203 protein-coding genes, 4 tRNA genes, 4 pseudogenes and 1 riboswitch (1 of these 212 only partly in view) are annotated in these 220273 nt (G+C 57.0%); of the genes and pseudogenes, 101 read left to right on the forward strand and 110 right to left on the reverse strand.

What is annotated here, in order from left to right; translation table 11 throughout:
- The 4 genes from AS136_RS11800 to ytfE form a co-directional block, all read left to right on the forward strand.
- Positions 1-168: the end of an SDR family oxidoreductase gene (locus AS136_RS11800; RefSeq protein ID WP_008807166.1), read on the forward strand. The gene continues 681 nt to the left of window position 1, outside the view; the window shows 168 of its 849 coding nt (coding positions 682-849); the start codon falls outside the window, past its left edge; the stop codon is at positions 166-168.
- 77 nt (positions 169-245) lie between these two features.
- A complete protein-coding gene (locus AS136_RS11805) occupies positions 246-1070 on the forward strand; it encodes an AraC family transcriptional regulator (protein ID WP_012969104.1) in 825 nt (274 codons plus the stop codon).
- 75 nt (positions 1071-1145) lie between these two features.
- A complete protein-coding gene (locus tag AS136_RS11810; protein ID WP_023323512.1) occupies positions 1146-2117 on the forward strand; it encodes a DMT family transporter in 972 nt (323 codons plus the stop codon).
- An 82-nt stretch (positions 2118-2199) separates the two neighbouring features.
- Positions 2200-2862, forward strand: a complete 663-nt coding sequence (gene ytfE / locus AS136_RS11815; RefSeq protein WP_012543104.1) for an iron-sulfur cluster repair protein YtfE — start codon at positions 2200-2202, stop codon at positions 2860-2862.
- Between the two features lie 63 nt (positions 2863-2925).
- Here the strand turns inward: ytfE and cycA are convergent, their stop codons facing one another.
- Together cycA and fklB are read right to left on the reverse strand one after the other, a co-directional pair.
- The gene (cycA, locus tag AS136_RS11820; protein ID WP_023323511.1) at positions 2926-4329 is read right to left on the reverse strand and encodes a D-serine/D-alanine/glycine transporter; all 1404 of its coding nucleotides are present in this window, start codon (positions 4327-4329) and stop codon (positions 2926-2928) included.
- A gap of 305 nt (positions 4330-4634) precedes the next feature.
- Entirely contained in the window at positions 4635-5255 is a 621-nt protein-coding gene (gene fklB, locus AS136_RS11825) for an FKBP-type peptidyl-prolyl cis-trans isomerase (protein ID WP_063266792.1), read from the reverse strand.
- A 218-nt stretch (positions 5256-5473) separates the two neighbouring features.
- Here fklB and AS136_RS11830 point away from each other — a divergent pair, with 218 nt between their 5' ends.
- Positions 5474-6151 (forward strand): LysM-like peptidoglycan-binding domain-containing protein, encoded by a 678-nt coding sequence (locus AS136_RS11830; RefSeq protein ID WP_016160154.1) that lies wholly within the window; start codon positions 5474-5476, stop codon positions 6149-6151.
- Positions 6152-6259: 108 nt separating this feature from the next.
- Here the strand turns inward: AS136_RS11830 and rplI are convergent, their stop codons facing one another.
- Genes rplI through rpsF form a run of 4 tightly spaced genes read right to left on the reverse strand, consistent with a single transcriptional unit; the run spans position 6260 to position 7698 of the window.
- Positions 6260-6709 carry a 50S ribosomal protein L9 gene (gene rplI, locus AS136_RS11835; protein WP_008807173.1) on the reverse strand — a complete coding sequence of 150 codons (450 nt, stop codon included), beginning with the start codon at positions 6707-6709 and terminating at the stop codon, positions 6260-6262.
- A gap of 41 nt (positions 6710-6750) precedes the next feature.
- Positions 6751-6978 (reverse strand): 30S ribosomal protein S18, encoded by a 228-nt coding sequence (gene rpsR / locus AS136_RS11840; RefSeq protein ID WP_000135199.1) that lies wholly within the window; start codon positions 6976-6978, stop codon positions 6751-6753.
- A gap of 4 nt (positions 6979-6982) precedes the next feature.
- Positions 6983-7297 carry a primosomal replication protein N gene (gene priB, locus AS136_RS11845; RefSeq protein ID WP_002885722.1) on the reverse strand — a complete coding sequence of 105 codons (315 nt, stop codon included), beginning with the start codon at positions 7295-7297 and terminating at the stop codon, positions 6983-6985.
- A gap of 5 nt (positions 7298-7302) precedes the next feature.
- Positions 7303-7698 (reverse strand): 30S ribosomal protein S6, encoded by a 396-nt coding sequence (rpsF, locus tag AS136_RS11850; RefSeq protein WP_008807174.1) that lies wholly within the window; start codon positions 7696-7698, stop codon positions 7303-7305.
- Between the two features lie 341 nt (positions 7699-8039).
- Between rpsF and AS136_RS11855 the strand changes: the two genes are divergently transcribed.
- Positions 8040-8315 carry a YdgH/BhsA/McbA family protein gene (locus AS136_RS11855; RefSeq protein WP_002885689.1) on the forward strand — a complete coding sequence of 92 codons (276 nt, stop codon included), beginning with the start codon at positions 8040-8042 and terminating at the stop codon, positions 8313-8315.
- 149 nt (positions 8316-8464) lie between these two features.
- Complete coding sequence (locus AS136_RS11860) at positions 8465-9658, forward strand: MFS transporter (RefSeq protein ID WP_008807176.1); 1194 nt, start codon at positions 8465-8467, stop codon at positions 9656-9658.
- A gap of 64 nt (positions 9659-9722) precedes the next feature.
- Here AS136_RS11860 and AS136_RS11865 read toward each other — a convergent pair whose 3' ends face one another.
- From AS136_RS11865 to ulaA, 6 genes are read right to left on the reverse strand one after another with little or no spacing between them, the layout of a single operon-like run.
- Entirely contained in the window at positions 9723-10409 is a 687-nt protein-coding gene (locus AS136_RS11865) for an L-ribulose-5-phosphate 4-epimerase (RefSeq protein WP_063266793.1), read from the reverse strand.
- Entirely contained in the window at positions 10409-11263 is an 855-nt protein-coding gene (locus AS136_RS11870) for an L-ribulose-5-phosphate 3-epimerase (RefSeq protein WP_008807178.1), read from the reverse strand. Before AS136_RS11870 ends, AS136_RS11865 begins: the two co-directional genes overlap by 1 nt.
- A gap of 9 nt (positions 11264-11272) precedes the next feature.
- The gene (ulaD, locus tag AS136_RS11875; protein ID WP_008807179.1) at positions 11273-11923 is read right to left on the reverse strand and encodes a 3-keto-L-gulonate-6-phosphate decarboxylase UlaD; all 651 of its coding nucleotides are present in this window, start codon (positions 11921-11923) and stop codon (positions 11273-11275) included.
- A 13-nt stretch (positions 11924-11936) separates the two neighbouring features.
- Positions 11937-12404 (reverse strand): PTS ascorbate transporter subunit IIA, encoded by a 468-nt coding sequence (ulaC, locus tag AS136_RS11880; protein WP_023323509.1) that lies wholly within the window; start codon positions 12402-12404, stop codon positions 11937-11939.
- A gap of 9 nt (positions 12405-12413) precedes the next feature.
- Positions 12414-12719, reverse strand: a complete 306-nt coding sequence (gene ulaB, locus AS136_RS11885; RefSeq protein WP_023291723.1) for a PTS ascorbate transporter subunit IIB — start codon at positions 12717-12719, stop codon at positions 12414-12416.
- Positions 12720-12731: 12 nt separating this feature from the next.
- Positions 12732-14132 carry a PTS ascorbate transporter subunit IIC gene (gene ulaA / locus AS136_RS11890; RefSeq protein WP_012543107.1) on the reverse strand — a complete coding sequence of 467 codons (1401 nt, stop codon included), beginning with the start codon at positions 14130-14132 and terminating at the stop codon, positions 12732-12734.
- A gap of 366 nt (positions 14133-14498) precedes the next feature.
- Between ulaA and ulaG the strand changes: the two genes are divergently transcribed.
- The gene (ulaG, locus tag AS136_RS11895; RefSeq protein WP_008807182.1) at positions 14499-15563 is read left to right on the forward strand and encodes an L-ascorbate 6-phosphate lactonase; all 1065 of its coding nucleotides are present in this window, start codon (positions 14499-14501) and stop codon (positions 15561-15563) included.
- Between the two features lie 107 nt (positions 15564-15670).
- Positions 15671-16426 (forward strand): HTH-type transcriptional regulator UlaR, encoded by a 756-nt coding sequence (gene ulaR / locus AS136_RS11900; protein WP_008807183.1) that lies wholly within the window; start codon positions 15671-15673, stop codon positions 16424-16426.
- On the opposite strand, the gene yjfP is transcribed toward ulaR, so the two are convergent.
- Positions 16423-17139 (reverse strand): esterase, encoded by a 717-nt coding sequence (gene yjfP, locus AS136_RS11905; protein WP_023323508.1) that lies wholly within the window; start codon positions 17137-17139, stop codon positions 16423-16425. The two genes, ulaR and yjfP, sit on opposite strands and share 4 nt — an antisense overlap.
- Positions 17140-17348: 209 nt before the next feature.
- On the opposite strand from yjfP, the gene bsmA reads away from it, so the two are divergent.
- Positions 17349-17657 (forward strand): biofilm peroxide resistance protein BsmA, encoded by a 309-nt coding sequence (gene bsmA, locus AS136_RS11910; protein WP_023323507.1) that lies wholly within the window; start codon positions 17349-17351, stop codon positions 17655-17657.
- Positions 17658-17794: 137 nt separating this feature from the next.
- Positions 17795-18070 (forward strand): DUF1471 family protease activator YjfN, encoded by a 276-nt coding sequence (gene yjfN / locus AS136_RS11915; protein WP_008807186.1) that lies wholly within the window; start codon positions 17795-17797, stop codon positions 18068-18070.
- Here the strand turns inward: yjfN and AS136_RS11920 are convergent.
- The 6 genes from AS136_RS11920 to AS136_RS11945 form a co-directional block, all read right to left on the reverse strand.
- Complete coding sequence (locus tag AS136_RS11920) at positions 18061-19698, reverse strand: isovaleryl-CoA dehydrogenase (protein ID WP_023323506.1); 1638 nt, start codon at positions 19696-19698, stop codon at positions 18061-18063. The genes yjfN and AS136_RS11920 overlap by 10 nt on opposite strands.
- Before the next feature lie 125 nt (positions 19699-19823).
- Positions 19824-20555: a 23S rRNA (guanosine(2251)-2'-O)-methyltransferase RlmB gene (rlmB, locus tag AS136_RS11925; protein WP_023323505.1), complete on the reverse strand. Its 732-nt coding sequence runs from the start codon at positions 20553-20555 to the stop codon at positions 19824-19826.
- Between the two features lie 82 nt (positions 20556-20637).
- On the reverse strand, positions 20638-23076 hold the full coding sequence (gene rnr / locus AS136_RS11930; RefSeq protein ID WP_023323504.1) for a ribonuclease R: 2439 nt from the start codon (positions 23074-23076) through the stop codon (positions 20638-20640).
- Between the two features lie 36 nt (positions 23077-23112).
- Positions 23113-23538, reverse strand: coding sequence for a nitric oxide-sensing transcriptional repressor NsrR (nsrR, locus tag AS136_RS11935; protein ID WP_002885667.1), 426 nt, complete (start codon positions 23536-23538; stop codon positions 23113-23115).
- 150 nt (positions 23539-23688) lie between these two features.
- Complete coding sequence (locus tag AS136_RS11940; protein WP_008807190.1) at positions 23689-24987, reverse strand: adenylosuccinate synthase; 1299 nt, start codon at positions 24985-24987, stop codon at positions 23689-23691.
- Between the two features lie 102 nt (positions 24988-25089).
- Complete coding sequence (locus AS136_RS11945; RefSeq protein WP_002885664.1) at positions 25090-25287, reverse strand: DUF2065 domain-containing protein; 198 nt, start codon at positions 25285-25287, stop codon at positions 25090-25092.
- Positions 25288-25510: 223 nt separating this feature from the next.
- Here AS136_RS11945 and AS136_RS11950 point away from each other — a divergent pair, with 223 nt between their 5' ends.
- Positions 25511-25801 (forward strand): hypothetical protein, encoded by a 291-nt coding sequence (locus AS136_RS11950; RefSeq protein WP_008807192.1) that lies wholly within the window; start codon positions 25511-25513, stop codon positions 25799-25801.
- A gap of 82 nt (positions 25802-25883) precedes the next feature.
- On the opposite strand, the gene hflC is transcribed toward AS136_RS11950, so the two are convergent.
- The 9 genes from hflC to nnr form a co-directional block, all read right to left on the reverse strand.
- Positions 25884-26888, reverse strand: a complete 1005-nt coding sequence (hflC, locus tag AS136_RS11955) for a protease modulator HflC (protein ID WP_002885662.1) — start codon at positions 26886-26888, stop codon at positions 25884-25886.
- A gap of 2 nt (positions 26889-26890) precedes the next feature.
- Complete coding sequence (gene hflK, locus AS136_RS11960) at positions 26891-28153, reverse strand: FtsH protease activity modulator HflK (RefSeq protein ID WP_023323503.1); 1263 nt, start codon at positions 28151-28153, stop codon at positions 26891-26893.
- A 65-nt stretch (positions 28154-28218) separates the two neighbouring features.
- Positions 28219-29499, reverse strand: a complete 1281-nt coding sequence (gene hflX, locus AS136_RS11965) for a ribosome rescue GTPase HflX (protein ID WP_004146725.1) — start codon at positions 29497-29499, stop codon at positions 28219-28221.
- Between the two features lie 75 nt (positions 29500-29574).
- On the reverse strand, positions 29575-29883 hold the full coding sequence (gene hfq / locus AS136_RS11970) for an RNA chaperone Hfq (protein WP_002885659.1): 309 nt from the start codon (positions 29881-29883) through the stop codon (positions 29575-29577).
- Positions 29884-29975: 92 nt separating this feature from the next.
- Positions 29976-30926, reverse strand: a complete 951-nt coding sequence (miaA, locus tag AS136_RS11975) for a tRNA (adenosine(37)-N6)-dimethylallyltransferase MiaA (RefSeq protein WP_002885652.1) — start codon at positions 30924-30926, stop codon at positions 29976-29978.
- Positions 30919-32778, reverse strand: a complete 1860-nt coding sequence (mutL, locus tag AS136_RS11980) for a DNA mismatch repair endonuclease MutL (RefSeq protein WP_023323502.1) — start codon at positions 32776-32778, stop codon at positions 30919-30921. Before mutL ends, miaA begins: the two co-directional genes overlap by 8 nt.
- Positions 32779-32788: 10 nt before the next feature.
- Positions 32789-34144, reverse strand: coding sequence for an N-acetylmuramoyl-L-alanine amidase AmiB (gene amiB, locus AS136_RS11985; RefSeq protein WP_008807196.1), 1356 nt, complete (start codon positions 34142-34144; stop codon positions 32789-32791).
- A 16-nt stretch (positions 34145-34160) separates the two neighbouring features.
- Entirely contained in the window at positions 34161-34622 is a 462-nt protein-coding gene (gene tsaE / locus AS136_RS11990; RefSeq protein WP_012543113.1) for a tRNA (adenosine(37)-N6)-threonylcarbamoyltransferase complex ATPase subunit type 1 TsaE, read from the reverse strand.
- Positions 34615-36126 carry a bifunctional ADP-dependent NAD(P)H-hydrate dehydratase/NAD(P)H-hydrate epimerase gene (nnr, locus tag AS136_RS11995; protein WP_023323501.1) on the reverse strand — a complete coding sequence of 504 codons (1512 nt, stop codon included), beginning with the start codon at positions 36124-36126 and terminating at the stop codon, positions 34615-34617. Before nnr ends, tsaE begins: the two co-directional genes overlap by 8 nt.
- 13 nt (positions 36127-36139) lie before the next feature.
- Here nnr and queG point away from each other — a divergent pair, with 13 nt between their 5' ends.
- A complete protein-coding gene (queG, locus tag AS136_RS12000) occupies positions 36140-37279 on the forward strand; it encodes a tRNA epoxyqueuosine(34) reductase QueG (RefSeq protein ID WP_008807198.1) in 1140 nt (379 codons plus the stop codon).
- A 270-nt stretch (positions 37280-37549) separates the two neighbouring features.
- Here the strand turns inward: queG and AS136_RS12005 are convergent.
- The 3 genes from AS136_RS12005 to AS136_RS12015 form a co-directional block, all read right to left on the reverse strand.
- Positions 37550-37625: transfer RNA gene (locus AS136_RS12005), tRNA-Gly, on the reverse strand.
- Positions 37626-37697: 72 nt separating this feature from the next.
- Positions 37698-37773 (reverse strand) — tRNA-Gly (locus AS136_RS12010).
- Between the two features lie 68 nt (positions 37774-37841).
- Positions 37842-37917, reverse strand: a tRNA-Gly gene (locus AS136_RS12015).
- 294 nt (positions 37918-38211) lie between these two features.
- Here AS136_RS12015 and AS136_RS12020 point away from each other — a divergent pair.
- Positions 38212-38943 (forward strand): transporter substrate-binding domain-containing protein, encoded by a 732-nt coding sequence (locus AS136_RS12020; protein ID WP_012543116.1) that lies wholly within the window; start codon positions 38212-38214, stop codon positions 38941-38943.
- A gap of 40 nt (positions 38944-38983) precedes the next feature.
- Here the strand turns inward: AS136_RS12020 and orn are convergent, their stop codons facing one another.
- Positions 38984-39529, reverse strand: a complete 546-nt coding sequence (gene orn, locus AS136_RS12025; protein WP_004206435.1) for an oligoribonuclease — start codon at positions 39527-39529, stop codon at positions 38984-38986.
- 94 nt (positions 39530-39623) lie between these two features.
- On the opposite strand from orn, the gene rsgA reads away from it, so the two are divergent.
- From rsgA to mscM, 3 genes are all read left to right on the forward strand, one after another.
- Positions 39624-40685, forward strand: coding sequence for a small ribosomal subunit biogenesis GTPase RsgA (gene rsgA, locus AS136_RS12030; protein ID WP_008807202.1), 1062 nt, complete (start codon positions 39624-39626; stop codon positions 40683-40685).
- A 160-nt stretch (positions 40686-40845) separates the two neighbouring features.
- On the forward strand, positions 40846-41808 hold the full coding sequence (gene asd, locus AS136_RS12035) for an archaetidylserine decarboxylase (protein ID WP_023323499.1): 963 nt from the start codon (positions 40846-40848) through the stop codon (positions 41806-41808).
- A 24-nt stretch (positions 41809-41832) separates the two neighbouring features.
- Positions 41833-45162: a miniconductance mechanosensitive channel MscM gene (gene mscM, locus AS136_RS12040; protein ID WP_023323498.1), complete on the forward strand. Its 3330-nt coding sequence runs from the start codon at positions 41833-41835 to the stop codon at positions 45160-45162.
- Positions 45163-45199: 37 nt separating this feature from the next.
- Here mscM and yjeM read toward each other — a convergent pair whose 3' ends face one another.
- Both yjeM and epmA read right to left on the reverse strand, forming a co-directional pair.
- Positions 45200-46702 carry a glutamate/gamma-aminobutyrate family transporter YjeM gene (gene yjeM / locus AS136_RS12045; protein ID WP_012969119.1) on the reverse strand — a complete coding sequence of 501 codons (1503 nt, stop codon included), beginning with the start codon at positions 46700-46702 and terminating at the stop codon, positions 45200-45202.
- Between the two features lie 188 nt (positions 46703-46890).
- Positions 46891-47868, reverse strand: coding sequence for an elongation factor P--(R)-beta-lysine ligase (gene epmA, locus AS136_RS12050; protein ID WP_008807206.1), 978 nt, complete (start codon positions 47866-47868; stop codon positions 46891-46893).
- A gap of 275 nt (positions 47869-48143) precedes the next feature.
- Here epmA and frdA point away from each other — a divergent pair, with 275 nt between their 5' ends.
- The 5 genes from frdA (at position 48144) to AS136_RS12075 (ending at position 52084) form a co-directional block, all read left to right on the forward strand.
- A complete protein-coding gene (gene frdA / locus AS136_RS12055; protein WP_008807207.1) occupies positions 48144-49934 on the forward strand; it encodes a fumarate reductase (quinol) flavoprotein subunit in 1791 nt (596 codons plus the stop codon).
- Positions 49927-50661, forward strand: a complete 735-nt coding sequence (frdB, locus tag AS136_RS12060; RefSeq protein WP_004177729.1) for a fumarate reductase iron-sulfur protein — start codon at positions 49927-49929, stop codon at positions 50659-50661. The genes frdA and frdB overlap by 8 nt, the downstream gene beginning before the upstream one ends.
- A 10-nt stretch (positions 50662-50671) precedes the next feature.
- Entirely contained in the window at positions 50672-51067 is a 396-nt protein-coding gene (gene frdC, locus AS136_RS12065) for a fumarate reductase subunit FrdC (protein WP_002885530.1), read from the forward strand.
- A 10-nt stretch (positions 51068-51077) separates the two neighbouring features.
- Positions 51078-51437 (forward strand): fumarate reductase subunit FrdD, encoded by a 360-nt coding sequence (gene frdD, locus AS136_RS12070; protein ID WP_002885526.1) that lies wholly within the window; start codon positions 51078-51080, stop codon positions 51435-51437.
- A gap of 113 nt (positions 51438-51550) precedes the next feature.
- Positions 51551-52084, forward strand: a complete 534-nt coding sequence (locus AS136_RS12075) for a lipocalin family protein (RefSeq protein WP_023323497.1) — start codon at positions 51551-51553, stop codon at positions 52082-52084.
- Here AS136_RS12075 and sugE read toward each other — a convergent pair.
- From sugE to efp, 4 genes are all read right to left on the reverse strand, one after another.
- Positions 52081-52398, reverse strand: coding sequence for a quaternary ammonium compound efflux SMR transporter SugE (gene sugE, locus AS136_RS12080; protein ID WP_008807209.1), 318 nt, complete (start codon positions 52396-52398; stop codon positions 52081-52083). The genes AS136_RS12075 and sugE overlap by 4 nt on opposite strands.
- Before the next feature lie 143 nt (positions 52399-52541).
- A complete protein-coding gene (gene ecnB / locus AS136_RS12085) occupies positions 52542-52688 on the reverse strand; it encodes a lipoprotein toxin entericidin B (protein ID WP_004206423.1) in 147 nt (48 codons plus the stop codon).
- Between the two features lie 158 nt (positions 52689-52846).
- Complete coding sequence (locus AS136_RS12090) at positions 52847-52978, reverse strand: entericidin A/B family lipoprotein (protein ID WP_002885511.1); 132 nt, start codon at positions 52976-52978, stop codon at positions 52847-52849.
- 73 nt (positions 52979-53051) lie between these two features.
- Positions 53052-53618 carry an elongation factor P gene (gene efp, locus AS136_RS12095; protein ID WP_002885506.1) on the reverse strand — a complete coding sequence of 189 codons (567 nt, stop codon included), beginning with the start codon at positions 53616-53618 and terminating at the stop codon, positions 53052-53054.
- Positions 53619-53659: 41 nt separating this feature from the next.
- On the opposite strand from efp, the gene epmB reads away from it, so the two are divergent.
- Complete coding sequence (gene epmB / locus AS136_RS12100; RefSeq protein ID WP_008807210.1) at positions 53660-54688, forward strand: EF-P beta-lysylation protein EpmB; 1029 nt, start codon at positions 53660-53662, stop codon at positions 54686-54688.
- Positions 54689-54841: 153 nt separating this feature from the next.
- Here the strand turns inward: epmB and AS136_RS12105 are convergent, their stop codons facing one another.
- Positions 54842-55486, reverse strand: a complete 645-nt coding sequence (locus tag AS136_RS12105) for a winged helix-turn-helix domain-containing protein (RefSeq protein WP_023323496.1) — start codon at positions 55484-55486, stop codon at positions 54842-54844.
- A 478-nt stretch (positions 55487-55964) separates the two neighbouring features.
- Here AS136_RS12105 and AS136_RS12110 point away from each other — a divergent pair, with 478 nt between their 5' ends.
- The 8 genes from AS136_RS12110 to yjeJ all read left to right on the forward strand — a co-directional run bounded on the left by AS136_RS12110 (position 55965) and on the right by yjeJ (position 65961).
- Positions 55965-56528, forward strand: coding sequence for a fimbrial protein (locus tag AS136_RS12110; RefSeq protein ID WP_012543123.1), 564 nt, complete (start codon positions 55965-55967; stop codon positions 56526-56528).
- Between the two features lie 58 nt (positions 56529-56586).
- Positions 56587-57273: a fimbrial biogenesis chaperone gene (locus AS136_RS12115; RefSeq protein ID WP_016160140.1), complete on the forward strand. Its 687-nt coding sequence runs from the start codon at positions 56587-56589 to the stop codon at positions 57271-57273.
- A 35-nt stretch (positions 57274-57308) separates the two neighbouring features.
- On the forward strand, positions 57309-59852 hold the full coding sequence (locus AS136_RS12120) for a fimbria/pilus outer membrane usher protein (RefSeq protein ID WP_023323495.1): 2544 nt from the start codon (positions 57309-57311) through the stop codon (positions 59850-59852).
- Positions 59853-59875: 23 nt separating this feature from the next.
- Positions 59876-60892 (forward strand): fimbrial protein, encoded by a 1017-nt coding sequence (locus AS136_RS12125; protein ID WP_023323494.1) that lies wholly within the window; start codon positions 59876-59878, stop codon positions 60890-60892.
- Between the two features lie 334 nt (positions 60893-61226).
- Positions 61227-61577 (forward strand): hypothetical protein, encoded by a 351-nt coding sequence (locus AS136_RS12130; RefSeq protein WP_023323493.1) that lies wholly within the window; start codon positions 61227-61229, stop codon positions 61575-61577.
- A gap of 103 nt (positions 61578-61680) precedes the next feature.
- The gene (locus AS136_RS12135; protein WP_023323492.1) at positions 61681-62967 is read left to right on the forward strand and encodes an HlyD family secretion protein; all 1287 of its coding nucleotides are present in this window, start codon (positions 61681-61683) and stop codon (positions 62965-62967) included.
- On the forward strand, positions 62960-65083 hold the full coding sequence (locus AS136_RS12140) for a peptidase domain-containing ABC transporter (RefSeq protein WP_032739017.1): 2124 nt from the start codon (positions 62960-62962) through the stop codon (positions 65081-65083). The genes AS136_RS12135 and AS136_RS12140 overlap by 8 nt, the downstream gene beginning before the upstream one ends.
- A gap of 14 nt (positions 65084-65097) precedes the next feature.
- On the forward strand, positions 65098-65961 hold the full coding sequence (gene yjeJ, locus AS136_RS12145; RefSeq protein WP_023323490.1) for a YjeJ family protein: 864 nt from the start codon (positions 65098-65100) through the stop codon (positions 65959-65961).
- Positions 65962-66015: 54 nt separating this feature from the next.
- On the opposite strand, the gene AS136_RS12150 is transcribed toward yjeJ, so the two are convergent.
- From AS136_RS12150 to AS136_RS12160, 3 genes are all read right to left on the reverse strand, one after another.
- Positions 66016-66369, reverse strand: a complete 354-nt coding sequence (locus AS136_RS12150) for a DUF4156 domain-containing protein (RefSeq protein WP_004152419.1) — start codon at positions 66367-66369, stop codon at positions 66016-66018.
- 260 nt (positions 66370-66629) lie between these two features.
- Entirely contained in the window at positions 66630-68276 is a 1647-nt protein-coding gene (groL, locus tag AS136_RS12155; protein ID WP_008807218.1) for a chaperonin GroEL, read from the reverse strand.
- A gap of 37 nt (positions 68277-68313) precedes the next feature.
- Positions 68314-68607, reverse strand: coding sequence for a co-chaperone GroES (locus AS136_RS12160; protein WP_003855929.1), 294 nt, complete (start codon positions 68605-68607; stop codon positions 68314-68316).
- A 232-nt stretch (positions 68608-68839) separates the two neighbouring features.
- Between AS136_RS12160 and yjeH the strand changes: the two genes are divergently transcribed.
- Positions 68840-70090 (forward strand): L-methionine/branched-chain amino acid transporter, encoded by a 1251-nt coding sequence (yjeH, locus tag AS136_RS12165; RefSeq protein WP_012543132.1) that lies wholly within the window; start codon positions 68840-68842, stop codon positions 70088-70090.
- A 51-nt stretch (positions 70091-70141) separates the two neighbouring features.
- Here yjeH and AS136_RS12170 read toward each other — a convergent pair whose 3' ends face one another.
- Positions 70142-70618: an FxsA family protein gene (locus tag AS136_RS12170; RefSeq protein WP_012543133.1), complete on the reverse strand. Its 477-nt coding sequence runs from the start codon at positions 70616-70618 to the stop codon at positions 70142-70144.
- A 337-nt stretch (positions 70619-70955) separates the two neighbouring features.
- Between AS136_RS12170 and aspA the strand changes: the two genes are divergently transcribed.
- The 7 genes from aspA to AS136_RS12205 all read left to right on the forward strand — a co-directional run bounded on the left by aspA (position 70956) and on the right by AS136_RS12205 (position 78987).
- Positions 70956-72392, forward strand: a complete 1437-nt coding sequence (aspA, locus tag AS136_RS12175; RefSeq protein WP_002885424.1) for an aspartate ammonia-lyase — start codon at positions 70956-70958, stop codon at positions 72390-72392.
- A 115-nt stretch (positions 72393-72507) separates the two neighbouring features.
- Entirely contained in the window at positions 72508-73809 is a 1302-nt protein-coding gene (locus AS136_RS12180; RefSeq protein WP_023323488.1) for an anaerobic C4-dicarboxylate transporter, read from the forward strand.
- 125 nt (positions 73810-73934) lie between these two features.
- The gene (cutA, locus tag AS136_RS12185) at positions 73935-74258 is read left to right on the forward strand and encodes a divalent cation tolerance protein CutA (protein ID WP_008807222.1); all 324 of its coding nucleotides are present in this window, start codon (positions 73935-73937) and stop codon (positions 74256-74258) included.
- Positions 74234-76030, forward strand: coding sequence for a protein-disulfide reductase DsbD (locus tag AS136_RS12190; RefSeq protein WP_023323487.1), 1797 nt, complete (start codon positions 74234-74236; stop codon positions 76028-76030). The genes cutA and AS136_RS12190 overlap by 25 nt, the downstream gene beginning before the upstream one ends.
- A 35-nt stretch (positions 76031-76065) precedes the next feature.
- Positions 76066-76641 carry a transcriptional regulator gene (locus AS136_RS12195; protein ID WP_032691323.1) on the forward strand — a complete coding sequence of 192 codons (576 nt, stop codon included), beginning with the start codon at positions 76066-76068 and terminating at the stop codon, positions 76639-76641.
- 67 nt (positions 76642-76708) lie between these two features.
- The gene (locus AS136_RS12200; protein ID WP_023323486.1) at positions 76709-78796 is read left to right on the forward strand and encodes a DUF1176 domain-containing protein; all 2088 of its coding nucleotides are present in this window, start codon (positions 76709-76711) and stop codon (positions 78794-78796) included.
- 115 nt (positions 78797-78911) lie between these two features.
- Positions 78912-78987: transfer RNA gene (locus AS136_RS12205), tRNA-Phe, on the forward strand.
- A 714-nt stretch (positions 78988-79701) separates the two neighbouring features.
- On the opposite strand, the gene AS136_RS12210 is transcribed toward AS136_RS12205, so the two are convergent.
- A complete protein-coding gene (locus AS136_RS12210; protein ID WP_306307738.1) occupies positions 79702-80058 on the reverse strand; it encodes a PerC family transcriptional regulator in 357 nt (118 codons plus the stop codon).
- A 128-nt stretch (positions 80059-80186) separates the two neighbouring features.
- On the opposite strand from AS136_RS12210, the pseudogene AS136_RS28645 reads away from it, so the two are divergent.
- Positions 80187-80306, forward strand: a pseudogene (locus AS136_RS28645) (hypothetical protein); the annotation flags it as partial.
- Here AS136_RS28645 and AS136_RS12215 read toward each other — a convergent pair.
- Positions 80304-80870 (reverse strand): helix-turn-helix transcriptional regulator, encoded by a 567-nt coding sequence (locus AS136_RS12215; protein WP_012969132.1) that lies wholly within the window; start codon positions 80868-80870, stop codon positions 80304-80306. The pseudogene AS136_RS28645 and the gene AS136_RS12215 sit on opposite strands and share 3 nt — an antisense overlap.
- Before the next feature lie 632 nt (positions 80871-81502).
- On the opposite strand from AS136_RS12215, the gene pgaA reads away from it, so the two are divergent.
- The 4 genes from pgaA to pgaD are packed head-to-tail and all read left to right on the forward strand — an operon-like array spanning position 81503 to position 87744.
- Positions 81503-83950, forward strand: a complete 2448-nt coding sequence (pgaA, locus tag AS136_RS12220; RefSeq protein WP_162823404.1) for a poly-beta-1,6 N-acetyl-D-glucosamine export porin PgaA — start codon at positions 81503-81505, stop codon at positions 83948-83950.
- Between the two features lie 8 nt (positions 83951-83958).
- Positions 83959-85974, forward strand: a complete 2016-nt coding sequence (pgaB, locus tag AS136_RS12225; RefSeq protein WP_023323484.1) for a poly-beta-1,6-N-acetyl-D-glucosamine N-deacetylase PgaB — start codon at positions 83959-83961, stop codon at positions 85972-85974.
- Positions 85967-87295 (forward strand): poly-beta-1,6-N-acetyl-D-glucosamine synthase, encoded by a 1329-nt coding sequence (gene pgaC, locus AS136_RS12230; RefSeq protein ID WP_008807230.1) that lies wholly within the window; start codon positions 85967-85969, stop codon positions 87293-87295. The genes pgaB and pgaC overlap by 8 nt, the downstream gene beginning before the upstream one ends.
- A complete protein-coding gene (gene pgaD / locus AS136_RS12235; RefSeq protein WP_008807231.1) occupies positions 87295-87744 on the forward strand; it encodes a poly-beta-1,6-N-acetyl-D-glucosamine biosynthesis protein PgaD in 450 nt (149 codons plus the stop codon). The genes pgaC and pgaD overlap by 1 nt, the downstream gene beginning before the upstream one ends.
- A 46-nt stretch (positions 87745-87790) precedes the next feature.
- On the opposite strand, the gene AS136_RS12240 is transcribed toward pgaD, so the two are convergent.
- Positions 87791-88576, reverse strand: a complete 786-nt coding sequence (locus tag AS136_RS12240; protein ID WP_008807232.1) for a DsbA family protein — start codon at positions 88574-88576, stop codon at positions 87791-87793.
- 224 nt (positions 88577-88800) lie between these two features.
- On the opposite strand from AS136_RS12240, the gene AS136_RS12245 reads away from it, so the two are divergent.
- The gene (locus AS136_RS12245; RefSeq protein ID WP_023323483.1) at positions 88801-89484 is read left to right on the forward strand and encodes a TerC family protein; all 684 of its coding nucleotides are present in this window, start codon (positions 88801-88803) and stop codon (positions 89482-89484) included.
- Here AS136_RS12245 and AS136_RS28650 read toward each other — a convergent pair.
- A pseudogene (locus AS136_RS28650) lies at positions 89447-89554 on the reverse strand (hypothetical protein); the annotation flags it as partial. The gene AS136_RS12245 and the pseudogene AS136_RS28650 sit on opposite strands and share 38 nt — an antisense overlap.
- A gap of 75 nt (positions 89555-89629) precedes the next feature.
- Between AS136_RS28650 and cbpA the strand changes: the two are divergent.
- Complete coding sequence (gene cbpA, locus AS136_RS12250; RefSeq protein ID WP_008807234.1) at positions 89630-90547, forward strand: curved DNA-binding protein; 918 nt, start codon at positions 89630-89632, stop codon at positions 90545-90547.
- The gene (cbpM, locus tag AS136_RS12255) at positions 90547-90852 is read left to right on the forward strand and encodes a chaperone modulator CbpM (protein WP_012543142.1); all 306 of its coding nucleotides are present in this window, start codon (positions 90547-90549) and stop codon (positions 90850-90852) included. Before cbpA ends, cbpM begins: the two co-directional genes overlap by 1 nt.
- Before the next feature lie 380 nt (positions 90853-91232).
- Here the strand turns inward: cbpM and AS136_RS12260 are convergent, their stop codons facing one another.
- From AS136_RS12260 to melA, 5 genes and pseudogenes are all read right to left on the reverse strand, one after another.
- Positions 91233-91604, reverse strand: coding sequence for a plasmid partitioning/stability family protein (locus AS136_RS12260; protein WP_008807236.1), 372 nt, complete (start codon positions 91602-91604; stop codon positions 91233-91235).
- A gap of 9 nt (positions 91605-91613) precedes the next feature.
- Entirely contained in the window at positions 91614-92570 is a 957-nt protein-coding gene (gene parM / locus AS136_RS12265) for a plasmid segregation protein ParM domain-containing protein (RefSeq protein WP_004146678.1), read from the reverse strand.
- A gap of 138 nt (positions 92571-92708) precedes the next feature.
- A pseudogene (locus AS136_RS29350) lies at positions 92709-92840 on the reverse strand (hypothetical protein).
- A gap of 5 nt (positions 92841-92845) precedes the next feature.
- On the reverse strand, positions 92846-94261 hold the full coding sequence (gene melB, locus AS136_RS12270; RefSeq protein WP_012543144.1) for a melibiose:sodium transporter MelB: 1416 nt from the start codon (positions 94259-94261) through the stop codon (positions 92846-92848).
- 93 nt (positions 94262-94354) lie between these two features.
- The gene (melA, locus tag AS136_RS12275; protein ID WP_012543145.1) at positions 94355-95707 is read right to left on the reverse strand and encodes an alpha-glucosidase/alpha-galactosidase; all 1353 of its coding nucleotides are present in this window, start codon (positions 95705-95707) and stop codon (positions 94355-94357) included.
- Between the two features lie 239 nt (positions 95708-95946).
- Between melA and melR the strand changes: the two genes are divergently transcribed.
- On the forward strand, positions 95947-96885 hold the full coding sequence (gene melR, locus AS136_RS12280; protein ID WP_008807239.1) for a transcriptional regulator MelR: 939 nt from the start codon (positions 95947-95949) through the stop codon (positions 96883-96885).
- A gap of 49 nt (positions 96886-96934) precedes the next feature.
- Here melR and proP read toward each other — a convergent pair whose 3' ends face one another.
- Positions 96935-98437 (reverse strand): glycine betaine/L-proline transporter ProP, encoded by a 1503-nt coding sequence (gene proP, locus AS136_RS12285; protein ID WP_008807240.1) that lies wholly within the window; start codon positions 98435-98437, stop codon positions 96935-96937.
- Positions 98438-98981: 544 nt separating this feature from the next.
- Here proP and AS136_RS12290 point away from each other — a divergent pair.
- The 12 genes from AS136_RS12290 (at position 98982) to phnP (ending at position 107814) form a co-directional block, all read left to right on the forward strand.
- Complete coding sequence (locus AS136_RS12290; RefSeq protein ID WP_008807241.1) at positions 98982-99317, forward strand: zinc ribbon domain-containing protein YjdM; 336 nt, start codon at positions 98982-98984, stop codon at positions 99315-99317.
- Positions 99318-99545: 228 nt separating this feature from the next.
- A complete protein-coding gene (gene yjdN / locus AS136_RS12295; protein ID WP_002885221.1) occupies positions 99546-99980 on the forward strand; it encodes a VOC family metalloprotein YjdN in 435 nt (144 codons plus the stop codon).
- 155 nt (positions 99981-100135) lie between these two features.
- Positions 100136-100861 (forward strand): phosphonate metabolism transcriptional regulator PhnF, encoded by a 726-nt coding sequence (phnF, locus tag AS136_RS12300; protein ID WP_012543146.1) that lies wholly within the window; start codon positions 100136-100138, stop codon positions 100859-100861.
- Positions 100862-101314, forward strand: a complete 453-nt coding sequence (gene phnG, locus AS136_RS12305; RefSeq protein WP_008807243.1) for a phosphonate C-P lyase system protein PhnG — start codon at positions 100862-100864, stop codon at positions 101312-101314.
- Positions 101311-101895: a phosphonate C-P lyase system protein PhnH gene (phnH, locus tag AS136_RS12310; protein ID WP_008807244.1), complete on the forward strand. Its 585-nt coding sequence runs from the start codon at positions 101311-101313 to the stop codon at positions 101893-101895. Before phnG ends, phnH begins: the two co-directional genes overlap by 4 nt.
- Positions 101896-102960: a carbon-phosphorus lyase complex subunit gene (locus AS136_RS12315; RefSeq protein ID WP_008807245.1), complete on the forward strand. Its 1065-nt coding sequence runs from the start codon at positions 101896-101898 to the stop codon at positions 102958-102960.
- Positions 102953-103801, forward strand: a complete 849-nt coding sequence (locus AS136_RS12320) for an alpha-D-ribose 1-methylphosphonate 5-phosphate C-P-lyase PhnJ (RefSeq protein ID WP_002885202.1) — start codon at positions 102953-102955, stop codon at positions 103799-103801. Before AS136_RS12315 ends, AS136_RS12320 begins: the two co-directional genes overlap by 8 nt.
- Positions 103798-104556, forward strand: a complete 759-nt coding sequence (gene phnK / locus AS136_RS12325) for a phosphonate C-P lyase system protein PhnK (RefSeq protein ID WP_012543148.1) — start codon at positions 103798-103800, stop codon at positions 104554-104556. Before AS136_RS12320 ends, phnK begins: the two co-directional genes overlap by 4 nt.
- Positions 104557-104663: 107 nt before the next feature.
- On the forward strand, positions 104664-105344 hold the full coding sequence (gene phnL, locus AS136_RS12330; protein WP_008807247.1) for a phosphonate C-P lyase system protein PhnL: 681 nt from the start codon (positions 104664-104666) through the stop codon (positions 105342-105344).
- A complete protein-coding gene (gene phnM / locus AS136_RS12335) occupies positions 105341-106477 on the forward strand; it encodes an alpha-D-ribose 1-methylphosphonate 5-triphosphate diphosphatase (RefSeq protein WP_016160122.1) in 1137 nt (378 codons plus the stop codon). The genes phnL and phnM overlap by 4 nt, the downstream gene beginning before the upstream one ends.
- A complete protein-coding gene (gene phnN / locus AS136_RS12340; protein ID WP_012543150.1) occupies positions 106477-107040 on the forward strand; it encodes a ribose 1,5-bisphosphokinase in 564 nt (187 codons plus the stop codon). The genes phnM and phnN overlap by 1 nt, the downstream gene beginning before the upstream one ends.
- A 15-nt stretch (positions 107041-107055) precedes the next feature.
- The gene (gene phnP / locus AS136_RS12345) at positions 107056-107814 is read left to right on the forward strand and encodes a phosphonate metabolism protein PhnP (RefSeq protein WP_023323481.1); all 759 of its coding nucleotides are present in this window, start codon (positions 107056-107058) and stop codon (positions 107812-107814) included.
- Positions 107815-107836: 22 nt separating this feature from the next.
- Here the strand turns inward: phnP and yjdP are convergent, their stop codons facing one another.
- Together yjdP and AS136_RS12355 are read right to left on the reverse strand one after the other, a co-directional pair.
- Positions 107837-108190, reverse strand: coding sequence for a DDRRRQL repeat protein YjdP (gene yjdP, locus AS136_RS12350; protein ID WP_012543151.1), 354 nt, complete (start codon positions 108188-108190; stop codon positions 107837-107839).
- Positions 108191-108260: 70 nt separating this feature from the next.
- Positions 108261-110546: an ATP-binding protein gene (locus AS136_RS12355; protein WP_023296905.1), complete on the reverse strand. Its 2286-nt coding sequence runs from the start codon at positions 110544-110546 to the stop codon at positions 108261-108263.
- 179 nt (positions 110547-110725) lie between these two features.
- On the opposite strand from AS136_RS12355, the gene AS136_RS12360 reads away from it, so the two are divergent.
- The 4 genes from AS136_RS12360 to AS136_RS12375 all read left to right on the forward strand — a co-directional run bounded on the left by AS136_RS12360 (position 110726) and on the right by AS136_RS12375 (position 115295).
- The gene (locus tag AS136_RS12360; protein ID WP_008807253.1) at positions 110726-112246 is read left to right on the forward strand and encodes a sugar ABC transporter ATP-binding protein; all 1521 of its coding nucleotides are present in this window, start codon (positions 110726-110728) and stop codon (positions 112244-112246) included.
- Positions 112243-113241 (forward strand): ABC transporter permease subunit, encoded by a 999-nt coding sequence (locus AS136_RS12365; RefSeq protein ID WP_023296904.1) that lies wholly within the window; start codon positions 112243-112245, stop codon positions 113239-113241. The genes AS136_RS12360 and AS136_RS12365 overlap by 4 nt, the downstream gene beginning before the upstream one ends.
- Before the next feature lie 30 nt (positions 113242-113271).
- Entirely contained in the window at positions 113272-114213 is a 942-nt protein-coding gene (locus tag AS136_RS12370) for an ABC transporter substrate-binding protein (RefSeq protein ID WP_012543155.1), read from the forward strand.
- Between the two features lie 74 nt (positions 114214-114287).
- The gene (locus AS136_RS12375) at positions 114288-115295 is read left to right on the forward strand and encodes a carbohydrate kinase family protein (RefSeq protein ID WP_023323480.1); all 1008 of its coding nucleotides are present in this window, start codon (positions 114288-114290) and stop codon (positions 115293-115295) included.
- Positions 115296-115419: 124 nt separating this feature from the next.
- Here AS136_RS12375 and AS136_RS12380 read toward each other — a convergent pair whose 3' ends face one another.
- From AS136_RS12380 to AS136_RS12390, 3 genes are all read right to left on the reverse strand, one after another.
- Positions 115420-116337 (reverse strand): nucleotidyl transferase AbiEii/AbiGii toxin family protein, encoded by a 918-nt coding sequence (locus AS136_RS12380; RefSeq protein ID WP_022065798.1) that lies wholly within the window; start codon positions 116335-116337, stop codon positions 115420-115422.
- A 5-nt stretch (positions 116338-116342) separates the two neighbouring features.
- Positions 116343-117101 (reverse strand): type IV toxin-antitoxin system AbiEi family antitoxin, encoded by a 759-nt coding sequence (locus tag AS136_RS12385; protein ID WP_008807257.1) that lies wholly within the window; start codon positions 117099-117101, stop codon positions 116343-116345.
- A gap of 84 nt (positions 117102-117185) precedes the next feature.
- The gene (locus AS136_RS12390) at positions 117186-117914 is read right to left on the reverse strand and encodes a response regulator transcription factor (protein ID WP_008807258.1); all 729 of its coding nucleotides are present in this window, start codon (positions 117912-117914) and stop codon (positions 117186-117188) included.
- A 272-nt stretch (positions 117915-118186) separates the two neighbouring features.
- Here AS136_RS12390 and fdhF point away from each other — a divergent pair, with 272 nt between their 5' ends.
- Positions 118187-120334, forward strand: a complete 2148-nt coding sequence (gene fdhF, locus AS136_RS12400; protein WP_077598908.1) for a formate dehydrogenase subunit alpha — start codon at positions 118187-118189, stop codon at positions 120332-120334.
- A gap of 265 nt (positions 120335-120599) precedes the next feature.
- Positions 120600-121286 carry a tetratricopeptide repeat protein gene (locus tag AS136_RS12405; RefSeq protein WP_008807260.1) on the forward strand — a complete coding sequence of 229 codons (687 nt, stop codon included), beginning with the start codon at positions 120600-120602 and terminating at the stop codon, positions 121284-121286.
- A 34-nt stretch (positions 121287-121320) separates the two neighbouring features.
- On the opposite strand, the gene gltP is transcribed toward AS136_RS12405, so the two are convergent.
- Together gltP and AS136_RS28655 are read right to left on the reverse strand one after the other, a co-directional pair.
- Entirely contained in the window at positions 121321-122634 is a 1314-nt protein-coding gene (gltP, locus tag AS136_RS12410) for a glutamate/aspartate:proton symporter GltP (protein WP_012543161.1), read from the reverse strand.
- Between the two features lie 111 nt (positions 122635-122745).
- Positions 122746-122946, reverse strand: a pseudogene (locus tag AS136_RS28655) (hypothetical protein).
- Positions 122947-123046: 100 nt separating this feature from the next.
- Here AS136_RS28655 and acs point away from each other — a divergent pair.
- From acs to actP, 3 genes are all read left to right on the forward strand, one after another.
- Positions 123047-125005, forward strand: coding sequence for an acetate--CoA ligase (gene acs / locus AS136_RS12415; RefSeq protein ID WP_008807262.1), 1959 nt, complete (start codon positions 123047-123049; stop codon positions 125003-125005).
- A 183-nt stretch (positions 125006-125188) separates the two neighbouring features.
- The gene (locus AS136_RS12425; RefSeq protein ID WP_004177812.1) at positions 125189-125500 is read left to right on the forward strand and encodes a DUF485 domain-containing protein; all 312 of its coding nucleotides are present in this window, start codon (positions 125189-125191) and stop codon (positions 125498-125500) included.
- The gene (actP, locus tag AS136_RS12430; protein WP_024623073.1) at positions 125500-127152 is read left to right on the forward strand and encodes a cation/acetate symporter ActP; all 1653 of its coding nucleotides are present in this window, start codon (positions 125500-125502) and stop codon (positions 127150-127152) included. Before AS136_RS12425 ends, actP begins: the two co-directional genes overlap by 1 nt.
- 54 nt (positions 127153-127206) lie before the next feature.
- Here actP and AS136_RS12435 read toward each other — a convergent pair whose 3' ends face one another.
- From AS136_RS12435 to AS136_RS12465, 7 genes are all read right to left on the reverse strand, one after another.
- Entirely contained in the window at positions 127207-128304 is a 1098-nt protein-coding gene (locus AS136_RS12435; protein ID WP_023296901.1) for a type 1 fimbrial protein, read from the reverse strand.
- A gap of 19 nt (positions 128305-128323) precedes the next feature.
- Positions 128324-128875, reverse strand: a complete 552-nt coding sequence (locus AS136_RS12440; RefSeq protein WP_048267978.1) for a fimbrial protein — start codon at positions 128873-128875, stop codon at positions 128324-128326.
- Positions 128876-128911: 36 nt separating this feature from the next.
- Positions 128912-131491 (reverse strand): fimbria/pilus outer membrane usher protein, encoded by a 2580-nt coding sequence (locus AS136_RS12445; RefSeq protein ID WP_023323477.1) that lies wholly within the window; start codon positions 131489-131491, stop codon positions 128912-128914.
- Positions 131445-132134 carry a fimbrial assembly chaperone gene (locus AS136_RS12450; protein WP_032739015.1) on the reverse strand — a complete coding sequence of 230 codons (690 nt, stop codon included), beginning with the start codon at positions 132132-132134 and terminating at the stop codon, positions 131445-131447. Before AS136_RS12450 ends, AS136_RS12445 begins: the two co-directional genes overlap by 47 nt.
- Positions 132135-132194: 60 nt before the next feature.
- Positions 132195-132752 carry a fimbrial protein gene (locus tag AS136_RS12455; RefSeq protein WP_074442684.1) on the reverse strand — a complete coding sequence of 186 codons (558 nt, stop codon included), beginning with the start codon at positions 132750-132752 and terminating at the stop codon, positions 132195-132197.
- Between the two features lie 509 nt (positions 132753-133261).
- Positions 133262-133951: an LrgB family protein gene (locus AS136_RS12460; RefSeq protein WP_032691117.1), complete on the reverse strand. Its 690-nt coding sequence runs from the start codon at positions 133949-133951 to the stop codon at positions 133262-133264.
- The gene (locus AS136_RS12465) at positions 133944-134354 is read right to left on the reverse strand and encodes a CidA/LrgA family protein (protein WP_023339420.1); all 411 of its coding nucleotides are present in this window, start codon (positions 134352-134354) and stop codon (positions 133944-133946) included. The genes AS136_RS12460 and AS136_RS12465 overlap by 8 nt, the downstream gene beginning before the upstream one ends.
- A 105-nt stretch (positions 134355-134459) precedes the next feature.
- Between AS136_RS12465 and AS136_RS12470 the strand changes: the two genes are divergently transcribed.
- Entirely contained in the window at positions 134460-135341 is an 882-nt protein-coding gene (locus tag AS136_RS12470; RefSeq protein WP_012543171.1) for a LysR family transcriptional regulator, read from the forward strand.
- A gap of 162 nt (positions 135342-135503) precedes the next feature.
- Here AS136_RS12470 and AS136_RS12475 read toward each other — a convergent pair whose 3' ends face one another.
- The 4 genes from AS136_RS12475 to soxR form a co-directional block, all read right to left on the reverse strand.
- A complete protein-coding gene (locus AS136_RS12475; protein WP_023323474.1) occupies positions 135504-137150 on the reverse strand; it encodes a Na+/H+ antiporter in 1647 nt (548 codons plus the stop codon).
- Positions 137151-137297: 147 nt separating this feature from the next.
- Positions 137298-138647, reverse strand: coding sequence for an NCS2 family permease (locus AS136_RS12480; RefSeq protein WP_008807272.1), 1350 nt, complete (start codon positions 138645-138647; stop codon positions 137298-137300).
- A gap of 390 nt (positions 138648-139037) precedes the next feature.
- Positions 139038-139706: a glutathione S-transferase family protein gene (locus AS136_RS12485; RefSeq protein WP_008807273.1), complete on the reverse strand. Its 669-nt coding sequence runs from the start codon at positions 139704-139706 to the stop codon at positions 139038-139040.
- 259 nt (positions 139707-139965) lie between these two features.
- The gene (gene soxR, locus AS136_RS12490; protein WP_004206331.1) at positions 139966-140424 is read right to left on the reverse strand and encodes a redox-sensitive transcriptional activator SoxR; all 459 of its coding nucleotides are present in this window, start codon (positions 140422-140424) and stop codon (positions 139966-139968) included.
- An 84-nt stretch (positions 140425-140508) separates the two neighbouring features.
- Here soxR and soxS point away from each other — a divergent pair, with 84 nt between their 5' ends.
- The gene (soxS, locus tag AS136_RS12495) at positions 140509-140838 is read left to right on the forward strand and encodes a superoxide response transcriptional regulator SoxS (RefSeq protein ID WP_004151738.1); all 330 of its coding nucleotides are present in this window, start codon (positions 140509-140511) and stop codon (positions 140836-140838) included.
- Here the strand turns inward: soxS and AS136_RS12500 are convergent.
- A complete protein-coding gene (locus tag AS136_RS12500) occupies positions 140823-142427 on the reverse strand; it encodes an EAL domain-containing protein (RefSeq protein WP_023323473.1) in 1605 nt (534 codons plus the stop codon). The genes soxS and AS136_RS12500 overlap by 16 nt on opposite strands.
- Before the next feature lie 508 nt (positions 142428-142935).
- On the opposite strand from AS136_RS12500, the gene AS136_RS12505 reads away from it, so the two are divergent.
- Positions 142936-143217, forward strand: coding sequence for a YjcB family protein (locus tag AS136_RS12505; protein WP_008807275.1), 282 nt, complete (start codon positions 142936-142938; stop codon positions 143215-143217).
- A gap of 46 nt (positions 143218-143263) precedes the next feature.
- On the opposite strand, the gene AS136_RS12510 is transcribed toward AS136_RS12505, so the two are convergent.
- Genes AS136_RS12510 through AS136_RS12525 form a run of 4 tightly spaced genes read right to left on the reverse strand, consistent with a single transcriptional unit; the run spans position 143264 to position 147212 of the window.
- Positions 143264-144121 (reverse strand): ABC transporter permease, encoded by an 858-nt coding sequence (locus AS136_RS12510; protein ID WP_063266794.1) that lies wholly within the window; start codon positions 144119-144121, stop codon positions 143264-143266.
- Positions 144118-144951 (reverse strand): ABC transporter permease, encoded by an 834-nt coding sequence (locus tag AS136_RS12515; RefSeq protein WP_008807277.1) that lies wholly within the window; start codon positions 144949-144951, stop codon positions 144118-144120. The genes AS136_RS12510 and AS136_RS12515 overlap by 4 nt, the downstream gene beginning before the upstream one ends.
- 60 nt (positions 144952-145011) lie before the next feature.
- On the reverse strand, positions 145012-146151 hold the full coding sequence (locus AS136_RS12520; protein ID WP_008807278.1) for an ABC transporter substrate-binding protein: 1140 nt from the start codon (positions 146149-146151) through the stop codon (positions 145012-145014).
- Between the two features lie 29 nt (positions 146152-146180).
- Entirely contained in the window at positions 146181-147212 is a 1032-nt protein-coding gene (locus tag AS136_RS12525; protein ID WP_023323472.1) for an ABC transporter ATP-binding protein, read from the reverse strand.
- Positions 147213-147374: 162 nt separating this feature from the next.
- Here AS136_RS12525 and AS136_RS12530 point away from each other — a divergent pair, with 162 nt between their 5' ends.
- From AS136_RS12530 to AS136_RS12540, 3 genes are read left to right on the forward strand one after another with little or no spacing between them, the layout of a single operon-like run.
- Complete coding sequence (locus tag AS136_RS12530; protein WP_012543176.1) at positions 147375-148145, forward strand: MBL fold metallo-hydrolase; 771 nt, start codon at positions 147375-147377, stop codon at positions 148143-148145.
- Positions 148142-149155 carry a LacI family DNA-binding transcriptional regulator gene (locus tag AS136_RS12535; RefSeq protein ID WP_023323471.1) on the forward strand — a complete coding sequence of 338 codons (1014 nt, stop codon included), beginning with the start codon at positions 148142-148144 and terminating at the stop codon, positions 149153-149155. Before AS136_RS12530 ends, AS136_RS12535 begins: the two co-directional genes overlap by 4 nt.
- Before the next feature lie 10 nt (positions 149156-149165).
- Entirely contained in the window at positions 149166-149927 is a 762-nt protein-coding gene (locus AS136_RS12540) for an inositol monophosphatase family protein (RefSeq protein WP_012969157.1), read from the forward strand.
- Positions 149928-149965: 38 nt separating this feature from the next.
- On the opposite strand, the gene AS136_RS12545 is transcribed toward AS136_RS12540, so the two are convergent.
- Both AS136_RS12545 and AS136_RS12550 read right to left on the reverse strand, forming a co-directional pair.
- Entirely contained in the window at positions 149966-150319 is a 354-nt protein-coding gene (locus AS136_RS12545; protein WP_008807283.1) for an anti-adapter protein IraM, read from the reverse strand.
- A 270-nt stretch (positions 150320-150589) separates the two neighbouring features.
- Positions 150590-151537: a LysR family transcriptional regulator gene (locus AS136_RS12550; protein ID WP_008807284.1), complete on the reverse strand. Its 948-nt coding sequence runs from the start codon at positions 151535-151537 to the stop codon at positions 150590-150592.
- Between the two features lie 129 nt (positions 151538-151666).
- Here AS136_RS12550 and AS136_RS12555 point away from each other — a divergent pair, with 129 nt between their 5' ends.
- Positions 151667-152833 carry an L-dopachrome tautomerase-related protein gene (locus tag AS136_RS12555; RefSeq protein ID WP_023323470.1) on the forward strand — a complete coding sequence of 389 codons (1167 nt, stop codon included), beginning with the start codon at positions 151667-151669 and terminating at the stop codon, positions 152831-152833.
- Positions 152834-152872: 39 nt separating this feature from the next.
- Here AS136_RS12555 and bamA read toward each other — a convergent pair whose 3' ends face one another.
- On the reverse strand, positions 152873-155296 hold the full coding sequence (bamA, locus tag AS136_RS12560; protein ID WP_063266795.1) for an outer membrane protein assembly factor BamA: 2424 nt from the start codon (positions 155294-155296) through the stop codon (positions 152873-152875).
- Between the two features lie 625 nt (positions 155297-155921).
- Here bamA and AS136_RS12565 point away from each other — a divergent pair.
- A complete protein-coding gene (locus AS136_RS12565) occupies positions 155922-157682 on the forward strand; it encodes a tannase/feruloyl esterase family alpha/beta hydrolase (RefSeq protein WP_023323468.1) in 1761 nt (586 codons plus the stop codon).
- A gap of 33 nt (positions 157683-157715) precedes the next feature.
- Positions 157716-158084, forward strand: coding sequence for a helix-turn-helix transcriptional regulator (locus tag AS136_RS12570; RefSeq protein WP_008807288.1), 369 nt, complete (start codon positions 157716-157718; stop codon positions 158082-158084).
- A 263-nt stretch (positions 158085-158347) separates the two neighbouring features.
- Here AS136_RS12570 and AS136_RS12575 read toward each other — a convergent pair whose 3' ends face one another.
- Positions 158348-160606: a TonB-dependent siderophore receptor gene (locus AS136_RS12575; RefSeq protein WP_008807289.1), complete on the reverse strand. Its 2259-nt coding sequence runs from the start codon at positions 160604-160606 to the stop codon at positions 158348-158350.
- A 588-nt stretch (positions 160607-161194) separates the two neighbouring features.
- Between AS136_RS12575 and AS136_RS12580 the strand changes: the two genes are divergently transcribed.
- Positions 161195-162775, forward strand: coding sequence for an MltF family protein (locus AS136_RS12580; protein WP_012543186.1), 1581 nt, complete (start codon positions 161195-161197; stop codon positions 162773-162775).
- A gap of 150 nt (positions 162776-162925) precedes the next feature.
- Here AS136_RS12580 and ssb1 read toward each other — a convergent pair whose 3' ends face one another.
- Positions 162926-163453, reverse strand: a complete 528-nt coding sequence (gene ssb1 / locus AS136_RS12585) for a single-stranded DNA-binding protein SSB1 (RefSeq protein WP_008807292.1) — start codon at positions 163451-163453, stop codon at positions 162926-162928.
- A 251-nt stretch (positions 163454-163704) separates the two neighbouring features.
- On the opposite strand from ssb1, the gene uvrA reads away from it, so the two are divergent.
- On the forward strand, positions 163705-166530 hold the full coding sequence (uvrA, locus tag AS136_RS12590) for an excinuclease ABC subunit UvrA (protein ID WP_008807293.1): 2826 nt from the start codon (positions 163705-163707) through the stop codon (positions 166528-166530).
- On the opposite strand, the gene AS136_RS12595 is transcribed toward uvrA, so the two are convergent.
- The 6 genes from AS136_RS12595 to dnaB form a co-directional block, all read right to left on the reverse strand.
- Complete coding sequence (locus AS136_RS12595) at positions 166531-166887, reverse strand: MmcQ/YjbR family DNA-binding protein (RefSeq protein ID WP_008807294.1); 357 nt, start codon at positions 166885-166887, stop codon at positions 166531-166533. It abuts the gene before it with no gap.
- A 3-nt stretch (positions 166888-166890) separates the two neighbouring features.
- Entirely contained in the window at positions 166891-167307 is a 417-nt protein-coding gene (locus AS136_RS12600; RefSeq protein WP_008807295.1) for a secondary thiamine-phosphate synthase enzyme YjbQ, read from the reverse strand.
- A 130-nt stretch (positions 167308-167437) separates the two neighbouring features.
- Positions 167438-168151, reverse strand: coding sequence for an acid phosphatase AphA (gene aphA / locus AS136_RS12605; RefSeq protein ID WP_023323467.1), 714 nt, complete (start codon positions 168149-168151; stop codon positions 167438-167440).
- Positions 168152-168344: 193 nt separating this feature from the next.
- The gene (gene tyrB / locus AS136_RS12610; RefSeq protein WP_008807297.1) at positions 168345-169538 is read right to left on the reverse strand and encodes an aromatic amino acid transaminase; all 1194 of its coding nucleotides are present in this window, start codon (positions 169536-169538) and stop codon (positions 168345-168347) included.
- 176 nt (positions 169539-169714) lie between these two features.
- Positions 169715-170794 (reverse strand): alanine racemase, encoded by a 1080-nt coding sequence (gene alr, locus AS136_RS12615; RefSeq protein ID WP_008807298.1) that lies wholly within the window; start codon positions 170792-170794, stop codon positions 169715-169717.
- A gap of 31 nt (positions 170795-170825) precedes the next feature.
- Entirely contained in the window at positions 170826-172241 is a 1416-nt protein-coding gene (gene dnaB, locus AS136_RS12620) for a replicative DNA helicase (protein WP_008807299.1), read from the reverse strand.
- A 169-nt stretch (positions 172242-172410) separates the two neighbouring features.
- Here dnaB and AS136_RS12625 point away from each other — a divergent pair, with 169 nt between their 5' ends.
- Positions 172411-173394, forward strand: a complete 984-nt coding sequence (locus AS136_RS12625) for a quinone oxidoreductase (RefSeq protein WP_063266796.1) — start codon at positions 172411-172413, stop codon at positions 173392-173394.
- A gap of 181 nt (positions 173395-173575) precedes the next feature.
- Here the strand turns inward: AS136_RS12625 and pspG are convergent, their stop codons facing one another.
- The 3 genes from pspG to AS136_RS12640 all read right to left on the reverse strand — a co-directional run bounded on the left by pspG (position 173576) and on the right by AS136_RS12640 (position 175545).
- Positions 173576-173818 (reverse strand): envelope stress response protein PspG, encoded by a 243-nt coding sequence (pspG, locus tag AS136_RS12630; RefSeq protein ID WP_012543188.1) that lies wholly within the window; start codon positions 173816-173818, stop codon positions 173576-173578.
- 139 nt (positions 173819-173957) lie between these two features.
- Entirely contained in the window at positions 173958-174956 is a 999-nt protein-coding gene (dusA, locus tag AS136_RS12635) for a tRNA dihydrouridine(20/20a) synthase DusA (protein WP_071787641.1), read from the reverse strand.
- Positions 174957-175056: 100 nt separating this feature from the next.
- Positions 175057-175545: a cupin domain-containing protein gene (locus AS136_RS12640; protein WP_002884935.1), complete on the reverse strand. Its 489-nt coding sequence runs from the start codon at positions 175543-175545 to the stop codon at positions 175057-175059.
- A 249-nt stretch (positions 175546-175794) separates the two neighbouring features.
- Here AS136_RS12640 and zur point away from each other — a divergent pair, with 249 nt between their 5' ends.
- Positions 175795-176310 carry a zinc uptake transcriptional repressor Zur gene (zur, locus tag AS136_RS12645; protein WP_012543190.1) on the forward strand — a complete coding sequence of 172 codons (516 nt, stop codon included), beginning with the start codon at positions 175795-175797 and terminating at the stop codon, positions 176308-176310.
- 95 nt (positions 176311-176405) lie between these two features.
- Here zur and AS136_RS12650 read toward each other — a convergent pair whose 3' ends face one another.
- The 4 genes from AS136_RS12650 to AS136_RS12665 all read right to left on the reverse strand — a co-directional run bounded on the left by AS136_RS12650 (position 176406) and on the right by AS136_RS12665 (position 179336).
- Complete coding sequence (locus tag AS136_RS12650; protein WP_004206293.1) at positions 176406-176615, reverse strand: CsbD family protein; 210 nt, start codon at positions 176613-176615, stop codon at positions 176406-176408.
- A gap of 235 nt (positions 176616-176850) precedes the next feature.
- Positions 176851-178167, reverse strand: a complete 1317-nt coding sequence (gene dinF / locus AS136_RS12655) for an MATE family efflux transporter DinF (protein ID WP_023323464.1) — start codon at positions 178165-178167, stop codon at positions 176851-176853.
- Positions 178168-178236: 69 nt separating this feature from the next.
- Complete coding sequence (lexA, locus tag AS136_RS12660) at positions 178237-178845, reverse strand: transcriptional repressor LexA (protein ID WP_004206291.1); 609 nt, start codon at positions 178843-178845, stop codon at positions 178237-178239.
- Between the two features lie 122 nt (positions 178846-178967).
- Complete coding sequence (locus tag AS136_RS12665) at positions 178968-179336, reverse strand: diacylglycerol kinase (RefSeq protein ID WP_008807306.1); 369 nt, start codon at positions 179334-179336, stop codon at positions 178968-178970.
- A 128-nt stretch (positions 179337-179464) separates the two neighbouring features.
- Here AS136_RS12665 and plsB point away from each other — a divergent pair, with 128 nt between their 5' ends.
- Positions 179465-181888, forward strand: coding sequence for a glycerol-3-phosphate 1-O-acyltransferase PlsB (plsB, locus tag AS136_RS12670; protein WP_008807307.1), 2424 nt, complete (start codon positions 179465-179467; stop codon positions 181886-181888).
- 57 nt (positions 181889-181945) lie between these two features.
- Here plsB and ubiA read toward each other — a convergent pair whose 3' ends face one another.
- From ubiA to malK, 5 genes are all read right to left on the reverse strand, one after another.
- Positions 181946-182812 (reverse strand): 4-hydroxybenzoate octaprenyltransferase, encoded by an 867-nt coding sequence (ubiA, locus tag AS136_RS12675; RefSeq protein WP_008807308.1) that lies wholly within the window; start codon positions 182810-182812, stop codon positions 181946-181948.
- A 12-nt stretch (positions 182813-182824) separates the two neighbouring features.
- Positions 182825-183322, reverse strand: a complete 498-nt coding sequence (gene ubiC, locus AS136_RS12680) for a chorismate lyase (RefSeq protein ID WP_008807309.1) — start codon at positions 183320-183322, stop codon at positions 182825-182827.
- 187 nt (positions 183323-183509) lie between these two features.
- Positions 183510-184439 carry a maltose operon protein MalM gene (gene malM, locus AS136_RS12685; RefSeq protein WP_023323463.1) on the reverse strand — a complete coding sequence of 310 codons (930 nt, stop codon included), beginning with the start codon at positions 184437-184439 and terminating at the stop codon, positions 183510-183512.
- 114 nt (positions 184440-184553) lie between these two features.
- Entirely contained in the window at positions 184554-185843 is a 1290-nt protein-coding gene (locus AS136_RS12690) for a maltoporin (protein WP_008807311.1), read from the reverse strand.
- Between the two features lie 85 nt (positions 185844-185928).
- Complete coding sequence (malK, locus tag AS136_RS12695) at positions 185929-187038, reverse strand: maltose/maltodextrin ABC transporter ATP-binding protein MalK (RefSeq protein ID WP_008807312.1); 1110 nt, start codon at positions 187036-187038, stop codon at positions 185929-185931.
- 370 nt (positions 187039-187408) lie between these two features.
- Here malK and malE point away from each other — a divergent pair, with 370 nt between their 5' ends.
- From malE to malG, 3 genes are all read left to right on the forward strand, one after another.
- Complete coding sequence (malE, locus tag AS136_RS12700) at positions 187409-188599, forward strand: maltose/maltodextrin ABC transporter substrate-binding protein MalE (RefSeq protein ID WP_008807313.1); 1191 nt, start codon at positions 187409-187411, stop codon at positions 188597-188599.
- A gap of 117 nt (positions 188600-188716) precedes the next feature.
- On the forward strand, positions 188717-190261 hold the full coding sequence (malF, locus tag AS136_RS12705) for a maltose ABC transporter permease MalF (protein WP_008807314.1): 1545 nt from the start codon (positions 188717-188719) through the stop codon (positions 190259-190261).
- A gap of 14 nt (positions 190262-190275) precedes the next feature.
- Positions 190276-191166: a maltose ABC transporter permease MalG gene (gene malG, locus AS136_RS12710; protein WP_002884725.1), complete on the forward strand. Its 891-nt coding sequence runs from the start codon at positions 190276-190278 to the stop codon at positions 191164-191166.
- Positions 191167-191358: 192 nt separating this feature from the next.
- Here malG and psiE read toward each other — a convergent pair whose 3' ends face one another.
- Positions 191359-191769 carry a phosphate-starvation-inducible protein PsiE gene (gene psiE / locus AS136_RS12715; protein ID WP_004206282.1) on the reverse strand — a complete coding sequence of 137 codons (411 nt, stop codon included), beginning with the start codon at positions 191767-191769 and terminating at the stop codon, positions 191359-191361.
- 144 nt (positions 191770-191913) lie between these two features.
- Between psiE and AS136_RS12720 the strand changes: the two genes are divergently transcribed.
- Positions 191914-192423: a GNAT family N-acetyltransferase gene (locus tag AS136_RS12720; RefSeq protein WP_023323462.1), complete on the forward strand. Its 510-nt coding sequence runs from the start codon at positions 191914-191916 to the stop codon at positions 192421-192423.
- Between the two features lie 8 nt (positions 192424-192431).
- Entirely contained in the window at positions 192432-192887 is a 456-nt protein-coding gene (locus tag AS136_RS12725) for an acyltransferase (RefSeq protein WP_012543195.1), read from the forward strand.
- A 47-nt stretch (positions 192888-192934) separates the two neighbouring features.
- Here the strand turns inward: AS136_RS12725 and pgi are convergent, their stop codons facing one another.
- Positions 192935-194584 carry a glucose-6-phosphate isomerase gene (gene pgi, locus AS136_RS12730; protein WP_008807317.1) on the reverse strand — a complete coding sequence of 550 codons (1650 nt, stop codon included), beginning with the start codon at positions 194582-194584 and terminating at the stop codon, positions 192935-192937.
- Between the two features lie 349 nt (positions 194585-194933).
- Positions 194934-195169, forward strand: a riboswitch (Lysine riboswitch).
- A 179-nt stretch (positions 195170-195348) separates the two neighbouring features.
- Between pgi and lysC the strand changes: the two genes are divergently transcribed.
- Together lysC and panS are read left to right on the forward strand one after the other, a co-directional pair.
- Positions 195349-196698: a lysine-sensitive aspartokinase 3 gene (gene lysC, locus AS136_RS12735; RefSeq protein ID WP_008807318.1), complete on the forward strand. Its 1350-nt coding sequence runs from the start codon at positions 195349-195351 to the stop codon at positions 196696-196698.
- Positions 196699-196837: 139 nt separating this feature from the next.
- On the forward strand, positions 196838-197767 hold the full coding sequence (panS, locus tag AS136_RS12740) for a ketopantoate/pantoate/pantothenate transporter PanS (protein WP_002884627.1): 930 nt from the start codon (positions 196838-196840) through the stop codon (positions 197765-197767).
- Positions 197768-197803: 36 nt separating this feature from the next.
- On the opposite strand, the gene AS136_RS12745 is transcribed toward panS, so the two are convergent.
- On the reverse strand, positions 197804-198142 hold the full coding sequence (locus AS136_RS12745) for a helix-turn-helix domain-containing protein (protein ID WP_008807319.1): 339 nt from the start codon (positions 198140-198142) through the stop codon (positions 197804-197806).
- Positions 198139-198495 carry a type II toxin-antitoxin system RelE/ParE family toxin gene (locus AS136_RS12750; RefSeq protein WP_023323461.1) on the reverse strand — a complete coding sequence of 119 codons (357 nt, stop codon included), beginning with the start codon at positions 198493-198495 and terminating at the stop codon, positions 198139-198141. Before AS136_RS12750 ends, AS136_RS12745 begins: the two co-directional genes overlap by 4 nt.
- A gap of 199 nt (positions 198496-198694) precedes the next feature.
- On the opposite strand from AS136_RS12750, the gene AS136_RS12755 reads away from it, so the two are divergent.
- Entirely contained in the window at positions 198695-198967 is a 273-nt protein-coding gene (locus tag AS136_RS12755) for a YjbD family protein (protein WP_012969166.1), read from the forward strand.
- Here the strand turns inward: AS136_RS12755 and rluF are convergent.
- Entirely contained in the window at positions 198964-199839 is an 876-nt protein-coding gene (gene rluF, locus AS136_RS12760) for a 23S rRNA pseudouridine(2604) synthase RluF (RefSeq protein WP_002884619.1), read from the reverse strand. The two genes, AS136_RS12755 and rluF, sit on opposite strands and share 4 nt — an antisense overlap.
- A 349-nt stretch (positions 199840-200188) precedes the next feature.
- Here rluF and AS136_RS12765 point away from each other — a divergent pair, with 349 nt between their 5' ends.
- The 8 genes from AS136_RS12765 to AS136_RS12800 all read left to right on the forward strand — a co-directional run bounded on the left by AS136_RS12765 (position 200189) and on the right by AS136_RS12800 (position 206730).
- Complete coding sequence (locus AS136_RS12765) at positions 200189-201136, forward strand: sugar-binding transcriptional regulator (protein WP_002884616.1); 948 nt, start codon at positions 200189-200191, stop codon at positions 201134-201136.
- Positions 201137-201206: 70 nt separating this feature from the next.
- The gene (locus AS136_RS12770) at positions 201207-202010 is read left to right on the forward strand and encodes an SDR family oxidoreductase (RefSeq protein WP_002884614.1); all 804 of its coding nucleotides are present in this window, start codon (positions 201207-201209) and stop codon (positions 202008-202010) included.
- A gap of 9 nt (positions 202011-202019) precedes the next feature.
- Positions 202020-202427, forward strand: a complete 408-nt coding sequence (locus AS136_RS12775) for a PTS sugar transporter subunit IIA (protein ID WP_002884611.1) — start codon at positions 202020-202022, stop codon at positions 202425-202427.
- Positions 202427-202921, forward strand: coding sequence for a mannose/fructose/sorbose PTS transporter subunit IIB (locus AS136_RS12780; RefSeq protein ID WP_004151751.1), 495 nt, complete (start codon positions 202427-202429; stop codon positions 202919-202921). The genes AS136_RS12775 and AS136_RS12780 overlap by 1 nt, the downstream gene beginning before the upstream one ends.
- Positions 202922-202986: 65 nt before the next feature.
- A complete protein-coding gene (locus AS136_RS12785; RefSeq protein WP_002884608.1) occupies positions 202987-203787 on the forward strand; it encodes a PTS mannose/fructose/sorbose transporter subunit IIC in 801 nt (266 codons plus the stop codon).
- 11 nt (positions 203788-203798) lie between these two features.
- Positions 203799-204623, forward strand: coding sequence for a PTS system mannose/fructose/sorbose family transporter subunit IID (locus AS136_RS12790; protein WP_002884590.1), 825 nt, complete (start codon positions 203799-203801; stop codon positions 204621-204623).
- Positions 204624-204695: 72 nt separating this feature from the next.
- Entirely contained in the window at positions 204696-205928 is a 1233-nt protein-coding gene (gene sorE / locus AS136_RS12795; protein WP_023323460.1) for an L-sorbose 1-phosphate reductase, read from the forward strand.
- Positions 205921-206730 carry a shikimate 5-dehydrogenase gene (locus AS136_RS12800; RefSeq protein WP_023323459.1) on the forward strand — a complete coding sequence of 270 codons (810 nt, stop codon included), beginning with the start codon at positions 205921-205923 and terminating at the stop codon, positions 206728-206730. The genes sorE and AS136_RS12800 overlap by 8 nt, the downstream gene beginning before the upstream one ends.
- Positions 206731-206817: 87 nt before the next feature.
- Here AS136_RS12800 and AS136_RS12805 read toward each other — a convergent pair whose 3' ends face one another.
- Positions 206818-208449, reverse strand: coding sequence for a Na/Pi cotransporter family protein (locus AS136_RS12805; protein WP_008807325.1), 1632 nt, complete (start codon positions 208447-208449; stop codon positions 206818-206820).
- Between the two features lie 130 nt (positions 208450-208579).
- A complete protein-coding gene (gene metH, locus AS136_RS12810; protein WP_023323458.1) occupies positions 208580-212263 on the reverse strand; it encodes a methionine synthase in 3684 nt (1227 codons plus the stop codon).
- Between the two features lie 194 nt (positions 212264-212457).
- On the opposite strand from metH, the gene iclR reads away from it, so the two are divergent.
- A complete protein-coding gene (iclR, locus tag AS136_RS12815) occupies positions 212458-213288 on the forward strand; it encodes a glyoxylate bypass operon transcriptional repressor IclR (protein ID WP_004206826.1) in 831 nt (276 codons plus the stop codon).
- Positions 213289-213338: 50 nt separating this feature from the next.
- On the opposite strand, the gene aceK is transcribed toward iclR, so the two are convergent.
- From aceK to metA, 4 genes are all read right to left on the reverse strand, one after another.
- The gene (gene aceK, locus AS136_RS12820) at positions 213339-215123 is read right to left on the reverse strand and encodes a bifunctional isocitrate dehydrogenase kinase/phosphatase (RefSeq protein ID WP_023323457.1); all 1785 of its coding nucleotides are present in this window, start codon (positions 215121-215123) and stop codon (positions 213339-213341) included.
- 102 nt (positions 215124-215225) lie between these two features.
- Positions 215226-216530, reverse strand: coding sequence for an isocitrate lyase (aceA, locus tag AS136_RS12825; protein ID WP_012543201.1), 1305 nt, complete (start codon positions 216528-216530; stop codon positions 215226-215228).
- A 79-nt stretch (positions 216531-216609) separates the two neighbouring features.
- A complete protein-coding gene (aceB, locus tag AS136_RS12830) occupies positions 216610-218211 on the reverse strand; it encodes a malate synthase A (RefSeq protein WP_008807330.1) in 1602 nt (533 codons plus the stop codon).
- Between the two features lie 260 nt (positions 218212-218471).
- Positions 218472-219401, reverse strand: a complete 930-nt coding sequence (gene metA, locus AS136_RS12835) for a homoserine O-acetyltransferase MetA (RefSeq protein WP_008807331.1) — start codon at positions 219399-219401, stop codon at positions 218472-218474.
- A gap of 156 nt (positions 219402-219557) precedes the next feature.
- Here metA and AS136_RS12840 point away from each other — a divergent pair, with 156 nt between their 5' ends.
- Positions 219558-220013 carry an acetyltransferase gene (locus AS136_RS12840; protein ID WP_008807332.1) on the forward strand — a complete coding sequence of 152 codons (456 nt, stop codon included), beginning with the start codon at positions 219558-219560 and terminating at the stop codon, positions 220011-220013.
- Positions 220014-220273 lie beyond the last annotated feature (260 nt).

The following is a 220273-nucleotide window of genomic DNA, read 5'->3' on the forward strand; positions in this document are numbered from 1 at the left end:
GCCGCCGCGCTGAAAAGCGTCGGTCTGCCGGCGGGTCTGGCGGATATGCTGGCGGATTCCGATGTCGGCGCGTCGAAAGGCGGGCTGTTTGACGACAGCCGCACCCTGAGTACGCTGATCGGCCGTCCGACCACCTCCCTTGCTGAAAGCGTGAAAGGCATTCTGTAACCACCCCTCTCAGCTTTTGCGGTTGCGTCCCGGCGGTTCCTCTCTCATATTGAAGGGATAACCGTCGGGAGGCAGGCATGCAGGGCGTACCACCCCAATTTAGTGATGAAAAAGACCGCGCGCGCTTTCGCCATCTCGAACAGCTGCCCGGGGTGGAGCTCTACCACGCCCATATCTCCCGCTACGCCTTTGAACCCCATACCCACGAAGCCTTCGGCATCGGCGTGATTGAGCAAGGCGCTGAACGCTTTCGCTACCGCGGCAGCCAGCATATCGCCGCCGCGAACGCCATTGTCACCATGAATCCCGACGAGCTGCATACCGGCGAAGCGGAAACCGCTGACGGCTGGCGCTACCGGATGATTTATCTGGAGCCGGACCGTCTGGAAGCCATCACCGGGGTACGCGACTGGTGGTTCAGCGAGGTGGTCCGCGAGGATCCCCTGCGTTCCCGACAGATTGGCCAGCTGATTTATGGCCTGTGGCATAGCGACGATCCGCTGGCCCAGCAGGGAATGCTGCTCGACCTCATCGACGCCTTCCGCCCTCTGGCCCACCATGCCTCTGCGCAGGGTGAGGCCGGGCATCGCTTCGACCGCGTGCGCGACTACCTGCACGATAACTATATGCGCCCCATCACCCTCGACGAGCTGGCGCAGGTGGCGGCGCTTAGCCCGTACCACTTTCAGCGCCAGTTTAAAGCCCACTATCACGTGACACCCCATCAGATGCTGATGGCCATCCGTCTGTGGCGCGCCAAGGCATTTCTCACCCACGGTATGCCCGCCGCCGAAGTGGCGATAGCCGTCGGCCTCACCGACCAGTCCCACCTGACCCGCGCCTTCACCCTGCGTTACGGCATTACGCCGGTGCGCTATCAGAAGCAGGTCGCCAGGCGCTAATGCGCAATCTCATACAATATTCCTGCCCGGCCCCCTTCTACACTGCAGACAACTGTGATGACAACGGATGCAATGATGATTAGTGGTGTGCTGTACGCCCTGCTGGCGGGGCTGATGTGGGGATTAATTTTTGTCGGGCCTTTGCTGGTGCCAGAGTACCCGGCGATGCTGCAGTCAATGGGACGCTATCTGGCGCTGGGCCTGATCGCCCTGCCGCTGGCGTGGCTCGGACGCGCGCGTTTGCGCCAGCTGAGCCGGAACGACTGGTGGACCGCGCTGGGCCTGACGATGATGGGGAATCTTATCTATTACGTCTGCCTGGCCAGCGCCATTCAGCGCACCGGGGCGCCGGTCTCCACCATGATTATCGGCACGCTGCCGGTGGTCTTGCCGGTCTTCGCCAATCTGCTCTACAGCCAACGCGACGGAAAGCTGCCGTGGCGGCGTCTGTTTCCGGCGCTGGTCTGCATCGCCGTGGGCCTGATCTGCGTTAACGTCGCAGAACTGCGCCAGGGGCTGCCTGATTTTAGCCCGTGGCGCTACGGCTCCGGCATCGCGCTGGCGCTGGGATCGGTGGCCTGCTGGGCCTGGTATGCCCTGCGCAACGCCCGCTGGTTGCGGGAAAATCCGCATCAGCCGCCGATGATGTGGGCTACCGCTCAGGCACTGGTCACGCTTCCGGTTTCGCTGGCCGGCTATCTCGCCGCCTGCGCCTGGCTGCACGGCCAGCAGGCCGGGTTTCCCCTGCCCTTCGGCCCGCGCCCGGCGGTGTTCATTACGCTGATGCTGGCCATCGCGGTGCTCTGCTCATGGGTCGGCGCGCTGTGCTGGAATATCGCCAGCCAGCGGCTGCCGACGGTGATCCTCGGGCCGCTGATCGTCTTCGAAACTCTGGCCGGGCTGCTGTATACCTTCCTGCTGCGGCAAAGTTTACCGCCGCTGCTGACCCTGAGCGGGATCCTGTTGCTGGTGCTCGGCGTGGTCTCCGCCGTACGCGCCAGACCGGAAAAACCGATGCTGCAGCCGCTGACGGACGAAAAAAAGTAGCCAGGCCTCCTTAAGGGGTATTCCCTCGCCAAAAAGATGCATTTAAAATACATCTTATATTCCTGATGACGAGGTAACTGCTATGGCTTTCCGTGACCAACCTTTAGGCGAGCTGGCGCTGACCATCCCGCGCGCCTCCGCCCTGTTCCGTCAATACGATATGGATTACTGCTGCGGCGGCAAACAGACCCTGGCGCGCGCCGCATCGCGGAAAGCGCTGGATGTCGCGGTGATTGAAGCCGAGCTGGCGAAACTGGCCGAGCAGCCTCTTTCCCGCGACTGGCGCGCGGCGCCCCTCCCGGAGATTATTGACCACATCATCGTCCGCTATCACGACCGGCACCGCGAACAGCTGCCGGAGCTGATCCTGCAGGCCACCAAGGTTGAACGTGTGCATGCCGATAAACCGAACGTGCCGAAAGGGCTGACCAAATACCTGACCATGCTGCATCAGGAACTCTCCAGCCACATGATGAAAGAGGAGCAGATCCTGTTCCCGATGATCAAACAGGGGATGGGCGCCCAGGCCGGGGGGCCGATCAGCGTAATGGAAAGCGAGCACGATGAAGCGGGTGAACTGCTGGAGGTCATTAAGCACATCACCCATAACGTGACGCCGCCGCCGGAAGCCTGCACCACCTGGAAGGCGATGTATAACGGTATCAACGAGATGATTGACGATCTGATGGAGCACATCAGTCTGGAAAATAACGTACTGTTCCCGCGCGCCCTTGCCGGAAAATAAAAAGGCGCCCGCAGGCGCCCTCGACATTGTCCGTCTTACTTTGGCCACTCCGGGTGGCCTTTTTTATTTCGCCAGACGTTTTTTGCCGGCAAACAGCCAGCCCGCGCCCAGCAGAACAAACCACAGCGGGGTGACCATCAGCGCTTCACGGGTATCATCTTCCAGGGTCAACAGCACCAGTACGAAGACGAAGAAGGCCATACACACCCAGCACATGAATTTGCCCAGCGGCATCTTATATTTGGACTTCTCGTGCAGCTGCGGGCGCTGTTTACGGTAGACCAGATAAGAGCAGAGGATAATCGTCCAGACGAACATAAACAGGATCGCCGACACCGTGGTGATCATGGTGAACGCGGCAATCACGCTCGGGTTGACCATCAGCATGACCACACCGCCCAGCAGGCACATGCAGGAGAAGGTTAAACCCTTCGCCGGCACCGCACGCTTCGACAGCTTGGCGAACATCTTCGGCGCCTGACCATCCTGCGCCAGACCGAACAACATACGGCTGGTAGAGAACACGCCGCTGTTGGCCGAGGAGGCTGCGGAAGTCAGCACCACAAAGTTGATCAGGCTCGCCGCCGCCGGCAGGCCGACCAGCACGAACAGCTCAACGAACGGGCTCTTGCTCGGCACCACGGAGCTCCACGGCGTCACCGACATAATCACAATCAGCGCGAAGACGTAGAACATAATGATACGCAGCGGGATGGAGTTAATCGCCCGTGGCAGGGATTTCTCCGGGTCTTTGGTTTCGGCGGCGGTGGTCCCCACCAGCTCAATCCCCACGAAGGCGAACACAGCAATCTGGAAGCCGGCAAAGAAGCCGCTCAGCCCTTTCGGGAACCAGCCGCCGTCATTCCACAGATGGGCGAAAGAGGCTTCGACGCCGGTCGGCGATTTGAAATGCATCATGACCATCACCAGGCCGACGACGATTAGCGCCACAATGGCGACGATTTTGATCATCGCGAACCAGAACTCCATTTCGCCAAACATTTTGACGGTGGCCAGGTTCAGGCCCAGCAGCAGCAGGATCACCGCCAGCGAGGCGACCCAGTCGGAGAGTCCGGGAAACCAGAACTGCGCGTAGGCGGTGATCGCCACTACGTCCGCCATTCCGGTGACGACCCAACAGAACCAATAGGTCCAGCCGGTAAAGTAACCCGCCCACGGCCCCAGCAGATCGGCCGCAAAATCGCTGAAGGATTTATATTCGAGGTTCGACAGCAGTAATTCGCCCATGGCTCGCATAACGAAAAACAGCATAAAACCGATAATCATATAAACAAAAATAATAGATGGCCCGGCAAGGCTGATAGTTTTGCCAGAACCCATAAATAACCCAGTGCCGATCGCCCCGCCAATCGCAATCAGCTGAATATGTCGGTTTGTGAGATTTCGCCGTAGCGATTGTTCAGTCGGCTCCTGCTCAATAGCAGCGACTTTAACCTGATCTACCATGTGATTTCTTCCTGTTGTACCTGTCTGTGTTGTTCAGGCTCTGATGGCCCGTCGTCTGTCATTAACCCCAGCAAGGGCTAGTCGATATTAGGTAAGAATCGGAGGGATGAATACTATGATTTAGATATAATGTTAATTTTATGTTTAAAGTGAGTGTTATATCACTCATCCACCGCGAAATAGCTCACAAAAATACACCCATACGCGATGAATGCAAAACATAATTCTAATTAATTTTTAACTTAAGGATTTTACGCTATTTTTGCGGCTTCCCCCACCTCAGGGGAAGAGGAAGCCTTTGCTGTTTAGATAATATCCAGCAGTTCAACTTCGAAGATCAGGGTGCTGAACGGAGGAATCGACGCGCCAGCGCCGCGTTCGCCGTAGGCCAGGTTATGCGGGATCGTCAGTTCCCATTTAGAACCGACCGGCATCAGGGTCAGCGCTTCAATCCAGCCGCCGATCACGCCGGTCACCGGGAATTCAGCTGGCTCACCACGGGCGACGGAGCTGTCGAAGACGGTGCCGTCGATCAGTTTGCCGGTGTAGTGCACGCGTACGCGGTCGGTACGTGCCGGGATCGGGCCTTCGCCGTGGGTCAGTACGCGGAACTGCAGACCAGATTCGGTGCTATTCACACCCTCTTTCTCGCGGTTTTCATCGAGGTATTTCTGGCCGTCGGCGGCCATAGCCTGGAAACGTTCGCGGCGTACGGCGTCAGCACGCTCGTGGATTTCACGCAGCGCACGGTGAACGGCTTCTACCGGCACCTGCGGCTGGTTACCTTCCAGCGCATCAGCGATACCCGCCACCAGCGCTTCCGGCAGCAGCCCCTGCAGGCCGGATTCGCTCAGCTGTTGTCCAACCTGCAAGCCGATACCGTAACTTGCCTGCGCTTCGATAGTGTCAAAAGTTGGGGTTGCCATCTTTGTTCCTTTTTGGGTGATAAACATCAAGAGAAAAGCGTGCGAAAGCATAACAGCCATAGCGAAATGGGTAAAACTTTGTCGGCGGATGATGACAAATCTCAGCGAAACAGAAACAATAGGCGGCAGCAGGTTAACTTTACTTTGTTCCGGTCATCAGGACGTTAGCCATCTATACTCATATGCAGGATAAAAATATGCGGAGCAGGAGGAAAGCCATGCCCGGGCGCTTTGAACTGACATCTACCCTGGCGAAGATCTGGCACGCCCCGGATCATTTTCGCCTCCTGGACCCGCTGCCCCCGATGCACCGCCGGGGTATCATCGCAGGCTTCCTGTTGGTCATTATCGGTATCCTTCTTCCTTCCGACGATAGCCAAAGCCCGGCGACAAACAGCCGCGAAGCGAACCTGAATCTTCAGTCGCAGTCCCAGCCGCAAGCTGGCGGCAATCAGGCCGTTCCGCTCCCGCCGATCACCAATACGCCGACCGTGAGCGATGCCGATCAGATGGCGCCCGTCGCCCCGGAGCCGATACAGGACGAGCAGCCAGATCAGGCGCAGACGCAGACGCAACAGCCAGCTTCCCAACCGTATCAATCCTCGCAGCAGCAGTCCGCCCCGGGCATTGAGCAGCAGTGGCGGACCTATCGCATCGAGTCAGGTAAAACCCTGGCCCAGCTGTTCCGCGATCATGGGCTGCCGGCCACCGACGTTTACGCGATGGCGCAGGTTGAAGGCGCTGGCAAACCATTAAGCACGTTGCAGAGTGGACAGACGGTGCAAATTCGGCAGAACGCCAACGGTGTAGTCACCGGCCTCACTATCGATACCGGCAACGGCCAGCAGGTGCTGTTTACCCGCCAGTCGAACGGCAGCTTTGTGCGTGCGCGATAGCGGAGAAGACGACAGCAAGCGTTACGCCGCCGCAAAATGAAAGGCGCTAAAAAGCAAAACGCCGGCACAAGGCCGGCGATTTGTTGTTACCAGAACGTCAGAGGCCGATTACTCAGCAACCACGTTGATGATAACTTTAGCGAATACTTCGCTGTGAACCTGGAAGTCCACTTCGTGCTCGCCAACGTTACGCAGAACGCCGTTCGGCAGGCGAACTTCGCTCTTAGCAACTTTAACGCCTGCTGCAGTAACAGCGTCAGCGATGTCGCGAGTACCGATGGAACCGAACAGTTTACCTTCGTCGCCAGCTTTGGACGCGATGGTTACGGATTCCAGGGCGTTGATCTGCGCAGCACGAGCTTCAGCAGCTGACAGAACGTCAGCCAGTTTGGCTTCCAGTTCAGCGCGACGTGCTTCGAAGAATTCAACGTTTTTCTTGGTAGCAGGAACAGCTTTACCCTGCGGGACCAGGAAGTTACGAGCGTAGCCCGCTTTAACGTTAACCTGATCACCCAGGCTACCCAGGTTTGCTACTTTATCAAGCAGAATAACTTGCATTACCTTATCCTCTCAAAGTCGTATTAATGGACCGTGACCGATTACTGATGACGATCAGTGTACGGCAGCAGGGACAGGTAGCGAGCGCGTTTGATAGCGCGAGCCAGCTGACGCTGGTATTTTGCACGGGTACCGGTGATACGGCTCGGGACAATCTTACCGCTTTCGGTGATGTAGTTTTTCAGCGTAGCGATATCTTTATAGTCGATCTCTTGAACGCCTTCCGCGGTGAAACGGCAGAACTTGCGACGACGGAAATAACGTGCCATATGGCTAGTCTCCAGAATCTATCAATTCAATCTGCTCGGCATGCAGAACCATTTTGCTCAAGCCGTTCTTTGCCTTATGGCAAGAGATGAACCCTCGAACGGTTACTGCGCTACCGACCGTTATACTGTGAGTAATGGCCTGGTTTTCGTGACCGCTAATAATAACGGGCATTTGACACCATGCCTGCCGGTGAAAACCGGCTTCCTCCTGCACTGAACGATGCTCAAGCACGAACTGGCAGTGAGGAATTCCTGACGGGCTGACCTTACGAAGTGGAGTCCTGCAAATAATGCCGGACAGCTCCAGACGGTTGGTCATCAGGATTACTCTTCAGAATCCCCAGCTTCAGAATCATCTGCGGTTTCGTTGGCGAAATCTTCGCGACGCTCACGGCGCTCGTCTTTCGCTTTAACCATCGGAGATGCTTCGGTAACAGCGTGCTTAGTACGCATTACCATGCTGCGGATAACGGCGTCGTTGAAGCGGAAGTTAGTTTCCAGCTCATCGATCGCTTCCTGCGGCGCTTCAACGTTCAGCAGAACGTAGTGAGCTTTGTGCAGTTTGTTGATCGGATAAGCCAGCTGACGGCGGCCCCAGTCTTCCAGACGGTGGATCGTACCTGCTGCTGCAGTGATTGCACCAGTGTAACGTTCGATCATGCCCGGAACCTGTTCGCTCTGGTCAGGATGGACCATAAAAACGATTTCGTAATGACGCATCGAATTGCTCCTTACGGATTATTCAGCCTCCTGTCTGGGTCAGCCGCGGCCCATGGAGGCAAGGAACGTGTTAAAGGGCGGCTGAAAAATTGACGCGTCATTCTAATGGCGCCCCCCCAGGAACACAAGCGGATTTGCACAAATAATTCGCACTAAGCGCCAAGTGGCGCTAAGTGGGTGATTTAAAATTAACCAATAAAGGAAGCTGCATTTTTTTGAACGACTGCATCAGAAAAGGTCGCCATGCGACGAACGCGCAGCGATTACACTTATATCAGAGCCAAACGACCACAGGAGAGCCCCCGAGTCAGCGTCAGGACTGTCAGTCAGGAGCGTAGTATATGAAACTGAAAATCATCGCCATGATGGCTGCGCTTTTCTTCAGCGCCAACGCGCTGGCAGCTATCCAAATCACCGAACGTCAGGCCCGCAACATGGACGACGTGCAGAGCCTCGGCGTTATCTATATCAATCATAACATGGCCACTGAGCACGAGGCCGAGCAGGCCCTTAGCCAGATGAGCGATGCGCAGGGGGCGAAATACTTTCAGCCTATCCTGATGCACGAACCCGAAACCAACGGCCCGCTTCGCGCCAGCGCGGTGATATACCGCTAACGCCTGCCCGATTCTTCGCCTCTCCTTGCGAGGGGCGAAGCGAGGCCTGCGCCTAAATGCAATTGAGAATTATTTTACAAACCGACTTATCAGCGCCATCGCAACCTGATTTAATCAGCCACTCGCCATTTGATAATCAGGAGTGATTGATGGTTCCGCGTTTCGCCACCTTAGGCCGTATCCCCAAAGGCGTTTGGGTACTCGGCGGCGTCAGCCTGCTGATGGATGTCTCCTCCGAGATGATCCACAGCCTCTTACCGTTGTTTATGGCCACCACCCTCGGCGCCAGCGTGATAATTATCGGTCTTATCGAGGGACTGGCGGAAGCCACCGCCCTGATCCTGAAAGTCTTCTCCGGCGTTATCAGCGACTATGTCGGCAAGCGCAAAGGACTGGCGCTGCTGGGATACGGCCTGGGCGCGCTCAGTAAGCCGCTGTTTGCCATCGCCCCCACCGCCGGAGTGGTGTTTAGCGCCCGCATGATTGACCGCGTAGGGAAAGGTATTCGCGGCGCGCCGCGCGATGCGCTGGTTGCCGACGTCACCCCGCCGGAGATCCGCGGCGCCGCCTACGGGCTTCGCCAGGCGCTGGATACCGTCGGCGCCTTTCTCGGCCCGCTGCTGGCGGTGCTGCTGATGTTTATCTGGGCCAACGATTTTCACGCTATTTTCTGGGTGGCGGTCATTCCCGCCGTGCTCTCCATTCTCCTGCTCGGGTTTGGCCTGCAGGAGCCAAAATCCGCCATCGCACACAAACGCAGCAATCCGCTGAAGCGCGAAAACCTGAAAAAGCTCTCCGCCGCCTACTGGTGGGTAGTCGCCATCGGCAGCATCTTCACCCTCGCCCGCTTCAGCGAAGCCTTTCTGGTGCTGCGCGCCCAGCAGATGGAGATCCCGCTGTTTACCATCCCGCTGGTGATGGTGGCGATGAACCTGGTCTACAGCCTCACGGCTTACCCGTTCGGTAAACTCTCAGACAGCATGAGCCACAGCAAACTGCTGCAGTGGGGACTGCTGGTGCTGATCCTCGCCGATATCGTGCTGGCGCTCAGCGGCCACTGGAGTACGCTACTGCTCGGCGTCGCACTGTGGGGGATTCATATGGGAATGACCCAGGGCCTGCTGGCAGCGATGGTTGCGCATACCGCGCCGCCGGAACTACGCGGTACGGCATTCGGCATGTTCAACCTGATGAGCGGCCTGGCGCTGCTGCTGGCCAGTACCGGCGCAGGGGTACTGTGGGAAACCTTCGGCGCCGCCTCGACGTTTTACGCCGGCGCGATAATTTGTATGGTCACGCTCATCGGCATGCGCGTGATGCCGTCGGCCTATCGTCAGGGCTAAAAAAACGGCTCCGGGGCCAGACCAGTTGCTTCACCGTGAGGGTGAAAGCCCCGGAGCACGCTGTTTACTTCTGCCCATAGTAGGCGTTTGGCCCGTGTTTACGCAGAAAATGTTTTTTCATCAGCCAGCTGTCGATGGGCTGCAGCTGCGGATTAATGCCGCGGGCAATCCACGCCATGCGCGCCACTTCTTCCATCACCACCGCGTTGTGTACCGCCTCGTGGGCGTCTTTGCCCCAGGCAAACGGCCCGTGCTGATAGACGACGATCCCAGGCGTATGCAGCGGATTCGACGCGCCCAGCGTTTCGATAATCACCTGCCCGGTGTTCAGCTCGTAAGCCTCGTCCACCTCCTGTGCGCTAAGCGCCCGGGTACAGGGGATATCACCGAAGAAGTAGTCCGCATGGGTGGTGCCAAGCGCCGGGATCGCCAGCCCCGCCTGCGCCCAGGCGGTGGCATGCGTCGAGTGGGTATGCACCACTCCGCCAAGGTCGGGATAACGACGATAGAGCGCCAGATGGGTGGCGGTATCAGAGGAGGGGCGATACAGCCCTTCCACCACGTTGCCCTCAAGATCCACGACAACCATATCGTCCGCCTTCATGGTCTCATAGGCGACGCCGCTGGGCTTGATCGCCACCAGCCCGCGCTGCCGGTCAATGGCGCTGACATTGCCCCAGGTGAAGGTCACCAGACCGTAGCGCGGCAGATCCATATTGGCCTCGAACACCTGCTGTTTCAGTTGTTGCATTACGCCGCCTCCATCAGGCCCGCGCGGGCCATCCGCGCCTTCACCCAGTCACGTGCCTTCGCCACCTCCGCCAGCGGATCAGCGCTTGTTTCGCTCCACATCTCAATCAGATACGGTCCGCAGTAGCCGGTCTGCTTGAGCGTTTCGAAGCAGCGTTCAAAATCGACCACCCCTTCGCCAAACGGCACGTTTTTAAAGACGCCAGGTTTCGTGTCTTTGACGTGTACCGCCACGATATGCCCGCTCCCCGCCTTCAGTTCCATCTGGACGTCGTTATCCCACGCTGACAGATTGCCGATATCAGGGTAAAGCTGGAACCACGGATTATTCAGGTAATGGGCGTAGCCTAAGGCCTTACTGATCGAGTTCATCAGCGGGTAATCCATGATCTCCATCGCCAGCGTGACCTGGGCACGGCTGGCCATTTCGACGCTCTGTTTCAGGCCGTCGCGAAAGCGGCGGCGCGTCTCATCGTTCGCCTGCTGGTAATAGACGTCGTAGCCTGCCAGCTGGATCACCCGGATCCCCACATCCTGCGCCAGCTGGATGGCTTTACGCATAATTTCCAGCCCCTGATGACGCACCGCGTCGTCTTCACTACCCAGCGGAAAACGGCGATGGGCGCTAAGGCACATCGATGGTACCCGGACGCCGGTGTCAGCCACCGCCTTGACCAGCGCCAGACGCTGCTCGGGGCTCCAGTCCAGTCGCGCAAGGCGCACGTCCGTTTCATCGAGAGACATTTCCACAAAATCAAAGCCCAGCGCCTTCGCCAGCTGCAGCCGCTCCAGCCAGCACTCCCCGGCGGGGAGCGCTTTTTCATAGATGCCGAGCGGAATGGATTTCGCCAACATAACCGCTCCTTAACCCCACAGCTGGGCGATAGAGCGTTTAAACTGGCGCGCCGCTTCCACCGGCGAGGCGGCATCGCGGATGCTGCGCCCGGCAATAAAGACGTGAATAGGGATACCCGCGAACAGCGGCAGGTCTTCCAGCGCCAGACCGCCGGTGACAGTCACTTTGAAGCCCATATCGGACAAACGTTTAATCGCGCTGATATCCGCCTCGCTCCACGCCACGCCTGCCGCCTGTGCGTCGCGGCTGCGGTGATAGACCACCTGCTGAATACCCGCCTCGCGCCATGCCTGCGCCTGTTCCCAGGTCCAGAAGCCGGTCAGCTCAATTTGCACATCGCCGTTAAATTCTTTGGCGACGTCCAGCGCCCCTTTGGCGGTATTGATATCGGCACAGCAGATCACCGTGACCCAGTCGGCGTTGGCTTCAAAGCACATCCGCGACAGGATCTTGCCGGCGTCGGCAATTTTGGCGTCCGCCAGCACGATTTTATGCGGATACAGCGCCTTCAGATCGCGCACCGCACGCACCCCTTCGCCGACGCAAAGAATAGTACCGACTTCAATGATATCCACCTCTTCGGCGATCAGGCGGGTCGTTTCATAGGCACTGGCCAGCGTTTGGTTGTCCAGAGCGACCTGTAACATAGGTAATGACATGATGGTGTTCCTTTTAAACAGCCGCCGCGGTGGCGTTTTTGATTAAATCCAGCACTTCCTGCTCGCTACGGCAGGCGCGTAAACGGTCGAAATTGGCTTCATCGTCAAACAGGTTAACGATCTGCATGATGCCCACCTCCTGGTGAGTGGTGGCATCAACCGCCGCCATGGTGATCAGAATGTCGACCGGGTCGTTATCTTCGTGGTTGAAAACCAGCGGTTTTTTTAGCGTCACCAGCGCAAAGCCGGTTTTCCTGACGCCCTCTTCCGGCCGCCCGTGCGGCATCGCCAGCCCGGGGGCAATCACAAAATAGGGGCCGTGCTCGGCCACGCCGTCGAGAATGGCCTGGTAATAGCGCGGTTCCACGACGTCGGCGGCCACCAGCAGGTCGACGCCGATTTTTACCGCCTCCTGCCAGGTTTCCGCTTCCGCCTGCAGGCGAATGGAGTGGTTCTGCGCCAGCGATTCATGAAGTTTCATGGCCGCTCCTTATTTCACGTCCTGCGGGAAGTGAGTTTTAATCACCTCCAGCAGTTTTGGGCCGAAATCTGCCGGCGACAGCATATTGCGTACGCCCACCACGTGTTTATTGCCGGAGACGGTAATCTCCCCCGCGATATGGGTTGAAGCGATGATGATATCCGCGCCGTTCAGTTCGCTTTTGTATTCACCTACCGCGCAGCTGTTTACCGTGTGGTCGATGTTGGATTGCGTCAGGAACTGATCCACCTTCATTTTCATGATCATGGAACTGCCTTGCCCGTTGCCACACACAGCCAGAATACGTACGGTCATAATCAGAACTCCTTATTGGGCAGAGGCCTCTGCCAGTTGTTTTTCCGCGTCTTCCTCGGCACGCAGCGCGCGGCCGGCGAAGAACATATAAGCCAGTGCAATCAGGATGATGACGGCCATAAACGCCAGCCCGATGGAGGCGAAGCCCTGCATCATCGGCGGCGCCAGAATCGACCAGTCCGCCATCCCCATCCAGGCGCTCATACCGGTGAGCTTCACCGCCCATACGCAGCCGAAAATTTCAACCATGCCCATCACCAGGCAGATCTTGAGCGCCGCACGCCAGCCGCCGAAATGGTTGGCAAAAACGCCAATCGTCGCGTTGGAGAAGAACATCGGGATAAAGCCTGGAATAATCAGAATTGAAGAGCCGATGCCGACCAGAATGCCGACGGCAATCAGCTGGCCGATGGTGCCCCACATAAAGCCCCACACCACCGCATTCGGCGCAAAGCTGTAGATCGCGGCGCAGTCAATCGCCAGCACCGCGCCGGGGATCAGGCGTTGCGAGATGCCGTTGAAGGCTTCGGACAGTTCGGCGACGAACATCCGCACGCCCTGGGTAATGATGAAAATGGCCACCGCGAAGGAGAAACCGGTCTGCAGGATATAGACCGTCCAGTGGGTTTTGCCCGCCATCGCCTGCACCACATCAATACCGAAGGAAAGCAGGATCGCGCCAAAGAAAATGGTCATCACAATCGCGGTAGAGACGATGTTGTCGTGGAAGATATTCAGCCAGCCGGGCAGCTTGAGGTCTTCGACGCTCTCCTCTTTTTTCCCCAGATACGGCGCCACTTTGTAAGCAATCCACGAGGCAAACTGCTGCTGGTGACCGATGGAAAAACCGCAGCCGTCGGTGACCAGTTGGGTAGGCTTGAACATCATGTTGGAGGTGATCCCCCAGTACAGAGAGACCAGTACCGCGGTGCAGATAATGGTCGTCCACATCCCGTAACCAAAGATGAAGAACGAGACCGCAATCAGCCCCGCCTGCTGAAACATGATATGGCCAGTCAGCATGATGGTGCGGATACCGGTAATGCGGCGCAGCAGGACGTAACAGATGTTCAGCGCCAGTGCCAGGAGCACCGCATACCCTACCCAGCTGTAGGCCTCGCCCATCCGGTCGATGGTCGCCATCATCGAGGCGTAAGTATCGGAAATCGCGCCATTGATGCCATAGACCTCTGACATTTTCGCCACCACCGGCTTAAAGGTGCTGGTGAGGATGCCGGAACCGGCTTGTAACAGCATGAAACCAATGATGGTTTTGATCGTACCTTTGATAATCACGCTGACGCTTTTACGCAACAGGATATAGCCAAGGCAGGTCACGATACCCAGCAGCAGCGGGGCATTGGTCATGACCTGATTAAAGAAGACGGTAAAGATGTTGTAGAGGATCTCCATAACACACTCCAGAAGAGGAAGGCTTTGAACGCGCATGTCGCTCAGCAGTTGTCGTCGCCCTCACTCTAATAATCAAAAATAATCACAACAAGATTGAATTTGATTAAATGTGACGTACGCCGCAATAATCCTCACTTTCAATCTGGTCATTACCAATTATGTACGTAGACACATAAATAAACATTTTTAAATCATATAGATAAAACAACACCTAACGTCAATTTGAGCGGATAGAGCCCGGAAATTATGCGCGACGCCTCGCAAAAATGCAGGAAAACAAGATTGCAATCTTGAAAACACAGTGACAACATAAATCAAAACCAATCAAATACTGATTACTTTTGAAAATGCATGAGGAAGACCGCGATGAGTAAAGTCCAAACCATCACCCGAGAATCATGGATCCTGAACACCTTTCCGGAATGGGGTAGCTGGCTGAATGAAGAGATTGAACAAGAGCAGGTTGCGCCAGGCACCTTCGCCATGTGGTGGCTGGGCTGTACCGGCATCTGGTTAAAATCCGAGGGAGGGGCTAACGTCTGCGTCGATTTCTGGTGCGGCACCGGTAAACAGAGCCACGGCAATCCGCTGATGAAAACCGGCCATCAAATGCAGCGGATGGCGGGGGTGAAGAAACTGCAGCCGAACCTGCGCACCACGCCGTTCGTGCTCGATCCGTTCGCCATTCGCCAGATTGACGCCGTACTGGCGACCCATGATCATAACGATCATATTGACGTCAACGTCGCCGCCGCCGTGATGCAGAACTGCCCGGCCGATGTGCCCTTTATTGGGCCGAAAACCTGTGTCGACCTGTGGATCGGCTGGGGCGTACCGAAAGCGCGCTGTATCGTCATGAAGCCCGGTGATGTGGTGAAGATCAAAGACATTGAGATCCACGCGCTCGACGCGTTCGATCGCACAGCGCTGATCACCCTCCCGGCGGATCAAAAAGCCGCCGGCGTGCTGCCGGACGGCATGGACCAGCGCGCAGTCAACTATCTGTTTAAAACGCCGGGCGGCAATCTCTACCACAGCGGCGATTCCCACTACTCCAACTACTACGCGAAGCACGGCAACGAGCATCAAATTGACGTCGCCCTCGGCTCGTATGGCGAGAACCCGCGCGGCATCACCGACAAAATGACCAGCGCCGATATCCTGCGTATGGCGGAGTCGCTCAACGCCAAAGTGGTGATCCCGTTCCACCATGATATCTGGTCAAACTTTCAGGCCGATCCGCAGGAGATCCGCGTCCTGTGGGAGATGAAAAAGGATCGTCTGAAGTACGGCTTCAAGCCGTTTATCTGGCAGGTCGGCGGCAAATTTACCTGGCCGCTGGATAAAGACAATTTCGAATATCACTACCCGCGCGGCTTCGATGACTGCTTCACCATTGAGCCGGACCTGCCGTTCAAATCCTTCCTGTAAGCCGCCTCCGGCAGGCACTGCCTGCCGGAAATACCCCGTCTCAGGGTTAGTATTTTCACATGATTTCAAATATCATCTTTGCCGTTCACTTTTAATCGGATTCGCTCATGACGGAAGCGCAAAGGCACCAAATTCTGCTGGATCTGCTCGCCCAAACGGGGTTTGTTACCGTAGAGCAGGTGATGTCGCGGCTCGGGATCTCACCCGCAACCGCCCGACGTGATATCAACAAGCTGGATGAAAGCGGCAAACTGAAAAAGGTTCGCAATGGCGCGGAAGCCATTAGTGAGCAGCGCCCCCGCTGGACGCCGATGAATATCCATCAGGCGCAAAACCTGGATGAAAAAGTGCGTATCGCACGCGCCGCTTCGCAGCTGATCGCGCCGGGGGAAAGTATCGTCATTAACTGCGGCTCCACCGCCTTTCTGCTGGGGCGGGAACTGTGCGGTAAACCGGTGCAGATCATCACCAACTATCTGCCGCTGGCTAATTACCTGATCGACCAGGAGCACGACAGCGTGATTATCATGGGTGGACAGTACAACCGTAGCCACGCCATCACGCTCAGCCCCCACGGTAGCGAAAACAGCCTGTATGCCGGACACTGGATGTTCACCAGCGGCAAAGGACTCACCGCCGAAGGGCTCTACAAAACCGATATGCTGACCGCCATGGCCGAGCAGAAAATGCTCAACGTGGTCGGCAAACTGGCGGTGCTGGTCGACAGCAGCAAGGTCGGCGAGCGCGCCGGGATGTTATTCAGCCAGGCCGGGCAAATTGACGTGGTGATCACCGGGAAACAAGCTGATGCCGCAATCCTCAAACAGCTTGAGGATCAGGGCGTCAGCGTGATCCGCGTTTAAAGATGCTGGCGGAAAAAGGCGACCGTCGCGGCCAGCGCCTCTGGCGTAATGCGATGGCGGACGCCCTTTTGCCAGACGCAGGTCAGCCTGGCGGTAAGATCGCCTTGCCGCAGCGCCTGCTCAAGACGGAAGGTCTCTTCCGGCGGCACCACATCGTCAGCGTCCCCATGCCAGAGCAACAGCGGCCGCCGGGCAAGGGACGCCAGCTGATGGCTGACATCCCATTCGCGGAGACTGTCAGCATCAAAGCCAGGCGAGGGAAACAGGGTTTGCGACAGCGAACGAAAATAGCCCGACCCCATCAGACAAGCGACGCAGTTCAGTTCGGGATGGTGCGTCATGATGCCCAGCGCCGTCATCCCTCCCATCGAGGCGCCAGCCACCGCCAGCCGCTCTCCCTCCAGCCATCCCTCGGCGATAATCGCCTCGCGCAGCGCGGGAAACTCCCTGAAATTCTGCTGCAGGATCGGCCAGAAGCGCTGCATCCGCCCGGCCTCGTCGCCCTGATAACGCACCCCATGCTCCGGCGCATCCGGCATGATCACCCGGAAGCCTGCCTCGGCCAACGCCACCGCAAAGTAGCTGTAGACCAGCTTCGACGAAGTAAAGCCATGATAAAAAACGATACAGGGCAAGGGTTTATTCAGACTCTCCTGCGGGCAGGCATGCAAAATTTCACCGCCGCCGAGGTTGCGCATTTCTAGTGCAATCATTTATCGTCTCCCTTCTCTATCGTGGTAAGGCGTCATGGGAAAATTCATTCACCGGGCAACCCAGTTTGCTACGATTCATAATGTTGAGAACCCGGTTACGCTTTCACAACATTTTCATTCGAAAATCGCGTCAGAGATAACAGTTCGGGAACATTCCCCGGCAATCCTGTTAAGGCTACCACTACACTATCACTATCAGGAAACGAGATATGGTTATGCGCAGGTTTTCACCGTGGTTACTGGCTATCGTCCTCAGCGGGTGTAGTGCCCTGCAGGGAACGCCGGAAGCCCCGCCGCCCGCCACCGACCATCCGCAGGAGATCCAGCGTAACCAGACGGCTGGCCTGCAGAAAATGGCCACGGTGAGTGTGCTGATGTACGGTTCGCCGATGGATGTCGAAGCGGCGCTGCAGGCCAAAGCAGAAGCGGCCAAAGCCGATTACTACGTCATCATCATGATCGATGACACCATGGTACCCGGCCAGTGGTATTCGCAGGCGATCCTCTATCGTCGATGACGAGGCGGCGTCTTTAAATCTGCTTTACACAGCTTTGCGTCCATTCACGTTCTCCTGTGCATAATAACGTTCGGCCAGCCACCTGGCAGGACGTTAGCAACGGACTGCCCTTGGGACTACGTGAAATGGAGCTGACGATGAAACGATCTTTTACCCTACCCAGCCTGCTGTTTACCGCTGCGACGGCCAATACGTCCGCGCAGTCAGCCGAATTCGCCAGCGCGGATTGCGTCACTGGCCTGAATGAAATCGGTCTGATCTCCGTCACTAATCTTTCCGGCAGCCAACAGGATGTGGAGCACGCCATTGCCCGCAAAGCGGACGAGCAAGGCGCCTCCTGGTATCGCATTATTCAGATGTACGAAGAACAACAGCCGGACAGCTGGCGCGTTCAGGCCATTCTCTACGCCTGAGGCGCCTGGCGCCCGCGCCCCATGGCCCGCAGCAGCAGGTCGTCGAGGGTCGGCGCATCAAGACGCATGCCGCCGCGGGTGTCGAGCATCATCCGACACCAGGCTTCAGCCAGCGGCGGCGAAGCGTGGCGCAGCATCTGCGCCCCCGCGCCAAGACGATAGACCAGCCGGGCAATCTCTCTCCCCTGCTCTTCGGCGGGCCGTCTCAGCAGTTGCTGCAGTTGACGCCACGCGCGGTCGAGATGGCGATTCTGTCCTTTCACCTCCGCGCACTCTGCCGCCAGCAGCTCCATCGCCGCCGGCTGCTTGCTGAGCACCCGCATGACATCGAGACACATAATGTTGCCGGAACCTTCCCAGATGCTGTTGACCGGCATCTCACGGTAGAGGCGCGGGAGTTCGCTCTCCTCGCAATAGCCGATGCCGCCCAGTACTTCCATCGCCTCGGCGACAAACGGGATACCGGCCTTGCAGATGGCAAACTTGGCCGCAGGCGTAAACAGGCGCGCCCATGCGCTTTCCCGGGTATCCTCCCGACGGTCCCAGGCGCGCGCCAGACGAAACAGAAACGCAGTTTGCCCCTCCAGACGCAGCGCCATTTGCCCCAGCAACTGGCGCATCATCGGCTGATCGGCCAGGTTTTTGCCAAACGCCTGACGCTGTAGCGCGTGATACAGTGCCACCGAGAAGGCGCGACGCATCAGAGCATGGCTGCCCAGCGCGCAGTCAAAGCGGGTCAGGCCGCCCATCCTGAGGATCTGCCGCACGCCGTCGCCCTCTTCGCCCACCAGCCAGCCGCAGGCATCATAAAACTCCACTTCACTGCTGGCGTTGGAGCGGTTGCCAAGCTTCTCTTTTAAGCGTTCAAGACGCACGCCGTTGCGCTGCCCGTCGGGCAGCAGACGCGGCACAAAGAAGCACGACAGTCCCGCGGGGGCCTGGGCCAGCACCAGGTGGGCATCGCTCTGCGGCACTGAGAAGAACCACTTGTGTCCCACCAGCCGGTAAAACCCTTCCGCCGTTTTCTCCGCGCGGGTGGTATTGCTCAGCACATCGGAGCCCCCTTGCTTCTCGGTCATCCCCATGCCGATCAGCAGGCCGCGCTTCTGGCCGCCAGGCGCGAGGTGGGGATCGTAACGATCGCTAAGCAGTGGCGACAGCCAGTCGCGAAAGGGCGCGGGCAGGGCGTGCTGCAGCAGGGGCGTCGCGGCAAAGGTCATGGTAATCGGGCACAACGTCCCGGCCTCCACCTGGGCATGGAGCAGAAAGCGGGCGGCTCGCGCCACAAAAGCGCCTTCGCGGGCATCCTCCTGCCAGGCGAGGTTATGCACCCGGTTCGCGCACAGCCCCTGCATCAGCAGGTGCCAGGCGGGATGAAAGCGCACGTCGTCCAGCCGGGCGCCGGTGGCGTCATAGCGCAGCAGCTCCGGTGGGTTACTGTTGGCCAGGCGTCCCAGCTCCAGCGATTCGGCGGTCCCCAGCTGCTGGCCTATGCTGGCGAGCAAATCGCCATCCCAGCCAGCGCCTTCGCGAGCCACCGCTTCTCGCAGGGCGGTATCGGACAGGAAAAGATTGCTGTTATTCAGCGGAGTCGGTTGATTAAAAACGGTGTGCGTTTGCCAGTGCATCGTGTCTCCCTCCATCAATGGCGATAGCCATAAGTATGGTTTTCCAGGGGGATTCTCGCCCGCGAAAGCGGTCACAAAAAAGCCATCCCGGAGGATGGCTTTTTTGGATTCGTCGACGGTTCAGCTTAGCTGCGCTGGCGCACCGCTTCAAACAGGCAGATGCCGGTGGCCACCGAGACGTTCAGCGAGGAGACGCTACCCGCCATCGGGATGCTGATCAGCTCATCGCAGTGCTCGCGGGTCAGACGACGCATACCTTCACCTTCAGCGCCCATCACCAGCGCCATTGGGCCGGTCATTTTGCTCTGGAACAGCGTATGGTCGGCTTCGCCAGCGGTCCCGACGATCCAGACGTTCTCTTCCTGCAGCAGACGCATGGTACGCGCCAGGTTGGTCACGCGGATCAGCGGGACGTTCTCCGCCGCGCCGCAGGCCACTTTCTTCGCCGTCGCATTCAGCTGAGCGGAACGATCTTTTGGCACGATCACCGCATGCACACCAGCGGCATCAGCGCTACGCAGGCAGGCGCCGAGGTTGTGCGGATCGGTTACGCCGTCGAGGATCAGCAGGAACGGCTGATCGTGCTGCGCCAGCAGATCCGGCAGATCGTTCTCCTGATACTGACGTCCTGGCTTCACGCGGGCAATGATCCCCTGATGCACCGCGCCTTCGCTCTTCTCATCGAGGAACTGGCGGTTGGCCACCTGAATCACCACGCCCTGCGCTTCCAGGGCATGGATCAGCGGCAGCAGGCGCTTATCCTCACGGCCTTTCAGAATATAAACTTCCTGAAAACGCTCAGGTGCGCGTTCCAGCAGTGCCTGCACCGCATGGATGCCGTAAATCATTTCACTCATTGATGTACTCGTTTTAGGTTCTGTTATCCGTCCCCTTCACCCCGTTCTGCGCCAGCAGACTTCTGGAGTGAAGGGACGTCAATCACTCGGCGATTTTCTTCTTTGCCGCGCGCTTGGCTTTGGTCGCGGCGGCGATTTTCTGTGTTTTCGCCGACGGTTTTTTCGCTTTCTTCTCGCCTTTGGGCTTCGCTTTAGCCTGGTCTTTTTCTCTGCGGAACGCGCTATCCGGCTCGAAGTTCACCTGTTTACCCACCTGGCGGCGACGGCCACCCGGTTTGCCAGAGGTGCTCTTTTTCGCTTTCTCACGGGCGGTTTTGCCAACATTACGCGGCGCACGCTCGCTGGAAATCAGGCTGAAATCAATCTTACGCTCATCCATGTTGACGGCTTCCACGCGGACTTCCACGCGGTCGCCCAGACGATAAGTCTGGCCGCCGGACTCGCCGATCAGCCGCTGGCCAACCTGGTCAAAACGGTAATAGTCGTTATCCAGGGAGGAGACATGCACCAGACCATCGATAAACAGATCGTTCAGGCGGACAAAGAAGCCAAAGCCGGTCACGCTGGCGATGACACCGGAGAAGGTGTTGCCCACCTGATCCTGCATGAAGTCGCACTTCAGCCAGTCGGACACTTCACGCGTCGCTTCGTCGGCGCGGCGCTCGGTCATCGAACAGTGCTGGCCCAGCTGGAGCATCTCTTCCATGCTGTAGTGCCAGCCGCCGGTCTCGGTGCTATTCCCTTTATGTCCCTGCTCTTTTGCCAGCAGATACTTGATGGCGCGGTGGAGCGACAGATCCGGGTAGCGGCGAATCGGCGAGGTGAAGTGGGCGTATGACTGCAGTGCCAGGCCAAAGTGGCCACGGTTTTCCGGATCGTAGACCGCCTGCTTCATGGAGCGCAGGAGCATCGTTTGCAGCATTTCGGCATCCGGACGATCGGCAATGGAGGTCAACAGTTCGGCGTAATCGCGCGGCTCCGGTTTGTTGCCGCCCGGCAGCTCCAGTCCCAGCTCAGCCAGCACGGTACGGAACGAGGTAATCGCTTCGGTGCTTGGCTTATCGTGGATACGGAACAGTGCCGGCTCCTGCGCTTTCTCAACGAAACGCGCGGCGGAGATGTTCGCCAGGATCATACACTCTTCAATCAGCTTATGCGCATCGTTACGCTGAGTCTGTTCGATACGCTCAATACGGCGTTCGGCATTGAAGATGAATTTAGCTTCTTCACTTTCAAATGAGATACCGCCGCGCTCTTCGCGGGCGCTCTCCAGCACTTTGTAGAGGTTATGCAGCTCTTCAATATGCTTCACCAGCGGCGCGTAGTGTTCGCGCAGCTCCTGATCGCCCTGCAGCATATGCCACACTTTGGTGTAGGTCAGGCGAGCATGTGAACTCATCACCGCTTCATAGAACTTAAAGCCGGTCAGGCGGCCTTTTGACGAAATCGTCATCTCGCACACCATACACAGGCGATCGACCTGCGGGTTCAGCGAGCACAGGCCATTCGACAGCACTTCCGGCAGCATCGGTACCACCTGCGACGGGAAGTAGACCGACGTCCCGCGGCTACGCGCTTCGCCGTCCAGCGGCGTACCAGGGCGCACATAGTAGCTCACGTCGGCGATAGCCACCCACAGACGCCAGCCGCCGCCGCGTTTCTTCTCGCAGTACACCGCGTCATCGAAGTCGCGGGCATCTTCGCCATCAATAGTGACCAGCGGCAGAGAGCGCAGATCGACGCGTCCGGCTTTCGCCTCTTCCGGCACCTGCTCTTTGAGGCCGGAAACCTGTTTTTCCACCGCCGGCGGCCAGACGTAAGGAATTTCATGGGTACGCAGCGCCATATCGACGGCCATGCCGGTGCCCATGTTGTCGCCCAGCACTTCGACGATTTTCCCGACCGCTTTGGTGCGGCGGGTTGGGCGCTGGGTCAGTTCGACCACCACCACGTAGCCCATCCGCGCGCCCATAATATCTTCAGGCGGGATCAGGATATCGAAGCTCAGGCGACTGTCGTCCGGGACGACGAAGCCGACGCCAGCGTCGGTGAAGTAGCGGCCAACAATCTGGCTGGTTTTCGGTACCAGCACACGAACGATGCGCGCCTCGCGGCGGCCCTTACGGTCCGCACCCAGTGGCTGGGCCAGCACCTGGTCACCGTGAATACAGGTTTTCATCTGCTCTGACGACAGATACAGATCGTCCTTGCGCCCTTCAACGCGCAGGAATCCATAGCCATCACGGTGGCCAATAACGGTACCTTTGAGGAGATCAAGACGCTCCGGCAGCGCATAGCACTGGCGGCGTGTGAAGACCAGCTGACCGTCGCGCTCCATCGCGCGCAGGCGGCGGCGCAGCGCTTCTATTTGTTCTTCGCCCTCAATATTCAACTCGATGGCCAGCTCATCGCGGCTGGCAGGCTTTTCCCGTTTGGTTAAATGTTCGAGGATAAATTCCCGGCTCGGGATGGGATTCGCGTACTTCTCAGCTTCGCGTTCCTGGAATGGATCTTGTGACATATCGGTTCCTCCGTTGTCATCTCCGGCAGAGTGGCGTCACTCCACCAGTAATAATTTATAAAGCGGTTGATTCTTCTCAACCAAATCAGCCAGCGTATAGTTATCCAGCTCCTTGAGAAAACTCTGCGCGGCTTCAGCTAGCGCCTGTTTCAGACGACAGGCTGGTGTAATGTGGCAAAATTCGCTGCTGCAGTTGACCAGCGATAAGGGTTCAAGGTCGCGCACCACGTCGCCCACGCGGATCTGCCCTGCTGGTTTACCGAGGCGAATGCCCCCATTCTTCCCCCGCACGGCAGTCACGTAGCCCATGCGGCTTAACTGATTGATTATTTTAACCATATGATTACGGGAGACGCCATAGACCTCGGTCACTTCCGAGATGCTGGTCATGCGTCCTTCCGGCAGCGACGCCATATAAATCAGCGCGCGTAATCCGTAATCGGTGAAACTCGTTAACTGCACATAAACCTCAGGGAAAAGAAAACAGGGTATGTCGAGCGACATCATTATTATTGATGATAAACCAGCCAGCGCTCAGGCCGCTAATTTATTTGAAATGGGGCGGGCGAACAGCAAAAACAAGGGCGCCCGAACGGCGCCCCTTGAGAGTGATTACGCGTCGAACGGGTCGCGCAGAATCATGGTCTCGGTACGGTCTGGACCAGTAGAGATGATATCCACCGGCACGCCGGTCAGCTCTTCAATACGAGCGATGTAGTTCAGCGCTGCCTGCGGCAGACCGCTGCGCTCTTTCACGCCAAAGGTGGTTTCGGACCAGCCCGGCATGGTTTCGTAGATAGGCTCGATACCTTCCCAGTTGTCGGCAGCCAGCGGAGTGGTGGTCACTTCACGGCCGTCCGGCATACGGTAGCCGACGCAGATTTTCACTTCTTTCAGGCCGTCGAGGACGTCCAGTTTAGTCAGGCAGAAGCCAGACAGGGAGTTAATCTGCACCGCGCGGCGTACTGCAACCGCGTCCAGCCAGCCGGTACGACGACGACGACCGGTGGTGGCGCCGAATTCGTTACCCTGCTTGCAGAGGAACTCGCCAGTTTCATCAAACAGCTCGGTCGGGAACGGACCCGCGCCTACGCGAGTCGAGTAAGCTTTGATGATACCCAGTACGTAATCCACATAACGCGGACCCAGGCCGGAGCCGGTTGCCACGCCACCCGCGGTGGTGTTAGAGGAAGTCACGTACGGATAGGTACCGTGGTCGATATCCAGCAGGGTACCCTGCGCGCCTTCGAACATCACGAAGTCGCCGCGCTTACGCGCCTGATCCAGCAGATCGGAAACATCAACGACCATGCCGGTGAGGATGTCGGCAATCGCCATGACATCGTCCAGCACTTTCTGGTAGTCAACCGCTTCTGCTTTGTAGAAGTTCACCAACTGGAAGTTGTGATATTCCATCACTTCTTTCAGTTTGTCAGCGAAGGTGGCTTTATCAAACAGGTCGCCAACGCGCAGACCGCGACGAGCAACTTTATCTTCGTAAGCCGGGCCGATACCGCGACCGGTCGTACCGATAGCTTTCGCACCGCGTGCTTTCTCACGTGCGACGTCCAGCGCCACGTGATAGTCGAGGATAAGCGGGCAGGCTTCGGACAGCAGCAGACGCTCACGAACAGGGATACCACGGTCTTCCAGACCTTTCATCTCTTTCATCAGCGCAGCCGGAGACAGCACAACACCGTTACCGATGATGCTGATTACATTCTCACGGAGAATACCTGATGGAATAAGATGGAGGACGGTTTTTTCACCGTTGATTACGAGAGTATGGCCTGCGTTATGGCCACCCTGGTAGCGCACAACATATTTAGCCCGTTCTGTCAGGAGATCGACGATCTTCCCTTTACCTTCGTCACCCCATTGGGTGCCCAGTACGACGACGTTGTTACCCATTTTTCAAAATCACCGTTTGCTTAAAAATGGATTCTACCATCGCTTTTTCAGAGTTACAGCACTTTTTGCATCCAAAATAAGGCAAATCCGACCACTTTTTGATCAGCCAATCGATTTCCTCAACATGTAGTAGATCACAATCCCTGCAACCACAAGTCCGCCGCCAAAGCGGCGCAATAAATTATCCGGTAACTGGCTCAGGCTGGCGACCATTTTGCGCCAGGCGCGAGGATAGAGCAGCGGGCCGAGCCCTTCGAGTACTAAAACCAGCGCCAGCGCCAGCCAAATGGTGGAGTTCATTATCAACCCTAATTGAAAAGTATTATCGTCGCCCTCGCGGGCGTCATCGGCCAGCATGGTGAATTCATTCACTCATTTCACATTGTCCCGTATTTCATCTTCATTATGAACTGGCAAGGTGAAACAAAATTCACAACTAATTGTATTGCTGCATATTTTTTAAATTGTAACTATGCCGTCGCGTACTACAACCCGGTACGTCTACATAATCAGGAAGATTATCATGAGAGAATTAACCGCGTTTGAAATCGAAAATGTGAGCGGCGCAGGCTGGTTACAGGATGGCCTGGCTTCCTTAGGCAGCAAGGTCGGCGCCGCCGCATGGACGATGGGTACCGATGCCCTGAGCATCAACCTGCCGCTGATTGGCACCCTCAATCTGGCCGACCTGGCGCCAGACCTGGGCAAAACCCTGGGCGAAAGCGTTGGGTCGACTATCGGTGGCACCATCGAAAGTGCGCTGGCGAGCCTGCCGGTGATCGGTGGCCTGCTGAACAAACTGCTCGGCAACTAATTCACGCCCCCGCAGTATGAAAAAAGGCGCCTGAAACAGGCGCCTTTTCGCGTTAGCACTTCAGGCTTACACCCTCTGCGGCTTATTTACGCGCCGAATCCGGTGAACGCATATAGCGGAAGAAATCACTGTCCGGGCTCAGGACCATCACATCCTGGTTGCTCTGGAAGCTCTTCTCATAGGCACGCAGGCTACGGATAAAGGAGTAGAAGCCTGGATCCTGGCTGAACGCGTCGGCAAACAGTTTTGCCGATTCCGCATCACCTTCACCACGCAGGATACGACCCTGGCGCTCGGCTTCCGCCAGCGTCTTGGTGACTTCATAGTCTGCGGTCGCGCGCAGTTTCTCAGCTTCTTCCTGACCCTGTGAACGGTGGCGACGAGCAACCGCTTCACGCTCCGCGCGCATACGGTTATAAATCGCTTCCGACACTTCTGCCGGCAGGTTGATCTGTTTGATACGCACGTCGACAACTTCGATACCCAGCGCCGCCATACTGTTCGGGTTGATCACCTGCACTTTGCCGTTGGTTTCCGCTTCCACCCGCTCAGCGGCTTTGGCGATAGCGTCATCAGCCGCCGGGGTGCTGACCTCGTCTTCCGTGCCAGCAGAACCCGAGTTCAGCGCATCGCGCACTTCCAGCGTCAGGCGGCCACGGGAGTCGGTGACGATGTCTTTCACATCCAGACGACCAATTTCAGAACGCAGACGGTCAGAGAATTTACGCTTCAGCAGCACCTCGGCCTGGGAGACGTCGCCGCCGCCGGTTGCCAGGTAGTAACGGCTGAAGTCACTGATGCGCCACTTGATATAGGAGTCGACGATCAGGTCTTTTTTCTCTTTGGTCACAAAACGGTCAGCCTGGTTATCCATGGTCTGGATACGCGCATCCAGCATCTTCACCGATTCGATAAACGGGATCTTGAAGTGCAGGCCCGGCGCATACACCAGCGGCTTGTTTTCGTCGTCGCGCAGAACTTTACCGAAACGCAGCGTAATCCCGCGCTCGCCTTCCTTTACGACAAAGACTGACATGTAGAGCACTACCAGCACGATGACAATGATCGCGATAACAGATTTACGCATCGTTATTCCCCCTGACGCTGGTAGTCGTTACGCTGCGCGTTAGCGCGGCGTTGGTCCATAATGCTACCCCCGGTTGAGCTCGAGGTTGATGAGGTGCTGGCGCTGCCTGTGCTGGATGCAGGTGGCAGACGCAGCAGATCGCTGGCGTCACTGCTATCGCTCTTTGCTGCCGGCGCAACGGCGCCTTTCAGCATCTGGTCAAGCGGCAGAACCATCAGATTGCCGTTTTTGCTGTCATTGACCAGCACTTTGCGGGTGTGGCTCAGCACTTTTTCCATGGTTTCGATATACAGACGCTCGCGGGTAATTTCCGGCGCGGCTTTGTATTCCGGCAGGAGCTTAGCAAAGCGAGCCACTTCACCCTGGGCTTCCAGGACGGTCTGGGTCTTGTAGGCACGCGCCTCTTCAAGGATACGCTGCGCCTGGCCATTCGCCCGCGGCTGTACTTCGTTGGTATAAGCTTCCGCTTCACGGATGTACTGCTGCTCGTTCTCACGCGCGGCAATGGCATCGTCAAACGCCGCCTTCACCTCTTCCGGCGGACGTGCCGTCTGGAAGTTGACGTCCAGCAGGGTGATCCCCATGTTGTACGGGCGGATAGTCTCTTCCAGCTCGCGCTGGGTATCGCTACGGATCACGGTACGACCTTCGGTCAGAATGCGATCCATGGTGTATTTGCCGATCACGCCGCGCAGCGCGCTGTCAGTCGCCTGACGCAGACTGTCATCCGCGCTGGTAACGCTAAACAGATAGCGTTCCGGATCGGTGACGCGGTACTGCACGTTCATCTCAACGCGCACGACGTTTTCGTCAGAGGTCAGCATGACGCCGGAAGCGGCCAGTTCACGTACCGACTCCACGTTCACCGCCTGAACGTTATCGATAAAGGTCGGTTTCCAGTTCAGGCCTGGCTCAACCAGATGGCTGAACTTACCAAAACGGGTCACGACGCCGCGTTCGGCTTCTTTAATGGTATAAAAACCGCTGGCCGCCCAGATAATCACTGCCGCCGCGGCAACGATGCCGACAATACGCCCGCCCATCGGTCCGCGAGGGGTCTGCGCGTTATTACCACCGCCCAGTCCGCCCTTGCCGCCGCCGAGCCCGCCAAGTTTTTTACTTAACTTGCGGAAGATATCATCCAGATCCGGCGGCCCCTGCTCGCGACCACCTTTGTTGCCATTTCCCTCAGAGTTGCCGCCAGGTTTGCTGCTCCCCCACGGGTCGCGGTCCTGTCCGTTATTACCGGGCTGATTCCACGCCATGTATATGCTCCATATTTGTTTTTGATATCCCCACAGGGGTCAATATCTTCAGGCAAGCTGCAAGGTTAAACCACATAGTCAACAAGCGTTGGCTCTTGCTTACAGAGGCGCCGCCAGTCAACGATCGGCATGCGCACCTGCAGACTCACGCTGCCGTCATCCTCCATCCACTCTTTTTCTATCGCCTGAAGCTGATAGAAACGGCTTCTCAGTCGCCCTTCTTTCGGCGGTAAGCGCAGCGTATGCTGGGCCACTTCACCGGAAAGACGTTCCGTTAATGCCTGAAAAAGCAGTGGTACGCCAACCCCGGTCTGGGCTGAAAGCCAGACCCGAATCGGTTTATTTTCATCGTCGCGATCGATGCGCGGTTCAAAATCGTCAAGCATGTCGATTTTGTTCATCACCAGCAGCGCCGGGATCTCATCGGCCTCAATTTCAGCGAGAACCGTATTTACCGCATCAATGTTTTCCTGCACGCGGACATCCGCCGCATCAATCACATGCAGCAGCAGCGTCGCCTGACGCGTCTCCTGCAACGTCGCTTTAAACGCGGCTACCAGATCGTGCGGCAGATGGCGAATAAAGCCGACGGTATCGGCCAGTACCGTTTCGCCGACGTCAGGGACGTCAATGCGGCGCAGCGTCGGGTCCAGGGTGGCGAACAGCTGATTCGCGGCATAGACCTCGGCAGCGGTGATCTGGTTAAAGAGCGTTGATTTTCCGGCGTTGGTGTAGCCCACCAGCGACACGGTTGGAATATCGGCTTTCGCGCGCGACCGCCGCCCCTGCTCACGCTGTTTCTCAACTTTTTCCAGTCGCGACAGGATCTGCATGATGCGGTTACGCAATAAACGACGGTCGGTTTCGAGCTGGGTTTCACCCGGGCCACGCAAACCAATCCCGCCTTTCTGTCTTTCAAGGTGGGTCCAGCCGCGGACGAGGCGGGTTGCCATATGGCGCAACTGCGCCAGCTCAACCTGCAGTTTCCCTTCATGGGTGCGCGCGCGCTGGGCGAAAATATCTAAAATAAGACCGGTGCGATCGATAACCCGGCATTCGCACAGACGTTCCAGGTTGCGTTCTTGCGCCGGACTCAGGGCATGATCGAAGAGCACGACCGACGCGCCGGTCGCTTTAACGGCTTCCGCAATTTCGACTGCCTTACCTTCACCAACAAAATACTTCGGGTGCGGTGCTTTACGGCTACCGGTAATCACCTGCATTGCTTCGACACCGGCGGAAGAGGCCAGAGTTTCAAACTCCTGGAGATCTTCCATATCTTTGTCTTGCGAAAAATAGATGTGTACCAGTACCGCCTGCTCACCGGCGTCATAACGGTCAAACAAGCGTAAACCCCTTATAAAATACCAGCGGGGAACACAGAAAACCTGGCTCCCCGGCGTGGAAAAACAGCACTGGCCTTATTCGGCGTCGTCGCTGTCTTGTTGCGGCGCAGAAGAGCCCTGCGCGCTACCACCGTGGTGATAGTTACTGGAACCGCCGCCAGCATTATTGCTGTGGTGAGACACCGGGCGAGACGGGACAACAGTAGAAATTGCGTGCTTATAGACCATCTGGCTGACCGTGTTCTTCAACAGGATCACGAACTGATCGAAAGACTCAATTTGCCCTTGCAGCTTGATACCATTCACCAAATAAATAGAAACCGGAACGCGTTCCCGACGCAAAGCGTTCAGGAACGGATCTTGTAAAGATTGCCCCTTAGCCATTCTCTCTTTTCCTTATATGTATGCTTGTTTTGTACTCAGAACCTTACGATTCTTAAAAAAAATTACGCACGATACCGTTCAATTGTACACGTTCAGTTCTGGCTCGCACCAACAACCTGTAATACTTTGTTGAGCGCTTGTTCAGGTTGTTCACTGTCTAACCAGTGCACACCTTCCCAACCGCGCAGCCAGGTGACCTGACGTTTGGCTAACTGTCTCGTGGCGCAAACACCTCGATAAACCATCTCATCATAAGGGATCTCGCCATTGAGGTATGACCACATCTGGCGGTATCCAACACAACGGATGGAAGGCATATCCGTATGCAAATCTCCGCGGGCAAAAAGCGCCCGTACTTCTGCTTCAAAACCTGAAGCTAACATCTGATGAAAACGCTGTTCTATGCGTTGATGGAGCAGTTCACGGCTCGCCGGGGCGATGGCGAACTGATGCACCTGATATGGCAGAGCGTCTCCTGACGTTTGCGTCAGTTCCGTTAAAGTTTTACCCGAAATGAAAAAAACTTCCAGTGCCCGGGAAAGCCTTTGCGGATCATTTGGATGAATACGCGCAGCAGCCACGGGATCAATTTCCTGTAATTGCTGATGTAACGCGTTCCACCCCTGCTCTGCGGCCTGCTGCTCAATCCGCGCTCTGACCTCTGGGTCAGCCGACGGTAAGGGCGACAATCCTTCCAGCAACGCTTTGAAATACAACATCGTTCCGCCGACTAACAGCGGAATACGCCCGGCGGCGACAATATCGGCCATCGCCGCCAGCGCGTCGCGGCGAAAATCAGCCGCGGAATAAGCTTCTGCGGGATCCAAAATATCCAGCAGCCGGTGCGGCGCAGCGCTAAGCTCCGCGGCATCCGGTTTGGCAGTGCCAATATCCATTCCCCGATAAATGAGGGCGGAATCAACACTAATCAACTCTACTGGCAAAACTTTACGTAAGGCTATCGCCAGCGCGGTTTTACCTGAGGCCGTCGGGCCCATTAAAAAAATTGCCTTGGGCAGGCTCGCCTCGGTTACATCATTCATCTTTCAGGGCATTCATCGCCGAATGGAGATCTACAGGTTGTAACAGGCCACCCGGCGGCGTTTTCACCAGCTGCGGGCAAAGACGTTCGACGTCCGCCAGCAGCGCAATCGCCTGCGCCATATTCCATGACGCCTGTTCGCTCGTCAGATTACGCGCCATCCATTGGGCGATGTTGCCGACGTCGAATGCGTTTTGCTGCGCCAGGTAGCCTATCAGTTCAGGAATCAAGATTTGTAAATTTTGTTGTCTTAAGGGTAAAGGGACCGCGCGCACCGTCACGTGCAGGGCATCGGTATGAAGCTCGATCCCCAACTGCGTCAGCGCCGACTGCGCAGCGGCCAGCGCCCGCTTCTCCCCTTCCGTGACTTTTAACCGCAGCGGGATCAGCAGCGGCTGAGCACATACCGCTTCCGTACCCGGCGTCAACTGCGCCTGGCGCAGCCAGCGCTCGGCAACGGTCAACGACAGCAGCGCCAGACTGCCCTCGCGCTCCAGCAGCGCGCAATCGCCGCCGACAATCGTCAGCACTCTGCCAAAACTCTGACTGTGACCAGCCAGTTCCGCCGGGGCGGCGGACGGCTGCGCGGGTCGCGGAGCGGCGGGCGTGTCGAGCAACTGACGATAAAGCGCGCCCTGCTGCTTCTGGTAACCGGGCTGCGCATGCGGCCAGCTCGCGCCGCCAGAACTGCCGCCGGAGGCAGCCGGCTCACGCGACGATGTGATGCTGAATCGGGTTGCCGCTTCACGCGCTTCCGACGGCCGAGCAAACTGGTTGCCGCCTGCGGCGATGCGATTCTCCGGCATCTGGCGCGGCGTCGGCGGGTCGTCTTTTTCCGCCAGCGGCGCATCAAGCTGTTGCTGCAGCACGCTCAGTACGCCCTGGTAGATAAAGTCATGCACCAGGCGAGACTGATGGAAACGCACCTCATGCTTGGCCGGATGGACGTTCACATCCACCTGATGGGGATCGATCTCCAGATACAGCACAAACGCCGGCTGCTGATCGGCGCCCAGCTTGTCTTCACAGGCCTGGCGGATAGCATGATTGATCAGCCGGTCGCGCATCATCCGGCCGTTGACGTAACAGTACTGAATTTCCGCCAGTGCCGGGGTGGTATGGAGCGGATCGGCAACCCAGCCGCGCAGGGTCAGATCGCCATGCTGCCACTCGATCGCCAGCGCATGTTCGAGAAAAGCGGCGCCGCAAATGGTTCCCAGCCGCCGCTCCCGCTGGCCATCCTGCGCCACTGCCCGATACTGTCGTATCACCTTACCGTTATGGTTGAGGTTAATGGTGACGTCGAAGCGCGCCAGCGCAATGCGGCGCACCACCTCGTCAATGTGGCCGAACTCGGTTTTTTCGGTGCGCATAAATTTGCGCCGCGCGGGGGTGTTGTAAAATAGATCCAGCACTTCCAGCGTGGTGCCAATCGGATGCGCCGCCGGTTTCACCGTTACCGCCTGGTCTCGACCTTCAGCATAGGCCTGCCATGCCTCTTGCTGCTCCGCGGTACGCGAAGTCAGCGTCAGGCGAGCGACGGAACTGATACTGGCCAGCGCTTCGCCGCGAAAGCCGAGGCTGATAATCGCCTCCAGATCGTCAAGCGAGGCGATCTTGCTGGTCGCATGACGGGCCAGGGCCAACGCCAGCTCGTCTTTTTTGATGCCACTGCCGTTATCGCGGATGCGAATGAGCTTCGCGCCGCCGCGTTCGATATCAATGTCAATCCGCGTAGCGCCAGCATCAAGGCTGTTCTCAACCAGCTCTTTCACCACCGACGCGGGCCGCTCCACCACTTCGCCGGCGGCAATCTGGTTGGCGAGCTGCGGCGGCAGAACCTGAATCGGCATCCCCTGCTCCTTAGTTAATCAACATCCCGCCTGGCGCTGCGGCGCTGGCGGTCTGCGCCGCCTCGCCGCGAGGCGCCGACTGCAGCGGATGCTGCATAAAGTAGTTGCGCAGGCCGTTATAAATCGCCTCCGCAATCTGCTCCTGGTAATCATCGCTCCCCAGCAGCCGCTCTTCACCGTTGTTACTGATAAAGCCCGTTTCCACGAGGATCGACGGGATATCCGGCGAGCGCAATACACCGAGGCTGGCATGCTCCGGGCGGCGTTTGTGCAGGTTGCCAATGCGCTGCAGCTGGCTCAGCACGTTGGTCGCCACATCGTAGCCGACGCGCTGGGAATGACCGAACTGCAGATCCAGCACCGCCTGGCTCAGGTAGGGGTCGGCCTGGCTGTTCGCCAGCACGTCGCCTGCCCCGCCGAGCAGTTCAGACTGCTTCTCATGCTGCTCGAGCCAACCGGCCATTTCGCTGTTGGCGCGACGGTTCGAGAGCACCCACACCGAGGCGCCGGTCGCATCGCGGTTTGGCGCGGCATCAGCATGGATAGAGACGAGGAAGTTGGCGTTTTGCTTACGCGCTACGTCAGAGCGGCCCATCACCGAAATAAAGTAATCTCCGTCGCGGGTCAGCACCGGCTTAAACTGCGGATCGGCGTTCAGTAACGCCCGCAGCTTGCGCGCGATAGCGATAGTGACGTTCTTCTCTTTGGTGCCATTCGGACCAATCGCGCCAGGATCCTGACCGCCGTGTCCGGCATCGATGGCGATAATCACCTTATCATCCGCCGACACCGTACGGGCCGCCGGGCGAGTCACGGTCTGATTGTTGGTCATCGCCGGCTGGGAGGAGGTCATCGCCGTCTGCCGTTCATGACCCGACGAGCTGAACGGGTTACGCCCTGACGTCGCCGTCCGGGAAGGCATCACCGGCGGCGGGTCAGCCCGTTTCACCACCACAGGCGGCGGTGGCGGTGGCGGCGGTGCGTCGGCGTTGATGGTAAAGACCACCGTGTAATTCGCCCCGTTCTGCTGCTTCACCGCTCGCGTTTTACCATCTTCCGTCAAATCCACCAGCAGACGCAGCGTCTGCGTATCCTGCGGCGTACCGGCGCGAATACTCTTCACCAGGTTGCTGCCGCTAAACTGCAGCGGTAGTCCCTGCAATACGCCGGTCTGCTTGATATCCAGCGCGACCAGACGTTTACCCTGTGGGGTAAAGGAGTACTCCGGCTCACCGACAAAACTTAGGGTAATACGGGCCTGCTGGTCTCCGTTGGAGACCTGGATATCGGATAAACTCGCCGCAGTGGCGTGAAGACTCGAGAGCATTAGCGCAGCGGCAAGCCAGGTGGTTATGCGATACTTCATCCCGTCATCCTTCAGGCTAAATGGCTAAACGCGCCAGTAAAGATTCACCCCGTGAGGAGATCGCGGTAATACGCGCCTCACGCCCTTGTGCCTGGTAATCAAGGTGAATTTCAACATCCGGGTCAGGCAGGACACCTGCGCCTTGCTGCGGCCATTCCACCAGGCAGATGGCATCGTCGGCAAAATAATCACGGATCCCCATAAATTCGAGCTCCTCAGGATCCGCCAGTCGGTAGAGATCGAAGTGATATACCATCAGATTCTCGAGGGTATACGGCTCCACCAGGGTATAGGTTGGGCTTTTGACATTGCCGCGGTGACCGAGCGCCTGCAAAAAGCCGCGGCTGAAGGTCGTTTTCCCCGCGCCTAAATCACCATACAGATAAATCACGGTGGCGCCGGTACAGGCCTGCGCGATGCGGTCGCCAAGGGCCAGCGTGGCCTGCTCATCGGGTAAAGGAATCACTCGGTTAATCATGGTCTACGTCAATCACATCCGGGTTAACAACACGCCTGAGCGTGGAAAAGAGATCGGTCGCCAGCATACCGCGGGTGCCCTCGCGAGCGGCCACCCGGTCGGCGGCATCGCCATGAGCGACGCACCCGGCACAGGCTGCATCATACGGCGTCAGGTGCTGTCCTAACAATGCGGCAATAATGCCGGTAAGCACATCGCCCATCCCGCCGCTGGCCATCCCGGCATTGCCGGCATCGATAATGCCCATCGCCCCGCTTTCACTGGCCACCACCGTGCCTGCGCCTTTCAGCACAACCACGCCACCATACCGTTTTACCAGACGCTGCGCAGAAAGTAAGCGATCGCTTTCAATTTCTGCCACGCTAACGTTCAGCAGACGGGCCGCTTCGCCGGGGTGCGGCGTTAACACGCGATTGTGACGTTTATCGGGATTGAATGCCAGCAGGTTCAGCGCGTCAGCGTCCCAGACCATCGGTTTGTTAAAACTTTCCACCGTGCGCAGGGCGCTGCGCCCCCATTCGCGCTGTCCCAGACCCGGGCCAATCGCCACCACATCAGCCCATTCCAGCGCGGCTTTCAGGGTCTGGGGCGTCAGTTCATCTACCATTAATTCCGGCCGCACGGTGACAATGGGCGCCACGTTCTCCGGGTGAGTAAGCACTCGCACCAGCCCTGCACCGCTGCGTAGGGCCGCTTCACCGCACATACGGATAGCGCCTGCTGTGCCGCGATCGCCGCCGACAATCACCAGCTTGCCGTGATCGCCCTTATGGGAGGTGGCCCGCCGCGGCGGCAGCCAGTCGGCGAGGTGGGCGGCGCAAAACCGCGTCAGGGGAGTACTTTGCCCGGCGAGCCAGCGCTCGAGCCCAAGGGCATGATGATGGAGATGCCCGACGACATCCCGCGCCTTGCCGGTCAGCAGCCCGGGTTTGAGGGCGATAAAGGTCAGGGTGTGGTCGGCCTGAACCACTGCACCTGGGGTCGCGCCGGTCTGCGCATTCAGGCCGGAAGGGATATCCAGCGCCACCACCGGCGCCGGGTGGTGGTTCGCCTGGTGGATGAGCGCCGCGACGGGATCGCGCGGCGCACTGCGCAGACCGGTGCCGAGCAGGCCATCAATAATCAGTGAGATATCGTCGGGCCACGGGATAGTCGCCGCATGGATCACGCCGCCGGCGTTAAGCCACGCCTCCCGCGCCGCCTGCGCCTCTTCCGGCAGCGGGCTGTCACTCTCTACCGCCAGCAGCGTCACCCGCCGCCCCGCGGCCTGTGCCAGACGCGCGACAACATATCCGTCGCCGCCGTTGTTGCCATGTCCGCAGAGGATCAGCCAGTGCGCGCTGGCGGGATAAGCGCGGCTGGCCAGCTGAAAGGCCGCCTCGCCCGCGCGCTGCATCAGTTCGAACAGCGTCAGCCCCAGGCTGTCCGCCGCCTCTCGTTCGGCCAGGCGCAGCGCCTCCGCAGGCCAAATGTTGTATGGTATACTGTCAGGGTTTTTCGTCATTGTATGGTCCATCATGTCACAGCCCCTCGATCTCGTTCAGTTAGCGCAACAAATCAAACAGTGGGGCACAGAGCTCGGGTTCCAGCAGGTGGGTATCGCCGATACCGACCTCAGCGCCAGTGAACCCAAACTGCAGGCATGGCTGGATAAACAATACCACGGCGAAATGGAGTGGATGGCCCGTCACGGTATGATGCGCGCCCGTCCCCACGAACTGCTGCCCGGTACGTTACGCGTTATCAGCGTGCGGATGAACTATCTGCCCGCCAACGCCGCCTTTGCCCGCACCCTGAAAGATCCCGCACTGGGTTACGTCAGCCGTTATGCCCTCGGGCGTGATTATCATAAGCTGCTACGTAATCGCCTGAAAAAACTGGGGGAGAAGATTCAGGAACAGTGTGCTTCGCTCAATTTTAGACCTTTTGTCGATTCCGCGCCTATCCTGGAGCGGCCAATCGCAGAAAAAGCGGGCCTTGGCTGGACAGGTAAGCACTCACTTATCTTAAGCCGCGACGCGGGATCATTCTTTTTCCTCGGCGAACTGCTGATCGATCTGCCTCTACCGGTCGACAGCCCGGTTGCGGAGGAGTGCGGACGCTGCGTCGCCTGCATGACCATCTGCCCCACCGGCGCCATCGTTGAGCCCTACACCGTCGACGCCCGGCGCTGCATCTCCTATCTCACCATTGAACTGGAAGGCTCTATCCCGGAGGAGTTCCGTCCGCTTATCGGCAACCGTATTTACGGTTGTGATGATTGTCAGTTGATCTGTCCGTGGAACCGTTTCTCACAGCTCACCGATGAAGAAGATTTCAGTCCACGCAAAGCGTTGCATGCGCCACCGCTGGTGGAGCTGTTCGCCTGGAGCGAAGCGTGGTTTCTGAAGGTAACCGAAGGGTCGGCGATTCGTCGCATTGGCCACCTGCGCTGGCTGCGCAATATCGCCGTCGCGCTGGGCAATGCGCCCTGGGATGAAGCCCATCTTCGCGCGCTGGAGAGTCGCCGGGGTGAGCACCCGCTTCTCGACGAGCACATCGAATGGGCTATCGCTGAGCAAATAAACAAGCGGAACGCCGACGCCGTCGAAGTACAACTGCCGAAAAAATTACGTCTGGTCAGGGTGGTAGAGAAAGGCTTGCCGCGCGACGCCTGATTCATTCACAGGCTGTGAATAAAATCTAAAACACATTGCGTTTCAAGGCGCAGACCGAGGTCAAGTGATCGGATTAACATTTCGAAATGAAATTTAATTGTTAAATTTCAATGACATATAAAGATACTATTTACAAAGCGAAGCATTTACGCCGTCAAAGACGGAACGACAACCTGTGGATAACTCTGTTCACAGTATTTCTGGATATCAAATGAAAATCATCCCCGGCGCTGGATTGCACTGTGGATAAATAAGAGATGGAAGAAAATTTGGAGCGGGAAACGAGACTCGAACTCGCGACCCCGACCTTGGCAAGGTCGTGCTCTACCAACTGAGCTATTCCCGCTTAATCATCGTCATTCAAGCTACCGTGTAGCAACCTGAATACTGCGACTGGTGTGGTATGTCTTTCAAATTTTGGAGCGGGAAACGAGACTCGAACTCGCGACCCCGACCTTGGCAAGGTCGTGCTCTACCAACTGAGCTATTCCCGCTTAATCTTCGGCTTTCGCCTCGCATCTGCGAGTTGAAACCCTGTGATCAGGATGGTGCTTTCAAATTTTGGAGCGGGAAACGAGACTCGAACTCGCGACCCCGACCTTGGCAAGGTCGTGCTCTACCAACTGAGCTATTCCCGCGTTACTGCTTTTTTTGCCATATTTTGATGGCGTCGTAATTTGCATTTCTGCGTCGTTACGGGAGGCGCATTATACGAGAATTCGATGCCCCTGCAACCCCCTGACGATCACTTTTTTGCGTTTTTTGTTTAAATGAACATTTTCTCGCCACCCACGCCGCTGAATTGTATAAATAAGCGTCATAACGGGCAAAATTGCTTTTTCCGCCCGGCTGAATGACGCAAAATCGCTCGCATCATAGTGCGGTGGCGCGACGTATAACGTGGCCACCACGACGCCAAACAGGGAATTAGCATGAGAAAAGTCCTCACCGTCCTGCTGCTGAGCACGCTGGCCATCGGAACCGCGTCAGCCGAGACGCTCCATTTTGGCACTACCACGGCCAATCCGCCGTTTGTCACCACCAACGGCAAAAATCAGCCCGTCGGCTTCGATATCGATCTCGCTCACGCCCTGTGCCAGCAGATGCAGGCGCAGTGCCAGTTTACGGCGCAGCGTTTCGATACCCTGATCCCGGCATTGCGCTTTAAGAAGTTTGATGCGGTGATTGCCGGTATGGAAGTGATCCCAATGCGCGAGAAGCAGGTCGCCTTTAGCCGCCCCTATCGCCAGGCCCTCTCCGGGGTGGTGATCGTCAATAAAGATGTCGCCCATACCTTTGCCGATTTGAAAGCCAAAAAAATCGGCGTGGTGAAAGGCACGCTGCACCAGCACTATCTGCGCGATAAGCAGAAGGCCGTGCAGGCGATCCCTTACGACGACGTCGCCAGCGCTTTAGCCGCGCTGAAAGCCGGCGAAATAACCGGCGTCATGAGCGACTTCGCCACCCTTGACGCCTGGCAACAAGAGAACCCTGACTACGCCATCATGGATGAGCGGGCCACCGACCCGGCTTATTACGGTAAGCAGTATGCGATTGCGGTGCGCAAAGACGATCCGGAGTTGCTGAATGCCATCAACGATGCCCTGACCGCGGTCATGGCGACGCCTGACTTCCAGCAGATGCAGCAAAAGTGGTTTAAATAATCAGAAAGATGTACCGGGCCGCACCAGGCCCGGTATTGGTTTACAGCTTAATGAAATGCTCGCGATAGTAGGCCAGCTCGGCAACCGACTCGCGGATATCGTCCATCGCCTGATGGGTGCCCTGCTTTTTAAAGCCGTCGAGAATTTCCGGCTTCCAGCGGCGAGCCAGCTCTTTCAGCGTGCTGACGTCCAGATAGCGGTAGTGGAAATAGGCTTCCAGTTGCGGCATGTACTTAAACAGGAAGCGACGATCCTGGCCGATGCTGTTGCCGCAGATCGGCGACTTGCCCGCCGGCACCCACTGCTTAAGAAACTCAATGGTCGCCAGTTCGGCATCGTGCTCGCTGACGGCGCTGGCCTTCACGCGATCCACCAGTCCGCTGCCGGTATGCGTCCGCACATTCCACTCGTCCATTAATGCCAGCTGAGCATCCGACTGATGCACGGCGATGGTCGGCCCTTCAGCCAAAATGTTCAGGTTGGCATCGGTCACCAGGGTGGCGATTTCGATAATGCGATCGCGCTCCGGATCCAGCCCTGTCATCTCAAGATCGATCCAAATGAGGTTGTTTTCATTTGCACTCATGCTATTTTCCACCCTTCTTGCGTGACTATATTCATCTAAAATAGCGTGTATCATAGAGGTTTTGCCCCATCAGGGCGACCAGGAGCCAGTTCGATTGAGTAAAAATAAACTCTCCAAAGGCCAGCAGCGCCGCGTCAACGCCAACCACCAGCGCCGCCTGAAAACCACTGCGGAGAAGGCCGACTACGATGACAACCTGTTTGGCGAAACGTCGGAAGGCATTGTCATCAGTCGCTTTGGTATGCATGCCGACGTCGAATCCGCTGACGGTAGCGTCCATCGCTGCAACATTCGCCGGACAATCCGTTCGCTGGTCACCGGCGACCGCGTGGTCTGGCGGCCGGGTAAAGACGCCGCCGACGGCGTAAACGTCAAAGGGATCGTCGAAGCGGTGCACGAGCGCGCCTCCGTCCTGACGCGTCCGGATTTTTACGACGGCGTGAAGCCTATCGCCGCCAATATCGATCAGATCGTGGTGGTTTCCGCGATCCTGCCTGAACTGTCGCTGAATATTATCGATCGCTATCTGGTGGCCTGCGAGGCGCAGGATATCGAGCCGTTGATCGTCCTGAATAAAATCGATCTGCTGGATGACGATGGCCTGCGCTTCGTCAATGAGCAAATGGACATCTACCGCAATATCGGCTACCGCGTGCTCATGGTCTCCAGCCGGACTCAGGACGGTCTCAAGCCGCTGGAAGCGGCCCTGACCGACCGCATCAGCATTTTCGCCGGGCAGTCCGGGGTCGGTAAATCGAGTCTGCTGAATGCCCTGCTGGGGCTGAATGAGGATCAAATCCTCACCAATGATGTCTCGGACGTTTCCGGCTTAGGCCAGCACACCACCACCGCGGCGCGCCTCTACCACTTCCCGCACGGCGGCGATGTGATTGATTCGCCGGGCGTTCGTGAATTTGGCCTCTGGCATCTGGAAGCGGAACAAATCACCCATGGCTTTGTCGAATTCCATGATTATTTAGGCCATTGCAAATACCGCGACTGTAAACACGATAACGATCCTGGCTGTGCGCTTCGCGAAGCGGTAGAGAACGGCAAGATCGCCGAAAGCCGTTTTGAGAACTACCACCGCATCCTCGAAAGCATGGAGCAGGTACAGGTAAAAACGCGTAAAAACTTTTCCTCGTCCGATGACTGATCATTAAGCTGAGCATCACGTCAGGCTCTGCCAGGACGCGGTCAAACTGCGACTAACGCGGATGCCATTTGGCGAGGTTTACGTATAGAATCGTCCCCTTTTTTCAGGACCCCGCCCGCGGGCGGGGTCCTGAACGACATATCATGGCCTGGAGGCTACTTTGTTAAACGATCTTAAACTTTCACTGCAATACATTCTGCCTAAACTGTGGCTCACCCGCCTCGCAGGCTGGGGTGCGAGCAAACGCGCAGGTTGGCTGACGAAGCTGGTCATCGATCTGTTCGTGAAATACTACAAGGTCGATATGAAAGAGGCGCAGAAGCCGGATACCGCGGCTTATCGCACCTTCAACGATTTCTTTGTGCGTCCGCTGCGCGACGACGTTCGCCCGCTGAATACCGATCCCAACGTGCTGGTGATGCCGGCAGACGGCGTGATCAGCCAGCTTGGCGCCATTGAAGACGATAAAATCCTGCAGGCCAAAGGTCATGACTACAGCCTGGAAGCCCTGCTGGCCGGCAACTATCAAATGGCCGACCTGTTCCGTAACGGCAGCTTCGCCACCACCTATCTGTCGCCGCGCGACTATCACCGCGTGCACATGCCGTGCAACGGCATCCTGCGCGAAATGATCTACGTCCCTGGCGACCTGTTCTCGGTTAACCATCTGACGGCGCAGAATGTGCCTAACCTGTTCGCCCGTAACGAGCGCGTCATCTGCCTGTTTGATACTGAGTTTGGCCCGATGGCGCAAATTCTGGTGGGCGCGACTATCGTCGGCAGCATCGAGACCGTGTGGTCCGGCACCGTGACCCCGCCGCGCGAAGGCATTATTAAACGCTGGACCTGGCCCGCTGGCGACAGCGAAGGCTCCGTCGCCCTGCTGAAAGGCCAGGAGATGGGCCGCTTCAAACTGGGTTCCACCGTGATCAACCTGTTTGCCCCGGGCCAGGTGAAGCTGGTCGACTCGCTGCAAAGCCTGTCCGTGACTAAAATCGGCCAACCGCTGGCGACCGCCGTGGAAGCCAGCACCGCTGCTGAAGCCGCGCCGTTACCGGAAGAAGAGATCCGCGCCGAACACCGCGCCAGCCCGCTGGTTGACGATACACAAGACCAAGGTTAATTCTTCAGCAAAAAGGGTTATGCCGTGCGCCTGATATACACTTTCCTGTTGACCTTGAGCCTCAGTTTCGGGGCGTACGCTGCGACAGCCCCGGATGCTAAACAGATAACCCAGGAACTGGAACAGGCGAAGGCGGCAAAGCCCGCCCAGCCTGAAACCGTTGAAGTTCTGCAGTCCGCGCTGAACGCGCTTGAGGAGCAAAAATCGTCCCTCGAGCGCGCCCGTCAGTATCAGGACGTTATCGATAATTTCCCCAAACTGTTTCAAAGCCTGCGCTCCCAGCTCAACAATCTGAGCGAAGAACCGCGCCAGGTGCCAACCGGCCTGACCGCCGATGCGCTGAACCAGGAGATCCTGCAGGTCAGCAGCCAGCTGCTGGAATCGAGCCGCCAGGCGCAGCAGGAGCAGGATCGCGCGCGTGAAATCGCCGACTCCCTGAACCAGCTGCCGCAACAGCAAACCGATGCCCGTCGTCAGCTCAATGAGGTTGAGCGCCGCATCGGCACGCAAACCGGCAACAATGCTCTCGCCCAGGCGCAGAATCTTGCCCTGCAGGCGGAATCGGCGCGCCTGAAGGCGCTGGTGGATGAACTCGACCTCGCCCAGCTTTCCGCCAACAACCGCCAGGAGCTGTCGCGCGCCCGTTCCGAGCTGGCGCAAAAGCAGAGCGAACAACTGGATGCCTATCTGCAGGCGCTGCGCAATTTACAGAACAGCCAGCGCCAGCGGGAGGCGGAAAAGGCGCTGGAGAGCACCGAACTGCTGGCGGAGAACAGTGAAAACCTGCCGCCGGACATCACCGCGCAGTTCAAGGTCAACCGGGAGCTCTCCCAGGCGCTGAACCAGCAGGCGCAGCGCATGGATCTGGTGGCCTCCCAGCAGCGGCAGGCGACGAATCAAACGCTGCAGGTGCGCCAGGCGTTAAACACCCTGCGCGAGCAATCGCAGTGGCTGGGCTCTTCCAACCTGCTGGGTGAAGCCTTACGCGCCCAGGTGGCGCGACTGCCGGAACGCCCTCGCCCACAGCAGCTGGATACGGAAATGGCACAGTTGCGCGTGCAGCGTCTGCGCTTTGAAGATTTACTCAGTAAGCAACCACAGCTGCGGCAGATCCGTCAGGCCGACGGCCAACCGCTGACCAGCGAGCAGAACAAGATCCTGCAGGCGCAGCTGCGCACGCAGAACGAGCTGCTGAACTCGCTGCTGCGCGGCGGCGATACTCTGATGCTGGAGCTCACTAAGCTGAAGGTCGCCAACGGCCAGCTGGAAGACGCGCTGAAAGAGATCAACGAAGCGACCCACCGCTATCTGTTCTGGACTTCGGACGTCAGCCCCATCGGCTTCTCCTGGCCGCTGGAGATTGTCCAGGATCTACGGCGTCTGATCTCCCTGGATACCATCAGCGAGCTGGGCAAAGCCAGCGCGATGATGCTCACCAGCAAAGAGACCTTGCTGCCGCTGTTTGCCGCCCTGCTGCTGGTTGGCTTTAGCATCAGCTCCCGACGCCATTTCACCCGCTTCCTTGAGCGCTCCAGCGCCCGGGTGGGGAAAGTCACCCAGGATCACTTCTGGCTGACGCTGCGCACGGTCTTCTGGTCGATACTGGTGGCCTCGCCGCTGCCGGTGCTGTGGATGACGCTCGGCTATGGCCTGCAGTCCGCCTGGCCCTTCCCGCTGGCGGTGGCGATAGGCGATGGGGTCACGGCGACCGTGCCTTTGCTGTGGGTGGTGATGATCTGCGCCACCTTCGCCCGGCCAAACGGGCTGTTTATCGCCCACTTCGGCTGGCCGCGTAACCGCGTGGCGAAAGCGATGCGCTACTACCTGATGAGCATCGGGCTGATTGTGCCGCTGATTATGGCGCTGATCATGTTTGATAATCTTAACGACCGCGAGTTCTCCGCTTCGCTGGGCCGCCTGTGCTTCCTGTTGATCTGCGGCGCGCTGGCGGTGGTTACCCTGAGCCTTAAGCACGCCGGTATTCCGCTCTATCTGGATAAAGAGGGGAATGGCGACAATATGGTGAACCGCCTGCTGTGGAACCTGATGCTTGGCGCCCCGCTGGTGGCCATGCTGGCGGCCGCCGTCGGCTACCTCGCCACCGCCCAGGCGCTGCTTGCGCGTCTGGAAACCTCGGTCGCCATCTGGTTCCTGCTGCTGGTGGTCTATCACATCATCCGCCGCTGGATGCTGATCCAGCGCCGCCGGCTGGCCTTCGACCGGGCCCGCCACCGTCGCGCGGAAATTCTCGCCCAGCGCGCCCGCGGCGAAGATGAGCCCGTTCACGTCAGCAGTCCGGAGGGGTCGGTGGAGACGGAGGTCAGCGAGGTCGATCTCGATGCCATCAGTACCCAGTCGCTGCGGCTTGTGCGTTCCTTGCTGATGCTGATCGCGCTGCTGTCGGTCATCGTGCTGTGGTCGGAAATTCACTCGGCGTTTGGCTTCCTTGAGAATATCTCGCTGTGGGACGTGACCTCGACGGTACAAGGGGTGGAAAGCCTTGAGCCGATCACGCTTGGCGCGGTGTTGATTGCCATTCTGGTGCTGATCATCACCACTCAGCTGGTGCGCAACCTGCCCGCGCTGCTGGAGCTGGCGATCCTCCAGCATCTCGATTTAACGCCCGGCACCGGCTACGCCATCACCACCATCACCAAATATCTGCTGATGCTCGTCGGCGGGCTGGTGGGCTTCTCGATGATCGGTATTGAGTGGTCGAAGCTGCAGTGGCTGGTCGCCGCGCTGGGTGTGGGTCTCGGGTTTGGCCTGCAGGAGATCTTCGCCAACTTTATCTCCGGCCTGATTATCCTGTTTGAGAAGCCGATCCGCATCGGCGATACAGTCACCATTCGCGACCTGACGGGCAGCGTCACCCGCATTAATACCCGTGCGACCACCATCAGTGACTGGGACCGGAAAGAGATTATCGTGCCGAACAAGGCGTTCATCACCGAACAGTTTATCAACTGGTCGCTGTCAGACTCAGTCACCCGCGTGGTGCTGACGGTGCCGGCACCCGTGGATGCCGATACCGACGAGGTCACGAAAATTCTCATTGCCGCGGCGCATCGCTGCTCGCTGGTCATCGATACCCCGGCGCCGGAAGCGTTTCTCGTCGACCTGCAGCAGGGGATCCAGATTTTCGAGCTGCGTATTTTTGCCGCGGAGATGGGGCATCGCATGCCGCTGCGCCATGAGATGCATCAGCTGATCCTGGCGGGCTTCCGCGAGCATGGCATTGATATGCCGTTCCCTCCGTTCCAGATGCGTCTGGAAAGTATCGACGGCAGGCAAAGCAGTAAAACCATGACCTCGGCCGGAAAAACCAGCCGCCGTACGGCTGGTAGCCTGTAAACCATCCCCTGCCCGGCGGCACCGCCGGGCAGGTTCTTTAACTCTCCATCACCAGCGCGCCGGACGCCATGCGCCGACGGTAGCTTTCGTAGATCCCCAGCGCCAGCAGTGAGAAGAAGATCGGCCCACCGACCATCCACAGGGTACTGTTCCAGTCCCCGCTGTCGATGACGGGTTGGATAATGGTGAAGATATTGGCGAAGGTCACCACCAGCAGCACCACGCCGGTCGCCAGCAGCGTCGACGAACGGTTTTTGAAGATCACGAACGGCCGGTCAAGATGCATTTTCGCCTTGAAGAACGGGAAGGCGATGGTCAGGAATAGATAGGGCAAGGTCATGGAGACATTGGCCATCAGCGTCAGCTTGTTATAAAACGCGGAAGCGCTATCCCCACCGAACGATACCAGTACGATAAACACCCCGACCAGCAGACACTGCAGCCACATCGCCGCGGCGGGCATGCCGTTGACGTTGAGACGGGTCATCACCGACGGCCAGAGCGCTTTTGGCGTGCCCTGGATAATCGCTTTCAGGGGAGAATAGCTGAGGGTGAAGAACGCGCCGGTGTAAGCGAGAAACATCGACAGGCCCGTAATACGGGCGAACCAGACTCCGGTCAGGGCCGCCGACTCTGGCGTCAGGTGCAGAGCCTGGCCGAGCGTCGTCCCAAGGCTGGTCATCAGCACATAGGTGATGTTGCCGAGGTTGGTCGAACGCGCGCCAAGCACCTGCTGCCAGTTGGCGCTCACGCCCCACAGCACAATCGCCAGCGAGTAACCGACCGAGATAACGATCGCCGCGATGATAATACCTTTGGCAAAGTTCTTTTCCGGCTTATCAGTCTTATCCACTAAGCCGCCGACCGCCTCAATTCCGCCATAGGCAAAGATGGCAAATACCACAAACGACAGCATCGCCATGCCCGACTGATACCCGGGATTAGGTGAAAGGGTGAAGTTTAACGGTTGGGCGAAATGGCCGCCGTTGAGCAGGAGGATCGCCCCACTCACCAGCAGTAGCACCAGGTTAAGCCCCATCACCGCGATGCCGCCGACGGCGGTGATTTTGGCGATTTTATTGATCCCTTTGACGGCAATAAAGGTCACGACACCCATCCAGCAGGCTGCCAGAATGCCCACCGTCTGCGTCGGGGTCAGGCTAGCCAGCGCCCAGGTCTGGGTTTTGTCCGCGCCAAACAAAAAGGTGGATAACGGCACCCAAATTTTAGCCGCCGTACTCACCATCCACACCACGTACGACGCAAACCACATAAAGGTGCCGATGAAAGCAAAGCGCGGCCCGACGCTGTGGTTCATCCAGGAATAGATCCCGCCCTCTTCGCGACGATAAGCCGATCCCATCTCCGCCATCATCAGCGCGAACGGAATAAAGAAAAAGAGGGCGGAAAAAAGATAAAACGGCATCGCGCTGTAGCCCATCAGATAAAACGCCGACGGGCTGTTGGCAAAGCCAAACACCGAAGTGAAGATCATCAGAATCAGCCCAATCAGGCTCATCTTCTTGAATTGTTGATGCATAAATCTATCCAAACGTGGGCATCACCCAACAGGCAACGCCTGGCCTCAAAAAATGAGCGCGGATAGTAGCAAAAGCACGGAAGGAGATTGTGGGTATTCGGGCGAAAACCGGGATAGCGTGAGGGAGGATCGGTCAGGGCGGGTCTGTCACCTCCCCCGCTCTAAGGCGGCAGGAGGTGACAGCGCCATCAGGCGCGGTCGACCGTAAAGGCGATCACCTCGCCGATGCTTTCGGCACCCAGCGCCAGCATCACCACACGGTCAACGCCCAGCGCCACGCCGGAGCAGTCCGGCAGGCCCGCCTCTAGTGCCGCCAGCAGGTTGTTATCGATAGGCTGCTGCGGAAGGCCGCGCGCGGCGCGTTTGCGGTTGTCCTGCTCGAATCGCAGACGCTGTTCGCGGGCATCGGTCAGCTCGTGGAAACCATTCGCCAGCTCAATACCTTTGTAGTAAACCTCGAAGCGCTCAGCGACCCGATGATCTTCCGGGCTGATCTGCGCTAACGAGGCCTGGGTGGCCGGGAAATGATAGATAAACGTCGGCCGATCTTTGCCGATGTGCGGCTCCACGCCCATGGTGAACAACAGTTGCAGCAGCGTGTCGCGATCTTCTTCAGTATCGGCGATATTGCTTAAATCCAGCTTCGCCGCGACTTCACGCAACTGCGTTTTATCAGCAGAGAGCGGATCAATATCCAGATGACGCTGGAACGCCTGCTGATAGGAGAGGCTTTCCGCTGGCTGACACTCCAGAACCTGCTGCAGCAGGTCGTCCACCTCGTTGATCAGGCGATACATGTCATAGCACGGACGATACCACTCCAGCATGGTGAATTCCGGGTTGTGATGCCGGCCCATCTCTTCATTACGAAAGCTGCGACACAACTGGAAAACCGGACCGCAGCCCGCCGCCAGCAGGCGCTTCATATGGTATTCCGGACTGGTCATCAGGTACAGATTGAGTCCCTGTGAATGGCCCGGGCCGACGAAACGGGTTTCGAACGGGAACAAATGAATATCCGTTACCGTCGCCTGACTCATGCAAGGCGTCTCCACCTCCAGCACGCCGCGATCGGTAAAGAAACGGCGGATTTCCGCCATCACCGCCGCGCGTTTCAACAGATTGGGAATGGGTGCGCTCGGCTGCCAGGTTGCCGTCTCGCTCATGGTACTTTCTCCGATTGCAAATTAAGGGCACGAAGTCTACTCGCAACCGGCGAGTGAAACAAATTTTGTGCAATCCCCGGCAGATTACATGCCATTAATCTATCGTTAACCTGAATGCATAAATATCACTGATAAATAACCGCACATATCGATAAAAAAATCGAACACGTCAATTTTCCTTACTGACCCTACGGCTATACTCCTGTACCTATAAAGGAGCAGTGATACTTTTTCGCCAGCCCGGCGGCGAAATACACTAAAACTGGAGGAATGTCGTGCAAACTTTTCAAGCCGATCTCGCCGTAATTGGTGCTGGCGGAGCAGGCCTACGCGCCGCTATCGCCGCCGCCCAGGCCAACCCCAATGCCAAAATCGCCCTGATTTCTAAAGTCTATCCGATGCGCAGCCATACGGTCGCTGCAGAAGGGGGGTCCGCAGCCGTTGCCCAGGATCACGATAGCTTTGAGTACCATTTTCACGACACCGTCGCCGGAGGCGACTGGCTGTGCGAGCAGGATGTCGTCGACTATTTCGTTCATCACTGCCCAACGGAAATGACCCAGCTGGAACAGTGGGGATGCCCGTGGAGCCGCCGCCCCGACGGCAGCGTCAACGTCCGGCGCTTCGGTGGGATGAAAATCGAACGCACCTGGTTTGCCGCCGATAAAACCGGCTTCCACATGCTGCATACTCTCTTCCAGACCTCCCTTCAGTTTCCCCAAATTCAGCGCTTTGATGAACATTTCGTCCTTGACCTGCTGGTCGATGACGGGCAGGCCCGCGGCCTGGTAGCGATGAATATGATGGAAGGCACCCTGGTGCAGATCCGCGCTAACGCGGTCGTGCTGGCTACCGGCGGCGCCGGGCGCGTCTATCGTTACAACACCAACGGCGGCATCGTTACTGGTGATGGTATGGGTATGGCGCTGGGCCATGGCGTGCCGCTGCGCGATATGGAATTTGTTCAGTATCACCCGACCGGCCTGCCGGGCTCCGGGATCCTGATGACCGAAGGCTGCCGCGGTGAAGGCGGGATTCTGGTCAACAAAAACGGCTATCGCTACCTGCAGGATTACGGCATGGGCCCGGAAACCCCGCTCGGCGAACCGAAGAACAAATATATGGAGCTGGGTCCACGCGACAAAGTGTCCCAGGCCTTCTGGCACGAATGGCGGAAAGGGAACACCATCCCGACGCCGCGCGGCGACGTGGTCTACCTCGATCTCCGCCACCTCGGCGAGAAAAAACTGCTGGAGCGTCTGCCGTTTATCTGTGAACTGGCGAAAGCCTACGTCGGCGTCGATCCGGTGAAAGAGCCGATCCCGGTGCGCCCGACCGCGCACTACACCATGGGTGGTATCGAAACCGATCAGCAGTGCGAAACCCGGATCAAAGGGCTGTTTGCCGTGGGCGAATGCTCGTCCGTCGGTCTGCACGGCGCCAACCGTCTGGGTTCCAACTCGCTGGCCGAGCTGGTGGTCTTCGGCCGCCTGGCCGGGGAACAGGCTATGCAGCGCGCCGCACAGACGACTGAGGCAAATAGTGCCGCACTGGATGCACAGGCCGCCGATGTAGAGCAACGGCTGAAAAATCTCGTTAACCAGGAAGGTAACGAAAACTGGGCGAAAATCCGCGACGAAATGGGGCTGTCGATGGAGGAAGGCTGCGGCATCTACCGTACGCCGGAGCTGATGCAGAAAACTATCGATAAGCTGGCTGAGCTGCAGGAGCGCTTCAAGCGCGTGCGCATTACCGACAACTCCAGCGTGTTCAACACCGACCTGCTGTACACCATTGAACTGGGACACGGCCTGAACGTTGCCGAATGTATGGCGCACTCGGCCATCGCCCGAAAAGAATCGCGCGGTGCGCACCAGCGTCTGGATGAGGGCTGTACCGAGCGCGACGATGTCAACTTCCTCAAGCACACCCTCGCCTTCCGCGAGGCCGATGGCACCACCCGCCTGGAATATGGCGATGTGAAGATCACCACGCTGCCGCCGGCAAAACGTGTCTATGGCGCCGAAGCGGAAGCGGCTGAGAAGAAGGAGACCACCCATGGCTGAGATGAAAAACCTGAAAGTCGAAGTGGTGCGCTACAACCCGGAGGTCGACACCGCACCGCATAGCGCATTCTATGACGTGCCCTATGATGAGCAGACCTCGCTGCTGGACGCCCTGGGCTACATCAAAGACAACCTGGCGCCAGACCTGAGCTACCGCTGGTCCTGCCGGATGGCGATCTGCGGCTCCTGCGGCATGATGGTCAACAAGGTGCCGAAGCTGGCCTGCAAAACGTTCCTGCGCGATTACACCAAAGGCATCAAAGTTGAGGCGCTGGCCAACTTCCCGATCGAACGCGATCTGGTGGTGGATATGACCCACTTTATCGAAAGTCTGGAGGCCATTAAGCCGTATATCATCGGCAATAACCGCACGCCGGACCAGGGGCCAAACAAGCAGACGCCAGCCCAGATGGCCAAATACCATCAGTTCTCCGGCTGCATCAACTGCGGGCTGTGCTATGCCGCCTGCCCGCAGTTCGGCCTGAATCCGGAATTTATCGGCCCGGCGGCGATCACCCTCGCCCACCGCTACAACGAAGACAGCCGCGACCACGGTAAAAAGGAACGTATGGCGCAGCTTAACGGCCAGAACGGCGTCTGGACCTGTACTTTCGTGGGCTACTGCTCGGAAGTGTGTCCGAAGCACGTCGACCCGGCGGCCGCGATCCAGCAGGGCAAGGTGGAAAGCTCGAAAGACTTTCTTATCGCCACCCTGAAACCACGCTAAGGAGTGCATTATGACGACGAAACGCAAACCCTACGTGCGGCCAATGACCTCCACCTGGTGGAAAAAGCTGCCGTTTTATCGCTTCTACATGGTGCGGGAAGGGACAGCGGTACCGACAGTATGGTTTAGCATTGTGCTGATTTACGGGCTGTTTGCCCTCAAGCACGGCGCCGAAAGCTGGGCGGGATATATCGGATTCCTGCAAAACCCGGTGGTGGTGATCCTCAATCTGATTACCCTGGCGGCGGCGCTGCTGCACACCAAAACCTGGTTTGAGCTGGCGCCGAAAGCCGCCAACGTCATCATCAAAGGCGAAAAAATGGGGCCAGAGCCGGTCATTAAAGGGCTCTGGGTGGTAACGGCGGTGGTCACCGTGGTGATCCTGTTTGTCGCCCTGTTCTGGTAAGGAGGCTGAGATGATTAATCCCAATCCGAAACGTTCCGATGAACCCGTATTCTGGGGGCTGTTTGGCGCAGGCGGCATGTGGGGCGCGATCGTCGCGCCGGTGATGGTGCTGCTGGTCGGCATCTTGCTGCCGCTGGGGCTTGCCCCGGCCGACGCCTTCAGCTATGAGCGCGTGCTGGCTTTTGCCCAAAGCTTTATCGGCCGCGCATTCATCTTTCTGATGATTGTTCTGCCGCTGTGGTGCGGTCTACACCGTATTCACCACGCCATGCACGACCTGAAAATCCATGTACCCAACGGTAAGTGGGTCTTCTACGGCCTGGCGGCAATCCTCAGCGTCATCACCCTCGTTGGCGTACTGTTTATCTGATCCTGCAAGAGCCCGGTCGCATTTCTGCTACCGGGCTCGCTTCATGTAAAAATCTTGCCGCCTTTTCCCTGCTGGACTCTACACTTAGCTTAAAAGCCAGCAAGGAGCATGCCATGCGTATCCTGCCGATAATCACCGCGATTGCCGTCTCGTTCCTGTCTGTCGCCTGCAGCACGCCCACCCCACCGCCGGGCGTCACCGTGGTCAGTCCCTTCGACGTTCAGCGCTATCTGGGTACCTGGTATGAAATCGCCCGCTTTGACCACCCTTTTGAAAGCGGGCTGGAAAAGGTCACGATCGCCTGGCACCCACGCGATGACGGCGGCCTGGACGTGGTCAATAAAGGCTATAACCCCGACCGCGGTATGTGGCAGAAAACGGACGGAGTGGCGTACTTTACCGGCGAGCCCAGCCGCGCCGCGCTGAAGATCTCCTTCTTCGGCCCTTTCTACGGCAGCTATAACGTCATTGCGCTGGATAAGGAGTATCGTTACGCGCTGGTCTGCGGACCCGATCGCGACTATCTCTGGTTACTGGCGCGGACACCCACCATCGCTCCGGAGGTCAGGCAGCAGATGCTGGATATTGCTACCCGGCAGGGCTTTGATGTCAGCAAACTGATCTGGGTCAATCAGCGCTACAACTAGTGCGCGCTAATCTTCAGGCCAATGATGCCGACCACGATGCAGGCGAGACTGGCGATACGCATAGCGCTGGCGGATTCACCCAACAGCACAATACCGGTCACGGCGGCGCCCACAGCGCCGATTCCGGTCCAGACGGCGTAAGCAGTTCCCACCGGCAGGGTTTTCATCGCCCACGAAAGCAGCGCCATGCTGACGACCATCGCCACGATGGTGATGACGCTGGGAACCAGCCGGCTAAAGCCATGGGTATATTTCAGGCCGACGGCCCATACCACTTCCAGCAGACCAGCGATAAATAAGACTATCCAGGACATAAGGCTCCTTTGCTGGGGCCGTCCCCGGATGAGAAACGCTTACGGGTCGTCCCGTAAGGTGGATGAAAAGTCGCAGTGAGTATATCCAACAGGATGGGGGAAGTGAAGAACGGTACGGCGTAAAACCGTACCGTCGACGGCGTTTATTGCTGAGCTTTGGTTGCCGCGCCAGAGATTGCGCTGCCGCCTTCTGAAATATCCTGACCCACTCCGCGCGTAGTGTTACAAGCAGTCAGTGCTGAAGAGAGGACCAAAACCGTAAAGAACGCTGCAATCGTTTTTTTCACCATAATGTCATCCTTAGTGTCAGTTTTGTTTTCATGCCCTATAAGCATAGACAAACCGTCCACAGATGAAGGGATCTTTGCGATTTTTAAGAGAAAAGGAATATTCGTGGAGGAAGCTGGCGCGCCAGGAGGCAACCGCCACTAGCAAAACGGAAGGAAATTTAGCTCACGGCGTGAGAGATGGCGTGGCCCAGGCCCTGAATATCTTCACCCACTCCGCGGGCGGTGTTGCAGCCAGCCAGTAACGCGCTGCTCAGAAACAGTAACACCAGAAGTTTTACGCTGCGCTTCATGTCTCGTGTTCGTCGTACCTGTGCGTAAAGAGCGGCGCAGCACGGAGGCTGCGCCAGTCATCATGACGCGAAATTATTTCACACGGGATACGTATTCGCCAGAGCGAGTATCCACTTTGATCACTTCGCCAATCTGGACGAACAGCGGAACTTTAACCACGGCGCCAGTAGACAGGGTCGCTGGTTTACCGCCGGTACCCGCGGTGTCGCCTTTCAGACCTGGATCGGTTTCAATGATTTCCAGCTCAACGAAGTTCGGCGGGGTGACCGCGATCGGCTGGCCGTTCCACAGGGTCACGATGCACTCAGCCTGATCCAGCAGCCATTTAGCGTTGTCACCGATCGCTTTCGCGTCAGCAGACAGCTGTTCGAAAGTTTCGTTGTTCATGAAGTGCCAGAACTCACCGTCGTTGTACAGGTAAGTCAGGTTCATATCGACAACGTCCGCGCCTTCTGCCGAATCGGTAGATTTGAAGGTTTTCTCAACACGGGTGCCAGTCAGCAGGCGGCGCAGTTTAACGCGCGCAAACGCCTGGCCTTTACCTGGTTTAACGAATTCGCTGGCTTCTACCGCATAAGGTTCGCCATCTAACATGATTTTAAGACCAGCACGAAAATCGTTGCTATAGTAAGTCGCCATAAGGCCCTCTGAAATTGTTTAACTGGTAGCTAAGCCACAAAATGGCGCATATTGTAACCCTAAATACCCCATCCAGAGAAGATTGGATAACGCAACTTGCCAATGTTGTGACCAGTCCTGATGAACTGCTGCGTCTTTTAAATGTAGACGCTGATGAAAAACTGCTGGCCGGACGCGAGGCCAGACGCCTGTTCCCGCTGCGCGTCCCGCGCGCGTTTATCGCCCGCATGGAGAAAGGCAACCCTAACGATCCGCTGCTTCGTCAGGTACTTACCGCCGAGGAAGAGTTTATCGTCGCCCCCGGATACTCCACCGATCCGCTGGAAGAACAGCACAGCGTGGTGCCCGGCTTGTTGCACAAATATCACAACCGGGCACTGCTGCTGGTGAAAGGCGGTTGTGCGGTAAATTGTCGTTACTGCTTCCGCCGCCACTTCCCATACGCCGAAAATCAGGGCACCAGGCGCAACTGGCAGACGGCAATGGACTACATCGCAGCGCATCCGCAGCTTGATGAAATCATCTTCTCCGGCGGCGACCCGCTGATGGCAAAGGACCATGAGCTTGACTGGCTGATGACCCAGCTGGAAGCTATTCCGCACGTTAAGCGTCTGCGTATTCACAGCCGCCTGCCAATTGTGATCCCGGCGCGCATCACCGAGACGCTGGCCAGCCGCTTCCAGCGTTCGTCGCTGCAGGTAATCCTGGTTAACCACGTCAACCACGCCAATGAAATTGACGATGAGTTCCGCGCGGCGATGGCCATGCTGCGTCAGGCGGGCGTCACGTTGCTCAACCAGAGCGTGCTGCTGCGCGGGGTGAACGACAACGCGCAAACCCTGGCCGACCTCAGCAATGCGCTGTTTGACGCCGGGGTAATGCCCTACTACCTGCACGTGCTGGATCGGGTGCAAGGGGCGGCGCACTTCATGGTTAGCGATGATGAAGCCCGTGAAATCATGCGTGAACTATTGACCCTCATCTCCGGCTACATGGTGCCGAAGCTGGCGCGCGAGATCGGCGGGGAACCCAGCAAGACGCCGCTGGATTTAGGGCTGAAGCAGCGATAAACGTCAGATTCCCTTGTCTGCCAGGACGCTCTGGCAGACAAACCATGTGAAGCCATTTCTTGCCAGAGGATTAGGTAAACAGCTGTCAGCTGTCAGCTGTCAGCTGTCAGCTGTCAGCTATCGCATTACGTGATAACCCCCTATTGCGACAAGCTAACGGTGAAGCACCACCAGCACCACGATATTAATCACAATCATCACTACAATCAGCGCGATTAACCAGGTGGGCATTTTAAAAGTTACCTGTAATCGTTCCGATTGTTTTTCTGGTATCTCCACTTTATTCTCTATCAACTCATTGCCCTGAATCGCTAAGCTTTCTGTTAATGGAATAACTACGTGATCGTCAGAATGACCTTTTCTCTCGGCAGTAACGTCGGCAACCTTATTATTTTGATAATGCGTTAATGTCGCCCGATTCATATTCTCGCACTCTTCATCAGAGAGAGGGATGATGAGGGTATCTGGCGCGACGCTAAACCCTTTTTGCCTGACGGTGATAATGATATCCGCCGACAGCCCCGCTTTGAGCAATGATTTTCGCAGCAAAGAGATATTTTGATAGAACGTATTTTGTGACACCACCACTCCCCGGGTTTCCCAAACAGCAGCCAGAAATTCATCCCGCGAAATCACTTTACCGCTATTCTGCAAGAGTAACAGCAAGCATCTGGCAGTGGGCGCATTGAGGCTGACACACTCTCCGTCACCTGAAAGCGGCCGCAGCTCATTCATATTTGCATTAAAGATAACTTCATGATTAATCATACACCCATTAAATAACGCAGCGTTATCCATATCCCTGCCCCACGAAAAACCATTATCCATAATAAATTCTAATTAGTTCAGCCAACATGGTCTATGAACATTATCATTTCAAAAAGGAACGAGTTTAGTTCACATTGACCGGCGCCACACAGAATACAGGAGATAAATCAATATGCGACAGTTATCTTGTTTAGCCCCCGCATTTTCAGATTAAATTCACCTCCAATAATGGCAGCATCTCAATCTACTATAAAAGCATTAAATTCAGAGGCATTTCATAAAGAATTCACAAGCATTTTTTGCACCATGCTTTTAAATTACTCCCGCTTTCCCATGGTTCGCTATGGCAAGCGATATGGTAGCGTTGTTCAACAGGATGATTAGTCTCAGCACTATATAAAGGAATGCTGGCGCTTATTTTCAATATCAATGCGAATGCATACTCCATTCCCTTGATAACTGTTATCGACTCTACACAGGACTAAGTATCTATATATGGATTAATTAAATGAAAAAGACAATCGTAGCTGTAATGGTCGCTGCATCTGCAGTGCTGAGTGCTCAGGCAATGGCAACTAACACTGCTCAGGTAACTGTGCTGGGTGAAGTCGCTGATGCAGCTAACTCTTGCGTCGTGACTCCGACTGGTACCCTGAACAACGGTATCGTTCAGCTGATCACTGTGACCACTGCGGAAGCAAATGCTGAAGCGGCAGGTACTCTGTTCAAAACTCAGGACTTCGGTTTTAAAGTTACTGACTGCGCACAGGGCAGCGCTAACCCGGTTACTGGCCTGACTGTAAACGTTGCCGGTATCACCTCCAGCGATAAAACCATCCTGGACAACACCGCAGCTGGCGGCGCTACCGGTATCGGTATCGGTATCCAGCGTCTCAGCGATTCCCATCGCGTAGCCTTCGACGGTTCTGACACCATGACCGAAAGCTACTCTGCTACTACCGGTACTCAGCTGAAGTACACCACTGGTTATGTAAAAGTGAACTCTGCTACTCCGGTAACCGAAGGCCCGGTTAAAGGTGTTGCGACCTTTACTATCGATTACACCATCTAATTTTTCCCCAAAGGGCCCCGCTTCACGGCGGGCCCTTTTTTGCATTCAGAGAAAAAACATGTTCAGGACTTTATTAACTTTCACCGCTTCCTGTGCATTACTCCTCAGCAGTATTGCCCATGCCGGTATTGTAGTGGAATCCACCCGCTATCTGTATAAAGAAGGCGCACGTGAAATCACGGCGCAAATAGAAAATAAAGATGATATTCCCTATCTGATTAAATCCTGGGTTGAAGCGCCGGCAGGAAAAGCGCCCTCTTTTATGGCCACGCCGCCGCTGTTCCGCCTTGAAGGGAAACAACAGAATACGGTTCGTCTGTTTTCTAACGGAAACGTTAATGCGCCGACCGACCGGGAATCCATGTACTATTTTAACGTCATGGCGATTCCTCCGGCAGATGATGCCAAAGCGAATAACAACACCATTCAACTGGCAGTTCGCCACCGCATGCGTCTGGTCTATCGCCCTAAAGCACTTTTCGACCTCTCCCCTAATACGGAAGCGAAAAAGCTCGAATGGCGAAAATCTGGCACTAAGCTGACGATCAAAAATCCAACGCCCTTTTTCTTCTATTTCCATAGCATCCAGATTGGCAGCAAAGAAGTGAAGCCGGAAGTCAACTCGGTCGCCCCGATGACGACCAAAGAAGTGACGTTAAAAGAAAATATTAATGCCTCCAGCATTACCTGGAAAGTTGTCAATGATTATGGCGGAGCTGGGTCGCTCTACTCCTCATCGCTGTAATAAGAAATTTATTTTATCATTATAGGGATGTGTCTATGCCAAATAAGAATAATGGATTATTCAAACTATCCACTATCTTCCTTGCAATGCTTCCGGCATTGCTTTCTGGTTTGAATAATAAAGCGCAAGCACGTGACTTTTTCGATCCCTCATTCATTAGCTCATTGAATGGTAGCGATCCATCAACCACTCCTGACTTATCCGTATTTCAGACCCAGAACGCGCAGGCGCCGGGGGATTATCGGGTCGATATCATGTTTAATGGCCGCTACCTGGATACCAGGACGATAAAGTTTGTCGCCAACAATCGCGCCAGCAGCGATAACCGCGAACCCGCTCTGGTTCCCTGCCTGAGTCTAAAAGCTCTCGCGGAATATGGCGTAAGGATAAAAGCTTTTCCAGAGTTAGCCGAGGATCAAAACGGCTGTGCAAACTTTTCTGTCATTCCGGACACCAAAGCGGACTTTGACTTCACCGCCCAGCGCTTAAATATCTCTATTCCGCAGGCGGCCTTATCCACCACCGCGCAGGGATATATTCCACCGGATCAGTTTGATGATGGCATCAACGCCCTGCTGGTGAACTACCAGTTCAGCGGCTCGAACGACATGCAGGCCAATGATGAATACTACAGCCTGAACCTGCAGTCTGGCCTCAACGTTGGCCCATGGCGTATCCGCAACCTCAGCACATGGAATAAAAACAATGGCGATGCCGGGGATTGGGATTCAGCCTATCTCTATATGCAGCGCAGTATTCGCCCGATCAACAGTAACCTGGTGATGGGCGAAAGTTCATCGCTCTCAACCATCTTCGACAGCGTGCCGTTTACCGGTATTCAGCTGGCCACCGATACCACGATGTTGCCGGAAAGTATGCGCGGCTATGCGCCGATTATTCGCGGTATCGCCAAAACCAACGCCCGCGTCGTCATTAAACAGAACGGCTACCAGGTTTACCAGACCTACGTGGCGCCCGGGGCATTTGAAATCACCGATATGTACCCGAGCGGCGGTAGCGGCGACCTTTACGTCAGCGTGGAAGAGTCCGACGGATCCAAGCAAGAATTTGTTGTGCCGTTCGCCACCCTGCCGGTCATGGTGCGTGAAAATCAACTGGAGTATGAGATTACTTCCGGTAAATATCGACCTTACGATGGTGGAGTCGATGAAACGCCATTTACTCAGGCTACCGCGACCTACGGCGTCTCCAGTAGCCTGACAGTATATGGCGGCATGCAGGCGGCCTCGCGCTACCAGGCGCTATCGACGGGTCTCGGCTATAACCTCGGCGAGCTAGGCGCCGCCTCGGCAGACGTCACCCAAGCCTGGTCGAAAATGAAAGACGATGAAAAGACCTCCGGGCAGTCCTGGCGCGTACGTTACGGGAAAAACATCGTCGAAACCGGCACTAACGTCACCATCGCGGGCTACCGCTATTCCACCCGCGGGTTTAATACCCTCTCCGAGGTGCTGGATAGCTACTCTAATGACGGTAATTATACCTCTCGCTCACTGCGCAATCGCACCAACCTGACGGTTAACCAAAGCCTGGGTAAAGGCCTCGGTAGCCTGTCGATAAGCGGGTTGATTGAAGATTACTGGGACGATAAGCGAACCAACAAGTCAATTAGCGTAGGTTACAACGGCGGTTTCCGTAATGTGAACTACTATCTGGGCTACAGCTATAACCGCTACACCTGGAGCGGAAATAACTCAGGTAAGGATGCCCAGGACGATCAGCGCATCACCCTGACGGTGACGCTACCGCTGAGCAACTGGCTGCCGGGTACCTATACCAGCTATCAATTAACCAACAGCAATCCGGGATCTACCGATCAGTCGGTCTCCATTGGTGGCGTCGGGCTAGATAACGACAGCCTGGAATGGAGCCTGCAGCAAGGGTACAGCAACCGGGAATATTACAGCGGCGATATGCGTGGGACCTATAACGGTGCCCGCGGCAGCCTTAATGCCGGCTATAGCTATGACAATAACAGCCAACGTATTGACTACGGCGCCAACGGCAGCATCGTCGCTCATGCCGATGGCATTACACTTGGCCAGGACATCACTGACGCCGCCGTGCTGGTTAAAGCGCCGGGCCTGGATAACGTCAAGTTGACCAACGATAACACCATCTCCACCGACTATCGCGGTTACGCTATCGTCCCGTACGTTACACCTTATCGTCGTACCGATATCACGCTGGACAGCACCACGCTTGGCGAAGATATGGAGCTGCCGGAAACCACGCAGAGCGTCGTTCCGACGCGCGGCGCAATCGTGCGTGCTAATTATGACGGCAATATTGGCCAGCGGGCCTTTGTGCATCTGAAAACCGCCAGCGGCCAGGACGTGCCTTATGGCGCAATGGTTCTGCTCGCCGGAGATAGTAAATCGCAGCCAAGTATCGTCAGCGACGCCGGGATGGTCTATATGTCCGGCCTGCAGCAGACGGGGATCCTTAACGTCCAGTGGGGCAAAAGCGCCGCGCAGCAGTGCAATGCTTCCTTTACTTTACCAGCCAGGGAAGGCAAAGCGTCTGGCATCAGTCAAATCGAAACGGTTTGTCGCTAATATTGACCAAGGAACAATAAAGAATGAGAAAAATACTTCTTTTTTTATCCCTACTATGCTGTTGTAGCGAGGTAATTGCCAAATGCGATTATTCTGGTTCCGCTGGACAAGCAATATTTAACATAAGTCCTAAAATCGCAACAGACCCAACAATTCCGGTGGGTACAGTCCTCTATACTAAAAAAGTCGGTACCGGACATTATAAAACATTTGAGTGCAGCAAAATAATGGGAGACCAGTATATTGTTGAATCAACAGCACCGGAAGTTACCGGCGTCACGGGTATAAGGGGCAAACCAGTCTATGAAACCGGCATAGATGGAATTGGCTTTCAGTTTTCAGATCTTCTGAGCAGCAAAAATGGTTCTATTAATCCTGCTGTTGCTCAATCTACAATCGTACCTATTTTAGAATCGAATGAAGATTATAAATTTATGACGGTATGGTTAATTAAAACAAAGCAGGTCATCGATACATCCGGCACCAGTACAAACCCGGTATTTAAATTCTCAGCAGGTAACTTAAGCACCAACCCAAGGGCAGCTGACCGCCTTTTGTTAACAGCAACCCTGAAGTTCAAGACTATTTCATATAAAGATACCTCTTGCGATATTTCAGTATCAGGGCCTAGCCAAATCACCCTGAATAAAATTGAAAAAAACACATTAATGTCCATTTCTCGAGGAGGTACAACTCCATCACAAAAAACTATCAAAATGGATGTGACTTGCCCACAAGGTTCCGTTGGCAACAAGCTTTACTACTGGTTTAACCCTGTTAATGGCACCAGTTCTGCCGGGGATGGGATCATCGATAACATGATAACTGGAACCGAAGCCGCAAATAACGTTGGCGTTATCTTCAAAATTGACAACAAGCCTATAATATTTTACGACGCCGAAACTTATAGCTTCGCCAAGGCACAGGCATCACAAAACTTTACCTTCACCGCCGACTATTATCGCATGAGTGACAATAGCGCTGAAGTCTCTTCCGGTCATGTAAAAGCTATGCTTGAAGTTGTCATACAGGAAGAGTAAAAGTATAACCTCCATACCCCTACAAAAGGTGGATAATGATATCCACCTTTTTTATTTTTATGTCAACAACCAAAAAAATGTCATATATGAATGCAAGAATAAATCAATATATCTGCAGCACATCGATAATAGCTGCGTGCCACCACCTGCTGAATTAGTTACTGTTTTATGAACCTATAAATAGTTTAGATTTGATTCACTATTAACCTCTAATTTCATCAACAATTCATATTTAGTTGAGTTGATTCATACTACAGCAACGACTATCTTTTCTGCGGACCAAATTCTGGTCTGGAATGAATATATAATTTTAATTTTAGTTAAAGGACTAATCATGCACCAATTAACTGTATTTGAAATGGAAGAAATTTCTGGCGGCGCGCTGACCGATACTCTTACCGATATCGTCACCTGGGCTGCAAAAGAAATGGGTGCTGTCGCTCTGGGAGCTTCTCTGGGCGCTATTATTGGTACAGCGTACGCCGGACGTTGGGGTGGCGTAAGTGGCGGTATCTTCGGTATCGGCTCAATCGGCCAGGGTGTCGGGATGATCGCCGGGGTTATTCTCGGTGGCGTTTGCTTTGGTATTGCAGCAGGTATCGTTGGCTGGGATATGACTCTGGAGTATGCCGAGGGCATGATGAATGCTCTTTATGACGGCACTCTGAATTTCTGGAGCAACTAAGTTTACGCGCCAATGATTAGCTCAACAGTTTGTTGACAAGCATTCATTAGTAATTAAGGCCTGATGTATCGGGCCTTTTCATTTTATAATTTAAGCGATAACTATGTTAAAAAAAATCTATCGCAAGGAAGCGATTGAGTATAAAAAGCATCACTGGAAAGGAAAGGCGCTGCTGCTCGCAGGGCTTCCAGCATGGCTTGTTGCATTACTCTCTTTTGCTTTTCTTGCGATCCTGATAGCCACCACAGTATTTTGCTCCTTTACCCAGAGAATCGACGTTCAGGGAGAGGTCATTACACTACCCCACTCTGTCAACGTTTATGCGCCACAGCAAGGCTTTGTTATCTCCCAATATGTAAAAGTCGGCGATATTGTGACCAAAGGCCAGCCGTTATATGAGATCGACATTTCCCGAAACACCACAACGGGTAATGTTAGCGCGACACAAATAGAGGTCATTAATGAAAAGATCGCAAATGCTGAAGATATCATTTCTAAACTGAATCATAATAAAGAAGAAACAACCATTTCTTTAGAGAAGCAGTTAAAAACAATCAATGACTCGTTAAAAGAAACTAATCACATGTTGGCTAACGCCCAGGCTGGATTAAAGAAAATGCATGATAATCTATCCAGCTATGATAAATATTTAAGTGATGGCTTGATTACCAAAGACCAATATAACTATCAACACTCATTGTATTTTCAACAACAAAGCACTTACCAGTCTCTGGTGAGTCAGAAAATGCAACTGGAATCGCAGGTCACTCAGCTTAACAGTGACAAAATTACTAAAATAGCTGATTTTGACAACCAAATCTCGTCACAAGAAAACCAGATTAATGATTATAAAAATCAATTGGTTGAATCAAACGCAAACGGTAACATTATTATTAAAGCAACGACTGAAGGCCGCATTGAATCATTGGCCGTCACTAAAGGCCAGATGGTTGATAAAGGCAGCAGTCTAGCACAGATAAAACCTACCGGTGATATAGAATATTATCTTGTTTTATGGTTACCTAACAATAGTATACCCTATGTAAAACCTGGGGATGTAATTAACATTCGTTATGCTGCATTTCCATCAGATAAATTTGGTCAATTTCCGGGAAAAATACTTTCAATATCTTCTGTTCCCACATCTCGACAAGAAATGTCTGAGTATACGAATGTTACGAACGGCACAAACCAGCAGGAACTGGCGCTCTACAAGACCATTGTGAAAATTGAAAACAAAACCTTTGAATATAATGGTAAAACGCTTTCGCTTTCAAATGGCCTCAAGGCTCAAGCTGTTGTATTCCTGGAAGAGCGTCCACTCTATATGTGGATGTTTACCCCTGTATATAAGATAACTCAAAGCATTACTGGGCCGATCCATGACTAACGAACTTTTCAAAAATGTTGTTGCAAAGTTAAATTTTTCCCTTGTTAACAAAACACCTGTTATTCTTCAGTCAGAATCATCAGAATGTGGAATTGCCTGTCTGGCAATGATCTGTGGTTTTTATGGGCTGAATATCGATTTGTTTAATTTCCGTCAGCGGTTTGGTAGCCCCTCACAGGGCTCCTCACTGATGTCTCTAAGCAAAACGGCAGAACATGCTGGTTTAAAAAGCCGAGCGTTAGCTCTCGACCTTGATGAAATAAAGCAGCTTAAACTCCCCTGCATCATCCACTGGGGGATGAACCACTACGTTGTTCTTACAAAGGTAAGGAAAAACGGATTTGTTATTCACGATCCGGCGTTGGGTAAAAGAATCATTGGCATCAATGAGATGTCAAACAATTTTACCGGTGTAGCGCTTGAACTGTGGCCCGATCATAATTTCCAACAAGAAGAAGCGAAATCCCGATTACGGCTGCTGGATTTAATGCATAAAATTGTTGGCTTAAAATCGGCACTGATTAAGATTTTTGCTTTGTCCGTAGTTGTAGAAGCTATCGGCCTCCTGTTACCGATTGGCACACAGCTAGTCACTGACCATGTAATAATGGCTCACGACCAAAGCTTACTGTCTGTTATCTGTATCGGGTTGATATTTTTTACCCTATTCCGCACGTTTATTAGCATGCTACGTGCATGGACGTCGTTAACGTTAAATACCCTGACAAATATTCAATGGAAAACGACGTTATTCGATCATCTGACAAGTTTGCCATTATCCTTTTTTGAGAAAAGGCATTTAGGTGATATTCAGTCTCGCTTCTCGTCTTTGGATACGATTCGCTCAATATTTACCAATAGTATCGTTACCGGCATCATCGACTCGATAATGACAATCGGTTTATTGGTGATGCTGACCTTATATGGTGGTTGGTTAGTCTGGGTCGTCATCGGCTTTACCATTTGCTATGCGATTATGCGCTTCGCAACCTATGGATTTTATCGTCGCGTTACGGAAGAACAGGTCGTCAAGGGCGCACGTGCTAATTCCCATTTTATGGAGTCACTTTACGGCATTTCTACCATTAAGGCCTTGAATTTAAAAGAACGTCGCTCACAGCATTGGCTCAATCTTAATATTGACGCCTGTAATGCAGGAATCAAGCAAACTCGATTCGACATGATGTATGGTGGCATTAATACCTTTATCACCTCAATCGATCAGGTCGCTGTACTGTGGCTGGGTGCCATTATGGTGATTGATAATGAGATGACGCTCGGTATGTTTATGGCATTTAACGCCTACCGGGGCCAGTTTTCTCAACGTGCATCGAATCTCATTGATTTGGTGATGCAGCTTCGTATGCTCTCACTGCACAACGAACGTCTATCAGAAATAGCATTTAGTGAACCAGAAAAAGAACTTCCATCGCGGCGTGTTTTTACGGAAAACACTGGCGTAAAACTTGAAGTGAGAAATCTTAGTTATCAATACGATCCTTTTTCACAACCCATCTTTACAAATTTGAACATAACCGTTGCTCCTGGAGAATCAGTCGCGCTAATTGGCCCATCTGGCGTAGGGAAAACCACACTATTAAAAGTCATGTGCGGATTGCTCTCACCGGATTCAGGCGAAATACTGGCGGATAATCTGGAGATTAAAAAGATTGGTTTGAATAACTATCGTCTTGGTATCGCCTGCGTACTCCAGGAAGATCGCCTCTTTTCCGGCTCCCTTATTGATAATATAAGTGGCTTCGATGATAACGCCGATCTTGATTTTGTGATGGAGTGTGCCAGACGGTGCAACATTCATGATGAAATTATGAAGATGGCTATGGGATACGAAACCATTGTCGGCGAACTTGGGCTGGGTATTTCAGGTGGGCAAAAGCAGCGTATCCTGATCGCCCGCGCACTGTATCGCAAACCGAGTATTTTATTCATGGATGAGGCTACCAGCCATCTTGACCTCAGAAATGAGTCGGTTATCAATCAGTCTATTTCAGCGCTAAGTATCACCCGCATTATCGTCGCGCATCGACCATCGACCATTGCATCCGCCGATCGTGTTATCGATCTCTCACAATCAAAGTCGGTGACTACTGCTTAATAAAGGAGAAGAATATGCAAGGAACGTTTATAGGTTTTAATACCGCAGGAATTACCTTTGAAGAGCGATTTTTAGCGTTGCTGCTGAAAGTTAAGAAGGAAAATGGCTTTTGCGAGATTTACTATCTTCAGGCACCGGTGCTAGCTGATCTGCTCCTGATACTGCAGAGCAGAATGGCTGTGGTTTTCCAGCGGCTTGAAAACCAGGGAGAGGCCTATAAAGATGAGCTTATCACGTATAATGAGGCACTTGTTGCCCATATTCCTCAGGTTGAGACGGCTGAAATACAGCAACCATCCCCTGAGCGGCGAATCATGTCCATTACGCTCAAACCTGGCGAAACACAGTCAACGTTAATTCTTGTATTTCAGGATGAACAAATTAGTACTTTATGTATTGACGATCTGCAAATCGAAGCATTAATTATCGGTATTCAACAAGCATTAAAAACAGTCGGCGACCAGGAACTGGTTCAGTATTTAAGTTCAAATATGGATTTTTTAATGTGCTATACCGTCGACTTAACCACTCAGCCCAATATCGATTACCAGCAGTATCCCCAGGAAGACTGGAAGCTAAACCTGTTTTCCCATTACCTGGGCGTACTGTACTGCTGCGAGACGGAGGAAGGGAAGAAAATTGTCTCCGGTGCGGTAGTCAAAACCAGCGTACCGCATCTGTCTGAACTGGAAAACAACGTCGTGATGCAGCTTATCGAGAAAAGCCCCAAGCTCAAGGCGATGCACGCGGAGCTAGCGCCATGCCAGATCTTCAGTACCATTATCCCTTCCCAGCCGGGAAGAATGCTCAGTCTGGAAGAGTGCCTGCGTCCTCTGCACGCCTTCTATCTGGAGAAGAAAGCGGAGCTTAGCGCCTGATCCTCATCTAGCGGCCACGCCTCTCTCCGCGCTCGCAGAGAGAGGCGTCACGCATCAGTTCGGGCACTTATAAACCTGGCCGTTCATTTCGCTGTCGGTAGGTACAAAGCTCGACAGCAGGTTCTGCGTCGGGCTGCTGACGCCGTAAATCACGTTGCCGCCCATCGCTGCCGCCTGGTTGCGCAGGGCGTTTGCCGCACCGCGCATGGAACCACCCTCATCGCCATTCTGGCCGGAGAGCCAGTTGCTCTGTTTACCCGTCGCGGTCCCTAACAGCTGACACTCTGCGCCCGGCTTCTCCTGCACGAAGCGCACATTCTGGCCGGCAGAGGTTAATTCATTGCTGGAACTGCAACCTGCCAACAATAAGGCTGCGCCGACAATCCCTGCTAAATATTTTACCTGCATGTTATTCCCCATGATCGATGAGCTGGACGCACTGGCCCGGATGTAAATCTGTCATCCTTCAAACTGCGTCGGCATGAGCCGCGTTCATTTCCTCCCCGGTCGCGCTTGTCAGTTCACGCCCGAAACGGAGGTGCTTGCCGCTCTGATGCAGCTTAAATGATTTTTATGTATAAGCCTTATACTAAAAAGCGCGCCAAAAGAAAAACCCCCAGCCATTGCTGGCCAGGGGTTTCTGCTTTTTTATGCCGTAGAGCGCACGATTACATCATGCCGCCCATACCGCCCATGCCGCCCATGCCGCCAGCAGCACCTAAATCAGGCGCGTCGCCTTTCGGCAGGTCGGTCACCATGCACTCGGTGGTGATCATCAGACCAGCCACGGATGCCGCGTACTGCAGAGCAGAACGGGTCACTTTGGTTGGGTCCAGGATACCGAAGTCGATCATGTTGCCGTATTCTTCAGTTGCTGCGTTGTAACCGTAGTTACCGTCGCCAGCTTTCACGTTGTTCGCCACAACAGACGGCTCTTCACCGGCGTTGGACACGATCTGACGCAGCGGTGCTTCCATTGCGCGCAGCGCAACTTTGATACCGACGTTCTGATCTTCGTTCTGACCGGTCAGGCCAGCGAGTTTCGCCGCAACGCGAACCAGCGCTACGCCGCCGCCAGCCACCACGCCTTCTTCAACCGCAGCACGGGTTGCGTGCAGGGCGTCGTCGACGCGTGCTTTTTTCTCTTTCATTTCAACTTCGGTAGCCGCACCGACTTTGATTACTGCCACGCCGCCAGCCAGTTTAGCGACACGTTCCTGCAGTTTTTCGCGGTCGTAATCGGAGGTCGCTTCTTCGATCTGCTTACGGATCTGAGCTACACGGCCCTGGATTGCAGACTCTTCGCCAACGCCATCGATGATGGTGGTGGTGTCTTTGTTGATAACCACGCGTTTCGCCTGGCCCAGATCTTCCAGAGTCGCTTTTTCCAGCTCCATACCGATCTCTTCAGAGATAACGGTACCGCCAGTCAGGGTAGCGATATCCTGCAGCATGGCTTTACGACGGTCGCCGAAGCCCGGTGCTTTCACCGCAGCCACTTTAACGATGCCGCGCATGGTGTTAACCACCAGGGTCGCCAGCGCTTCGCCTTCAACGTCTTCAGCGATGATAACCAGCGGTTTGCCAGCTTTCGCTACGGCTTCCAGAACCGGCAGCATTTCGCGGATGTTGGAGATTTTTTTGTCAGCCAGCAGGATGAACGGGCTTTCCAGCTCAACGGCACCGGTGTCCGGCTTGTTGATGAAGTACGGAGACAGGTAGCCGCGGTCGAACTGCATACCTTCAACTACGTCCAGTTCGTCTTCCAGACCGGTACCGTCTTCAACGGTGATCACGCCTTCTTTACCGACTTTATCCATCGCTTCCGCGATCAGTTTACCGACGGTTTCGTCGGAGTTAGCGGAGATGGTACCAACCTGAGCAATCGCTTTAGAGTCAGAGCACGGTACGGACAGCGCTTTCAGTTCTTCAACGGCGGCAATGACAGCTTTGTCGATACCACGTTTCAGATCCATCGGGTTCATGCCTGCTGCAACAGCTTTCAGGCCTTCGTTCACGATAGCCTGAGCCAGCACGGTTGCGGTGGTGGTACCGTCGCCTGCCGCGTCGTTCGCTTTAGAGGCAACTTCTTTCACCATCTGTGCACCCATGTTTTCGAACTTGTCTTCCAGTTCGATTTCACGAGCAACGGAAACGCCATCTTTAGTGATGGTCGGCGCGCCGAAGGATTTGTCCAGCACCACGTTACGGCCTTTCGGGCCCAGGGTCACTTTAACTGCATCTGCCAGTACGTTTACGCCGCGCAGCATTTTTACACGAGCGTCGTTACCGAATTTTACGTCTTTTGCTGCCATTTCTTTTATTCCTCAAATTCGTTCAGGGTCGTGCGAATTACGCTTCAACAATTGCCAGGATGTCGCTTTCGGACATGATCAGCACTTCTTCGTTGTCGATCTTCTCAGACTTCACGCCGTAGCCATCGTTGAAAATCACGATGTCACCAACTTTAACGTCCAGCGGCTGCACAGTTCCGTTTTCCAGAATGCGGCCTTTACCGACAGCGATGATTTCGCCACGAGTTGATTTAGCTGCCGCAGAACCGGTCAGAACGATGCCGCCTGCAGATTTGGTTTCAACTTCTTTACGTTTGACGATCACACGATCATGTAACGGACGAATACTCATTGATAGCTCTCCTTCGAGAAAGTCATTATCAGTTATGGGTGACGCCGGGCCGAACGCGGTTTACCGGCTAGTGCAGAGAGAGATGGGGGTGGCCATTTCCCGCTTCAAGGGCAAAATCAAAAAAAATTTTTACCTTTGCGCTAGCGCGCAAAAAGCAGCGCTATCGGCCAATGCGTCATAAGGAAAAGCGATTGTGATACTCTCTTTTTTTTCACTGGCGCAGGATGGAATCATGAGTGGTTTAAAACAGGAGTTGGGACTGGGACAGGGAGTCGGATTACTTTCCACCTCATTGCTGGGTACCGGCGTCTTCGCCGTCCCGGCGCTGGCGGCGCTGGTCGCTGGCGATAACAGTCTGTGGGCATGGCCGCTGCTCATTCTCCTTGTTTTCCCGATTGCCATCGTCTTTGCCCTACTGGGCCGCCATTTTCCCAGCGCGGGCGGCGTGGCCCACTTTGTCGATATGGCATTTGGCCCACGTCTGGCCAGCGTCACCGGCTGGCTGTTTTTATCCGTTATCCCGGTCGGACTCCCCGCCGCGCTGCACATCGCCACCGGCTTCGGCCAGGCGCTGTTCGGCTGGCATGATGCGCAGCTACTGTTGGCGGAGCTGGGCACCCTGGCCATCGTCTGGTGGATCGGTTCGCGTGGCGCCAGCTCCAGCGCCAACCTGCAGACGCTGGTTGCCGTGCTGATTGTGGCGCTGATCGTCGCCGTCTGGTGGCGTGGCGGGATAAGCCCGGCGCAGATCCCCTTCCCCGCCCTGACGGAGATCGACCATGGTCAGCTCTTCTCCGCGCTATCGGTCATGTTCTGGTGCTTTGTCGGTCTGGAAGCTTTTGCTCACCTGGCCTCGGAGTTTAAACATCCCGAGCGTGACTTCCCCAGGGCGCTGATGATAGGCCTGCTGCTTGCCGGTTCGGTCTACTGGGCCTGTACCGTGCTGGTGCTGCACTTCCACGCCTTTGGCGAGGAGATGGCGGCGGCCGCGTCGCTACCGAACATCGTGGTCCGTCTGTTCGGTGTCGAAGCGCTGTGGGTGGCCTGCGTCATCGGCTATCTCGCCTGTTTCGCCAGCCTCAACATCTATATTCAAAGCTTCGCCCGCCTGGTCTGGTCGCAGGCGCAGCATAAGCCAGAAAGCTACCTCGCACGGCTGTCGCCACGGCAGATCCCGCGCAATGCCCTCAACGCCGTGCTGGGCTCCTGCGTGGTCAGCACCCTGTGTATCTATTTGCTCGATATCAATCTGGACGCGCTGATCGTCTATGCCAACGGCATTTTCATCATGATCTACCTGCTGTGCATGCTGGCCGGCTGTCGTTTGCTGCGCGGGCGCTATCGGCTATTGGCGGTGGTGGGCAGCATTCTCTGTCTGCTGCTGCTGGCGATGGTCGGCTGGAAAAGCCTGTACGCGCTGGTGATGCTGGCGGGGCTGTGGCTGTTTTTACCCAGGCGCAAGCTGGCGACAGGTAGCGTGTAAGCCAGGAAAGAAACCGGCCCGGTCGCATTTGCTGACCGGGCCGGGCGTGTATTAATCGCGGGGATCGTCCTTATGGTCCAGACGATCGCGCTGCTCATCCTTACGCTGGAATTCCCCTTCGAAGGTCTCACCGCCGCCAGTTCCGGCGCTAAAGCCGCCGCCCGGCATCCGGCTGAAGCGCAGATGCGGCATCAGCTTCATCGTCAGGTGCTTCTGCACCGGCGGCAGTAACAGCAGCAGGCCAAGGAAGTCGGTAAAGAACCCCGGGAGCAACAGCAGCAGACCGGCAATAATCAGTGAAACGCTCTTGATCATCTCCGCTGCCGGGCTCTCGCCTGCGGCCATCTTCTGCTGCATCAGCAGGAAGTTTTTGAAGCCCTGGTTACGCACCAACGACATCCCTACCACCGAGCTAAAGATCACCAGGATTAGGGTCATAAAGACGCCCAGCACGTGCGCGACCTGGATAAAGATCGATATCTCAATGTAAACGTAAAGAAAAAAGGCAATAAACGGAATCCAACGCACCGGCGTCTCCTTCATCAACGGGCGCTGAGCTCAGCCCCCGTAATCATCAATTTGCTGATCGCATCCCTCTAAGATGGGGATGCTGCGCGGCTTTTCAATCAGCGGAAATGCTTATTTTTTCCAGCAATAGGAAAGCGGTGACCCATTTCACAGATTAATAAATCTTCTCACACCCGCGATGTAATAAGTGATCAAGCTTACTGATATTCGCTATCATCAGCATATGATCTTGGGCACCAGGCCGGTTAAGGAAATAATCGTCGGCCAGAAAATATACTGAATCCTGGATATTCTGTGTATTTGGTGAATTCATTGGCAGCTTGAAAAGAAGGTTCACATGTTAAACAACATTCGTATCGAAGAAGATCTGTTGGGCACCAGGGAAGTTCCCGCGGACGCTTACTACGGCGTTCATACTCTGCGAGCGATTGAAAACTTCTACATTAGCAACAGCAAAATCAGCGACATACCAGAATTCGTGCGCGGCATGGTGATGGTGAAGAAAGCCGCCGCGCTGGCGAACAAGGAGCTGCAGACCATTCCCAAAAGCGCGGCAAATGCGATTATCGCCGCCTGTGACGAAGTCCTCAATAACGGCAAATGCATGGACCAGTTCCCGGTCGATGTCTTCCAGGGCGGGGCCGGCACCTCCGTAAACATGAACACCAACGAAGTCCTGGCGAACATCGGCCTCGAGCTGATGGGCCATCAGAAAGGCGAATACCAGTACCTGAACCCAAACGATCACGTCAACAAATGCCAGTCCACCAACGATGCCTACCCGACCGGATTCCGCATCGCGGTGTATGCCTCTATCCTGAAGTTAATCGATGCGATTAAACAGCTGGGCGAAGGCTTCCAGGCGAAAGCCGTGGAGTTCCAGGACATTCTCAAAATGGGCCGCACCCAGCTGCAGGACGCGGTGCCGATGACCCTCGGCCAGGAGTTCCATGCCTTCAATGTGCTGCTTAATGAAGAGACCAAAAGTATTCTGCGCACTGCGGAGCTGCTGCTGGAGGTGAACCTCGGCGCCACCGCCATCGGTACACGCCTCAACACCCCGGACGGCTATCAACAGCTGGCGGTGCAGAAGCTGGCGGAAGTGAGCAACTTACCGGTCGTTCCGGCGGAAGATCTGATTGAAGCCACCTCGGACTGCGGGGCGTACGTTATGGTTCACAGTTCGCTGAAACGCCTGGCGGTGAAACTGTCCAAGATCTGTAACGACCTGCGCCTGCTCTCTTCCGGTCCACGCGCAGGCCTCAACGAAATCAACCTGCCGGAGCTGCAGGCGGGTTCCTCTATTATGCCGGCGAAGGTTAACCCGGTAGTGCCGGAGGTGGTCAACCAGGTCTGCTTTAAAGTCATCGGCAACGACACCACGGTGACCATGGCCTCCGAAGCCGGGCAGCTGCAGCTGAACGTGATGGAGCCGGTGATCGGCCAGGCGATGTTCGAATCCATACATATCCTGACCAACGCCTGCTACAACCTGCTGGAGAAATGCGTTAACGGCATCACCGCCAATAAAGCGGTATGTGAAGGCTACGTCTACAACTCAATCGGCATCGTCACCTACCTCAACCCGTTTATCGGCCACCACAATGGCGATATCGTCGGCAAGATCTGCGCCGAAACCGGCAAGAGCGTGCGGGAAGTGGTGCTGGAGCGTGGGCTGCTGACGGCGGCGGAGCTGGATGATATTTTCTCCGCGCAAAACCTGATGCATCCTGCTTATAAAGCGAAGCGTTATACCGATGAAAGCGAACAGTAATCTTTCCGGTTAGTCATTGAAAGGCATGTCAGCGATGACATGCCTTTTTTGCTTTTTAGTTTTACTAAAATACAACAATCCAATATCAACTTGTTAAAAAACAAGGAAGGCATATATGTTTGGTGCAGAACTGGTTATTGTCCTGCTGGCGATTTATCTCGGCGCCAGGCTCGGCGGCATTGGTATCGGCTTTGCCGGTGGCCTTGGCGTCCTTGTCCTGACGCTTATTTTTCAAATCAAACCGGGTGCGATCCCCTTCGACGTTATTGAAATCATCATGGCGGTCATCGCCGCTATCGCCGCCATGCAGGTCGCCGGCGGGATGGATTACCTGGTCAGCCTCGCCGAACGGATGCTGCGCCGCCACCCGAAGTACATTACCTTCCTTGCCCCGCTGGTGACCTGGTTTATGACCGTACTCGCCGGCACCGGCCATACCGCCTTCTCCACGCTGCCGGTGATCACCGAAGTGGCCAAAGAGCAAGGCATTCGCCCATCTCGTCCGCTGTCGATTGCGGTCGTGGCCTCTCAGATAGCGATCACCGCCTCGCCTATCTCCGCGGCGGTGGTGTTCTTTGCCGGGATCCTTGAGCCGCTGGGCGTTAGCTACCTGACGCTGCTGGCCATCTGTATTCCGGTCACCCTGCTGGCGGTAATGCTCACCGCGATTGTTTGCAACTTCCTCGGCTGCGAACTGAAAGACGATCCCATTTACCAGGAGCGTCTGGCCAAGGGGGAAGTTAGACTGCGCGGCAGCCAGGTGTTTGAGCTGAAGCCGCACGCCAAACGCTCTGTCCTCCTGTTTTTGATCGGCATCGTGGCGGTGATGTTCTACGCCACGGCCATCAGCGATACCGTCGGCCTGATCAAGAACCCGGTGCTGCCGCGTAACGAAGCGATCGTGGTGTTTATGCTGACCATCGCCACCCTGATTAGCATCATCTGCAAAATCGACACTGGCGAAGTGCTCAACGCCAGCACCTTTAAATCCGGGATGAGCGCCTGCGTCTGCGTCCTCGGCGTCGCCTGGCTGGGCGATACCTTCGTTAAAGCGCACATCAGCGATATCCAGGCCGTGGCCGGCGACCTGCTGCACAATTACCCATGGCTGCTGGCGGTGGTGCTGTTCTTCGCCGCCACGCTGCTCTACTCACAGGCAGCCACCACCAAGGCGCTGATGCCCGCCGCGCTGCTGCTCGGCGTCAGCCCGCTGACGGCGATCGCCTCGTTTGCCGCCGTCTCGGCACTGTTCGTCCTGCCAACCTATCCGACCCTGCTGGCGGCGGTGGAGATGGACGACACCGGCTCGACGCGCATCGGCAAATACGTCTTTAACCACGCCTTCCTGATCCCCGGCGTTATCGCTATCACGCTGTGCGTGATCCTGGGCTTTATCTTTGGCGGGATTATGCTGTAAATACCGCTGGCAGCGGGCCCCGCGCGGGCCCGCTGCCCGTTTCCCTCCCCTACCCCCGATCGTGACGCTAATATCCCCGCATCTTGCGTGCTATAGTGCCTCTTTTCGCTGATACGAGGTTCATGATGACTACGCCTGATGCTGTTGTTGTGCTCTGTACCGCGCCGGATGAAGCGACCGCCCAGGATCTGGCGGCAAAAGCGCTGGCGGACAAGCTGGCCGCCTGTGCCACGCTGCTGCCGGGCGCCACCTCGCTCTATTACTGGGAAGGGAAACTCGAGCAGGAGTATGAAGTTCAGATGCTGCTCAAAACCGACCTTGCCCATCAGCAGGCGCTGCTGGATTGCCTGAAGTCTCACCACCCGTATCAAACCCCTGAACTGCTGGTTCTACCCGTCATTCATGGAGACAACGATTACCTCTCATGGCTTACCGCATCATTACGCTGATCCTGCTGCTGTGCAGCACGTCAGCCACCGCCGGGTTATTCGACGCGCCGGGGCGCTCGAACTTCGTGCCTGCTGACCAGGCCTTCGCCTTTGACTTTCAGCAGCAACAGCACGATGTCAACCTGAGCTGGCAAATCAAGGATGGTTACTATCTTTATCGTCAACAGTTTACCTTTCGCGCCGCCGGGGCGACGATCGACGAACCGGCGCTCCCGGCAGGAGAGTGGCATCAAGATGAGTTTTACGGCAAAAGCGAGATTTTCCGCCAGCGCCTGACCGTGCCGGTCACGGTGAAGCAGGCGGAGAAAGACGCCACCCTCACCGTCACCTGGCAGGGCTGCGCCGATGCCGGATTCTGTTATCCACCGGAAACCAAAGTGATCCCGCTGAGCGCCGTGCTGGCGACTTCTGCCGACGGCCAGGCAACCGCCATCGAGCCCATGCCGTCGACGAGCAGCCGTCCGGCGTTCAACCCGCCGCTGCCGGTTGAGCCGCGACCGGCCCCGGAGCTCGCCACATCACCTGCGCCTGCCGCAGTGCCGCCTGCAGACACGCCTGCCCGCCTGCCCTTTACGGCGCTGTGGGCGCTGCTGATAGGTATTGGTATCGCCTTCACCCCCTGCGTGCTGCCGATGTACCCGCTGATTTCCGGCATTGTGCTGGGCGGAAAGCAGCGGCTTTCCGCCGCGCGCGCCCTGCTGCTGGCCTTTATTTACGTCCAGGGGATGGCCTTAACCTACACCGCGCTGGGGCTGGTAGTGGCCGCCGCCGGTCTGCAGTTCCAGGCGGCCCTGCAGCACCCGTATGTCCTGGCGGGACTGTCGGTGGTATTTATTCTGCTGGCGCTCTCCATGTTCGGCCTGTTCACGCTCCAGTTGCCCTCCTCGCTGCAGACGCGGCTGGCGCTGCTCAGCAATAAGCGCCAGGGCGGCTCGCCCGGTGGCGTTTTCGCGATGGGCGCCATTGCCGGACTGATCTGCTCCCCATGCACCACCGCGCCGCTGAGCGCCATCCTGTTGTATATCGCCCAGAGCGGTAATCTCTGGCTGGGCGGCGGCACGCTGTACCTCTACGCGCTGGGCATGGGCCTGCCATTGATCCTCGTCACCGTATTTGGCAACCGTCTGCTGCCGAAGAGCGGCCCGTGGATGAGCCATGTGAAGACCGCCTTCGGGTTCGTGATCCTGGCTCTGCCCGTTTTCCTGCTGGAGCGCATTGTCGGCGACCCGTGGGGATTACGTCTGTGGTCAATGCTTGGCGTCGCCTTCTTCAGCTGGGCGTTTATCACCTCGCTGGGCGCTACCCGGCCGTGGATGCGGCTGGTACAAATCATCCTGCTTGCTGCCGCGCTGGTCAGCGCGCGGCCCCTGCAGGACTGGGCATTTGGCGCTCCGGCAGTCGAGCAGCAGGCGCATCTGACGTTCACCCGCGTCAACTCGGTGGCCGAGCTTAACCAGGCGCTGGCGCAGGCAAAAGGCCAACCGGTGATGCTCGATCTTTACGCCGACTGGTGCGTGGCGTGCAAAGAGTTTGAAAAATACACCTTTAGTTCACCTGACGTGCAGCAGGCGCTGAAAGGCACCGTGTTATTACAGATTGATGTGACGAAGAACAGCCCGCAAGACGTCGCGCTGCTGAAACACCTGCAGGTGCTCGGTCTGCCGACGATCTTGTTCTTCAACGCTGAGGGTCAGGAACAGCCTGAGCGGCGAGTCACCGGCTTTATGGATGCCGCGGCATTCAGCGCCCATTTGCGCGATTGGCAAGCGTGAGCGACACTTTAGGAGGAAAGATGGAGGAGAACACCGTGCTACGTGAAGACGTCCTGGCAGAAGCCATTAAAATTCTTGAAATTGAAGGTATCGCCAACACGTCGCTGGAGATGGTCGCTGAGCGCGTGTCCTGTCCGACGAGCGACCTGAAACGCTTCTGGCCCGATCGCGAAGCGCTGCTGTACGACGCGCTTCGCTATCTGAGCCAGCAGGTGGATGCCTGGCGCCGACAGTTGCTGCTGGACGACACCTTAAGCGCAGAGCAAAAGCTGCTGGCACGCTATGCCGCGCTCACCACCTGCGTTAGTAACCACCGCTACCCCGGCTGTCTGTTTATCGCCGCCTGCACCTTCTATCCCGATCCCCAGCACCCCATTCACCAGCTGGCGGAACAGCAGAAGCAGGCTTCGCTGGCCTATACTCATGAGCTGCTGACTCAGCTGGAGGTGGATGACCCGGAAATGGTCGCTAAACAGATGGAGCTGATCGTCGAGGGCTGCCTGAGCCGTCTGCTGATCAAGCGTAGCCAGACGGATGTGGATACGGCCCGGCGGCTGGCAGAAGATATTCTGCGCTTCGCCCAGTGTCGTATGGGCGGCGCCTTAACCTGATTCTGATATCCTAACCGCCACGTCGCGCCTATAATTTCCCCCTCACTGATTGCTGACAGGGATTGATATGCGCGCGTTCTTCTGGGCTGCCTGGCTGGGGCTGTGCTCCACGCCTCTGCTGGCGGCTCCCCTGCAAGGTTTTTCCTTTGCGCAAAAAGACTGGGAGCTCGCCTGCGATAACACTGGCACCTGCCGGGCGGCGGGTTACGGCGTCCGCATGGGCGAGGTCAGCGTGCTGTTGACCCGCAACGCCGGCAGCGAACAGCACCTCGCCGCCACGGCCACCTTTGCGCAAATCGAGCACGATATCCCCGCCGACTCCACCGCTAGCCTGCTGATCGACGACCGGGATCTTGGCGCGCTGGACGCCCAGGACGACAGCCACTTCCGTCTGGACAGCGATCAGACTGCCGCCCTGCTACAGGCCCTGGCGAATCAGCGCAAAATCGAATTCACCCTGAACGGCCAGCACCTGCCGCTTTCCAGCGCCGGCAGCCGCGAGGTGCTGGGTAAAATGGATGCGTTTCAGCGACGCACTGGCACCGCCGACGCGCTGCTGGATAAAGGCGATGCCGGCGACGATGCCATTTTGCCAGCCACTGCCGCCCCGGAGATTATCGCCGCCCCGGTGATCCATAACGCGCAGCCGGTGGCGCTGAGCATACTTCAGCGTCAGAAGCTGCTGCCCTCCCTGACGCCGCTGCTGAACCAGCGCTGTGACGACTGGCAGAACCCGGCCATCCCGGCGGCAGAGCGCCAGATCACGCTGACCGCGCTGGATAAAACCCATTCTCTGGTGCAGGCGCTCTGCTGGCGAGCGCCCTATAACGACGGCTATGCGCTGTGGCTGGTCGATAACGCCCAGCTGAACAAGCCACGGTTGCTGACCACCGAGGCCTCGAGCTACGCCAACGGCACTATCGTCTTTTTGCACAAAGAACGGGGCATTGCCGACTGCCTAACCGGCGAAACCCGCGTCTGGGACGGTAAAACCTTTACCCCCAGCCTGAAGTACAGCACCGGTATGTGTCGGGAAATCACCCCCGGCGGCACCTGGATGCTGCCGACCTTTGTCAGCCAGGTGATCCCCAGGCAGCAGAAAGAGGCGGATAACCTCGCCCTGCGCACGCTGTATAACGCAGTGCTGAAAGCGCAAAAAAGCGATCCAGAATTGTCGCTGAATAAGGTCGCCGAGCAGTTTCCGTTAACCGGCCATATTACCGACTTCACGCTCACCTACGCCGATGACACCCTGGTTTCGACCAGCAAACCTTCCCCGGATATCAGCGATGACGAGTGGCAGGCGTTTCTGCGCTCCTCGATCAGCGCAGATTCAGAAAACGGTAAAGTCAGCTTTACCCTGATCGATCTCGACGGTGACGGCAAACGCGATCTGATCATCGACAGCTACGTGGGCGGCACCGGGCTCTTCAGCTACACCGGGGTGCTCCGGCGCGGCGATAATGACTTTGCCGCCGTCGACGGCAGCGACAGTGATAACGGCGATGATTTCGATGCCGGGGTGCCCGGCGCCCTCTTTTCTATCAATGGCCGCGGGGCTAACCAATGGAACCACTGGGTCAAAATCAACGGTCAGGTGTATGCCCTGTGGTACAACGGCCAGTTTGGCGAAGATAATCTCTACCTGCTGCGCCCGTTCAGCACTGCGAGCCAGACGCCCGCGGTGACGGTTCGCTATCGCTATACGCTGAACAGCATCCGCTCCCCGGAGAAAGACCAGCCGTTAACCCCACCCCTCAGCGACAGCGATAAAGCGGATCTGCTGCGTTCGCTGGAGGTCATGCAGGGCAGCCTGCTGAAAGACAAACCCGTCAGCGACAACGATGCGCCGATCTGCCCCATCCCACCGGGCACCTCCGCCGACGAGGCGGATAACTACTACAGCGGCGTCGCCATCAACTATATCTATGAGACAGTGGCCTATATTCCGGTCTGGCTGAACGGGAAGTGCTATATCGGCACTATTTTTAGCCACCATGGCGCCTATCGCCACGGCGTGGATGCGGAAATTACGCTGAGCTCCCCGCGCGAGGATGAAGAGGTCATTGGCGATTATATTATCTCCGGGTTGCGCCACGTAATCGCCATTACCAGCGGCTGGAAAACCCGCGAGGGTGATAACGGCATGCAGTGAAGTTAAGCCAAAACGCGCCTTTGAACGCAGAATTGCCGCAAAGATAAGCAATCGATAAGTAATTTAAGAAATTTGGTTGACGGGGTGGGCGGATTACGGTTTAATGCGCCCCGTTGCCCGGATAGCTCAGTCGGTAGAGCAGGGGATTGAAAATCCCCGTGTCCTTGGTTCGATTCCGAGTCCGGGCACCACTATTTAGAGAACCCAGCCTATGGCTGGGTTTTTGCTTTTCTACGATCGGACTCTCCATCGAACTCCGTTCGATTATTCGCCGTACAGCGGCTCACCCCTTCGGGGCCAGCGCGACAAGCGCGCTGTTCAACGCCTGCGGCGTTAGTCCGGGTCCGGGCACCACTATTTAAAGAACCCGCCCAAAAGGCGGGTTTTTGCTTTTCTGCATCCGGACTCTTCATCGAACTCCACTCTATGATCCCCTACCCGGCGGCGCTGCGCTTGCGCGGGCCTACGCTGTTTGAGCCTGCGGGGGGACCCGTAGGCCGGATAAGGCATTTATGCCGCCATCCGGCACAACCGCAGGTACGGCGTCTGATGTGTATCGCCCGGTGGCGCTGTGCTTGCGCGTGCCTACGCTGTTTGAGCCTGCGAAAGGACTCGTTGGCCGGATAAGGCATTTATGCCGCCATCCGGCACAACCGCAGGTACGGCGTCTGATGTGTATCGCCCGGCGGCGCTGCGCTTGCGCGGGCCTACGCTGTTTGAACCTGTGGAGGACCCGTAGGTCGGATAAGGCATTTATGCCGCCATCAGGCACAACCGCGGGTACGCCGTCTGATGTGTATCGCCCGGCGGCGCTGCGCTTGCACGGGCCTACGCTGTTTGAACCTGTGGGGGACCCGTAGGCCGGATAAGACGAAGCCGTCAGGCAAACGCCATGAAGAAAGGGATTACTCGGCGGCCGTTTTCCCTTTGCCGGGCAGCCTGAACGCTTCGCCATAGGGCTTCGCGATACCCATGCGATATTGCGTCTCTTTGGCCGCCTGGTGGAGGTCGGCAAACTCCTCTTTCGGCGCTGGCGGACGTTGCGCCTTTTTCAGACACTGATTACGATGGTGACGGATCCACTCTCTGTCATCATCGTTCAGGCAGCGCTGCATCACCTCAATCCATCTGGATGCCGCCCGACGGTAGAGCCCACTCGCCTCTAACCGTTCAGCAATACTGTCCCTTATTCTCATCCACCTCGCTCCTCTGATGCTTTCACGATATCCCATGGTATTCCGACACCTGGGCCGGAATACCATGGTAGAGTTAATTTATGACAAAACTATTCCTGTGCAGCGCAAGGAATATATTCATTATAATAATCGCTGTGCATAGCAAACCGCATTCGCGGTAATTACTTCCAAAGAGCTCCGGAATTATATGTCGAATGCCGCCATGGATACCGGATGGTATCGACGGTTGTACCTATCAATAGCTATTTAATTTATTATATTTCCGTTATCAAATACCTTGCGATGTCATCTACTCCCTGTACAACCAAGCCTCATGGCGACCTAACGGAGTGCTCCAGCAGTTTATTTCTGAAGATAAATAAGCAGGCTTCATTAAAATTATCTAACCCCAGTCGCTCATAAAGCGCAGTGCGCTTCCGGTAAAGGCTTTTTACCGAGGTATTCAGATTCACCGCCACCTCCTCCATGGTCATACCCGCCCCAAGCAAACGTAGCATTAACTGTTCAGACAAACTTAAGCGCAGATCGTCAAACCACTCTTTGGTCAGCCGCTTGCTCTTCATCTCCAGAAAAAGCCCAAATAATGTCGCCATATCGGCGGGTGATAATGACATGTTTAAAAACGATTTCAGACTCAGTAAATGCTCTTCCCGATGGCGCATATCGAGGACGATACAACATATTCGCTTTCTGGATTGTGCCGCCTCCATCACCAGGTAATCGTAATGACAAAGCGGCGAACGGCTATCAACCAGCAGAGAGACCTCATCAACCTCATTATCTAAAATCGTTTTTCCGCTAGAATCTAACTGAATGATATCAGGAAAGAAATTCTTAACCCCTTGAAAAAGATAGTAATCCTGAGTAACCAATATCATTGAAGTTGCCACAAATCGTCCCTTTAACATTTAATCAACAAATTCTCGTCAACCAGACGTTTTCCTTCCCCCTTTGGACGCTTCGCATGGCGGTAAAAATAACGAGACCTGTGATTTATCATTAGCGCGGCATCTGACTCTGGCTGTGAAAACCCTCCTTGCGTTCTGATGGAAAATAAACGGATTAATTATAAATAAAAAAAATCCACAGAAAAGATGCTTTTTTTGGCATTAAGAATTTTTGTCAGAAATCATCTTAAATATCCAGTAAAAACCACCAACCTCTTCACAATATAAGCAGCACATCAATTTTGAAACAAAATTCCAACCCTCTCTCTTTTTTATTTATTTCAGTAAGTTAAAGAAACCAACTTCAACAACGCCGCTCGAATTAAGTCGATTTTACAGAATTATCTTAAAACGCAGCTCATCATTTATCCATATTTATCCGCTGCCGTATCGGGTATAAATTATCCATTCAATTATCAACAGGAGATATGTTTATTAGTTTGCAATAAGTCATTCACCCGCAGTGCCAGTCAGCTAAATGGGACCATCCTCATCCTTTAACTCACCGTCAAAGGACGGTCGTGTTGTGCAATGGATTCTTGATGAACATATGGCAAATAGAAATGGAAAGATCACCTTATTCAAATACGTTATTGTTTAATCGCAACACGAAACTCTCGCTTTCAATCGGCTTGCTTTTGCTCTTCCCGGCGCTGGTTCAGGGAGCAGATTCGCTCTATGACCAGCAGATCCTGCAAGCGCGTCAAGGCCAGTACGCCCCCTTTCTCTCTTATCTTCAGCAGTACCAGCTGCGGCATGCCTTAACCCCTTCTCAGGTGGCGGACTGGCTGCAGGTAGCTCTCTGGGCCGGCCAGGACGATGAAGTGGTGAAAGTCTGGCGACGCTACCAGGTCTATATGCCGCTTCCCGCACGCGGTACTGCCGCGGCGGCACAGGCCCTGCGTAACCAGAAACAGTGGCAAGCCTCGCTCACCCTCTGGCAGCAGGCTCTCAGCCAGGCCCCTGACAGTGACGATTATCGTATCGGCTATATCAAAACGCTGGCCGATGCCCGCAAGGACGGCGAGGCGCTCAGCGAAGCGCGTCGCCTGGTAGCGGAGCAGGCGAGCGTTGCCCACCTGCAGACGCTCTCTTATGTCTACCTGCGGCTTGGCAAAAGCTGGGACCAGCTGTTGGTGGACACGCAGATCCTCGATCGTGAGCCGCAAAACAAAGCCGCGCTGGCCAGCCTGATGGCGACCCTGACCCGCAACCGGATCGATTCCCCTGCTCTCGGCCTGGCGAATAGCGTCGAACTGACGCCTGCGGAAAAGCGCAATCTGCAGTTGAACGCCGCCGCCGAACTGGTGCGCCTTGCCGATACCCCTTCCCGCGAAGAAAACGCGCGTTACGCGCTGGCCCGCACGGCCCTGGCGCAATACGACGCGATGATTGCCGCCTGGCACCCCGACCCACAGGCTGCGCCCGACATCATCCGGGCGCGCATTGATCGTCTGGGTGCGCTGTACGCCAATGCAGATTACGCGCAGGTCATCCGTGAATACCAAAATCTCATCGCGCAGCAGCAGACCGTTCCCGACTGGGCCATCGGCTGGGTCATCTCCTCTTATATCGCCCTTAAGCAAATTGAGCCTGCGCTGACGCTTATTCACCAGCATCCCTCGTGGCTGACAAGCCAACAGAATGAGGAACACGAGCTTTTCTACGCCCTGCTGGACACCGGTCAGTACCCGGCGGCGCAACAGTATGTCGCCCGCTTCACCCGGAATGCACCCTACATCCGTCGTCTCTACGGTTCGCCGACGCCGCAGCCGAATGACGACTGGCTCACTGCACAGTCGCTTAACGTGCACTATTTAGCGGCCACCAACGCCCTGCCGCAGGCCGAAGCCCGGATGCAGCGCCTGGCGGCAACGGCCCCCGGCAATCAGGGCCTGCAGATAGATTATGCCGCCCTTCTGCAGGACAGAGGGCTACCGCGAGCCGCCGAAAGCCAGCTAAAAGCAGCGGAATCTCTGGAACCCGCCAGCCTGCAGCTGGAGCGCCAGCAGGCCTGGGTCGCCCTCGATCTGCAGGAGTGGCGGCAAATGGATCTGCTGACTGACGACGTCGTCGCCCGCTCGCCACGGGATCTGAATACCCAGCGCCTGGCCAGAGCGCGCGAGGTCCATCATCTTTCCGACCTTCGCCTGAGCGTTGGCAAAGGGCTGCACTCCGACAACCCGGTGAGCGGCACCCACGACCTCAGTTTTGAGACGGCGATCTACAGCCCGCCGCTAGCCGACAGCTGGCGGTTGTTCGGCGGGCACCGCTTCGCTGAAGGCAATTTTGAAGAGGGGAAAGGCAGCCGTCGCCAGCTGTTCGCCGGCGTTGAATGGCGCCCGCGCGACTACTGGGGCGAGCTTGAACTCTCCAGCGTCAATTTTCACGGCGAGAACAAGCCCGGCGTCCGCCTTTCCGCCGCCCACGACGTCAGCGATCGCTGGCAGCTGGGCGGCGAACTGGAGCGGATTTCGCAGCAGACTCCGCTGCGCGCGTTACGCAACGGCGTCAGCGCCAACCGCGGCGAAGGCTGGCTGCGCTGGTATCAAAACGAACGCCGGGAATACCGCGTCAGCGTGGCCGCCAGCCGGTTTACCGATCGCAACCGCCGCCAGGAGTACACCCTCTCCGGTAAAGAGCGCCTCTGGCAGACGCCGTGGTTAACGCTGGATCTGCAGCCCGGTCTGTCGGCCAGCGCCAATAGCCGCACCGACACCGCCTACTACAGTCCGGCACGGGACCTCGCCGCCACCGCGGCGCTGGCCGTCGATCACACGCTTTACCAGCGCTATGACACCGTCTGGAGCCAGCAGCTGCTCGCCGGCGGCGGCAGCTACTGGCAAAAAAATCACGCCGCCGGGGCGATCACGGTGCTGGGTTATGGGCAGCGCCTGCGCTGGAACAACGTCGTCGACACCGGGGTGATGCTGAACTGGGACAAACGCCCCTACGACGGTAAACGCGAAAACAACCTCGCCATCACTCTTGATGCAAATATACGGTTTTAAGGATGACCATGCTGAACACGACCCTGCGCAACGGCCTGATGCTTCTCGTCTGGCTGTGCCTTATCTTCAGCGTGCGTGCTGAGGAAGTCCCCTTCCTCGCCCCGCAGCAGCGCCCCCAACCGGAGGCCAATCAACCCTGGCCGGCGGATCGCTTTCTGGTGCTGGCCTACCATGACGTCGAAGACGATGCCGCCGACCAGCGTTATCTTTCAGTGCGCACCAGTGCGCTCAACGAGCAGATCGCCTGGCTGCTGCATCACGGGTACCATGCGGTGAGCGTCCAGGACATTCTCGATGCACACCATGGCGTTAAGCCGCTGCCGGCCAAGGCTTTTCTTCTCAGCTTCGACGATGGCTATAGCAGCTTTTACACCCGCGTCTGGCCGCTACTTAAAGCCTGGAATGTTCCGGCGCTGTGGGCGCCGGTGGGCAGCTGGGTGGACACTCCCGCTGGCCAGCCCGTTAATTTTGGCGGCCTGATGACGCCGCGCGAGCGCTTCGCTACCTGGGAGATGGTGCGCGAGCTCAGCCGCTCGCCGCTGGTGGAGATCGGCGCGCACACCTGGGCCTCGCACTACGGTCTGCCGGCCAATCCGCAGGGCAGCCGCGAGCCCGCCGCCGCCAACCGCGGCTGGGATAAAACCACCGGCCGCTATGAAAGCGACGCGCAGTTTACCCGGCGCATGGCCGATGACGTGCAGAAAGTGACGGCGAAAATCCACGAGGTCGCCGGGAAAGCGCCGCGCGCCTGGGTGTGGCCCTATGGCGCCGCCAGCGGCAGCACCCTGGCTATCGCCAAACAGCAGGGGTATCAGCTGGCGTTTACGCTGAACGACGGCCTGGGCAATGTGAAAGATCTGGACAATATTCCGCGCATGCTGATCGCCGGTAACCCGTCGATCAAGGCCTTTGCCAACGCCGTAACCCAGATTCAGGAAGCCGATCCTGTTCGGGTGATGCATGTGGATCTGGACTATGTCTATGACCCCAATCCCGTCCAGCAGGCGAAAAATATCGATAAGCTGGTGCAGCGCGTCTATGACATGAAAATCAGCCATGTCTTTCTGCAGGCCTTTTCCGACCCGCAAGGCGACGGCACGGTCAAGTCGCTCTATTTCCCCAACCGCTGGCTGCCGATGCGCGCCGACCTGTTTAACTTCGTCTCCTGGCAGTTGCAGACCCGCGGCGGGGTGAAGGTCTATGCCTGGATGCCGGTGCTGGCCTTCGATCTCTCGTCCGATCTGCCGCGCGTTCAGCGCTGGGATCCGCAAACCGGGAAGGCGTTACTTGCCCGCCAGCCGTACGTTCGCCTGTCGCCCTGGGATCCCCGGGTTCGCCAGCAGATCACCGACATCTACGAAGATCTGGCCCGGCACGCCAGCTTCAGCGGGATTCTGTTTCACGATGACGCCGTGCTGACCGATTTTGAAGACGTGAGCCCGGAGGCGGTCGCCGCCTGGCGGCAGACGGGTCTGGGGCACGATGCCGGCCCGGTTCCCCAACGTCCGCAAGAGCGCCAGGCATGGATGCGTTTCAAAAGCCAAACCCTGACCCGCTTCACTCTGGATCTACGCCAGGCGGTGCAGGCCATCCGCGGCCCGCAGGTGAAAACGGCGCGTAATCTCTTCGCCCTGCCGATCCTGGAGCCGCAGAGCGAAGCCTGGTTCGCGCAGAATCTGGATGACTTCCTTGCCGCCTATGACTGGACGGTACCCATGGCAATGCCGCTGATGGAGTCCGTACCGATTGACGCCAGCCAGGCCTGGCTGACGCGGCTGGTCCAGGCCGTCGCCAGCCACCCGGGAGCGCTGAAGAAAAGCATCTTTGAACTGCAGGCCCGAGACTGGAACCGACGCCAGCAAAACGCCATTCCCGACCAGCAGCTGGCGGACTGGATGCGTTTGCTGCGGCTGAACGGCGTCAAAAACTACGGCTACTACCCTGACGATTTTATTAACAACCAGCCTGATATCTCCCGTATCAGGCCGCAATTTTCTTCCTGGTGGTACCCTGACCATGACTGATCGCATTATCGCATTGTGCATTTTATGCCTCGTATTCGGGCTGCCGTTAGGCGTCGCAGCGGTATTTACCGGCGAGCTTATCCTCGACTTTGTCTTCTTCTGGCCGCTGTTTATGTCAGTGCTGTGGATCACCGGGGGCCTTTATTTCTGGTTTCAGCTGGAACGCCACTGGCCGTGGGGGGAGGATACCCCGCCGCCGACGCTGCCGGGCAATCCGCTGATTTCGATCCTGATCCCTTGTTTTAACGAGGAGAAAAACGCTCGGGAAACCATCAGCGCGGCGCTGGCCCAGCGTTACGCCAATCTCGAAGTGATCGCCATTAACGACGGCTCTTCGGACAACACCGCCCAGGTGCTCCAGCAGCTGGCGCAGGAGGAGCCGAGGCTGCGGGTGATCCACCTTGCCGCCAATCAGGGAAAAGCGGTAGCGCTCAAAGCAGGCGCCGCCGCCGCCCGCGGCGATCTGCTGGTCTGCATCGATGGCGACGCCCTGCTGGACCGGGATACCGCGGCCTGGCTGGTCGCGCCGTTGATCCACTATCCGCACGTCGGGGCGGTCACCGGCAATCCGCGGATCCGCACCCGATCCACGCTGATCGGCCGCATTCAGGTGGGTGAGTTCTCGTCGATCATTGGGCTTATCAAGCGGACGCAGCGGATCTATGGCCGGGTCTTTACCGTCTCCGGTGTGATTGCCGCCTTCCGGCGCCAGGCGCTGGCGGACGTCGGCTACTGGAGCCCGGATATGATCACCGAAGATATTGATATCAGCTGGAAGCTTCAGCTCCGCCACTGGGACATCTTTTTCGAGCCGCGGGCGCTGTGCTGGATCCTGATGCCGGAGACCCTCAAAGGGTTATGGAAGCAGCGTCTGCGCTGGGCGCAGGGCGGCGCGGAGGTTTTTCTGGTCAACCTCCGTCGCCTGTTTCACTGGGAGCATCATCGGATGTGGCCGCTGTTTCTGGAGTATGCCTGCTCCACGCTGTGGGCCTTTGCCTACGCGGTTACCATTCTGCTGTTTATCCTCAGCCGCCTGATGCCGCTGCCTGACAATCTGGCGGTGCACAGCCTGTTTCCGCCGGAGTTCACCGGCATGCTGCTTGGCGTGATGTGCCTGCTGCAGTTCGTCGCCAGTCTGTATATCGAGCGACGCTACGAGAAAAAAGTCGCCAAATCACTGTTCTGGGTGATCTGGTTCCCGATGGTCTACTGGATGATCGGCCTGCTGACCACGCTGGTCGCTTTTCCGAAAGTGATGGTGAAACGTCAACGTTCCCGCGCGCGCTGGGTGAGTCCGGACCGGGGAAAAGGAAGCCTGTGATGAATGAAAATACGCTCATCTTAACCGAACACCGTGTGCTGCCCCGGCTGGTCGACGCCGGTTTAACGCTGCTGGCCTGGCTCGGTTTTCTGTTCTTTCTGTACGCCAATTTGCTGATGCAGTTCATCGCGCCGCCCTCTCCGCGCTGGGAGTCGCTGATGGCTTCACTGAATACGGCGCTGGTGTATCTGCTGATTGCCGCACTGAACGGCTGGCTGTTGATCCTCTGGTATCATTACAACCGGCGCCGCGCTCGCACCCGGCATCATACCGCGGTGCTCACCCTGCGACATGATGAGCTGGCGAGCAGCTTTAACGTTGCGCCGCAAATTATCTCGGAGATGAGCCGCTATAATTTGCTCACCGTTTACCACGATCAAATCGGGCAGATTATTGATTTAAAAAGCCACGCGTTACCGCCGCCGCAGGAAGAGAGCGAGCGCGCATGAGAGCAAGGCCGCCGTCGGCGGCCTGTATGGGTTACGACGCCGTGGATCAGCCGCCGGCTTTTTTGATGGCGGCTTCCAGCGAAGCCTGATCCGCCAGCCCCGGGAAGACGGTGATGCTGGCTTCCGTGGCGCCGGTGGTCGGCATCACGATCACGCCCGGCGTACCGCTCAGACCAATCTCCTGCGCCAGATCGTTAATGCTCTGCAGCACCGGTTCGACGTCGGTGGCCTTCTTCGCATCAAAGCCGGCTTTCTTCGCCTGCTGCTGGATATCCGCCGTCGTCAGCTTACCTTCGTTATGGCCGGTAGCGTAAATCCCGTTATGGTAGGCCAGATAGGCATCCGCCCCTTTCTGCTGATAGATCTGCAGGCCGGTTTTTGCCGCCTCCAGCGAGCTTTCCCAGCGGCCGCCGAAAATCGGCCACTCTTTAAAGGCGAAGCGGGTCTGCGGGTGCGCTTTAATCACCTGCTCCATCACCGGCGCCAGACGGCTGCAGTACACGCACTGGTAGTCGAAGAATTCGATCACCGTGACTTTGCCGTTGGCCGGGCCGTAGGTCGGGGTATTTTTATCCTGGGTCAATACAGCCGCGTTTTTCAGCACTGCCTGAGTGGCCGCGCTGGCCTGCTGTTCAGCCTGTATTTGCTGCAATTTCTGGCTCGCCTGCAGGAGGACTTCCGGGTGGGCGACCAGGTAGTCGGCGGCGATTTTGCCGATTTTCGCCTCCTGTTCCGGGGTGAAAGTCGCCGGCGCGTCAGCGGCAGAGGCCATCGCCGGCAGTAAGACAGCGCTCAGCAGGGCGACAGAGAGGTATTTCTTGTGGCCAGACATAGTGGGGATCCTTGCGATAAGTGAACGGCAGGTGAGTCTGAGTGACAAAATATCACCCTTTTTCGCCGAAGCCTTGCCCAACGGCGCGTTGATTCGTAACTTTATTTTTCAGGCACGCTTTTCCCGCGCGACGGCGTGGGTCTGCGTCAGTGGTCAATGCGCCCCAGGCGGAGTACCCTGCGCAGCGGTTTTTCTTGCTCTTTTTTCAGGTGGTTTCTCTCGAAATGAATGCGTTATTCCAACAATGGGACATGGCGGTGATTATGCTGCAGATTGTCGCCATCGATTTACTGCTGGGCGGCGATAACGCCGTGGTGATAGCCATGGCTTGCCGCAAACTGCCGCCACAAAAGCGCACCAAAGCGATCATCATCGGTACCGTGGGGGCGATCCTGGCGCGCGTGCTGCTGCTGGCGCTCGCCCTGTATCTCCTGTCGCTGCCGTGGCTGAAAATAGTCGGCGCGTTGCTCCTGCTGTGGATTGGTATGAAGCTGGTGAGTAATGAGGAAGAAGAGAGCGAGGTCGGCAGCTCCGCGAGCCTGTGGCGCACCGCGATCACCATCACCGTCGCCGATGTGATCATGTCGCTGGATAATGTGTTGGCGGTCGCTGCGGCGGGGAAAGGGCACATTGCGCTGGTCGCCCTCGGCGTGGCGATCAGCATTCCGATTATCGTCGCGGGCAGTAAACTGGTCCTGGTCCTGCTCACCCGCTTTCCCGCCGTGGTGCTGTTGGGCGGAATGCTCATCGGCTGGATTGCCGGCTCAATGCTGGTCAGCGATCCCACCATTCAGCAACTGTTTCCCGCCGCCGGGGACGGCACCGCGCGCGTGGCTGGCGCCGTCGGCGCGCTGCTGGTGCTGTTTGAAGGATGGCGCCGCCGCCCACGGCCGCAGGCGAAAGAGTAGCCTCGCCCACGACGCCGCCGACCCCGACGGCGTCAAGTTTCCGCCACTTTTCTTCCCCTTCAGGGCGCATTTGCCCTACGCTTTATACTGACGCCTGTTCCAGGGAATATGTAACCACCGCACTGAGCATAGATGAGATAAAATCATGGAATTGAAGGATTATTATGCCATTCTCGGGGTGCAACCAACCGACGATCTGAAAACTATCAAGACCGCCTACCGCCGCCTGGCGCGCAAATATCACCCCGACGTCAGTAAAGAAAGCGATGCCGAAGCCAAATTCAAGGATCTCGCCGAAGCCTGGGAAGTCCTGAAAGATGAGCAGCGGCGCGCCGAATACGATCAGCTCTGGCAGCATCGCAACGATCCCGGCTTCGGTCGCCAGCAGCAGACACACGAGCAGAGCTACAGCCAGCAAGATTTCGACGACATATTCTCCTCCATGTTTGGCCAGCAGGCGCATCAGCGTCGCCGTCAGCATGCCGCACGCGGCCACGATCTGGAGATCGAAGTGGCGGTGTTCCTTGAAGAGACGCTGGCCGAGCAGACGCGCACCATCAGCTATAACCTGCCGGTGTACAACGTGTTTGGCATGATCGAAAGTGAAACGCCGAAAACGCTGAATGTGAAGATCCCCGCCGGGGTAGTCGATGGTCAGCGTATCCGTCTGAAAGGCCAGGGAACGCCGGGCGAAAACGGCGGCCCGAACGGCGATCTGTGGCTGGTTATCCACATCGCCCCGCATCCGCTGTTCGATATTGTCGGCCATAACCTGGAGATCGTCCTGCCGCTGGCGCCATGGGAGGCCGCGCTGGGTGCGAAAGTCACGGTGCCCACCCTGAAAGAGAGCATTCTGCTGACGGTGCCGCCGGGCAGTCAGGCAGGGCAGCGACTGCGTATCAAGGGCAAAGGGCTGGTGAGCAAAACCCACACTGGCGATTTGTTCGCCGTCATCAAAATTGTCATGCCGCCAAAACCAGATGAAAAAGCGCGTGAGCTCTGGCAACAATTGGCCGCCGCCGAAGCCAGCTTCGATCCGCGTAAGACATGGGGGAAAGCCTGATGGCTACAGTAACAGTGACGTTTACCATTACCGAATTGTGCCTGCGTACCGGGGTATCGGAAGAGGAGCTGACGGAGATCGTCGGCTTGGGGATGATTGAACCGCACCAGCCGCAGGCGGAAACCTGGCTATTCGACGACAGCGCGGTGACGATTGTCCATCGCGCGGTGCGCCTGCGTAACGAGCTGGAGCTGGACTGGCCGGGGATCGCGGTGGCGCTGACCCTGCTGGATGAAAACGCGCGGCTGACTCGCGAAAATCGCCTGCTGCAGCAGCGCCTGGCCCGCTTCCTCGCCCACGGATAGGGCGATATCCCGGGTGGCAGCGTTCCGCCTTCGTGCCGGATGGCGGCTACGCCTTATCCGGCCTACAAACTAAGCACAGCGCAAGCCGGGGAATTTCCCGGGTCGCGGCGTTCCGCCTTACCCGGGCTACCGGACTGGGCCCACCATTGCACTGGATCCGTAGGCCCGCGCAAGCGTAGCGCCGCCGGGCATGGCCACAGCCAGGGAGCCGCCTGTATGCCGGGTGGCGGCTACGCCTTATCCGGCCTACAAACTAAGCGGAATTTCCCGGGTCGCGGCGTTCCGCCTTACCCGGGGCTACCGGACAGTGCAAACAGTAGCCCGGCTAAGCGCAGCGCAAGCCGGGGAGTTTCCCGGATAGCGCAAACCGGGAATAGCGCTTAATCCGGTAACGAACCGGCGAGATTACGCGCGGAGACGCTCTCGCTGACCGGCGCGGGCGGCTCCGGCGCCTTAGCTGGAGCCGCCGCTGGCGCAGCTGCCGGGGCGGAAGAGGCCGGCTGGATCTCAAGGAACGAAGCCAGCATCTTACGCAGCGTTTCCGGTTTAGTATCTTCCGCCAGCAGCGCCGCCAGCATCGACGGCAAGCGGCTATCAACTTCCCCTAACGCCAGCCCCGCCAGCAGCGCCGTACGCGACATATCGCCGCGGTCGCCACGGTGATGGGCCTCAATTTTTGCGTCCGCGAAGCGCTCGCTGGCGCTGATATCCGGGCGCAGGTAAATCAGCACTTTTCTGCGATCCAGAGTCATAGACGCTCCTTAGCCAATAATTTTCAGACCACGCACCAGGGCAAACTGCGGCTCTTCAGCCACCACGAAACGGTCCTCGCGCAGCCCCATACGTTCACGAATCGCATCGGCCACCAGCGGCGCGCCGCCGCCAATCACGATGGCGTGCGAATAGCCTTTAAAGCTATCAATCGCCGTCAGGACGCGGGTGGTCAGACGTTCAATGCTGTTATTGATCACCTTCTTCACCTCAGATACCGCATCCGGATCGTTGATGTTGTCGGTCAGGTATTCTTCGTCGTGGCGGTTGATGATTATCTGGTCAACGTTATAGCTGGAAGTGTCGGTATTCGCCCGGGCCAGCGCCAGCTTAACGGCATCGGTCACCAGCGATACACCCAGCTTCGGATCGCCGTAAATGCGCGAAACCGAGGTCATCTGCCCGGCGACCATTGAAATATCCAGCGTGGTGCCGCCGAGGTCGATAATCAGCACCGAATGCGACGGTTTCAGTTCATCGCACAGGCTGATCCCCGCCGGAATGGATTCCGGACGCACGGTAACTTTCGTGATATTGAACACCACGCCTTTGTTCAGTTTAACGTCGCGCAGCAGGCTCTTTTTCTTGCGCTCAATATTGTCGAGGCGATATTGCGCATCTTCGTCGTAAAATTCGGTCAGCGGCAGGGTGACCACAATCTCGACATCCTGCGGCTCAAGACCGCTGGTCAGCAGCGCGTGATGGACAGCGATGGAGTTCAACGGGCTATATTGCCAGTCAATGTTATTGGTGGGGAGCGCATCGGGGGTGATCAGGTCGAAAGAGTACTTTTCATCATCCACGGTGTAGTTAAAGGGCTTCCCGGAACCGAAGGTGGCAGACCAGCCGCGTTTGAAACTGTTGGGGCTGATATGGGTGAAAGTTTCGCCATCTTGCTCCCACAGCATTTTGATATTGGTTGAACCATCATCGATAAAAATGCGCATCGCATTGCTCCATCACTGAGACAAATAAGAGAAAAATGTAAGACCCAAAAAGAGTAGCAAGAGTTAAAAAGCCGCGCAAGAGCACGAAAAAGAGACAATTCCGAGTTTTATTTGAGAACAAATGGAGAAGAAAACAATTCAATGCGCCCTGAAAGAGAAATAAAGGAGACAAAATAGAGAAATAAAGTTTCTCTCTTTCTGTCTGTTTCAGACACTGTTCTTGTACAAAAAGAGAGCATCCCTCCCCTCTTTCCTCAGCGGTTTTCGCACGCTTTTTACACCTGGTTGGGTACCACAATCGGCCGTTCCGGCTCAGCGACATTTTCCGGTACCCGGCGATATTTATCCAGCAGGTGAATCTGAATACGGCGCAACATATCGCCATTCAGCTTGTAATAACGGAAATAGAGAAACAGCGTCAGGGCGAAAAAGAGCGTCGGCAGCGCAATCATAATCGCCTGCATCCCCAGCAGCGTGTGAGATGACTGCACAACATTCGGCACGTAGCCGATGATACCGAGCACGATGGCAATAAACCAGGCCGCAAACGCCGAGCCCGCTTTCACCACCAGCGTCTGTACCGAGTAGGCGATGCTTTCGCAGCGGATATTCATCGTATATTCGCCGTAGTCGACGGTATCGGCCACCATAATAACCTGCAGCACCCAGAACAGCGCGGTGCCGATATTCAACAGCACCCCGGCCAGCGAAATCAGCGCGATGTTGTAAACGCCGCTCAGCGCCATCAGCAACAGCACGCCGCAGCCCAGCACGGGCATGATCGAAGCACCCGCCCACAGAATGCGCCGCGACAGCCCTTTCACCAGTCGTGGGAACAGGATCAGCGTCAGCAAATTCGCCGCCCCCGCGTAGGACATGTAATACGGGAACATCTCCGCGCTGCCAATCACGTAGGTAAAGTAGTAAATGGCAAAGCCAGCGATAATGTTCGCCGCCGTGTTATAGGCCAGCGCCATGCCTAACAGGCAGGCCAGCTGATCGTTTTTATAGATGAGCGCCACCATCTGGCGCAGTGAAAGATGGCTGGAATCCTCGCTCACGCCGCTATCCGAGGAGTAAACCTCATGCACGTTACGCAGGGTGACCAGGGTGGAAATCACAAAGAAGGCAATCAGCACCAGGGTAAACATCTGGAAACCGAAACCGCGGTCGGCGCCGCCCACGGCGCTGACAAACGGCAGCGTGACGCCGGCCGTCACAAACCCAGCAAGGCTGGCGAAAAAGCGCGGGTAAGGCACCAGTTGTTCACGTTCACGTTTATCGAGGGTAATGGTCGGCACCAGCGACCAAAACGGCACATCCATGATGGTGTAGGTGAAGCCCCACAGCAGGTAGGTTAGCCACACCCACGCCAGTAGGGCCCCGCCGCTGAAGTGATGGGCGCTGAACAGCATATACAGCACCACCGAGTTGGTTATCGTGCCGATCAGGATCCACGGTTTAAACTTCCCCCATCGCGATCGCGTACAGTTGACGATCCATCCCATGATCGGATCGGCTATCGCATCGAGGATCCTTGCCACCAGGAACAAGGTGCCAACCACCCCAACCGACAGGCCAACAATATCGGTGTAGTAATACATCAGATACATGTAGACGATACCGATAGCGAAATCTTTACCAAAGGCACCAAATCCGTAGCTGAGCTTTGTTGTCATTGAAATACTCATAGGGTCCAGGTCGCTGTCGCCAGCGCCTCCTTCAGCGTTTGATAGAGCGTGACAGGCACCGCCGGGTTCGTTGCCCCCGGCGGCATGAGAGGATTAACGGTGCAGCCAGGCCGGCAGCCAGTCGCCGTGGCTGGCGATCAGATCGTCCACCAGCGCGTAGATCTCTTCGATCCCCAGCACCGCGGCGGTGTGCGGATCCATCATCGTGGCGTAATAGACGTAATCGCGATTTTCAGTGAGGATCGCCTGCGTCAGCAGCGTCTGCACGTTGATATTGGTCTGCATCAGCGCCGCCAGATGCGCCGGCAGCTCGCCCACTTTCGTCGGCTGAATACCGTTGGCGTCCACCAGGCAAGCCACTTCCACGCAGCAACCCTGCGGCAGGTTGTCGATGAGATCATCGTTGCGCACATTGCCGTACACCACGCTTGGCTCGCCGGTCCAGATGGCGTTCATGATGGTGCTGGCATACTCGCGGGATGGTTTCACCTCGATGCGCTCGCCGCGCTGATAGCTCTCCAGCTCCTGATGCCAGTTGGCCAGTTGCTCGACGCAGCGTTTCGGGTATTCATCCAGCGGCACTTTATAGCGAGCAATAAGGTCATCGCGGCCCGGCTTGATAAACCATGGCGTATATTCCGCGAAATGCTCCGACGATTCGGTGACAAAGTAGCCCAGCTTTTTGAACATTTCGTAGCGGACGATGTTTTCGCAACGCGGGTTGCCGTGCAGGTTAGGCTTCGGCGCCCGGCCCTCGGCGTAGGCCTGCAGCAGGTCGGGATAGAGACTGCCGTAGCTGCCATCCGCGAGCTTTTTCTCCAGCGACAGATAGAACGCCATATGGTTGATTCCCGCGCAGCGGTAGCGTAAATCCGCCGGATCGAGATCGAGGTCGCGCGCCAGCTCTTCCGCCGTCCCCTGTACCGAATGGCAGAGGCCAACCTGCTTGATATGCGGGTAGCGGGCGTACATGGCCCAGGTATTCATCGCCATCGGGTTGACGTAGTTAAGCAGGGTGGCGTCCGGGCAGACCTCGGTCATATCGTCGCAGATAGCCCACAGGTGCGGGATGGTGCGCAGCGCGCGCATAATGCCTCCCGGCCCCAGCGTATCGGCAATGGTCTGCTCCAGGCCGTGGCGCTTGCAGACGGTAAAATCGGTGACCGTACAGGGCTCATAGCCGCCAATCTGGAAAGCGACCACAACGAAATCGGCACCCTGCAGGGCGGTTTTACGATCGCGATGGCAGCTGATTTCGCCGTTCGCGCCCACCGAATCCATCAGCTTGCGCACCACGATATGCGACTCTTCCAGCCGGGTTTCATCGATATCCATCAGCGCGATATGCGCCGATTTCAGCGCCGGGCGCTGGAAAACATCACCGAGAATATTTTTGACGAACACCGTCGAACCGGCGCCGATAAAAGTAATTTTTGGGGCGGTCATCACGCACTCTCCATCAGGTCATTGAACACTTGCAGAGTGGCACGTCGTTCAGCGTTACGCTGCCCTGTTCCCGCCGGAGCATTCCCGGAAACTCAGATCGGCCATTAAGCGCCACAAAATCTGAGTTTTTGGCAATAGATCGACTTAAAAGGAGAGAAAACGGGCCGGTTATTCCGCTAAGCTGTAGTCAGTTCTGGCGAAAAATGCAGCCACTCTGACAATCCAGGAATAGGTTAATCATGGAACACCGCTTTACTTCCCTGCCCCCCGATCCCTTTATGTGCAGCAGCGACGAAAAGCAGAGCCGCAGCCCTCTGGCGCTCTACTCCGAGTATCAGCGTATGGATATCGAACTGCGCCCGCCGCACGCCATGCCCACCAGCCACTGGCACGGCCAGGTGGAGGTCAACGTGCCGTTCGACGGCGATGTAGAGTATTTGATTAATAACGAAGTGGTGCGCATTGAGAAAGGCTATATCACCCTGTTCTGGGCCTGTACGCCGCATCAGCTGACCCGCCCCGGCGATTGCCAGCAGATGGCGATATTCAACCTGCCGATGCATCTGTTTCTCTCATGGCCGCTGGACCGGGAGCTTATCAACCACGTCACCCATGGAATGGTAATTAAGTCCCTCGCCGCGCAGCAGTTAAGCGCCTTTGAAGTGCGCCGCTGGCAGCAGGAGCTGAACCACGACAATGAACAGATTCGCCAGCTGGCGATCGATGAAATCGCCCTGATGCTCAAGCGGCTGAGCCTCTCCGGCTGGCAGCCGATTCTGGTCAACAAAACCTCGCGCACCCACAAGAACAGCGTCTCGCGCCACGCGCAGTTTTATGTCAGCCAGATGCTGGAGTTTATCGCCGCCCACTACGACCAGGCGCTGACCGTCAATGCCGTTGCCGAGCACGTGAAGCTCAACCCGAACTACGCGATGGGGGTCTTTCAGCGGGTGATGCAGCAGACCATGAAGCAGTATATTACCGCCATGCGTATCAATCATGTGCGGGCGCTGCTGAGCGATACCGACAAGACCATCCTGGATATTGCCCTTACCGCCGGGTTCCGCTCCAGCAGCCGCTTCTACAGCACCTTTACCCGCTACGTGGGCATGCCGCCGCAGCAGTACCGTAAACTTAGCCAGCAGCGACGTCACGGTCTGGCCTTGCCGGAGGCATAAAAAATGCCGCCGGGGTCTCCCCAGGCGGCATGATTAACAGTGAAAACGGTTAGTCGTTGATACGCGGATGCTGCTGCACCAGACGCGACCGTTTTGCCTGCAGATCGGCGATCTCCTGATCGATATCTTCGATTTTTTGTTCGATGTTATCGTAGTGCTCGCCAAGAATTTCTTTCGCTTCCTGGATATCCGACGCCGCCGGGGTCGCCCCTTTCAGCGGGCGGTTAGCCGTCTCTTTCATCGACAGACCCGTCGCCATCCCCACCACCGCGATGACCATCAGGTAGTACGCCGGCATCATCAGGTTCTGAGTGGTTTCCACCAGCCACGCTGCCAGGGTTGGCGTCAGACCAGCAACCAGCACCGAGATGTTAAAGGCGCTGGCCAGGGCGCTGAAGCGGATGTGCGTCGGGAACATCGCCGGCAACGAGGAGGCCATCACCCCGATAAAGCAGTTCAGCACGACCGCCAGCAGCAGCAGACCAGCGAAAATCAGGCCAATCACGTTGCTGTTAATCATAATGAAGGCCGGGATCGCCAGGGCAAACAGCGCCACGCTACCAATCAGGATGAACGGACGACGGCCAAAGCGGTCGCTGAGCATACCGATAACCGGCTGCACAAACAGCATCCCGACCATGATGGCGATGATGATCAGCACCCCATGATCTTCCGAGTAGTGCAGGTTATGCGACAGGTAGCTCGGCATATAGGTCAGCAGCATGTAATAGGTCACGTTGGTGGAAATCACCAGACCAATACAGGTCAGCAGGCTACGCCAGTGCTTGGTGGCAATCTCTTTAAAAGAGACCTTCGGCCCGTCCTGCAGTCCTTCACGGTCGCCCTGCTCCATGGTGTCCACATGCTGCTGGAACGCCGGGGTCTCTTCCAGCGCATGGCGCAGATAGAGACCGATGATGCCTAACGGCAGCGCCAGGAAGAACGGGATACGCCAACCCCAGTCGAGAAAGTTCTGTTCCCCCACCACGCTGGAGATGAGAACCACCACGCCGGCCCCCATCACAAACCCGGCGATGGAGCCAAAGTCCAGCCAGCTGCCCATAAAGCCGCGTTTACGGTCAGGAGAATATTCCGCGACGAAGATCGATGCCCCGGTATATTCACCGCCGACCGAGAAGCCTTGCGCCATTTTACACAGCAGCAGCAGGATCGGCGCCCAGATGCCTATCGTGGCATACGACGGAATCAGGCCGATACAGAAAGTACTTATCGACATGATCACGATGGTTATTGCGAGGATTTTCTGCCGACCATATTTATCGCCCAGCATCCCGAAAAACAGGCCGCCTAACGGACGAATTAAAAATGGAACGGAGAAGGTACCCAGTGCGGCAATCATCTGCACGCTTGGGTTGGCATCGGGGAAGAAGACTTTACCTAAGGCGTAGGCCACAAAGCCATAGACGCCGAAATCGAACCACTCCATCGCGTTACCCAGGGAGGCCGCGGTGATCGCCTTTTTCAGTTTACCATCATCGATGATGGTCACATCCTTAAGGGTGATGGGCTTTATTTTTTTCCTTTTAAGCATATTTTTCCTCTGCTACTCCGCCTTGAGTACACGCATCATCGCCGAATGACAAGGCCATTCGTATCGTGCGTCAGGAGCGGTGAATTGCTGTGCTCCTCATTTCAAGCGTAGCAGGTTTGCCTGCACTGTCTGCTGACAGAATGTACAACCGAACCTGTTGACGCCTGCTCTGGCTACTGGTGAATAAATAGAGCGGCCGATCGTGATACCTGATGAAATTGACCTGCTCCCCTTTTTTACCCTAACAGCGTTTATATCTGCGATCAACTTCACATAAATTTACCGCCCTATTACAGAGTGTCCGAAAATAAATAAGTTCATTTTACTGGCTGCTCGCAAAAATTATTTCCTCATTCCCCCTTATCCTCTGGCGGATAATTTTGGCGGTTATTCTGCTTTCACCCGAATAGTGTGATGGGTAATTTTTACTAAAAAAACACCCGACAAAAGTGGGTGATTGCGCTATAATCAGCCACACTTTCGGCTATCAGCCGCTGTTTAGAGGACCAACGTCCTGTTTTCCGACGACATCACGAGGAACGTCATGCAACTGCCACACTGCCCAAAATGCGATTCGACTTACACTTATGAAGATAACGGCATGTACATCTGCCCGGAATGTGCCCATGAGTGGAACCCTGCCGAGGCGACAGAAGAGAGCGACGTTCTGATCGTTAAAGATGCCAATGGCAATTTACTGGCCGATGGCGATAGCGTTACCGTCGTGAAAGATCTGAAGGTAAAAGGCAGCTCTTCGATGCTGAAAATCGGCACCAAAGTGAAGAATATCCGTCTGGTCGAAGGCGATCACAATATTGACTGCAAAATTGACGGTTTTGGTCCGATGAAGCTCAAGTCGGAATTCGTCAAAAAGAACTGATTTATTTCCGGGAGGGCGGCGTCATTATTTTCCTGCACCACCGTCGCCGCTCCCGATATCATCGTGCCCCACCCGCTCCCTGTGCAACCTGTTATTTTCCGCCTCAGTCCCCGCTATTTTCACTGACCATTTCGCCGCTATGCCGCTACACATTTTCGCGCTGCCGTCTGGCTCAACAGCGTCCCCGGCGACTACGCTTTACGGGTTACGGTCACTGAGGTATTCACCATGTCCTTAAGTCCCTACCTTGCCTTTGCAGGCAACTGCGCCGAGGCAATCGCCTTCTATCAGCAGACGCTGGGCGCGGAGCTGATGTTTAAAATGACCTTTGGCGAAATGCCGCCCCCGGCGCAAGAAGCGTCAGACGGCTGCCCGTCTGGCCAGAAGATGGCAGATGATGCCATCGCCCACGCCAGCCTGCGCATCAATAATGGCGAGCTGATGCTGAGCGACAGCGCCTTCGGGCCCGATGTGCATTACGCCGGCTTCACCCTCGTCCTCGATCCCAGCGATGTCGCTGAAGGCCAGCGCTGGTTCGACGCGCTGGCCGTCGGCGGGCGCATTGAGATGGCCTGGCAGGAAACGTTCTGGGCCCACGGCTTCGGCAAAGTCGTCGACCGCTTTGGCGTCCCCTGGATGATCAACGTGGTCAAACAAGGCTGACCCCGCCAGGGCGGCCCGGCCGCCCTGTCATCCGTCTGGCACCAACTCTTCATCCTTTGGTCATCATCACTTAACCGAAATGCAACATAAACCGGTCAGGATCGGCCCACAACGCGAGGGACCTCCTCGCCTATGCTGTGTGAGGCTTGATGACTATGCACCTGTCCAGACATCCGACCAGTTATCCCACGCGCTATCAGGAAATCGCCGCCCGACTTGAGCAGGAGCTGCGCCACCACTATCGCTGCGGCGACTATCTGCCCGCCGAACAGCAGCTTGCGACGCGCTTCGACGTTAACCGCCATACCCTGCGCCGGGCTATCGACCAGCTGGTTGAACGCGGCTGGGTCCAGCGCCGTCAGGGCGTCGGCGTGCTGGTGCTGATGCGGCCGATCGATTACCCGCTTAATGCTCAGGCGCGGTTCAGCCAGAACCTGCTGGAACAGGGCAGCGATCCCACCAGCGAAAAGCTGCTGTCGGTGCTGCGCCCCGCCAGCGCGCATGTTGCCGAGGCCTTTGGCATCAATGAGGGCGAGAACGTCATCCACCTGCGCACCCTGCGCCGGGTCAATGGCGTCGCCCTGTGCCTGATCGACCACTACTTCGCCGACCTGCGTTTCTGGCCGGTATTGCAAACCTTTAGCCACGGATCGCTGCACGACCTGCTGCGCGATGAGCTCGACGTCAAACTGACCCGGGCACGCACCAAAATCAGCGCCCGCCGCGCGCAGGCGAAAGAGAGCAAGCTGCTGGAGATCCCCAACATGGCGCCGCTGCTCTGCGTACGCACCCTCAACAGCCGCCAGGGCGAGCAGACCCCCATCGAATACTCCGTCAGCCTGACCCGCGCCGACATGATTGAATTTACCATGGAGCACTGAATGCACTTCGATACCGCCACCCGCCAGCGCTGGATGTCCGTGCTGGCCCACAGTGAACCGCAAGATCTTCTGGCGCGCATGCAGTCCCTGCAGCTGGCGCCGGCGTATGAATTGATTCGCACCCCGGAAACCGGGCTGGTACAGCTCCAGGCCCGCATGGGTGGCATCGGCGACCGTTTCTTTGCCGGCGACGCCACGCTCACCCGCGCGGCGGTACGTCTGGCCGACGGGACGCTCGGCTACAGCTGGATCTTAGGCCGCGACCGCCCGCATGCCGAACGCTGCGCGGCCATCGACGCCCTGCTGCAGTCGCCTCGCCATTTTCATACGTTAATGGAAACCCTGATAACCCCGCTGGAAGCGCTACGCAGCGCGCGCATTGAAGCCCGACGCGCCGAAGTCAACGCCAGCCGGGTCGACTTCTTTACCCTGGTTCGCGGAGATAACGCATGACCTTACAACCCGCTTTTACCCTGGCTGTGCAGGATGCCCAACACAGTTTTCGTCGCCTGCTGAAAGCGATGAGCGAGCCGGGGGTGATTGTCTCCCTGCAGCAGCTTCAGCACGGCTGGCAGCCATTGAACGTGGCCTCCACCAGCCTGCTGTTGACCCTTGCCGATCATGAAACGCCGGTCTGGCTCGCCAGCGCTCTGCATAACGATCTGGTGGGACAGAATCTGCGCTTTCATACCGGCGCGCCGCTGGTGGATCAGCCGCAGCAGGCGGTTTTTGCCGTCGCCAATGACGGCATCAGCGCCGAGCAGCTCAACGTCCTTTCCGCTGGCACCGTCACTGCTCCGGAAACCGGCGTCACGCTGATTGTTCAGCTCGCCAGCCTCAGCGGCGGACGCATGCTGCGCCTGACCGGGGCAGGCATTGCCGAAGAGCGAATGATTGCGCCGCAGCTGCCGGACTGCATCATCGACGAATTAACTGAACGCCCGCATCCGTTCCCGCTGGGCATCGACCTGATCCTCACCTGCGGCGAGCGCCTGCTGGCGATCCCGCGCACCACCCACGTGGAGGTTTGCTAAATGTATGTAGCCGTCAAGGGCGGCGAGAAGGCGATCCTCGCCGCTCACGCCTTACAGGAACAGAAACGGCGGGGCGATGGACGGCTTCCCGAACTGAGCGTTGATCAGATAGGCGACCAGCTCAACCTGGCGGTGGACCGGGTGATGACCGAGGGCGGCATCGCCGACCGCGAACTGGCGGCGCTGGCGCTCAAGCAGGCCAGCGGTGATAACGTCGAAGCGATCTTCCTGCTGCGCGCCTACCGCACCACCCTGCCGCGGCTGGCGGTCAGCGAACCGATTAACACTGCGGAGATGCGCCTCGAACGCCGCATCTCCGCAGTGTACAAAGACATTCCCGGCGGCCAGCTGCTAGGCCCCACCTACGACTACACCCATCGCCTGCTCGATTTTACCCTGCTGGCCAACGGCGAAGCGCCGTCTGTGCAGCAAGCCGATGGCGAAGCAGAGCCGACGCCGCACGTCTTTAGCCTGCTCACGCAGCAGGGGCTGGCGAAGGCCGAGGAAGATCGCGGCACGCCGCCCGACGATATCACCCGCACCCCGCCGGTCTACCCCTGCTCGCGTTCCTCGCGCCTGCAGCAGCTGATGCGCGGCGATGAAGGTTACCTGCTGGCGCTGGCCTATTCGACCCAGCGCGGCTATGGCCGCAACCATCCGTTTGCCGGCGAGATCCGCAGCGGCTACGTGCAGGTGGAAATCGTGCCAGAAGAGCTGGGCTTTAGCGTCAATATTGGCGAGCTGCTGCTCACCGAATGCGAAATGGTCAACGGCTTCGTCGCCCCGCAGGATGAGCCGCCGCACTTCACCCGCGGCTACGGTCTGACCTTCGGCATGAGCGAGCGCAAAGCAATGGCCATGGCCCTCGTCGACCGCGCCCTGCAGGCGCCAGACTATGACGAAGAGATTGCTGGCCCGGCTCAGGATGAAGAGTTTGTGCTGGCCCATGCCGATAACGTCGAAGCGGCCGGCTTCGTCTCGCATCTGAAACTACCGCACTATGTCGATTTCCAGGCCGAACTGGCGCTGTTGAAACGCCTGCAACGGGAGAACGAACGTGGCTAACCCACTGACTGGCTATAACTTTGCTTATCTCGACGAGCAAACCAAGCGCATGATCCGCCGGGCGATCCTCAAAGCGGTGGCCATTCCCGGCTACCAGGTGCCGTTCGGCGGTCGCGAAATGCCAATGCCCTACGGCTGGGGCACCGGCGGCATCCAGCTGACCGCCAGCGTCATCGGCGAGAACGACGTGCTGAAGGTGATTGACCAGGGCGCGGATGACACCACCAACGCGGTGTCGATTCGTCAGTTCTTTAAGCGCGTCACCGGTGTCGCCACCACCGAGCGTACCGAAGACGCCACCCTGATCCAGACCCGCCACCGGATCCCGGAGACGCCGCTGGTGGAGGATCAGATCCTGATCTATCAAGTGCCGATCCCGGAGCCGCTGCGCTTTATCGAGCCGCGCGAAACCGAAACCCGCACCATGCACGCGCTGGAAGAGTACGGCGTCATGCAGGTGAAACTGTATGAAGATATCGCCCGCTTCGGCCATATCGCCACCACCTACGCCTACCCGGTGAAGGTCAATGGCCGCTACGTGATGGACCCTTCGCCGATCCCGAAATTCGATAACCCGAAAATGCACATGATGCCGGCGCTGCAGCTGTTCGGCGCCGGGCGCGAAAAGCGGATCTACGCGGTGCCGCCCTATACCCCGGTGGAAAGTCTCGATTTCGATGACCATCCATTTACCGTGCAGGAGTGGGATGAGCCCTGCGCCATCTGCGGCTCGCGCCACAGCTACCTCGACGAAGTGGTACTGGATGACAGCGGCCAGCGGATGTTTGTCTGCTCCGATACCGACTATTGCCGCCAGCAGAGCGAGGGGCAGAAAAAATGAGCCAGCCATTACTTGCTGTGAATAACCTGACCCATCTCTACGCCCCGGACAAAGGTTTTCGCGATGTCTCCTTCGAACTGTGGCCGGGAGAAGTTCTCGGCATCGTCGGGGAATCCGGCTCCGGTAAAACCACCCTGCTGAAGGCGATCTCTGCCCGCCTGACGCCGCAGCAGGGCGAGGTGCTGTACCAGCAGCGCTCGCTGTATGCCATGAGCGAAGCCGAACGCCGCCGCCTGCTACGTACCGAATGGGGCGTGGTGCATCAGCACCCGATGGACGGCCTGCGTCGCCAGGTCTCCGCCGGGGGCAACATCGGCGAACGGCTGATGGCCACCGGCGCCCGCCACTACGGCAACATTCGCGCCACCGCCGAAAAGTGGCTGCAGGAGGTGGAGATCCCGCCCTCACGCATCGACGACCTGCCCACTACCTTTTCCGGCGGCATGCAGCAGCGTCTGCAGATCGCCCGCAATCTGGTTACCCAGCCGAAGCTGGTGTTTATGGATGAACCCACCGGCGGGCTGGATGTGTCCGTGCAGGCGCGGCTGCTTGATCTGCTGCGCGGCCTGGCGGTGGAGCTGAATCTCGCGGTGGTGATTGTTACCCACGATCTCGGCGTCGCCCGTCTGCTGGCGAACCGTCTGCTGGTGATGAAGCAGGGCCAGGTAGTCGAGAGTGGCTTAACCGACCGGGTGCTCGACGATCCGCATCACCCTTATACCCAGCTGCTGGTGTCGTCGGTGTTGCAGAATTGATGCTGTTTTGCCGGGTGGCGGCTACGCCTTACCCGGCCTACAGGTGCGTTATTCGTAGGCCGGGTAAGCGAAGCGCCACCCGGCAACCCAACCCCGCGAGGGCTAACATGATCCGCGTTGAAAACATCCATAAAACCTTTGTTCTGCACCAGCAGCACGGCGTGCGCCTGCCGGTGCTGGCCGACGCCTCGCTGACCGTTAACGCCGGGGAGTGCGTGGTACTCCACGGTCACTCCGGCAGCGGCAAATCGACGTTGCTGCGTTCGCTGTATGCCAATTATCTGCCGGACAGCGGCCATATCCACATCCGCCACGGCGAGGAATGGGTGGATCTGGTCACCGCCACCCCACGCAAGGTACTGGAAGTGCGCAAAACCACCATCGGCTGGGTCAGCCAGTTTCTGCGGGTGATCCCGCGCATTTCAGCGCTGGAGGTGGTGATGCAGCCGCTGCTCGACCTTGGGACGCCGCGTGAAGCGAGCGCCGCGAAAGCCGCCCAGCTCCTGACCCGCCTCAACGTTCCGGAACGCCTGTGGCACCTTGCGCCGTCGACCTTTTCAGGCGGCGAGCAGCAGCGGGTCAACATCGCCCGCGGCTTTGCGGTCGACTATCCGATTCTGCTCCTTGATGAGCCCACCGCCTCACTGGATGCCAAAAACAGTGCTGCCGTGGTCAACCTGATCCATGATGCCAAAGCGCGCGGCGCGGCCATCGTGGGGATTTTCCATGACGAAGGGGTACGCCGTCAGGTCGCCGACCGACTGCACCCCATGGGAATGACAGCATGATTATCAATAACGTAAAACTGGTTCTCGACGACGACGTGGTCCACGGTTCACTGGAAGTCCAGCACGGTCGCATCCTCGCTTTCGCCGAAAGCCAGAGCCGGCTGCCACAGGCGCTGGATGGAGAAGGCGGCTGGCTGCTGCCGGGCCTTATCGAGCTGCATACCGATAACCTCGACAAATTCTTTACGCCGCGACCAAAAGTGGACTGGCCAGCCCACTCGGCGATGAGCAGCCATGACGCCATGATGGTCGCCAGCGGCATCACCACCGTGCTGGACGCCGTGGCGATTGGCGACGTGCGCGATGGCGGCGATCGTCTTGAGAATCTGGAGAAGATGGTCAATGCGGTGGAAGAGACGCAAAAGCGCGGCCTTAACCGCGCCGAGCATCGCCTGCACCTGCGCTGCGAGCTGCCGCATCACACCACGCTGCCGCTGTTTGAAAAGCTGATTGACCGCGAGTCGGTGAGCATGGTCTCTCTGATGGACCACTCGCCAGGCCAGCGTCAGTACGCCGATCGCAGCAAGTACCGCGATTACTATCAGGGCAAATACCATCTCACTCACGACGAAATGGACCGTTTTGAAGCCGAGCAGATGGCCCTGGCCGCCACCTGGTCGCAGCCGAATCGTCAGACCATCGCCGCCATGTGCCGCGCCCGTCGTATCGCCCTTGCCAGCCACGACGACGCCACCGAGGCGCATGTGGCCGAATCCAGTCAGTTAGGTAGCGTCATCGCCGAGTTTCCCACCACGCTGGCCGCAGCGCAGGCTTCACGTCAGCATGGGATGCACGTCCTGATGGGCGCCCCCAATATCGTGCGCGGCGGTTCCCACTCTGGCAACATCGCGGCGCACCAGCTGGCGAGCAGTGGTTTGCTGGACATTCTCTCGTCTGACTATTACCCCGCCAGCCTGCTGGATGCCGCTTTCCGCATCGCCGACGCCGAGGATAACGCCTTCACCCTGGCGCAGGCGATCCGTCTGGTCAGCAAGCATCCGGCGCAGGCGCTGGGCCTTGACGATCGCGGCGTCATCGCCGAGGGGAAACGCGCCGACCTGGTGCTGGCGCACCGTCGCGGCGAGCATGTGCACATCGACCATGTCTGGCGCCAGGGAACGAGGGTCTTTTAATGCCGGGAAAACTGATTTGGCTGGTGGGCCCCTCTGGCTCCGGTAAAGACAGCCTGCTGGCGGCGCTGCGCGAGCGCGAGCACCCGCAGCTGCTGGTGGCCCATCGTTACATTACCCGCCCGTTTAACGCGGGCAGCGAGAATCATATCGCCCTCAGCGAACATGAATTTTTTACCCGCGCCGAGCAGCATCTTTTTGCTCTCAGCTGGCACGCCAACAATACTTACTATGGCATTGGCGTGGAGATCGACCTGTGGCTGCACGCTGGCTTTGACGTGGTGGCCAACGGCTCCCGCGCCCACCTGGCGCTGGCCCGGGAACGCTACGGCGAGGTGCTGGTGCCGATCTGTCTCGCCGTCTCGCCGCCGGTGCTCCGCCAGCGGCTGGAGCAGCGCGGCCGGGAAAACGCACTGGAAATCGCCCAGCGTCTGGATCGCGCCGCGCGCTATAAGCCCGACAATTGCCTGACGTTGAATAATGACGGGAGTCTTCGACAATCGGTTGACGATTTCTTCCGCCTGCTGCGCAGCCACGTGGCACGCGTAGAGGATCAGCCGGTATGAGTGAAAGGTGACACGATGAGCCTGACAATCCGTTTAACCGGCACCGGCGGCGCCCAGCTGGTGCCCGTCTTCGGTTGCGACTGCGCGGCCTGCCGCCGCGCCCGCCGCGAGGAGAGCCACCGACGCCGCCCCTGTAGCGGCGTGGTCACGTTCAACAGCGCCGTGACGCTGCTTGATGCCGGACGACCGGATCTGATGGAACATCATCCCGCCGGTAGTTTTCAGCAGGTGCTGCTGACCCACTACCATCTGGATCATGTGCAGGGGCTGTTTCCGCTGCGCTGGGGAGTCGGCGCGTCGATCCCGGTCTATGGCCCGCCGGACGACGCCGGCTGCGACGATCTGCTCAAGCACCCCGGCCTGCTCGATTTTAGCCATACCGTCACGCCGTTTGTGGTGTTTGACCTGCAGGGGTTGCGGGTAACGCCCCTGCCGCTCAACCACTCGAAGCTCACCTTCGGTTATCTGCTGGAGTCGGCCCACAGCCGGGTGGCCTGGCTCTCGGATACCGCCGGGCTGCCGGACAAGACGCTGAAGTTTTTACTCAACAACCGCCCGCAGGCGATGATCATTGATTGCAGTCATGAGCCGCGCGCGCAGACCCCGCGTAACCACAACGATCTAAACACTGTCCGCCACCTTAACCAGGTGATTGGCTGTCCGCGGGTGATCCTCACCCATGTCAGCCACCAGTTAGATGTCTGGATGATGGATAACCCGCTGCCGACAGGTTTCGAAGCGGGATATGACGGGATGGAAATCGTGCTGGATTAAGTGCAGGTCCGTTGCGGAGCGATCAGTAGCTATCATCCAGACGACGCTGGTCGCTTTCTAACTGGCGACGATCCTGATCGAGCTGGCGCTGGCGTTCGTCAAGCTGGCGGCGGCGATCGTCCAGTTGCCGTTGTCGATCGTCATACTGACGCTGGCTGTCGCGGCTCTGCTGACGGCTCCCCTGATAGCGCCCGTCATCATACCGGCCATCATCATCGTATCTGTCGTCGTCATCGGAGCGGTTGCTACCCGGGTTATAGGCGTCGTTAATGGCTTGCTGAATATTGCCGATCGCGTCATCGATAATATCGGCGCGAGCGGCCAGGCTGGTCAGCGACAGGGTGCAAAAGAGCAGTGCGGTTGCGTAACGTTTCATCGGGGCCAATCTCGTCAGAGTCCTGCCGCTACCTTAATCAAGCGTACACCCCCCGAGTAGCGGAGGAATCTCAAATCCTCGCGTACGCCGCGCTCAGCGCCTGCGCCAGCTGGGCGCGGGTAAACGGCTTACGCAGCCACTCCACTTCCGGCAGGGCCGGATTCTGCGCCGGACGCAAATCCTGGCCGCTGATCAGCAGCACCGGCAGCGCCGGAAAGCGGCGTCGGGCGGTATGGATCACGTCGGCGCCGCTCAGCGCGCCGGGCAGCATCAGATCGCTAATCAACAGCGCGATATCCGGCGACGCCTCCAGCAGCTGCAGCGCCTCTTCGCCACTCGGCGTCTCCAGCGTCAGCCAGCCCAACTGATGCAGCTGTTCACACAGCGTCTGGCGTACATCTTCTTCATCTTCCAGCACCAGCGCCAGCCGTTCTCCCGCCGGCAGCGGCTCGTCCTCCGCTGGCGCCACCGTCGTCTCAACCTCGGTCATCGCCCGCGGCAGCTGCAGCCGCACCGTCGTCCCCTGCCCCGGCGCGCTCTCCAGCGCCACCCGGCCGCCCGACTGGCGCACAAAGCCATACACCATCGACAGTCCCAGACCGCTGCCGCTGCCGGTGGCTTTGGTGGTGAAGAACGGTTCAAACACCCGGGCTTTCACCGCCTGCGACATCCCGCTGCCATGATCGATCACCTCCAGGGCCACCATATCCTGCCGCTGACCGCTGCTGCGGGTGACCCGCTGATTCCAGGTGCGTATTTTGATAACCCCGTCGCGCCCGGCCATGGCGTCACGGGCGTTCATCACCAGATTGATCAGGGCGTTTTCCAGCTGGCCAACGTCTATCCATGCCGGCCACGCCGGCGACTGCGCCTCAATCTCCAGACTTAAGGTTGCCGGCAGGGAGTGACGCATCAGCTCGCTGAGGTTCTCCAGCAGCGGCGCCATCGCCACCGCCTGGGGATGCAGCGCCTGTTTGCGCGAAAAGGCCAGCAGCCGCTGAGTCAGAAGCGCCCCACGTTCCGCCGCCTTCAGCGCCCTGGAGAGGCGCGGCGCATCGCGTGCGTCCGGTTCCACCAGCTCGAGGCTGCCGATGATCACCGCCAGCAGGTTGTTAAAGTCATGCGCCAGCCCCCCGGTCAACTGGCCGACGGCCTTCATCTTCTGGCTGTGCAGCAGCGCCTCTTCCAGCTCCTGGCGCTTAATCCGATCGATCTCCATCTGGGTGGTCTTCTCTTTCAGCAGCCGGGTGGTGTGCTCCAGCGACGCCGTATTGCGGGCGAAAACGTTAAAGGCTCGCGCCAGCTCGCCCAGCTCATCGCGCCGCTGCAGGGCCGGCACCGAGACGTTCGGCTCCCCCTGAGCCAGCCGCGACATCGCCAGGGAGATGGCGGTCAGGTTCGAGCCAAGGTTACGGTAGATATACCACCCGGCGCAGCCGGTGATCGCCAGCGCCAGCAGCGCGGAAAGCAGAATAAACATACTGATGGAGCGCAGCTCCCGATGGCTTTGCGCCGCCCGCTGCTCTGAGGCTTCCGCCACCCGGGTCACGTACTGATTGATGTCCTCGTTAAGCAACGCGACCAGCGCTTTGATGTGGTACATGTACCAGCTGATCGTCAGATCGCTCTCCTCCAGCTGGGCCGACAACGGGGCCAGCGTCGCCAGTTCCCGGGTGACGTCGGGCAGGAAAAACGCCAGCGCGGGATCGGCGCTGCCTGCCGGCAGGTCGCCGCGCAGCTGGTCGAGCTGCAGAACGATCGACCGCGGCGTAACGGTATGGATCGCGGCCACGATCAGCCGGTCCATCTCGGCCAGCCGGCGCGGATCGATCGCCTTATCCCCGCCGCGATCGTTAAGATCGGCGAGATGGCGCAGGTTGCTCTGATTCTGGTAAAGCGAACTCAGCAGCGCATTGCGCTGCAGATGGCGGCGCTGGCCGCGCTCCAGCATCTCCGCCACGCTCTGCTGCAGCGCGTTGCTGCGTCGAATAATATTGGCCACCCGCGCCTGCTCCTGCTGCGCCAGCGGGGCCGCCGCCAGCTGGGCCAGCGAGTGCTTCAGCGCCTGCTGCGTCGCCAGCAGCCGTTCCGCTTCGCTTTTGTACTCCAGCGCCCCCACCACCTGCGACAGGCGCACCGCCGCCGTGGCGACATTCGCCGTGTCCCGCGCCAGATCCATACTGCCGCGCATGTCGTTGAGAGTCTGGCGCTGCACCTGCTCCTGCAGCTGGCTGGCGTGGTGAAAGCCGAACACCGCCACGCCGCTCACCAACAGGGTGACCACGCCCATCAATAGATTAAAGGAGAGCAGGCGGCCACGGGCGCTGGTGAAAAACGGGTGTCGGCGAGCGGTCATAGCAACTCCAGTGAAGGATAGGTCGGCATATAGGCGTGACGGTGCAGAAAATGACGCCGCGTAACTGTGATCGCGGTTAACTATTTATCACTATGACAAATATGAATGGATTCTGACATTCTGCATTTATTTTCCGGTGGTGGACTGCAGCTATTGTTCTCATAGACAGGAGCGCCGCGATGACCGCCACCCCGGTACTGGAAATGCGCCATATTGCCAAAGCCTTTGGCAAATTCTACGCGCTGAAGGGCGTCGACCTGACGGTCTGGCCAGGGGAGATCCATGCCCTGATGGGAGAAAACGGCGCCGGAAAAAGCACGCTGATGAAGATCCTTGCCGGCGCCTATACCGCCACCAGCGGCGAGATCCTGATCGACGGAAAACCGCAAACCATCCGCGGCCCCAAGGACGCGCTGGCCGCCGGGATCACGTTGATCTATCAGGAGATGCAGCTGGCGCCGAACCTGACCGTCGCGGAAAACATTTTCCTCGGCAGCGAGCTGGCGCGCGGTGGCCTGGTGCAGCGCAAAGCCATGCTCAGCCAGGCGCAGGCGGTGATCGACCGTCTCGGCGCCCAGTTCAAAGCCAGCGACCGGGTGATGACCCTGACCATCGCCGAACAGCAGCAGGTGGAGATCGCCCGGGCGCTCCACCGTCAAAGCCGCATTCTGGTAATGGATGAACCCACCGCCGCCCTCTCCTCGCGGGAAACCCAGCGCCTGTTCGAGCTCATCCTGCGCCTGCGCGATGAGGGGATGGCGATTATCTATATCAGCCACCGCATGGCGGAAGTGTATGAGCTCTCCGACCGCGTCAGCGTCCTGCGCGACGGGCAGTATGTCGGCAGCCTGGTGCGTGACAAGCTCAACGCGCCGGAGCTGGTGCGCATGATGGTCGGCCGCCCGCTCAGCGATCTGTTCAATAAAGAACGTGACATCCCCCGCGGCCAGCCGCGCCTGCGGGTCGAGGATCTGACCGATGGCGGCAAGGTGAAGCCCAGCAGCCTCGTGGTGCATGCTGGCGAAATCGTCGGCCTCGCCGGGCTGGTCGGCGCCGGACGGTCCGAACTGGCGCAGCTGATCTTCGGCGTGCGCAAAGCCACTGGCGGGGTGATTGAGATCGACGGCGAGCCGGTGGTGATCCACTCGCCGCGCGAAGCCATCGACCTCGGGATCGGCTTTCTGACCGAAAACCGCAAAGAACAGGGGTTGTTTCTCGAACTGGCAGCCCAGGAAAACATCACCATGGCGACGCTGGAACGCGACGCGAACTGGGGGATGCTCAACCGCCGGAAGGCGCAAACCATCTCCGATGACGCCATCCAGTTGCTTAACATCCGCGTGCCGCACGCCCAGGTGCGCGCCGGCGGACTGTCCGGCGGCAACCAGCAGAAATTATTGATTTCACGCTGGGTGGCGATTGGCCCGCGCATTCTGATCCTCGATGAACCCACCCGCGGCGTCGACGTCGGCGCGAAAAGCGAGATTTACCGCATCATGAACGACATGGCGCGCCAGGGCGTCGCCATTCTGATGATCTCCAGCGAACTGCCCGAAGTGGTGGGCATGAGCGACCGGGTCTATGTGATGCGCGAGGGCGCTATCGCCGGCGAGTTACAGGCCGGCGATATCAGCCAGGAAAGTATCATGACGCTGGCCACCGGCGTGAACGATTCTCACCTTAAGGCAGGGCAACTATGAGCATACCGAAAGAGACCTCCGCGCCGGTCGCGAAATCCGCTTCGGCGAAAAAAATGTTGATGGGCGACCTGATGCAGACCGTCGGCATTCTGCCGATCCTCATCCTGATCGTCGCCGTTTTCGGCTTTATCGCCCCCAACTTTTTCACGGAAAGCAATCTGCTGAATATCACCCGCCAGGCCTCGATCAACATTGTGCTGGCGGCGGGAATGACCTTCATCATTCTTACCGGCGGCATTGACCTCTCCGTCGGCTCCATTCTCGGCACCACCGCGGTGGCGGCAATGGTGGTGTCGCTGATCCCGGCGTTTACGTTGCTGTCGATTCCGGCGGCGCTGATGCTCGGCCTGCTGCTTGGGCTGTTCAACGGCGCGCTGGTCGCCTTCGCCGGGTTACCGCCGTTTATCGTCACCCTCGGCACCTACACGGCGCTGCGCGGCGCCGCCTATCTGCTGGCTGACGGCACCACGGTGATCAACTCCGATATCAGCTTTGAGTGGATCGGCAATGACTATCTCGGCCCGGTGCCGTGGCTGGTGGTCATCGCCCTGGCGGTGATCGCGGTGTGCTGGTTTATCCTGCGCCGAACCACCCTTGGGGTGCATATCTACGCGGTGGGCGGCAACATGCAGGCGGCGCGGCTGACCGGTATCAAAGTCTGGCTGGTGCTGCTGTTTGTCTACGGCATGAGCGGCCTGCTCTCCGGTCTTGGCGGGGTGATGAGCGCCTCGCGGCTGTACAGCGCCAACGGCAACCTCGGCGTCGGCTACGAACTGGATGCCATCGCCGCGGTCATTCTCGGCGGCACCAGCTTCGTCGGCGGTATCGGCACCATCACCGGTACGCTGGTGGGGGCGCTGATTATCGCCACCCTCAATAACGGCATGACCCTGATGGGGGTCTCCTACTTCTGGCAACTGGTGATCAAAGGGGCGGTGATCATCATTGCGGTGCTGATCGACAAATACCGTACCCGACACCATCAAAGTGCATAACAACACCATCTTACCTGCGAGGAAAAGCGAATGCGTTTAAAACCGATAGTGACCGCGCTGTGTGCTGGCGCGCTGCTGGCCGCCTCCCCCTTTGCGTCGGCCAAAGAGCTGAAAGCGATTGGCGTGACGGTGGGCGACCTTGCCAACCCGTTCTTTGTGCAGATCACCAAAGGGGCGGAGCTGGAGGCCCGCAAGCTGGCGGGAGATAATGTCAAAGTGACGCTGGTCTCCAGCGGCTACGATTTGGGCCAGCAGGTGGCGCAGATCGATAACTTTATCGCCGCCAAAGTCGATATGATCATCCTCAACGCCGCCGATTCGAAGGGCATTGGCCCGGCGGTGAAGCGGGCCAAAGAGGCCGGGATCGTGGTGGTGGCGGTTGACGTCGCCGCCGAAGGCGCCGACGCCACCATTACCTCCGATAACACCCAGGCGGGCGAGCTGGCCTGTAAATACATTAGCGACCGCCTGAACAACAAAGGCAGCGTGGTGATCATCAACGGGCCGCCGGTATCTGCGGTACAAAACCGCGTCGAAGGCTGCGAAACGGAGTTCAAAAAACACCCGGATATAAAAATCCTCTCCTCCAACCAGAACGCTAAAGGCAGCCGGGAAGGCGGCCTGGAAGTGATGACCTCCCTGCTGGCGGCCAATCCGAAGATTGACGGTGTGTTCGCGATCAACGATCCGACGGCGATTGGCGCCGATCTGGCGGCGAAACAGGCGCAGCGTAGCGAGTTCTTCATTGTGGGCGTCGACGGCAGCCCGGACGGCGAAGAGGCGCTGAAGCGTAAGAACTCCCTGTTCGTCGCCACGCCGGCGCAGGATCCGCAGGTCATGGCGGCCAAGGCGGTGGAGATTGGCTACGACATCCTGCAGGGCAAGCCGGCGCCGACCGCGCCAGTGCTAATCCCGGTGACGATGATCGACAAAAACAACGTCAGCTCTTACAAAGGCTGGACCGTGAAATAAGCGCAACCCGGCGCACAATCGTTCCGCCGATTGTGCGCTACGCTTAACGAGTATGACGGCGCGGAGTAGCGATCATGGAACGTAAAGGGATTATTGCCGCAGGCAACATGCTGGTCGATCATGTCCATCAGATCAGGCAGTGGCCGGAGCGCGGCTGGCTGGTGGAAATTGTCCATAGCGAACGCGCCACCGGCGGCGCGCCGCTGAATGTCCTGCTGACCCTGGCTAAAATGCATGCCGGACTGCCGCTGCAGGCGGTTGGCCTGATTGGCGAGGATAACGACGGCGACTACATTACCGCCATGCTCGATCAGTACCATATCAATCGCCAGCTCGTGCAGCGCACCAGCTCCGCCCCCACCTCGATGACCCAGGTGATGACCGACGCCGACGGCCAGCGCACCTTCTTTCACTCTCCCGGCGCCAACCGACTGCTTGACCTCCCGGCCTTTGAGCCGCTGGATACGCCGCTGAAGATTTTTCATCTCGGCTATCTGCTGCTGCTCGAAAGCCTTGATCGGCCCGACGAGGCGTTCGGCACCCGCAGCGCACGACTGCTGGCGCAGATGCGCGATCGAGGCTATGAAGTGTCCCTCGACCTGGTGTCGCGCAAAGGCGATCCGCACTACCGCCCGCGGGTCCTGCCGGCGCTGGCGCATCTCGACTACCTGACCATCAATGAGCTGGAGGCCTGCGAGTTTAGCGGGCTGGAAATCCGCCTGCCCAACGGTGAGCCGCACGTCGCTAATATCGCCCGCGCCGCCAGCGCATTACTTGACGCCGGCGTGCGCCAGCGGGTAGTGATCCATTGTCCGGAGGGCGCATGGGGCGTATCCCGCACGGAAGCCGGGCGCTGGGTACCGTCATGGCGGCTGCCGCCGGAGGAGATTATCGGCAGCGTCGGAGCCGGGGACGCCTTCTGCGCCGGCCTGCTGTACGGCAGCCACGAACGCTGGCCGTTAACCGACAGTCTGCAGCTGGCCCACGCCTGCGCCCGCGCCAGCCTGCAGGCCGCGAATGCGATCGACGGCGCCAAAACGCTCCCTGAGCTGCAGGCGTTTATTCAGTTGCAGAATGGTTAGACTGGGTAGATCCCGCTATCAGGGCGATGCCACAGGAGAACGACGTATCATGGCGAGAAAAGGGATACGGTTTATTCAAATCACGCCTGTTTTACGCTGAGTTCAACAAGGGCGGGCCAGATGACTAACTGCGCCACTCGGCCAACACCTTTTCCAGTTTATCTAACGACTCAGCGCGTTTTATCGCTGGCATCTGATGAATATTGCGCAATTTCCACTGCACGGCAGGCAAATCCTGAATACGTGTTTCCGGCGCTAAACGCCAGTCTGGTTCGCCTCGTTTAAATGACAGCAAAAAATCGATATCCTGTTGCGTGAAACAGGATTTTAACGCATCAATCATCCTGTAGGGGACTGCTGTCAGTTCCTCCAGGGCTATCGTCTCAAATGTCATCCCGCTGAATTCACGGTAAAAGGGTTCAGCAATATCTTTCCAGCGAGGACTAAGCACTTCAGCCAGAGGCCGATTATGGCTAAGTAAATACGCGATAAACCCATTGAAAATGGGACGGTTAAGCTCCTGCGCATCAAGAAGTAATTTCACATCATAAAAATCTCTGGGATGCTGGCGATCCAGCGCCGCGCATAATTTTCCACCGTAGAGATCGGGCAACGAAACCACCGGAAGGCTGGCATAGCCAAAAACGTCCTCTACCGCCCCCACCACCTCTCGCTCCTGTGGTGGATATAATGTTCCCCGTGCGACCGGTGAGACCTCTATCTTTATTTGTGCGCTATCGGTAGTAACAACGACACGCATCTCATCGGAACGATTAGCTTGTAATACAGCGTTCATACCTGCCTGTTGTTGCAGATTAGCGGCAATACGTGCAAGCGCATCCCGTATATGAGGTAAAGCGATCGTTCTGCTTTCCAGGGGCACCCAGGCGAGGTCGATATCCACCGATAATCGTGGGAAATCACGGATAAAGAGATTGATTGCCGTGCCACCTTTCAGCGCAAATTCCCGTTCGACGGCAACATAGGGTAAAACCTGCATTAACAGAGCAACCTGCCGATAATAGGGCGCCTGTATATCCATATTTTTTATTCCTTTTGAAAGCGTTCAGGCACAGTGATTTGGTATTGAGCATTGAACTTGCCATTTACCACGATTTGCCGCTTACCCGCTCCCAGATCGATTTTTTGGCTATCGATTCGTCTGAGCCAACCATGCTCGTAAAAACTGGCGAAAAAGAGATACAAACGCTTGGTCTGCACGGACTGGCTGACAGAAAGCAGATACTCTACTTTACGAGGATTAAGATTAACCAGTCCCTGGAAAAGCTCTGCCGCGTGGTTAAATGAGAGGGTCCCCGGTACCGCGCTCAACAACTCGTAAGCAGCCAGTTCCGGCGCACTGCCGGTGAGTCTTTTCCCTTTTACATCAAGCGTTACGCGGTATTTATCATCCAGCACCGGCAGTTTTTGCCCCGATATGACTATCCACTCCACACCCGGGAATTCCCTGAACCATTTTGGCAGCAGCGCTTTATTTTCCATACTCAACCAGCACTGGTTTTGTTTGAGCTGTAGATAGTGTGAACGACCCTGCCAGACTAAGCTACTGAGCCCCGCGACATACACCGGAGCGGCTAGCTGATTTTGCAAACATGCTAATGCATCGTTCCACTCCGGCTCACGTCCCGCACGCGCGTATACGCCGTTGCCTCGTTTTTTTAACCAGCCACTTTGCGTGTATTTAAAGGCCAGAGAGGGAGAGATGGCATGCCGGCTTAACCAGGACTGAAGGATCACATCTCCGGGAGCACTGTTTTGCAGCAGCCAGTTTAATTTTGATGGCATAGATTAACCCAAGGTGTCACTTTAATAAAAAAAGTAAACTCGCCGCGCTAAATAAAGTCAAGAGCAGGTTGGCAGCACCTCGCCCTACGCCGCCTTATCGCTGTGGGTCACATCGGCGGAAAAGACATAGCCCAGACCGCGCAGGGTTTTAATCAACGTCGGCTGATGCGGGTTTAACTCGATTTTGCGGCGCAGGCGCATGATCAGCACGTCGATGGTCCGGTCGAACACCTCAGTGCTTTCATTATGAGTCAGCGCCAGCAGCTGTTCGCGATTCAATACCCGGCGCGCGTTCTGCGCCAGCGCCAGCAGCAGGCCATATTCTCCCTGGGTCAGCGGGATCGCCTGCTGCTGCGGGTTATACAGTTCGCAGCGCGTGGTATCCAGCCGCCAGCCGTTAAACGTCAGGCCGCTGCCGACGCCCGACGTCTCGCCGGCCAGCGCCCCGCTGCGTCGCAGTACCGCTTTCACCCGGGCGACCACCACCCGCGAGCTGAAAGGTTTGGCGATGTAATCATCGGCGCCCATCTCCAGGCCCACCACTACATCAGACTCACTGCCCAGACCAGACAGCATCACCACCGGCAGCTCAGGCCGCGTGCGCTGCAGCTGCTGAAGCACCTGCAGACCATGGGTATCCGGCAGGATCATATCCAGCAAAACCAGCGCGATGTCTGCCCGCTGCGCCACCCTCGCCAGCGCGTCGCCGCCGGTCTGGCAGACCAATACTTCAAACGCGTGCGCGCCAAGCACATCGCTGAGCAGTTCGCCCATCGCTATGTCGTCATCCACCACCAAAATGACTGGTTTCATCTTTGCCTCTGCCCGCGGGGAATTAGTGTCAGTCTGATCGATTCTGCAAGCCTGCGCCGACAAATTCCTCTCCCGGTGACATTTTTTCAAGCGCCGTCACATCTCCAGCGTATCGACACGTCAAATCTGTCGACAGGCTGTTTTTCGTCAGCATTTCGCCCAAAAAAGCCGCGTATCATCAAGGAATATCCACAATGAAAATATGGCATAGAAGATGCATAGTGACGGCGCGATAGCGCAAACGCGCCCATTGAATAACTGGAGCAAGACCGATGAAAAAAGTCGTCACGGTTTGCCCGTATTGCGCATCAGGTTGCAAAATCAACCTGGTGGTCGATAACGGCAAAATCGTTCGGGCTGAAGCGGCGCAGGGGAAAACCAACCAGGGAACCCTGTGCCTGAAGGGCTATTATGGCTGGGACTTTATTAACGATACCCAGATCCTGACGCCGCGCCTGAAAACCCCCATGATCCGTCGTCAACGCGGCGGCAAGCTGGAAGCTGTCTCCTGGGATGAGGCGCTGGATTACGTCGCCACTCGCCTCAGCGCCATTAAAGCCAAATATGGCCCGGATGCGATCCAAACCACCGGCTCCTCCCGCGGCACCGGTAATGAAACCAACTATGTGATGCAAAAATTCGCGCGCGCCGTTATTGGTACCAATAACGTCGACTGCTGCGCTCGCGTCTGACACGGCCCTTCGGTTGCAGGTCTGCACCAGTCGGTCGGTAACGGCGCCATGAGTAATGCCATCACGGAGATTGATAACACCGATCTGGTGTTTATCTTCGGTTACAACCCGGCGGATTCCCACCCTATCGTGGCGAATCACGTCATTAACGCCAAACGCAACGGGGCGAAAATCATCGTCTGCGACCCGCGCAAAATTGAAACCGCGCGCATCGCCGACATGCACATTGCGCTGAAGAACGGCTCGAATATCGCGCTGCTCAACGCCATTGGCCACGTGATTATTGAAGAGGATCTGTACGATAAATCCTTCGTCGCCAGCCGTTCCGAGGGCTTCGAGGAGTATCGCAAAATCGTTGAAGGCTATACGCCGGAGTCGGTGGAAGCGATCACCGGGGTCAGCGCCCAGGAGATCCGCGCCTGCGCCCGGATGTACGCCAGCGCCAAATCCGCCGCCATCCTGTGGGGCATGGGTGTCACCCAGTTCTACCAGGGCGTGGAGACCGTGCGGTCGCTGACCAGCCTGGCGATCCTCACCGGCAACCTCGGCAAGCCGAGCGTCGGCGTCAACCCGGTACGCGGCCAGAACAACGTCCAGGGGGCCTGCGATATGGGCGCGCTGCCGGATACCTATCCGGGCTACCAGTACGTCAAATTCCCGGAGAACCGCGAGAAGTTCGCCAAAGCCTGGGGCGTCGACAGACTGCCGGAACATACCGGCTATCGCATCAGCGAGCTGCCGCATCGCGCGGCGCACGGTGAAGTGCGGGCAGCGTACATCATGGGTGAGGATCCGCTGCAGACCGATGCCGAACTCTCGGCGGTCCGCAAAGCGTTCGACGATCTGGAACTGGTTATCGTCCAGGACATTTTCATGACCAAAACCGCCTCCGCGGCCGACGTCATCCTGCCGTCCACATCGTGGGGCGAGCACGAAGGCGTGTATACCGCAGCGGACCGCGGCTTCCAGCGCTTCTTTAAAGCCGTGGAGCCGAAGTGGGACCTGAAAACCGACTGGCAGATCATCAGCGAAATCGCCACCCGGATGGGCTATCCGATGCACTACAACAATACCCAGGAGATCTGGGATGAGTTGCGGCATCTGTGCCCGGACTTCTACGGCGCCACCTATGAAAAAATGGGCGAACTCGGCTACGTCATGTGGCCATGCCGCGATGAGTCCGACGCCGACCAGGGGACGTCGTATCTGTTTAAAGAGAAGTTCGATACCCCGAACGGGCTGGCGCAGTTCTTCACCTGCGACTGGGTCGCGCCGATCGATAAGCTCACCGACGAGTACCCAATGGTGCTGTCGACAGTGCGCGAAGTCGGCCACTACTCGTGCCGTTCGATGACCGGCAACTGCGCGGCGCTGGCGGCACTGGCGGATGAACCTGGCTATGCGCAAATCAACACCGCCGACGCCGAACGGTTAGGCATCGAAGATGAAGCGCTGGTGTGGGTGAATTCGCGTAAGGGTCGGATCATCACCCGCGCGCAGGTCAGCGACCGGCCGAACAAAGGCGCGGTGTATATGACCTACCAGTGGTGGATCGGTGCCTGTAACGAGCTGGTCTCAGAGAACCTGAGTCCGATAACCAAAACGCCGGAGTACAAGTACTGCGCGGTCAACGTTGAGCGGATTGCCGATCAGCGCGCGGCGGAACAGTACGTGATCGACGAGTACAACAAGCTGAAAGCCCGCCTGCGCGAAAGCGCAATGGGTTAAGGTTCGAACCTTTGTACCATTGAGTAGCCCCGGTAAGCGGTAGCGCTACCGGGGATTTTCCCCGGAGGCGGCGCATTGCGCCTTCTCCGGGCTACCAAATCGCACAACGCTGTAGCCCCGGTAAGCGTTAGCGCCACCGGGGATTTTCCCCGGAGGCGGCGCATTGCGCCTTCTCCGGGTATTTACCCCGCTAATTCCCGCCATTTTCTTCTTTTTCGCCTCCCTTTATACTGCGCGCTATGTTCCTTGCTGATAATAAATACAAATGAAATACCTCTTTTTATTTTTACTGGTTTTCACCAGCGGCGCAGCGGTCGCCACCGAACCGGGCAGCCAGTATCAACAGCAGGCGGAAGCCGGCGATCGACGCGCGCAATATTACCTTGCCGATACCTGGGTCAGCTCCGGCGATTATGAGAAAGCCGAATACTGGGCGCAGAAGGCCGCCGCCCAGGGCGATGGCGATGCACTGGCGCTGCTGGCGCAGCTCAAAATTCGCAACCCTCAGCAGGCGGACTATCCGCAGGCCCGCCAGCTGGCGGAAAAAGCCGTCAAGGTCGGCAGTAAATCCGGGGAGATCGTTCTGGCGCGGGTGCTGGTGAACCGTCAGGCTGGCCCCACCGATGTGGCGCACGCCATCACGCTGCTGCAGGATGCCGCCCGGGATAGCGAAAGCGATGCAGCGGTGGACGCCCAGATGCTGCTGGGGCTGATCTACGCCAGCGGCGTGCACGGCCCGGAAGATGATGTGAAAGCGAGCGAATACTTCAAAGGCAGCTCGGCGCTCTCACGGACCGGCTATGCTGAATACTGGGCCGGGATGATGTTCCAGCAGGGAGAGAAAGGCTTTATCGAACCGAATAAGCAGAAGGCGCTGCACTGGCTTAACGTCAGTTGCCTGGAGGGGTTTGATACCGGCTGCGAAGAGTTTGACCGGATCAGTAAAGGATAAGAAAAAGCCCGGCGCTCGTGCCGGGCTTTGTGTTTTATTGGGCGGTTTTATCAAACTTGCCCAGCACTTCGCGTTCATACGCCAGCGCTTTTTTGCGGTCGAACTTATGCTCCCACTTGGCGATAACCAGCACCGCCAGCGCATTCCCCACCACGTTCAGCGCGGTACGCGCCATGTCGAGGATACGGTCGACGCCGGCGATAAAGGCGAGGCCTTCCAGCGGGATCCCCACGCTACCCAGGGTTGCCAGCAGCACCACGAAGGAGACGCCCGGCACGCCAGCGATCCCTTTCGAGGTCACCATTAAGGTCAGCACCAGGGTGATCTCCTGCCAGATAGAGAGGTCGATACCGTACAGCTGGGCGATAAAGATCGCCGCGATGCTCTGATACAGCGTTGAACCATCGAGGTTAAAGGAATAACCGGTCGGCACCACAAAGCTGGTGATCGACGCCGGCGCGCCATAGGCTTCCATCTTCTCGATAATGCGCGGCAGCACGCTCTCCGAGCTGGCGGTGGAGTAGGCCAGAATCAGCTCATCTTTCAGGATACGGATCAGGATCCAGATGCTCAGGCCACACAGACGCGCGACAATCCCCAGCACCACCAGCGCGAAGAACAGGATCGCGAAGTAAACCAGCAGTACCAGCTTGGCCAGCGGCCACAGCGAGGCGAAACCAAAGGTGGCGACGGTCACCGAAATCAGGGCGAACACCCCGATCGGCGCATAGCGCATCACCATGTGGGTGACTTTAAACATGGTTTCGGAGATGGAGCGGAAGACCGTCACCAGCGGCTCACGGTGGGTCGCCGGCAGCGAGGAGAGCCCCAAACCAAACAGCACCGAGAAGAAGATAATCGGCAGCATATCGCCTTTCGCCATCGACGCCACGATGTTGGTCGGGACCAGCGACAGGATAGTGCCCATCAGGCCATGCGCATGGCTTTGCACCTCGGCAGTCGTGCTCTGATATTTCGAAATATCAACCGCCGCCAGCTGTGACATATCAATGCCGGTCCCCGGCTGAAAGACGTTGGCCAGGGTGATACCCAGCACGATCGCCACCGTGGTGATCACTTCGAAATAGATAATGGTTTTGGCGCCGATCCGGCCTAACTGCTTGGCATCGCCCACGCCGGCAATCCCGACCACCAGGGTCGAAATGACAATCGGGACCACGATCATTTTAATCAGATGGATAAAGATATCGCCCGCCGGCGTCAGCAAATTGCTAATCAACCAATCGCGACTTTCGGCGTGGTAATGCAGATAACTGCCCAGAAGGATACCCAGCACCAGGGCTAGCAAGATTTGCCAGGCCAGACTGACTTTTTTCGTTTTCTTCACTACTGACTTCCTCAATGAAAGGCACCATTCCTTTTCGTCATGGTACCCACTGCAGGGGGTATGAATTGTGTTGCGTTGCTTTGTGGGGTTATTTAACGCGCAATATCAGTATCATTTGCACGGCATGCTGCGCAAGCCTTTAAGAATAGGGCTTTCTTCTGGTTTTCTGCATAAAGTCACGAATTTTCCCCAGTTACAATGCATAAGTATTTGTAATAAAAAATATTTCACACCTTCCGTTTCTATAAATTCATTTACGTAATTATTTCACTTCAAAGTTTCATTTGATGAAATTTCACTCAGTTGAATCATTGCGTGATCTGCCCCCCAATTAACAAACAAAGCTGTCAAAACCCCTACTCTTAACGTTTGTTTGACATATATTTAACAAGTTCAAAGGAGAAAAAAAGCCATGAGCCAAATACACAAACACCCTATTCCCGCTAATATCGCGGAACGTTGCCTGATTAACCCGGAACAGTACAAGGCGCAGTACCAACAATCCATAACCGACCCTGATACATTTTGGGGCGAGCAGGGCAAGATCCTTGACTGGATACGCCCCTATACCCGCGTGAAGAACACCTCTTTCGCGCCGGGTAATATTTCCATCAAATGGTATGAAGATGGCACCCTGAACCTCGCCGCCAACTGCCTCGACCGCCATCTCGCCGAGCGCGGCGATCAAACCGCCATCATCTGGGAAGGCGACGACGCCAGCCAGAGCAAGCACATCACCTACCGTGAACTGCATGCGGACGTGTGCCGCTTCGCCAATGTGCTGCTCGACCTTGGGATTAAAAAAGGCGATGTGGTCGCCATTTATATGCCGATGGTGCCGGAAGCCGCGGTGGCGATGCTGGCCTGCGCCCGCATCGGCGCTATCCACTCAGTGATTTTCGGCGGCTTCTCGCCGGAGGCGGTGGCCGGACGCATTATCGACTCCAGCTCGCGCCTGGTGATCACCGCTGACGAAGGGCTGCGCGCTGGTCGCGCCATCCCGCTGAAGAAAAACGTTGATGACGCGCTGAAAAACCCGAACGTCAACAGTATTGAGCATGTCGTGGTCCTGAAACGTACCGGCGGCAAAATCGACTGGCAGGAAGGCCGCGACCTGTGGTGGAGCGACCTGATGGCCAATGCCAGCGCCGAGCACCGGCCCGTCGAGATGAACGCCGAAGATCCGCTGTTCATCCTCTATACCTCCGGCTCCACCGGCAAACCGAAAGGGGTGCTGCACACCACCGGCGGCTATCTGGTCTACGCGGCCACCACCTTTAAATACGTTTTCGACTACCATCCGGGCGATATTTACTGGTGCACCGCCGATGTGGGCTGGGTCACCGGCCACAGCTATCTGCTGTATGGTCCGCTGGCCTGCGGCGCCACCACCCTGATGTTCGAAGGGGTACCGAACTGGCCAACCCCGGCGCGTATGTGCCAGGTCGTCGATAAGCATAAGGTCAGCATTCTCTATACCGCCCCGACGGCTATCCGCGCCCTGATGGCGGAAGGCGACAAAGCTATCGAAGGCACAGACCGTTCCTCGCTGCGCATTCTCGGCTCGGTCGGCGAACCGATTAACCCGGAAGCCTGGGAGTGGTACTGGAAGAAGATCGGTAACGAGAAGTGCCCGGTGATGGACACCTGGTGGCAGACCGAAACCGGCGGCTTTATGATCACCCCGCTGCCGGGCGCGATTGAGCTGAAGGCCGGCTCCGCGACGCGTCCGTTCTTCGGCGTCCAGCCGGTGCTGGTGGATAACGAAGGCCTGCCGCTGGATGGCGCCACCGAGGGCAACCTCGCCATCGCCGACTCCTGGCCCGGCCAGGCGCGTACCCTGTTCGGTGACCATGAGCGCTTTGAGCAAACCTACTTCTCCACCTTCAAAAATATGTACTTTAGCGGCGATGGCGCGCGTCGCGATGAAGATGGTTACTACTGGATCACTGGCCGCGTGGATGACGTGCTGAACGTCTCCGGCCACCGTCTGGGTACCGCGGAAATTGAATCCGCGCTGGTGTCGCACCCGAAAATCGCTGAAGCGGCGGTGGTGGGGATCCCGCACAACATCAAAGGCCAGGCCATCTACGCCTACGTGACGCTCAATCACGGCGAAGAACCAACGCCGGAGCTGTATGCCGAAGTGCGTAACTGGGTGCGCAAAGAGATCGGCCCGCTGGCGACGCCGGATGTGCTGCACTGGACCGATTCGCTACCGAAAACCCGCTCGGGCAAAATCATGCGTCGCATTCTGCGTAAGATTGCCGCGGGCGACACCAGCAACCTCGGCGATACCTCGACGCTCGCCGATCCTGGCGTCGTGGAAAAACTGCTCGAAGAGAAGCAGGCCATAACGATGCCATCGTAAGCAAGGACCGATTCCCTACACCCTCTCCCCCGCCGGGGAGAGGATAAAAATAAGTCCCTCCCCCAGGATTCCACTCGCAGGAACGCCGTCAGCAAACCGTATCCCGGCGCCATCGCCGGAGGGGTTGCTGTCGCCAGCGTCCGCTGAGTGGATGACGAAAGGGAGACCTCTGGAGACGCTAAGATGAATGAACAACTTTGTCAGCGGATAGAAAATAGTGCGCATTTCAGGGAGTTAGTTGCATCACGGCAACGGTTTGCCGCCATTCTGTCAGTGATTATGTTAGTGATCTACGTGGGCTTTATTTTGCTTATCGCCTTCGCGCCCGGCTGGCTCGGCACTCCGCTGCACGCCGGTACCAGCGTCACCCGCGGGATCCCGCTCGGCATTGGCGTGATCGTCATTTCGTTTATCCTGACCGGTATTTATGTCTGGCGGGCCAATGGTGAATTCGACCGTTTGACCAAGAGCGTTCTCAACGAGGTAAAAGCATGATCAAGAGAGTCCTGACGGCGCTCGCCGCCACGCTGCTGCCCCTCGGCGCTCACGCGGCAGACGCCATTACCGGCGCGGTACAGCGCCAGCCGACCAACTGGCAGGCGATTGTCATGTTCCTGATTTTCGTCGCCCTGACCCTTTACATCACCTACTGGGCCTCAAAACGGGTACGTTCGCGCAGCGATTATTATACCGCCGGCGGCAATATTACTGGCTTCCAGAACGGGCTGGCGATTGCCGGCGACTTTATGTCGGCAGCGTCGTTCCTCGGTATTTCCGCGCTGGTGTATACCTCAGGCTACGACGGCCTGATCTACTCGCTGGGCTTTCTCGTCGGCTGGCCGATTATCCTGTTTCTGATTGCCGAACGACTGCGCAACCTTGGCCGCTATACCTTTGCTGACGTCGCTTCATACCGCCTGAAGCAGGGGCCGATCCGCACCCTCTCCGCCTGCGGATCGCTGGTGGTGGTGGCGCTGTATCTGATCGCGCAGATGGTGGGCGCCGGCAAGCTGATCCAGCTGCTGTTCGGCCTCAATTACCATGTCGCCGTGGTGCTGGTTGGCGTACTGATGGTGCTCTATGTCCTGTTCGGCGGCATGCTGGCAACCACCTGGGTGCAGATTATTAAAGCGGTTCTGCTGCTGTGCGGCGCCAGCTTTATGGCCTTTATGGTCATGAAGCACGTCGGCTTCAGCTTCAATAACCTGTTTACCGAGGCGATGGCCGTCCATCCGAAAGGGGCGGCGATTATGAGTCCCGGCGGACTGGTGAAAGATCCGATATCAGCGCTCTCTCTGGGTCTGGGTCTGATGTTCGGTACCGCCGGCCTGCCGCATATTCTGATGCGCTTCTTTACCGTGAGCGATGCCAAAGAAGCGCGTAAAAGCGTCTTCTACGCCACCGGTTTTATGGGCTATTTCTATATCCTGACCTTTATTATCGGCTTCGGCGCCATCATGCTGGTCGGCGCGAACCCGGCGTTTAAAGACGCGGCCGGACAGCTTATCGGCGGCAATAACATGGCGGCGGTACATCTGGCGGATGCGGTGGGGGGCAATTTGTTCCTCGGCTTTATCTCCGCGGTCGCTTTCGCCACTATCCTGGCGGTGGTGGCTGGCCTGACCCTCGCCGGCGCCTCAGCGGTGTCGCACGACCTGTACGCCAACGTCTTCCGCAAGGGCGCGACCGAGCGTCAGGAGCTGAAGGTCTCCAAGATCACCGTGCTGATCCTCGGGGTGGTGGCCATTCTGCTGGGTATTCTGTTTGAAAATCAGAACATCGCTTTCATGGTCGGCCTGGCCTTCTCCATTGCCGCCAGCTGTAACTTCCCGATTATTCTGCTGTCGATGTACTGGTCGAAGCTGACCACCCGCGGCGCGATGGTCGGCGGCTGGCTGGGCCTGCTGACTGCGGTCATTCTGATGATCCTCGGCCCGACCATTTGGGTGCAGATCCTCGGCCATGAGAAAGCGCTGTTCCCGTATGAATATCCGGCGCTGTTCTCCATCGCCATCGCGTTCATCGGTATCTGGGTCTTCTCCGCCACCGATAACTCACCGGAAGGGATGCGCGAGCGCGAGCAGTTCCGCGCCCAGTTTATCCGTTCACAAACCGGGATCGGTATCGAACGCGGCCAGGCGCATTAATCGTTCTCTCCCCTTCCCCGGCGCCGTCCGGAGAAGGGGCTCATCCCCGACCTCTTAGTTATAGGTTAAGGTGATCACCCCGGTGGCGTTTGCCGAACCCGCGGTCACCGCGCTCCCCGTCTTGTAATAGTTAGTGGATAAGGCAAGCGTCTGCATGGCCGCGGCCCCGCCTGGGCTGTCGGGGTTGGTGAAATAGCTATAGCTGGCGTCCGCGCCGCTGTTGGTCACCGTCGTGCGGCTCGAAGTATAGAGGCTGATATCGGTATTTAACGGCAGCGCTTCGCCATCCATATTCAACTGAACTCCCACCCCGGTGGCAACATTCTCCTCTGCCGTTAAGGCTATCACCGTGTTGCCAGGGTTATCCCCACTCGCTTGCGCCGCCGCCACACGCATCGAAACGTTGGTTCCCGGCTCGCAGGCAAGGGTCAGGGACTGCCGCGCGTTCCCCACCTTCGTCGCGGTGTTGAACTCGCTGGCATTGATGCTGCCCATGGCAAAACTGAGATTATTGCTACCGACAATACACCCCATCGGGATCATCTGGATGCTGGTGGTGCCGCTGATGTGCAGCCGGGAAATGGAGAGCGTCGCCTTACTATCCTTCGCCGAAACCGTAGCCACCGGATCGCTGAACGATAATTGACTGTTGCTGGCGATAGCGCCGCCGGTGGCCACCAGCTGCAGCTGATATGCCGGGGTGTAATGGGTCGAGGCATAATAATCAAACAGGCCGGTGGGCTTACCGAGATAGTAATTCACATCGCCGATATAATGCACCTGCGAGTCGGGGCTGAAATCATCGGTATCACCGTCATATTCACCGCTGATATTGAGCCACACCTTGACGCGGAGGCCAATCCCCTGCACCGAGGTGGCATAGATATTATCCCCTATCAGCGCCCCGGCATTGTTCGAGGACCAGGCAAACACCGCGTAGGTGCTTCCCTCGCAGTTAATCAGCTCCGTTTGCGCGCGGGTAATTTTCCCCGAGTCATACAGCACGGTGCCCGCGGTGTAGCTCCCGGCGTTGACCAGAATCTTTTCCGGCAAGTTAGTCATCGAGACATCGCCATAGTTGGTTCCCGTGCATGCCGCCCAGCTATAGAGGGGACACAGTACCAGCATGAACAAGAAGATCAGTTTTTTCATACCCATCCCTGTCGAAACGTTATTTGTAAGCCACATCGAACGTGGCGGTAAAGCCGACAATCCCCGGCTTTACCTGGCCATAGGGCGAAAACATGCGTGCTACCATATTGAAGATATGGACGTCGGCACGGTCACCAAAGGTATAAAGATACTGGTCGCCAGGCCCGAGGGGCTTCTGATCGGCAAGAGTGAGAAGTTGCATACCGACGCCGCTGGCCCCGTCGCTGCCTGTGCGGAAGTTTTTATAAACCGAGGTGTAAGTGTTATCGAATTTTGCTCCGCTAAATGCGATGGTTACCGCCGACGCATCGGCGGAACAACTGGAAAAGACCAGCTTAACCGGCACGCTGGCGCCGCTCGACCCGGCATTTCCGGAGAACGTCTGCGAGGAGACGGTGCCTAAATCGATACTGTTCGACGGTTCCACGGCCACCTCGCAGGAAGGCGCTTCGATGGTGCCCGTGACGTTAAAATTGACCGTGCTGCTGCCTTCATAAGCCAGCGCCGGAAGGGAGAGCAGCAAAAGGCTGGCCACCAGGATGCCCCTTGTGCTGCCGTCTCGCATATTCATATCAGCCCCTTCTTCCATGTTGAAAACCTGCATCCATTACCGGCATTCGGCCTGATAGAACAGAATATCGTCGCCAAGAGCCATGCTGGAGAAGTCGTAATGAACGGTGCACTGCTCACTGCTTTTCTCCCCCCAGCGCGCTAACAGCTGGCCTTTTTTCTGCAGCCCCGTGAGATACACCTGCCCCTCATCGCCGACAATATTGCTGCGCGCCGCGCTGGCGCGATCATTATCAAGTGTCACCAGCGCGCCGAAAGGCACCACACCGTTGCGAGTACGCAGGGTGAGCATCGCCTTATAGCCAATTCGGGTGTCATACTGCACTTTGACGATTGCATTGCGCGTTGGGACCACCGTTCTGGCGACGTTATCCACCTCGGCGCCAGCCATCTGCTGTTCATCCAGCGCCAGGCTGTTGCGATGGTAAGGGCGAACATACGGTACGACGGCATACCCGGCGGCATCCGTCGTCACGTTGGTCTGGCCCTGCACCCGCACATCGCTGACGCCGGGCGTTTCGACCAGCGCAGCACTCTCACCCAGAAAGCGCGACAGCGTGAGCCCGCCCGCGTGGGCAACCATGCCGCCGCGCAGCGAATAATTGTAGTGATTGCTGTAGTGGTCGTAGCCATAGCCGCCGGCGACATCGCCTTTTGAGCCCTGATAATTGACGCTGAGGTTGCCGGAGGTGCTCTTATCCTGGGTGTTGTAACCCTCCTGGAGGCTCCAGTTGAGAGAACGATCCTCGAACGCCGAGCCATTGAGCCCCACGCTGTGCGTGGTGTCGTTATGCCGACCATGGTTCAAGGTGTAATTCGCCGAGAGCGTCTCGCCAAGCGGGATGCTTAGCGTCAGGGAGACGATGGTATCGCTGGCCGGCCGGTTATTGCCGCTGTCATCGGTGCTTTGCACATTGCGGTTATAGGAATAGTTAATAAAGTAGGAGGCCCTGCCAATCGACCCGCTATAGCCCACGCCTACCGACTCCATGCGCGAGCTGTCCCAATAGGTTTCATTGACCAGAGAAAGCGAGAGCGAACCATAGCCGAACAGCGTCTGCGACAGCGAAGCGTCAAACCGGCCTTTCGTTCTGCCGCTCTGCGTACAGCAGTCGCGCTGCGTGGAGGCGTTATCGACAAAATCCTGAAACGAATAGTATCCCGCGGTGGAGTAGCGATAGCCGGCCACGGAAAAGCTGGTGCCCGTCTGCAGAAAGCTTTTGCTGAAGCGGACGCGATACGATTGCCCCTGTTCTTTGCGGGTTGACGAGGCCGTATCGCTGGTTTTCACGTCGGCCCACGACTGAGAGCCGTCAAACGACAGCGCGCCGATGGTGCCAAGGTTAAAGCCAGCGCCTAACAGCAGGTTGGTGTATTTATCTTCCGCCTGCTGAAAGCCGGTATAGAGAGTAAAGTTACTGGTGGCGCCATAGGCCAGGGAAGACTGAATAAAGTTGTATTCTTTATCGTCGGAGCTGCCTGAGCGCGTCCTGCCGCTGCTCAGCGCATAGTCCAGCTGGCCCTCGCGCTGCAGGACCGCCAGCGAGGCAAAAGGCACCACAAAGTTTTGCTCGCTGCCGTCAGACTCTTTAACGGTGACGTACAGATCGCCGGCGCTGCCGGTGGCATACAGATCGTTAATCTCAAAGGCGCCGGGAGCGACGGTGGTTTTATAAATGCTGTAACCATTCTGATAAACCGAGACCTCCGCGGTGGTGCGCGCGATCCCTCGAATCGTCGGCGCAAAGCCATGCAGGCTATCCGGCAGCATCTCTTTGTCCGAACTGAGCTGCAGGCCGGTAAAGCTCACACTGTCGAAGATGCCGGAAGAGGTATAGGTATTACCGACCACCAGTTGACTGCGCAGGGTGTGAATATCGCGGGCAAGGTACGAGTAAACCGACTCCCAGCGGCTGCTGTTGTCGCTGTGGCTATAGGTGCTGTAGTTGCGCAGACGCCATGGCCCCAGATTCACCCCAGGCTGCAAGCTAACAAACTGGCTGTCTACGGTCGCGCCATTATGCCGCGGCGCATTGCGCTGCCCGGTGACACTATAGTTGAGAAGACCGGCGTTGATCCCCTGCTGCCACTGGCTCTCCGGTATATAGTCTCTTGGGCGATTCAGCATCGCGGCCTGCGGCACGGTAAAATCGATTCGCTGTTGGGCAAGAGACACCGAAAATGTCATCCCGGGGATCGCCGACAGCCGGGCGCAGGTTTCCCCTGCCGCGAACAGCTGGGGATAGGCGGTGGTATTAATCAACCACGAATTCAGATACTCCGCGGAAAGACAGGGAGAAGCGGTCGCGCCTGCGTCATGGCCAATTTCCTGAAAGGTCAGCGATTCTGAACTGACGTATTTATCATTGATGTAAACATCCAGATGATAGGTGCCCGGCGGTACGCCATCTTGCGAAAAATAGGACAGATCAACCGAAGCCGCAGGATCCTCGGCGACTTCGAGTAAATTCGGGTTGAAATATTCACCGGCCTCAGCGCGAGAAGACAAGGCACTCAGGCACAAAACAATAGCGACGCAGATACTTTTGGTTGAAAACAGTAGCTCAACGCTACTGAATGATAGCGGTATATTTCTTCCCTGACATACCATAATCATTAATCACGCTCCATGTGATCTCTTTTTTCCCTGTCGCGGACAGGGTACTCTGCACGGGTATTTTTAAAGTAGAAAATGGGGCAGCAAACCATGCGCCAGAAATATTTTTCCCGTTAAGACTAACCTGGGAAAAATTCATATACAGCGGTGAGTTATTTTTTACCGTCACCGAGTCCCCCGCTTTTCCCCACTGTAATTTTTCGGCATACGATTCCGGTGTATTGCCTTTTAACGCGGCAGGTCGATAAATCAATTTTATTTTCGAGTTGATGGCAAACTGCACCACATTTTTATCCGGGACATATTTCGTTGCCGGGATCCCTTTGATATTGAGCCAAAACATCGACTCGCGATCGTCGGGTAGTTTTTTTCCTGAGCGGACAACGCGCACGAATCCTTTCTCTCCGGCTTTGAGACGGAACAGCGGCGGCGTAATAATAAACGCGTCTTTGGCTGGCGACGCGGCATCCACCACCGAGAGCCAGGACTGGACGATATTGCTGCTCTGATCTTTATTCTCAACCGTGATGACGGCGTTGTTTTTCGCACCATCAAACACCAGACGCGTGCCGCCCACGACCACGCTGGCTTGCGCAATAGAGGAAGACAGCAAAAAACCGACCACAAAAAAAGGATATCTCATACGTTTAATTAAAGGGGAATAGCAGACGATTCCCCTTTCTCCATTCAACAAAACGCCGAATTAATAATAAGTCACGTTATAAGTCACAGTTGTCTGAACGGTACCTTTCGTCGGATCGGTATCACCCGACTTCACCATTTTAACGGTGAATGGAATGGTTGCGGCACCGGAAGAAATATCGACATCCGAACCCTCTTCATTATTCTTCATCACCTTACCCGCTTCGTCGAAAAGGGCCACAGCAACACCGGTTGCCGGCTCATCAGTCGCCTGGTTTTTAAAATAATCGCTGTTCGCGGTATCGGAAACACCGCCAAAAGTGACGCGAGCGATACTGTTGCCACCGTCTTCCGCGGTCGGGCAATCGGCTAAGCTAAAGGAGAAGTTCTTGGCAGCGCCGAAGGTATACGCTTTCAGATCCGCCACTGAGGTGGTGCCCATATCAATAGCCGTTACGCCGCCGTCAATAGTCGCCGTACAGGTCGTATCGGAAACAACACCATTAAAAGTAATGGTGTTATCGGCCTGAGCAACGGTAGACAGCACGCTGCAGGCAGAGAAAATCAGGGCACCCGCCAGAATTTTTTTACTCATCTTCATATTTATTCCCATATCCATTATAAACGACAATCAGTCCGTCAATTGTTTTATGCAGATATATTAGAGAATGAATTTGCATCCGCGCGGCGTCACATACACATTTACGTGACATATGATTTATGATAATTAATATTATACATAAATAAACGACCAGCATTTGAATCCATTCAATAATACAAGCCCGCGTAAAAAGAATAACGAACAGAGGGTAAAAGCTCAATTATTAATGTAAAAATTGATTTTTAAACAAATCGCCTTAAAAAATGAGAAAATAAGATGAAGTTCCTTTGAAATCATAGCGATACAAACTTATAAAATTCTTAGAGATAATAAAAAGCCTATACATCATTCGCAATATAATTAGATCAGTATTGATTATGAAATATTTAGTTACAAAGAGAGGATGGTAATAAGAATTGCCTTAATCTTTTCTGATGACCAATAACCGGCATAAACAAAAAGGGGCGAAAATAGTTCACAACTATTCCGCCCCTCAATATTTCATAACAACCGGTTACACGAGAACGCTAAAACAGCAGCCAGCGCACTAACGGCGCCGCCAGCACCACCACTACGCCAGACAGCATCATCACCAGGCTGGCCACCACGCCCTCCTGCTGGCCCAGCTCATAGGAGCGCGCCGTCCCGGCACCATGGGAAGCCGCGCCGAAGCCGGCTCCTTTCGCCATCCCTTCCCGGATAGCCAGGCGTAAAAACAGCATATCCCCTACCGCCATGCCAAAGACGCCGGTGATCACCACAAACAGTGCCACCAGATCGGGTTGACCACCGAGCGGTTTCGCCGCCGCCAGCGCAAAGGGCGTGGTCACCGAGCGCACCGCCAGGCTGCGCTGGATTTCATCAGACAACATCAATCCGCGCGCCAGCCATACGGAGCTGGTCACCGCCACCACCACCGCCGTTACCACCCCGGCGCTGAGCGACATCCAGTGGCGCTTGATCACCGCAACATTTTCATACACCGGAACGGCAAAGGCGATGGTGGCGGGGCCCAGCAGCCACAGCAGCCAGTGGGTCTCTCCCATATAGCTCTGATAAGAAATATGGCCCAGCACCAGGATCAGCACCAGCAGGATCGGCGTGAACACCAGCGGCATCAGCGGCAGTTTATGAAAACGGCGATACAGTTTTTTATTGGCGTAATAGAGACCCAGCGTCGCCACCAGACACAGGACGCTCAGCATGACATCACTCATTTTTTAGCCGGCTCACTTCGTAACGGTAGACCCTGTCGACGACCCAGGCCGTCGCGCCGAGCACCATCAGCGTGCTTAAGGCAATCACCAGGAAAATCCGCCAGCCATCAACCATCAGCAGCTGGGTATAATTGACCACCGCGACCACCGCCGGGACGAAAAACAGCAGCATCTCCGCCAGCAGCCAGCGGGCGCCGGCGCGAACCCAGCTCAGGGGGATCACCCGGCAGACGATCAGCAGCAGGAGCATCACCATGCCGACCAGGTTAGCCGGCAGGGGTACCTGCCACCTGTTCACCAGATATTGCGCAAAAATAAATAACCCGACATAAAGGAGCACCTGCAGCGGGATTTGAAGACGCTGCGCCACGACGGGGGCAACGCGAGCTGGCGCGAAGGCCATGAGCGATATTCCTGAAAAAAAGAAGTCAGGGGTGCAGTATAGAGAGCCGCCGAAGCGGACAGAAATGAATTAAAATCATCGCAGGTATAGTCTCAGGGAATAATTATGGATATCCGAACGCTGCGCTATTTCGTTGAAGTGGTTCGTCAGCAGAGTTTTACTCGCGCGGCGGAAAAGCTGTTCGTCACACAGCCTACCATCAGCAAGATGCTCAAAAATCTCGAAGATGAACTGAACTGCACGCTGTTGATCCGCGATGGCCGTAAACTGCTGCTCACCGATACCGGGCGCGTTGTTTTTGAACGCGGCCAGGCGATCCTTGGCGAGTTCAGCCAGCTGGAGTCAGAACTGAGCGATATCAACCACCTGCATAAAGGGGTGTTGCGGCTTGGCATTCCACCGATGGTCGGAATGCTGATGGCGGAGCCGATCAGCCGCTTCCGCGAGCGCTACCCGGGCGTCGAGCTGAAAATCGCCGAGTTTGGCGGCCTGACGGTCCAGCAGGCGGTCAGCAACGGCGAGCTCGATATGGCGATGACCGCCCTGCCCATCGAAGAGGGTAGCCACCTCACCACCCTGCCGTTGTTCAACCACCCGCTGTGCGTCCTGACGCCAAGAACCGCGCCGTGGGAGGGCGTGACCTCGCTCTCGCCGGCAGAGCTGGCGGCATATCCGCTGGTCATCTACAACGAAGAATTTGCCCTCAGCCAGCAGCTGATGCGCCTGTTTGCCGAGCATGACGTAAAGCCGCGTATCGCGGTGCGCAGCGGCCAGTGGGATTTTCTCGCCGCGATGGTGCAGGCCGGCATTGGCGTGGCGATCCTGCCCGAGCCGATTTGCCAGCGTCTCGACCCGCAGAACTTTTGCTGGATCCCATTGCAAAGCGAGCTGCGCTGGGAGCTGGGGATGATTTGGCGGGAGGGCGTGTATATGTCGCGCAGCGCTGAGGCCTGGCTGGCGTGCAGTAAAGCGTTCTGGCTGGAATAATTCCCTGGTGACAACGCGTTTCGCAGAGGAATGGGTAGCCCGGGTCAGGCGCTTGCGCCGCTGCCCGGGTTTCCCCCGGTCGCGCTAACGCTTACCGGGGCGACACATTGGCTGCAGTCTCGCCAGTAGCCCGAATAAGCGTCGCGCTATCCGGACTAAAGGTTATTGATCTTCGATTAACAGCGCTTCCAGCAGGTCGAGATCGTGCAGCAGCTTCTGCAGCGTCTCGTTACTGATCTGCCGGGTGGCGCGCAGGTGATACAGCTCTCCGCGTTCAGAGCGCAGCGCCGCCAGGCGGAAGCGGCGCTCCAGACTCTCCTCCAGCATAGAGGTTTCCACGTCGTTACGACCATCGACGCGGCGGCGCAGGTTACCGATCACCCGCGAACTGACTTCGGTCAGCAGCTGGTTATCGATATTCTCTTTGGTATCCGCCGCCAGCCGCTCTTCCATCTTCTGGATCGCCACAATCGCCACGTCTGCCGTCGCTGCGCGCGCCAGCCGTTCCTCTTTCCGCTGCTGCACGTTGTCACTCGACTCGATGTGGCGCAGCAGGATCGGCAGCGCTATCACCCCGACGAACAGCGAGAACAGGATCACCCCGGCGGCGAGGAAAATCAGCTCATAGCGCGCCGGGAAAACATTCCCGTCCGGCAGCAACAGCGGAATCGAGAGCACACCGGCGAGGGTAATCGCCCCGCGCACCCCGGCCACAGAGGAGATCAGCAGCTCGCGGGTGGTCCAGGAGCCAAACTCCATCGGTTTCTTCTTCAGGAAGCGCTGACTAAGCTTACGCATCGACCACAGCCAGCCAAAACGCACCAGCATCAGCGCGGCATAGATCAGGATGATGTCGGCAAACAGCATCCAGGTCTCGACGTTGGGGTCAGCTTCCGCCGCCACCAGCGAGCTGGAGAGGATATCCGGCAGCTGCAGGCCCAACAGCAGGAAGACCATGCCGTTGAAGACAAATTCCAGCATCGCCCAGGTGCTGTTAGCGCGCAGACGCATGGCCAGCGGCGCGGTACGCATCACGCCGGAACGGGTGATGGTCATCCCCGCCGCCACCGCCGCCAGGATACCGGAGACACCGATATGTTCGGCAATCAGATAGGAGGCAAACGGCAGCAGGAACAGCAGGACAATCTGCGTGGCGGGTTCATCCCCACCCCAGCGGCTGAGGAAACGCATCGAGCGGCCATACGACCAGCTCACCACAAACCCGGCCAGCACGCCGCCGATCGCCACCTTCAGAAATTCTACGGTCGCGCCGCCAACGGTAAAGACCATAGTGCCCATCGCCACCGCGACGGCAAACTTGAGCGAAACCAGACCAGAGGCGTCGTTCATTAACGCCTCCCCCTGCAGAATGCCCATGATTTTTTTCGGTATCCGCCCTTCCCCGACGATGCCGGAGAGCGCCACGGCATCGGTCGGCGAGAGTACGGCCGCCAGCGCGAACGCCGGGATCAGCGGAATGCCAGGCACAATCCAGTAGATCAGAAAGCCGATGCCGACCACCGTCACGACGACCAGCGCCAGCGCCAGACCAAGGATCTCCCGCCCGTGTTCAATAAACTCACGGGTCGGCGTTTTCCAGCCGTCGGCGAACAGCAGCGGCGGGATAAACAGGACCAGAAACAGCTCTGGATCAAATTCAACGTGCAAACCGAAGGTCGGCCATGCCAGAAGCGCGCCAATGGCGATTTGCATCAGTGGGAGTGGAACCTGAAAGGGCAGTACACGCGTCACTACCCCGGACAGTGAGACCACAAGGGTCATGATGAGGATGGTAAAGAATATTTCCATGTGTTCCCTGTTTGCTGCGTTTTCTTTTATACCTGTGAGGCGTCGTGCCTGTGAATCATACGCTACCCAGATTAACGCAAATGGAAACAGGATGTGGCTTAAAAATAAAACGGGCGGCCTGAGCCGCCCGTGAGGAGCACGAAGGGTTTAAATCGCCCAACCGCCGGCGTAAAACGCCACCAGCGCCACGGCGATAATTACCGTACCGAGGTTCAGCTTGCGCCACTCGCCGGAGACCAGACGGCCAATCACCAGGGTAGCGAAACCGATCATGATGCCGGTCACGATGTTACAGGTCAGCACGATAAACACCGCGGTGATCAGGCCAGCCATCGCGTCAACGAAGTCGTTGAAATCGATTTTTGCCACGTTGCTCAGCATCAGCAGGCCGACGTACATCAGCGCCGGCGCGGTCGCGTAGGCCGGTACCAGATAAGAGAGCGGGGAGAGGAACAGGATCAGCAGGAACAGGACACCGACCGTCACCGCGGTCAGACCGGTTTTACCGCCGGCCGCGGTACCCGCCGCCGATTCGATATACACCGCCGCTGGCGCCGCGCCAACTAAACCGGAGAAGACGCTGCTCAGGGAGTCGGTGGTCAACGCTTTACCGCCGTTGATGATCTGTCCGTCTTTGTCCAGCAGGTTTGCCTGGCCGGCCACCGCGCGGATAGTACCGGTGGCGTCAAAGACCGCCGTCATCACCAGCGCCAGCACGCTGGGCAGCACGACCGGGTTCAGCGCGCCGATGATGTCGAGGCTGCCGATCAGCGAGTTGCCTTTATCATCGCTCAGGGATGGCATGGCGAAAATACCGGAGAAATGGACGTTCGGATCGAAAATCAGGCCCACAATCGACACGCCAATAATGGTCAGCAGAATACCGCCCGGCACCTTCATTTTTTCCAGACCAATGATCACCGCGAGGCCAATCAGCGACATCACCACCGGGAAGCTGGCAAATTTGCCCAGCGCCACCGGCAGACCGTCCAGCGGATTTTTGATCACCAGACCAACGCCGTTGGCGGCGATCAGCAGCAGGAACAGGCCAATCCCGATCCCGGTACCATGCGCCACGCCCTGCGGCAGGTTGCGCAAGATCCAGCTGCGGATGCCGGTCGCGGAAATCACCGTAAACAGGACACCCATCAGAAATACCGCGCCGAGGGCCACCGGAATACTGATCTGCTGCCCCAGCACCAGGCTGAAGGCGGTGAAGGCGGTCAACGAAATGGCGCAGCCGATAGCCATCGGCAGATTTGCCCATAACCCCATCACCAGTGAGCCAACGCCCGCCACCAGACAGGTCGAGACAAACACCGCGGCCGGCGGGAAGCCCGCTTTACCGAGCATGCCCGGCACCACGATGACGGAGTAAACCATCGCCAGAAAGGTAGTAAGACCTGCAACAATCTCCTGACGCACGGTGCTACCGCGCGCCGAAATTTTAAACCAGGCGTCTAATGAACCGCCGGTACGCGCTGAAGGCGTAGACATAGAAAACTTCCCCTGAAAATTTTTATTGTTCGTTGATATGCGTGGTGGACCCTCCACTGCCAGTTAAACGCGATCTCCTTGTACCGAATCGCAGCGCCAGGGGGGCTGCAAAAAAGCAAACGTTTAACTCCGCGCATACACTACGGTGTGTCAACCTTATCTCCTCCCCCTGGATAGCAGAAAAAAGAGGGAGCAAAACAGAAAGGCAAACGATTATCCGGCCTTTAGATAACCCTTTTCAACCGATGTTTATCGTATTTCGCTAAATTTCGCTTATGACGAGCAGAAAATAACCAGACGATGCGCAAACGTTATCGTCTATGCGCAATCCGCTAACAAATTTTTAGTGAGTTGCTTTCATTTGTCGGCGTCATCGGATCCGCTGATACCTCAGGCGCCGGGTAAGGTGAAGGGACCGCCGCGCTCGATGGCCCGCTGCCAGGCCGGACGCTGCTCCACCCGCTGTCGCCAGGCCTCAATATGGACAAGGTCATGCACGCCACCGCGCGCCAACAGCGCCATCACCGGGAAGCTCATCTGGATATCGGCCATACTTAGACGCTCGCCGGCAAACCATGGCCGCGTGGCAAGATGGTCGTCAATAAACCGCGCATGGGTGGCCAGCTGGGGATCCAGCCACGCTTTCTGAATGCCCTTGCCCAGCAGGGCGCCCAGAGAGCGGACGCCAAAGGGCACAGGGGGTTTACCCAGGCTGGCGAACACCAGCTTCATTAACAGCAGCGGCATCAGCGAGCCTTCGGCATAGTGCAGCCAGAAGCGGTACTGCAGTTTGTCCTCTATCGCCTGCGGCTTCAGCAGCCCGCCGCTGTCCCAGGTCTCCTGCAAATACTCGAGAATGGCCCCGGACTCCGCCAGCACATAGCCGTTGTCTTCCAGCACCGGCGATTTCCCCAACGGATGGACTTTCTTCAGCGCCGCCGGCGCCAGCATCGACTTTTCCCGCTGATAGCGGACTATCTGATAAGGCAGCTGCAGCTCTTCCAGTGCCCACAGTACGCGTTGCGATCGTGATTGATTAAGATGGTGTACCGTCAGCATGGGCCTCTCCCGTGGTTTGTTCAAATTAACTATAGGAACAGGCGCTCATTGCCGGGAAAATTTCGGCAAAATAGTAAGGAAAAAATGGCAGCAGCTGCCATAGTTAAAGTGTCGACGCAAACCGGAACCTCCATCAACAGATTGCGCAATACTGAGGGACGTCGATGTCGGGGGAAACCCTCTCGTGAACCAGCGAGATAATGCGAAAGACAAAGACCGGAAAACAACTAAAGCGCCCAGTTGTGGCGCTTTAGTTTTATTATTCCTCTTCCAGCAGCCGGGCGCCGGTCCCCTCTTCCCCCAGCTTATCGCCCGGGTTGCGCAGCGGGCAGTCGCGCCGTGATAAACAGCCGCAGCCGATACAGCCGTCGAGCTGGTCGCGCAACGCCGTCAGGGTATGAATACGCCGGTCCAGCTCCTCACGCCACTGCGATGACAGCATCTTCCACTCTTTTGCGCTGAGGTTGTGCCCTTCCGGCAGTACGCCAAACGCGTCGCCGATGGTCGCCAGCGGGATGCCGATGCGTTGCGCAATTTTGATAATCGCCACCGCGCGCAGGACATCGCGCCGGTAGCGCCGCTGGTTGCCGGCATTCCGCTGGCTATGGATCAGGCCTTTACTCTCATAAAAATGGAGAGCCGAGACCGCCACGCCGGTTCGTTTTGCCACTTCCCCGGGCGTCAGCAGCATTTTGATGCGGGGTGATTTCTTTTCCATAAAGCGCTTTACCTCAAGTTAACTTGAGGAATTATACTCGCCCGCAGACAAAACGACGAATCGAGAATTGAGAGAGGCCGCTTTATGTCCCATCAGGATATTATTCAAACACTGATTGAATGGATTGATGAACATATTGATCAACCACTTAACATTGATATAGTCGCCAGAAAGTCAGGATACTCGAAATGGTATCTGCAGCGGATGTTCCGTACCGTAATGCATCAGACGCTGGGTGATTATATTCGTCAGCGCCGCCTGCTGCTGGCGGCGGAAGCGTTGCGAACCACTCAGCGACCTATCTTTGATATCGCGATGGATCTGGGCTACGTCTCGCAGCAAACCTTCTCCCGGGTGTTCCGCCGCGAGTTCGACCGCACTCCCAGCGACTACCGCCATCAGATCTCCGCGTGACGCGGCGACTGAGGCCTGCTTATGGGCGTGGGAGCATTCGCTAACCACTGCATAAACTCCCGCGCCGGCATGGCTTTCGCAAACAGCCAGCCCTGACAAAATTGCACGCCGCGCTTGTAGAGCCAGCTTACCTGCTCCGGGGTCTCCACCCCTTCCGCGATAGTTTTTAAACGCAGCCCGCGCGCCATCTCGATGATGTGCTCAGCGATCAGATGGCTGGTGTTGTTGGTGGTCAGCGTATCAACGAAGGTTTTATCGATTTTGAGGATATCGACATTCAGCGCGTGCAGATTATGCAGATTCGAGTAGCCGGTACCAAAATCATCGATCGCAATCTCATAGCCTGCTTCGCGGAACGCCTGGATCACCGGCGTCGTTTTCGCCACGTCGATAAACCCGCGCTCGGTCACTTCGATTTTGATCTGTCCGATGCAGACCGCATAGCTGTGCGCTTTCTCACTGATCTGGGAAATCAGCCGCGCCGAGTGGAAATCGGACGCAGAGAGATTGATCGCCACATACAGCTGCGGATGGCTGGCAAGAAACTCACCCATTTCATAAAACAGCTCGTCCACCACGTAGTCCGTGATCTGGGCAATCATGCCTTCATTTTCCGCCAGCGGGATAAACTCCGCCGGGTTCATCACCGGGCCATCAAACCCCGGCCATCGCAGTAGCGCCTCCGCCCCGACGCAGCGGTTATTTTTAATATCGATAATCGGCTGGTAGTGCAGCCGCAGCTGGCGGCAGCTCAGAGCCCGCTGTAGCATATTGCGCGGCGAGTGATACTGGCGGCGGGTTCGTGTCCACACCAGCACCAGTAAAATACTGCAAATGATCCCCAGCGGCAGCGTCAGGCTCGCCTGGTCACAGAAGTTGTGGTAGTAGCTGGCCCGGGAGGTGGACATGATGACCGCGATCGGCCGGATAGCGGAGCGAGCTATCGTATACACCCGACCATTCTGATTAAAAAAAGCATCGCCTTCGCGAATTAACGCCTGGAGTTCGGCGGGCTCAACATTATTACTCAGCGAGAAAAAGAGGTTGGTTTTAGTATCGAAAACGCCATAGGCTAAATCGCGGTCGCTGGCAATCACCGAGCTGAACGAGTAGGGGTTGACCACCACCACATAGGGCCCCTTCTGCATATAATTCATGGCAAAGCCCGGGTAAAACGGCGTATCCCGATAGTAGTAAATCGCCACATCCGGCTTTTTGGTGTAATTCGCCGCGGGCATCCGCCAGCCGGTCTCGGGATGAGCGGACGTTGAACAGATAAAGCGCTGACCGTTGGCGTAGATCAGATCTTCTACATACAGCAGACCGCGAACAATATGCAGTAAATAACGCTGGTGCTCCGCTGAGCATAGCTCACCACGATACTGGCTGGCTTTAAACCGCGCCTGATCCGCTTCCCGGATGACCATTTCTGTTTTTTGCAGCGCCAGCTGCGAAAATGAGTGCAATTGATCAATGGTTTCGGCTTTGGCCCGCAGCTGGGCAAACCACAATGCCAACATCACCGGCAATAAAATAACCAGCCCCATTCCGACAAGTCTGAGCGCCTTATGCGGCGCACTGTCAGCCATTTACGCTTTCATCCATGCGATATGCCTTAATTAAGGTAGCCCGAACACGTTAGCAATCGCGACTGCGATAGACATCAGCAGATATCTGCCAGCCCTTCAGGGCGTCAGCTTTTCAGCTGGTGGTGTTGAATAATACTTATTTATCAGGTATTCGAAAGATATTCTCGTCAGATTAAGAATAGACGCGCATCTGACTCGGTTTCTCCGTGTAATAAACAGGAACTGGTAATAAAACCCGCAGAATAATAATCATTAGCAAGAGAATGAAAATAAGATAATCGGGTTTTGCTTACCTATATCCACACAAAATCAAAGCTTATTCAGCGCAGCGAAAGCTCATTTTTTGGCTGGCGAATAAAGCACCAAGTGTGATATAGTTCACACAAGTTGATGAAACAGAAATGACGTTTCATCACTCTCTAGTTTGCCAGTCGAGACCAGAGCGCTATGCCATCGTCAGTCGCGCCAGGTCATCCATGGCTCCCCGACTTTCTTTGAGGATAGGTTAATGGCTTCCATTACTACCAGTGTCGTTTTGTTGCGCTGGCCCCTGGTGAGCGCGGTACTGATGTTTCTCGCCAGCTCGTTGAATATCCAGTTACGGAAAAGCGATTATGCCGGTCTGGCAGTGATCTGCAGCTGCCTCGGCCTTGCCGCCGCCTGCTGGTTCGCCACCGGTTTGCTGGGCATCACCCTGATCGATATCGCAAAAATCTGGGGTAATATCAAAGATGTGATGATTGAGGTCATGAGTCAGACGCCGCCAGAATGGCCAATGATGATGACCTGAGGTTAAAAAGCTTCCCACCGGGAAGCTTTTTCGTTTTCTACGGTCCTTACTTCCCCAGTTTCGCCATCATCTCCGGGCGCATAAATTTATGGATCACCACCATAAAGAGCAGCGATGGCACCAGCAAAATCAGCGCCGTAATCGACGAGACCTGATAGTTACCCGACATGCTGGCGTTATAGAGCAGTAGCGGCAGCGTGGTGATATCCGGCACGCCGACAAAGAAGGTGCCGGTAAACTCATCCAGCGACTCCAGAAAAACGAAGATGCTGGCGGCAACGATCCCCGGCGCCGCCTGCGGCAGCACAATGTGCCAGAAGGTATATACCGGTCCGGCGCCAAGGTTACGCGACGCCCGCGCCAGCAGCGGGTCGATGGATGAGAAGGCTGCCATACAGATCCACACCGAATACATCAGGCCGTGAACGCTATGCACCAGTACCACCCCTGCGATACTGCCGTTCAATCCCCACTGATAAAACAATCGGGCAACATTCATGTATACCGTCAGGTTGGGAAAGGCCTGCGGGATGAGAAACAGCAGCATAAACAGCACCCGCAGCGGCATTTTCCGCCGGGAAAGCGCATAGCCGGCGGGGACGGAAATCAGCAAACAGACCCCCACCGATAACAGGGCGATCAACACGCTGGTTAACAGCGAACCGGACACATCGCTGTATGGATTGAAAACCTGATACCAGTACTTCAAACCCCACTGACTGGGCAACGAATGGGGAAAATACCAGCTTTCCGCTACGGTCCAGATCAACAGGTTCAGCAACGGGCCAAACATCGCCAGCAGCATAAACAGCAGCAGCAGGGTCTGCAGCGCCAGGCTGGCGCGCACTTTACGGCGCCCTTTTATCCACCATGACGGGGATGAGGCGAGGGTCAGCGCTTTCATGATTCCCCTCCTTTTTGCTGCAGGCTGTGGCGCAGGTAAAACCACGACAGCGCGCCGCAGATCGCCAGCGACACCACACCCAGCGCATTCGCCACCGCGTAATCGCCATAGGAATTCACGCGAAACGCCATATCCACCGTCAGCATCGTCGGCGTTCCGACGCCGATCATCAACGGTACCGACAGCACCGACATCATGGTCACCGTCGACAGCACCAGCGCCACGCCGATGGTCGGCAGGACCTGCGGCAGCATGATATCGAACAGGATCCGCGGCCGGGAGGCGCCAAGGTTACGCGCAGCAAGGATCTGCGACGACTCCAGCGCCGCCATCGCCCCGCAGATCAGCAGCGTGGCAAAGGCCAGTTGCTTCCAGACAAAGGTGATCACTATCCCTTTCCATCCCAGCCAGGAGAGCGTCTCCAGCGGTGTGACCAGGTCGGCCGCCACCAGCGCATTGTTCATCAGGCCATTTTTGGCGAGAAAAGTGCGCATCATCTGGGCGACGACAATAAACGGAATAAACAGCGGTAAGCGATACAAAAAACCCAGCAGACGAACAACGGGTCGGCACGGTGACAGCGCAATCACTGCCGACAGGGTAATGGCGATCAGCGCTAACAGCGCCACTGAGACCAGTACGATAATCAGCGAAAAGAGCACATCACTGGCGTAAAGCGCATAGACCTTGCGGAAGTGATCGAGCGTGAACGGCTGTCCCGGCGCGGTAAACGCCGAGACCAGCGAAAACCCCAGCGGATACAAAAACAGGATCGCGATCATCAGCGCCGCCGGAGCAACCAGCAGCAGATATTTTAATGAACTGGACATAATGCACCTGGCGTCAACACAAGAAAGCGCCCGGGCCGACAACCCGGGCGAGAGAAGGCGTTAGTTGGCCACCTGGCTTTCGTAACCCTCTTTGATGTCGTCAAAATAGGGAGCGATCGGGAAGCTTTTGCCATACTTTGCCAGCGCTTCCGGCGAGATTTCGGCAAACAGCTTTTGCCAGGTCGCCGTATCCAGCTTCGGCTTCACCTGCCCGGCGTCGATGCCCGGATACCAGTTAAACTGCTTAACGATCCCCTGCGCCTGCACTTCCGGACTGGTGGCCAGCGCGATAAAGTCGCGCGCCAGCTGCGGATTCGCCGCCTTCGCCGGGATGACGTAATACATCGGCTGACCCGGCATACCCGGCGCCAGTAAAGCAAGCTTGATCGAGGGCGGCAGCTTGCCCTGATCTTTCCAGCTATAGAACATATCGACCCACACCGGGCCCATGGCGATTTCCCCCCGGCTCAGCATATCGAGCGTCCCGGCGTTGCCCGGGGTAAAAGTTACGTTTTTATTGAACGCCTTCAGCTTCTCATAGGCCTGCTGCCAGCCTTTTTCGACGCTTTTATCATAGGGCCCGGCGGAGAGACGCTGGGCGTCGGTCCCGTAGGCGTAGATCCAGCCCACCACAAAGCTGACGCCGGACATGCCGTTCTTGATGCCGTTATAGCCAAAAGCCTGCGGATGTTTCTGCGTCCAGGCCACCAGCTCGTCATACGACGCCGGTGGGGTACTGAGCAGATCGCTGTTCCAGGCGATAGCGGTCTGGCTTAAGAACATCGGCATGACGTATCCGTCGACGTTAACGCCCAGCGCCTGAGTGGCGCTCGGCGAACTCACCATGCCGCCGGTCTGAATATCCTGACGGTATTTTTGCAGTAATCCCTTTTCCACCTGCTCACCGCCCGCCTTCTGGTGCACTACCGCGACGTCAATATCCCACTGCTGCGCGCCGCTCTCCTGCTGGGCCGTTAGCTTCTCGCTAATTTTATTCGACCCGGCGTCGCCGGGGCCGGTACCGATCACCCGCACCTTGACGCCGGGATGAGCGGCTTCAAATTTTGGCCCCAGCCAGGTTTTTACATAATCCACCATATTCTGATCGCCCGCGGTGGCGACATTCAGAATGGTGTCGGCCTGTGCGCCAAGGCTCAGGAAGAGGGTCGTTACGATCGCTGCTTTCGTCTTAGTCAACATGGATTGTCCCCAGAATGAACACGCTGATATCACTGTGATAGTGGTAAAGGAAAAATATGCAGGGCCGGCGTTGGCACATGGAGCCGAACGCGGCTTTTTGTCGGCCAGCACTGCGCGGCATCGGCCAGTAGCAGGCGGTCATGACAGCGCACGCTGTGGCGATACAGATTGCCCAGAAACGCGCTTTGCTCCACCACGCCCTCCAGAGCAAGTCCCTCCTGCGGCGCAGGCTGCGTTAATTCAGCGAGCGCGGCATCAGCGCTGCGAAAATAAATAACTTTTTCCCCCTGCTGAGCGGCGGATAAACCGGATATTGCGGCAGCGGATAATTCACCGGAGGTTATTTTATTATCGGCGCCCATAAAATCAGCGACGAAGGGCGTCGCGGGACGTTGATATATTTGTTCCGGGGTGCCAGTTTGTTCAATACGCCCCTGATTTAATACCGCAATGCGGTCCGCCATCACTAAGGCTTCCTGCTGATCGTGGGTGACAATTAATGACGTGAAACCCAGTCTCTTTTGCAGAGATTTAATTTCATGGCGCACATTCAGGCGCACTTTGGCATCCAGATTAGATAACGGCTCATCCAGCACCAGCACCTGGGGCTCTATGGCCAGGGCTCTTGCCAGCGCCACCCGCTGCCGCTGACCGCCCGACAGTTCGGTCACTTTCACCTCGCCAAGTCCCTCAAGATTCACTATTCGCAGCAGCTCCGCCACCCGCCGCGCGATATCCGCCCCGCGCCATTTGCGCAGCTTCAGGCCATAGCCGATATTGCGCGCTACCGTCAGGTGCGGCCACAGGGCGTAGCTTTGAAACACCATGGTGATATTGCGCTGCTCCGGCGCAAGATGGGTGATCGTTCGACTGGCAATCGCCATCTCGCCGCTTTGCACCGGAATAAAACCGCAGAGCGCGTTCAGCAGCGTGGTTTTTCCGCATCCCGACGGACCCAGCAGGGCAATCATTTCCCCTTGCTCGACCGCCAGATCGATATTATGTAAAACCACGTTATCGCCATAACTAATTTTAAGGCCGGTGATCTGTAAATAACTCATATTCGCTACCTGAAAGCGCTGCTGCGGCATTTTTTTAGCAAGGTGAACACGTGTTCATTTGGCTGTAAAAAAAATGCAACGTTAACTCGACATGATGTGAGCCTACTTTGTCGGGTATTTATGACAATTTAATTAAGCGGCAAAAAATTTTGGCGAGGGTCAATGAAAATAGATGTGCTTGGCTGCGGGAGCGCCTTTTCCTGCACGCAAAATACCTCCGCGCTGCGGGTGATCGACGCGGACAACAAACAGTGGTTAATCGACTGCGGCCCCACCGTTCCCCGCGCACTCTGGCAGCGCGGCGGTGGGGTCAATGATATTGACGCAATCTACTTCACCCACGTCCATCCGGATCACTGTACCGGTCTGACGGCGCTGCTGAATTACTGGAAAAGTGGCTCCCGTCAGAAGCCGCTGATTATCTACTGCCAGCCAGCGCAGCAGCCGGTGCTCATGCAGCTGGCCGCGCTGGCGAACTGGCCTCAGGCGGACCCTGGTTTCACCATCGACTGGCAGGAATGCCGCGAAGCCTGGACGTGGCAGGACTGGCAGATCCGCACCGCCGCCACCCAGCATGAGCTGAGTAATCGCGCCATCCGCATCACCATTGCCGGGCAGACGCTGTTTTACAGCGGCGATGGCCGGCCAACCGCCGACTCGATAGCCCTGATGGCCGGCGCCGGGCTGGCGTTTCAGGAGTGTGCCTCAGTGGCGGCCCTTGACGACGATGCTTCTCATGGCGATTTCCCCTCCTGCCTGATGCTGTTCAGAACGCTGCAGCTCCCGGCGCTGGGGCTCTATCACTGCGAGGACGCCGCCCTGTCGGCGCTGAAGCAAGCCTGTCAGCCGTGGCAGGGATTATTCGTGTCGCAGGATGGGGACCACTTTACGCTGCCGCGTCCCGCATTCGCCGATGAGGCGCATGCCCTATGAGCCCACGTAAACCCAGCGTCACCGCCCAGGATGTGGCCAGACTGGCCGGCGTCTCGCGGGCGGTGGTGTCACGCGCGCTGAGCAGCAACGGCAGCATCTCTCCCGACGCCCGGGCGCGGGTGCTGCGCGCCGCCGAAGAGCTGGGGTACCAGGTTAACTTTCTTGCCCAGGGGCTCAATCGCCAGCGCAGCCACTTAATCGGCGTGATCGTCTCGCGCATCAGCGATCCTTTTCGCAGCGCCCTGCTTGATGCCCTGCTCAACGAGATCCAGCGCCAGGGCTTTCAGGCGCTGGTGAGCGAGATCCACAGCGAGCAGGACCTGGCGCACACCCTGCGCCGTTTCACGCAGTTTCGCGTCTCAGGCGTTATCGTCACCTCCGGCCAGCCGCCGGAGGCGTTGGTGAATGAGTGCGTCCAGCAGCATATCCCGGTAGTGGGCATAAACCGCCAGCCGACGATACCCGGGGTGGATTATGTCTGCTCTGACAACGTCGCCGGCGCCGAACTGGCGGCCGACCAGCTGCTGCGCAGCGGCTGCCGGCGGTTTGGCTGGCTCAACCACTCACCTTCCACCTGGGCCGGGCGCATGCGTGGGGAAGCATTCAGCCGGGCACTGCAGGCGCGCGGAGTGGACGTCGAACGCAATCTGGCGATCCTCGCCTGCCCGGAAGAGGGCTATACGGGCGGGTTTCAGGCCGCTGCGCTCGCCGACGAGGCGCTGGAGGGGATCTTCTGCGCTAACGCCCAGATTGCCTGCGGCTTTCTCGATGGAATGCGCCAGCGCGGCAAACAGGCGCCTGAGGATTATCAGTTGATTGGTTTTGATAACACGCCGCCGACCGCGCAATATAGCTACCAGCTCACCACGCTACATCAGGATGTGGCGGCGATCTCCCGCCAGACCCTCGCCCGGCTGCAGGAGCGCACCGTCGACCCTTTACAACCTTCACGCACCACCTGGGTGGAGGTGACATTAATTCACCGGCGCACGTCGCCCTTTATTATCTGAGAGCAAGACCATGACGGAAGCACAACGAGAGTCATTATGCGCCTTGATTCGCCAGGCAGGCGCCCACGCCCAGGCGCTGCGCGATGCGGGATTGCAGGTCGATAAAAAATCGCGCCAGGACTTTGTTTCGCAAGCAGATCTCGCGGTAGAACAGGAGATTAAAGGGTGGCTGAAGGCGCACTTTCCGCAGGAGGGTTTCCTCGGTGAAGAGAGCGGTTTCGAAGGCGATGAGCACACCGTCTGGGTGCTTGACCCCGTGGATGGCACCACCAACTTTATCCTTGGCATGGATTACTGGTGCATCTCACTGGCGAGAGTGTGCCAGGGCGAACTCTCGCTCGGCATCATCTACGCCCCCGATCGCAATGAGTTTTTCTTCGCCGGCCGCGGCGAAGGGGCGTTTCTCAACGGTCGTCGCCTGACGCTGCGTGAACCGGATCCCGACGCGGTGGTGATCGGCATGGGGCGCTCCAGCCGCGCCCCGGCCAGCGACTATGCCCGGGCCATCGACACGCTGCTCGACGCCGGCCTGGAGTATCGCCGTTTTGGCGCAGGCGCCCTGATGCTGGCGCATGTCGCTGCCGGTCAGATCCATGGCTATTTTGAAGCGCATATGAACAGCTGGGACGCGCTGGCGGGTATGCTGTTGATTGAGGAGGCGGGCGGAACGTGCAATGCATTTCTCGCCAATGAAGGGCTGCGGCAAGGCAACCTCGTCCTCGCCGGCTGCGCAAGCGTCCAGCCACGAATGGCCGCCCTGCTGGTCAAATAACATCGCGCCGCCGGTAGCCGACCGGCGGCTTTCTCGGGCTAACGCCAGGGTTCACCGCGCGGAATATTATTCGGGCAGCGCTTAATCGCGCAAAAGGACTGGAAAAAACAGGAGTCAGACTGCTTGCCGCCAGCCTGATACGGGCAAGATGGCCGTTCGCGTAATTTCTCCCACTGCGCCTCGTCGTACACCGTAATATTGTAGATTTTTAATGAATGATACTGGTCATTAATTAAAACTCTCGAGGAATAGAGCTTCATCGACTCGCCGGGCAGCAGTATCACATCGGCCTCGTACCACATAATAAATTTTAAGAAACGCAGGCTGGATATTGCCGAAAAGGCGATGCCGGATTGCGGGCAGATGAGAGTATTAAGAATAGTCCATTTCATATTCCTTCCTTATAAAAGATGCTACAAATTATTACCTTATATAGTGATAGCATCCATTATTATAAACTGCAAGCACACCTGACAATTATGTGACTTAAGACAATTCCTAACAACATAATCCATTATCGGTAACCTTAATTTTTCATCAAGAGATTAATGGTTAACCTCTATAAAAAAAGAAATAAATTAACCACAGAAAAGAAAATATAATAAAAAATAAGATAATATAAACATAATTGACAAAACGTCTTAGTCCTTGTGGATGAGCCCTCAACCATAGGCATCAGGTAATGTCGCGCACAGCGTCGCCAGCGCCTCGGCAGGCATGGTCAGCAGAGTAATTAATGCCCGGGCAGCGGCTGACTGACTTTTATGCGGCGGGTAAAGCACCGAGAAAGGCCGTGAACGTCCGGCGAACGCCGGAAGAACAGGAACCAGCTCCCCGCGCGCGATCGCCTCCTGCACAATAAACGCATAGCTCTGACAGATCCCCGCCCCCTGCAGGGCCAGCGAGACCACCCCGAGCACATCATCGGAGACATGCAGAGATGACGTCGGCAGCCAGCTGATATCCCGGCCATCCTCACGAAATACCCATTCGGCGACTTTTCCCGTTGCCGGCATAATAAATGTCAGGCATGAATGATGGCGCAAATCGGCTATTTTACTCAGCGGTCTCGCTGTCGAGCGTAAATAGGCCGGCGAGGCCACCAGACATAGCGCCGCATCTTCCAGCTTTTTTGCCACCAGGCCGCTGTCGGGTAAATGTCCCTGGCGCACCACCAGATCGAAGCCCTCAGCGATAATATCGACATTACGGTTGGTAATATTCAGCTCAATCTGTACGTCGGGGTGCAACTGACGGTACAACGCCAGCCGGGCGGGCAAACGATAGTGTCCCCAGGTGGTGGGGGCGCTCAATTTAACGCGCCCGGATAACGCCCCTTTTTGCCCCTGCGTCTCCCGTTCGGCATTATCCAGCACCTCAAACGCCTGGCGGACCTGACTCAGATAGGCGCTTCCGGCCTCGGTCAGGCTGATCCGACGGGTGGAGCGGCGCAGCAGCTGGCACCCCAGACGCGTTTCAAGACGGGTGACGGCCCGGCTTAACACCGACGGCGTCGACGACAGCGCCACCGCGCCGGCGGTAAACGACCCGCGCTCGGCCACCGCCAGAAAGACTTCTACATCCGCAAGATAATCAAACCGCCGGGCCATTTGGTTCTCCAGAGAACAAATGATTGTCATTCCAGGCATCTTATCTTCCCGAAGGGATTTAATAAAATCGTTTACCGAGGCTTAACCGGGCCATCTGCCCCTCTTTTTTACTGCTTTCTGGAGACCATGATGCATCGTTTTTCACTCTTCGTTCTCGGCCTGCTGTCCCTGGGGCAGACCGCACTGGCGGCCGGGCCTGACGCCCCTGCCCATCTGGCGCTATGGCGCAGTTATACCGGGGTCACCTGGCAGCAGCGCGTCGATGCGCATTCCGTCAATGCGCCCATCGCAGGATTGCACTTTGACGCCGCCGGTCGGGCATTTGTTAGCACCCCACGTCTGATTTCGACCCAGGCGCCCGCCACGCTCAGCCTGCTCGATACCAAGTCCCTGAGCGGCCCGGCACGACTCACCGCCTTTCCGTCCACCGCGGCCAACAGCATCAGCGCCGATCCCCGCACGCACCTGCGCAATGTGCTGGGCTTTTACGTCGATAACCGCAACGGCTGGCTATGGGCGTTAGATCAGGGCTTTGTCGCAGGGGAAAAGACGGCGCCGCCGGGGGCGCAAAAAATCATGATCTATGCGCTCAGCGACGGTCATCTGGTGCAGCGTATTCCGCTCGACAGCGTCGCCGACCGGGAAGGAAGCTTCCTCAACGATATTGTGGTCGATGAGGCGCGCCGGGTGGCGTATATCGCCGACAGCGGCCTGCGCAGCGCGCCGGACAATCAGGCCGGACTGATCGTCGCGGATGCTAACCGTGGGACGGTCCGCCGGGTACTGAACCAACACCCGGCGTTGATGCCGGTTGCCGGTCTGCAGGTGGTTTCACATGGGGAAACGGTCTGGCCGGGCAACCCCATTATGCTTGGTATCAATGGTATTGCGCTGTCACCGGACCAGGAAACCCTCTACTGGACGGTCACCACCGGTACCACGGCGCGGACCATCGCCACCGCCGCGCTGCGCGATCCCGCGATGAACGAACGCCAGCTCGCCGCGGCCATCCGTACCGCGGGTGAGGTCGGCGGGAATAGCGATGGGATCGTGGTCGATAAGCATGGCGCACTCTATATCACCGATGTGACCCATAACGGTATTGTCCGTTATCGCCCGCAGAGCGGGCGGTTCACCCTGCTTGCCGCTGACGACCGCGTGTACTGGCCCGATACGCCGACTATCGGCCCGGATGGCGCGGTAATGTTCACCGCCAGCCATTTAAACCAACACTTCGCTCAGGCGGTTAAACCGGGAGAAGAGAAATATACCATCTGGAAAGTGGTGCAACCCTGATCCACACGGCAGGCAGGCCCGTTGGACCTGCCTGCGTTTTTACCAGGTTTTGCCAATATTAAACTGAAACTGTTCTGCTTTATCGCCATCATACTTTTTAAACGGCTCTGCCCAGGAGAAGACCAGTGGACCGAGGGGAGACATCCACTGCACGGCAATCCCCGCGGAGAGACGAATATGACCCGGATCGCCGTAATCAGGGATCCCTGCCGCCAGCGTCTGCGCGGTGTTCTGCCAGGATGTGCTCCAGACCGTCCCGGCATCAACAAACAGCGAGGTTCGCAAGCTATCGGCGTACTTATCATTCACAAAGGGGGTTGGAATGATAAATTCGCTGTTCAGCACCGCCATGGCATTCCCGCCGACCGCATCAGATGAGGCGTCCAGCGGGCAGGCGCTATAGCTGCTTTCGCTACCATTGCAGCGGTAATAGGCCGCTTTAGGCCCAATGGTGTTAGAAGAGAAGCCGCGCACTGACGACGAGCCGCCGGCGTAAAAGTTATCGTAGAACGGTACACTTTTGCCGTCTAACCCACCGGCATAGCCTGCACGCAAACGTTCCATCCAGACCCAGCGCTTATTCTCGCTCAGCGGCAGATACTGGGCGGTGTCAAATGAGAGCTTGTAGTAGCTATTATCCGAACCGGGGAGGGTCACTTTACCGCTAAGACTGCTCTTGTTTCCCGCACGCGGGAAGAAGCCGCGATCGAGATCGTTATATCCCCATCCAAGACTCACAAAATAGTCGTTGGCGCTATATTTCGCGCCGCTGTCGCCATCTTTCGTCACCACGCTGGGCTCGATTCCCCGGGAGCTGAGGTAGCGCCAGGTCGTCAGCTCCGGATCCATATTGGTCAGGCGATTATGAACATAATCCAGTCCCAGGTTCAGGGAGTTATTTTCGCTAATGGGAAACCCCAGCGTACTGCCTAAGCCATAGCTCTGCTGGTTATAGCTCCCGGCATCCGCATCGGAAGCATCATAGCTGTTATAAAAAATCTTTCCGCCCAGGCTGATGCCATCGACGGTAAACCACGGGTTCGTCGCCCCCAGTTCAAGATAAGACTGGTAGCTGTTGCGCGTCCCGTTGAAGCTAACGCTATTACCCGTTCCCAGCCAGTTATCCTGAGTCACGCCAAGCTGATAGCTCACGCCGCTGTCCGTACCAAATCCCAGGCCCACGTTAAATGAGCCGGTGTTGCGCTCCTTCACCTTGTAGACCACATCGACCTGATCTGCCGTCCCACTGACCGGAACGATCTGCTGTTCAACGTTCTCAAAAAAACCCGTTCGGTCAAGACGTACTTTCCCTTGTTCGACTTTTTCGTTGTTGAGCCACGCCCCTTCCATTTGGCGCATTTCACGACGCAGCACCGCGTCCCGGGAGGTGTCGTTACCGGAAAATCGGATCTGGCGTACCGAGTAGCGGCGGCCCGCGTTGACCTGAATATGCAGCGCCACGCGGTGATGCGCATCATCGATTTCCGGCGTGGTCGTCACCTGCGGCCAGGCATAACCATACTTACCGAAACGCTTTTTGATCTCATTTTCAACTGTGGTGACTTGCGCCCCGCTGTACCATACCCCCGCCAGCGGCTGGGCAAGGGCCTCGATCTCCGGGCCATGCTGCGCCAGGTCGCCTGTCACCTGAGTTCGGTCGACCCGATAACGTTCGCCTTCATTGAGGGCGATAGTGATATACAGGGATTTTTTATCTGGCGTCATACTGACCAGCGTGGACTCGATAGCAAAGCGCGCATAGCCGCGATCGAGATAAAAACTGCGCAGCGTTTCCAGATCGGCTTCCAGCTTCTGCTTCTGGTATTTTTTATCGGCTACCACGTTCCACCACGGCACATTATCGCGTAGCTGAAGCTGGTCCAGGAGCGTCTCTTCCCGAAACGCCTGATTACCGATAATGTTTATTTGTGCGATTTTCGCCGAGATGCCTTCCTGAAAGACGAACGTTAAGTCAACGCGATTACGCGGTAACGGGGTCACCACCGCGTGAACCTGCGCACTGTATTTCCCCGCACTGTAATAGAAATCCTGTAACCCTTTTTCTATTTCGCTAAGCGAATTTCTGTCCAGTGCGCTACCTGCAGAAATACCGGACGCGGTGAGATTTTCCTTTAGCGCATCATCCTTCACTGACTTATTCCCGGAAAAACTGACGCTGGCAATAGTGGGCCGTTCCTTAACCTGCACCACCAGCGTTTTCCCATCGCGCAGGATCTGCACATTCTCGAAATTGCCGCTCGCATACAGCGCGCGCACAGCCTCGCTGACATCTTCTGGCGTCACCGCATCTCCCGCGTGCAATGGCATACTTAATAGCGCTGCCCCGACGGTCACGCGCTGTAGCCCTTCAAAACGGATATCATCAACTTGATATGATGTTGCGGCATATAACGTTAAAGGGGCGATCAATAATCCGCTGATGATATGAGTCTTTTTTAACATGAATGTGTCGTCTACGAGATAATGAGCAATAGCAGTATTCTGCTGGTGTTGAGCTTATTTGTTCAGGATGCATCTCTAAAATGTGCGACAGAAAATAACCTGAGCGAGGCGCAGAATTACATGCAATTATGGCGATAAAATGGAGAAAAAAAGGATGTTAAATCATCTTTAAAAATATATTTAATGATGGAACTTTTGCTGAACGCCGTGGTTCTAATGGCCAACACCAGAGCTATATTTAGATTTACCTGAACGTTTTTTATTAAAAAAGCCCCCTTTCTTGTTAATGGAAAGGGGGAAAATTCTCGTTAGGAATGATGCTCTCTGGGATCACCAGGAACAGGGAGAAAAATATCCTGAAACCCAGCAGATATAATGAAGAGAAATTGAATAAATTATGCAACTGATATCACAACATTCTACCCCGTATACACTGCCAAAGGCCGTTAACGAACATCTCCATATTTTCCTCAAAATAGCAGAATACAGTAGGGTCGCCTTATCAAGGCATCAAGGAAAGTCTATCGTTATCTACAATAGCCAAGCAGTGGCGCCTCGCCAGGGAAGGTGAGGCATAGGCTTCGCCATCCTGCCGCCTCCCATCATTAGCAACAGGGAACTGCGTATGACACGCTTACTCAAGACGATCTTACCCGTCATCCTCTGCACCCTCTTTGGGTTATCGTTCGCTTCACCCACGCAGGCTGCCGCCAGTCTGCCGATGGTTCTCCCCGCGCTAACATGCGATGCGCTGAGCGCGACCGACTTCAGCGCCGCCGTTGGCGCAAAGGTCACTATCAACCACACTGAAATGCAGACCTCCGCGCAGGGAAGCTGGTGCAAGGTGAGCGCCACTATCGCCCCCCAGATTGGCGTGCAGATTGCCCTGCCGACCCAACGCTGGAGTCAACGTTTCTTGCAGGTCGGCTGCGGCGGACTGTGCGGGAGTATTAACCTGAGTCTGTCGAATGCCAGCGGCTGCCTGCCGGCAATGAACGGCGAGTTTGTGGTGGCAGCAACCGATATGGGGCACCATGGCAGTATGATGGATGCTTCATGGGCCGAGGATCCGCAAAAGCGCATCGATTTTGCCTGGCGCGCCAACCACCTGACCGCCGTGCTGACCAAAGCGGTGATTCAGACGCTTTACCGCCAGCAACCAAAGTACGCGTACTTTATGGGCTGCTCAGACGGCGGTCGCGAAGCATTGATGGAAGCACAGCGCTTTCCGCAAGATTTTGACGGTATCAGCGCTGGCGCGCCTGCGGCCTTTTTCCAGTTTCAGAATTCCTTCTTCCACGGCTGGAATGTGGCCGCCAATCAGCGTCCGGACGGTACCGCTATCCTGCTGAAAGATCGCCTTCCTCTGATTCACCAGGCCGTGCTGGCTCACTGCCCGACGCTTTCCGGCGTGCAGGATGGTATCCTGCAAAATCCGTATGCCTGTCAGTTCTCTGAGTCATGGCTCCCCCGCTGTCCTGCCGATGCTCAGGACCGTTCTACCTGCCTGACGCAGGAAGAGATCGAGGTGGTGAAAAAACTCTACCGCGGCGCTTACGACCGCCACGGCGCCCAGTTTGTCGCTGGCGGTCTGCCGCTGGGCTCCGAGCTACGCTGGCCGGTGCCCGAGACCCCGACCGGCCACTCGATGTCGGAAATGATGGTACTGCCGGCTCTGCAATCCGTGCTCCTGCCGGGAGGAAAACAGAAGATCCAATCGATGCGGGATTTCCCACTGAACCAGCAGAATTTTGACGCCGTCGCTCAACTGGCACCGCTCTATAACGCGGCAAATACCAATCTTCATGCCTATCAACAGCGCGGCGGCAAGCTTATCCTGTGGCACGGTCTGGCCGATGACTCCGTCAGCCCAGCCTTTTCTATCGCCTATTACCGCGGCGTAGAAGCAGAGATGGGCCATGCTGCAACGGATACCTTCCTGCGGTTATTCCTGCTGCCTGGGGTAGCCCATTGCGGTAATGGCGAAGGTTACGATCAAATTGATCTCCTTACCCCGCTGATGCGCTGGACCGAGGAAGGTATCGCGCCGCAAGAGATCATGGCCGGAAAACGGGCGCCAGCCGCCACCAGCCTGCCGCCGATGACAGAAAAACCAGATGCCCAAACGCAGTTTCACGGCGTGCAGAAAGTCAGTCAGCCTTACGCTGACGCCGCCTCAGCCGTTATCGCGACTCGCCCGGCGTACCCCTTTCCGGCCATTGCCCGTTATAACGGGCACGGCGACGTGAATGACGGCGAAAATTATCATGCAGAGCAATCAACCGCGTTTGGTCATCTGCAGCTGGCAAAACCCGCCAGCGACTATATTGGCCCTGATAATCAAAAAAATTATCAGGTTCGCCACGGCGAACTCACTGTTCAATAAACCCCAAGGCTCCTCGCTGAGGAGCCATTCGTTATGGGATTAGCCGCAATCATGCGTAGCAAAACGCTCCAGCAATCGGTATTAAACGACCTGCTCCTGTGGATCGATAATAATCTGGATAAGAAACTGACCGTCGACGATCTGAGCGATATCTCTGGTTATTCCCCCTGGCATTTATTTCGACTCTTCCGCCATTATTTTGATCGTTCGCCCATGGAATATATCCGCCAGCAGCGCATGTCGCTGTGTTGCCGTTTATTGCTGACGACGCCTGGTTACCGAATCGTCGATATTTGTATGATGGTCGGTTATGACGATCTCAGCGCGTTTAATCGTACCTTCAAAAAATATTATGCGCTCACACCCACTCAGTATCGCTATCAGATTACGCGGCAAAAATAAGGAGGTCCCCCTCCTCCGCATCGCTGCGGTTGGGAATGGAAGGGGGACAGGGGATATTACAGAAGGGAAATAGCAGGATGCTATTATCGAACCCGGTCGGGATCAACGACCTTGCGCGACGGAAATCAGTATAAAAGGATATGTTGAGCTAATAATGTAGAGGGCGTGAAGATTTTGTCACGATTTATAACCGCCTCCTCCGCTCTCATCTGAAATAAAAAAACCGGGTCGCGCTGCACCCGGTTTACTCCTCATCAGGATCATCAGAAATGAGTATTAACGCTCATAAAGAAGGTCCGCCCCGACTCGTTATAGGTCTCCGCACCCGCGCCATACAGATAAGCCCCCGTCGTCGCGTTGCCGGTCGTTTGCGCATTCCCTGCCCGGTAGTGGCGAATATCAAACAGGTTATCTATCCCGCTGGTGAAGCTTAGATTTTTGTTCACATCCCAGGTCGCACTGAGGCCGACAATGCTGTATGGGCTGACTTCGTTTAGTTCGCTGCCGCTGACCGCCTCGCCCTTATAATTAAAGCGTTTTGGTTTCTGTCGACCATACCAGGTAAAGGTGCTCTGCAGGGAGAGATCTTCACGAACCTGCCAGCTCAAAGTCGAGTTCAGGGTAAACTGCGGGATCACTGACAGCCGGTCGCCGGTCGTCTTATTCTTGCTCTGCAGCATCCATGTCAGGTTATTGCTCCAGTTAACCGTCTCCCCCACCGGAAGATTCAGCGTTCCTTCCAGGCCTTCCACTAACGCCTTTGGTACGTTTTCCCACTGATAGATATTGGTGGTGCCGTTGCTGGCGGTGCCCACCGCCGCGTACCCTGACTCAATCTTGTTGTGATAGTCGTTACGGAACCAGGTGATTCCCGCCTGATAGCCATCATGCTTGTACTCAAGACCAATCTCTTTATTAACGCTGGTCTCCGCTTTCAGGTCGCTATTCCCCATCAGATAGCAGGCGGAACTACTGGCATAACAGCCTTGACCGTTGCTGTAGAGAATATAGTTCGGGTTCAACTGGTAGAGGTTAGGTGCCTTGTAAGCGCGGGCAATGCCCAGCTTCAGCGTCCAGTCATCCGTCAACTCCTGGGAGAGGTTCAGTGAGGGGCTCCAGTTATTGCCGACGATGCTGTGGTGATCGAAGCGCAGGGCGGGTGTCAGCATGGTACTGTCCGTTAGCGCCATATTATCTTCGGTAAACAGCGAGAAGATCTCGGCGCTGGAGTACGGGCTACGACCGGTAGCCGACACACCGTCGATAGTCCCGTAAGAGAGCGCCTGGGTTGTCGATACGCCATCTTTCATCCGCTGCTGATTCCATTCGGTGCCCAGCGTCAGATTCTGATCGACCCCCAGCGTAAACGGAATATTCACTTCGCTATGTAGCAGGACATCGGCCAGATCGATATCTGAAAACTCGCTACTGGAGAAGATCCCTTCCGTACCGCCCGCCAGCCCTTCATTCATTCGCGAGTTACGGGTGTGTTCGTACTGGGCATAGCTGTTGCTGGTCACGCCATTATCCCAGCCGCCGGTCCATGTGACGCCGTAAGTTTGCCGGTAGAGACGGTTGGTCTCTTTCCCGTACATACTCTTCACCAGCGTACTGGTATTGGTGTTTTGCGTGTCGCCGGCATAGAGGTTGCCCTGGCGGCTGTAGCCGGCCTCAAACTCCAGGGCCTGCATCGGGGCGAACTCCCAGCGCAGCTTACTGTGAATATCTTTGTTCACCACCCCTTCACGTCCGGCGGGATAAGAACCGGCGTAGGAACCGGTACGCTCCGCTTCATGCCCGGCGTTAATGTCCTGAGCATCAGCCTGGGTTTTACTCAGATTACCCCAGAGATTGAAGCTGACACTGTCCGACAGTGGACCATTGAGGCTAAAGTTGGTACGTTTCGTCGCCCCTTCTTTACGGTGCTGCGGAGCATTCATATAGGTATTCCACGACCCGTGCCATTCTGGCGTGGTCGGTTTGGTCACGATGTTGACGACCCCGCCCATCGCGCCATTACCATAGCGCGCCGCCGCCGGGCCGCGGATCACATCGATATGATCGATCATCTCCGCTGGCACCCAACTGGTATCGCCGCGGGAGTCACGATCGCCGCGCCAGCCATACCGCACCGAGTTACGGCTGGTCACCGGTTTACCATCGACCAGCACCAGCGTATTCTCGGGCCCCATGCCACGGATATCAATTTGCCGGTTGTTGCCGCGCTGACCACTGGTGGAGTTGCCGGTCAGGTTTACCCCAGGTTGCGTACGAATTAACTCCGATACATCGCGGGCGGGGGGATGTTTGCGAATCTCCTCTGCGGTAATGGTCGACACGCCCGGTGCCTGCAGGTTCTGCCTGGCAGCGGTCACCACCATCGTTTCCTCCTGGTTTTCGGCCGTTGGGGTGCTCTTATCGCGCGTCGATTGTTCTGTCATATTCTCTGCCGCCTGCAGCGGCACGCTACAGGCGAGCAAAGGAATGACGATCCCCAGCGGGAAGTGAGACGTGTATTTCATAGAATATGCCCTGTTTTCTGTTGCTGTCGGGCATAACGCCTTCCCCAATTGAAAAAACAATGGGATAAAATACTCGCCTCTGCGCCTCGCCAGATTTTGGCGTAGGTCAGCCCCTTCCCGATAGTCATGGGAATAAGAAAACAGCATGAGGCATAATAAAATTAAGTGCCCTGTTTCATCATTAGAGAAAAAGCGCTGCGCGCTATTCTTTGATAGCGTAATCCAGACAGCGAATAATAAGAGTAATGTGCAGTGCTACGGTAATAAAAATGAGATTCATTATCAAGATGATAATAATCAATATCGGGGAAAAATAAAATAAACAAAAATAATCAAACAGTTACAACAAAACAAATGGAGAAGAATAAAATAAAAATATCATCATCATTTTCTATTTATCATTAAAAACACACATTTCCGCCATATTATCTCCATAGTTAAAGTAAAGATAAAAGCACATTAATAGCAAGCGATAAAATGGGAGAAGACTATTTGTCGGCATCGTTATGTTTTTTACGCCCTTGTCGTGCCCGGCTAACGGCAGCCGTTCTGCTAAAATAACCACATCCCCCTGCGGAGTGTTCCTCCATGAACGCCAACTTGCTATCACGCCTGTTTATCGCCTGGCTCACCTGCCTCGCGGCGCTGTTATTCGCCCCTATCCTGCTTGCGGCGGAGGCGGAAAAAGCGCCGCCAGTCGCAACCGAAGACAATACGCTGTCGATCCACATCGACGATATGCTGCAGCCATGGAAAGGCGATCTGCCCGGCATGACCGAGCGGCGCACCATTCGGGTATTAACCACCTACAGCAAGACCTTCTTTTTTATTGATAAAGGCACTCAGCGCGGAGCAACCCACGATATCTTTATGGCGCTGGAAAACGATCTGAATAAGCAGTTGGCGAAGGATAAAAAGCTCAAACAGCGCCACCTGAAGCTGCATATCGTTTTTGTGCCGGTCAGCCGGGATAATCTCTTTATCGCGCTTAATGAAGGTAAAGGCGATATTGCGGCTGCCAATCTGACCATCACGCCCTCGCGGGAAGCCCAGGTCGATTTCGCCCAGCCGCTCTACAGCAACGTGAAAGAATTACTGATCTCCGGGCCGGCATCGCCGAAGATCGACAGCCTGGAGCAGCTCTCCGGCCAAACCGTCTTTGTTCGCCGCTCCTCCAGCTATTACGAGAGTCTGCAGGCGCTGAATGCCCGATTTGCCAGTGAGTCGCGGCCGCCGGTTATCCTGGAGGCAGCGCCGGAAGCGCTGGAGGATGAAGATCTGCTGGAAATGCTCAACGCCGGGCTGATTCCGCTGATCGTCGTCGATCAACACAAAGCCGTTTTCTGGAAACAGGTGTTTCCGAAAATTCAGGTCCATGACAACGTGGTGCTGCGCGACGGCGGCAACATTGCCTGGGCGGTACGCAAAGACAGCCCGCAGCTGCTGGCGGTGCTAAACAACTTCGTCAAAAAGAATCGTCAGGGCACCACGCTGGGTAATACCCTCCTGCTGCGTTACCTGAAAAATGCCAAATATGTCAAAAATGCCGCCGCGAGTAAGGAACGGCGCAAGTTCCTCGCCATGGTGGAAGTCTTCCGCAAATATGGCGATCGCTACGATGTCGACTGGCTGCTGATGGCGGCCCAGGGGTACCAGGAATCGCGACTGAACCAGTCGGTGCGAAGCCACGTCGGCGCCGTCGGGGTAATGCAGGTGATGCCCAGCACCGGAAAAGAGCTGAAAGTGGGCGATATTAAACAGCTGGATCCCAACATCCATGCAGGCGTGAAATACATGCGCTGGATGATAGATCGCTACTATGCTGATGAGCCCATGACCCGGCTCGATAAGGCGCTGTTTGCCTTTGCCTCCTATAACGCGGGTCCGGCGCGTATCGCTCGCCTGCGCACCATGACTAAACAGCGAGGATTTGACCCGAACGTCTGGTTCGGTAATGTCGAAAATCTGGCGGCAGAAAAAATTGGCGCCGAGACGGTCACCTACGTCAGTAATATCTATAAGTATTACATCGCCTATCGGCTGATCGTCGATGATATGGCCCGCAAACAGAAAGCGACGGCCGCGCCGCGACAGGAGCCAGCAGCAGAGCCAGTGAAACCGCAGCCCAGCGTGGCGACGCCGGAGACCGCTCAGGCGCCCTCTGCCTGAAACGCTCGTCGCCGCAGGTTAAAAACCGGTTCTGACACGGTGGCGCAGAAAAAATGCTGAAAGGATGATGCTGAAAGGATAAAGAAAAAGCCCCGGCGAAACCGGGGCTTTTTGTATTTTACGGCGCAGGCAACGCGTTTAAGGCAAGCCTTAAAACGGGATGTCGTCGTCGAAGTCCATCGGCGGTTCGTTAGAAGAAGGCGCTGCCGGGGCCTGCTGCTGCGGACGGGACTGTGCGCCGCCGCTGAACTGGTTGCCGCCCTGCGGCTGCTGAGGCTGACCCCAACCGCCCTGCTGCTGGCCGCCGCCTGCCGGCGCGCCGCCACCCTGACGGCCGCCCAGCATCTGCATGGTGCCGCCAACGTTAACCACGACTTCGGTGGTGTATTTCTCCTGACCGGATTGATCGGTCCACTTGCGGGTACGCAGCTGGCCTTCGATATATACCTGAGAGCCTTTGCGCAGATACTCGCCAGCGACTTCCGCCAGTTTGCCGAACAGCACAACGCGGTGCCACTCGGTCTGCTCTTTCATTTCGCCGGTCTGCTTGTCACGCCAGGATTCGGAAGTTGCCAGCGTGAAGTTGGCGACAGCGCCGCCACTTGGCATGTAGCGTACTTCCGGGTCCTGCCCCAGATTACCGACGAGAATCACCTTGTTTACGCCTCTGCTGGCCATGTTCGTGTCTCCTGAATACGTTTCTTAATAGTGTAAACGCGCGAGTGTACCATTTCCACGTAGCATTTTGATAGCTGCGAGGCTGATTCCAGAGATAGCACTCGTACAAGACATTGTTGCACACTCCCCCTGAATTTGCATTCCGATACTGTATATTCATTCAGGTTAAATTGTGTCATAATTAGCCGTTTCTGCCGTTTGTCCTTCAAGCAAACCAGGCAATCCGTGTATCTACCTACCGGGAAAGGTGAATGGATAAGATCGAAGTTCGGGGCGCCCGCACCCATAATCTCAAAAACATCAACCTCGTTATCCCGCGCGACAAACTCATTGTCGTCACCGGGCTTTCCGGGTCTGGCAAATCTTCACTCGCTTTCGACACCCTGTATGCCGAAGGCCAGCGTCGCTACGTCGAATCGCTCTCCGCCTATGCGCGACAGTTCCTGTCGCTGATGGAGAAGCCGGACGTCGACCATATCGAAGGGCTGTCGCCGGCGATTTCCATCGAACAGAAATCAACCTCTCACAACCCCCGTTCGACGGTGGGTACCATTACCGAAATTCACGACTACCTGCGTCTGCTGTACGCCCGCGTCGGTGAACCGCGCTGTCCGGATCACGACGTGCCGCTGGCGGCGCAAACCGTCAGCCAGATGGTCGATAACGTCCTCGCGCAGCCGGAAGGCCTGCGCCTGATGCTGCTGGCGCCCATTATTAAAGAGCGTAAAGGCGAGCACACCAAAACCCTGGAAAACCTCGCCAGCCAGGGCTACATCCGCGCGCGGATCGACGGCGAAGTCTGCGATCTTTCGGATCCGCCGAAGCTGGAGCTGCAGAAGAAGCACACCATCGAGGTGGTCATCGACCGCTTTAAGGTGCGCGACGATCTGGCGCAGCGCCTGGCCGAGTCGTTCGAAACCGCGCTGGAGCTCTCCGGCGGTACCGCCATTGTGGCCAATATGGATGATGAAAAAGCGGAAGAACTGCTGTTTTCCGCTAACTTCGCCTGCCCGATCTGCGGCTATAGCATGCGCGAGCTGGAGCCGCGCCTGTTCTCCTTCAACAACCCGGCGGGCGCCTGCCCGACCTGCGACGGCCTCGGTGTTCAGCAATATTTCGATCCCGACCGCGTGGTGCAGAATCCGGAGCTGTCGCTGGCGGGCGGCGCCATCCGCGGCTGGGATCGCCGCAACTTCTACTACTTCCAGATGCTGAAGTCGCTGGCGGAGCACTATAAATTCGACGTCGAAGCGCCGTGGGGCACCCTCAGCGCCAGCGTGCAGAAAGTGGTCCTGTACGGTTCCGGTAAAGAGAATATTGAATTCAAATACATGAACGATCGCGGCGACACCTCGGTACGTCGTCACCCGTTCGAAGGCGTGCTGCACAATATGGAGCGCCGTTACAAAGAGACGGAATCCAGCGCCGTGCGCGAAGAGCTGGCGAAATTCATCAGCAACCGCCCATGCGCCAGCTGTGACGGCACGCGGCTGCGTCGTGAAGCGCGCCACGTGTTTGTAGAGAACACCCCGCTGCCGACCATTTCCGATATGAGCATCGGCCACGCGATGGACTTCTTCAACAACCTGAAGCTCTCCGGCCAGCGGGCGCAAATCGCTGAGAAAGTGCTGAAAGAGATCGGCGATCGCCTGAAGTTCCTTGTCAACGTCGGTCTGAACTATCTGACGCTTTCCCGTTCGGCGGAAACGCTCTCCGGCGGCGAAGCCCAGCGTATCCGTCTGGCGAGCCAGATTGGCGCCGGGCTGGTTGGTGTGATGTACGTGCTGGATGAGCCTTCTATCGGCCTGCACCAGCGCGATAACGAACGCCTGCTGGGTACCCTGATCCATCTGCGTAATTTAGGCAACACGGTGATCGTCGTTGAGCATGACGAAGACGCGATTCGCGCCGCCGACCATGTGATCGATATCGGCCCTGGCGCTGGGGTCCACGGCGGCCAGGTGGTGGCCGAAGGGCCACTGGACGCCATTATGGCGGTACCAGAATCCCTCACCGGGCAGTTCATGAGCGGTAAGCGCAAAATCGAAGTGCCGAAACAGCGCGTACCCGCCAATCCGGAAAAAGTGCTGAAACTGACCGGCGCGCGCGGCAACAACCTGAAGGATGTGACGCTGACCCTGCCGGTCGGTCTGTTTACCTGCATTACCGGCGTTTCCGGCTCGGGTAAATCGACGCTGATTAACGACACCCTGTTCCCGATTGCTCAGCGCCAGCTTAACGGCGCGACCATCGCCGAACCGGCGCCGTATCGCGATATCCAGGGGCTGGAGCACTTCGATAAAGTGATCGATATCGACCAGAGCCCGATCGGCCGTACGCCGCGCTCCAACCCGGCGACCTATACCGGGGTGTTTACGCCGGTGCGCGAACTGTTCGCCGGGGTGCCGGAATCACGTTCACGCGGCTATACGCCAGGGCGCTTTAGTTTTAACGTTCGCGGCGGGCGCTGTGAAGCCTGCCAGGGTGATGGCGTCATTAAGGTTGAGATGCACTTCCTGCCGGATATCTATGTGCCGTGCGACCAGTGCAAAGGCAAACGCTATAACCGCGAAACGCTGGAGATTAAGTACAAGGGTAAGACCATCCACGAAGTGCTGGATATGACCATTGAAGAGGCGCGTGAATTCTTTGATGCCGTACCGGCGCTGGCGCGTAAGCTGCAAACCCTGATGGACGTCGGCCTGACCTATATCCGTCTCGGCCAGTCGGCGACGACGCTGTCCGGCGGCGAGGCGCAGCGCGTGAAGCTGGCGCGCGAACTCTCCAAACGCGGTACCGGCCAGACGCTGTATATCCTCGATGAGCCGACCACGGGTCTGCACTTCGCCGATATTCAGCAGTTGCTGGAAGTGCTGCATCAGCTGCGCGATCAGGGCAATACCATCGTGGTGATTGAGCATAACCTCGATGTGATTAAAACTGCCGACTGGATTGTCGATCTGGGTCCGGAAGGCGGTAGCGGCGGCGGCGAAATACTGGTCTCCGGTACACCTGAGACCGTCGCCGAGTGCGAAGCCTCGCACACCGCGCGCTTCCTGAAGCCGATGCTGAAATAATTAGCGGGATAGCTGCTGCCGGACCGACTCCGGCAGCATTTTCACCGCCTGCTGGTAAGATGCATCGACCAGGTAGTAGATTTGCGAATCCGGCAGCGAGCCATCCAGAAAGACGGTGCTCCAGTGCGCTTTATTGAGATGCTTGCTGGGCCGGACATCGCGATGCTGCTCTCGCAGCAGCTCCGCCAGTTCCGGGCTCGCTTTCAGCGCGACCGCCGGCCGCTGGTCCTCCACTTCCTTCACCATGGCAAACAGCACGTCCGAGACTTTGATCTGCGTGGCTTTCCAGTCGCTATGGACGCTCTGCTCCGCTCCCGGTTTCGCCATGCAGTACTGCAATAACTCCGAAATTGTCATCTTTTATTCCCCCATGAGCGTCGCAACGATGTGCCGCGAACCGCCGTGTATCCGATGCTCCCCCAGCCAGATGCCCTGCCAGGTTCCCAGCCTGACGCGCCCGTCCTCGACCGGCAGCATCAGCGACACGCCAAGCATCGATGATTTGATGTGCGAAGGCATATCGTCAGGACCTTCATAATCATGTTCGTACGGCGCATTGTCCGGCACGGCGTTGAGAAAATACTGCTCCATGTCATAGCGGACGGTGGGATCGCAGTTTTCGTTGAGCGTCAGGGAAGCGGAAGTATGCTGGAGCAGGAGGTGCAGCAGGCCAACCTTCACCCCGGACAGCCCGCGAATCTGACCGAGGACCTCATCGGTGACCAGATGAAAACCGCGGGATTTTGGCCCAAGCGTCAGGGTTTGCTGATACCACATCATCGACTCCTTTTGCGAATGAATCCTTCTAAGTGTGCAGCAATACGTGAAAAGGTAAAACCTTCCACCCCTGATTTTGCATAAAAAAACGGCAGCGCTACCGCTGCCGTTTATCGCGTTCAGGCGATCGTCAGTATTCGGAATTGACGATCACTTCTTCGCCCAGCGCCCCGGCCATCGGCAGCGGCTTATAGGAGGAGTTGGCGGCCCGCAGCACGCGGATCCCACGGGCGCCGGCCTCACGGGCAGCGGTGATGTCGTTATCCGAATCGCCGTAGAAAACCTTTATCTGCTTCGCCTGCAGCCACTGGGTCTTGGTGTTCTGGCCAGGCTTATCACCGGCGAAAATCACCGGATTCATATTGGCGGCCGGAATGAGAAAATCATCCTGCAGGGTTTTAGAAACGGTTTCTGTTTTGGTCTGGCTGCGGCCGGTGACGAACCAAATGCTGTCCCCACGCTTCACATGCATCGCAATCAGCTGGCGCGCCACCTCTTTCGGCATGCTGAATTCATCCCAGCCGTTGTTCATTTTTTCCCAGAACTGCGGGTTTTTCAGGTAATCCTCACTGCCGGGGGAGAAAGTTTTTTGCCCGCGCCAGAAGCCCGGACTGGAGAAGAGGACGGTGTCATCGATATCAAAGCCGACGGCCATCGGCGGCCGCCCCAGCAGGCTGTTCTCGATTTGCGCCACCGAAACCCAGTGGATCGGCGCCTGCTCGGCCAGCTGGGCCACATTGGTGCCCACCCACAGCGGCTGTGGCGTGGAGGCGCGCGCCACAACGGCGCTGTTCAGCGAGAACAAAAGAGAAGCCGCCGCAAAGGCGAGAGTAAGTTTGCGCATATTTATCCCTAAATCTATCAATCATTATTATTTTTAATAATGTGCATGCTTAGCAACGCCCCGACCTTACCCGCCGATCGCGTGGATGAAAAGCCTTTTTCGCGTAGATGTCATAGAAAAAGAGGATGATCACAATCAGATAGGAGGTTGCCGCTGCCCGTTGACCGGCAGCGGCAACCCACTGGAGAGCGGCTTACATCACCGCAGCAAAGGCTTTCGCCACCTGCTGAACATTACGTGAGTTTAACCCTGCCACGCACATACGACCGCTGGCAATCAGGTAGACGCCAAACTCGTCGCGCAGACGATCGACCTGCGCTGCGCTGAAGCCGGTGTAGCTGAACATCCCGCGCTGCTTAAGCAGGTAATCCACCTTGCTGCCCGGAGCAACCTGCTGCAGCGCGTCGACCAGCGCCTGGCGCATGGTCAGAATGTGCGCGCGCATGGCGTCCACTTCCGCCTGCCAGGTGGCTTTCAGAGCTGCATCGTTCAGCACCGTCGCCACCACCTGCGCGCCAAAGCTTGGCGGGCTGGAGTAGTTGCGGCGCACGGTGGCCTTCAGCTGACCCAGCACGCGGCCTGCAGTTTCGCTGTCTTCACAGACCACTGACAGGCCGCCGACACGCTCCCCGTACAGGGAGAAAATCTTGGAGAACGAGTTGCTGACCAGCATCGGCATCCCGGCGCTGGCGATGGCGCGAATGGCGTAAGCATCCTCTTCCAGCCCCCCGCCAAAGCCCTGGTAGGCGATGTCGAGGAAGGGGATCAGCTGACGCGCTTGTAATACCTCAACCACGCGGTCCCACTGGGCTGGCGTCAGGTCGGCGCCGGTCGGGTTGTGGCAGCAAGGGTGCAGCAGCACAATATCGCGCGCCGGCAGCGTTTGCAGCGTCGCCAGCAGGTCCTCAAAGCGCACGCCGTTGGTGGCTTTGTCAAACCAGGGGTAAGTACTTACTTCGAAGCCAGCCCCTTCAAAAATGGCGATGTGGTTTTCCCAGGTCGGATCGCTGACCCAGACATGAGACTCCGGAAAGTAGCGTTTGAGGAAGTCGGCCCCGACCTTCAGCGCGCCCGAACCGCCGACCGTCTGAATGGAGGCAATGCGGTTTTGCTTAAGCGCGGTATGCTCTGCGCCGAACAGCAGCGGCGCAATCGCCTGACGGTAGCCGCTCAACCCTTCCATCGGCAGATACAGCGAGGCGCCATGCGGCCCGGCGTTCAGGCGTGCTTCCGCTTCCGCCACCGCCTGCAGCTGCGGGATAATGCCGTCATCGTTGTAGTACAGCCCGATACTCAGGTTGACTTTGTCGCTTCGCGGATCTTCTTTGAAGCGTTCCATCAGAGAAAGAATAGGGTCGCCGGCGTAGGCGTCAACTTTTTGAAACACGCGATGTATCTCCAGGTTTACATAGGGCAGGTTCTTACACAATAAACCGGATATGACGGCAGGTCGAGAGGATGTTGAGGGGAAAATGACCGCGAGGTGGCATAAACCGCTTATTCGCTCGCGGCTGTGCCGATGGCGTACCGGATAACATCAGGGTTATCCGGTACGGCTGGTGCTTAGTCGAGGTATTTCATGGCGACGCGGGAGGTCAGTCGCGTAATAAGTTCGTAAGCACTCACTTTCGTTATCTCGGCGATGCGCTCTACCGGGAGCCCCTCTCCCCATAGCACTACCGCGTCGCCGGCTTTATCCTGGGCCTGCGGTCCGAGGTCAACGCAGATCATATCCATCGCTACCCGGCCGACAATCGGCACTTCCCGGCCATTGACCAGCACCGGCGTGCCCGACGGTGCGGCGCGCGGATAACCGTCGCCATAGCCCATCGCCACCACGCCGAGACGGGTATCGCGTTCGCTGATCCAGGTGCCGCCGTAGCCGACGGGCTCCCCTGCTTTATGCTCGCGCACCGCAATCAGGCTGGACGTCAGAGTCATCACCGGCTGGCAGCCGAAATCTTTCCCGGTGGAGCGATCGTCCAGCGGCGACACGCCATACAGGATAATCCCGGGGCGTACCCAGTCGTAATGCGATTGCGGCCACAGCAGAATGCCGCCCGAGGCGGCGATAGAGCGCAGCCCCGGTTTGCCTTCGGTAAAGGTGGTGAAGATATCCAGCTGGCGTTCGGTGGCGCCGCAGGTCGGCTCATCGGCGCGGGCGAAATGGCTCACCACGTTCACCGGCTGGCGGACGTTTTTACACTGGCTCAGACGCTGATAAAACGCCTCGGCTTCCTCCGGGCGCACCCCTAAGCGATGCATGCCGGTATCCAGCTTCATCCACACGGTTACCGGCTCGGGGAGATCGGCTTGCTCCAGCGCCGCCAGCTGTTCGGGGCTATGCACCGCCGTATGCAGGCGCTGGGCGGCGATCACCGCCAGGTCTTCCGCAGCAAAAAAGCCTTCCAGCAGGAGGATCGGCTGGGCGATGCCTCCTGCTCGCAGGCGCAGCGCCTCTTCCAGGCGGGCGACGCCAAAGGCGTCGGCGTCGGTCAGCGTTCGCGCGGTCTCAAGGAGGCCGTGTCCGTAGGCGTTCGCTTTCACCACCGCAACCAGTTTGCTGGCAGGCGCCAGGTCACGCAGACGTTGCAGGTTGTGTCGCAGAGCGCGGCGGTTGATGACTACAGTTGCCGCTTGCATTTGAATTCCTTAAAAAAAGACAGACAGAGGTTTACTCATCGTCATACTGAGGACCGGCATAATTATCGAACCGCGACCACTGGCCGTTAAAGGTCAGTCGCACGGTGCCGATCGGGCCGTTACGTTGTTTACCAATGATAATTTCCGCGATGCCTTTAAGATCGCTGTTCTCGTGATAAACCTCATCACGGTAAATGAACATGATCAAGTCGGCATCCTGTTCAATGGATCCGGACTCACGCAGGTCGGAGTTGACCGGGCGTTTATCGGCGCGCTGTTCCAGCGAGCGGTTCAGCTGCGACAGCGCCACCACCGGCACCTGCAGCTCTTTCGCCAGCGCCTTCAGCGAGCGGGAGATTTCGGCGATCTCAAGGGTACGGTTGTCGGAGAGCGACGGCACGCGCATCAGCTGCAGGTAGTCGATCATGATAAGTCCGATGCCGCCGTGCTCACGGGCGATACGCCGCGCGCGGGAGCGCACTTCCGTCGGCGTCAAGCCGGAGGAGTCATCGATATAGATATTGCGTTTTTCCAGCAGGATGCCCATGGTGCCGGAGATCCGCGCCCAGTCTTCATCGTCCAGTTGACCGGTACGAATGCGGGTCTGATCGACGCGCGACAGCGAGGCCAGAGAACGCATCATGATCTGTTCCGAGGGCATCTCAAGACTGAAGATGAGTACCGGCTTATCCTGCAGCATTGCCGCGTTTTCCACGAGGTTCATCGCGAAGGTCGTTTTACCCATCGACGGACGGGCGGCGACGATAATCAGATCCGACGGCTGCAAGCCAGCGGTCTTTTTGTTGAGGTCGTCGTAGCCGGTATTCACCCCGGTGACACCGTCATGCGGCTGCTGGAACAGCTGTTCGATACGGGCGACGGTGGCATCAAGCACATCGGCGATGTTTTTCGGCCCTTCGTCTTTATTGGCCCGGCTTTCGGCGATTTTGAAAACCCGGGATTCGGCGAGATCGAGCAGATCTTCGCTGGTTCGCCCCTGCGGGTCGAAGCCGGCTTCGGCGATCTCGTTGGCCACCGAAATCATCTCGCGCACCACCGCGCGTTCGCGCACGATGTCAGCATAGGCGCTGATGTTCGCCGCGCTGGGCGTGTTTTTGGACAGTTCGGCCAGGTAGGCGAAGCCGCCGACGCTGTCCAGCTGCCCCTGACGCTCCAGCGACTCCGCAAGGGTGATCAGGTCAATCGGGCTACCTGACTCCTGCAGACGCGCCATCTCGGTAAAGATATGACGATGCGGACGAGTATAGAAATCTTCCGACACCACGCGTTCGGCGACATCGTCCCAGCGCTCGTTATCCAGCATTAAACCGCCCAACACCGACTGCTCCGCTTCAATCGAGTGCGGCGGGACTTTCAGCCCGGCGAGCTGCGGATCGCGTTCGCGGGTTTCTGTCTGTGGTTTGTTGAAGGGTTTATTTCCTGCCATAGCCTAACATTTCACCGATACGGAAAAGAGCGTGACAGTATAGCGAGAAAGCCATTGCCGCTAAAGAACCCATTAAGCGTGGCAGGCCTGAGGCGGATAAGAAAATCCGTCGCTGCCGCCGCAGGCTGTTAAGCTTACTGGATAATCTCAGAACAACACAGGAGCGAACATGGCAACACGCATCGAATTTTCAAAACACGGCGGGCCGGAGGTGCTTCAGGCGGTTGAGTTCACGCCCCGCGATCCTGCGGAACATGAAATTCAGGTCGAAAACAAAGCCATCGGTATCAACTATATCGACACCTATGTTCGTAGCGGCCTCTATCCGCCACCATCGCTGCCGAGCGGTCTGGGCACCGAGGCAGCCGGCGTCGTCAGTAAAGTTGGCCATGGGGTAACGCACATTAAGGTAGGCGATCGGGTGGTGTACGCGCAGTCGGCGCTCGGCGCCTACAGCACGGTACACAATGTGCTGGCCGACAAAGCCGCGGTCCTGCCGGACGCCATCTCTTTCGAACAGGCCGCGGCATCGTTCCTGAAAGGATTGACGGTGTGGTATCTGCTGCGTAAAACCTATGAAATTAAGCCTAATGAAGTGTTCCTGTTTCACGCGGCCGCCGGCGGCGTCGGGCTGATTGCCTGTCAGTGGGCGAAAGCGCTGGGCGCGAAACTTATCGGCACCGTCGGCAGCGCGCAGAAAGCGCAGCGTGCCAAAGAGGCTGGCGCCTGGCAGGTGATTAACTATCGCGAAGAGCAAATCGTGGAGCGACTCAAGGCGCTTACCGACGGTAAGAAAGTGGCCGTGGTCTACGACTCGGTGGGGAAAGATACCTGGGAAGCCTCTCTGGACTGCCTGCAGCGACGCGGCCTGATGGTCAGCTTTGGCAACTCCTCCGGCCCGGTGACCGGCGTCAATCTGGGGATCCTGAATCAGAAAGGTTCTCTGTACGTCACCCGCCCATCGCTGCACGGCTATATCACCAACCGGGAAGAGCTGGCGGAAGCCTGCAGTGAACTGTTTTCACTGATCGCCAGTGGGGTAATCAAAGTGGACGTGCCCGAGAGTCAGACCTATCCGCTGACCGAGGCCCGTCGGGCGCATGAAGTTCTGGAAAGCCGGGTAACTCAGGGGTCTAGTCTGCTGCTGCCGTAAGCGGACAAAGGGACAAAAGTTTAGGGCTTCCACCTGGGAAGCCCTTACTTTTTTTTAGTTCGGCTGTATGTAGGGTACAGCGCGATGAATTCGTTAACGCGCTAATAGTGACAGATTTGCTCAGTAATGCCTACGCGGTTGTCTGCAAAATTGTTCAGGTTGTGACAGACCCCTCAATACCTTAGTAACGCCAACGGTTATTGTCGCGAAAAGCGTTTCCGTTCGGGGATTTCAGCGCCCGAATAATCCACACCACCACCACGGCCAGCAGCAGCCACGGCAGTAATTTGATCATCAAGGCAAACAACCCGCCGACGAACATCAGCGCGGTAGCGACCACGATAGCCGCGATAATCCCCAGCAGCGATACGCCGGTCACCAACAGCATGACAAAAAATCCAATGACAAATAGCAGTTCCAGCATGGTTCTCTCCCCAACGAATGAATACTTCACTCTGCAGGTATTACAAAAAGCATGCCAAACATAAGAATTTGACTTTAAAAGAAAACGCCCCGCGTCAGTGCGCGAGGCGTGGTCAATTTCACCAGGTTTTCGTCAGAAATTAACGTTTATCGGCCACCAGCTTCAGCGCATGCTCCAGCACCGCAACATCGGCGCCGGCTTTATGCGCGTTCTCGCTCAGGTAGCGACGCCACTGGCGAGCGCCGGGGATGCCCTGAAACAGCCCCAGCATATGGCGGGTAATATGGCCCAGATAGGTGCCATTGCTGAGCTCGCGCTCAATATACGGGTACATGGCTCGCACCACCGCCACCGGATCGGCATCCGCGCCGGCGATGCCGAAAATTTCGCGGTCGACCGAGGCCAGAATACCCGGGTTCTGATAGGCCTCACGCCCGACCATCACCCCATCCATATGCTCAAGCTGCAGTCTGGCTTCGTCCAGCGATTTGATCCCGCCGTTAATCGCCATCGTCAGGTGGGGGAAGTCGCGCTTCAGCTGCCAGACGCGGGGGTAATCCAGCGGCGGGATCTCGCGGTTCTCTTTTGGGCTCAGGCCGGAGAGCCAGGCTTTGCGGGCGTGAATAATAAACATCTCACACTCGCCCTTGCCGGAGACCGTCTCAATGAATTCGCATAGAAACTCATAGCTATCCTGATCGTCAATCCCGATACGGGTTTTCACCGTGACCGGAATCGACACCACATCGCGCATCGCCTTGATGCAGTCGGCCACCAGTGGCGCATTGCCCATCAGACAGGCGCCAAACATCCCGTTCTGCACGCGGTCGGAGGGGCAGCCGACGTTGAGATTGATCTCATCGTAGCCACGCGCTTCAGCCAGCTTCGCGCACTGCGCCAGGGCCTGCGGATCGCTGCCGCCGAGCTGCAGAGCAACCGGGTGCTCTTCTTCGCTATAGGCCAGATAGTCACCTTTGCCGTGAATAATCGCCCCCGTGGTCACCATTTCGGTATACAGCAGCGTATGCCGCGACAGCAGCCGCAGGAAGTAGCGGCAGTGTCGGTCAGTCCAGTCGAGCATCGGCGCGATGGAGAAGCGGTGAGCAGGGAAAACAGGTGACGTTGATTCAGGCATCATGGCGAATAAATAAGCATCCGGGTAAAAAGGGGCGCTACTATAGCACAAAGATAAACCACAGGCGCATAGTGCGCCGCGCTTCGCCCCTTCCCCGGGTCGATTACTTTTTCCGCGGCTTGCCGTCGTGTGGACCGAAGAATTGCGGCGGATGGTCAACCCAGCGATCCTGGCGCGTCGCGGCATAGCCTGGATTGAGCGGATAATAGATGCGGTTGTATTTCTTGTTGGCCTCGCCCACCACCAGCAGACGAACCTCCTGCTCGGTGTTATTGAGAAAAGTGTGGCAGATACCGGTACCCGCGGGAAAACCCACGCTGTCCCCCGGCTCCAGCTTCCAGAGATAGCCGTTTATCCACACTTCCGGATAGCCCTCCAGCACGTAGATGAACTCTTCCTCATCGCTCTCCGCGTGCGGGTACGAGGTGCGCCGCCCGGGCGGCAGTCGCTCGTGGTGGATCCCCAGCCGGTTGAGACGTAAACCGCGCCCCAGCGGCGCGCCAATCGAAAAACGCTCCGGGCTGTCGGGATAAGTGGCATCGTCGGGCCCTTCCAGTTCGCGCCAGTGGCGAATGCAATCAGGTCGTTTCATCGTTTTCTCCCGAAAATGAGACACTTCAGATATAGCATACCCAGGGTCATGCGTGTTGCGATTAAATCGGGCAGGACGGTTTTAGCGATCGACTAAGGCGTAGTCTGCACGAAAGTCAGCGGCCAGCACCCGGAACTGGCGCAGGTACCGACAATCTGAAGTATGACCCGTATCACCTGCCGGCTCTCGGTGTTTTCTGAGGAACGTGATAAAGTAACAGATTCAAATTCACGCAACCCGAGGATGCTCATGGATAAGACCCCTTCGCAAGAGATGTTAGCGCATGCTGAAAAGCTATGCGCGCAGCGCGGCGTACGCCTGACCCCACAGCGTCTGGAGGTGTTGCGCCTGATGAGCCTGCAACAAGGTGCGATCAGCGCCTACGATCTGCTGGATCTCCTGCGTGACAAAGAGCCGCAGGCTAAACCACCGACGGTTTACCGCGCACTGGAGTTTTTACTCGAGCAGGGCTTTGTTCATAAGGTTGAATCGACCAACAGCTATGTGCTGTGCCATCTCTTTGACCAGCCGACCCATAGCTCAGCCATGTTTATCTGTGACCGCTGTGGCGTGGTGAAGGAAGAGGCGGCGGAAGGGGTGGAAGATATCATGCATACGTTAGCGGCCAGAATGGGCTTTGCCCTGCGCCACAACGTGATTGAAGCCCACGGCCTTTGTGCAGACTGCGTGGAAGTCGAAGCCTGCAGCACGCCGGGACACTGCCAGCACGACCATTCCATTCAGCTGAAAAAGAAAGCCCGCTGAGCGTCAGCCGCAGCGGGAAACAGGGTTAACGGCGCATCCTTACGCCATTCAGACAGGCACTAACACAAATGCTTTATTCTTTGAGCCACGGAACGCTACCAGCGGTAGTCGTTTTTATGCTCCCAGTCTGAGACTTCTTTCTCAGCCTGATCCTTCGCATAGCCGTACCGTTCCTGAATTTTACCGACCAGCTGATCGCGCTTACCTTCGATCACGGTCATATCATCATCGGTAAGTTTGCCCCACTGTTCCTTGGCTTTACCTTTCAACTGTTTCCAGTTACCGCCGATTTCGTCTTTATTCATGATAACGTCCTCATCATTCGGTGGGTTTACAGCCCGTTTTGTACCGGACATGGTATTAACTATAGATGAGAATGCTGGTACCGATTCGTTATTCGGAATTTTTAACCATCATACCGATGGGTAAGGCTGAGGCGATTTTCCCGGCTTGCGCTACGCTGAGCCGGGCTACTGAGTTGCCCCGGTAAGCGGCGCGCAACCGCGGGAATTCATAGATGGCCGTGATGAACGGCAATGACTAGCTAAACCAGGTGCCGTGTCGCCAGTGGCGACGCCAGATCAGCGCCAGAGACAGGCCGCGCAGGGCGAGGAACACCGCCAGCGCCAGCCACAGACCGTGGTTACCGAGCAGCGGGACCGAAAGCAGCGTTACAGCAAACCCCGCCGCGGCGACCGCCATGCTGTTCCGCATCTCCGCGCCGCGTGTGGCGCCGATAAACATGCCGTCCAGCAGATAGCACCAGACGCCCACCACCGGCAGGATGGCCTGCCAGATCAGATAGCGATCGGCCAGCTGCTGCAGAGAAGGCAGCGAGGTTAACAACGCGATGATGTACTCCCCCGCCAGGCTATAAATCAGGGCAAACGCCAGCGCCACCATGCCAGACTGCCGGCAGGCCGCCCGCCAGACTTCCAGCAGCTGGCTACCGTCGCGGGCGCCGTAGGCCTGGCCGGAGTAGGCTTCCACGGCATAGGCAAAGCCATCCAGCGCATAGGCGGTAAAGGTCAGCATGGTCATCAGTACCGCATTGACCGCCACAATGTCGCTGCCCAGACGCGCGCCGTACACGGTCAGCGCGCCAAAGCACAGCTGTAGCAGCAGGGAACGCAGCATGATGTCCCGATTCAACGCCAGCAGACGGCGCAGATCCCCGCGCCAGGCGTTTTTCAGCATTGCCAGCGACACGCCGCGCAGCGTCAGCACCCGCTTCGCCATCATCAGGCCAATAATGAGAGTGGCATACTCCGCGGTGACCGTGGCCAGCGCCGCCCCCTGGACGTTCATCCGCAGGCCCATCACCAGCCACAGGTCGAGCACAATATTGAGCAGATTACCGACCACCAGCAGAATCACCGGCGCCCGGGCGTACTGGACTCCCAGCAGCCAGCCGAGCAGCACCAGATTGGCCAGCGAGGCGGGGGCGCTGAGCCAGCGGATTTCGAGAAACCGTCTCGCCTGCTCAAGCACCGCCTCACTGCCGCCGACAATATGCAGAGCGAGGTTAATCAGCGGCAGGCGAAACAGGATGATGAGAACCCCGGCGCCCAGCGCCAGAGCCAGCGGCTGCACCAGCGCCCGCGCCAGTCGCAGCGGATCTTTGGCACCCCAGGCCTGAGCGGTGAGCCCGGTGGTGCTCATGCGCAAAAACAGCAGCAGCATGAAGAGGAAACTGGTAGCCGTCGCCCCAACCGCGACGCCGCCGAGGTATACCGGGCTGTCAAGATGGCCGATCACCGCGGTATCCACCAGCCCCAGCAGCGGGACGGTGATATTGGAGAAAATCATCGGGATCGCAAGGCGCCACAGCGCTTTATCGGCAGCGTTGAGCAGCATGTTCGGAGACCTGATTGAGGACAAACGTCGCAGCGTCATGCATCAGATGACGCTGCGCAGGGGCAGGCGTTACAGCCATTCTCCATTACGGATCACGCCAACGGCCAGACCCTCAATGGTAAAACTCTGCTGACGCAGATCGACAACGATAGGGGTAAATTCGCTGTTTTCCGGCAACAGTTCGACGACGTTACCCTGCTTTTTCAGGCGCTTCACCGTCACTTCGTCGTCAATGCGCGCTACCACTACCTGGCCGTTACGCACGTCCTGGGTTTTGTGGACCGCCAGCAGATCGCCATCAAGGATACCGATGTCTTTCATCGACATGCCGCTGACGCGCAGCAGGAAATCCGCGTTGGGTTTAAACATCGACGGGTCGACCTGATAGTGCCCCTCAATGTGCTGCTGCGCCAGCAGCGGCTCGCCGGCGGCGACGCGGCCGATCAGCGGCAGGCCATGTTCTTCTTCCGTCAGCAGGCGGATACCGCGAGAAGCACCGGAGACGATCTCGATCGCGCCTTTACGCGCCAGCGCTTTCAGGTGTTCTTCCGCCGCGTTTGGGGAACGGAACCCCAAGCGCTGAGCAATTTCCGCACGCGTCGGCGGCATGCCCGTCTGGCTGATATGATCCCGAATGAGATCAAACACCTCTTGCTGCCTGGTCGTTAACGCTTTCATTCCGCCCCCTGGGTGTATATACAGTTATGCTGTGAGTATATACAGCTACCGGTGATTTTGGAACCACATGGCACACAAAAATCGGCAGATTGTTTATATTTTGCGAGGCTTAGCGAAGAACGTTAATGATAATGGCTCCACAGCAGCGTTCCCCAGGTGATCAGTGCGATGATAATCGCCAGCAGGACCGCCGCCGACCCCATGTCTTTGGCGCGCCCTGAAAGCTCATGATATTCCGAGCCTATACGGTCCACGACCGCCTCAATCGCGCTGTTGAGAATTTCGACTATCATCACTAGCAGGACCGACCCAATCAGCAATACGCGGGTAATGGCGTCGACGTCCAGCCAGCAGGCTATCGCGACGGCCACGATGGCGGCGATACCTTCCTGACGAAACGCGGCCTCGTTGATCCACGCTGCGCGAAATCCTTTCCAGGAGTAACCTGCCGCCTTAATGATTCGGGTTAACCCGGTGGTATTATTGGCCATCACAAAACCTTTTTACGTAAATGACGTCGATGAGTGTACGCGTTTGCCGCGTGGTAACGGAAATTTTGCCCACTTTCTGTTATTCTTGCCGCGCATTTGCATGATTAACCAGAGGCTTCACATCGTTTATGTCCGGCTGGCAACGAATTTACTATAAATTACTGAATTTACCATTACGGGTGCTGGTAAAAAGCAAGTCTATTCCGGCAGAGCCTGCCCAGGAATTAGGACTCGATACCTCGCGTCCGGTCATGTACGTCCTGCCCTATAATTCCAAGGCGGACCTGCTGACGCTGCGCGCCCAATGCCTGGCGCATGATTTACCCGATCCGCTTGAACCGCTGGAGATCGACGGCGCGCTGCTGCCGCGTTACGTATTCATCCACGGTGGGCCGCGCGTATTTACCTATTACACGCCAAAAGAAGAGTCCATCAAGCTGTTCCACGACTACCTCGATCTGCACCGCAACCATCCGGACCTCGATGTGCAAATGGTGCCGGTCTCGGTGATGTTCGGCCGCTCGCCGGGTCGTGAGAAAGGGGAAGTCAATCCGCCGCTGCGGATGCTGAACGGTATCCAGAAATTTTTCGCCGTCTCCTGGCTCGGCCGCGACAGTTTCGTGCGTTTCTCGCCTTCCGTGTCGCTGCGCCGCATGGCGGATGAGCACGGTACCGATAAGATCATCGCCCAGAAGCTGGCTCGCGTCGCCCGGATGCACTTTGCCCGCCAGCGCCTGGCCGCCGTCGGCCCGCGTCTGCCGGCCCGCCAGGATCTGTTTAATAAACTGCTGGCCTCGAAAGCGATTGCCCGCGCGGTGGAAGATGAAGCGCGCAGCAAGAAAATTTCGCATGAGAAGGCTCAGCAGAACGCTATCGCGCTGATGGAAGAGATTGCCGCGAACTTCTCGTACGAGATGATCCGCCTGACCGACCGCATTCTCGGCTTCACCTGGAACCGCCTGTACCAGGGGATCAACGTTCATAACGCCGAGCGCGTGCGCCAGCTGGCTCACGACGGCCATGAGATTGTCTATGTCCCCTGCCACCGCAGCCACATGGACTATCTGCTGCTCTCCTACGTCCTGTATCATCAGGGCCTGGTGCCACCGCATATCGCGGCGGGCATCAACCTCAACTTCTGGCCAGCCGGGCCGATCTTCCGCCGCCTGGGCGCGTTCTTCATCCGCCGCACCTTTAAGGGCAACAAGCTCTACTCCACGGTGTTCCGCGAATATCTTGGCGAGCTGTTCAGCCGCGGCTATTCCGTCGAGTATTTCGTCGAAGGCGGCCGCTCCCGTACCGGCCGTCTGCTCGATCCGAAGACCGGTACGCTGTCGATGACCATCCAGGCGATGCTGCGCGGCGGCACCCGGCCGATCACTCTGGTGCCTATCTACATCGGCTATGAACACGTGATGGAAGTAGGCACCTACGCTAAAGAGCTGCGCGGCGCCACCAAAGAGAAAGAGAGCCTGCCGCAGATGGTGCGTGGCTTGAGCAAGCTGCGCAACCTTGGCCAGGGCTATGTCAACTTCGGCGAACCACTGCCGCTGATGACCTACCTTAACCACCATGTGCCGGAGTGGCGGGAAGCCATCGACCCGATCGAAGCCATCCGCCCTTCCTGGCTGACGCCAACGGTGAACAACATCGCCGCTGACCTGATGGTGCGCATCAACAACGCCGGCGCGGCCAACGCCATGAACCTGTGCTGCACGGCGCTGCTGGCCTCGCGTCAGCGTTCACTGACCCGGGAGCAGCTCACCCAACAGCTGGAGTGCTACCTCGCGCTGCTGCGCAATGTGCCCTATTCGCCAGATGCGACGACACCTTCCGCTTCGGCCAGCGAGCTTATCGACCACGCGCTGCAAATGAACAAGTTCGAAGTGGAGAAGGACACCATCGGCGATATCATCATCCTGCCGCGCGAGCAGGCGGTGCTGATGACCTACTATCGCAACAACATCGCCCATATGCTGGTGATACCGTCGCTGTTAGCCGCCCTGGTGACTCAGCATCGTCAGCTCAGCCGCACCGAAGTGCTGCGCCATGTCGAAACGCTGTATCCGTTCCTCAAGGCCGAGCTGTTCCTGCGCTGGGAGAAAGCAGAGCTGGCCGGGGTGGTGGATGCATTGATTGCCGAGATGCTGCGTCAGGAGCTGATCGTCGTCGATGGCGAGGTGATGAGCCTCAATCCGTCGCACTCTCGCTCCCTGCAACTGCTGGCCGCGGGCGCGCGCGAGACGCTGCAGCGCTATGCCATCACCTTCTGGCTGCTGAGCGCCAACCCGTCGATCAACCGCAGTTCGCTGGAAAAAGAGAGTCGTACCGTGGCCCAGCGCCTGTCGGTGCTGCATGGCATTAACGCGCCGGAGTTCTTCGACAAAGCGGTGTTCAGCACCCTGGTGCTGACCCTGCGCGATGAAGGCTACATTAGCGACACCGGCGATGCCGAGCCGGAAGAGACCCTGAAGGTTTATCGGATGCTGGCGGACTTGATTACGTCGGATGTGCGGCTGACGATTGAAAGCGTCACGCAGGATGACGCGTAACGCGGCGGTTGCTGCCCTCACTTCCCCCCGCGATGCCGGGGGGAAGTAGACAGGGAGTTACAGGTAGCTCATCGCCAGGCCCAGGAACAGCACCAGCCCGACGTAGTTATTGTTCATAAACGCTTTGAAGCAGTTATCGCGCTCGCGATTGAAGATAAGCTTCTGCTGCCAGCCAAACAGACCTGCCGCGACAAACAACGACCAGTAGTATTCCCAGCCCAGCCCATTCAGCCAGCCCACCGCGCCCATCAGCGCCAGCACGGCCACCTGCAGGATACCGATAATCAGACGATCGTTTTCGCCGAACAGGATCGCCGTGGACTTGATGCCGATCTTCACGTCGTCATCGCGATCCACCATCGCATACTGGGTATCGTAGGCCACCGCCCACAGAATGTTGGCGAGGAACATCAGCCAACAGCTCAGCGGCAGCGATTCGCTAACGGCCGAGAAGGCCATCGGGATCGACCAGCCAAAGGCGGCCCCCAGCACCACCTGCGGCAGATGAGTGTAGCGCTTCATAAACGGGTAGACCCACGCCAGGGCCAGCGCCGCGACCGACAGCAGAATGGTCATGGTGTTGAGGGTGAGCACCAGCAGGAAGGAGAGCAACACCAGAACGATAAACAGCGTTCGCGCCTCTTTCTCGGTAACGTCGCCGCTCGGTAGCGGACGACGGGCGGTACGCTTTACGTGACCATCAAATTTTCGATCGGCATAGTCATTCACCACGCAGCCGGCGGCGCGCATCAGCCAGACGCCGGCGACGAATACCGCCAGGATCCACAGCGGCGGGACGCCCGGCGAGGCCACCCACAGCGCCCACAGCGTCGGCCACAGCAGCAGCAAAGCGCCGATCGGTTTGTCAGTGCGCATCAGGCGATGAAACGCCAACAGCTTATTCTGCGACAGACTCCACTCCATTTTTTCTTCCTCTTAGTACAACGGCGACGCAGGTAAAAACAGCTCGGTCAGCAGCAGGGGTTTGCCGCTCAGCCGCAGGCGGGAACGACGCCCCCACAGCGCTGCATCGCGACCAATTTCAATAAAATCGCGGGTTAATGTCGACGACGTGAACAGGTATCGGCCCAGCGGGATCTGCCCGAGCTGCTGTAGCGCCAGCTCCGGACCACACAGTGTCGACTCCGGCACCACCGTGCGCCCGGCCAGCCAGGGTTCGCCATCGGCATTGAGTATAATCTCCCGCAGCCAGTAGCGCGGCTCGTCAGGTAGCAGCGCCGCTTCGTCAGTCAGCGCCTCACGCTCAATATACCCTTCGTTAATCAGGGTCACGGTGACCTGCTTTCCTTGTTGCTCAAAGCGCTGGGTCATTGAGTCCTCCAGCAGCAGCCAGTCACTCAGGGGCGGCGCCAGGGATGGCATAACGGCAAAATAGCGCAGCGCACGCAGTCGCGTAAGCGCAGGATGGGACATGCCTGATTCTCCGGTACATAACGTGAAAGCATTGTATCGCAGAATAGGCGGTTGGTGGCGGGCAAACGTCAATATACGATCATTCACGCAACAGCCATGCAACAGGCTGCCGCGCGTGCAAAAAAAGGTGCATCCCGAAGGATGCACCTAAAGGCTGTGCCTAAACATCAGCATTGTGGGGAGACGATTACCCCTTGCCTTTTACACTGCTGATAAAGGTGGAACGAGCGGATTTCGAGCCGAGGCGCTCAGCTTCGTTCATCAATTTCAGGGCTTTGTCGATGTCACCTTGTTTCACCGCCTGCTTAATACCGTTGTTGAAGTAGGTTTCGGTATCGCTGAGCATCGGTTCGCTTTTGGCTGCCGGTGCAGCAGCAGCAGCGGCGGCTGGCGCGGCCACCGGCGCGGCGGTATTGCCTACGGTGACCGGACCCGGGCCGGCGGAGCCGAACAGCGGGCCCACCAGCACGCTGGAGGTGCTATTGGTTTTCACTTTCAGCTTCAGCACGCCATCGGTGGTATGTTTAGCGATCGGATCCGGGATATCCGGGGCCGCATTGCCGGCGCCTTTGGCATAGGCTTTCGCCGGATCCAGCAGGGTCGTGGTCTGCTGGAGATCTTTTTCAGTGGTAAACACCAGCACATAGAGTTTTTGCTGGCCCAGCGCCGGGGTCAGGCGCATCACGCCGCCCAGGCGGTCAGCGGTCATGACGCCCGGCTGCTGATAGGTAAAGTAGTTGCTGGGGAAGAACGCCGCTGGCGTCATGTTCTGATCCAGAATCAGCACGTTCGGCGCAAAAATCTGCTTATGTTTGTTCAGTTCGCTGTCGAGCGTCAGGGTCAGCTCACCGATATTGGCCGGTACGCTCCAGGCGGCGACCGGTCCGACGATCCCCGGGACATCCAGGCGTTGACCGCCGGTGGTTAAATCAACGCTCTGCGTCTTTGATTGATCGGCAGGCGTCCAGATCAGCTGCTGCAGCGCGCTGGCTGGAATAGACGGCGCGGCGCTGGTGTTTTGCGGTACAAAGTTAACATCGGCAAGGCTCATCCCCGGCACGCATGCCAACATCCCTGCGGATAAACACAGAGCGACGAGAGTTTTCTTCATTTTCATTCTTCTCACCTTGGATAGCATCGGTTTAGCGGTAGCCAGGCAATAGCGCGCTAACCCTGAATAGTCAGGAGGGGCTGACGCCCCTCCCAGGTTACACCCGTCCTGCGGACGGTATTACCACCACACTTCCATCTGGGCACCGAAGGTAACTTCGCTGTCGTCACCGCGGCTGGAGGTGTACATGCCGCTTCCGCTGCTGTCTTTGGTCTGCAGACCGGAGGCGTTGCTGTAACCCCAGTTTTCATCCCACTTCGCGTAGGTTGCGAAAATACGGATAGCCGGACGAGACCAGACGCTGTTGCCTGCCTGCCACTGTTGAGCCAGAGTAATTTTGTACTGGTTGTTGTTTTCGCTGGTACGCTGGGATTTCACGTTGTCGTAACCGATTTCCAGCTGGGTGCTCATGATCGGCGTCCATTTGTACATCGGACGGACACCCACGGTGTACCAGGTCGAACCGTTTTTGCTGTCCAGGTCCACGTCCTGGTACATTGCCACGTACATCAGGCCCCAGTCATCGTTGAAGTCCATCGCACCGTGATCCAGAACGCGGATCATGCTGCCGTTGTTATCGATGCTGGTCCCTTGAGAGTGGCCGCTGTTCCAGGAGGTCATTGCGTCGGTCGCGTACTGAACGACAAACTTGTTGAAGCCGCCCCAGATGGACTGAGTATGTTCACCGGTCCACATCCAGCCGTCTTTCGACGCGCCGTCTTCCAGGCGGTAGTCATCCTGCGGGTTCGCGCGGCCGTAATCGACGCCTAACTCCAGCACGCCGCCCGGGTTGGTTTCCAGGCCCGCCAGACGGATGTCAAAGACGTCGTTGGCCGTTTTCGCTGCATATTTTTTGGTGTCATCGCTGGAGAAGGTATAAGAACCGCCGCTTTCTGAGTTACGGGTAGCGGCCAGAGAGAGCTTACCGAAGCCAAGGTCAACGTTTTCCAGACCTGCACCCGGGCCGGAGATATCCCAGTAGTAGAAGTCGATCATGTGAACGTCATGACGCTGATAGAAGCGTTTACCCGCCCACAGCGTGGAGCCCGGCAGCCAGTCGATCAGGTTTTTACCCTGGATGTTGGCTTCACGGAACGCCGGAGAGGTGCTTTCCCAGTCATCTTCCTGATTCACGGAATAGGCAACGTTAGTATCGAAATAAAAACTCTTATCCCCTTCTTTCCACAGTTCCTGGCCCAGCTTCAGTTCCGCATAGGTTTCACATTCGTTACCAAGACGGTATTTACTTTGAGCACCGGTCGCTTTGAAGCACTGTTGCTCGCCGCCGCTGCCAGTCCAGCCAATGCCGGAACGCGCGTAGCCATGGAAATCGACAGCCAGCGCCTGAGCAGACATTACGCCTGCTGCGACGGCGACCGCCAGAGGAAGTTTGCGCAGAGTAATCATCATTCTATCTCCTGAGATCATTGCTTTTCTTTGAACGCTTCGCCGGTGTACCGCCTGCCGGGTTCGCGCCTTTTTTTAATGGGAAGCCTTACACGCCCGGCTCTTTATGCAGCCGACGACAAGCGGTGCCATCCTCACGGAATAAGTGGCAACGTTCTGGCGGCAAACCGATGGCGAATGTGGCTCCCTCTTCTACCAACACCACGTCGTTCTGGCGGTAAACCAGGTTCTGACGGATGGCGGGGATCTGGATATGAATTTGCGTTTCATGACCGAGCTGTTCGACGACCTGAACCTCGCCTTCGAGGGTCACATCGGCGATATCGCTGGGCAGTAAATGCTCCGGGCGGATACCTAAGGACATGTTGGCACCCACCTGAACGTTGGCGCTGTCCACCGGCAGCCAGACTTGCTGACGGTTCGGCAGTTCTACCTGCACCTGATCGATAGCCGTCGCCGTGACTTTGACCGGCAGGAAGTTCATCTTCGGCGAACCGATAAAGCCAGCAACGAAGCGGTCAGCCGGATAGTGATAGAGCTCCAGCGGTTTCCCGACCTGCGCCACACGGCCGGCGTCCAGAACCACGATCTTGTCGGCGAGGGTCATCGCTTCCACCTGATCGTGGGTGACATAAATCATGGTGCGGGCCAGTCGCTTATGCAGACGGGAGATCTCGATACGCATCTGGACGCGCAGGGCGGCATCCAGGTTAGAGAGCGGTTCATCCAGCAGGAAGACGCTTGGCTCTGCCACCAGCGTACGACCGATCGCCACACGCTGGCGCTGACCACCGGAAAGCGCTTTCGGTTTACGCTCCAGGAGATGCGCCAGCTGTAAGACCTCAGCCACCTGAGTCACACGCTGGTTAATAACCTCTTTTTTCGCGCCGGCCAGCTTGAGGCCGAAAGACATATTTTCGGCAACGGAAAGATGGGGATAAAGCGCATATGACTGGAATACCATGCCGATGCCGCGTTCGGCTGGCGGCACGTCGTTCATCCGGGTATCGCCAATAAACAGATCGCCGCTGGTGACGGTTTCCAGTCCGGCAATCATACGCAGCAGGGTGGATTTGCCGCAGCCCGACGGTCCAACAAACACGACGAACTCCCCATCCTGGATCTCGAGATTGATATCTTTAGATACCACCACGTCGCCCCAGGCTTTCGTTACATTTCGCAGCTGTACGCTCGCCATGCCCTTCTCCCTTCGTTACAACCTGTCACTTAAAGACACATTCAAGATGGGTCGACTATGCGGCATTCCTTAGGCTGGCAAATCCTCCACCCCCCGGCTTTTTTATGGGGGAGGAGATGGGAGGATGAGAGATTGCCTCTCGCCGCGGGGGATGGCGGACGCAGCGTGATTTCGTGATGGGGACGACAAAATTGGGCACTTTTTTCTGTGCTCCAGGACGCAATACGGCCGTTTTTGCAATGGAGATCACACAACCAGCGGGTGGGGCGTAGACCTGGGGAGGATGGAAAGGGGTTGTTAAAAAAGGAAACTCATCATCGTTAAGCCACCGAAGTGTATCCACGAGTACATCACCAAATAGGACGGGTATATGAAAATCAAAACTGGCGCTCGCATCCTCGCGCTGTCAGCACTGACCACGATGATGTTTTCCGCCTCTGCCCTCGCAAAAATTGAAGAAGGTAAGCTGGTTATCTGGATTAACGGCGACAAAGGCTATAACGGCCTCGCTGAAGTGGGTAAAAAGTTTGAAAAAGACACCGGCATTAAAGTTTCCGTAGAGCATCCGGACAAGCTGGAAGAGAAGTTCCCGCAGGTTGCGGCGACCGGCGACGGCCCGGACATCATCTTCTGGGCGCATGACCGTTTCGGCGGCTACGCGCAGTCCGGCCTGCTGGCTGAAATCACCCCGGACAAAGCGTTCCAGGACAAACTCTATCCCTTCACCTGGGATGCCGTGCGCTTTAACGGCAAACTGATCGCCTATCCGGTGGCGGTTGAAGCCCTGTCCCTGATTTATAACAAGGACCTGGTGCCGAACCCGCCGAAAACCTGGGAAGAGATCCCGGCGCTGGATAAAGCGCTGAAAGCGAAAGGTAAGAGCGCGCTGATGTTCAACCTGCAAGAACCGTACTTCACCTGGCCGCTGATCGCTGCCGACGGCGGGTACGCCTTCAAGTTCGAAAACGGCAAATATGACGTGAAAAACGTCGGCGTAGACAGCGCAGGCGCGAAAGCGGGTCTCACCTTCCTGGTTGACCTGATCAAGAACAAGCACATGAATGCCGACACGGATTACTCCATCGCGGAAGCCGCCTTCAACAAAGGCGAAACCGCCATGACCATCAACGGTCCGTGGGCGTGGTCTAACATTGATAAGAGCAAGGTTAATTACGGCGTCGCCCTGCTGCCGACCTTTAAAGGCAAACCATCGAAACCGTTCGTTGGCGTGCTGAGCGCCGGTATCAACGCCGCCAGCCCGAACAAAGAGCTGGCGAAAGAGTTCCTCGAAAACTACCTGATGACCGATCAGGGTCTGGAAGCGGTTAACAACGACAAACCGCTGGGTGCTGTCGCGCTGAAATCCTTCCAGGAGAAACTGGAAAAAGATCCGCGCATCGCCGCCACCATGGCGAACGCCCAGAATGGCGAAATCATGCCTAACATCCCGCAGATGTCTGCCTTCTGGTATGCCGTTCGTACCGCGGTAATCAACGCCGCCAGCGGTCGCCAGACGGTCGATGCTGCACTGAAGGATGCACAGAGCCGTATCACCAAGTAAGAAAACGGCGGGTGGCGCTTGCGCTTACCCGCCCTACCACTACGGCTCGGGCCGTAGGTCAGGTAAGCGAAGCGCCGCCTGACAAATAAGTTTTCACCGCTGTAGAGGATGATCCCCATGGATGCCGTTAAAAAGAAACACTGGTGGCAAAGTCCGCAACTCACATGGTCTGTGATTGGCTTACTGTGCCTGCTGGTGGGTTACCTTGTTGTTTTGATGTACGCCCAGGGGGAGTACCTGTTCGCCATCATGACGCTGATTTTAAGCTCAGTTGGCCTGTATATTTTCGCTAATCGCAAGGCTTATGCCTGGCGCTATGTCTATCCCGGCCTCGCCGGCATGGGTCTGTTCGTCCTGTTTCCGCTGATCTGTACCATTGCCATCGCCTTCACTAACTACAGCAGCACCAACCAGCTGACCTTTGAACGTGCGCAGCAGGTGCTGATGGATCGCTCTTTCCAGGCTGGCAAAGCCTATAACTTCACGCTGATCCCGGCGGGGGACGAGTGGAAACTGGCCCTGACCGACGGCGAGAGCGGTAAAAACTACCTTTCCGACGCTTTTAAATTCGGCGGTGAGCAGAAGCTGGCGTTAAAAGAAACCGATGCCCTGCCGGAAGGCGAGCGCGTCAGCCTGCGCGTCATTACCCAGAACCGCACCGCGCTGAACCAACTGACCGCGGTGCTGCCGGATGACAGCAAAGTGATCATGAGCTCGCTGCGTCAGTTCTCTGGCACTCAACCGCTGTATACGCTTAGCGAAGATGGGGTGCTGACCAACAATCAGACCCACGTTAAATACCGCCCGAACAATGACGTAGGCTTCTACCAGGCGATTAACGCCGACGGCAGCTGGGGCACTGAAAAGCTGAGCCCGGGCTACACCGTGACGATCGGCTGGGATAACTTCACTCGCGTCTTCCAGGACGAAGGTATCCAGAAACCGTTCTTCGCTATTTTCGTCTGGACCGTGGTGTTCTCGGTGCTGACGGTGATTTTGACCGTAGCCGTGGGAATGGTGCTGGCTTGTCTGGTGCAGTGGGAAGCACTGAAAGGCAAAGCAATTTACCGCGTCCTGTTGATTCTGCCGTATGCCGTACCGTCGTTTATTTCGATTCTGATTTTCAAAGGGCTGTTCAACCAGAGCTTTGGTGAAATCAATATGATGCTCAGCGCGCTGTTCGGCATTAAGCCGGCCTGGTTTAGCGACCCGACCACCGCGCGCACCATGATCATCATCGTCAATACCTGGCTGGGCTATCCGTACATGATGATCCTGTGCATGGGGTTGCTGAAGGCGATTCCGGACGATCTGTACGAAGCGTCGGCGATGGATGGCGCCGGTCCGTTCCAGAACTTCTTTAAAATTACGCTGCCGCTGCTGATCAAACCGCTGACACCGCTGATGATCGCCAGCTTCGCCTTTAACTTTAACAACTTCGTGCTGATTCAGCTGTTGACCAACGGTGGTCCGGACCGTCTCGGCACCACCACCCCGGCCGGTTATACCGACCTGCTGGTGAGCTACACCTATCGCATCGCCTTTGAAGGCGGCGGCGGTCAGGACTTCGGCCTGGCGGCGGCTATCGCAACGCTTATCTTCCTGCTGGTTGGCGCGTTAGCGATTGTGAATCTGAAAGCCACACGCATGAAGTTTGATTAAGGGAGATAACGATAATGGCTATGGTCCAACCCAAATCTCAAAAGCTGCGTCTCTTTACTACGCATCTCCTGCTACTGATTTTTATCGCGGCGATTATGTTTCCGCTGCTGATGGTTATCGCCATCTCGCTGCGCGAGGGTAACTTCGCCACCGGCAGCCTGATCCCGGATACCATCTCCTGGGAACACTGGCGTCTGGCGTTAGGCTTCAGCGTCGAACACGCCGATGGCCGCGTCACGCCGCCGCCGTTCCCGGTGCTGCTGTGGCTGTGGAACTCGATTAAAGTCGCCGGCATTACCGCGATCGGTATCGTCGCCCTCTCCACCACCTGCGCCTACGCTTTTGCCCGTATGCGCTTCCCGGGGAAAGCGACGCTGCTGAAAGGGATGCTGATTTTCCAGATGTTCCCGGCGGTGCTGTCGCTGGTGGCTCTGTATGCGTTGTTTGACCGCCTGGGCCAGTACATCCCGTTCGTCGGCCTCAACACCCACGGCGGCGTGATCTTCGCTTATATGGGCGGTATCGCGCTGCACGTCTGGACGATTAAAGGCTACTTCGAAACCATCGATGGTTCGCTGGAAGAAGCGGCGGCGCTGGATGGCGCGACCCCATGGCAGGCCTTCCGCCTCGTGCTGCTGCCGCTGTCGGTGCCGATTCTGGCGGTGGTGTTTATTCTGTCGTTCATCGCAGCCATCACCGAAGTGCCCGTCGCCTCGCTGCTGCTGCGCGATGTGAACAGCTATACCCTGGCGGTAGGTATGCAACAGTATCTCAACCCGCAGAACTATCTGTGGGGCGACTTCGCCGCTGCGGCGGTGCTCTCCGCCATCCCGATCACGGTCGTCTTCCTGCTGGCGCAGCGCTGGCTGGTTAACGGCCTGACGGCGGGTGGGGTGAAAGGTTAAGTTTTTTTGTAACACCGGCCCCAAATTTCAGATGAGGGCCGACGGTCTAGCCGCAATACACGACCCCAACCGGGTATTGTCGCCGTCGCCCTCAGCTGAAAAAGTAAGGCCAATGCCACTGCTATCCTCAACTGGACCCTACATAAATTTTATTTGTGACTGTTGGTCAGCGGCCCTGGAGGCCGCTTTTTTTTATTCGCGTTTCAGGCGATTGGAGTTACACAGCCAGAGCGTAATCACCAGGATCAGGATCGCAGCAGAGTAAATCAGCACCGCCATCGGCGACTCATGGTCGATGATAATCAGGCGCACAATCGCGGTGATGCCGATATAGACGAAATAGCGCAGCGGGAAGTGGAACCCCGACTGAAAATACTTGACGATCAGCGCGATAAACTCGAAGTAGAGGAAGTAGACCACCAGACCTTCCACCAGCCGGTACTTACTGGTCGGCTCCGGGGTAAAGAGGACATCGGCCAGATGCAGCGTCTCTTTCCCGAGGAAGACGATCAAAATAATCCCCAGGCACAGCAGCCCAAGATTCAAAACCGTTTGCATCGCGGTGGCGATAAAATTCACCAGCGGACGATAAACCGACGACATAAATACCCCTCATCATTATGCTTCTTTGAGACCTGTATAACGCAAAAATGTGATCCAGATCGACATTATTCGCTAACTTTTTGCCACCACCGGCGAAGATGTAACAATCACAGCCCAGACGGACGGGTTAAAAAGGAAACAACCATGCTGAAGATTCGTACCGCACGCGCAGAGGATGCGGCTTTACTCAATGAAATGGGCAATGCCAGCTATCGCCATCACTTTGCTCACCTCTGGCATAACGCCGACGAGCTGGCGTGCTACCTGCAACAAGAGTATTCCCTGGCCTCGCTGCAACGCAGCCTGACCGATTCCCAGTGCTGTTGGTTGATTGCTGAAGCCCCCCACCCTGTCGGCTTTGCGAAATACGCCTGTCGTCAGGCGATAAGTCCTGAAGGTCCGTCCGGTACGCTGTTGCATAAGCTCTATCTGCTGCCTGACACAACGGGCCGACGCTACGGCGAGCAGATATTTCGCGCCGTCGAGGCGAGAGCAAAAGCGGCCGGTGAACGCTGGCTGTGGCTGGAAGTGCTCGCCGATAACCCCGCTGCGCGCCGCTTTTACGAACGTCAGGGCATGCAGCACGTGAAAGATGTCGCATTTCATTCCACCAGCCAGCAAAGCACCTTACATATTCTGGCCAAACCGATCTGAGAGGCACTATGCATACCCTTCGGGAAACGGCGATCCGCAACGTCACCAGCGGTGAGAACGTGGTGATCTACCAGCCCGCCAACCTGTACGACTGTGTCCTTGGCGATAACGTCTTCGTCGGGCCGTTCGTTGAGATCCAGGGGAATACCCGCATTGGCGCGAACAGTAAAATTCAGTCCCATACCTTTATCTGCGAGTACGTCACCATCGGCCAGCGCTGCTTTATCGGTCACGGCGTGATGTTTGCCAACGACCTGTTTCGCGAGGGTAAACCAAACGCCGACCGCGCCAGCTGGGGGCGAATTGAGATTGGCGATGACGTGTCGATCGGCAGCGGCGCCACGATTCTGGCCGTCAGCATCTGCGACGGCGTGGTGATTGGCGCGGGCAGCGTGGTGACGAAGTCCATTACCGAGAAAGGGGTGTGGGCGGGAAATCCAGCCCGCCTGCTGCGGCGGCTGTAAAAAAAATGCCGACCTAAGGGTCGGCATTGCGTCTTAGCTGCGCAAGATTATGCGCGCCAGGCTTTATAACGGTTAATCAGGCCGTTAGTTGAGCTGTCGTGGCTGCTAACTTCGCTGCCGTCTTTCAGCTCCGGCAGGATGCGGTTAGCCAGCTGTTTGCCCAGTTCAACGCCCCACTGGTCGAAGGTGAAGATGTTGAGGATCGCGCCCTGGGTGAAGATTTTGTGCTCGTACAGGGCAATCAGCGCCCCCAGGCTGAACGGGGTGATTTCACGCAGCAGGATGGAGTTCGTCGGACGGTTGCCTTCAAACACTTTGAACGGCACCACGTGCTCCAGGGTCGCCGGATCTTTACCCTGATCGCGATATTCCTGCTCGACCACTTCACGGGATTTACCGAAAGCCAGGGCCTCGGTCTGAGCGAAGAAGTTGGACAGCAGCTTCGGATGATGGTCGGACAGCGGGTTGTGGGTGATAGCTGGGGCGATGAAATCGCACGGTACCATTTTGGTGCCCTGGTGGATCAGCTGGTAGAACGCGTGCTGACCGTTGGTGCCCGGCTCACCCCAGATGATCGGGCCAGTCTGGTAGTCTACCGCGTGGCCGTTACGGTCAACATACTTACCGTTGGACTCCATGTTGCCCTGCTGGAAGTAGGCGGCAAAACGGTGCATGTACTGGTCGTACGGCAGAATCGCTTCGGTTTCTGCTCCGAAGAAGTTGTTGTACCAGATACCGATCAGCGCCAGCAGCACCGGCAGGTTTTTCTCCGCCGGGGTGGTGGAGAAGTGTTTATCCATCGCATGCGCGCCGGACAGCAGCTCAACGAAGTTGTCGAAGCCCACGGAGAGAATGATGGACAGGCCAATCGCCGACCACAGGGAGTAGCGGCCGCCAACCCAGTCCCAGAATTCAAACATGTTGGCGGTGTCGATGCCGAACTCGCCAACTGCTTTCGCGTTGGTAGAAAGCGCCGCGAAGTGTTTAGCCACGTGCTTGTCGTCGCCCGCGGTCGCCAGGAACCAGTCGCGCGCGCTGTGGGCGTTGGTCATGGTCTCCTGGGTGGTGAAGGTCTTGGACGCCACCAGGAACAGGGTCGTTTCCGGATCCACGTTCTTCAGCACTTCGGCGATGTGGGTGCCATCGACGTTGGAGACAAAGTGCATGTTGAGGTGGTTTTTGTACGGACGCAGCGCTTCGGTGACCATGAACGGACCGAGGTCGGAACCGCCGATACCAATGTTGACCACGTCGGTGATCGGTTTGCCGGTATAGCCTTTCCAGCTACCGGAGATAATCGCTTCTGAGAAGGTTTTCATCTTCTCCAGCACAGCGTTCACTTCCGGCATCACATCTTTGCCATCAACCACAATCGGCGTATTGCTGCGGTTGCGCAGCGCGACGTGCAGTACCGCACGGTCTTCGGTACGGTTGATCTTTTCGCCGGAGAACATCGATTTAATGGCGCCTGCCAGATCGGTCTCTTTCGCCAGATCCTGCAGTTTAGCCAGCGTCTCTTCGGTGATGCGGTTTTTGGAGAAGTCCACCAGCATCAGATCGTCGAACGTCGCGGAAAACTTAGAAAAACGGTCGCTATCTTTGGCGAACAGCTCGCTGATAGTGACATCTTTCATTTCGTCGAAGTGTTTCTGTAATGCCTGCCAGGCAGAGGTCTGCGTTGGGTTGATGTTTTTCATTAGCAATACTCTTCTGATTTGAGATTGTGACTTCGGTCGATTGTAGCGCCGGTGACGGAAAATTGTGATGATTTTTGTGACTTGTCCCTGACGCCGGTCAGGAATCGGGTCAAAACGGAGTAAAAAGCCCCATTAGTATAGCTATCATAAGGCTTTTTTCTGTTAGCCGCAGGGGCATGAAAAATCCGCATAACCGCAGCGTTGACATAGCTGGTGTTAAGCCTTTATATATCCGCAGTGCTTACGTATTGGTAGGTATCTATTGCTCGCGCATTTCACGCTACAGCGAAAGGGTATTCGCGGGGGATATAATGTCCCTGTTCCCCCGGCCAGGTGAAAGACGTCGGTAATTGCCAGAAGAGGTGCGTTGCCCAGGTAACCGTATTGGAGGAACCAGTCCGGGGAAAATACGTGAGGGGGAGCAACGCCGAGGTGAAAGAGCGTCTGGTCACGCTCCTCACCGGCCACAGGGGCTGAATCCCCTGGGTTGTCACCAGAAACGTTCGCAGTCGGGCGTTTCATACCCGAACACCTCAGCGCCCAGAGCGGTGAGTCGGGTCTACAAGGTGGAGCACTTCTGGGTGACATCGTAGTTGTTTATCACTCTGCGCCACCCTGTTTATCGCTCTTCCCTTGTGCCATGGCTGAATAATTTGGCCTGGCTTATTAAGACATTTTGTTGCGATCCGGCGGCGTCCAGCCCCTGCCACGATCGGTGTTCAGGAATCGTTTTAATAAGTCAGGCCCCCTGACACGAGGTTGTTATGACAGATCTAGTCGTCGCCAAATTTGGCGGCACCAGCGTTGCCGATTTTGACGCTATGAACCGCAGCATCGATGTGGCGCTGCTCGATGCCAATACCCGTATTGTTGTGCTCTCCGCCTCTGCCGGCGTGACCAACATTCTGGTGGCCTTAGCGGGAGGGCTGGAACCCACCGAACGTTTTTCCCAGCTGGATGCTCTGCGCCAGATCCAGTTCAATATTCTGGAGCGTTTGCGCTATCCCAACGTGATCCGCGAAGAGATTGAGCGCCTGCTGGAAAATATCACGACGCTGGCGGAAGCCGCCGCGCTCGCCTCCTCGACCGCCCTGACCGACGAACTGGTCAGCCATGGCGAACTGATGTCCACCCTGCTGTTTGTAGAAATTCTGCGTGAACGCGGCATTCAGGCGCAGTGGTTTGACGCCCGTAAAGTGCTGCGCACTAACGATCGCTTTGGCCGCGCCGAACCGGACATCGCCGCCGTCGCCGAACTGACCCAGCAGCAGCTGGCGCCGCGCCTGGCGGAAGGCCTGGTGGTGACCCAGGGCTTTATCGGCAGCGAAGCGAAAGGCCGCACCACCACCCTCGGCCGCGGCGGCAGCGATTATACCGCCGCTCTGCTCGGCGAAGCGCTGAATGCCACCCGCGTCGATATCTGGACCGATGTCCCGGGGATTTATACTACCGATCCTCGCGTGGCGCCGGCGGCGAAACGCATCGACGTCATCGCCTTTGAAGAGGCGGCGGAAATGGCCACCTTTGGCGCCAAAGTGCTGCACCCGGCGACCCTGCTGCCTGCCGTGCGCAGCGATATTCCGGTGTTTGTCGGCTCGAGTAAAGAGCCTAAAGCGGGCGGTACGCTGGTGTGTAAAACCACCGAGAACCCACCGCTGTTCCGCGCGCTGGCGCTGCGTCGCCGCCAGACGCTGCTGACGCTGCACAGCCTGAATATGCTGCACTCCCGCGGCTTCCTCGCCGAGGTATTCGGCATTCTGGCGCGCCATAATATCTCCGTCGATTTGATCACCACCTCCGAAGTGAGCGTGGCCCTGACCATGGACACCACCGGCTCGACCTCTGCGGGCGATACCCTGCTGACCCAGGCGCTGCTGACCGAGCTCTCCTCGCTGTGTCGCGTAGAAGTGGAGGAAGACCTGGCGCTGGTGGCCCTGATTGGCAATGAGCTGTCGAAAGCCTGCGGCGTCGGCAAAGAGGTCTTTGGCGTCCTCGAGCCGTTTAATATCCGCATGATTTGCTATGGCGCCTCCAGCCATAACCTCTGCTTCCTGGTGCCTGGGGCCGATGCGGAGAAGGTGGTGCAGAAGCTGCATCATAATTTGTTTGAATAAAATTTCTTAGCACGATAAACAATACCTATAGCCGGGCTCGAACCCGGCTTTTTTATAACAACATCAACACAACCAGCGGACCTGCTCGCCGCCCCATCGGGATGGCGCGGCCCGGTTCGCGTATCGCAAGGAACACAACATGCTCGCAACTCTGACGCGGCTGTTCCCGTTATGGGCACTGCTGCTCTCCGTTCTGGCCTATTACACTCCCACCACCTTCACCCCAATTGGCCCATGGGTCACCACCCTGCTGATGCTGATCATGTTCGGTATGGGTGTGCATCTGAAGCTGGAGGATTTCAAACGCGTCCTGTCGCGCCCGGCGCCGGTCGCTGCAGGGATCTTTCTCCATTATCTGGTGATGCCGCTCGCCGCCTGGCTGCTGGCGCTGCTGTTTCATATGCCGCCGGAGCTTTCCGCCGGGATGGTGCTGGTCGGCAGCGTCGCCAGCGGGACCGCCTCCAACGTGATGATCTTTCTTGCCAAAGGGGATGTGGCGCTGTCGGTGACCATCTCCTCGGTCTCCACCCTCGTCGGCGTCGTGGCGACACCGCTGCTCACCCGTCTGTACGTCGACGCGCATATTCAGGTCGACGTCATGGGCATGTTGCTCAGCATTCTGCAGATTGTGGTCATCCCCATCGCGCTGGGACTGATTGTCCATCATCTGCTGCCGAAGGTGGTGAAAGCGGTAGAGCCGTTCCTGCCCGCCTTCTCGATGGTGTGCATTCTGGCGATCATCAGCGCGGTGGTGGCGGGTTCCGCCGCCCATATTGCCTCCGTCGGCCTGGTGGTGATTATCGCGGTGATCCTGCATAACACCATTGGCCTGCTTGGCGGCTACTGGGGCGGACGTCTGTTTGGTTTTGATGAATCCACCTGCCGTACGCTGGCGATCGAGGTGGGGATGCAGAACTCTGGCCTGGCGGCCGCGCTGGGTAAAATTTACTTCGGCCCGCTGGCGGCGCTGCCAGGCGCGCTGTTCTCCGTCTGGCATAACCTGTCCGGTTCGCTGCTGGCCGGGTACTGGTCAGGAAAGCCTATCGCCAAAAAAGCCGACAAGCGCTGAGCGTGATACGTCCGGGCGCAGGCCCGGGCGTGTGCGTTATCCAATCTGCAAACGTACTGGTTTACCTAACTTCATTAACATCATGACTAACGCATCCAGGGTAAACTTACTGGTTTTCTGATTGACCACATCTGAAATACGCGGGCGCGAAATGCTCAACTTCGCGGCAGCATCGGCCTGCTTCAATTGATGTTCATCTATCCACTCAGCGATTTCCTGCATTAACTGTCGTTTAAGCGCCATCAACTGCTCAACTTCTTTTTCCGCTTGTCCCCGAAGCTGCTCTGCGTCAGCATCATCAAAGCCCAGTTCACTGAATATATTGCTCTCTTCAGAGGTCACATGACGAATACCATCCACCCTCTTACGATTCATTTATGACTCCTGTGTTCCTGCTGTATAACCTGCAAACGGTTTCTGACAATCTGTTTTTCGTGTTCGGCGGTACGTCGCGTCTTTTTGTTAAAACAGTGCAGGACATATATCGCCTCTGCAAAACGGGCCAGATAAATTACCCGATATGCACCGGAAAAGTGGCGCAGGCGGATTTCCTCAACGCCCCGCCCCAGTTGAGGCATCGCATTCCAGTCCGCAGCCTCTAAACCCGACTGTAAACGATAAAGCTGGAATCCGGCATCTCTGCGGACGTCCTCAGGAAACTGGCGCAGATCGTCAAAGGAAGAGCCCATCCAGACGATACGCCTTAATCTCCGTTGCTGATTGAGCATACCACATCCTTGTATAAAATTTTATACATCTCCCACCCAAAATTTGTCGTCGTTGGCCAGTAGGCGTGCCGTTACCCTAAGCCAGACCCGCGCACTGGTCACCAACGAGGGAAATATTCTGCGAGGCGCTTTCCGGATGCGTTCTATTTTGCGCTGATTGCCGTACACTGGGTGCTCTGGTCTGACTGAGGGCACCACCATGGCACTCCCCCGTATTACACAAAAAGAGATGACCGAGCGCGAACAGCGCGAATTGAAAACGCTGCTTGACCGCGCGCGTATTGCGCATGGCCGCCCGCTGAGCAATGCGGAAACGAACAGCGTGAAAAAGGAATATATCGATAAGCTGATGGCGCAGCGTGAAGCGGATGCGAAGAAAGCCCGCCAGGTGAAAAAACAGCAGGCTTATAAAACGGATAAAGAAGCGACCTTTTCCTGGTCGGCGAATACGCCGACCCGCGGCAGGCGTTAACGACCTTTCTTTTTACGTCCCGGCTGGGTGAAACGTTTCCCGTTACCAGCCGGGCGGCCCTTATCGTTGCTATTTTCCATCTTCACCACCGGGCGCTTGATCCCGGGGGTCGCCGCTTTGGCCTTCGGCCTGGCTTTCGGCTTCGCTTCGGAAGAGGAGTTTTCAATCAGCTTGAACAGGTCGATCAGCTCGTCATCGGTTAGATCACGCCATTCCCCCAAGGGGATCCCCGTCAGGCTCACGTTCATGATCCGCGTACGCTCAAGCTTCGTCACTTCATAGCCAAAGTGCTCGCACATACGACGGATCTGGCGATTCAGCCCCTGCACCAGAGTGATGCGGAAAACGAACGGCGCCTCTTTCTTCACTTTACATTTTTTCGTCACCGTCCCGAGAATCGGCACCCCCGCGCCCATCCCGCGAATGAACTCATCGGTCACCGGCTTATCGACCGTCACCAGATACTCTTTTTCATGGTCGTTGCCGGCGCGCAGGATCTTGTTCACCAGATCACCGTGGTTGGTGAGGAAGATCAGCCCCTGAGAATCTTTATCCAGACGGCCAATAGGGAAGATACGCTTGCTGTGGTTGACGAAATCGACAATGTTGTCGCGCTCGCCGTCTTCGGTGGTGCTCACAATACCGACCGGCTTATTCAGCGCAATCAGCACCAGATCATCCGCTTCACGCGGCTCAATCAACCGTCCGTTCACTTTGACCAGGTCACCAGGCTTCACCTGATCGCCAATGGTGGCGCGCTTGCCATTGATAAAGACGTTGCCTTGTTCAATAAAGCGGTCCGCTTCGCGACGCGAGCAGATGCCGCTTTCGCTGATGTATTTATTTAATCGGGTTGATGAGTCGGGCAGCATAGATTCTCCTGTAAAAGCGAAATATACCCTACCTTGTGGGCGAGAAAAAAGATGTGCCTTTGCGCCCTCCGGCGCAAGGTGTGATCAACTACGCCTTTTTTCACAAAAGTGTCCCGCTCAACGCCTGGCAACTTTGCATGATGAAATATCACAGAATCAGCGATTTAGCGTGCAATGCACAAAGGTGCCAACAACCCGCTATTGATAACGCAAATGTGCAAGATTATTCGCCAGATTAGGGTGATGAAATAAAAGAAAATCGCTTTAAACGGTGGCTCTAATAGGGTTATATCAGATCAACAGCACAAACCCGCGATTTGCACAAATGTGCAGGAGCCTGCAGATGACCATGGAAAACAGCGATGATATCCGGTTGATTGTCAAAATCGCCCAGCTCTATTACGAGCAGGATATGACTCAGGCGCAAATCGCTCGCGAGCTGGGGATCTATCGCACCACCATCAGTCGCCTGCTGAAGCGCGGCCGCGAGCAGGGCATTGTTACCATCGCCATCAACTATGACTACAATGAAAACCTGTGGCTCGAGCAACAGCTCAAGCAAAAATTTGGCCTGAAAGAGGCGGTGGTTGCCAGCAGCGATGGGCTGCTGGAAGAAGAACAGCTGAGTGCGATGGGCCAGCATGGCGCCCTGCTTGTCGATCGGTTGCTGGAGCCAGGCGATATCATCGGTTTTTCATGGGGCCGCGCCGTGCGTTCGCTGGTGGAGAACCTGCCGCAGGCCAGCCAGTCACGCCAGGTGATCTGCGTCCCCATCATCGGTGGACCTTCCGGTAAACTGGAGAGCCGCTACCATGTGAACACCTTAACCTACGGCGCGGCAGCCAGACTGAAAGCGGAATCCCACCTTGCCGATTTTCCAGCCCTGCTGGATAACCCGCTGATCCGCAACGGCATCATGCAGTCCCAGCACTTTAAAACCATCTCATCCTACTGGGACAGCCTGGATGTGGCGCTGGTGGGTATTGGTTCACCGGCCATTCGCGACGGCGCAAACTGGCACGCCTTCTACGGCAGCGAAGAGAGCGACGATCTCAACGCCCGCCACGTCGCCGGGGATATCTGTTCGCGTTTCTACGATATTAACGGCGGGTTAGTCGATACCAATATGAGCGAAAAAACCCTGTCGATCGAAATGGCGAAGCTCCGCCAGGCTCGCTATTCCATCGGCATCGCCATGGGGGAAGAGAAATACTCTGGCATTCTTGGCGCATTGCACGGACGCTATATTAATTGTCTGGTGACAAACAGAGAAACGGCTGAGTTATTACTGAAATAACACACAGGATATGATTTCACGCAGCACCCGCTGCGGGGGATCCCTTTATCTAAAGAAATGGGAGTGAATAATGAATACCTGGTTAAATTTAAAAGATAACGTCATTATCGTGACCGGCGGCGCCTCGGGAATTGGGCTGGCCATTGTCGATGAATTATTATCACAAGGTGCTCATGTCCAGATGATTGATATTCATGGCGGCGATCGTCATCACAATGGCGATAATTATCACTTCTGGCCGACGGATATTTCCAGCGCGACAGAGGTGCAACAGACTATCGATGCCATTATTCAGCGCTGGTCGCGTATTGATGGTTTGGTCAATAACGCTGGCGTGAATTTCCCGCGTTTATTAGTCGACGAAAAAGCACCGGCCGGCCGCTATGAATTAAACGAAGCCGCTTTTGAAAAAATGGTCAATATCAACCAGAAAGGGGTGTTTTTCATGTCGCAGGCGGTGGCGCGTCAAATGGTCAAACAGCGCGCCGGTGTGATTGTCAATGTCTCTTCGGAGAGCGGCCTGGAAGGCTCTGAAGGTCAAAGCTGCTACGCCGCGACCAAGGCCGCGCTCAACAGCTTTACCCGCTCCTGGTCCAAAGAATTGGGTAAATATGGGATCCGCGTGGTCGGCGTTGCGCCGGGGATCCTCGAAAAAACCGGTCTGCGGACACCGGAATATGAAGAGGCGCTGGCCTGGACGCGCAATATCACCGTCGAGCAACTTCGCGAGGGATATACCAAAAACGCCATTCCCATCGGGCGGGCAGGAAAGCTCTCGGAAGTGGCTGATTTTGTTTGCTATCTCTTGTCAGCGCGCGCCAGCTACATCACCGGAGTCACCACTAACATTGCCGGCGGAAAAACGCGCGGTTAAGGAGGCAGTATGGTTCACGCTATCTTCTGCGCCCACGGCCAGCTGGCCGGGGCCATGCTTGATTCGGTATGCATGGTCTACGGCGAGGTTAACGTCAGCGCCGTCGCGTTTGTCCCCGGCGAAAACGCGGCGGATATCGCCATTAACCTGGAAAAGTTAGTAAGCGCCCACACCGATGAGGAGTGGGTAATCGCGGTAGATTTGCAGTGCGGAAGCCCATGGAATGCCGCAGCTGGGCTGGCAATGCGTCACCCGCAGATCCGGGTGATTAGCGGCCTGTCGCTGCCGCTGGCGCTCGAGCTGGTGGATAACCAGCATACCCTGAGCGCCGATGACTTATGCCAGCATCTGCAGGCCATCGCCAGTCAGTGCTGTGTGGTCTGGCAGCAGCCAGAAACCGTTGAGGAGGAGTTCTGATGCAAATTACCCTCGCCCGTATTGATGACCGACTGATTCATGGCCAGGTCACCACCGTGTGGTCAAAAGTCGCCAACGCCCAGCGGATAATTATCTGCAATGACGATGTATTTAACGATGAGGTTCGCCGGACCCTGTTGCGCCAGGCGGCTCCGCCAGGCATGAAGGTAAACGTTGTCAGTCTGGAAAAAGCGGTTGCGGTCTATCATAACCCGCAATATCAGGACGAGACCGTCTTTTATTTATTTACCAATCCACACGATGTTTTAACGATGGTGCGCCAGGGCGTGCAGATCGCCACGTTAAATATTGGTGGCATGGCCTGGCGACCCGGTAAAAAACAGCTAACCAAAGCCGTTTCTTTGGATCCGCAGGATATTCAGGCATTCCGTGAACTCGATAAACTGGGCGTAAAACTCGATTTACGCGTGGTCGCATCAGATCCGTCAGTCAATATTCTCGACAAAATTAACGAAACAGCTTTCTGCGAATAAAAAATAGCGCCTGTTGTGATATGCCGTAGCAGGCAGGATGACTCACACCTTAAAGGTCAAAAATTATGGAAATTAGTACCCTACAGATAATAGCCATATTTATTTTTTCCTGTATTGCCGGAATGGGCAGCGTGCTGGATGAATTTCAGACCCATCGGCCCCTTATCGCCTGTACCGTGATTGGCCTCATCCTGGGCGATTTAAAAACCGGGGTTATGCTCGGCGGTACGCTGGAGCTGATCGCCCTCGGCTGGATGAACGTGGGGGCAGCGCAGTCGCCAGATTCGGCGCTGGCCAGCATTATCTCCGCCATTCTGGTGATTGTGGGCCACCAGAGCATTGCCACCGGTATCGCCATTGCTCTGCCGGTGGCCGCCGCCGGGCAGGTGCTGACCGTTTTCGCCCGTACCATTACCGTGGTGTTCCAGCACGCCGCGGACAAAGCGGCCGAGGAGGCGCGCTTTCGCACCATCGACCTGCTGCATGTCTCCGCACTGGGGGTGCAGGCACTGCGCGTGGCAATCCCGGCGCTGGTGGTCTCGCTGTTCGTTAGCGCGGACATGGTCAGCAGTATGCTCAGCGCGATCCCGGAATTCGTCACCCGCGGCCTGCAGATTGCCGGTGGTTTCATTGTCGTCGTGGGCTACGCGATGGTGCTGCGAATGATGGGCGTGAAGTACCTGATGCCCTTCTTTTTCCTCGGTTTTCTCGCCGGGGGTTATCTCGACTTCAGCCTGCTGGCCTTCGGCGGCGTGGGCGTCATCATCGCGCTGATCTACATCCAGCTCAATCCACAGTGGCGTAAGGCTGAACCCGCCGCCTCCACTGCCCCCTCTGCCCCCGCCCTTGACCAGCTTGACGACTAATGGAGCCGAAAATGGAACAGAAAAAAATCACGCAAGGCGACCTGGTGAGCATGTTTCTCCGCTCCAACCTCCAGCAGGCCTCCTTTAACTTCGAACGTATTCATGGCCTGGGATTTTGCTACGACATGATCCCGGCGATCAAACGCCTGTATCCGCTCAAAGCCGATCAGGTCGCGGCGCTGAAGCGTCATCTGGTGTTCTTTAATACCACGCCGGCGGTGTGTGGCCCGGTGATCGGCGTCACCGCCGCCATGGAGGAGGCCCGGGCTAACGGCGCGGCCATTGACGATGGCGCTATCAACGGCATCAAAGTGGGTCTGATGGGCCCGCTGGCCGGCGTCGGCGACCCGCTGGTCTGGGGCACGCTGCGGCCGATTACCGCGGCCCTTGGCGCCTCGCTGGCCCTCTCCGGCAACATTCTGGGACCTTTGTTATTTTTCTTTATTTTCAATGCAGTGCGGCTGGCAATGAAGTGGTACGGCCTGCAACTGGGCTTCCGTAAAGGGGTCAATATCGTCAGCGATATGGGCGGTAACCTGCTGCAGAAGCTGACCGAAGGCGCCTCCATTCTCGGCCTGTTTGTCATGGGGGTGCTGGTGACCAAATGGACCACCATCAATGTGCCGCTGGTGGTTTCCCAAACGCCCGGTGCAGACGGCGCCACCGTCACGATGACCGTCCAGAACATCCTCGATCAGCTCTGCCCCGGCCTGCTGGCGCTGGGCCTGACGCTACTGATGGTGCGTCTGCTGAACAAGAAAGTGAATCCGGTCTGGCTGATTTTCGCCCTTTTCGGCTTAGGCATTATCGGCAACGCCCTCGGCTTTCTGTCCTGATTATTCCGCCCCGGCGATGCCGGGGTGACGTCAACAACATAGCCCCGAAAGATGAAGGGGATGAGGTGGTTTATGCAAACAACAACGGCCCTGCGCCTGTATGGCAAACGAGACCTGCGCCTGGAAACCTTTACCCTCCCGGCGATGCAGGACGATGAGATCCTCGCCCGGGTGGTCACTGACAGCCTGTGTCTTTCCTCATGGAAAGAGGCCAATCAGGGTGCCGATCATAAAAAGGTGCCAGATGATGTGGCCACCAGGCCCATTATTATCGGTCATGAATTCTGCGGCGAAATCCTTGCCGTCGGTAAAAAGTGGCAGCATAAGTTTCAGCCAGGGCAGCGCTACGTGATCCAGGCCAACCTGCAGTTGCCCGACCGACCCGACTGCCCCGGCTACTCATTCCCATGGATCGGTGGCGAAGCCACCCATGTGGTGATCCCCAATGAGGTGATGGTGCAGGATTGCCTGCTCACCTGGGAGGGGGATACCTGGTTTGAAGGATCGCTGGTGGAGCCGCTCTCCTGCGTCATTGGCGCTTTCAACGCCAATTATCATCTGCAGGAGGGGAGTTACAACCACGTGATGGGGATCCGTCCTCAGGGACGCACTCTGATCCTGGGCGGGACGGGGCCGATGGGGCTGCTGGCTATCGACTATGCGCTGCACGGCCCCATCAATCCTTCACTACTGGTAGTGACCGATACCAATAAGCCGAAGCTCAGCTACGCCCGCCGTCATTACCCCTCTGAGCCGCAGACGCTGATCCACTACCTCGACGGCCATGAGGCCAGTCGCGATACGCTGCTGGCGCTCAGCGGCGGCCATGGCTTCGACGATATCTTCGTGTTTGTGCCAAACGAACAGCTGATCACCCTGGCCTCCTCGTTGCTGGCTCCGGACGGCTGCCTGAATTTCTTTGCTGGCCCCCAGGATAAGCAATTCAGCGCCCCGATCAACTTCTACGACGTGCACTACGCCTTTACCCACTACGTCGGCACCTCCGGCGGTAATACTGACGATATGCGCGCCGCGGTGGCGCTGATGCAGGCGAAAAAGGTCCAGACGGCGAAAGTGGTCACCCATATTCTCGGCCTGAACGCCGCGGGCGAAACCACCCTCGATCTGCCTGCCGTCGGCGGGGGAAAAAAGCTGGTGTATACCGGAAAAGCCTTCCCGCTCACGCCGCTGGGCGAGATCGCCGATCCCGAACTGGCAGCGATTGTGGCGCGTCACCATGGGATCTGGTCCCAGGAGGCTGAAGCGTATCTGCTGGCCCACGCGGAGGATATTACGCATGATTAACCGCGATACGCTGCTGTGCATCTCCCTGGCGGGTCGCCCCGGCAACTTCGGCACCCGCTTTCATAACTATCTGTATGACAAGCTGGGATTGAACTACCTCTACAAAGCCTTTACGACAACGGATATTGAGGCGGCGGTAAAAGGGGTTCGCGCATTGGGTATCCGCGGCTGTGCGGTCTCCATGCCGTTTAAAGAGAGCTGCATACCGTTTCTTGACGCGATCGATCCGTCAGCAAAAGTCATCGACTCCGTCAACACCATCGTCAACGACGACGGGAAGTTAACCGGGCTAAACACCGATTACATCGCGGTCAAAAGTCTGATCGCCAGCCATCGGCTCGATACCAACGCCAGAGTGATGATTCAGGGTAGCGGCGGCATGGGGAAAGCCGTCATTGCCGCCTTCCGTGATGCCGGTTTCCGCGACGTGATCATTGCGGCCCGCAATCGCCAGCGCGGCCTGGCGCTGGCAAAACAGTATGGCTTTCAGTGGCAGCCCCTGCCCGAAGGGATCGCAGCCGAGATTCTGGTCAATGTCACACCGCTGGGCATGGCAGGGGGAGCGGAAAGCAACACGCTGGCGTTCAGCGAGGCCATGGTGGCCCAGGCCAGCGTCGTGTTTGACGTGGTCGCGTTGCCGGCGGAAACTCCGCTGATCCGCCTGGCGCAACAACGGGGTAAGCAAACCATCAGCGGTGCGGAAGTTATTGCCCTGCAAGCCGTCGAGCAGTTTGCCCTTTATACCGGCGTACGGCCGGATAGCGCGCTGGTGGCAGAGGCCTCGGCGTTTGCCAGAAGCTAGGATGTCCCTCCCGGGAAGGCGTCAGCCACGTCCCGGGAGGGCTACCTCGCCAGAAAAGAAGCGACATAAACGGAAAAATAATCCGTCTCAGTAGTCATCTCGTTCGTCGTCTTCATCCGGCTGCTCCATCACGCTGTAGGCCACCGAGCAGAACAGGCTGTTCAGACGCTTCATATCCCCCAGCAGCGCCAGGTGCAACGTACTGGTTTCGATACTCTGCACGTTCTGCTGATGCAGACGGTCAACGTGCGCATGCGAGTAACGGCGGTTAAGAATGCGGAACCGGTGTTTGCTGCGCCGCAGACGGCGGGCGCTGGGTACATCGCTGGAGAAGAAGACCGACATCGCCAGCTGCAGATTGCTGAGCAGCAGATCGTACAGCGCATCCAGCTCCTTTAACCCTTCCACCGAGAAGGCGCGCCGCGCCGCCAGCGATTTATCGGCGATCTCGCTGCCCATCCGCTCGACGATATCGGACGCCTGCTCGAGGTTTAGCGACATCTCAATGATTTCCGCCCAGCGCCGGGACTCCTCCTCCGCCAGCTCATCCTTTGGCATTCGCGCCAGATAGAGCTTAATGGCGGTGTAGAGCACGTTGATATCGTCCGCCATACGACGTAGCTCTTTCTCCTGACGCGGTTCGCCATGCATCACTTTATGCAGGCTCCCCAGCATCTGCTCCATCGCATCTCCAATGCGCAGCGTCTCGCGCGCGGCATTGGCCAGCGCCAGCGCTGGCGTATCCAGCGCCGACGGGTCAAGATGCTTGGGTTTCAGCTGGTTATCCAGCTCGGGCTCATCGCGGATCATACGCTGGCACAGCTTCGCCATCGGTCCGGCAAAGGGCACCATCGCGATGCAGCGCAGCAGGTTATAAAAGACGTGGAAGTAGATAACCAGCTCAGACTCCGCCAACGGCAGCTTGTGCATCGCCGCGGCCAGCGGATGGACAAATGGCAGAATAATCAGGCTCCCCACCAGCTTAAACAGCAGGCTACCCAGCGCCACGCGGCGCGCCGCCGCGTTTGCCGCGCTGTTGTTGAGCATCGCCAACAGCCCGGAGCCCAGGTTGGCGCCAATTACCAGGCACAGCGCCACCGGGAAGGAGATTGCTCCCGCCGCGGTCAGCGTCGCCGTCAGCAGCACCGCCGCCAGGCTGGAGTAGCTGATGATCGCGAATACGGCGCCAATTAAGGCATCCAGCATGATATCGCCGGTCAGCGAGGCGAAAATCACCTGCACGCCGTTGGCCTGGGTGATGGGGTTCACGGCCTGCACAATCAGCTCCAGGGCCAGCAGGATCAGCCCCAGACCAATCCCCACTCGCCCCAGCTGCCCGGCGCGGGTTTGCTTGCGGCCAAGGAAGAAGATCACCCCGATAAAAATGAGTAGCGGCGATAGCCACGACAGGTCGAAGGTCAGCACCCTCGCCATCAGCGCCGTCCCGACGTCGGCCCCCAGCACCATTACCAGCGCTGGCGTCAGGCCCACCAGATCCTGGGCGACAAACGAGGTCACCAGCATGGTGGTGGCATTGCTGCTTTGCACCAGCGCAGTGACGCCAAGACCCGCGCAGAAGGCGAGCGGCTTTTTCTCTACGCTGCTACTGAGAACGGTACGCAGGCGAGCGCCATAGACGCGCATCACCCCGGTACGCACAATATGCGTGCCCCACACCAGCAGAGCAACCGCGGACAACAGGTGTAGCAGAGTTAACACGGAATCAGCTTCTCCTTATCGTTATAGGTTTTCCGAAGATCAGGAACCTCTCTCAGTATAAGGGGTTAACCTCAATAAAGAGACAAGGCGCTCACAGAGCGCCTTGTTTGTTGTAAGGAAAGGTGACGATTTAGTCGGCATCATAGCCCAGATTAGGCGCTAACCAGCGCTCGACTTCCGCCGGGGTCATCCCTTTACGCAGCGCGTAGTCTTCGACCTGGTCGCGCTGGATCTGCGCCACGGCGAAGTACTTGCTGTCCGGATGGCTGAAGTACCAGCCGGAAACCGATGCCCCCGGCCACATGGCGAACGATTCGGTCAGCTTCATGCCGGTATGGGCTTCGACGTCCAGCAGCTGCCAGATGGTGCCTTTTTCGGTGTGCTCCGGACAGGCCGGATACCCCGGCGCCGGACGGATCCCCTGGTAATTCTCGCGAATAAGTTCCTCATTGCTGAGGTTCTCATTGGCCGCATACCCCCAGTAGACCTTGCGCACTTTCTCGTGCAGATACTCGGCGAAGGCTTCCGCCAGACGATCGGCGATGGCCTTGATCATGATCTTGTTATAGTCATCATGCTGCGCTTCATAGGCGTCCGCCAGCGCGTCCTCTTCCAGGCCGCCGGTCACGGCAAAGGCGCCGATGTAGTCCGCCTTGCCGCTCAGCTTCGGCGCGACAAAATCGGCGAGGCAGTAGTTCGCGAAGCCGACCTTCTCCGTCTGCTGGCGCAGATGATGGCTCACCATCAGCACGTGGGTGCGGGTTTCATCGCGATAAATTTCAATATCGTCGCCCACGCGGTTGGCCGGGAACAACCCGACCACGCCGCGCGGGTTCAGGGTTTTCTCTGCGCTGAGTTTATCTAACAAATCGTTGGCGTCTTTGAACAGGCGCTGTGCCTCTTCGCCCACCACTTCATCTTCCAGAATCCGCGGGTATTTACCCGCCAGCGACCAGGTCATGAAGAACGGCGTCCAGTCGATGTAGTTGCGCAGCGTCTCGATGCTCGCTTCCACCTCCTGTACCCCCAGGCGATGGGCCACCGGCGGCGTGTAGCTCTCCCAGTCGAAGGCCAGATCGTTTTCCCGCGCGGCGGCCAGGGTCACCGGCGGCGTGCGCGGTTTTTTACGCCCATGCTGGATACGCACGGTCTCATACTCTTTACGCGTGCGGGCGACAAAATCATCGCGCTGCGTATCCGAGAGCAGCGCAGCCACCACCCCGACGGTGCGCGAGGCGTTCTGTACGTAAACGGTCGGGCCACTGTAGTTCTGCTCGATTTTCACCGCCGTATGCGCTTTCGAGGTAGTCGCGCCACCGATCAGCAGCGGGATGGTAAAGCCCTGGCGCTCCATCTCTTTCGCCACGTTAACCATCTCGTCCAGTGACGGAGTAATCAGCCCGGAAAGGCCGATCAGATCCGCATTGACCTCTTTGGCGGTTTTGAGAATTTTATCCGCCGGGACCATCACGCCAAGATCGATAATTTCGTAGTTATTGCACTGCAGCACCACGCCGACGATGTTTTTACCGATGTCGTGAACGTCGCCTTTTACGGTGGCAATCACCATTTTGCCGTTACTGGAGCCCTGTTCTTTGCTGGCTTCGATATAAGGTTCGAGGTAGGCCACCGCCTGTTTCATCACGCGAGCGGATTTCACCACCTGCGGCAGGAACATTTTACCTTCGCCGAACAGGTCGCCGACCACGTTCATGCCGTCCATCAGCGGCCCTTCAATCACCTCAATCGGGCGGGCAGCCTGCTGACGCGCCTCTTCGGTGTCCTGTTCGATAAATTCGGTAATGCCCTTCACCAGCGAATATTCGAGACGCTTTTTCACGTCCCAACTGCGCCATTCCGCCTGCTGAGCATTCGCGCCGTCGTCCGCTTTGCTGCCGCGATATTTTTCCGCCAGCTCAAGTAACCGTTCGGTACTGTCATCGCGGCGGTTAAGGATCACATCTTCGACCGCGTCGCGCAGCTCGCCCGGCAGATCGTCGTAAATCGCCAGCTGGCCGGCGTTGACGATCCCCATATCCATGCCGTTACGGATCGCGTAGTAGAGGAACACGGCGTGGATCGCCTCACGTACCGGGTCATTACCGCGGAACGAGAACGACACGTTGGAGACGCCGCCGGAGATCAGCGCATGCGGCAGCTCGCGTTTGATGTCTTCGCAGGCGCCGATAAAGTCCTGCGCATAGTTATTGTGCTCTTCGATACCGGTCGCTACCGCAAAGATATTGGGATCAAAGATGATATCTTCTGGCGGGAAGCCGACCTCTTCAGTGAGAATTTTGTAAGCGCGACGGCAAATCTCAATTTTGCGTTCGCGGGTGTCGGCCTGGCCCACTTCGTCAAAGGCCATCACCACTACCGCGGCGCCATAACGGCGAACCAGCTTCGCATGGTGGATAAAAGGTTCAACGCCCTCTTTCATCGAAATCGAGTTAACAATGCCTTTGCCCTGAATGCATTTCAAACCCTTTTCAATGACTTCCCACTTGGAGGAGTCGATCATGATCGGCACGCGGGCAATGTCCGGCTCGCCGGCAATCAGGTTGAGGAAGCGCACCATCGCCGCTTCCGCGTCGAGCATCCCCTCATCCATGTTGATATCGATAATCTGCGCGCCGCTTTCGACCTGCTGACGGGCAACGTCCAGCGCTTCGCTGTACTTCTCTTCTTTGATCAAGCGCTTAAATTTCGCCGAGCCGGTGACGTTGGTACGTTCGCCGACGTTAACGAACAGGCTGTCGTCGCCGATGTTCAGCGGCTCCAGGCCGGCGAGGCGGCAGGCCACCGGCAGTTCCGGCAACTGGCGCGGCGGTAAACCGGCCACCGCCCGGCTCATGGCGGCGATATGCTCCGGAGTCGTACCGCAGCAGCCGCCAACGATATTGAGGAAACCGGCTTCCGCCCATTCGCGAATTTGCGTCGCCATGGTGTTGGCATCCAGATCGTATTCACCGAAGGCGTTGGGCAGACCGGCGTTCGGGTGCGCCGTGACGTAGCATTCGGCGATGCGCGACAGCTCCTGGACATACTGCCGCAGTTCGTCCGGCCCGAGGGCGCAGTTCAGACCAAACGATAAGGCTTCGGCGTGACGCAGCGAGTTATAAAAGGCTTCGGTGGTCTGTCCGGAAAGCGTGCGGCCGGACGCATCGGTGATGGTGCCGGAGATCATCAGCGGCAGGTCAACGCCCAGCGCCTCCAGCTCCTCTTTCACCGCATAGATGGCCGCCTTGGCGTTCAGAGTATCAAATACCGTTTCAATCAGGATCAGATCCACGCCACCTTCCACCAGCGCCCGGGTGGATTCGCGATAGGCGGCCACCAGCTGGTCAAAGGTAATATTACGGAACGCCGGATCGTTCACATCAGGCGAGATAGAGGCGGTACGGTTGGTCGGGCCAAGCACGCCCGCGACGTAGCGCGGTTTTTCCGGCGTGCGGGCCGTCCAGGCGTCGGCGCTGGCGCGGGCCAGCTTCGCCGCGGCAAAGTTGATCTCGGCCGACAGGGATTCCATCTGGTAATCCGCCATCGCGATGGTCGTCGAGTTAAAGGTGTTGGTCTCAATGATATCCGCACCGGCCTCGAAGTAGGCGTCGTGGATCTCGCGGATCACCTCGGGCTTGCTGAGCACCAGCAGGTCGTTGTTGCCTTTCAGGTCGCACGGCCAGTCAGCAAAGCGCTCACCGCGAAAGTCCTGCTCACTCAGACGATAGCCCTGGATCATGGTGCCCATGCCCCCATCCAGAACCAGAATACGTTCTTTTAACTGCTGATGCAGTTGCTCAACTTTGCTGCTCACACTTGCTCCCGACAACGCTCAACTCAGGCCAAATAGCCAACAAACCATACTGGCATAAACCACCGGAGCGGAAAAGACAACAACAGGCAATATGAGACATGTTCAGCTTCACTCCTCCGATGAGTCCGGTTGTGATTGCATTATCGCCAAATAAAACGAAAATCATTTCCACGATACAGAAAAAGGAGTCCGCGATGGCCACTACCCCCGTTCCCGCGAAACGCGGCAGAAAACCCGCGGCTGCCACCGCCCAGCAGGCTGGCGGTCAGGTTCAGTCGCTGACCCGCGGCCTGAAATTGCTCGAATGGATTGCCGAGTCTCACAGCAGCGTCGCGCTGACCGAGCTGGCGCAGCAGGCGGGTCTGCCCAACTCCACCACTCACCGCCTGCTGACCACCATGCAGCAGCTGGGTTTCGTCCGCCAGGTCGGCGAGCTGGGCCACTGGGCCGTCGGGGCGCATGCCTTCGTGGTGGGCAGCAGCTTTCTGCAAAGCCGCAATCTGCTGGCGATTGTCCACCCGATCCTGCGCCAGCTGATGGAAGATTCCGGTGAAACGGTGAATCTGGCGGTGCTTGACCAGAGCGACCACCAGGCGATCATTATCGACCAGGTGCAGTGCACCCAGCTGATGCGTATGTCGGCGCCGATCGGCGGTAAACTGCCGATGCACGCCTCCGGCGCCGGGAAGGCGTTTCTCTCGCAATTAAGCGAAGAGCAGGTCACCAGCCTGCTGCACCGTAAAGGGCTGCATGCCTATACGCATGCCACGCTGGTCTCGCCGCTGCATCTGAAGGAAGATTTAGCGCAGACCCGCAAACGGGGCTACTCTTTCGATGACGAGGAGCACGCGCTCGGCCTGCGCTGCGTCGCCGCCTGCATTTATGATGAACATCGCGAACCGTTCGCGGCAATCTCCATCTCCGGGCCGATTTCACGCATGACCGATGACCGGGTGACCGAGCTGGGCGCGCTGGTGATCAAAGCGGCGAAGGAAGTGACGCTGGCGTATGGCGGGGTTAAATAAAAAAATGCCCCACTGGGGCATTTTAAGTAGGCCTGATAAGCGTAGCGCCATCAGGCAGATCGGCGCACCCTGCCGGATGGCGGCGTAAACACCTTATCCGGCCTACTGTCAGCGCCATAGCGCACGCTAAAACGCTGCTTGCGCCGGTAGGCGTAAACATCTTCCACATGGCCGTTTTTAATCCGCGTCTGCAGCTCGCGCCAGTAGTCCGCGCGCAGCAGGTCGGCATGCATCTCCTCAAACAGCGGCCCAACGCGCGGGTCGGCACACAGCCAGTGGCGGAACTCCTCCGGAAACACATCCCCCGGCGAAACGCTGTACCACGGCTCGCTGGCCAGCTCATCTTCCGGATAGCGCGGCGGCGGGATCTGGCGGAAATTTACCTCTGTCATATAGCAAATTTCGTCATAGTCGTAGAACACCACCCGGCCGTGGCGGGTGACGCCGAAGTTTTTAAACAGCATATCGCCGGGAAAGATGTTGGCGGCGGCCAGCTGGCGGATAGCATTGCCATACTCTTCTACCGCATCACGCAATGCCTGGCCGTTAACCTGCTCCAGCCACAGGTTGAGCGGCACCATTCGCCGTTCAATATAGAGATGACTGATGACGATGCGGTCGCCGAGATCGGTGAGTTTGTTCCCCGCTTCCGCCTGCAACAGCGCCAGCAGCGCCGGCGCGATTTGCCGTTTATCCAGCACGAAATTTTCAAATTCCTGGGTATCCGCCATCCGCCCGACGCGGTCGTGTTCCTTTACCAGCTGGTAGCAGGCGCGCACGTGGGCGGCGGTCACCTCTTTCTGCGGCGCGAAGCGGTCTTTGATCACCTTAAACACCCGGTCAAACCCCGGCAGGGTAAACACCAGCATCACCATCCCGCGAATGCCCGGCGCTTCAATAAACTGCTCATCGCAGCGAGTAATGTAGTGTAAATATTCGCGATAGCTTTCGGTTTTGGCGTGCTTCTGACAGCCAATCGCCATGTACAGCTCGGCCGTCGTTTTGCCCGGCAGGATCTCACGCAGCCATTCCACCAGAGCGCCGGGCAACGGCGCATAAACCATAAAATAGGAACGCGCGAAGCCAAAAACGATGCTCGCTTCGGCATGGGTGGTCAGGCAGGTGTCAACAAACAGCTCACCCTCATCGCTGCGGTGGATCGACAGCAAAAAAGGCAGCGTCGCCATCGGCATGACCAGTTTGCCCACCAGCCAGGCAGCTTTATTCCGGTAGAACAGCTCATTGGCGACCTGCAGATGACAGGTGGCGAGCAGTTCCTCCCCCAGCGCCTCCTGCAGACTGGCAATGATATAGCCGATATCCCGCGCTTTGTTCTGCCACGGCAGCCGCAGCGGCAAATCGGACAGTACTTTGCCCAGCAGGTGGGACCAGCCGCGTTCCGGAAAGAAATCTTTCGCCAGCGGTCGCGGTAGGGTGCGAAAGGGGCGCTCGGGCTGCGAACTGAAAATAAAGAGCCGCTCGGGGGTCAGCGAGCGGTGGTCAAACAGTCGGCAGTAGACCGAATTGAAAAAGCTCTCGGCAATTTCAAAGCGAGGGTAATCCGGCAACAGTTGGGTGTACTGCTGTTTCACCCGCAAAAGAAAATCGACGTCGGTACTTTTCCCTTCGGTAATGCAGCGCAGCTGCTCTACCACCAGGCCAACGTGGTGATCGTAGAGATGGATACGCTGCTTCATCGCCTGCTGTACGGCGTGCCAGTCAGCCTGTTCAAAGCGCTGCTGCGCGCCGGAGGTCACCTCCAGGAAACGCCCGTACTGGGCGTCGAATCCCTGTAAAATGGTTTGGGCAATCAGTAGTTCCAGGCCACGCGTCATCGCTTTCCCCCATCCGGCACCACGTCATGCCGGATGGCGCGCTCGCTTATCCGGCCTGCATCCCTTCCCAGGCCCGGTCAGCGTCGCGCCGCCGGGCATGGCTCAAAACTGATCTTCTTCGGTCGAGCCGGTCAGCGCCGTCACCGATGAGGCGCCGCCCTGGATAATGGTAGTGACTTTGTCGAAGTAGCCAGTGCCCACCTCCTGCTGGTGCGAGACGAAGCTATAGCCTTCCGGCGCGGCAGCGAATTCCGGCTGCTGCACTTTCTCAACATAGTGGCGCATCCCCTCACCCTGAGCGTAGGCATGGGCGAGGTCGAACATGTTGAACCACATGCTGTGGATCCCGGCGAGGGTAATAAACTGGTATTTGTATCCCATGTCCGACAGCTGCTGCTGGAAGCTGGCGATGGTTTTATCGTCGAGATTTTTCTTCCAGTTAAACGACGGCGAGCAGTTATAGGCCAGCAATTTGCCCGGGAAACGCGCATGGATAGCCTCAGCAAAGCGGCGCGCCTGCTCAAGATCCGGTTTCGACGTTTCGCACCACACCAGATCCGCATACGGCGCATAAGCCAGCCCGCGACTGATCGCCTGCTCGATCCCGGCGTGGGTGCGGAAGAACCCTTCGCTGGTGCGATCCCCGGTAATAAACTCACGATCGTACGGATCGCAGTCAGAGGTAATTAAATCGGCCGCATCGGCATCGGTACGGGCGATCACCAGCGTCGGGACCCCCATCACGTCGGCTGCCAGACGCGCCGCCACCAGCTTCTGAATCGCCTCCTGGGTCGGGACCAACACTTTACCGCCCATATGACCGCACTTCTTCACTGACGCCAGCTGATCTTCGAAGTGAACCGCCGCTGCACCGGCTTCAATCATCGATTTCATCAGCTCAAAGGCGTTAAGGACGCCGCCAAAACCGGCCTCCGCATCCGCCACGATCGGCAGGAAGTAGTCGATATAACGCGGATCGTTCGGTTCAATCCCGACCGACCACTGGATCTGATCGGCACGACGGAAAGTGTTGTTGATCCGATCCACCACCGCCGGTACCGAGTTGGCCGGATACAGCGATTGATCCGGATACATGCTGGACGCCAGGTTAGCATCCGCCGCCACCTGCCAGCCGGAGAGATAAATGGCTTCGATACCCGCCTTCGCCTGCTGCAAGGCCTGGCCGCCGGTCAGCGCGCCGAGACTGTTGATGTACCCTTTTTTCGCCTCACCGTGCAGCAGACGCCACATTTTCGCCGCGCCAAGCTGCGCCAGCGTGCATTCCGGATTCACCGAGCCGCGTAACTTCACCACCTCTTCCGCGCTGTACGGGCGGGTAATGCCTTCCCAGCGCGGGTTCGTCCACTCTTTATTTAATTCTTCGATTTGTTGGGTACGGGTTTTCATGTGCAGATGCTCCATATAATTTCCTGGCTCCCCAGGCGCATTGGTGAAGGACTAAATGGCGAACCACACCATCTGGCGATCAGGCCAGCAGGCGGTAGCCCGGTAATGTCAGAAAATCAATTAGCTCGTCGGAGGTGGTGATCTGCTCCATCAGTCGCGCCGCATCGTCAAAGCGGCCATGGCTGAAACGGTGCTCTCCCAGCTCCTCCTGAATCACCATCAGCTCTTCCGCCAGCCACTGGCGGAACAGCGCCTTCGTGACCGGGGTGCCGTCGTTCAGGGTTTTCTGATGATGGATCCACTGCCAGATAGAGGTGCGCGAGATCTCGGCCGTCGCGGCGTCTTCCATCAGGCCATAAATCGGGACGCAACCGTTGCCGGAGATCCAGGCTTCGATGTACTGCACCGCCACGCGAATGTTGGCGCGCATCCCGGCTTCCGTGCGCTCGCCCTCGCAGGGGGCCAGCAGCTGTTCGGCGGTAATTGGCGCATCCGCGCTCCGGGTGACCGAGAGCTGATTCGGCTTATCGCCCAGTACGCGGTTAAACACCGCCATAGCGGTATCCGCCAGCCCCGGGTGGGCGATCCAGGTGCCATCGTGACCGTTGTTCGCCTCCAGCTCTTTATCGGCGGTGACTTTGCTCAGCACCTGACGGTTGCGTTCGGCATCTTTGCTCGGGATAAACGCCGCCATGCCGCCCATCGCAAACGCACCGCGTTTGTGGCAGGTCTTAATCAACAACCGTGAGTAGGCGCTGAGGAACGGTTTATCCATCGTCACCACCTGACGGTCAGGCAACACGCGGTCCGGATGGTTTTTCAGCGTTTTGATATAGCTGAAGATGTAGTCCCAACGGCCGCAGTTCAGGCCAACAATATGGTCGCGCAGCGCATGCAGGATCTCATCCATCTGGAACACCGCTGGCAGCGTCTCAATCAGCAGCGTGGCCTTGATGGTGCCGCGCGGCAGGTCAAAGCGATCTTCCGTAAAGCTAAAGACATCGTTCCACCATGCCGCCTCCTGCCAGGCCTGGGTTTTTGGCAGATAGAAGTAGGGACCGCTCCCCTTCGCCAGCAGCGCCTGGTAGTTATGAAAAAAATAGAGCGCAAAATCGAACAGACTGCCGGGGATGGCCTCATTACGCCAGGTGACGTGCTTTTCCGGCAGGTGCAGGCCGCGCACACGGCATACCAGCACAGCGGGATTGGGCTGCAGCTGGTAGATTTTGCCGGCCTCGTTGGTGTAGCTGATGGTCCCGTTCACGGCATCACGCAGGTTAATTTGGCCATCAATGACTTTACGCCAGTCAGGCGCCAGCGAATCCTCAAAGTCCGCCATAAAGACTTTGACGTTGGCATTCATCGCGTTAATGACCATTTTGCGTTCAACGGGACCGGTGATTTCAACACGGCGATCCTGCAAATCCGCCGGGATACCGCGGATGGTCCAGTTTCCATTTCTAATGGAAGCGGTTTCCGAAATAAAGTCAGGAAGTACACCTTGATCAATGGCCTGCTGCTGCTGCTGACGCGCGGCCAGTAGCTTATTACGCGCCGGCGCAAAGCGGCTCACCAGTTCCGTCAGAAATTCTACCGCCTCAGGCGTTAAGATCTGCTTCTCCTGCTCGCCATAGGGCTGACTAAAGGCCAGTTCATCGGTGATTGTCGCCTGCTGCGTCATTGTGCTGTTCCTCTTGGTTGATCCGCTGGAAGCGAGCGAGAGATCGTTGTGTAGTTTTCGCTCAGCACAATTAAGACTACTCAATTAATTTTCAAAATCAAAAACAATTTCCATTTTAATTTTAAAATAGAGTTAACATATTGATAAAAATGGAATTAAAGTTATCATTGAGCATGAAGTGAATTTCGGAAATAAAAAAAGCACCCGAAGGTGCCAGAGGCAAAGTGCTGAAACGCTTTAGGATCGTTTCGTGTAGAGTATTACTCCAGTGTAGGATTCATATGGCGCAGATCGTATGGTGTAATCTGGTAGACATAATAGTTAAGCCAGTTAGCAAACAGCAGATTGCCGTGGCTCCGCCAGGTGGCGCGCGGTTTGTTCTGCGGGTCGTTTTGCGGAAAATAGTTGTAAGGAACCTCTGGATTCAAACCGGCTTCCACATCGCGGAAATATTCGCTTGCCAGGGTATTGGCATCGTACTCCGGGTGGCCGGTAACAAAGGCGATGCGCTTATCTTTGCTGGCAAACAAATACGCATCGCCCTCTTCCGTCTCCGCGAGGATCTCGAGATCGGTGTAGTCGCGGATAAGCCCCGCCGGAAAATCAGCATAGCGTGAGTGCGGGGCCAGGAAAGAGTCGTCGAAACCGCGGGTCAGTAAGGCGTGTGGATGCAGAATATGGTGTTCATAAACGCCAGAAATCTTTTCGGCGCGGGTCTGCTTCGGAATGCCGTACAGAATATTCAGCGCGGCCTGAACCGCCCAACAGACGAACAACGTGGAGGTGACGTGATCCTTCGCCCACTCCAGCACCTGTTTGATCTGTGGCCAGTAAGCAACATCGTTAAACTCAACCAGGCCTAAGGGGGCACCGGTGACAATCAGGCCATCAAAGTTCTGATCGCAGATCTCATCGAAATTGCAGTAAAAGTTATTCAGATGCTCCGCCGGCGTATTACGCGACTCACGCGCATCAATACGCAACAACTGGATGTCCACCTGCAGCGGAGAGTTCGACAGCAGACGCAGGAACTGATTTTCCGTCTCGATTTTCTTCGGCATCAGGTTGAGGATTAACACCTTCAGGGGGCGAATTTCCTGAGTCGTTGCACGTGTTGTCGTCATCACAAAGACGTTTTCATTGCGCAAGAAACTGACGGCTGGTAGCTCGTCCTGCACCCGAATTGGCATAACTGTATTACCTCATAGCATACGTATAAACGTTTAGACATCCAGATAGCTGAAGATAACCAGGAATCGGGTGAATGTCGAGTCTGCATGTTCACGGTGAGAAAATTTCACGGCGCGCATTGAGTTAGAATATAAGAATGAAGAAAAGGAGAAAATATGGTTATTAGCATCCGCCGTTCCCGGCCAGATGAAGGGGATAAACTGATTGCGATATGGTGTCGGTCGGTCGACGCCACGCACGATTTTCTGTCAAAAGCGTATCGAAAGGAGCTGGAGGAGATGGTACGCGCATTTTTACCGGAGGCTCCGCTGTGGGTGGCGGCTAACACCCAGGACCAGCCGATCGCCTTTATGCTGCTTACCGGAGAGCATATGGATGCGCTGTTCGTCGATCCGGATGTCCGCGGCTGTGGCGTGGGGAAATTGCTGATTGAGCATGCGCTGTCGTTAACGCCAAAGCTGACGACGAATGTGAATGAGCAGAATGAACAAGCGGTCGGGTTTTATCAGAGGATGGGTTTTAACGTGACAGGGCGTTCTGAGACGGACGATCTGGGGCAACCGTATCCGTTATTGAATTTGATACATGAGCAGCAGGCTGAAGCAGACTAAGATTGACGTCGCAACTGCTGACTCTTAGACAGGGGCCTCCCCGGAGGCGGTGCTGCGCACCTTGTCCGGGCTACGGATCGTGTAGCCCCGGTAAGCGCAGCGCCACCGGGGAGACATACCCCACACAGCAAAAAACCCCGCACCTTTCGGGACGGGGTTCTTGTTAAAACGCAAAAACAAAAAGCTCAGTCTTTCGACTGAGCTTTCTGCTTTGTTTGATGCCTGGCAGTTCCCTACTCTCACATGGGGAGACCCCACAC

Source organism: Klebsiella sp. D5A (assembly GCF_001620885.1).
Taxonomy (GTDB): domain Bacteria; phylum Pseudomonadota; class Gammaproteobacteria; order Enterobacterales; family Enterobacteriaceae; genus Klebsiella; species Klebsiella variicola.

Excerpts from the sequence above, each read along its gene's own strand:
- AS136_RS12455 (WP_074442684.1), bottom strand. The coding sequence starts at position 132,752 with ATGGATATGGGAATAAATATGAAGATGAGTAAAAAAATTCTGGCGGGT.
- cycA (WP_023323511.1), bottom strand. The coding sequence starts at position 4,329 with ATGGTAGATCAGGTTAAAGTCGCTGCTATTGAGCAGGAGCCGACTGAA.
- yjeM (WP_012969119.1), bottom strand. The coding sequence starts at position 46,702 with ATGCATCAACAATTCAAGAAGATGAGCCTGATTGGGCTGATTCTGATG.
- AS136_RS12360 (WP_008807253.1), top strand. The coding sequence starts at position 110,726 with ATGACCGCCACCCCGGTACTGGAAATGCGCCATATTGCCAAAGCCTTT.
- nnr (WP_023323501.1), bottom strand. The coding sequence starts at position 36,126 with ATGACGAAAAACCCTGACAGTATACCATACAACATTTGGCCTGCGGAG.
- AS136_RS12520 (WP_008807278.1), bottom strand. The coding sequence starts at position 146,151 with ATGTTGACTAAGACGAAAGCAGCGATCGTAACGACCCTCTTCCTGAGC.
- AS136_RS12775 (WP_002884611.1), top strand. The coding sequence starts at position 202,020 with ATGGTTCACGCTATCTTCTGCGCCCACGGCCAGCTGGCCGGGGCCATG.
- ubiC (WP_008807309.1), bottom strand. The coding sequence starts at position 183,322 with ATGTCCCATCCTGCGCTTACGCGACTGCGTGCGCTGCGCTATTTTGCC.
- amiB (WP_008807196.1), bottom strand. The coding sequence starts at position 34,144 with ATGAAGTATCGCATAACCACCTGGCTTGCCGCTGCGCTAATGCTCTCG.
- AS136_RS12790 (WP_002884590.1), top strand. The coding sequence starts at position 203,799 with ATGGAACAGAAAAAAATCACGCAAGGCGACCTGGTGAGCATGTTTCTC.
- proP (WP_008807240.1), bottom strand. The coding sequence starts at position 98,437 with ATGCTTAAAAGGAAAAAAATAAAGCCCATCACCCTTAAGGATGTGACC.
- melR (WP_008807239.1), top strand. The coding sequence starts at position 95,947 with ATGGAACACCGCTTTACTTCCCTGCCCCCCGATCCCTTTATGTGCAGC.
- phnF (WP_012543146.1), top strand. The coding sequence starts at position 100,136 with ATGCACCTGTCCAGACATCCGACCAGTTATCCCACGCGCTATCAGGAA.
- AS136_RS12385 (WP_008807257.1), bottom strand. The coding sequence starts at position 117,101 with ATGCCATCAAAATTAAACTGGCTGCTGCAAAACAGTGCTCCCGGAGAT.
- melB (WP_012543144.1), bottom strand. The coding sequence starts at position 94,261 with ATGAGTATTTCAATGACAACAAAGCTCAGCTACGGATTTGGTGCCTTT.
- AS136_RS12180 (WP_023323488.1), top strand. The coding sequence starts at position 72,508 with ATGTTTGGTGCAGAACTGGTTATTGTCCTGCTGGCGATTTATCTCGGC.
- ssb1 (WP_008807292.1), bottom strand. The coding sequence starts at position 163,453 with ATGGCCAGCAGAGGCGTAAACAAGGTGATTCTCGTCGGTAATCTGGGG.
- AS136_RS12640 (WP_002884935.1), bottom strand. The coding sequence starts at position 175,545 with ATGAAACGACCTGATTGCATTCGCCACTGGCGCGAACTGGAAGGGCCC.
- parM (WP_004146678.1), bottom strand. The coding sequence starts at position 92,570 with ATGCGCATTTTTATCGATGATGGTTCAACCAATATCAAAATGCTGTGG.
- AS136_RS12120 (WP_023323495.1), top strand. The coding sequence starts at position 57,309 with ATGCCAAATAAGAATAATGGATTATTCAAACTATCCACTATCTTCCTT.
- phnN (WP_012543150.1), top strand. The coding sequence starts at position 106,477 with ATGCCGGGAAAACTGATTTGGCTGGTGGGCCCCTCTGGCTCCGGTAAA.
- AS136_RS12535 (WP_023323471.1), top strand. The coding sequence starts at position 148,142 with ATGAGCCCACGTAAACCCAGCGTCACCGCCCAGGATGTGGCCAGACTG.
- AS136_RS12540 (WP_012969157.1), top strand. The coding sequence starts at position 149,166 with ATGACGGAAGCACAACGAGAGTCATTATGCGCCTTGATTCGCCAGGCA.
- AS136_RS12580 (WP_012543186.1), top strand. The coding sequence starts at position 161,195 with ATGAACGCCAACTTGCTATCACGCCTGTTTATCGCCTGGCTCACCTGC.
- hflC (WP_002885662.1), bottom strand. The coding sequence starts at position 26,888 with ATGCGTAAATCTGTTATCGCGATCATTGTCATCGTGCTGGTAGTGCTC.
- AS136_RS12465 (WP_023339420.1), bottom strand. The coding sequence starts at position 134,354 with ATGGCCTTCGCGCCAGCTCGCGTTGCCCCCGTCGTGGCGCAGCGTCTT.
- AS136_RS12150 (WP_004152419.1), bottom strand. The coding sequence starts at position 66,369 with ATGCAGGTAAAATATTTAGCAGGGATTGTCGGCGCAGCCTTATTGTTG.
- queG (WP_008807198.1), top strand. The coding sequence starts at position 36,140 with ATGTCACAGCCCCTCGATCTCGTTCAGTTAGCGCAACAAATCAAACAG.
- AS136_RS12765 (WP_002884616.1), top strand. The coding sequence starts at position 200,189 with ATGGAAAACAGCGATGATATCCGGTTGATTGTCAAAATCGCCCAGCTC.
- ulaB (WP_023291723.1), bottom strand. The coding sequence starts at position 12,719 with ATGACCGTACGTATTCTGGCTGTGTGTGGCAACGGGCAAGGCAGTTCC.
- alr (WP_008807298.1), bottom strand. The coding sequence starts at position 170,794 with ATGCAAGCGGCAACTGTAGTCATCAACCGCCGCGCTCTGCGACACAAC.
- AS136_RS12770 (WP_002884614.1), top strand. The coding sequence starts at position 201,207 with ATGAATACCTGGTTAAATTTAAAAGATAACGTCATTATCGTGACCGGC.
- AS136_RS12200 (WP_023323486.1), top strand. The coding sequence starts at position 76,709 with ATGCGCGCGTTCTTCTGGGCTGCCTGGCTGGGGCTGTGCTCCACGCCT.
- pgaB (WP_023323484.1), top strand. The coding sequence starts at position 83,959 with ATGCTGAACACGACCCTGCGCAACGGCCTGATGCTTCTCGTCTGGCTG.
- pgaC (WP_008807230.1), top strand. The coding sequence starts at position 85,967 with ATGACTGATCGCATTATCGCATTGTGCATTTTATGCCTCGTATTCGGG.
- dinF (WP_023323464.1), bottom strand. The coding sequence starts at position 178,167 with ATGCTGCTCAACGCTGCCGATAAAGCGCTGTGGCGCCTTGCGATCCCG.
- AS136_RS12215 (WP_012969132.1), bottom strand. The coding sequence starts at position 80,870 with ATGATATTGGTTACTCAGGATTACTATCTTTTTCAAGGGGTTAAGAAT.
- AS136_RS12785 (WP_002884608.1), top strand. The coding sequence starts at position 202,987 with ATGGAAATTAGTACCCTACAGATAATAGCCATATTTATTTTTTCCTGT.
- AS136_RS12260 (WP_008807236.1), bottom strand. The coding sequence starts at position 91,604 with ATGACTCTGGATCGCAGAAAAGTGCTGATTTACCTGCGCCCGGATATC.
- malM (WP_023323463.1), bottom strand. The coding sequence starts at position 184,439 with ATGAAAATGAAGAAAACTCTCGTCGCTCTGTGTTTATCCGCAGGGATG.
- AS136_RS12450 (WP_032739015.1), bottom strand. The coding sequence starts at position 132,134 with ATGAGATATCCTTTTTTTGTGGTCGGTTTTTTGCTGTCTTCCTCTATT.
- ubiA (WP_008807308.1), bottom strand. The coding sequence starts at position 182,812 with ATGGAGTGGAGTCTGTCGCAGAATAAGCTGTTGGCGTTTCATCGCCTG.
- AS136_RS12425 (WP_004177812.1), top strand. The coding sequence starts at position 125,189 with ATGAATGAACAACTTTGTCAGCGGATAGAAAATAGTGCGCATTTCAGG.
- orn (WP_004206435.1), bottom strand. The coding sequence starts at position 39,529 with ATGAGTGCAAATGAAAACAACCTCATTTGGATCGATCTTGAGATGACA.
- frdC (WP_002885530.1), top strand. The coding sequence starts at position 50,672 with ATGACGACGAAACGCAAACCCTACGTGCGGCCAATGACCTCCACCTGG.
- AS136_RS12485 (WP_008807273.1), bottom strand. The coding sequence starts at position 139,706 with ATGCTGACGGTACACCATCTTAATCAATCACGATCGCAACGCGTACTG.
- lysC (WP_008807318.1), top strand. The coding sequence starts at position 195,349 with ATGACAGATCTAGTCGTCGCCAAATTTGGCGGCACCAGCGTTGCCGAT.
- AS136_RS12110 (WP_012543123.1), top strand. The coding sequence starts at position 55,965 with ATGAAAAAGACAATCGTAGCTGTAATGGTCGCTGCATCTGCAGTGCTG.
- AS136_RS12725 (WP_012543195.1), top strand. The coding sequence starts at position 192,432 with ATGCATACCCTTCGGGAAACGGCGATCCGCAACGTCACCAGCGGTGAG.
- ulaC (WP_023323509.1), bottom strand. The coding sequence starts at position 12,404 with ATGAAACTTCATGAATCGCTGGCGCAGAACCACTCCATTCGCCTGCAG.
- AS136_RS12575 (WP_008807289.1), bottom strand. The coding sequence starts at position 160,606 with ATGAAATACACGTCTCACTTCCCGCTGGGGATCGTCATTCCTTTGCTC.
- AS136_RS12800 (WP_023323459.1), top strand. The coding sequence starts at position 205,921 with ATGATTAACCGCGATACGCTGCTGTGCATCTCCCTGGCGGGTCGCCCC.
- AS136_RS12595 (WP_008807294.1), bottom strand. The coding sequence starts at position 166,887 with ATGACAATTTCGGAGTTATTGCAGTACTGCATGGCGAAACCGGGAGCG.
- AS136_RS12245 (WP_023323483.1), top strand. The coding sequence starts at position 88,801 with ATGAATGCGTTATTCCAACAATGGGACATGGCGGTGATTATGCTGCAG.
- epmA (WP_008807206.1), bottom strand. The coding sequence starts at position 47,868 with ATGAGCGAGACGGCAACCTGGCAGCCGAGCGCACCCATTCCCAATCTG.
- miaA (WP_002885652.1), bottom strand. The coding sequence starts at position 30,926 with ATGAATGATGTAACCGAGGCGAGCCTGCCCAAGGCAATTTTTTTAATG.
- pspG (WP_012543188.1), bottom strand. The coding sequence starts at position 173,818 with ATGCTGGAACTGCTATTTGTCATTGGATTTTTTGTCATGCTGTTGGTG.
- AS136_RS11950 (WP_008807192.1), top strand. The coding sequence starts at position 25,511 with ATGAGAGAATTAACCGCGTTTGAAATCGAAAATGTGAGCGGCGCAGGC.
- AS136_RS12240 (WP_008807232.1), bottom strand. The coding sequence starts at position 88,576 with ATGTCTGGCCACAAGAAATACCTCTCTGTCGCCCTGCTGAGCGCTGTC.
- melA (WP_012543145.1), bottom strand. The coding sequence starts at position 95,707 with ATGACCGCCCCAAAAATTACTTTTATCGGCGCCGGTTCGACGGTGTTC.
- AS136_RS11855 (WP_002885689.1), top strand. The coding sequence starts at position 8,040 with ATGAAACTGAAAATCATCGCCATGATGGCTGCGCTTTTCTTCAGCGCC.
- AS136_RS12370 (WP_012543155.1), top strand. The coding sequence starts at position 113,272 with ATGCGTTTAAAACCGATAGTGACCGCGCTGTGTGCTGGCGCGCTGCTG.
- yjfP (WP_023323508.1), bottom strand. The coding sequence starts at position 17,139 with ATGATTGCACTAGAAATGCGCAACCTCGGCGGCGGTGAAATTTTGCAT.
- AS136_RS12380 (WP_022065798.1), bottom strand. The coding sequence starts at position 116,337 with ATGGATATACAGGCGCCCTATTATCGGCAGGTTGCTCTGTTAATGCAG.
- aceB (WP_008807330.1), bottom strand. The coding sequence starts at position 218,211 with ATGACGCAGCAGGCGACAATCACCGATGAACTGGCCTTTAGTCAGCCC.
- AS136_RS11860 (WP_008807176.1), top strand. The coding sequence starts at position 8,465 with ATGGTTCCGCGTTTCGCCACCTTAGGCCGTATCCCCAAAGGCGTTTGG.
- AS136_RS11865 (WP_063266793.1), bottom strand. The coding sequence starts at position 10,409 with ATGCAACAACTGAAACAGCAGGTGTTCGAGGCCAATATGGATCTGCCG.
- AS136_RS12140 (WP_032739017.1), top strand. The coding sequence starts at position 62,960 with ATGACTAACGAACTTTTCAAAAATGTTGTTGCAAAGTTAAATTTTTCC.
- AS136_RS12130 (WP_023323493.1), top strand. The coding sequence starts at position 61,227 with ATGCACCAATTAACTGTATTTGAAATGGAAGAAATTTCTGGCGGCGCG.
- hflK (WP_023323503.1), bottom strand. The coding sequence starts at position 28,153 with ATGGCGTGGAATCAGCCCGGTAATAACGGACAGGACCGCGACCCGTGG.
- cbpM (WP_012543142.1), top strand. The coding sequence starts at position 90,547 with ATGGCTACAGTAACAGTGACGTTTACCATTACCGAATTGTGCCTGCGT.
- plsB (WP_008807307.1), top strand. The coding sequence starts at position 179,465 with ATGTCCGGCTGGCAACGAATTTACTATAAATTACTGAATTTACCATTA.
- groL (WP_008807218.1), bottom strand. The coding sequence starts at position 68,276 with ATGGCAGCAAAAGACGTAAAATTCGGTAACGACGCTCGTGTAAAAATG.
- malG (WP_002884725.1), top strand. The coding sequence starts at position 190,276 with ATGGCTATGGTCCAACCCAAATCTCAAAAGCTGCGTCTCTTTACTACG.
- AS136_RS12470 (WP_012543171.1), top strand. The coding sequence starts at position 134,460 with ATGGATATCCGAACGCTGCGCTATTTCGTTGAAGTGGTTCGTCAGCAG.
- AS136_RS12555 (WP_023323470.1), top strand. The coding sequence starts at position 151,667 with ATGCATCGTTTTTCACTCTTCGTTCTCGGCCTGCTGTCCCTGGGGCAG.
- AS136_RS11940 (WP_008807190.1), bottom strand. The coding sequence starts at position 24,987 with ATGGGTAACAACGTCGTCGTACTGGGCACCCAATGGGGTGACGAAGGT.
- AS136_RS12160 (WP_003855929.1), bottom strand. The coding sequence starts at position 68,607 with ATGAGTATTCGTCCGTTACATGATCGTGTGATCGTCAAACGTAAAGAA.
- AS136_RS12460 (WP_032691117.1), bottom strand. The coding sequence starts at position 133,951 with ATGAGTGATGTCATGCTGAGCGTCCTGTGTCTGGTGGCGACGCTGGGT.
- sugE (WP_008807209.1), bottom strand. The coding sequence starts at position 52,398 with ATGTCCTGGATAGTCTTATTTATCGCTGGTCTGCTGGAAGTGGTATGG.
- rluF (WP_002884619.1), bottom strand. The coding sequence starts at position 199,839 with ATGCTGCCCGACTCATCAACCCGATTAAATAAATACATCAGCGAAAGC.
- AS136_RS12440 (WP_048267978.1), bottom strand. The coding sequence starts at position 128,875 with ATGAATATGCGAGACGGCAGCACAAGGGGCATCCTGGTGGCCAGCCTT.
- bamA (WP_063266795.1), bottom strand. The coding sequence starts at position 155,296 with ATGTTAAAAAAGACTCATATCATCAGCGGATTATTGATCGCCCCTTTA.
- AS136_RS11805 (WP_012969104.1), top strand. The coding sequence starts at position 246 with ATGCAGGGCGTACCACCCCAATTTAGTGATGAAAAAGACCGCGCGCGC.
- AS136_RS12650 (WP_004206293.1), bottom strand. The coding sequence starts at position 176,615 with ATGAATAAAGACGAAATCGGCGGTAACTGGAAACAGTTGAAAGGTAAA.
- AS136_RS11830 (WP_016160154.1), top strand. The coding sequence starts at position 5,474 with ATGCCCGGGCGCTTTGAACTGACATCTACCCTGGCGAAGATCTGGCAC.
- epmB (WP_008807210.1), top strand. The coding sequence starts at position 53,660 with ATGGCGCATATTGTAACCCTAAATACCCCATCCAGAGAAGATTGGATA.
- dusA (WP_071787641.1), bottom strand. The coding sequence starts at position 174,956 with ATGATGCCTGAATCAACGTCACCTGTTTTCCCTGCTCACCGCTTCTCC.
- AS136_RS12190 (WP_023323487.1), top strand. The coding sequence starts at position 74,234 with ATGGCTTACCGCATCATTACGCTGATCCTGCTGCTGTGCAGCACGTCA.
- AS136_RS12135 (WP_023323492.1), top strand. The coding sequence starts at position 61,681 with ATGTTAAAAAAAATCTATCGCAAGGAAGCGATTGAGTATAAAAAGCAT.
- ulaG (WP_008807182.1), top strand. The coding sequence starts at position 14,499 with ATGAGTAAAGTCCAAACCATCACCCGAGAATCATGGATCCTGAACACC.
- AS136_RS11870 (WP_008807178.1), bottom strand. The coding sequence starts at position 11,263 with ATGTTGGCGAAATCCATTCCGCTCGGCATCTATGAAAAAGCGCTCCCC.
- bsmA (WP_023323507.1), top strand. The coding sequence starts at position 17,349 with ATGGTTATGCGCAGGTTTTCACCGTGGTTACTGGCTATCGTCCTCAGC.
- AS136_RS12075 (WP_023323497.1), top strand. The coding sequence starts at position 51,551 with ATGCGTATCCTGCCGATAATCACCGCGATTGCCGTCTCGTTCCTGTCT.
- AS136_RS12565 (WP_023323468.1), top strand. The coding sequence starts at position 155,922 with ATGACACGCTTACTCAAGACGATCTTACCCGTCATCCTCTGCACCCTC.
- AS136_RS12505 (WP_008807275.1), top strand. The coding sequence starts at position 142,936 with ATGGCTTCCATTACTACCAGTGTCGTTTTGTTGCGCTGGCCCCTGGTG.
- AS136_RS12090 (WP_002885511.1), bottom strand. The coding sequence starts at position 52,978 with ATGAAGCGCAGCGTAAAACTTCTGGTGTTACTGTTTCTGAGCAGCGCG.
- AS136_RS12435 (WP_023296901.1), bottom strand. The coding sequence starts at position 128,304 with ATGAAAAAACTGATCTTCTTGTTCATGCTGGTACTGTGTCCCCTCTAT.
- AS136_RS12720 (WP_023323462.1), top strand. The coding sequence starts at position 191,914 with ATGCTGAAGATTCGTACCGCACGCGCAGAGGATGCGGCTTTACTCAAT.
- AS136_RS12125 (WP_023323494.1), top strand. The coding sequence starts at position 59,876 with ATGAGAAAAATACTTCTTTTTTTATCCCTACTATGCTGTTGTAGCGAG.
- AS136_RS12525 (WP_023323472.1), bottom strand. The coding sequence starts at position 147,212 with ATGAGTTATTTACAGATCACCGGCCTTAAAATTAGTTATGGCGATAAC.
- AS136_RS12405 (WP_008807260.1), top strand. The coding sequence starts at position 120,600 with ATGAAATACCTCTTTTTATTTTTACTGGTTTTCACCAGCGGCGCAGCG.
- AS136_RS12445 (WP_023323477.1), bottom strand. The coding sequence starts at position 131,491 with ATGATTATGGTATGTCAGGGAAGAAATATACCGCTATCATTCAGTAGC.
- AS136_RS12115 (WP_016160140.1), top strand. The coding sequence starts at position 56,587 with ATGTTCAGGACTTTATTAACTTTCACCGCTTCCTGTGCATTACTCCTC.
- ulaD (WP_008807179.1), bottom strand. The coding sequence starts at position 11,923 with ATGTCATTACCTATGTTACAGGTCGCTCTGGACAACCAAACGCTGGCC.
- phnK (WP_012543148.1), top strand. The coding sequence starts at position 103,798 with ATGAGCCAGCCATTACTTGCTGTGAATAACCTGACCCATCTCTACGCC.
- ytfE (WP_012543104.1), top strand. The coding sequence starts at position 2,200 with ATGGCTTTCCGTGACCAACCTTTAGGCGAGCTGGCGCTGACCATCCCG.
- AS136_RS12365 (WP_023296904.1), top strand. The coding sequence starts at position 112,243 with ATGAGCATACCGAAAGAGACCTCCGCGCCGGTCGCGAAATCCGCTTCG.
- AS136_RS12475 (WP_023323474.1), bottom strand. The coding sequence starts at position 137,150 with ATGGAAATATTCTTTACCATCCTCATCATGACCCTTGTGGTCTCACTG.
- AS136_RS12755 (WP_012969166.1), top strand. The coding sequence starts at position 198,695 with ATGGCACTCCCCCGTATTACACAAAAAGAGATGACCGAGCGCGAACAG.
- AS136_RS12375 (WP_023323480.1), top strand. The coding sequence starts at position 114,288 with ATGGAACGTAAAGGGATTATTGCCGCAGGCAACATGCTGGTCGATCAT.
- rnr (WP_023323504.1), bottom strand. The coding sequence starts at position 23,076 with ATGTCACAAGATCCATTCCAGGAACGCGAAGCTGAGAAGTACGCGAAT.
- rpsR (WP_000135199.1), bottom strand. The coding sequence starts at position 6,978 with ATGGCACGTTATTTCCGTCGTCGCAAGTTCTGCCGTTTCACCGCGGAA.
- AS136_RS12600 (WP_008807295.1), bottom strand. The coding sequence starts at position 167,307 with ATGTGGTATCAGCAAACCCTGACGCTTGGGCCAAAATCCCGCGGTTTT.
- panS (WP_002884627.1), top strand. The coding sequence starts at position 196,838 with ATGCTCGCAACTCTGACGCGGCTGTTCCCGTTATGGGCACTGCTGCTC.
- AS136_RS12020 (WP_012543116.1), top strand. The coding sequence starts at position 38,212 with ATGAGAAAAGTCCTCACCGTCCTGCTGCTGAGCACGCTGGCCATCGGA.
- AS136_RS12545 (WP_008807283.1), bottom strand. The coding sequence starts at position 150,319 with ATGAAATGGACTATTCTTAATACTCTCATCTGCCCGCAATCCGGCATC.
- cutA (WP_008807222.1), top strand. The coding sequence starts at position 73,935 with ATGACTACGCCTGATGCTGTTGTTGTGCTCTGTACCGCGCCGGATGAA.
- yjdN (WP_002885221.1), top strand. The coding sequence starts at position 99,546 with ATGTCCTTAAGTCCCTACCTTGCCTTTGCAGGCAACTGCGCCGAGGCA.
- AS136_RS12780 (WP_004151751.1), top strand. The coding sequence starts at position 202,427 with ATGCAAATTACCCTCGCCCGTATTGATGACCGACTGATTCATGGCCAG.
- AS136_RS12750 (WP_023323461.1), bottom strand. The coding sequence starts at position 198,495 with ATGCTCAATCAGCAACGGAGATTAAGGCGTATCGTCTGGATGGGCTCT.
- AS136_RS12290 (WP_008807241.1), top strand. The coding sequence starts at position 98,982 with ATGCAACTGCCACACTGCCCAAAATGCGATTCGACTTACACTTATGAA.
- soxR (WP_004206331.1), bottom strand. The coding sequence starts at position 140,424 with ATGGAAAAGAAATCACCCCGCATCAAAATGCTGCTGACGCCCGGGGAA.
- AS136_RS12315 (WP_008807245.1), top strand. The coding sequence starts at position 101,896 with ATGTATGTAGCCGTCAAGGGCGGCGAGAAGGCGATCCTCGCCGCTCAC.
- metA (WP_008807331.1), bottom strand. The coding sequence starts at position 219,401 with ATGCCAATTCGGGTGCAGGACGAGCTACCAGCCGTCAGTTTCTTGCGC.
- phnL (WP_008807247.1), top strand. The coding sequence starts at position 104,664 with ATGATCCGCGTTGAAAACATCCATAAAACCTTTGTTCTGCACCAGCAG.
- ecnB (WP_004206423.1), bottom strand. The coding sequence starts at position 52,688 with ATGGTGAAAAAAACGATTGCAGCGTTCTTTACGGTTTTGGTCCTCTCT.
- aspA (WP_002885424.1), top strand. The coding sequence starts at position 70,956 with ATGTTAAACAACATTCGTATCGAAGAAGATCTGTTGGGCACCAGGGAA.
- fklB (WP_063266792.1), bottom strand. The coding sequence starts at position 5,255 with ATGGCAACCCCAACTTTTGACACTATCGAAGCGCAGGCAAGTTACGGT.
- rpsF (WP_008807174.1), bottom strand. The coding sequence starts at position 7,698 with ATGCGTCATTACGAAATCGTTTTTATGGTCCATCCTGACCAGAGCGAA.
- mutL (WP_023323502.1), bottom strand. The coding sequence starts at position 32,778 with ATGCCGATTCAGGTTCTGCCGCCGCAGCTCGCCAACCAGATTGCCGCC.
- yjdP (WP_012543151.1), bottom strand. The coding sequence starts at position 108,190 with ATGAAACGTTACGCAACCGCACTGCTCTTTTGCACCCTGTCGCTGACC.
- AS136_RS12570 (WP_008807288.1), top strand. The coding sequence starts at position 157,716 with ATGGGATTAGCCGCAATCATGCGTAGCAAAACGCTCCAGCAATCGGTA.
- iclR (WP_004206826.1), top strand. The coding sequence starts at position 212,458 with ATGGCCACTACCCCCGTTCCCGCGAAACGCGGCAGAAAACCCGCGGCT.
- dnaB (WP_008807299.1), bottom strand. The coding sequence starts at position 172,241 with ATGGCAGGAAATAAACCCTTCAACAAACCACAGACAGAAACCCGCGAA.
- ulaR (WP_008807183.1), top strand. The coding sequence starts at position 15,671 with ATGACGGAAGCGCAAAGGCACCAAATTCTGCTGGATCTGCTCGCCCAA.
- pgaD (WP_008807231.1), top strand. The coding sequence starts at position 87,295 with ATGAATGAAAATACGCTCATCTTAACCGAACACCGTGTGCTGCCCCGG.
- soxS (WP_004151738.1), top strand. The coding sequence starts at position 140,509 with ATGTCCCATCAGGATATTATTCAAACACTGATTGAATGGATTGATGAA.
- AS136_RS12480 (WP_008807272.1), bottom strand. The coding sequence starts at position 138,647 with ATGTCTACGCCTTCAGCGCGTACCGGCGGTTCATTAGACGCCTGGTTT.
- AS136_RS12355 (WP_023296905.1), bottom strand. The coding sequence starts at position 110,546 with ATGACCGCTCGCCGACACCCGTTTTTCACCAGCGCCCGTGGCCGCCTG.
- AS136_RS12530 (WP_012543176.1), top strand. The coding sequence starts at position 147,375 with ATGAAAATAGATGTGCTTGGCTGCGGGAGCGCCTTTTCCTGCACGCAA.
- pgaA (WP_162823404.1), top strand. The coding sequence starts at position 81,503 with ATGGAAAGATCACCTTATTCAAATACGTTATTGTTTAATCGCAACACG.
- rplI (WP_008807173.1), bottom strand. The coding sequence starts at position 6,709 with ATGCAAGTTATTCTGCTTGATAAAGTAGCAAACCTGGGTAGCCTGGGT.
- lexA (WP_004206291.1), bottom strand. The coding sequence starts at position 178,845 with ATGAAAGCGTTAACGACCAGGCAGCAAGAGGTGTTTGATCTCATTCGG.
- AS136_RS12515 (WP_008807277.1), bottom strand. The coding sequence starts at position 144,951 with ATGTCCAGTTCATTAAAATATCTGCTGCTGGTTGCTCCGGCGGCGCTG.
- aceK (WP_023323457.1), bottom strand. The coding sequence starts at position 215,123 with ATGACGCGTGGCCTGGAACTACTGATTGCCCAAACCATTTTACAGGGA.
- sorE (WP_023323460.1), top strand. The coding sequence starts at position 204,696 with ATGCAAACAACAACGGCCCTGCGCCTGTATGGCAAACGAGACCTGCGC.
- AS136_RS11810 (WP_023323512.1), top strand. The coding sequence starts at position 1,146 with ATGATTAGTGGTGTGCTGTACGCCCTGCTGGCGGGGCTGATGTGGGGA.
- rlmB (WP_023323505.1), bottom strand. The coding sequence starts at position 20,555 with ATGAGTGAAATGATTTACGGCATCCATGCGGTGCAGGCACTGCTGGAA.
- AS136_RS12690 (WP_008807311.1), bottom strand. The coding sequence starts at position 185,843 with ATGATGATTACTCTGCGCAAACTTCCTCTGGCGGTCGCCGTCGCAGCA.
- hfq (WP_002885659.1), bottom strand. The coding sequence starts at position 29,883 with ATGGCTAAGGGGCAATCTTTACAAGATCCGTTCCTGAACGCTTTGCGT.
- phnG (WP_008807243.1), top strand. The coding sequence starts at position 100,862 with ATGCACTTCGATACCGCCACCCGCCAGCGCTGGATGTCCGTGCTGGCC.
- malE (WP_008807313.1), top strand. The coding sequence starts at position 187,409 with ATGAAAATCAAAACTGGCGCTCGCATCCTCGCGCTGTCAGCACTGACC.
- ulaA (WP_012543107.1), bottom strand. The coding sequence starts at position 14,132 with ATGGAGATCCTCTACAACATCTTTACCGTCTTCTTTAATCAGGTCATG.
- AS136_RS12625 (WP_063266796.1), top strand. The coding sequence starts at position 172,411 with ATGGCAACACGCATCGAATTTTCAAAACACGGCGGGCCGGAGGTGCTT.
- AS136_RS12390 (WP_008807258.1), bottom strand. The coding sequence starts at position 117,914 with ATGAAACCAGTCATTTTGGTGGTGGATGACGACATAGCGATGGGCGAA.
- aceA (WP_012543201.1), bottom strand. The coding sequence starts at position 216,530 with ATGAAAACCCGTACCCAACAAATCGAAGAATTAAATAAAGAGTGGACG.
- efp (WP_002885506.1), bottom strand. The coding sequence starts at position 53,618 with ATGGCGACTTACTATAGCAACGATTTTCGTGCTGGTCTTAAAATCATG.
- AS136_RS12105 (WP_023323496.1), bottom strand. The coding sequence starts at position 55,486 with ATGGATAACGCTGCGTTATTTAATGGGTGTATGATTAATCATGAAGTT.
- zur (WP_012543190.1), top strand. The coding sequence starts at position 175,795 with ATGGATAAGACCCCTTCGCAAGAGATGTTAGCGCATGCTGAAAAGCTA.
- yjfN (WP_008807186.1), top strand. The coding sequence starts at position 17,795 with ATGAAACGATCTTTTACCCTACCCAGCCTGCTGTTTACCGCTGCGACG.
- phnP (WP_023323481.1), top strand. The coding sequence starts at position 107,056 with ATGAGCCTGACAATCCGTTTAACCGGCACCGGCGGCGCCCAGCTGGTG.
- AS136_RS12210 (WP_306307738.1), bottom strand. The coding sequence starts at position 80,058 with ATGGTATTCCGGCCCAGGTGTCGGAATACCATGGGATATCGTGAAAGC.
- yjeJ (WP_023323490.1), top strand. The coding sequence starts at position 65,098 with ATGCAAGGAACGTTTATAGGTTTTAATACCGCAGGAATTACCTTTGAA.
- uvrA (WP_008807293.1), top strand. The coding sequence starts at position 163,705 with ATGGATAAGATCGAAGTTCGGGGCGCCCGCACCCATAATCTCAAAAAC.
- AS136_RS12745 (WP_008807319.1), bottom strand. The coding sequence starts at position 198,142 with ATGAATCGTAAGAGGGTGGATGGTATTCGTCATGTGACCTCTGAAGAG.
- AS136_RS11945 (WP_002885664.1), bottom strand. The coding sequence starts at position 25,287 with ATGAACTCCACCATTTGGCTGGCGCTGGCGCTGGTTTTAGTACTCGAA.
- aphA (WP_023323467.1), bottom strand. The coding sequence starts at position 168,151 with ATGCGCAAACTTACTCTCGCCTTTGCGGCGGCTTCTCTTTTGTTCTCG.
- acs (WP_008807262.1), top strand. The coding sequence starts at position 123,047 with ATGAGCCAAATACACAAACACCCTATTCCCGCTAATATCGCGGAACGT.
- phnH (WP_008807244.1), top strand. The coding sequence starts at position 101,311 with ATGACCTTACAACCCGCTTTTACCCTGGCTGTGCAGGATGCCCAACAC.
- frdB (WP_004177729.1), top strand. The coding sequence starts at position 49,927 with ATGGCTGAGATGAAAAACCTGAAAGTCGAAGTGGTGCGCTACAACCCG.
- malF (WP_008807314.1), top strand. The coding sequence starts at position 188,717 with ATGGATGCCGTTAAAAAGAAACACTGGTGGCAAAGTCCGCAACTCACA.
- pgi (WP_008807317.1), bottom strand. The coding sequence starts at position 194,584 with ATGAAAAACATCAACCCAACGCAGACCTCTGCCTGGCAGGCATTACAG.
- priB (WP_002885722.1), bottom strand. The coding sequence starts at position 7,297 with ATGACCAACCGTCTGGAGCTGTCCGGCATTATTTGCAGGACTCCACTT.
- psiE (WP_004206282.1), bottom strand. The coding sequence starts at position 191,769 with ATGTCGTCGGTTTATCGTCCGCTGGTGAATTTTATCGCCACCGCGATG.
- frdD (WP_002885526.1), top strand. The coding sequence starts at position 51,078 with ATGATTAATCCCAATCCGAAACGTTCCGATGAACCCGTATTCTGGGGG.
- malK (WP_008807312.1), bottom strand. The coding sequence starts at position 187,038 with ATGGCGAGCGTACAGCTGCGAAATGTAACGAAAGCCTGGGGCGACGTG.
- AS136_RS12840 (WP_008807332.1), top strand. The coding sequence starts at position 219,558 with ATGGTTATTAGCATCCGCCGTTCCCGGCCAGATGAAGGGGATAAACTG.
- AS136_RS12665 (WP_008807306.1), bottom strand. The coding sequence starts at position 179,336 with ATGGCCAATAATACCACCGGGTTAACCCGAATCATTAAGGCGGCAGGT.
- phnM (WP_016160122.1), top strand. The coding sequence starts at position 105,341 with ATGATTATCAATAACGTAAAACTGGTTCTCGACGACGACGTGGTCCAC.
- AS136_RS11920 (WP_023323506.1), bottom strand. The coding sequence starts at position 19,698 with ATGCACTGGCAAACGCACACCGTTTTTAATCAACCGACTCCGCTGAAT.
- tsaE (WP_012543113.1), bottom strand. The coding sequence starts at position 34,622 with ATGATTAACCGAGTGATTCCTTTACCCGATGAGCAGGCCACGCTGGCC.
- AS136_RS12550 (WP_008807284.1), bottom strand. The coding sequence starts at position 151,537 with ATGGCCCGGCGGTTTGATTATCTTGCGGATGTAGAAGTCTTTCTGGCG.
- AS136_RS12500 (WP_023323473.1), bottom strand. The coding sequence starts at position 142,427 with ATGGCTGACAGTGCGCCGCATAAGGCGCTCAGACTTGTCGGAATGGGG.
- AS136_RS12510 (WP_063266794.1), bottom strand. The coding sequence starts at position 144,121 with ATGAAAGCGCTGACCCTCGCCTCATCCCCGTCATGGTGGATAAAAGGG.
- cbpA (WP_008807234.1), top strand. The coding sequence starts at position 89,630 with ATGGAATTGAAGGATTATTATGCCATTCTCGGGGTGCAACCAACCGAC.
- yjeH (WP_012543132.1), top strand. The coding sequence starts at position 68,840 with ATGAGTGGTTTAAAACAGGAGTTGGGACTGGGACAGGGAGTCGGATTA.